Annotated in this window: 209 protein-coding genes, 4 tRNA genes, 7 pseudogenes and 1 riboswitch (2 of these 221 cut by a window edge); of the genes and pseudogenes, 85 read left to right on the plus strand and 135 right to left on the minus strand. The window is 58.0% G+C overall.

What is annotated here, in order from left to right; all coding sequences use genetic code 11:
* Positions 1-196, minus strand: partial view of a sensor histidine kinase gene (locus tag DJ564_RS24280; protein WP_109633938.1) — the start only. 1244 nt of this gene lie to the left of the window's left edge; the window shows 196 of its 1440 coding nt (coding positions 1-196); its start codon is at positions 194-196; its stop codon lies beyond the left edge, outside the window.
* A complete protein-coding gene (locus DJ564_RS24285; protein ID WP_109633940.1) occupies positions 183-905 on the minus strand; it encodes a response regulator transcription factor in 723 nt (240 codons plus the stop codon). Before DJ564_RS24285 ends, DJ564_RS24280 begins: the two co-directional genes overlap by 14 nt.
* A 214-nt stretch (positions 906-1119) precedes the next feature.
* On the opposite strand from DJ564_RS24285, the gene DJ564_RS24290 reads away from it, so the two are divergent.
* A complete protein-coding gene (locus DJ564_RS24290) occupies positions 1120-3873 on the plus strand; it encodes a response regulator (protein WP_109633942.1) in 2754 nt (917 codons plus the stop codon).
* Between the two features lie 130 nt (positions 3874-4003).
* Positions 4004-4993 carry a 2-hydroxyacid dehydrogenase gene (locus DJ564_RS24295; RefSeq protein WP_109633944.1) on the plus strand — a complete coding sequence of 330 codons (990 nt, stop codon included), beginning with the start codon at positions 4004-4006 and terminating at the stop codon, positions 4991-4993.
* A 5-nt stretch (positions 4994-4998) separates the two neighbouring features.
* Here DJ564_RS24295 and DJ564_RS24300 read toward each other — a convergent pair whose 3' ends face one another.
* A complete protein-coding gene (locus tag DJ564_RS24300; RefSeq protein ID WP_109633945.1) occupies positions 4999-5400 on the minus strand; it encodes a hypothetical protein in 402 nt (133 codons plus the stop codon).
* Between the two features lie 134 nt (positions 5401-5534).
* On the opposite strand from DJ564_RS24300, the gene DJ564_RS24305 reads away from it, so the two are divergent.
* Positions 5535-5969 (plus strand): hypothetical protein, encoded by a 435-nt coding sequence (locus DJ564_RS24305; RefSeq protein ID WP_109633947.1) that lies wholly within the window; start codon positions 5535-5537, stop codon positions 5967-5969.
* Positions 5969-6373 carry an META domain-containing protein gene (locus DJ564_RS24310; protein ID WP_109633948.1) on the plus strand — a complete coding sequence of 135 codons (405 nt, stop codon included), beginning with the start codon at positions 5969-5971 and terminating at the stop codon, positions 6371-6373. The genes DJ564_RS24305 and DJ564_RS24310 overlap by 1 nt, the downstream gene beginning before the upstream one ends.
* Before the next feature lie 75 nt (positions 6374-6448).
* On the opposite strand, the gene DJ564_RS24315 is transcribed toward DJ564_RS24310, so the two are convergent.
* Entirely contained in the window at positions 6449-6916 is a 468-nt protein-coding gene (locus DJ564_RS24315; protein ID WP_109633950.1) for a TlpA disulfide reductase family protein, read from the minus strand.
* A gap of 114 nt (positions 6917-7030) precedes the next feature.
* Between DJ564_RS24315 and arsC the strand changes: the two genes are divergently transcribed.
* Genes arsC through DJ564_RS24330 form a run of 3 tightly spaced genes read left to right on the plus strand, consistent with a single transcriptional unit; the run spans position 7031 to position 8404 of the window.
* Entirely contained in the window at positions 7031-7384 is a 354-nt protein-coding gene (gene arsC, locus DJ564_RS24320) for an arsenate reductase (glutaredoxin) (protein ID WP_109633952.1), read from the plus strand.
* Positions 7381-7977 (plus strand): NAD(P)H:quinone oxidoreductase, encoded by a 597-nt coding sequence (gene wrbA, locus DJ564_RS24325; RefSeq protein ID WP_109633953.1) that lies wholly within the window; start codon positions 7381-7383, stop codon positions 7975-7977. Before arsC ends, wrbA begins: the two co-directional genes overlap by 4 nt.
* Before the next feature lies 1 nt (position 7978).
* The gene (locus DJ564_RS24330) at positions 7979-8404 is read left to right on the plus strand and encodes a DUF2069 domain-containing protein (RefSeq protein WP_059182318.1); all 426 of its coding nucleotides are present in this window, start codon (positions 7979-7981) and stop codon (positions 8402-8404) included.
* Positions 8405-8503: 99 nt separating this feature from the next.
* On the opposite strand, the gene DJ564_RS24335 is transcribed toward DJ564_RS24330, so the two are convergent.
* Together DJ564_RS24335 and ttcA are read right to left on the minus strand one after the other, a co-directional pair.
* The gene (locus DJ564_RS24335; RefSeq protein WP_109633955.1) at positions 8504-9178 is read right to left on the minus strand and encodes a DNA-3-methyladenine glycosylase I; all 675 of its coding nucleotides are present in this window, start codon (positions 9176-9178) and stop codon (positions 8504-8506) included.
* A gap of 134 nt (positions 9179-9312) precedes the next feature.
* Complete coding sequence (ttcA, locus tag DJ564_RS24340; RefSeq protein WP_109633957.1) at positions 9313-10137, minus strand: tRNA 2-thiocytidine(32) synthetase TtcA; 825 nt, start codon at positions 10135-10137, stop codon at positions 9313-9315.
* A gap of 440 nt (positions 10138-10577) precedes the next feature.
* Here ttcA and DJ564_RS24350 point away from each other — a divergent pair, with 440 nt between their 5' ends.
* Together DJ564_RS24350 and DJ564_RS24355 are read left to right on the plus strand one after the other, a co-directional pair.
* On the plus strand, positions 10578-11180 hold the full coding sequence (locus DJ564_RS24350; RefSeq protein WP_010457124.1) for a Yip1 family protein: 603 nt from the start codon (positions 10578-10580) through the stop codon (positions 11178-11180).
* Between the two features lie 147 nt (positions 11181-11327).
* On the plus strand, positions 11328-11822 hold the full coding sequence (locus DJ564_RS24355; RefSeq protein WP_046046499.1) for a SprT family zinc-dependent metalloprotease: 495 nt from the start codon (positions 11328-11330) through the stop codon (positions 11820-11822).
* Between the two features lie 120 nt (positions 11823-11942).
* On the opposite strand, the gene DJ564_RS24360 is transcribed toward DJ564_RS24355, so the two are convergent.
* Together DJ564_RS24360 and DJ564_RS24365 are read right to left on the minus strand one after the other, a co-directional pair.
* A complete protein-coding gene (locus tag DJ564_RS24360) occupies positions 11943-13124 on the minus strand; it encodes a CaiB/BaiF CoA-transferase family protein (protein ID WP_109633960.1) in 1182 nt (393 codons plus the stop codon).
* 144 nt (positions 13125-13268) lie between these two features.
* Positions 13269-14603 (minus strand): dicarboxylate/amino acid:cation symporter, encoded by a 1335-nt coding sequence (locus DJ564_RS24365; RefSeq protein WP_109633962.1) that lies wholly within the window; start codon positions 14601-14603, stop codon positions 13269-13271.
* A gap of 338 nt (positions 14604-14941) precedes the next feature.
* Here DJ564_RS24365 and DJ564_RS24370 point away from each other — a divergent pair, with 338 nt between their 5' ends.
* Entirely contained in the window at positions 14942-15940 is a 999-nt protein-coding gene (locus DJ564_RS24370; protein ID WP_109633963.1) for an AraC family transcriptional regulator, read from the plus strand.
* Between the two features lie 145 nt (positions 15941-16085).
* Here DJ564_RS24370 and DJ564_RS24375 read toward each other — a convergent pair whose 3' ends face one another.
* The 4 genes from DJ564_RS24375 to DJ564_RS24390 form a co-directional block, all read right to left on the minus strand.
* Positions 16086-16442, minus strand: a complete 357-nt coding sequence (locus DJ564_RS24375; protein ID WP_109633965.1) for a DUF6124 family protein — start codon at positions 16440-16442, stop codon at positions 16086-16088.
* A gap of 491 nt (positions 16443-16933) precedes the next feature.
* The gene (locus DJ564_RS24380; protein WP_109633967.1) at positions 16934-18280 is read right to left on the minus strand and encodes an ATP-binding protein; all 1347 of its coding nucleotides are present in this window, start codon (positions 18278-18280) and stop codon (positions 16934-16936) included.
* Complete coding sequence (locus DJ564_RS24385; protein WP_109633969.1) at positions 18277-18954, minus strand: response regulator transcription factor; 678 nt, start codon at positions 18952-18954, stop codon at positions 18277-18279. Before DJ564_RS24385 ends, DJ564_RS24380 begins: the two co-directional genes overlap by 4 nt.
* A gap of 190 nt (positions 18955-19144) precedes the next feature.
* Positions 19145-19747 carry a hypothetical protein gene (locus DJ564_RS24390; RefSeq protein ID WP_109633970.1) on the minus strand — a complete coding sequence of 201 codons (603 nt, stop codon included), beginning with the start codon at positions 19745-19747 and terminating at the stop codon, positions 19145-19147.
* A 148-nt stretch (positions 19748-19895) separates the two neighbouring features.
* On the opposite strand from DJ564_RS24390, the gene DJ564_RS24395 reads away from it, so the two are divergent.
* Positions 19896-20687, plus strand: coding sequence for a dienelactone hydrolase family protein (locus DJ564_RS24395; RefSeq protein ID WP_109633972.1), 792 nt, complete (start codon positions 19896-19898; stop codon positions 20685-20687).
* A gap of 211 nt (positions 20688-20898) precedes the next feature.
* Positions 20899-21624, plus strand: a complete 726-nt coding sequence (locus DJ564_RS24400) for a 4'-phosphopantetheinyl transferase (protein ID WP_218277766.1) — start codon at positions 20899-20901, stop codon at positions 21622-21624.
* A 127-nt stretch (positions 21625-21751) separates the two neighbouring features.
* Here the strand turns inward: DJ564_RS24400 and DJ564_RS24405 are convergent, their stop codons facing one another.
* The 3 genes from DJ564_RS24405 to DJ564_RS32580 form a co-directional block, all read right to left on the minus strand.
* The gene (locus DJ564_RS24405; RefSeq protein WP_109633976.1) at positions 21752-23362 is read right to left on the minus strand and encodes an ATP-binding protein; all 1611 of its coding nucleotides are present in this window, start codon (positions 23360-23362) and stop codon (positions 21752-21754) included.
* Entirely contained in the window at positions 23359-24072 is a 714-nt protein-coding gene (locus DJ564_RS24410) for a response regulator (RefSeq protein ID WP_109633978.1), read from the minus strand. The genes DJ564_RS24405 and DJ564_RS24410 overlap by 4 nt, the downstream gene beginning before the upstream one ends.
* 398 nt (positions 24073-24470) lie before the next feature.
* Positions 24471-24605 (minus strand): hypothetical protein, encoded by a 135-nt coding sequence (locus DJ564_RS32580; protein WP_256597450.1) that lies wholly within the window; start codon positions 24603-24605, stop codon positions 24471-24473.
* A gap of 199 nt (positions 24606-24804) precedes the next feature.
* On the opposite strand from DJ564_RS32580, the gene DJ564_RS24415 reads away from it, so the two are divergent.
* Positions 24805-27699 (plus strand): ribonucleoside-diphosphate reductase subunit alpha, encoded by a 2895-nt coding sequence (locus DJ564_RS24415; protein WP_109633979.1) that lies wholly within the window; start codon positions 24805-24807, stop codon positions 27697-27699.
* A 282-nt stretch (positions 27700-27981) separates the two neighbouring features.
* Here the strand turns inward: DJ564_RS24415 and flgE are convergent, their stop codons facing one another.
* The 6 genes from flgE to DJ564_RS24450 all read right to left on the minus strand — a co-directional run bounded on the left by flgE (position 27982) and on the right by DJ564_RS24450 (position 32998).
* The gene (gene flgE / locus DJ564_RS24425; protein ID WP_109633984.1) at positions 27982-29295 is read right to left on the minus strand and encodes a flagellar hook protein FlgE; all 1314 of its coding nucleotides are present in this window, start codon (positions 29293-29295) and stop codon (positions 27982-27984) included.
* 31 nt (positions 29296-29326) lie between these two features.
* Complete coding sequence (gene flgD, locus DJ564_RS24430; protein WP_109633985.1) at positions 29327-30052, minus strand: flagellar hook assembly protein FlgD; 726 nt, start codon at positions 30050-30052, stop codon at positions 29327-29329.
* A gap of 15 nt (positions 30053-30067) precedes the next feature.
* Positions 30068-30511 carry a flagellar basal body rod protein FlgC gene (gene flgC, locus DJ564_RS24435; protein WP_010457154.1) on the minus strand — a complete coding sequence of 148 codons (444 nt, stop codon included), beginning with the start codon at positions 30509-30511 and terminating at the stop codon, positions 30068-30070.
* Between the two features lie 3 nt (positions 30512-30514).
* Positions 30515-30922, minus strand: a complete 408-nt coding sequence (gene flgB / locus DJ564_RS24440) for a flagellar basal body rod protein FlgB (RefSeq protein WP_109633987.1) — start codon at positions 30920-30922, stop codon at positions 30515-30517.
* 269 nt (positions 30923-31191) lie between these two features.
* The gene (gene cheR / locus DJ564_RS24445) at positions 31192-32019 is read right to left on the minus strand and encodes a protein-glutamate O-methyltransferase CheR (RefSeq protein ID WP_010457158.1); all 828 of its coding nucleotides are present in this window, start codon (positions 32017-32019) and stop codon (positions 31192-31194) included.
* Positions 32020-32065: 46 nt separating this feature from the next.
* On the minus strand, positions 32066-32998 hold the full coding sequence (locus tag DJ564_RS24450) for a chemotaxis protein CheV (protein ID WP_109633989.1): 933 nt from the start codon (positions 32996-32998) through the stop codon (positions 32066-32068).
* 82 nt (positions 32999-33080) lie between these two features.
* Between DJ564_RS24450 and flgA the strand changes: the two genes are divergently transcribed.
* The 4 genes from flgA to DJ564_RS24470 all read left to right on the plus strand — a co-directional run bounded on the left by flgA (position 33081) and on the right by DJ564_RS24470 (position 35688).
* Positions 33081-33842: a flagellar basal body P-ring formation chaperone FlgA gene (flgA, locus tag DJ564_RS24455; protein ID WP_109633991.1), complete on the plus strand. Its 762-nt coding sequence runs from the start codon at positions 33081-33083 to the stop codon at positions 33840-33842.
* Between the two features lie 164 nt (positions 33843-34006).
* Complete coding sequence (gene flgM / locus DJ564_RS24460; RefSeq protein WP_109633993.1) at positions 34007-34333, plus strand: flagellar biosynthesis anti-sigma factor FlgM; 327 nt, start codon at positions 34007-34009, stop codon at positions 34331-34333.
* Between the two features lie 48 nt (positions 34334-34381).
* Positions 34382-34849: a flagella synthesis protein FlgN gene (locus DJ564_RS24465; RefSeq protein ID WP_109633994.1), complete on the plus strand. Its 468-nt coding sequence runs from the start codon at positions 34382-34384 to the stop codon at positions 34847-34849.
* A 92-nt stretch (positions 34850-34941) separates the two neighbouring features.
* Positions 34942-35688: a flagellar brake protein gene (locus DJ564_RS24470; RefSeq protein WP_109633996.1), complete on the plus strand. Its 747-nt coding sequence runs from the start codon at positions 34942-34944 to the stop codon at positions 35686-35688.
* A gap of 64 nt (positions 35689-35752) precedes the next feature.
* Here DJ564_RS24470 and DJ564_RS24475 read toward each other — a convergent pair whose 3' ends face one another.
* From DJ564_RS24475 to DJ564_RS24490, 4 genes are all read right to left on the minus strand, one after another.
* A complete protein-coding gene (locus tag DJ564_RS24475) occupies positions 35753-37117 on the minus strand; it encodes an MFS transporter (RefSeq protein WP_109633998.1) in 1365 nt (454 codons plus the stop codon).
* A gap of 70 nt (positions 37118-37187) precedes the next feature.
* The gene (locus DJ564_RS24480; RefSeq protein WP_178082355.1) at positions 37188-38429 is read right to left on the minus strand and encodes a glutamine synthetase family protein; all 1242 of its coding nucleotides are present in this window, start codon (positions 38427-38429) and stop codon (positions 37188-37190) included.
* Between the two features lie 200 nt (positions 38430-38629).
* Positions 38630-39322 (minus strand): sensor histidine kinase KdpD, encoded by a 693-nt coding sequence (locus DJ564_RS24485; protein ID WP_109634001.1) that lies wholly within the window; start codon positions 39320-39322, stop codon positions 38630-38632.
* Positions 39319-40923, minus strand: coding sequence for a tetratricopeptide repeat-containing response regulator (locus tag DJ564_RS24490; protein WP_109634003.1), 1605 nt, complete (start codon positions 40921-40923; stop codon positions 39319-39321). Before DJ564_RS24490 ends, DJ564_RS24485 begins: the two co-directional genes overlap by 4 nt.
* Before the next feature lie 206 nt (positions 40924-41129).
* On the opposite strand from DJ564_RS24490, the gene DJ564_RS24495 reads away from it, so the two are divergent.
* On the plus strand, positions 41130-45278 hold the full coding sequence (locus DJ564_RS24495; RefSeq protein WP_109634005.1) for a CheR family methyltransferase: 4149 nt from the start codon (positions 41130-41132) through the stop codon (positions 45276-45278).
* 1 nt (position 45279) lies between these two features.
* Here the strand turns inward: DJ564_RS24495 and DJ564_RS24500 are convergent, their stop codons facing one another.
* Positions 45280-45819 (minus strand): hypothetical protein, encoded by a 540-nt coding sequence (locus DJ564_RS24500; RefSeq protein WP_109634007.1) that lies wholly within the window; start codon positions 45817-45819, stop codon positions 45280-45282.
* Positions 45820-46163: 344 nt separating this feature from the next.
* Between DJ564_RS24500 and DJ564_RS24505 the strand changes: the two genes are divergently transcribed.
* A complete protein-coding gene (locus DJ564_RS24505) occupies positions 46164-47621 on the plus strand; it encodes a site-specific integrase (RefSeq protein WP_109634009.1) in 1458 nt (485 codons plus the stop codon).
* Between the two features lie 240 nt (positions 47622-47861).
* Here the strand turns inward: DJ564_RS24505 and DJ564_RS24510 are convergent, their stop codons facing one another.
* Positions 47862-49517, minus strand: a complete 1656-nt coding sequence (locus tag DJ564_RS24510) for a methyl-accepting chemotaxis protein (protein WP_109634011.1) — start codon at positions 49515-49517, stop codon at positions 47862-47864.
* A 603-nt stretch (positions 49518-50120) separates the two neighbouring features.
* Here DJ564_RS24510 and DJ564_RS24515 point away from each other — a divergent pair.
* The 4 genes and pseudogenes from DJ564_RS24515 to DJ564_RS24530 all read left to right on the plus strand — a co-directional run.
* A pseudogene (locus tag DJ564_RS24515) lies at positions 50121-51071 on the plus strand (IS1182 family transposase); the annotation flags it as partial.
* Positions 51072-51148: 77 nt separating this feature from the next.
* Positions 51149-51432, plus strand: a pseudogene (locus tag DJ564_RS24520) (transposase); the annotation flags it as partial.
* Positions 51433-51990: 558 nt separating this feature from the next.
* Positions 51991-52308 (plus strand): cation transporting ATPase C-terminal domain-containing protein, encoded by a 318-nt coding sequence (locus DJ564_RS32270; protein WP_256597451.1) that lies wholly within the window; start codon positions 51991-51993, stop codon positions 52306-52308.
* A gap of 79 nt (positions 52309-52387) precedes the next feature.
* Positions 52388-53167, plus strand: coding sequence for a ParA family protein (locus DJ564_RS24530; protein WP_218277767.1), 780 nt, complete (start codon positions 52388-52390; stop codon positions 53165-53167).
* A 90-nt stretch (positions 53168-53257) separates the two neighbouring features.
* Here the strand turns inward: DJ564_RS24530 and DJ564_RS24535 are convergent, their stop codons facing one another.
* The 17 genes and pseudogenes from DJ564_RS24535 to DJ564_RS24610 form a co-directional block, all read right to left on the minus strand.
* Complete coding sequence (locus tag DJ564_RS24535) at positions 53258-55354, minus strand: bifunctional diguanylate cyclase/phosphodiesterase (protein ID WP_109634015.1); 2097 nt, start codon at positions 55352-55354, stop codon at positions 53258-53260.
* Between the two features lie 21 nt (positions 55355-55375).
* Positions 55376-56527, minus strand: a complete 1152-nt coding sequence (locus DJ564_RS32660; RefSeq protein WP_162556237.1) for a methyl-accepting chemotaxis protein — start codon at positions 56525-56527, stop codon at positions 55376-55378.
* A 68-nt stretch (positions 56528-56595) separates the two neighbouring features.
* Positions 56596-56970 (minus strand): response regulator, encoded by a 375-nt coding sequence (locus DJ564_RS24545; protein WP_109634019.1) that lies wholly within the window; start codon positions 56968-56970, stop codon positions 56596-56598.
* A 10-nt stretch (positions 56971-56980) separates the two neighbouring features.
* A complete protein-coding gene (locus tag DJ564_RS24550) occupies positions 56981-57220 on the minus strand; it encodes a hypothetical protein (RefSeq protein ID WP_109634021.1) in 240 nt (79 codons plus the stop codon).
* A complete protein-coding gene (locus DJ564_RS24555; RefSeq protein ID WP_109634023.1) occupies positions 57220-59940 on the minus strand; it encodes a chemotaxis protein CheA in 2721 nt (906 codons plus the stop codon). Before DJ564_RS24555 ends, DJ564_RS24550 begins: the two co-directional genes overlap by 1 nt.
* The gene (locus DJ564_RS24560) at positions 59937-60308 is read right to left on the minus strand and encodes a response regulator transcription factor (protein WP_109634025.1); all 372 of its coding nucleotides are present in this window, start codon (positions 60306-60308) and stop codon (positions 59937-59939) included. Before DJ564_RS24560 ends, DJ564_RS24555 begins: the two co-directional genes overlap by 4 nt.
* Positions 60305-61147 carry a protein-glutamate O-methyltransferase CheR gene (locus tag DJ564_RS24565; RefSeq protein ID WP_109634026.1) on the minus strand — a complete coding sequence of 281 codons (843 nt, stop codon included), beginning with the start codon at positions 61145-61147 and terminating at the stop codon, positions 60305-60307. The genes DJ564_RS24560 and DJ564_RS24565 overlap by 4 nt, the downstream gene beginning before the upstream one ends.
* A 5-nt stretch (positions 61148-61152) precedes the next feature.
* The gene (locus tag DJ564_RS24570) at positions 61153-61776 is read right to left on the minus strand and encodes a HEAT repeat domain-containing protein (RefSeq protein ID WP_109634028.1); all 624 of its coding nucleotides are present in this window, start codon (positions 61774-61776) and stop codon (positions 61153-61155) included.
* A gap of 19 nt (positions 61777-61795) precedes the next feature.
* Entirely contained in the window at positions 61796-62857 is a 1062-nt protein-coding gene (gene cheB / locus DJ564_RS24575) for a chemotaxis-specific protein-glutamate methyltransferase CheB (RefSeq protein WP_109634030.1), read from the minus strand.
* Between the two features lie 5 nt (positions 62858-62862).
* Positions 62863-64407: a chemotaxis protein CheW gene (locus tag DJ564_RS24580; protein WP_218277768.1), complete on the minus strand. Its 1545-nt coding sequence runs from the start codon at positions 64405-64407 to the stop codon at positions 62863-62865.
* 37 nt (positions 64408-64444) lie between these two features.
* Positions 64445-65254: a methyl-accepting chemotaxis protein gene (locus tag DJ564_RS32935; protein WP_371922090.1), complete on the minus strand. Its 810-nt coding sequence runs from the start codon at positions 65252-65254 to the stop codon at positions 64445-64447.
* Positions 65255-65539: 285 nt separating this feature from the next.
* Positions 65540-66355, minus strand: a pseudogene (locus DJ564_RS32940) (methyl-accepting chemotaxis protein); the annotation flags it as partial.
* A 327-nt stretch (positions 66356-66682) separates the two neighbouring features.
* Positions 66683-67324, minus strand: coding sequence for a response regulator transcription factor (locus DJ564_RS24590; protein WP_109634036.1), 642 nt, complete (start codon positions 67322-67324; stop codon positions 66683-66685).
* Positions 67321-68841, minus strand: coding sequence for a PAS domain S-box protein (locus DJ564_RS24595; RefSeq protein ID WP_162556238.1), 1521 nt, complete (start codon positions 68839-68841; stop codon positions 67321-67323). The genes DJ564_RS24590 and DJ564_RS24595 overlap by 4 nt, the downstream gene beginning before the upstream one ends.
* A 536-nt stretch (positions 68842-69377) precedes the next feature.
* Positions 69378-70310 (minus strand): GGDEF domain-containing protein, encoded by a 933-nt coding sequence (locus DJ564_RS24600; protein ID WP_109634040.1) that lies wholly within the window; start codon positions 70308-70310, stop codon positions 69378-69380.
* Positions 70311-70811: 501 nt separating this feature from the next.
* Positions 70812-71342: pseudogene (locus DJ564_RS24605) on the minus strand (transposase); the annotation flags it as partial.
* A gap of 524 nt (positions 71343-71866) precedes the next feature.
* Positions 71867-72142, minus strand: a complete 276-nt coding sequence (locus DJ564_RS24610; RefSeq protein ID WP_256597452.1) for a hypothetical protein — start codon at positions 72140-72142, stop codon at positions 71867-71869.
* 277 nt (positions 72143-72419) lie between these two features.
* Between DJ564_RS24610 and DJ564_RS32275 the strand changes: the two genes are divergently transcribed.
* A complete protein-coding gene (locus DJ564_RS32275) occupies positions 72420-72683 on the plus strand; it encodes a hypothetical protein (RefSeq protein ID WP_218277769.1) in 264 nt (87 codons plus the stop codon).
* Positions 72684-72802: 119 nt separating this feature from the next.
* Here DJ564_RS32275 and DJ564_RS24620 read toward each other — a convergent pair whose 3' ends face one another.
* The 4 genes from DJ564_RS24620 to DJ564_RS24635 are packed head-to-tail and all read right to left on the minus strand — an operon-like array spanning position 72803 to position 78768.
* Positions 72803-73018, minus strand: coding sequence for a hypothetical protein (locus DJ564_RS24620; RefSeq protein WP_109634041.1), 216 nt, complete (start codon positions 73016-73018; stop codon positions 72803-72805).
* Positions 73011-73448, minus strand: a complete 438-nt coding sequence (locus DJ564_RS24625; protein WP_109634043.1) for a hypothetical protein — start codon at positions 73446-73448, stop codon at positions 73011-73013. Before DJ564_RS24625 ends, DJ564_RS24620 begins: the two co-directional genes overlap by 8 nt.
* A complete protein-coding gene (gene mobF, locus DJ564_RS24630) occupies positions 73448-78337 on the minus strand; it encodes a MobF family relaxase (protein ID WP_109634045.1) in 4890 nt (1629 codons plus the stop codon). The genes DJ564_RS24625 and mobF overlap by 1 nt, the downstream gene beginning before the upstream one ends.
* A complete protein-coding gene (locus DJ564_RS24635; protein ID WP_109634047.1) occupies positions 78334-78768 on the minus strand; it encodes a hypothetical protein in 435 nt (144 codons plus the stop codon). Before DJ564_RS24635 ends, mobF begins: the two co-directional genes overlap by 4 nt.
* Before the next feature lie 353 nt (positions 78769-79121).
* On the opposite strand from DJ564_RS24635, the gene DJ564_RS24640 reads away from it, so the two are divergent.
* The 7 genes from DJ564_RS24640 to DJ564_RS24670 all read left to right on the plus strand — a co-directional run bounded on the left by DJ564_RS24640 (position 79122) and on the right by DJ564_RS24670 (position 85488).
* Positions 79122-79667, plus strand: coding sequence for a hypothetical protein (locus DJ564_RS24640; protein ID WP_109634048.1), 546 nt, complete (start codon positions 79122-79124; stop codon positions 79665-79667).
* Between the two features lie 28 nt (positions 79668-79695).
* On the plus strand, positions 79696-80418 hold the full coding sequence (stbB, locus tag DJ564_RS24645; RefSeq protein ID WP_109634050.1) for a StbB family protein: 723 nt from the start codon (positions 79696-79698) through the stop codon (positions 80416-80418).
* A gap of 17 nt (positions 80419-80435) precedes the next feature.
* Positions 80436-81185 carry a hypothetical protein gene (locus DJ564_RS24650; protein WP_162556239.1) on the plus strand — a complete coding sequence of 250 codons (750 nt, stop codon included), beginning with the start codon at positions 80436-80438 and terminating at the stop codon, positions 81183-81185.
* A 32-nt stretch (positions 81186-81217) separates the two neighbouring features.
* The gene (locus tag DJ564_RS24655; protein WP_109634054.1) at positions 81218-81553 is read left to right on the plus strand and encodes a hypothetical protein; all 336 of its coding nucleotides are present in this window, start codon (positions 81218-81220) and stop codon (positions 81551-81553) included.
* Positions 81553-82047, plus strand: a complete 495-nt coding sequence (locus DJ564_RS24660; RefSeq protein WP_109634055.1) for a hypothetical protein — start codon at positions 81553-81555, stop codon at positions 82045-82047. The genes DJ564_RS24655 and DJ564_RS24660 overlap by 1 nt, the downstream gene beginning before the upstream one ends.
* Positions 82048-82123: 76 nt before the next feature.
* The gene (locus DJ564_RS32210; RefSeq protein ID WP_178082320.1) at positions 82124-84655 is read left to right on the plus strand and encodes a TraM recognition domain-containing protein; all 2532 of its coding nucleotides are present in this window, start codon (positions 82124-82126) and stop codon (positions 84653-84655) included.
* Complete coding sequence (locus tag DJ564_RS24670) at positions 84652-85488, plus strand: hypothetical protein (protein ID WP_109634057.1); 837 nt, start codon at positions 84652-84654, stop codon at positions 85486-85488. Before DJ564_RS32210 ends, DJ564_RS24670 begins: the two co-directional genes overlap by 4 nt.
* Positions 85489-86032: 544 nt before the next feature.
* Here the strand turns inward: DJ564_RS24670 and DJ564_RS24675 are convergent.
* Positions 86033-86518 (minus strand): hypothetical protein, encoded by a 486-nt coding sequence (locus DJ564_RS24675; RefSeq protein ID WP_109634059.1) that lies wholly within the window; start codon positions 86516-86518, stop codon positions 86033-86035.
* Positions 86519-86614: 96 nt separating this feature from the next.
* Here DJ564_RS24675 and DJ564_RS24680 point away from each other — a divergent pair, with 96 nt between their 5' ends.
* Positions 86615-87169, plus strand: coding sequence for a GNAT family N-acetyltransferase (locus DJ564_RS24680; protein ID WP_109634061.1), 555 nt, complete (start codon positions 86615-86617; stop codon positions 87167-87169).
* A 103-nt stretch (positions 87170-87272) separates the two neighbouring features.
* Positions 87273-87344, plus strand: a pseudogene (locus DJ564_RS24685) (site-specific integrase); the annotation flags it as partial.
* Between the two features lie 50 nt (positions 87345-87394).
* Here the strand turns inward: DJ564_RS24685 and DJ564_RS24690 are convergent.
* The 5 genes from DJ564_RS24690 to DJ564_RS24710 all read right to left on the minus strand — a co-directional run bounded on the left by DJ564_RS24690 (position 87395) and on the right by DJ564_RS24710 (position 91870).
* On the minus strand, positions 87395-89578 hold the full coding sequence (locus tag DJ564_RS24690; RefSeq protein WP_109634063.1) for a hypothetical protein: 2184 nt from the start codon (positions 89576-89578) through the stop codon (positions 87395-87397).
* A complete protein-coding gene (locus DJ564_RS24695; RefSeq protein ID WP_109634065.1) occupies positions 89575-90108 on the minus strand; it encodes a hypothetical protein in 534 nt (177 codons plus the stop codon). Before DJ564_RS24695 ends, DJ564_RS24690 begins: the two co-directional genes overlap by 4 nt.
* Entirely contained in the window at positions 90101-90283 is a 183-nt protein-coding gene (locus DJ564_RS24700) for a hypothetical protein (protein ID WP_109634067.1), read from the minus strand. The genes DJ564_RS24695 and DJ564_RS24700 overlap by 8 nt, the downstream gene beginning before the upstream one ends.
* Positions 90284-90660: 377 nt before the next feature.
* Positions 90661-91089 (minus strand): hypothetical protein, encoded by a 429-nt coding sequence (locus DJ564_RS24705; RefSeq protein ID WP_109634068.1) that lies wholly within the window; start codon positions 91087-91089, stop codon positions 90661-90663.
* 94 nt (positions 91090-91183) lie between these two features.
* Positions 91184-91870: an OmpA family protein gene (locus DJ564_RS24710; protein ID WP_109634070.1), complete on the minus strand. Its 687-nt coding sequence runs from the start codon at positions 91868-91870 to the stop codon at positions 91184-91186.
* A 313-nt stretch (positions 91871-92183) separates the two neighbouring features.
* On the opposite strand from DJ564_RS24710, the gene DJ564_RS24715 reads away from it, so the two are divergent.
* Positions 92184-92915 carry a TraX family protein gene (locus tag DJ564_RS24715; protein ID WP_109634071.1) on the plus strand — a complete coding sequence of 244 codons (732 nt, stop codon included), beginning with the start codon at positions 92184-92186 and terminating at the stop codon, positions 92913-92915.
* Positions 92916-93696: 781 nt separating this feature from the next.
* Here DJ564_RS24715 and DJ564_RS24720 read toward each other — a convergent pair.
* On the minus strand, positions 93697-95187 hold the full coding sequence (locus DJ564_RS24720; protein WP_256597453.1) for a replication initiation protein: 1491 nt from the start codon (positions 95185-95187) through the stop codon (positions 93697-93699).
* Between the two features lie 757 nt (positions 95188-95944).
* On the opposite strand from DJ564_RS24720, the gene DJ564_RS24730 reads away from it, so the two are divergent.
* On the plus strand, positions 95945-99139 hold the full coding sequence (locus DJ564_RS24730) for a tetratricopeptide repeat protein (RefSeq protein ID WP_256597454.1): 3195 nt from the start codon (positions 95945-95947) through the stop codon (positions 99137-99139).
* A gap of 289 nt (positions 99140-99428) precedes the next feature.
* Here DJ564_RS24730 and DJ564_RS24735 read toward each other — a convergent pair.
* Positions 99429-99505 (minus strand) — tRNA-Arg (locus tag DJ564_RS24735).
* 290 nt (positions 99506-99795) lie between these two features.
* Between DJ564_RS24735 and DJ564_RS24740 the strand changes: the two genes are divergently transcribed.
* Both DJ564_RS24740 and DJ564_RS24745 read left to right on the plus strand, forming a co-directional pair.
* Positions 99796-100029 carry a hypothetical protein gene (locus tag DJ564_RS24740; protein WP_109634073.1) on the plus strand — a complete coding sequence of 78 codons (234 nt, stop codon included), beginning with the start codon at positions 99796-99798 and terminating at the stop codon, positions 100027-100029.
* A gap of 23 nt (positions 100030-100052) precedes the next feature.
* Positions 100053-100232, plus strand: a complete 180-nt coding sequence (locus DJ564_RS24745; protein ID WP_109634075.1) for a PA3371 family protein — start codon at positions 100053-100055, stop codon at positions 100230-100232.
* Here DJ564_RS24745 and phnN read toward each other — a convergent pair.
* Entirely contained in the window at positions 100207-100779 is a 573-nt protein-coding gene (phnN, locus tag DJ564_RS24750; RefSeq protein ID WP_109634077.1) for a phosphonate metabolism protein/1,5-bisphosphokinase (PRPP-forming) PhnN, read from the minus strand. The genes DJ564_RS24745 and phnN overlap by 26 nt on opposite strands.
* Before the next feature lie 385 nt (positions 100780-101164).
* Between phnN and DJ564_RS24760 the strand changes: the two genes are divergently transcribed.
* The gene (locus tag DJ564_RS24760; RefSeq protein WP_003178899.1) at positions 101165-101491 is read left to right on the plus strand and encodes an Arc family DNA-binding protein; all 327 of its coding nucleotides are present in this window, start codon (positions 101165-101167) and stop codon (positions 101489-101491) included.
* A gap of 102 nt (positions 101492-101593) precedes the next feature.
* On the opposite strand, the gene mgtE is transcribed toward DJ564_RS24760, so the two are convergent.
* Positions 101594-103036 carry a magnesium transporter gene (mgtE, locus tag DJ564_RS24765; RefSeq protein WP_109634081.1) on the minus strand — a complete coding sequence of 481 codons (1443 nt, stop codon included), beginning with the start codon at positions 103034-103036 and terminating at the stop codon, positions 101594-101596.
* Positions 103037-103355: 319 nt separating this feature from the next.
* On the opposite strand from mgtE, the gene DJ564_RS24770 reads away from it, so the two are divergent.
* Positions 103356-103874, plus strand: a complete 519-nt coding sequence (locus DJ564_RS24770) for a cell envelope protein SmpA (protein ID WP_109634083.1) — start codon at positions 103356-103358, stop codon at positions 103872-103874.
* Between the two features lie 19 nt (positions 103875-103893).
* Here DJ564_RS24770 and DJ564_RS24775 read toward each other — a convergent pair.
* The 7 genes from DJ564_RS24775 to ltaE all read right to left on the minus strand — a co-directional run bounded on the left by DJ564_RS24775 (position 103894) and on the right by ltaE (position 109864).
* A tRNA-Arg gene (locus DJ564_RS24775) sits at positions 103894-103970 on the minus strand.
* Positions 103971-104041: 71 nt separating this feature from the next.
* Positions 104042-104118: transfer RNA gene (locus DJ564_RS24780), tRNA-Arg, on the minus strand.
* A 107-nt stretch (positions 104119-104225) separates the two neighbouring features.
* A tRNA-Ser gene (locus tag DJ564_RS24785) sits at positions 104226-104316 on the minus strand.
* A gap of 62 nt (positions 104317-104378) precedes the next feature.
* The gene (csrA, locus tag DJ564_RS24790; RefSeq protein ID WP_003178872.1) at positions 104379-104567 is read right to left on the minus strand and encodes a carbon storage regulator CsrA; all 189 of its coding nucleotides are present in this window, start codon (positions 104565-104567) and stop codon (positions 104379-104381) included.
* 188 nt (positions 104568-104755) lie between these two features.
* Positions 104756-105997: an aspartate kinase gene (locus DJ564_RS24795; protein WP_008033100.1), complete on the minus strand. Its 1242-nt coding sequence runs from the start codon at positions 105995-105997 to the stop codon at positions 104756-104758.
* A 91-nt stretch (positions 105998-106088) separates the two neighbouring features.
* Positions 106089-108713, minus strand: coding sequence for an alanine--tRNA ligase (gene alaS, locus DJ564_RS24800; RefSeq protein ID WP_109634085.1), 2625 nt, complete (start codon positions 108711-108713; stop codon positions 106089-106091).
* Positions 108714-108859: 146 nt separating this feature from the next.
* Complete coding sequence (ltaE, locus tag DJ564_RS24805; protein WP_109634086.1) at positions 108860-109864, minus strand: low-specificity L-threonine aldolase; 1005 nt, start codon at positions 109862-109864, stop codon at positions 108860-108862.
* A gap of 197 nt (positions 109865-110061) precedes the next feature.
* A riboswitch (FMN riboswitch) is annotated at positions 110062-110233 on the plus strand.
* Positions 110234-110335: 102 nt separating this feature from the next.
* On the opposite strand from ltaE, the gene DJ564_RS24810 reads away from it, so the two are divergent.
* Positions 110336-110845 carry a 6,7-dimethyl-8-ribityllumazine synthase gene (locus tag DJ564_RS24810; protein WP_008071834.1) on the plus strand — a complete coding sequence of 170 codons (510 nt, stop codon included), beginning with the start codon at positions 110336-110338 and terminating at the stop codon, positions 110843-110845.
* A gap of 121 nt (positions 110846-110966) precedes the next feature.
* Here DJ564_RS24810 and astE read toward each other — a convergent pair whose 3' ends face one another.
* The 7 genes from astE to DJ564_RS24845 all read right to left on the minus strand — a co-directional run bounded on the left by astE (position 110967) and on the right by DJ564_RS24845 (position 118824).
* Entirely contained in the window at positions 110967-111977 is a 1011-nt protein-coding gene (gene astE / locus DJ564_RS24815; RefSeq protein ID WP_109634088.1) for a succinylglutamate desuccinylase, read from the minus strand.
* A gap of 12 nt (positions 111978-111989) precedes the next feature.
* Positions 111990-112277 (minus strand): hypothetical protein, encoded by a 288-nt coding sequence (locus DJ564_RS24820; RefSeq protein ID WP_033056735.1) that lies wholly within the window; start codon positions 112275-112277, stop codon positions 111990-111992.
* A 20-nt stretch (positions 112278-112297) separates the two neighbouring features.
* Positions 112298-113644 carry an N-succinylarginine dihydrolase gene (gene astB / locus DJ564_RS24825; RefSeq protein WP_109634090.1) on the minus strand — a complete coding sequence of 449 codons (1347 nt, stop codon included), beginning with the start codon at positions 113642-113644 and terminating at the stop codon, positions 112298-112300.
* A gap of 160 nt (positions 113645-113804) precedes the next feature.
* Complete coding sequence (astD, locus tag DJ564_RS24830) at positions 113805-115274, minus strand: succinylglutamate-semialdehyde dehydrogenase (protein WP_178082356.1); 1470 nt, start codon at positions 115272-115274, stop codon at positions 113805-113807.
* Positions 115271-116296 (minus strand): arginine N-succinyltransferase, encoded by a 1026-nt coding sequence (gene astA, locus DJ564_RS24835; RefSeq protein WP_109634093.1) that lies wholly within the window; start codon positions 116294-116296, stop codon positions 115271-115273. Before astA ends, astD begins: the two co-directional genes overlap by 4 nt.
* A 59-nt stretch (positions 116297-116355) precedes the next feature.
* Positions 116356-117375 (minus strand): arginine/ornithine succinyltransferase subunit alpha, encoded by a 1020-nt coding sequence (gene aruF / locus DJ564_RS24840; RefSeq protein ID WP_109634095.1) that lies wholly within the window; start codon positions 117373-117375, stop codon positions 116356-116358.
* A gap of 228 nt (positions 117376-117603) precedes the next feature.
* The gene (locus DJ564_RS24845) at positions 117604-118824 is read right to left on the minus strand and encodes an aspartate aminotransferase family protein (protein ID WP_109634097.1); all 1221 of its coding nucleotides are present in this window, start codon (positions 118822-118824) and stop codon (positions 117604-117606) included.
* 286 nt (positions 118825-119110) lie between these two features.
* Here DJ564_RS24845 and DJ564_RS24850 point away from each other — a divergent pair, with 286 nt between their 5' ends.
* Positions 119111-123976 (plus strand): dermonecrotic toxin domain-containing protein, encoded by a 4866-nt coding sequence (locus DJ564_RS24850; protein WP_109634099.1) that lies wholly within the window; start codon positions 119111-119113, stop codon positions 123974-123976.
* Position 123977: 1 nt separating this feature from the next.
* Here DJ564_RS24850 and DJ564_RS24855 read toward each other — a convergent pair whose 3' ends face one another.
* From DJ564_RS24855 to acs, 7 genes are all read right to left on the minus strand, one after another.
* Positions 123978-124958 (minus strand): GlxA family transcriptional regulator, encoded by a 981-nt coding sequence (locus DJ564_RS24855; RefSeq protein ID WP_109634101.1) that lies wholly within the window; start codon positions 124956-124958, stop codon positions 123978-123980.
* 245 nt (positions 124959-125203) lie between these two features.
* The gene (locus tag DJ564_RS24860) at positions 125204-125968 is read right to left on the minus strand and encodes an ABC transporter ATP-binding protein (protein WP_109634103.1); all 765 of its coding nucleotides are present in this window, start codon (positions 125966-125968) and stop codon (positions 125204-125206) included.
* A gap of 27 nt (positions 125969-125995) precedes the next feature.
* Entirely contained in the window at positions 125996-127108 is a 1113-nt protein-coding gene (locus DJ564_RS24865; protein ID WP_109634104.1) for a M14 family metallopeptidase, read from the minus strand.
* 1 nt (position 127109) lies between these two features.
* Positions 127110-127808, minus strand: a complete 699-nt coding sequence (locus DJ564_RS24870; protein WP_109634106.1) for an ABC transporter permease — start codon at positions 127806-127808, stop codon at positions 127110-127112.
* Positions 127805-128494, minus strand: coding sequence for an ABC transporter permease (locus tag DJ564_RS24875; protein ID WP_010457254.1), 690 nt, complete (start codon positions 128492-128494; stop codon positions 127805-127807). The genes DJ564_RS24870 and DJ564_RS24875 overlap by 4 nt, the downstream gene beginning before the upstream one ends.
* A gap of 91 nt (positions 128495-128585) precedes the next feature.
* A complete protein-coding gene (locus DJ564_RS24880) occupies positions 128586-129359 on the minus strand; it encodes an ABC transporter substrate-binding protein (RefSeq protein ID WP_109634107.1) in 774 nt (257 codons plus the stop codon).
* Between the two features lie 699 nt (positions 129360-130058).
* Entirely contained in the window at positions 130059-132014 is a 1956-nt protein-coding gene (gene acs / locus DJ564_RS24885; protein ID WP_109634109.1) for an acetate--CoA ligase, read from the minus strand.
* 161 nt (positions 132015-132175) lie between these two features.
* On the opposite strand from acs, the gene DJ564_RS32095 reads away from it, so the two are divergent.
* The 4 genes from DJ564_RS32095 (at position 132176) to DJ564_RS24900 (ending at position 135938) form a co-directional block, all read left to right on the plus strand.
* On the plus strand, positions 132176-132358 hold the full coding sequence (locus DJ564_RS32095) for a hypothetical protein (RefSeq protein WP_162556240.1): 183 nt from the start codon (positions 132176-132178) through the stop codon (positions 132356-132358).
* Between the two features lie 116 nt (positions 132359-132474).
* Positions 132475-132738 (plus strand): DUF2790 domain-containing protein, encoded by a 264-nt coding sequence (locus DJ564_RS24890; RefSeq protein WP_109634111.1) that lies wholly within the window; start codon positions 132475-132477, stop codon positions 132736-132738.
* Positions 132739-133279: 541 nt separating this feature from the next.
* A complete protein-coding gene (locus tag DJ564_RS24895) occupies positions 133280-134530 on the plus strand; it encodes a ribonucleotide-diphosphate reductase subunit beta (protein WP_084322765.1) in 1251 nt (416 codons plus the stop codon).
* A gap of 199 nt (positions 134531-134729) precedes the next feature.
* On the plus strand, positions 134730-135938 hold the full coding sequence (locus DJ564_RS24900; protein ID WP_109634113.1) for a type II restriction endonuclease: 1209 nt from the start codon (positions 134730-134732) through the stop codon (positions 135936-135938).
* 4 nt (positions 135939-135942) lie between these two features.
* Here the strand turns inward: DJ564_RS24900 and DJ564_RS24905 are convergent, their stop codons facing one another.
* From DJ564_RS24905 to dcm, 6 genes are all read right to left on the minus strand, one after another.
* Positions 135943-136818 carry an HNH endonuclease gene (locus DJ564_RS24905; protein WP_109634114.1) on the minus strand — a complete coding sequence of 292 codons (876 nt, stop codon included), beginning with the start codon at positions 136816-136818 and terminating at the stop codon, positions 135943-135945.
* The gene (locus DJ564_RS24910) at positions 136808-138424 is read right to left on the minus strand and encodes an ATP-binding protein (RefSeq protein ID WP_109636181.1); all 1617 of its coding nucleotides are present in this window, start codon (positions 138422-138424) and stop codon (positions 136808-136810) included. Before DJ564_RS24910 ends, DJ564_RS24905 begins: the two co-directional genes overlap by 11 nt.
* Before the next feature lie 12 nt (positions 138425-138436).
* Positions 138437-138850, minus strand: coding sequence for an EcoRII N-terminal effector-binding domain-containing protein (locus tag DJ564_RS24915; RefSeq protein ID WP_109634116.1), 414 nt, complete (start codon positions 138848-138850; stop codon positions 138437-138439).
* Positions 138851-138853: 3 nt separating this feature from the next.
* Positions 138854-140764, minus strand: a complete 1911-nt coding sequence (locus DJ564_RS24920; RefSeq protein WP_109634118.1) for a DEAD/DEAH box helicase — start codon at positions 140762-140764, stop codon at positions 138854-138856.
* 297 nt (positions 140765-141061) lie between these two features.
* Positions 141062-141496, minus strand: a complete 435-nt coding sequence (locus DJ564_RS24925) for a very short patch repair endonuclease (RefSeq protein WP_371921990.1) — start codon at positions 141494-141496, stop codon at positions 141062-141064.
* A 188-nt stretch (positions 141497-141684) separates the two neighbouring features.
* Complete coding sequence (gene dcm, locus DJ564_RS24930) at positions 141685-143121, minus strand: DNA (cytosine-5-)-methyltransferase (RefSeq protein WP_109636183.1); 1437 nt, start codon at positions 143119-143121, stop codon at positions 141685-141687.
* A 575-nt stretch (positions 143122-143696) separates the two neighbouring features.
* On the opposite strand from dcm, the gene DJ564_RS24935 reads away from it, so the two are divergent.
* Positions 143697-144206 carry a Bro-N domain-containing protein gene (locus tag DJ564_RS24935; protein ID WP_109634121.1) on the plus strand — a complete coding sequence of 170 codons (510 nt, stop codon included), beginning with the start codon at positions 143697-143699 and terminating at the stop codon, positions 144204-144206.
* Positions 144207-144498: 292 nt separating this feature from the next.
* Positions 144499-145485 (plus strand): hypothetical protein, encoded by a 987-nt coding sequence (locus DJ564_RS24940; protein WP_109634123.1) that lies wholly within the window; start codon positions 144499-144501, stop codon positions 145483-145485.
* Between the two features lie 20 nt (positions 145486-145505).
* Here the strand turns inward: DJ564_RS24940 and DJ564_RS24945 are convergent, their stop codons facing one another.
* The 3 genes from DJ564_RS24945 to DJ564_RS24955 are packed head-to-tail and all read right to left on the minus strand — an operon-like array spanning position 145506 to position 147441.
* Entirely contained in the window at positions 145506-146201 is a 696-nt protein-coding gene (locus DJ564_RS24945; protein ID WP_109634125.1) for a hypothetical protein, read from the minus strand.
* Between the two features lie 30 nt (positions 146202-146231).
* Positions 146232-146582 carry a hypothetical protein gene (locus DJ564_RS24950; protein ID WP_109634127.1) on the minus strand — a complete coding sequence of 117 codons (351 nt, stop codon included), beginning with the start codon at positions 146580-146582 and terminating at the stop codon, positions 146232-146234.
* 43 nt (positions 146583-146625) lie between these two features.
* Positions 146626-147441, minus strand: coding sequence for a sulfite exporter TauE/SafE family protein (locus DJ564_RS24955; RefSeq protein ID WP_109634129.1), 816 nt, complete (start codon positions 147439-147441; stop codon positions 146626-146628).
* 112 nt (positions 147442-147553) lie between these two features.
* Here DJ564_RS24955 and DJ564_RS24960 point away from each other — a divergent pair, with 112 nt between their 5' ends.
* The 3 genes from DJ564_RS24960 (at position 147554) to DJ564_RS24970 (ending at position 149016) form a co-directional block, all read left to right on the plus strand.
* Entirely contained in the window at positions 147554-148321 is a 768-nt protein-coding gene (locus DJ564_RS24960; protein ID WP_109634131.1) for a helix-turn-helix transcriptional regulator, read from the plus strand.
* A 93-nt stretch (positions 148322-148414) separates the two neighbouring features.
* On the plus strand, positions 148415-148732 hold the full coding sequence (locus DJ564_RS24965; protein WP_109634132.1) for a helix-turn-helix transcriptional regulator: 318 nt from the start codon (positions 148415-148417) through the stop codon (positions 148730-148732).
* A gap of 11 nt (positions 148733-148743) precedes the next feature.
* Positions 148744-149016 carry an XRE family transcriptional regulator gene (locus DJ564_RS24970; RefSeq protein ID WP_109634134.1) on the plus strand — a complete coding sequence of 91 codons (273 nt, stop codon included), beginning with the start codon at positions 148744-148746 and terminating at the stop codon, positions 149014-149016.
* Here DJ564_RS24970 and DJ564_RS24975 read toward each other — a convergent pair.
* A complete protein-coding gene (locus tag DJ564_RS24975; RefSeq protein ID WP_109634135.1) occupies positions 149004-150062 on the minus strand; it encodes an MBL fold metallo-hydrolase in 1059 nt (352 codons plus the stop codon). The genes DJ564_RS24970 and DJ564_RS24975 overlap by 13 nt on opposite strands.
* A gap of 214 nt (positions 150063-150276) precedes the next feature.
* On the opposite strand from DJ564_RS24975, the gene DJ564_RS24980 reads away from it, so the two are divergent.
* Together DJ564_RS24980 and DJ564_RS24985 are read left to right on the plus strand one after the other, a co-directional pair.
* On the plus strand, positions 150277-150885 hold the full coding sequence (locus DJ564_RS24980; RefSeq protein ID WP_109634137.1) for a TetR/AcrR family transcriptional regulator: 609 nt from the start codon (positions 150277-150279) through the stop codon (positions 150883-150885).
* A 139-nt stretch (positions 150886-151024) separates the two neighbouring features.
* A complete protein-coding gene (locus DJ564_RS24985) occupies positions 151025-151561 on the plus strand; it encodes a DUF1003 domain-containing protein (protein WP_109634139.1) in 537 nt (178 codons plus the stop codon).
* Positions 151562-151568: 7 nt separating this feature from the next.
* On the opposite strand, the gene DJ564_RS24990 is transcribed toward DJ564_RS24985, so the two are convergent.
* Positions 151569-152510, minus strand: coding sequence for a LysR family transcriptional regulator (locus DJ564_RS24990; RefSeq protein ID WP_109634141.1), 942 nt, complete (start codon positions 152508-152510; stop codon positions 151569-151571).
* A gap of 15 nt (positions 152511-152525) precedes the next feature.
* On the opposite strand from DJ564_RS24990, the gene DJ564_RS24995 reads away from it, so the two are divergent.
* Together DJ564_RS24995 and DJ564_RS25000 are read left to right on the plus strand one after the other, a co-directional pair.
* Positions 152526-153233: a CTP synthase gene (locus DJ564_RS24995; protein WP_109634142.1), complete on the plus strand. Its 708-nt coding sequence runs from the start codon at positions 152526-152528 to the stop codon at positions 153231-153233.
* The gene (locus DJ564_RS25000) at positions 153230-153559 is read left to right on the plus strand and encodes an antibiotic biosynthesis monooxygenase (protein ID WP_109634144.1); all 330 of its coding nucleotides are present in this window, start codon (positions 153230-153232) and stop codon (positions 153557-153559) included. The genes DJ564_RS24995 and DJ564_RS25000 overlap by 4 nt, the downstream gene beginning before the upstream one ends.
* Before the next feature lie 121 nt (positions 153560-153680).
* Here DJ564_RS25000 and DJ564_RS25005 read toward each other — a convergent pair whose 3' ends face one another.
* Complete coding sequence (locus DJ564_RS25005; RefSeq protein ID WP_109634146.1) at positions 153681-154007, minus strand: DUF2025 family protein; 327 nt, start codon at positions 154005-154007, stop codon at positions 153681-153683.
* A gap of 235 nt (positions 154008-154242) precedes the next feature.
* Here DJ564_RS25005 and DJ564_RS25010 point away from each other — a divergent pair, with 235 nt between their 5' ends.
* The gene (locus DJ564_RS25010; protein ID WP_109634148.1) at positions 154243-155370 is read left to right on the plus strand and encodes a glycerophosphodiester phosphodiesterase; all 1128 of its coding nucleotides are present in this window, start codon (positions 154243-154245) and stop codon (positions 155368-155370) included.
* A gap of 218 nt (positions 155371-155588) precedes the next feature.
* Positions 155589-155894 (plus strand): PepSY domain-containing protein, encoded by a 306-nt coding sequence (locus tag DJ564_RS25015; protein WP_010457288.1) that lies wholly within the window; start codon positions 155589-155591, stop codon positions 155892-155894.
* 158 nt (positions 155895-156052) lie between these two features.
* Here DJ564_RS25015 and DJ564_RS25020 read toward each other — a convergent pair whose 3' ends face one another.
* Positions 156053-157675: a methyl-accepting chemotaxis protein gene (locus tag DJ564_RS25020; RefSeq protein WP_109634150.1), complete on the minus strand. Its 1623-nt coding sequence runs from the start codon at positions 157673-157675 to the stop codon at positions 156053-156055.
* A 275-nt stretch (positions 157676-157950) separates the two neighbouring features.
* Between DJ564_RS25020 and DJ564_RS25025 the strand changes: the two genes are divergently transcribed.
* From DJ564_RS25025 to DJ564_RS25040, 4 genes are all read left to right on the plus strand, one after another.
* The gene (locus tag DJ564_RS25025; protein ID WP_109634152.1) at positions 157951-158973 is read left to right on the plus strand and encodes a transporter; all 1023 of its coding nucleotides are present in this window, start codon (positions 157951-157953) and stop codon (positions 158971-158973) included.
* Between the two features lie 299 nt (positions 158974-159272).
* Positions 159273-160889 (plus strand): inorganic phosphate transporter, encoded by a 1617-nt coding sequence (locus DJ564_RS25030; protein WP_109634154.1) that lies wholly within the window; start codon positions 159273-159275, stop codon positions 160887-160889.
* Positions 160890-161140: 251 nt separating this feature from the next.
* Entirely contained in the window at positions 161141-162007 is an 867-nt protein-coding gene (locus DJ564_RS25035) for a hypothetical protein (RefSeq protein WP_109634155.1), read from the plus strand.
* Positions 162004-162726 carry a TylF/MycF/NovP-related O-methyltransferase gene (locus DJ564_RS25040; protein ID WP_046031989.1) on the plus strand — a complete coding sequence of 241 codons (723 nt, stop codon included), beginning with the start codon at positions 162004-162006 and terminating at the stop codon, positions 162724-162726. The genes DJ564_RS25035 and DJ564_RS25040 overlap by 4 nt, the downstream gene beginning before the upstream one ends.
* Positions 162727-162840: 114 nt before the next feature.
* Here DJ564_RS25040 and DJ564_RS25050 read toward each other — a convergent pair whose 3' ends face one another.
* Positions 162841-163737: a LysR family transcriptional regulator gene (locus DJ564_RS25050; protein WP_109634157.1), complete on the minus strand. Its 897-nt coding sequence runs from the start codon at positions 163735-163737 to the stop codon at positions 162841-162843.
* A 121-nt stretch (positions 163738-163858) separates the two neighbouring features.
* On the opposite strand from DJ564_RS25050, the gene DJ564_RS25055 reads away from it, so the two are divergent.
* Positions 163859-164617: an SDR family NAD(P)-dependent oxidoreductase gene (locus DJ564_RS25055; protein WP_109634159.1), complete on the plus strand. Its 759-nt coding sequence runs from the start codon at positions 163859-163861 to the stop codon at positions 164615-164617.
* Between the two features lie 141 nt (positions 164618-164758).
* Here DJ564_RS25055 and DJ564_RS25060 read toward each other — a convergent pair whose 3' ends face one another.
* Positions 164759-165193, minus strand: coding sequence for a multidrug/biocide efflux PACE transporter (locus DJ564_RS25060; protein WP_109634161.1), 435 nt, complete (start codon positions 165191-165193; stop codon positions 164759-164761).
* Between the two features lie 90 nt (positions 165194-165283).
* Between DJ564_RS25060 and DJ564_RS25065 the strand changes: the two genes are divergently transcribed.
* On the plus strand, positions 165284-166138 hold the full coding sequence (locus DJ564_RS25065; RefSeq protein WP_109634162.1) for a LysR family transcriptional regulator: 855 nt from the start codon (positions 165284-165286) through the stop codon (positions 166136-166138).
* A 125-nt stretch (positions 166139-166263) separates the two neighbouring features.
* Here the strand turns inward: DJ564_RS25065 and DJ564_RS25070 are convergent, their stop codons facing one another.
* From DJ564_RS25070 to DJ564_RS25085, 4 genes are all read right to left on the minus strand, one after another.
* The gene (locus DJ564_RS25070) at positions 166264-167499 is read right to left on the minus strand and encodes an RNA polymerase sigma factor (protein ID WP_109634164.1); all 1236 of its coding nucleotides are present in this window, start codon (positions 167497-167499) and stop codon (positions 166264-166266) included.
* On the minus strand, positions 167499-167990 hold the full coding sequence (locus DJ564_RS25075) for an SRPBCC family protein (protein ID WP_109634166.1): 492 nt from the start codon (positions 167988-167990) through the stop codon (positions 167499-167501). Before DJ564_RS25075 ends, DJ564_RS25070 begins: the two co-directional genes overlap by 1 nt.
* Before the next feature lie 27 nt (positions 167991-168017).
* Complete coding sequence (locus DJ564_RS25080) at positions 168018-168362, minus strand: YciI family protein (RefSeq protein ID WP_109634168.1); 345 nt, start codon at positions 168360-168362, stop codon at positions 168018-168020.
* A gap of 81 nt (positions 168363-168443) precedes the next feature.
* On the minus strand, positions 168444-168869 hold the full coding sequence (locus DJ564_RS25085; RefSeq protein WP_109634169.1) for a nuclear transport factor 2 family protein: 426 nt from the start codon (positions 168867-168869) through the stop codon (positions 168444-168446).
* A gap of 141 nt (positions 168870-169010) precedes the next feature.
* Here DJ564_RS25085 and DJ564_RS25090 point away from each other — a divergent pair, with 141 nt between their 5' ends.
* Positions 169011-169496 (plus strand): N-acetyltransferase, encoded by a 486-nt coding sequence (locus DJ564_RS25090; protein WP_109634171.1) that lies wholly within the window; start codon positions 169011-169013, stop codon positions 169494-169496.
* Between the two features lie 7 nt (positions 169497-169503).
* A complete protein-coding gene (locus tag DJ564_RS25095) occupies positions 169504-170109 on the plus strand; it encodes a pyridoxamine 5'-phosphate oxidase family protein (RefSeq protein WP_109634173.1) in 606 nt (201 codons plus the stop codon).
* A 131-nt stretch (positions 170110-170240) separates the two neighbouring features.
* Here DJ564_RS25095 and DJ564_RS25100 read toward each other — a convergent pair whose 3' ends face one another.
* The 3 genes from DJ564_RS25100 to DJ564_RS25110 form a co-directional block, all read right to left on the minus strand.
* Positions 170241-170729: a GNAT family N-acetyltransferase gene (locus DJ564_RS25100; protein ID WP_109634174.1), complete on the minus strand. Its 489-nt coding sequence runs from the start codon at positions 170727-170729 to the stop codon at positions 170241-170243.
* Positions 170730-171043: 314 nt separating this feature from the next.
* Complete coding sequence (locus tag DJ564_RS25105; protein ID WP_109634176.1) at positions 171044-171529, minus strand: GyrI-like domain-containing protein; 486 nt, start codon at positions 171527-171529, stop codon at positions 171044-171046.
* Positions 171530-171597: 68 nt separating this feature from the next.
* The gene (locus DJ564_RS25110) at positions 171598-172260 is read right to left on the minus strand and encodes a LysE family translocator (protein ID WP_109634178.1); all 663 of its coding nucleotides are present in this window, start codon (positions 172258-172260) and stop codon (positions 171598-171600) included.
* 139 nt (positions 172261-172399) lie between these two features.
* Between DJ564_RS25110 and alaC the strand changes: the two genes are divergently transcribed.
* Positions 172400-173617 (plus strand): alanine transaminase, encoded by a 1218-nt coding sequence (gene alaC / locus DJ564_RS25115; protein WP_109634179.1) that lies wholly within the window; start codon positions 172400-172402, stop codon positions 173615-173617.
* Between the two features lie 113 nt (positions 173618-173730).
* Here the strand turns inward: alaC and DJ564_RS25120 are convergent, their stop codons facing one another.
* Both DJ564_RS25120 and DJ564_RS25125 read right to left on the minus strand, forming a co-directional pair.
* The gene (locus DJ564_RS25120) at positions 173731-175083 is read right to left on the minus strand and encodes a GntP family permease (RefSeq protein WP_109634181.1); all 1353 of its coding nucleotides are present in this window, start codon (positions 175081-175083) and stop codon (positions 173731-173733) included.
* Between the two features lie 82 nt (positions 175084-175165).
* Positions 175166-175699 (minus strand): gluconokinase, encoded by a 534-nt coding sequence (locus DJ564_RS25125; protein WP_109634183.1) that lies wholly within the window; start codon positions 175697-175699, stop codon positions 175166-175168.
* Positions 175700-175914: 215 nt separating this feature from the next.
* On the opposite strand from DJ564_RS25125, the gene DJ564_RS25130 reads away from it, so the two are divergent.
* Positions 175915-176946: a LacI family DNA-binding transcriptional regulator gene (locus DJ564_RS25130; protein ID WP_109634185.1), complete on the plus strand. Its 1032-nt coding sequence runs from the start codon at positions 175915-175917 to the stop codon at positions 176944-176946.
* A gap of 81 nt (positions 176947-177027) precedes the next feature.
* Here DJ564_RS25130 and DJ564_RS25135 read toward each other — a convergent pair whose 3' ends face one another.
* Positions 177028-177900 carry a LysR family transcriptional regulator gene (locus DJ564_RS25135; RefSeq protein ID WP_109634187.1) on the minus strand — a complete coding sequence of 291 codons (873 nt, stop codon included), beginning with the start codon at positions 177898-177900 and terminating at the stop codon, positions 177028-177030.
* 121 nt (positions 177901-178021) lie between these two features.
* Here DJ564_RS25135 and DJ564_RS25140 point away from each other — a divergent pair, with 121 nt between their 5' ends.
* From DJ564_RS25140 to DJ564_RS25150, 3 genes are all read left to right on the plus strand, one after another.
* A complete protein-coding gene (locus DJ564_RS25140) occupies positions 178022-178453 on the plus strand; it encodes a PACE efflux transporter (RefSeq protein ID WP_109634189.1) in 432 nt (143 codons plus the stop codon).
* Positions 178454-178510: 57 nt separating this feature from the next.
* Positions 178511-179143, plus strand: a complete 633-nt coding sequence (locus tag DJ564_RS25145) for a glutathione S-transferase family protein (RefSeq protein WP_109634191.1) — start codon at positions 178511-178513, stop codon at positions 179141-179143.
* A gap of 159 nt (positions 179144-179302) precedes the next feature.
* Positions 179303-179833 (plus strand): hypothetical protein, encoded by a 531-nt coding sequence (locus tag DJ564_RS25150; RefSeq protein ID WP_109634192.1) that lies wholly within the window; start codon positions 179303-179305, stop codon positions 179831-179833.
* A 77-nt stretch (positions 179834-179910) separates the two neighbouring features.
* On the opposite strand, the gene DJ564_RS32945 is transcribed toward DJ564_RS25150, so the two are convergent.
* The 3 genes and pseudogenes from DJ564_RS32945 to DJ564_RS25160 form a co-directional block, all read right to left on the minus strand.
* A complete protein-coding gene (locus DJ564_RS32945; protein ID WP_256597531.1) occupies positions 179911-180480 on the minus strand; it encodes a methyl-accepting chemotaxis protein in 570 nt (189 codons plus the stop codon).
* Positions 180454-181308, minus strand: a pseudogene (locus tag DJ564_RS32950) (PAS domain-containing protein); the annotation flags it as partial. The gene DJ564_RS32945 and the pseudogene DJ564_RS32950, both read right to left, overlap by 27 nt.
* A gap of 283 nt (positions 181309-181591) precedes the next feature.
* Positions 181592-182488 carry a LysR family transcriptional regulator gene (locus DJ564_RS25160; protein WP_109634196.1) on the minus strand — a complete coding sequence of 299 codons (897 nt, stop codon included), beginning with the start codon at positions 182486-182488 and terminating at the stop codon, positions 181592-181594.
* A gap of 99 nt (positions 182489-182587) precedes the next feature.
* Here DJ564_RS25160 and gstA point away from each other — a divergent pair, with 99 nt between their 5' ends.
* Entirely contained in the window at positions 182588-183193 is a 606-nt protein-coding gene (gene gstA, locus DJ564_RS25165) for a glutathione transferase GstA (RefSeq protein WP_109634197.1), read from the plus strand.
* A gap of 135 nt (positions 183194-183328) precedes the next feature.
* On the opposite strand, the gene DJ564_RS25170 is transcribed toward gstA, so the two are convergent.
* The 4 genes from DJ564_RS25170 to DJ564_RS25185 all read right to left on the minus strand — a co-directional run bounded on the left by DJ564_RS25170 (position 183329) and on the right by DJ564_RS25185 (position 187000).
* Positions 183329-184342, minus strand: a complete 1014-nt coding sequence (locus DJ564_RS25170; RefSeq protein WP_109634199.1) for an ABC transporter substrate-binding protein — start codon at positions 184340-184342, stop codon at positions 183329-183331.
* Positions 184339-184872, minus strand: coding sequence for a sigma-70 family RNA polymerase sigma factor (locus tag DJ564_RS25175; RefSeq protein WP_109634201.1), 534 nt, complete (start codon positions 184870-184872; stop codon positions 184339-184341). The genes DJ564_RS25170 and DJ564_RS25175 overlap by 4 nt, the downstream gene beginning before the upstream one ends.
* Before the next feature lie 223 nt (positions 184873-185095).
* The gene (locus tag DJ564_RS25180) at positions 185096-185887 is read right to left on the minus strand and encodes a phosphate/phosphite/phosphonate ABC transporter substrate-binding protein (protein WP_109634203.1); all 792 of its coding nucleotides are present in this window, start codon (positions 185885-185887) and stop codon (positions 185096-185098) included.
* Positions 185888-186058: 171 nt separating this feature from the next.
* Positions 186059-187000: a fatty acid desaturase gene (locus tag DJ564_RS25185; protein WP_109634204.1), complete on the minus strand. Its 942-nt coding sequence runs from the start codon at positions 186998-187000 to the stop codon at positions 186059-186061.
* A gap of 324 nt (positions 187001-187324) precedes the next feature.
* Between DJ564_RS25185 and DJ564_RS25190 the strand changes: the two genes are divergently transcribed.
* Entirely contained in the window at positions 187325-187741 is a 417-nt protein-coding gene (locus DJ564_RS25190; RefSeq protein WP_109634206.1) for a GNAT family N-acetyltransferase, read from the plus strand.
* 138 nt (positions 187742-187879) lie between these two features.
* Here DJ564_RS25190 and def read toward each other — a convergent pair whose 3' ends face one another.
* From def to DJ564_RS25210, 3 genes are all read right to left on the minus strand, one after another.
* Positions 187880-188419 (minus strand): peptide deformylase, encoded by a 540-nt coding sequence (def, locus tag DJ564_RS25200; protein WP_109634207.1) that lies wholly within the window; start codon positions 188417-188419, stop codon positions 187880-187882.
* Positions 188416-189372: a YihY/virulence factor BrkB family protein gene (locus DJ564_RS25205; RefSeq protein ID WP_109634209.1), complete on the minus strand. Its 957-nt coding sequence runs from the start codon at positions 189370-189372 to the stop codon at positions 188416-188418. The genes def and DJ564_RS25205 overlap by 4 nt, the downstream gene beginning before the upstream one ends.
* 172 nt (positions 189373-189544) lie before the next feature.
* A complete protein-coding gene (locus DJ564_RS25210) occupies positions 189545-189736 on the minus strand; it encodes a CsbD family protein (protein WP_010457349.1) in 192 nt (63 codons plus the stop codon).
* Between the two features lie 200 nt (positions 189737-189936).
* Here DJ564_RS25210 and DJ564_RS25215 point away from each other — a divergent pair, with 200 nt between their 5' ends.
* Positions 189937-190314, plus strand: a complete 378-nt coding sequence (locus DJ564_RS25215; protein WP_109634211.1) for a hypothetical protein — start codon at positions 189937-189939, stop codon at positions 190312-190314.
* Positions 190315-190519: 205 nt separating this feature from the next.
* Here the strand turns inward: DJ564_RS25215 and fadD1 are convergent, their stop codons facing one another.
* Both fadD1 and fadD2 read right to left on the minus strand, forming a co-directional pair.
* Entirely contained in the window at positions 190520-192220 is a 1701-nt protein-coding gene (fadD1, locus tag DJ564_RS25220) for a long-chain-fatty-acid--CoA ligase FadD1 (protein ID WP_109634213.1), read from the minus strand.
* A gap of 357 nt (positions 192221-192577) precedes the next feature.
* Positions 192578-194266: a long-chain-fatty-acid--CoA ligase FadD2 gene (gene fadD2, locus DJ564_RS25225; RefSeq protein WP_109634215.1), complete on the minus strand. Its 1689-nt coding sequence runs from the start codon at positions 194264-194266 to the stop codon at positions 192578-192580.
* A 236-nt stretch (positions 194267-194502) separates the two neighbouring features.
* Here fadD2 and DJ564_RS25230 point away from each other — a divergent pair, with 236 nt between their 5' ends.
* Together DJ564_RS25230 and DJ564_RS25235 are read left to right on the plus strand one after the other, a co-directional pair.
* Positions 194503-195447 (plus strand): alpha/beta hydrolase, encoded by a 945-nt coding sequence (locus DJ564_RS25230; RefSeq protein ID WP_109634216.1) that lies wholly within the window; start codon positions 194503-194505, stop codon positions 195445-195447.
* Between the two features lie 42 nt (positions 195448-195489).
* On the plus strand, positions 195490-195960 hold the full coding sequence (locus DJ564_RS25235) for a MaoC family dehydratase (protein WP_109634218.1): 471 nt from the start codon (positions 195490-195492) through the stop codon (positions 195958-195960).
* A gap of 221 nt (positions 195961-196181) precedes the next feature.
* Here DJ564_RS25235 and DJ564_RS25240 read toward each other — a convergent pair whose 3' ends face one another.
* The 4 genes from DJ564_RS25240 to DJ564_RS25255 form a co-directional block, all read right to left on the minus strand.
* Positions 196182-197051, minus strand: a complete 870-nt coding sequence (locus tag DJ564_RS25240) for an HlyD family secretion protein (protein WP_109634220.1) — start codon at positions 197049-197051, stop codon at positions 196182-196184.
* Positions 197052-197061: 10 nt separating this feature from the next.
* The gene (locus DJ564_RS25245) at positions 197062-197268 is read right to left on the minus strand and encodes a DUF1656 domain-containing protein (RefSeq protein WP_008151119.1); all 207 of its coding nucleotides are present in this window, start codon (positions 197266-197268) and stop codon (positions 197062-197064) included.
* On the minus strand, positions 197255-199243 hold the full coding sequence (locus DJ564_RS25250; protein WP_109634221.1) for an FUSC family protein: 1989 nt from the start codon (positions 199241-199243) through the stop codon (positions 197255-197257). The genes DJ564_RS25245 and DJ564_RS25250 overlap by 14 nt, the downstream gene beginning before the upstream one ends.
* 158 nt (positions 199244-199401) lie before the next feature.
* Entirely contained in the window at positions 199402-199869 is a 468-nt protein-coding gene (locus tag DJ564_RS25255; RefSeq protein WP_109634223.1) for a PA2169 family four-helix-bundle protein, read from the minus strand.
* Between the two features lie 204 nt (positions 199870-200073).
* Between DJ564_RS25255 and DJ564_RS25260 the strand changes: the two genes are divergently transcribed.
* Both DJ564_RS25260 and DJ564_RS25265 read left to right on the plus strand, forming a co-directional pair.
* A complete protein-coding gene (locus tag DJ564_RS25260) occupies positions 200074-200310 on the plus strand; it encodes a DUF3820 family protein (RefSeq protein WP_010457368.1) in 237 nt (78 codons plus the stop codon).
* A 26-nt stretch (positions 200311-200336) separates the two neighbouring features.
* Positions 200337-201518: an aminotransferase class V-fold PLP-dependent enzyme gene (locus DJ564_RS25265; RefSeq protein ID WP_109634225.1), complete on the plus strand. Its 1182-nt coding sequence runs from the start codon at positions 200337-200339 to the stop codon at positions 201516-201518.
* 2 nt (positions 201519-201520) lie between these two features.
* Here DJ564_RS25265 and DJ564_RS25270 read toward each other — a convergent pair whose 3' ends face one another.
* The 4 genes from DJ564_RS25270 to zwf form a co-directional block, all read right to left on the minus strand.
* A complete protein-coding gene (locus tag DJ564_RS25270) occupies positions 201521-202246 on the minus strand; it encodes an intradiol ring-cleavage dioxygenase (protein ID WP_109634227.1) in 726 nt (241 codons plus the stop codon).
* A 232-nt stretch (positions 202247-202478) separates the two neighbouring features.
* On the minus strand, positions 202479-203144 hold the full coding sequence (locus tag DJ564_RS25275; protein WP_109634229.1) for a bifunctional 4-hydroxy-2-oxoglutarate aldolase/2-dehydro-3-deoxy-phosphogluconate aldolase: 666 nt from the start codon (positions 203142-203144) through the stop codon (positions 202479-202481).
* A 17-nt stretch (positions 203145-203161) separates the two neighbouring features.
* A complete protein-coding gene (gene pgl / locus DJ564_RS25280) occupies positions 203162-203875 on the minus strand; it encodes a 6-phosphogluconolactonase (RefSeq protein ID WP_109634230.1) in 714 nt (237 codons plus the stop codon).
* Positions 203862-205328 (minus strand): glucose-6-phosphate dehydrogenase, encoded by a 1467-nt coding sequence (gene zwf, locus DJ564_RS25285; RefSeq protein WP_109634232.1) that lies wholly within the window; start codon positions 205326-205328, stop codon positions 203862-203864. The genes pgl and zwf overlap by 14 nt, the downstream gene beginning before the upstream one ends.
* Before the next feature lie 227 nt (positions 205329-205555).
* Between zwf and DJ564_RS25290 the strand changes: the two genes are divergently transcribed.
* Entirely contained in the window at positions 205556-206416 is an 861-nt protein-coding gene (locus tag DJ564_RS25290; RefSeq protein ID WP_172825977.1) for a MurR/RpiR family transcriptional regulator, read from the plus strand.
* Positions 206417-206608: 192 nt separating this feature from the next.
* Here the strand turns inward: DJ564_RS25290 and DJ564_RS25295 are convergent, their stop codons facing one another.
* From DJ564_RS25295 to edd, 11 genes are all read right to left on the minus strand, one after another.
* Positions 206609-207463, minus strand: a complete 855-nt coding sequence (locus tag DJ564_RS25295; RefSeq protein ID WP_109634233.1) for a D-hexose-6-phosphate mutarotase — start codon at positions 207461-207463, stop codon at positions 206609-206611.
* A 107-nt stretch (positions 207464-207570) separates the two neighbouring features.
* Positions 207571-208917, minus strand: coding sequence for a carbohydrate porin (locus tag DJ564_RS25300; protein ID WP_109634235.1), 1347 nt, complete (start codon positions 208915-208917; stop codon positions 207571-207573).
* 230 nt (positions 208918-209147) lie between these two features.
* Positions 209148-210308, minus strand: a complete 1161-nt coding sequence (locus DJ564_RS25310; RefSeq protein ID WP_109634238.1) for an ABC transporter ATP-binding protein — start codon at positions 210306-210308, stop codon at positions 209148-209150.
* Positions 210309-210310: 2 nt separating this feature from the next.
* Positions 210311-211156: a carbohydrate ABC transporter permease gene (locus tag DJ564_RS25315; protein WP_109634240.1), complete on the minus strand. Its 846-nt coding sequence runs from the start codon at positions 211154-211156 to the stop codon at positions 210311-210313.
* Positions 211149-212057, minus strand: coding sequence for a carbohydrate ABC transporter permease (locus DJ564_RS25320; RefSeq protein ID WP_010457390.1), 909 nt, complete (start codon positions 212055-212057; stop codon positions 211149-211151). Before DJ564_RS25320 ends, DJ564_RS25315 begins: the two co-directional genes overlap by 8 nt.
* 92 nt (positions 212058-212149) lie before the next feature.
* Complete coding sequence (locus DJ564_RS25325; RefSeq protein WP_109634242.1) at positions 212150-213451, minus strand: ABC transporter substrate-binding protein; 1302 nt, start codon at positions 213449-213451, stop codon at positions 212150-212152.
* Positions 213452-213568: 117 nt separating this feature from the next.
* On the minus strand, positions 213569-214828 hold the full coding sequence (locus DJ564_RS25330) for an AGE family epimerase/isomerase (RefSeq protein ID WP_109634244.1): 1260 nt from the start codon (positions 214826-214828) through the stop codon (positions 213569-213571).
* A 225-nt stretch (positions 214829-215053) separates the two neighbouring features.
* The gene (locus tag DJ564_RS25335; RefSeq protein WP_109634246.1) at positions 215054-216523 is read right to left on the minus strand and encodes an ATP-binding protein; all 1470 of its coding nucleotides are present in this window, start codon (positions 216521-216523) and stop codon (positions 215054-215056) included.
* Positions 216513-217244, minus strand: coding sequence for a response regulator (locus tag DJ564_RS25340; protein WP_109634248.1), 732 nt, complete (start codon positions 217242-217244; stop codon positions 216513-216515). Before DJ564_RS25340 ends, DJ564_RS25335 begins: the two co-directional genes overlap by 11 nt.
* Positions 217245-217420: 176 nt before the next feature.
* Positions 217421-218371 (minus strand): glucokinase, encoded by a 951-nt coding sequence (locus tag DJ564_RS25345; protein WP_109634249.1) that lies wholly within the window; start codon positions 218369-218371, stop codon positions 217421-217423.
* The gene (edd, locus tag DJ564_RS25350) at positions 218368-220194 is read right to left on the minus strand and encodes a phosphogluconate dehydratase (RefSeq protein WP_109634251.1); all 1827 of its coding nucleotides are present in this window, start codon (positions 220192-220194) and stop codon (positions 218368-218370) included. The genes DJ564_RS25345 and edd overlap by 4 nt, the downstream gene beginning before the upstream one ends.
* A gap of 220 nt (positions 220195-220414) precedes the next feature.
* Between edd and gap the strand changes: the two genes are divergently transcribed.
* The 8 genes and pseudogenes from gap to DJ564_RS32955 form a co-directional block, all read left to right on the plus strand.
* On the plus strand, positions 220415-221416 hold the full coding sequence (gene gap, locus DJ564_RS25355) for a type I glyceraldehyde-3-phosphate dehydrogenase (protein WP_010457403.1): 1002 nt from the start codon (positions 220415-220417) through the stop codon (positions 221414-221416).
* A gap of 16 nt (positions 221417-221432) precedes the next feature.
* Entirely contained in the window at positions 221433-221897 is a 465-nt protein-coding gene (locus tag DJ564_RS25360; RefSeq protein WP_109634252.1) for a methylglyoxal synthase, read from the plus strand.
* 77 nt (positions 221898-221974) lie between these two features.
* Positions 221975-222493, plus strand: coding sequence for an RNA polymerase sigma factor (locus DJ564_RS25365; protein ID WP_109634254.1), 519 nt, complete (start codon positions 221975-221977; stop codon positions 222491-222493).
* Between the two features lie 195 nt (positions 222494-222688).
* Positions 222689-223597, plus strand: a complete 909-nt coding sequence (locus DJ564_RS25370; RefSeq protein WP_109634256.1) for a FecR domain-containing protein — start codon at positions 222689-222691, stop codon at positions 223595-223597.
* Between the two features lie 122 nt (positions 223598-223719).
* Positions 223720-226311, plus strand: coding sequence for a TonB-dependent receptor (locus DJ564_RS25375; protein ID WP_109634257.1), 2592 nt, complete (start codon positions 223720-223722; stop codon positions 226309-226311).
* A 114-nt stretch (positions 226312-226425) separates the two neighbouring features.
* The gene (locus DJ564_RS25380) at positions 226426-227028 is read left to right on the plus strand and encodes a biliverdin-producing heme oxygenase (RefSeq protein WP_109634259.1); all 603 of its coding nucleotides are present in this window, start codon (positions 226426-226428) and stop codon (positions 227026-227028) included.
* A gap of 159 nt (positions 227029-227187) precedes the next feature.
* Positions 227188-227583: a YbaN family protein gene (locus DJ564_RS25390; RefSeq protein ID WP_109634261.1), complete on the plus strand. Its 396-nt coding sequence runs from the start codon at positions 227188-227190 to the stop codon at positions 227581-227583.
* A 442-nt stretch (positions 227584-228025) separates the two neighbouring features.
* Positions 228026-228453, plus strand: a pseudogene (locus tag DJ564_RS32955) (chemotaxis protein); its annotated part runs 541 nt beyond the window's last position; the annotation flags it as partial.

A 228453-nucleotide genomic window follows, 5' to 3' on the forward strand; every position in this document is an offset into this window, starting at 1 on the left:
GGCGCCACGCCTGTTCGGCTTCGGCGGCATAACCCGTCAGCGTGCCTCGAGCTTCATCCGACAGGAACTGGTTTCGCTGCTCCATGTAGCGACCCCAGGACCAGCTCAGCCAGATCATCAACAGACAGAAGGCCACCAACAGACACGCCAGTTTCCAGAACAGCGAGTGCCGGCCCGGCAGGTCAGACCATTTCATCGGCCGCACTCAACACGTAACCCTTGCCCCAGACCGTGCGCACTTCGCGCTCGGTGTAGCCGATGCCTTTGAGTTTGCGACGGATCTGGCTGATGTGCATATCGAGGCTGCGATCATGGGCCGCGAAACCGCGTTGCAGCACGTGCTGATAAAGGAAAGCTTTGCTCAGCACTTCATCGCCATTGCGATTCAGTGTGTCGAGCAATCGATACTCGCTGCGGGTCAGGCCGGCGGCGTGTTCGCCATAGAAAACGTCGCAGAGTTCGTCATCGAAACGCAGGCTGTCGACCGGGGCCGCGACCGCTGCCGGCTCCGGCCGACGGTCGAGTGCCACACGACGCAGGATCGCTTCGATGCGCACCCGCAACTCGGCCATGCTGAAGGGTTTGGGCAGGTAATCATCGGCCCCGAGGCGAAAACCGCTGATGCGATCCGCCTCGGCGCCCAGCGCCGACATCAGCACCACCGGGGTCGAATGGCTCTGGCGCAATTGCGTCAGCACGTTCAACCCGTTCAGGCCTGGCAGCAAAATATCCATCAACACCACGTCAAAGGGCCGCTGACGGGCAATGTCCAGGCCTTCCTGTCCGTTCTGGCACCAGGTCACCTGAAAACCGCAACGACCCAGATGCTCGTGCACGTAGGCGCCGAGGACGAGGTCGTCTTCAATGGACAGGATGCGCGGGTGGCCAACAGAGATGGGAGTCATGAGTATCTGCAAATAATTCTCAGTTGGCGATTATTCAAGATTGCCTGCCGATGGGCAACCCAAGGTTTGCCCATGGCGCAAAAGCGCCGATCCGGCCGACGAATGACGACATCAATTTTACGAAGATTGCCTGCCTGCAAATCGCTACACTGGCCCGATGGCGCGTGCCGGATGTACGTGCAGGTCAATCAATAGCTGGATGCAGGAGAGATGCGTGCTCAAGAAACTGGGAATTAAAGGCCGCGTGCTGTTGCTGACCCTGTTGCCGACCACCCTGATGGCGCTGGTCCTGGGCGGCTATTTCACCTGGACGCAGCAATCGGACCTGCAAACCCAATTGATGCAGCGCGGCGAGATGATCGCCGAACAGCTCGCGCCCTTGGTCGCCCCGGCCATGGGCCACAAAGACAATGAGTTGCTGGAGCGCATCGCCACCCAGTCGCTGGAAACGCCGGACGTACGCGCCGTGACCTTCCTCGCCCCCGACCGCACGCCCGTGGCCCACGCCGGCCCGACCATGCTCAACCCCGCGCCGATGGGCAGTGGCTCGCAGATGCTGCGCCGCAGTGGCAACGATGCGACGCGTTATCTGCTGCCGGTATTCGGCAAGCACCGCAACCTCGCGGGCGATTTGATACCTGATGAAGCCGAGCGTCTGCTGGGCTGGGTCGAGCTCGAACTGTCCCACAGCGGCATGCTGCTGCGCGGTTACCGCAGCCTGTTCGCCAGCCTGCTGCTGATCGGCGCGGGCCTGGCCGGTGCGGCACTGCTCGCCTTGCGCATGGGCCGGACCATCAATCGGCCGATCAGCCAGATCAAACTGGCGGTGGCGCAACTCAAGGACGGTCACCTGGAAACCCGCCTGCCGCCCCTTGGCAGTCAGGAACTGGATGAGCTCGCGTCCGGCATCAACCGCATGGCCGGCACCCTGCAAAACGCTCAGGAAGAATTGCAGAACAGCGTCGACCAGGCCACCGAAGACGTGCGCCAGAACCTGGAAACCATCGAGATCCAGAACATCGAGCTGGACCTGGCGCGCAAGGAAGCCCTGGAAGCAAGCCGGATCAAATCCGAGTTCCTGGCCAACATGAGCCATGAAATCCGCACACCGCTCAACGGCATTCTCGGTTTCACGCACCTGTTGCAAAAAAGCGAGCTGACCCCGCGCCAGCTCGACTATCTGGGCACCATCGAGAAGTCTGCCGACAGCCTGTTGGGGATCATCAACGAGATCCTCGACTTCTCGAAAATCGAGGCCGGCAAACTGGTGCTCGACAATATTCCGTTCAACCTGCGCGACCTGCTGCAAGACACCCTGACCATCCTCGCCCCGGCGGCCCATGCCAAACAGCTTGAGCTGGTGAGCCTGGTGTATCGTGACACGCCGTTGTCGCTGGTCGGCGATCCGCTGCGACTCAAGCAGATCCTCACGAACCTGGTGAGCAACGCGATCAAGTTCACCCGCGAAGGCACCATCGTCGCCCGGGCCATGCTCGAAGAAGAGCACGAAGACAGCGTGCAACTGCGCATCAGCATTCAGGACACCGGCATCGGGCTGTCGAACCAGGACGTGCGCGCGTTGTTCCAGGCGTTCAGCCAGGCCGACAACTCGCTGTCCCGCCAGCCTGGGGGCACCGGCCTTGGGCTGGTGATTTCCAAGCGCCTGATCGAGCAGATGGGTGGCGAGATCGGCGTCGACAGTACGCCGGGCGAAGGCTCGGAATTCTGGATCAGCCTGAGCCTGCCCAAGACCCGCGACGACGCCGAAGACCTGCCCGGCCCACCGCTGCTCGGGCGCCGCGTGGCGGTGCTGGAAAATCATGAACTGGCCCGTCAGGCCTTGCAGCATCAGCTGGAAGATTGCGGTCTGGTCGTGACACCGTTCAATACCCTGGAAAGCCTGGCCAATGGCGTGACCGGCGCGCATCAGACCGATCAGGCAATCGATCTCGCGGTGCTCGGCATCACCAGCAACGATATGCCGCCGGAGCGCCTCAACCAACACATCTGGGACCTCGAACACCTGGGCTGCAAAGTGTTGGTGCTGTGCCCGACCACCGAGCAGACGCTGTTCCACCTCTCGGTGCCCAACCCGCACAGTCAGTTGCAGGCCAAACCGGCCTGTACCCGCAAGTTGCGCCGGGCGTTGTCCGATCTGGTCAACCCGCGCCAGCAGCGCAGCGAACCCGGCGAGCCGGTATCGAGCCGCGCGCCGAAAATGCTGTGCGTCGACGACAATCCGGCCAACCTGCTGCTGGTGCAAACCCTGCTCGAAGACATGGGCGCCAAAGTGCTCGCGGTCGAAAGCGGTTACGCGGCCGTCAAAGCGGTGCAAAGCGAAACGTTTGACCTGGTCTTGATGGACGTGCAGATGCCCGGCATGGACGGGCGTCAAAGCACCGAGGCGATTCGCCAGTGGGAAAGCGAGCGGCATTGCACGCCGCTGCCGATCGTCGCCCTCACCGCCCACGCCATGGCCAACGAAAAACGCGCGCTGCTGCAAAGCGGCATGGACGACTACCTGACCAAACCGATCAGCGAACGGCAACTGGCCCAGGTGGTGTTGAAGTGGACCGGCCTGGCGTTGCGCAATCACGGGCCGGAGCGTTCCAGCGACAGCCATGGCGGCGCCCATGAATTGCAGGTGCTCGACCACGACGAAGGCTTACGCCTGGCCGCTGGCAAAGCCGATCTTGCCGCGGACATGCTGGCGATGTTGCTGGCCTCCCTGGAAGCCGACCGCGAGGCGATTCGCATGGCCCGGGAAACCAATGACCACAACGCCCTGATCGAACGCGTCCACCGCTTGCACGGCGCGACCCGTTATTGCGGCGTCCCGCAACTGCGTGCCGCCTGCCAGCGCAGCGAAACCCTGCTCAAGCAACAGGACCCGAAAGCCCCCGGCGCACTGGAAGAACTCGACCGGGCGATCAATCGCCTGGCTGCCCACGCCCGGATCAACGCTTGATGCAGCGCAATGGCACCGAACACCCTCGGCGCTAAGCTCATGGGCCCTGTGGCGAGGGGATTTATCCCCTCGCCACAGGGCTTCGCCAGCGGCTACATAAAAGCGTGAATCAGTTATCCAGGAGGACCGCATGCGCACGATTCTTTTCAGCAGCCAGACCTACGACCGCGACAGTTTCCTCGGCGCCGAGCTGCCCGCCGGTATCGAGTTGCACTTTCAATCGGCGCGGCTGAGTCTCGATACCGTGGCGTTGGCGGAGTATCACGAAGTGGTCTGCGCTTTCATCAATGATGACTTGAGCGCCCCGGTGCTGGAACGTCTGGCTGCGGGCGGCACACGCTTGATCGCCCTGCGTTCGGCCGGCTACAACCATGTCGACCTGGCGGTGGCGAAGCTGCTGGGACTTTCGATTGTGCGGGTCCCGGCCTACTCGCCGCACGCGGTGGCCGAGCACGCGGTGGCCTTGATCCTGGCGCTCAACCGGCGCCTGCACCGCGCCTACAACCGCACCCGCGAAGGGGATTTCAGTCTGCACGGTCTGACCGGTTTCGACCTGGTGGGCAAGACTGTCGGCGTGGTCGGCACCGGACAGATCGGCGCGACTTTCGCGAAAATCATGAACGGGTTCGGCTGCCGGTTGCTGGCCTTCGACCCCTACCCTAACCCGCAAGTCGAAGCCCTCGGCGCTCGTTACCTGAGCTTGCCCGAGCTGCTCGCCGAATCACAGATCATCAGCCTGCACTGCCCGCTCAACGAGCAGAGCAAACACTTGATCAACCGCGAGTCACTGGCGCACATGCAGCCTGGCGCAATGTTGATCAACACCGGCCGTGGAGGTCTGGTGGACACGCCGGCGCTGATCGACGCGTTGAAGGACGGTCAATTGGGTTATCTGGGGCTGGATGTCTATGAAGAAGAGGCGCAGCTGTTTTTCGAAGACCGCTCCGACCTGCCGTTGCAGGACGATGTGCTGGCGCGGCTGCTGACCTTTCCCAACGTGATCATCACCGCGCACCAGGCCTTCCTGACCCGCGAAGCCCTGGACGCGATTGCCACGACGACCCTGCAGAACATCGCGGCCTGGGCTGCCGGCACGCCGCAGAATCGGGTCGAGGGCTGAGCCGGTCAGGCCTTGGACAAGAGGATCATCAAGCCCAGCCAGCCGAACCCCAGCAAGCGTTGCCCCACGGAATGCCCGCGACGCAGCAGGAACCAGACAAAAAACGGCGGCAGAAAGAAAATCATCAATTTCAGCCACAGCTCCACCGGACGCACGCCGTTGGGGACGGGCATCGGCGCCGCCATTTCAGCTGGGGCTTCAGTTTTGCGTTTACGTCCGAACGCGGCCGGGGTCACCCTGGCGACTTTCTCGTCGGCCGGCAAACGCCCGAAAGAAAGGGGTGCCTGCACAGGCGCTGCCGTCGAAGTGGCCGCTTGCACCGTTCCCGCCGGTGCACCGCAATGAATGCAAGCAGGCGCCGTGGAGCTGATGCTTTGCTTGCACTCATAACATTCGATTAACGCCATGTCCGTTCCTTAGAAATGCAAAAGCGGCAGTGTGCCATGAGTCGGCAGGCAATTTGAACCAGATCGAAGGTCATCTGCCCGCGCCATGCTGCGTGCAGGCCCGTGATAGCATACCGCGCATATTTGGAGGACCCATGGTCGAACACGATTTCCGCTACAACCTGATGAACCCGCAACACACCCTCACCGAATGCCGCGCCCTTGTGCCGGGGCGTTATCAAGTCACCGGCAACGGCGGCTCGATTCGTAATAACGACGTGCTGGTCGTGACCCTCAAGGGCGCCAAGGACTTGTCCATGCGCCTGACCGTGGAAACGGTTCGTCACTTGATCAACCCGCCCGGCCAATGGGTCGCGGTGGCCAGTGGTCCGGTGTTCGGCGAATTGGCGATCCACACCTGGAAAGTCAACTGCGACAGCTGCGCCAAAGAGTTGAGCTTCGAGTTCGCAGTCGACGCCAAACTGGGCAACAAGGCTGAAAAACCGGCCGCCACCGCGCGGATTGCCGAGTTGGGCTGGTCCACCGTTGGCGAAAAGCACCTGTGCCCAAAATGCCAGGAGCCCGCGTAATGAAACGCCTCGCCCTGACCGCCCTGGTCGGTGCCAGCCTGCTGGGCTGCGCCGCCGAGCCGGTAAAATTGCAACAAAACCGCAGCTACATCCTGGAATGGATCGGCGAACGTCCGTTGATGGATTACAGCCACCTGACCATCACCCTCGGTGAAGACGGCCGGGCTTACGGCAATGGCGGCTGCAACCACTGGTTTGCGCCGTACACGCTGGAAGGCGACAAGCTGAGCTTCGGCAGAATCGGCAGCACCCGCAAAATGTGCGCGCCGGCGGTGATGGAGCAGGAAAAACGCTTCATGCAGGCTTTGGAAAACGTGCAGCGCTGGGATGTATCGCCAATCGAGCAGATGCGCTTCTGGCCGGCGCAAGGCAAGCCGTTGCGTTGGTGGCTTGAAGAGGGTTGATCACCCCGGCTAGTTGCCAAGCGGATATCTGTGGCGAGGGAGCTTGCTCCCTCGCCACAAGAGCATCCTGTGCAGTCAGTTAAGCGCCTGCAACGCCTCAAGCTTGGCCATCACCCCCGCCGCTGTCTGCTCGCCCATCAATTGCTCGCGCACCTTGCCCTTGTTATCGATGATGTAGGTCACCGGCAACGCCTCACTGCGCGGCAACTCGAAAAGATCCGCCGGGTCCGACGCCAGCACGGTGAATTTGATCCCCAGTTTCTCGCTGGCGCTTTTCAGCTCTTCCCCCTGCACATTGTCGAAATTGACCCCGAACACACCAATCTTCTTCTCTTTCAACTGATCCGCCAAGCCATTCAACTCCGGGATCTCGGTCCGGCACGGGCCACACCATTCGGCCCAGTAATTGAGCACCACCCATTGTTTGTCCAGACGTTCGGCGGCGACTTTCTGGCCGTTCTGGTCGATGCCATAGTCGTTGCCACAGCCCCCCAGCATCAACGTCCCGATGATCGCCAATGCTACTGCCAGTCGTCTTGTCATGTCGTAATCCTTGTTCAAAATTGAATGCGCCTGCGACCCATCGCCTCCCGAGGTTCTGGATTACGCGCTGCACAGTTAGAATAGCCGCCACCTTACGCAAGATGCGACCCGCACATGACCGATCTGACGCTTTATCACAATCCGCGCTGCTCGAAATCCCGCGGTGCGCTCGAACTGCTGCAAGCCCGTGGCTTGACGCCGACCGTGGTCCGCTACCTGGAAACCCCGCTGGACGCCGCGCAAATCCAGAGCCTGCTGGGCAAGCTTGGCATCAGCGCCCGGCAACTGCTGCGCACCGGCGAGGACGAGTACAAAACCCTCAACCTGGCCGACAGCAACCTCGGCGAGGCGCAATTGATCGCCGCCATCGCCGCCCATCCGAAGCTCATGGAGCGACCGATTCTCGAAGTCGGCGACAAAGCCATCATCGGCCGTCCGCCGGAGAACGTATTGGAGTTGCTGCCGTGAGCGCGCCGTACATTCTGGTTCTGTATTACAGCCGCAGCGGCTCGACCAATGAAATGGCCCGGCAGATTGCCCGCGGCGTCGAGCAGGCCGGGATGGAAGCGCGCCTGCGCACGGTCCCGCCGATCTCCACCGAATGCGAAGCCGTGTCGCCGGACATCCCCGACGAAGGCGCGTTGTACGCCAGCCTCGACGACCTGAAGAACTGCGCCGGCCTGGCCATGGGCAGCCCGACCCGGTTCGGCAACATGGCGGCGCCGCTCAAGTACTTCCTCGACGGCACCAGCAATCTTTGGCTGACCGGCGCCCTGGTGGGCAAACCGGCTGGCGTGTTCACCTCCACCGCGAGCCTGCACGGCGGTCAGGAAACCACGTTGCTGTCGATGATGTTGCCGTTGTTGCACCACGGCATGCTGATCACCGGCCTGCCTTACAGCGAATCGGCCCTGCTGGAAACCCGTGGCGGCGGCACGCCGTATGGCGCCAGTCATCACGCCGGGGCGGATGGCAAAAGCGGTTTGAATGAACATGAAGTCGCGCTGTGCCGGGCCCTGGGCCTGCGCCTGGCGAAGACTGCGCAAAAGCTGGGGAACTGACGTGGCGAAAAAGCCGAAGATTCTGCCCTCCATCGAATGGCTCGAACCGCGGGTCCGGGCGATGCGAGTGATCAGCCTGCTGTGCTTTTTCGGGCTGGTGGGACTGCTCTGCGCGTATTACCTGGTGTTTGCCGACCTGCATGGCGCCCGGCCGTGGGTGATTTTGCTGATCGAATTGGTGCCGCTGCTGTTGCTGGCGCCGGGGATGATCATCGGCAGCGCGCGCGGGCATTCGTGGATGTGTTTTGTGGTGAACCTGTATTTCATCAAGGGCGCATTGGCCGCGTATGACCCGAACCGGCAGCTGTTTGGCTTGCTGGAGATGGGCGCGAGCCTAGCGGTGTTTTGTTCGGCGCTATTGTATGTGCGGTGGCGGTTTCAGTTGAATCGCAAACTGGCGGGTGAAGGCGAGATTTCCGTCGCCTGACAGATTGCTATCGCTAGCAGGCTAGCTCCCACAGGGGACTTGTGTACGCCACAGATCCAATGTGGGAGCCAGCCTGCTGGCGATTGCCGCGACTCGGTCTCAATGGTTGACGGTGTAGGCCAACATCATCGAAATCTGACTCATCGCCCGCCCGCCACTCTGTTCATGCCACTGGTTGAACACATCCTGCACCAACGCCAGGTCCCGCTGGCTGGTCGGCACCTTGTCGACGATCTTCTGCGCATTCAACCCCGCGACCACGTCGTAGCTCGGCACGAACGTGTCCTTGCCGACCATGCGCAGGAAGCGCGGCGCCGACAACCCGCCCAATTGATGGCCGCGTTTTTTCAGGTAGGTCCACAGCCCGACGATATCGGTTACCGGCCAATCAGCGATCAGTTCGCCAAAGCTGCCCTTCTCATGCGCCACGTCCAGCACGAACTGCGCATTGCGCGGCACGCTCTTGAGTTTGCCCAGGTGACGGATGATCCGCGCGTCCTGCATCAGGCGCTCAAGGTGTTCGGCGCTCATCAACACGACCTTTTCCGGATCGAACTTGAAGAACACTTCTTCGAACGACGGCCACTTGGCGTCCACCAGGCTGTGCTTGAGCCCGGCGCGGAACACACGTAGCGCCATGGTCGAGAGGTAGCGGTCGTCGCTGATCTTGCGCAATTGCGCCGGGGTCTTGGGAACGGGCAGATGGGCTTCCAGTTCAGCTGCCGAGCCGAAGCGGTTCAGACAGTATTCGTGCAGCCACTTGTAATCGCGCATGCCCTCTCCTGATGAATAAGTGAAATAGACCCCTGTGGGAGCCAGCCTGCTGGCGATGGCGGAGGGTCAGTCAACAAATGATGTGTCTGACCCACCGCCATCGCCAGCAGGCTGGCTCCCACAGTGATTGTGTTTTAGAGGTTGACCACGTTGACGAAGCGCGAAGCCGCCGTTTCGTCGATCTTGAGGCTGGTGAAGTCGAACAGGTTGCGGTCCGCCAGTTGCGACGGAATCACGTTCTGCAGGCTGCGGAAAATGCTTTCGGTACGGCCCGGGGTCTTGCGTTCCCACTCTTGCAGCATGTCCTTGACCACCTGACGCTGCAGGTTTTCCTGGGAGCCGCAGAGGTTGCACGGAATGATCGGGAATTGCTTGAAGTCCGAGTAAGCCTGGATGTCTTTCTCGTTGCAGTAGGCCAGCGGGCGGATCACCACGTTGCGGCCATCGTCGGCGCGCAGTTTTGGCGGCATGGCCTTGAGTGAACCGTTGAAGAACATGTTGAGGAAGAACGTCTCGACGATGTCGTCGCGGTGGTGACCAAGTGCCATTTTGGTCGCGCCGATTTCGTCGGCAAAGGTGTAGAGCGTGCCGCGACGCAGGCGCGAGCACAGCGAGCAGGTGGTCTTGCCTTCCGGGATCAACTCCTTGACCACCGAGTAAGTGTCTTTCTCGACGATGTGATACTCGATGCCCAACTCTTTCAGATAAGCCGGCAGCACGTGCTCAGGGAAGCCCGGCTGCTTCTGGTCCATGTTCACGGCCACGATCTCGAACTTGATCGGCGCGACCTTCTGCAGGTGCAAGAGCACGTCGAGCAGGGTGTAGCTGTCCTTGCCACCGGACAGGCAGACCATGACCTTGTCGCCGTCTTCAATCATGTTGAAATCGGCAACAGCCTCACCCGCCTGGCGGCGAAGGCGCTTTTGCAGTTTGTTCTGGTTGACCGTGAGAGTGCCCATGACGCGAAATCCGTGAGGTGTGACGAAAGGCCGGCATTTTACGCAAAAACCCATCGTCGGCGAAGTACCTGGCGACGGCACTTTATCTGAGCTGAGCATACCCCTGTGGCGAGGGAGCTTGCTCCCGCTGGGTCGCGCAGCGGCCCCAAAACCATCCTGTCCCATTGTGTCAGGCAACCCCCATCGACCGTTTTTTGCGACTGCTGCGCAGCCGAACGGGAGCAAGCTCCCTCGCCACAATGGTTACGCAAGACCCTGCGGCGATTAACAGCAGTGTTTACAGCGCAATTTGCTCTAACGCCCTGCAACCTGCGCCGTTAAGACCTTTCTATACTGCGACATAAGGTCGCATACATATTCAGACCTATTACTTACTTGGCCACTTTGGCCTGTAGGCGCTCCACTGGGGGGCGACGGTAAAAACAAGAGGAGTGACTGGCATGATCCATCACGTAGTGGGGCTCTTCACCCACCCCGACCAGGAATGGAAAGAAATCCGTGGCGACCAAGAGGAAAGCATCAGCCACATGTACCTGACCCACACGCTGATTCTGGCGGCGATTCCCGCCGTGTCGGCGTTTATCGGCACCACCCAGGTCGGCTGGGTGATCGGCAACCGAGCGCCGGTCATGCTGACCCAGGAAAGCGCGCTATGGATGACGATCATGTCGTATCTGGCGATGCTCGGCGGCGTCGCGGTCATGGGCGCATTCATCCACTGGATGGCCCGTACCTATGACGCCAATCCAAGTCTGGCCCGCTGCGTTGCATTTGCGACCTACACCGCGACCCCGCTGTTCATCGGCGGTCTGGCGGCGCTGTACCCACACATGTGGCTGGGGATGATCGTCGGGACGGCGGCCATCTGCTACACGGTGTACTTGCTGTATGTGGGGCTACCCACTTTCATGAACATTCCATCAGACGAGGGCTTCCTGTTTTCCAGTTCGGTACTTGCCGTAGGCCTGGTGGTGCTGGTCGCCATCATGGCGTTTACAGTGATTGTCTGGGGACTCGGCGTGGGGCCGGTCTATACCAATTAGCAACACATCACCCAAAAACAAGATCTGCCAACACAGGCCGCCGCAAGGCGGCCTTCTAATGTAAGGAGTAACGACCATTCGGCGCCTCGGCGATTCGCAAGGCCCCGGCGTTGCGGCATACTCGACGTCTCTGGAGATCCATCAAGCATGCCCGAGCAACTCAATACCCGCGTCGAAGACTGTTACCAACTAGCCGAATCCTTTTTCAAACGACCTTTCAAACGCCCCGTGGTGAGCCTCAAGCTGCGCGGTCAAAAAGCCGGTGTCGCGCATCTGCACGAGAACCTGCTGCGCTTCAATCCGCAGCTGTACCGGGAAAACACTGAAGATTTCCTCAAGCAGACAGTGGCCCATGAAGTGGCGCACCTGATCGCCCATCAACTGTTTGGCGACCGCATTCAGCCGCACGGTGAAGAGTGGCAATTGATCATGCGCGGCGTGTACGAACTGCCGCCCAATCGCTGCCACACCTACGACGTCAAACGCCGCAGCGTGACCCGCTACATCTACAAATGCCCGTGCGTCGACAGCGATTTCCCGTTTTCGGCGCAGCGCCATGGCCTGGTGCGGCAAGGGCGGCGGTATTTGTGCCGGCGGTGCCGGAGTACGTTGGTGTTCAGTGGGGAGATGCGGGTCGAATAGTTGGATTTGTAGTGTTTGGGCCGACCTCTTCGCCAGCAGGCTGGCTCTCACAGGGGATCATCGATACGCCACAGATCCATTGTGGGAGCCAGCCTGCTGGCGATGGCGGCCTGACAGGCACTAGAGAACCACTTTGGCACGCCGCAACCCGGCAATCCGCTCAGCGTCAAACCCCAACTCCCCCAACACCTGATCCGTATGCTGCCCCAACACCGCACCAATATGCCGTGGCTCCGGCAACCCCTCGGAAAACTTCAACGGACAAGCCATCTGCGGCTGCGTAGAACCATCCCCCCGCGGCACCTCGGTCACCAACTCCCGAGCCCTCAACTGCGGATGCCGCACCGCCTCACCCAGACTCAGCACCGGTTCGACACAGGCATCGAGTTCGGCAAACAGCGCGCACAAGTCCGAATAGTCGTGCTTTTCAAATTCCGTTTTCAGCGCCTCTTTGAGCTTCTTCTGCTGGGCTGGTTGAGGTGACAAGCCCAGAGCCGCCAATTCCTCCAGCCCCAGCGCCGTACACAGTCGCTTCATGAACACCGGTTCCAGGCTGCCTACCGACAGCCAGCGCCCGTCCCGCGAACGGTAATAGTCGTAGAAACTGCCACCATTGAGCATCTGGTCTTCCCGGCCCGGCTCCACGCCACAGGCCAGGTACCCGGCGCCGGCCATCGCGTTGAGGCTGAAGGCGCAGTCGGTCATGCTCACATCCAGATGCTGCCCCACCCCGCTGTGCTGCCGCGCGATCACCGCCGCCAGCAACCCGATCACGCCGTGCAGCGAGCCACCGGCGATATCCGCCACCTGCATGCCCAACGGCAGCGGCCCGCTTTCGGTGCGGCCGGTGTAGCTGGCCAGCCCCGCCAACGCCAGGTAGTTGATGTCGTGGCCGGCGCGGTCCTTGTAGGGGCCGGTCTGGCCGTAGCCGGTAATCGACACGTAGATCAGCCGTGGATTGATCACCTTCAAGGCTTCATAGCCCAGGCCCAGGCGCTCCATCACTCCGGGGCGAAACTGCTCCAGCACGATGTCGTGGTCCACCAGCAACTGCTTGATCACCTCCAGTGCCTCAGGCTGCTTGAGGTCCAGCGCCAGGCTGCGCTTGTTGCGATTGAGGTAGGCGTGACTCGCCGAGACCCCGTGATCGTGCGGCGGCAACACCCGCAGCAGATCCATGCGCGTCGGCGATTCGATGCGCAAGACTTCTGCGCCCATGTCCGCCAGCAGCAACGAGGCGAACGGCCCCGGCAGCAGTGTCGAGAAATCCAGAACCTTGAGTGATGCCAGTGGACCGGGCATGAGCGATCTCCGTGAACGATGTCTCCAGCCTAGGCAGGCAATGGCATTGCAGCAATCACCTGAAGTGTCAGCAGCTGTGACCGTTACGCTCAAATCCCGGGCATGAAAAAACCCGCCGAAGCGGGTTTTTCATGACAGCCAGTCTTACTTGACGTTGCTTGGGGTTGGGCCTTCGGCCACGCCCAGGTCGTCTTCTTCACGAGTGTCGGAGATACCGCGACCACCGGAAGCCAGCTCGACTTGCAGCTTGTCTTCATCCAGCTCTTTCACCCACTTGGCCACGACCAGGGTCGCAACAGCGTTACCAACAAGGTTGGTCAGCGCGCGGGCTTCAGACATGAAGCGGTCGATACCCAGGATCAGCGCCAGGCCGGCAACCGGCAGGTGACCCACGGCAGACAGGGTAGCGGCCAGCACGATGAAACCACTGCCGGTTACGCCCGCGGCACCTTTGGAGGACAACAACAGCACCAGCAACAGAGTGATCTGGTGGGTGATGTCCATTTGGGTGTCGGTCGCCTGAGCGATGAACACTGCGGCCATGGTCAGGTAGATCGAAGTACCGTCGAGGTTGAACGAATAACCCGTCGGGATCACCAGACCGACAACGGATTTCTGCGCGCCCAGGCGTTCCATCTTGATCAGCATGCGCGGCAGCGCGGATTCCGAAGAGGAAGTGCCCAGTACGATCAGCAGTTCTTCACGGATGTAGCGAATCAATTTGATTACGCTGAAGCCGTGCGCGCGGCAGATGCCGCCCAGTACCACGAGCACGAACAGGATGCAGGTGATGTAGAAGCAGATCATCAACTGACCCAGTTGCACCAGCGAGCCTACACCGTAGGCACCAATGGTGAAGGCCATGGCACCAAAGGCACCGACCGGGGCGAGCTTCATGATCATGTTGATGATGTTGAACATCACGTGAGCAAAGCGATCGATGAAGTCCAGTACCGGCTTGCCGTAGGCACCGAGGCGATGCAGGGCGAAACCGAAGATCACCGAGAACATCAGCACTTGCAGGATATCGCCGTTGGCGAACGCACCGACGATGGTGTTCGGGATCACATTGAGGATAAAGGCAACGATGCTCTGGTCTTTACCGGCCGAAATGAAACCAGCGATTTTGCTGGTGTCCAGCGTCGTCACGTCGATGTGCATGCCGGCGCCCGGTTGCACAACGTTGACCACGACCAGACCGATCAGCAAGGCAATGGTGGAAACAATTTCGAAGTACAGCAGCGCATAACCGCCGGTCTTGCCGACCGACTTCATGTTCTGCATGCCGGCGATACCGCTGACGACCGTACAGAAAATGATCGGCGCGATGACCATTTTGATCAGTTTGATGAACCCGTCACCCAGTGGCTTGAGGGCCACACCGGTCTGCGGGTAGAAGTGACCAAGCAGGATGCCGATGGCAATTGCAACGATCACCTGGAAATACAGGGATTTGTACAGTGGCTGACGAGTCGTCATTGCAAAGTTCCTCAAGAGTGCCCCGTGACAACATCCATCTGTTGCCCAAGACACTTCAATTGCGAACCCTCCTGCACTGGAGGGATTTGTTTTGTCGAGCTGCACAACGGCAGGCATCTGCTTGCTGTATCGCAAGGCCCGTGCCACGTTTCAAAAAATGCCTGCAAGCCTTATGACATCAAGGGTTACAGGTTCAACCTGCCACTGACCGGTAATAGCAATGTGGCGGATTTCCGCCCATCGATCAGACCTCGTCCTACAATTTGGCGGATATCCGCCTGTTCATCATCAGGAGCGACAGCTACCATCCGTCGTTCACTGGGTCGGACCTGCCTGCTATGCGTGAACGCACCATCGCCAGTCATTTCGCCCGTGCCGTCCTTGGTGGCGCGCGCCGGTTGGGTTATGACTATTCAGAGCTGTTGCAGCAATTGGGGATCAGCCCCGAATTGCTCGAAGAGCCGCGGGCGCGGATTGCGCCAGAGCAATTCACGCGATTGATCCAGGGGTTGTGGCTGGCCCTCGACGACGAGTACCTGGGCTTCGGACCGACGCCGAGTAAAACCGGCACCTTCGCGATGATGTGCCACGCCGTGATCCACTGCCGCAACCTCGATAAGGCCCTGCATCGCGGCCTGTTGTTCTATAGCCTGTTCCCCGACGGTCCGAGCCTGACTCTGACCCGCGAAGACGAAATGATCCGTCTGAGTCTCGATGATTCGAAATTCCACGACCCGGACCATTTCCTCACCGAAAGCCAGTTGATGGTGTGGCATCGCCTCGGCAGCTGGCTGATCGGCCAGCGCATTCGGCTGGAGCAGGCGACGTTCAGCTACCCAAGGCCCGAGCACGGTGCCGAGTACGACCTGCTGTTCCCCTGCCCCATGGTGTTTTCCTCGGCGCAGAGCAGCCTGCTGTTTCACAGCCGCTACCTGAACATGCCGTTGTTGCAGGACGAACGCACCCTCAAGCATTTCCTCCAACACTCCCCCGCCGACCTGCTCTCGCGACCGGATGATGGCGACAGTTTGAGCAGCCAGTTACGCCGTTTGCTCAGTCGCGACAGTTCACGCTGGCCGGATCTTGAAGCCGTGGCCGCGCACCTGCACATCAGCCCGCAGACCTTGCGCCGACACTTGCGTGAAGAAGGGTCGAGTTTCCAGGAGTTGAAGGATCAGTTGCGCCGGGACATTGCGATTTATCACCTGGGGCGGGCGGATCTGTCGTTGCAGCAGATTGCCGAGCAGCTGGGGTTTTCCGAGCCTTCGGCGTTTCACCGGGCGTTCAAGAAGTGGACGGGGCTGACGCCGGGGGCCTATCGCGCGCAAGAGAATTGAATTTTCGGTTGAACTGACCGACCCCTTCGCGAGCAAGCCCCCACCTTTGATCTCGGGTATCCAACAAATTCTGTGGTCACCGAAGCCCCCTGTGGGAGCCGGCTTGCTCGCGAAGAACGATGACGCGGTCTACCTGACCAAACGACTAAGGCGGATCAAGCCGATCCAGCATCCGATTCACCGCCAACTCCCCAAGCATCACCACCTGCTGAATCCCCAACACGGTGTTGCGATGCGGCCCCTCCATCAACCCCGCGAAATTACTCAGCATCACACTTGCCGATGCCAGGGATTCACAGGCGTTGACCAGCAGGGTTTCGTCATCGGTATCAGGGGCCACGAAATAAATGGTGCTGGGTTTGCGCGGGGTGTCTTGGGGAATGGCTGGTTTGAGGTAGTAATCGAGGGCGCGGTCGGCGGCTTCGTTGAGTTTTTTGGGGTCGGTGGAATCGTACGGCGAAACGTCGTCGGTTTCAGGTGGGTTGGGTGTGATCTTGTACATAGGAAGCTCCTAGAGTCATGGAGCCGCAACACATCGCTGCTAAACGAAAAAGAGGTGGCGGCTGTACGCGGGTTAGCAGACCAGGACTCTAGAACCCGGCGCACCGAAGTGCCCCACGCAAAGCCGCCATGACATGAACGACGGACATTGTGCGTCTAGAGAGACCCAGGCTGCTAAACCCGATCGCTGATTCATCAGCGACCCGCAAACGATAAAACCCACGTCCCAGACGCACAAGCCGGCGGATTCTGGCGTAGTCGTAGGCAGCGGCGCAAGGATGTGTAGCCTGAGTGAGTGTCTGGAGATGTGTTTTAAACAGCGCTGTTTATTGACCTTGCCTGCACGCTTTGTAGTGAATGGGCCGACCTCATCGCGGGCAAGCCCGCTCCCACAGGTTTCGAGTCTGAACACAAAATTTGTGGACGACATATCCCCCTGTGGGAGCGGGCTTGCCCGCGATGAAGCCCGCAAGAACACCATCAAATACCGGATCAAACCACCGGAAAATGAATCCGGAACGCCGCCCCGCCCATCGGCGAATCCCCTAGCGTCAGCTTCGCGCTGTAGCTCTCGATAATGTCCTTCACCACCGCCAACCCGATCCCCTGCCCCGGATGCTGGCGATCGAGCCGCTCGCCCCTTTGCAGAATCCGCGCGCGCTGATCGGGCGGCACGCCCGGCCCGTCATCTTCAACGCACAGCTCAACGCCGCTCAGGGTTTCGCGCACGCTGATGCGCACTTCGCTCAGGCACAGCCGATAGGCGTTTTCCAGCAGGTTGCCCATCATTTCCAACAGCGCGCCTTGCTCGATCGGCACGTAGCACTGATCCGGCAGATCGAAAGCGACGCGCACGCGTTTGTCGCGGTAGACCTTGTCCAGCGTGTCGCACAGGCTTTGCAGCACCGGTTGCAGGCGCACTTGGTGGCGCACCAAGCCGCTTTTGCGCAGGCTGGCGCGTTGCAGTTGATAGCCGATCTGCTGGCTCATGCGTTCGATCTGGGTTTGCAGCACCCAGGCCTGATCGCGGTCTTCCGGGCGTTGGGCCATGTCTTCGCTGACGCCTTGCAGCACGGTCAGCGGGGTTTTCAGGCTGTGGGCCAGGTCGTCGAGGGAGTCGCGGTAGCGGCTGCGCTGTTCGCGTTCGCTGTGCAGCAAGCGGTTGAGGGAGCCGGTCAGGCGCAGCAGCTCGCGCGGGTGTTGTTCGCTGAGGCTTTCGCGGGCGCCGCTTTCGATTTCATCGAGTTCCTGACTGAGCCGCCGCAAGGCTTGCAGACCCCAGGTCAGGCCGATCCACAACAGCGCCAGCAGCACCAGCAATGCGGCGCCGAAACCGAGGTAGAGGTTTTCGCGCAGGCCTTCGAGGGTGACTTCGTATTCGTGCACCGGTTGCAGGGCGACGATGCTGAACGCCGCGCTTTTGCCGCCGAGCAGTTTGACTTCGACGTCGTAGACGAAGAATTCCTGACCGTCGGCCTCGCTAATGCGCGCGAACTCATTGCCGCGTCCGTCGTAACGCGGTTTGTAGTTGATCTTCTCTTCGCCGGTGGCCTTCGAGCGCCAGACCAAATGACCTTCGCGGTCATAGATGTAGCCGAGCAAGCGGCTGTCAGTCAGGTTGAAGCGCTCATCGGGCAACTGCGCCGGCATCTGCAGGGCGTTGTTTTCGATCCGCGCGGCGGAAATCAACGTGTTTACGTCCGACGCCAGGCGTTGCTCGATGGAATCCTGCAACGCCAGGCTGAACGCGCCCTGCATCGCTGGCAGCAACGCCAGCATGAACAGCACCGCCAGGGTGGCGGCGGCAAGCATCAAGCGGACACGAAGGGAGCGAATCAACTGCAGCGCTCATTGAACAGGTAGCCGAGGCCACGCACGGTGTCGATCGGTTTGAAACCTGCCGGACCTTCGAGTTTGCGGCGCAGACGGCCGACCAGCACTTCGATGACGTTCGGATCGCGCTCGTCGTCGTCCGGATAGAGCTGCTCCATCAAGCGGTCCTTGGCCACCACTTGCTGGTGATGGCGCATCAGGTACTCGAGGATTCGGTACTCGTAGGCGGTCAGCGCCAGCGGTTGTTCATCGAGGGACGCCTGTTTGCGATTGAGGTCCAGCAGCAGCGGCCCGGCGACGATGGTCGACTGGGTGAAGCCGCTGGAGCGGCGCAGCAAGGCATTCAGGCGTGCGTCGAGTTCTTCGAACTGGAACGGCTTGACCACGTAATCGTCGGCGCCGGCGGCAAGGCCTTCGACCTTGTCCTGCCAGTTGCCGCGCGCGGTGAGGATCAGGATCGGGAAGGTCTTGCCGCGCGAGCGCAGTTGGCGGATCAGGTCGAGCCCGCTCATGCCCGGCAGGCCGAGGTCGATCACCGCCAGGTCGTGGTTGAACTGCTCGGTCTGGTACAGCGCCTCTTCGGCGTTGGCCACGGACTCGACCACGTGGCCGCTGTCCGTCAGGCGGGTTTGCAGGTGATGGCGCAACAGCGCTTCATCTTCGACGACCAGCAGTTTCATAACGCTCTCCTAGGCAAATCGTTTTCTCCAGCAGCACAGCTTTCAGTCATAGCGCAGAACCTGTGGGAGCGGGCTTGCCCGCGATAGCGATCTGGCTGACACATTAATAGTGAATGTGCCGCCGCTATCGCGGGCAAGCCCGCTCCCACAGGGATTGCGCTTAACTGTCTGGCATTCGCGCATCCCTTTATCAGAAAGCGTAGTTGGCCGACAGGTAGGTCTGGGCGCTGCTGGTCAGGTCCAGCGAACCCTGTTTGCTGCCGCCGCGCTCGCTCATTTCGGTGCTGGCGTTGCTGCGCAGGTAACGGTAACCCATCTCGACCGAGGTGTTTTGCGACACTTGCTGCAATACGCCGACCTGGCCGCCAATGGCGTAACCGATGTTGCTGTCGCGGCTGAAACCCGGGGACTCCTGGGTCATTTTGGTCAGACCGGCCGTGGCACCACCGAACAACTTGGTGCTGCCGCCCACCGGGTAGAACAGATCGTAACTGCCCAACAGGTTTTCCTGACGCAGTTTAATGCCATTGTGCGAGCCCGACACGTTATCGTAAGTGGCGTAGTAGCGGCCCTCGCTGTTTTGCTGGCCCAGACGCACACCCCAGGTGGTGTCCTTGCCGATCACGCCGTCGGCGTTCGGGTGGTTGAGGTTGTCGTTCAGGGCGTGGGACTTTTTGACCTTGTCGCTGGTCTGTCCAAGAGTAAGGCTGGCGAAATTATCGTTGGAGGCGAAAGCTGCAGTGCTCGCGCCCATGACGGTGAAAGCCAGAAGCAGTTTTTTGAAGTGAGTCATTGGGGAATTTCCTCATGCGCTATTTGCTTTTTGGGTACGGGGCAAGGTTACTCACCCCGCCCTGAACTCCCCCTGAACGCACTCTGAACCTGAGCTGAACCAACTCCACCCGGCTGTTTTAATGACTTTTATGCAGGAGCATCCGACCATGCGCGTTTTCCTCGTCCTCGTCTTACTGGCCTTGAGCGGGCTCGGCCAAGCCGCGATCAAGACTCAGGAAATCCCCTATCAGAGCCCCGACGGCACCCAGCTGATCGGCTATTACGCTTACGACGACGCTATAAAAGGACAACGTCCGGGCGTGGTCGTGGTGCACGAATGGTGGGGCCTCAACGATTACACCAAGCGCCGCGCCCGCGATCTGGCCGGCCTGGGTTACAGCGCGCTGGCCATCGACATGTATGGCGATGGCAAGAACACCGAGCATCCCAAGGACGCCATGGCCTTCATGCAAGCGGCGTTGAAGGACAGTGCCGCGTCCAGCGCCCGCTTCCAGGCCGGGCTCGATTTGCTGAAGAAACAGCCACAGACCAATCCGGATAAAGTCGCCGCCATCGGTTACTGCTTCGGTGGTGCCGTGGTACTGAATGCCGCACGTCAGGGTGTGCCACTGGCGGGCGTGGTGAGTTTCCACGGGGCGCTGGCGACCAAAACACCTGCAACGCCCGGCAGTGTGAAGGCGAAGATTCTGGTGGAGCACGGGGCGCTGGACAGCATGGTGACGGCGGATAACGTCGCGGCGTTCAAGGCCGAGATGGACAAGGCCGGGGCTGACTATCAGTTCGTCAACCTGGAGGGTGCCAAGCATGGGTTCAGCAATCCGGATGCGGATCGGTTGGGCCATGGCGATCATGGCGGGCCGGATATCGGGTACAGCAAGGCGGCGGATGAAAAGTCCTGGGCGGATATGCAGGCGTTCTTCAAGAAGATTTTTGGCTGAAAAGGTAGCCCCTATGGCTAGGGGCTTTTGTGGTGAGGGGATTTATCCCCGTTGGGTGGCGAAGCCGCCCCAAAACCTGCAACCGCATTTCAGCAGGGGCACCGCGATTGCCGGGTTTACGACTGCTGCGCAGCCGAGCGGGAGCAAGCTCCCTCGGCACAAACGCGGTTGCCACTACCCAGCCTGAGAGCAACCCGGCAAAATGCCCGCCATGAATCCCGTCCCCGCCCTACCCATCTGCTGCACCCCGCTCGATGCCCATTGGCCGCTGCCGTTTGTGCTGCCCGATACGGTGCTGTTGAGCACGCACTTCGACACCTCGCAACTGGCCAGCGATGATTTCCAGCGCAGCGCCATCGAGCCGCCGGCGAGCATCCAGCGTTCGGTGGCCAAGCGTCAGGCTGAGTTTCTGGCCGGTCGGGTTTGCGCCCGGGCGGCGTTGCAGCAGTTGGAAGGGTTGAGTTTCAGCCCGGCCATCGGTGAAGACCGCGCGCCGGTGTGGCCCGCGCACATCACTGGCTCGATCACCCACAGCACCGGTCGGGCGGCGGCGATTGTGGCCAATAAGACCCACTGGCGCGGGTTGGGGATGGACCTGGAAAACCTGCTCAACCCTGAACGGGCCGAGCGCCTGGCCGGGGAAATCCTCACCCCGGCGGAGTTGCAACGCATGGCCGCAGGCCCCCGTGATCAGTTGGCGATGTGGGTGACGTTGACGTTTTCGGTGAAGGAGAGTTTGTTCAAGGCGCTGTATCCGATTGTTCGGCAGCGGTTTTATTTTGAGCATGCTGAAGTGCTGGAATGGACCGAGACGGGTGAAGTGCGGCTGCGATTGCTGACCGACCTGTCCAGTGAGTGGCGCAATGGCACTGAGCTGGATGCGCAGTTTGCGGTAGTGGATGGGCAGTTGTTGAGTCTGGTCAGTATCAAGGCCTGAAGATTTTTGGCGTTTGCCAAGGGCCTCTTCGCGAGCAAGCCCGCTCCCACACTGGATCTATGCCACACCGAAAATCCCTGTGGGAGCGGGCTTGCTCGCGAAGGGGCCAGCACCGACACCAATTATGTCACCGCCTCTCCTGATTCCGCGGCCAACTCAGGCTGAAACACGCCCCGCCCAGACTCTTGCTCTTGCTGATCAACGCTCGCCCGTCATGCCAGTGGATAATCCGCCGCACGATCGACAACCCCAGCCCATGCCCACCCGACGCGCGGGTACGGCTGTCATCCAGACGCAGGAACGGCGTGAAGATTTTCTCCCACGCCGACTCCGGCACGCCCGGTCCGTCATCTTCGATGTCCACCCGGCAACGCTGCTGCCCCACCTGATAACTGACGGTCACCCGCGACGAGGCATGGCGCATGGCGTTGCTCACCAGGTTCTGGATAGCCCGGTGTAAATAGCGCGGTTCGGCCTCGACCCAGGCGTCGTCGCAATCGGCAGCCGACAAACACAAACCGCGCTGCACGGTGACGTCGGCGCGCAGCGGTGCCAGCTCTTCGATCACTTGATTGACCAAGGCATCCAGATCGATCCGCTGGAAATTCAGCGCCGGAGAACCCTGCTCCAGCCGCGCATAGGTCAGCATCTCGTCGACGAGCTTGTCGAGGTCCTCGATGTCGTGATCCATGCCTTCGCGGTATTTCTCCAGCGCCTGCGGTGTGGTGGCCGAGCCGATCATCTCCAGGCCAAAACGCAGGCGTGCCACCGGGGTGCGCAATTCGTGAGACACAGCGCGCACCAGTTCACGCTGGATCGCCAGCAACTGTTGCAAGTGCTCGGCCATGCCATTGAACGCTGAAGCCAGTCGTCCCACCGAGTCAGCGCCGCGGGCCGGCACGCGGGTTTCCAGGCTGCCCTTGGCGATGCGCGTGGCGGCGGCTTCGAGGCCACGCAAGCGGCGCTCAAGTTGTCGCACCAATAGATAGACGATCAAACCGATCAGACTCAAACCGAGGGCCGCGATCAGCACCAGCCATTCCGGTGGATACGGATTCATCTGATACAGCGGGCCGATTTCCAAAACCCACGGCGTGCCGACCATGCCGGCAAACACGCGGATCGAGTCGCCGCCCTTGCCCAGCGCCATCACCGTGTCGCCTTCGGAGATCCGGCGGCTCTGGTCTTCGTCCATGTCCGCCTGGTCGACGGTAACCAGCCGCAAGTCGAAACCGAAGCCCTTGTCTTGTTTCAGTTGCGCCAGGCGCTTGGGCTGCTCGGCCACCGGCACGCGCACCAATTCGTCGGCCAGCAGGTAGATAGTCGCTCGCGCCAGTTGCTCACTGATCTGTTGAACCTCGCCCGTGAGAACAAGCTGTTCCTTGTCGCTGACCAGTCGATACACCTTCGCCGCATGCGGGCCGGTCTGTTCCACCAGCGCCTGACCGCGCAGCACGCGGGTGCGCTGCGTCAGGTCGAGGTCGGTCTGGGCAAAGGTCTTCAGCGCCAAGGGAATCCCGAGCAAACGTTCCCACACCAGCAAGGCTCGGTGGCGCTCGGTTTCGTTCATCGGATTGAGGTTGTCGGCCATCAGCGAAAAGGTGCCGTGGGCCAGGCGCTCGCGATATTGCTCGCTGCGCACCTGATTGAGCAGGTGCAAAGCCAGTACGCCGAGCACCGCGACCAGAATCAGCGCCGCGCACATGCCGCCGTAGATGCGCAGGAAGATCGAGTTCACAGGGTGCAGGCTTCCGGAACGAATAGATAACCCTTGCTGCGGATGGTTTTGATCAGTCGCGGATGCTCCGGATCGTCACCGATTTTCGGGCGGATGCGCGAGATGCGCACGTCGATGGAGCGGTCCTGGCCGTCATAGCCGATGCCGCGCAGCGCGGTGAAAATCTCTTCCCGGGACAGGATGCGCCCGGCGTTGGCCACCAGCAGCCACAGCAGATCAAATTCGGCGCTGGTCAGTTCGATGCCGTTGTCATTCAGCCAGGCCTCGCGCAAGGCGTTGTCCACCACCAGCGGGCCGAACTGCAGGCGTCGTTGTTTTTCCGGGGCCACTTCAGGGGCTTCGCTGCGGCGCAACAGGGCCTGGATGCGCGCCAGCAGCAGGCGTGGACGCACGGGTTTGCACACGTAATCGTCGGCGCCCAGGTCGAGGCCGAGGATCTGGTCGGTGTCGTCGGTGCGGGCGGTGAGCATCAGGATCGGGCCGTCATATTTGTCGCGGACCTTGCGGCAGATGCTCAGGCCGTCTTCGCCGGGCAGCATCAGGTCGAGGATCACCAGGTCTGGTTTCTCGTTAATGATGCGGGCCGCGGCCAGGGCGCCATTGCCCTCGATCGATACGCGCAGGCCATTGGCTTCCAGGTAATCGCGGGTCAGTTCGGCCAGACGCTGGTCGTCCTCCACAATCAATACCTGCCAGGCTTCTTGCTCCACGGTGACCTCTGCTTGCCAACAACACTTATAAGGAAGGATCCACCCGTCTTTTTGTAATGATTGGGGAGGATAAGAATGCATACACACTGGCCGATTGTATAAACGCCGAACGCCGAGAACACAAGCCGGCAAATGCGTTCGGACAACCCGGTTTTTTGTGATAGGGTTCGCGCCCTTAAAAATCCGAATGACTGTTTTCGATCGCTGAAAATCAGTGGAAAACAGTCCGCTCCAGCTAGGTCGCGGCCTACACGCCCGTTCCACCTTTCACACACAATTTACGCACAGGTTTATCCACAGGTAGTACGTTGCAACACCCTCCAAAACGCATTATCTTGTAGCACGGCGCCAAAAAAACCCTACATGTAGGGTTTTGACATAAAAAGCCCAACCACATTTCAGACCAGAAACTCAAGCGCTTTATTGCTGTTTCCGGTTGAACCAAGCGTGATTTTGAAAGCCCAAACCGCACCTGCGGATGGCACCGTTTTTTTAGGCCGGAACAGCCGGAACGGTACGGGTGTTGCAGTCATTACTGTCACCCTGAATGGAATCCGGTTTCGGGCCCTGGCTCGCGACCAAAGACTTCGGCAAGGAAGCGGCATCATTAGCCTTTTCCTACTGTCCCGAAGTTGTTATGCCCGACGCCCGTCGGTTGTAGTGCTTCAGGACAGAACGGTGGGCACCATGAAGGTGCTCAAACAAACATAGAGAATGTGGAGACACTCCCCCATGCAAACCGACACAACTCGCGAGAACCCGCAGGGCACCTTGCCGCAGGCCGCTGATTCGACTTCGGATCTGTCCGCCACCGCGCCTGGCCAACTGCGCGTGATCAAGCGTAACGGCACTGTCGTTCCTTACACCGATGACAAGATCACCGTCGCGATCACCAAAGCGTTTCTCGCAGTTGAGGGCGGCACCGCTGCTGCCTCGTCGCGAATCCATGACACCGTTGCCCGCCTGACCGAACAAGTCACCGCGACCTTCAAGCGTCGCATGCCGTCGGGCGGCACCATCCACATCGAAGAAATCCAGGACCAGGTCGAACTGGCCCTGATGCGTGCCGGCGAGCAGAAAGTAGCCCGCGACTACGTGATCTACCGTGACGGTCGTTCGAAAGAACGCGCTGCCCACGCACCAGCTGAAGAAGCCGTCAACGCTCACCCGTCGATCCGCATCACCCGCGCCGATGGCACCTTTGCTCCTCTGGACATGGGCCGCCTGAACACCATCGTCACCGAAGCGTGCGAAGGCCTGGAAGAAGTCGACGGCGACCTGATCCAGCGCGAAACCCTGAAAAACCTGTACGACGGCGTGGCCCTGACCGACGTCAACACCGCCCTGGTGATGACCGCCCGTACCCTGGTCGAGCGTGAGCCGAACTACTCGTTCGTCACCGCCCGCCTGCTGATGGACACCCTGCGTGCCGAAGGCCTGAGCTTCCTGGAAGTTGCCGAAAGCGCGACCCACCACGAAATGGTCGACCTGTACGCCAAGGCGCTTCCAGCCTATATCGCGAAAGGTATCGAATTCGAATTGCTGAACCCGATCCTGGCCACCTTTGACCTGGAAAAACTCGGCAAGGCGATCAACCACGAGCGCGATCAGCAGTTCACGTACCTGGGCCTGCAAACCCTGTACGACCGTTACTTCATCCACAAGGACGGTATCCGCTTCGAACTGCCGCAGATCTTCTTCATGCGCGTGGCCATGGGCCTGGCGATCGAAGAGAAGCAGAAAGAAGACCGTGCGATCGAGTTCTACAACCTGTTGTCGTCCTTCGACTACATGTCGTCGACCCCGACCCTGTTCAACGCCGGCACCCTGCGTCCACAGCTGTCGAGCTGCTACCTGACCACCGTGCCGGATGACCTGTCGGGCATCTACCACGCGATCCACGACAACGCCATGTTGTCGAAATTCGCCGGCGGCCTGGGCAACGACTGGACCCCGGTTCGTGCCTTGGGTTCGTACATCAAGGGCACCAACGGCAAATCCCAGGGCGTTGTGCCGTTCCTGAAAGTAGTGAACGACACCGCCGTTGCCGTTAACCAGGGTGGCAAGCGCAAAGGCGCTGTCTGTGCCTACCTGGAAACCTGGCACATGGACATCGAAGAGTTCATCGAGCTGCGCAAGAACACCGGTGATGATCGTCGTCGTACCCACGACATGAACACCGCCAACTGGATCCCTGACCTGTTCATGAAGCGCGTCTTCGATGACGGCAAGTGGACCCTGTTCTCGCCATCCGAAGTGCCGGACCTGCACGACCTGACCGGCAAGGCCTTCGAAGAGCGTTACGAGTACTACGAAGCCCTGACCGAGTACCCGGGCAAGGTCAAACTGTTCAAGACCATCCAGGCCAAAGACCTGTGGCGCAAAATGCTGTCCATGCTGTTTGAAACCGGCCACCCGTGGCTGACCTTCAAAGACCCGTGCAACCTGCGCAGCCCGCAGCAGCACGTCGGCGTGGTTCACAGCTCGAACCTGTGCACCGAGATCACCTTGAACACCAACAAGGACGAGATCGCCGTTTGCAACCTGGGCTCGATCAACCTGCCGAACCACATCGTCAACGGCAAGCTGGACACCGCCAAGCTGGAACGCACCGTGAACACCGCCGTTCGCATGCTCGATAACGTGATCGACATCAACTACTACTCGGTGCCACAAGCGAAGAACTCCAACTTCAAGCACCGTCCGGTCGGTCTGGGCATCATGGGCTTCCAGGACGCTTTGTACCTGCAGCACATTCCTTACGGTTCCGACGCGGCCGTCGAGTTCGCCGACAAGTCGATGGAAGCGGTCAGCTACTACGCGATCCAGGCTTCCTGCGACCTGGCCGACGAGCGCGGCGCCTACGAGACGTTCCAGGGTTCGCTGTGGTCCAAAGGCATCCTGCCGCTGGATTCGCAACAGATCCTGATCGAGCAACGTGGCCAGAAGTACATCGATGTTGACCTGAACGAATCCTTGGACTGGGCACCGGTTCGTGCCCGTGTGCAGAAAGGCATTCGTAACTCCAACATCATGGCCATCGCACCGACCGCGACCATCGCCAACATCACTGGCGTCTCGCAGTCGATCGAACCGACCTACCAGAACCTCTACGTGAAATCGAACCTGTCGGGCGAATTCACCGTGATCAACCCGTACCTGGTTCGCGACCTGAAGGCTCGCGGTTTGTGGGACTCGGTCATGATCAACGACCTGAAGTACTACGACGGTTCGGTGCAACAGATCGAGCGCATTCCGCAAGAACTCAAAGAGCTCTACGCGACCGCGTTCGAAGTGGACACCAAGTGGATCGTTGATGCGGCAAGCCGTCGTCAGAAGTGGATCGACCAGGCTCAGTCGCTGAACCTGTACATCGCTGGCGCTTCGGGCAAGAAGCTGGACGTGACCTACCGCATGGCCTGGTACCGTGGTCTGAAAACCACTTACTACCTCCGTGCCCTGGCCGCGACCAGCACCGAGAAGTCGACCATCAACACCGGCAAGCTGAACGCTGTTTCCAGCGGCGGCAACCACGGTGAAGATTCGGTCCTGGCAGCGCCTGCCGGCCCTGCTCCAGTGCCGAAGGCTTGCGCCATCGACGAGCCGGATTGCGAAGCTTGCCAATAAGCTGAGCCGGTGAGCGCCGCAAGGCGCTGACCTGGAAACCCCCGATCAGTCCTCTGGATTGTCGGGGGTTTTCTTTTGCCTCAGGGAAAGTGGTGGCTGCACTGACGCCTTCGCGGGCAAGCCCGCTCCCACACTGGATCGATGTTTCACGCAAATCCCCTGTGGGAGCGGGCTTGCTCGCGAAGAGGCCATCACTGAAAACGCAACATTTGGCACCCAAGACAAATCCCGGCCATAAAAAACCCCTCTTGCGAGGGGTTCTTTATGCAGCGCTATCAAGCATCAAGTCATCTGAATGATGGTCTGCATGATGGTGCTCTGGGTGGAGATGGTCTTGGCGTTCGCCTGGTAGTTGCTCTGCGCCTTGATCAAATCAACCAGTTCGTTGGTCAGGTTGACGTTGGACTCTTCCAGGGAGTTGGACACCACCGCACCCAGCGTACCGGTTTTCGGAGCATCGACACCCGCCTCGCCCGAGGCGAAGGTTTCTTTCCAACGCGTACCACCGATTGGCTGCAGGCCTTGTTCGTTGGCAAAGCTCGCGACCGCTACCTGGCCGATGGCCTTGGTTTGCTGGTTGCTGAAATTGGCGGTCATTACACCGGTTTCGTCGATGGTCAGGCTGGAGATCTGGCCAGTCGCGTAACCGTCCTGAAACTGCTGGGTACGGGCAGTCGGCGAATTGTAAGAGGTGGTCTTGGTCATGTCGAAGGACAGGCCGCCAGTGGCCGCAACCGCACCGTTAGGGCCCCAGACTTTCGGCGTCACGTTGGCATTGGTCACCACGCCCGGCACCCAACCGGTCAACTGGAAGACTTTACCGGTCACAGCAAAGCCGGGACTGCCGGTCATGGTGTTGACGGTACCGTCAGAGTTGAAGGTCACGTTGGCCGTCACTGGCACCGGTGGCTCGGTGGCCGGGTTGGAAGGCGAACGACCGTCCACGTAGCTGTATACGGTCCACGCGTTGGTACCGGTTTTCACGTAGTACTGGTCCAGGTTGTGCTGGTTACCCTGGCTGTCGTAGATATGCGTGGAGATCGGCTTGGTGTAGCTCAATGGCTCGGCCGGGTTGAACGGTGTAACGGTCGGCAGGGCTTCCGAGGAGTTCAGGTTAATCGTCTGGTCGAGGCGAGTGGTCGCCTTTGGCGACAGGCTCGAGGTGTCGATTTTCAGATCGGTCAACACGCCATTGATGATCTTGCCGTTGTCATCGACGCCGTAACCTTGCAGGCGGTTGCCGTTGTTGTCGACCACGTAGTTTTCGGCGTCAGTCTTGAATGCACCGGCACGGGTGTAGCTCAGGGAACCGTTGTCGCTGAGGATGAAGAAACCGCTGCCCTGGATGCCCATGTCCAGCACGTTGCCGGTGTTGTTCACGTCGCCCTGGCCGAACTGCTGGGAAACGTTGGCCAGACGCACGCCGTTGCCGACGGTCTTGCTGCCGGTACCCAGGCGCGTGGCCGAGTACACGTCTTCGAACTCTGCACGGGACGATTTGAAACCGGTGGTCGCGACGTTGGCGATGTTGTTGCCGGTCACGTCCAGTTGTTTGTTGGCTGCATAGAGACCGCTAAGGCCGATATTGAAAGACATATTCCACTCCTTTGTGCCGTGTTAGTCGGCTCTATATACCAATGGTCTGTACTTTGGACAGGGCGATACTGCCCAGGCCTGCGAGGTTCAGCATCAACTCACCGCCGGTCTGGCTGATGGTCACGCTGTTGACGGTGGCCGGCAGGTAAGTCACCAGCGCGGTCGCCTTGCTGTCGTAAGTCGCGGTGGCGGCGAATTTGTAAGTGCCAGCCTTGGCCACTTCGCCCGCATCGTTCTTGCCGTCCCAGATGAAGCTGGCGTTGCCGGCATTCTGGCTGCCCAGGTCGAGGGTGCGGACCACTTTGCCATCGGCATCGGTGATCTTGACCACGACCGGATCGACCGATGCCGGTACCACGGCCGTGCCGTTGAAGCTCTTGGAGGTATCGACGACCGCTGTGTCGGTCTGCGCGACCACCGAGCGGCCCACCAGCGAAGACGCTTGCAGCGCCTGCGAGGAGTTGTAGTTGCCGGCAATGCCGCTGACCGTATCGTTCAGCGTGGTGATGCCTTCCAGGCTACTGAACTGTGCCAGTTGCGCGACAAAGTCACCGTTGTCCTGAGGCTCGAGCGGGTTCTGGTTCTTCAGCTGGGTGACCAGCAACTGCAGGAACGCATCCTTGCCCAACGCCTGCTTGCCGGTGGCGCTGTTCGTCGCCGAGGCCAGGCCGTCGCTGCTGGTGTTATTGGTCTTGACCGAAGAATTGGCCAGGACGTCCTTGATGCTCACGCCGCTGGTGGTATCGGTAACACTCATCTGAGTCGCCCCTTATCACTGACCGAGGGTCAGGACCTTCTGCATCATGGTTTTGGCGGTGTTCATCATTTCGGCGTTGGTCTGGAACGAACGACTGGCGGAAATCATGTCGGCCATTTCTTCGACGACGTTGACGTTCGGGTAGTAGACGTAGCCCTTGGCATCGGCGGCCGGATGGTTCGGCTCGTAACGCGCGTCAAGGTTGCTCTGATCTTCGACCACGCCCAGCACTTGCACGCCTTGACCGGCGGCATCCTGGTTCTGGAACAGCGAATCGCTGCCGCCGCTCTGGCCGCCCTGGAACATGGTGGCGAACACCGGGTGACGGGCGCGATAGGTCTGGTCGATGCTCGACGAGACGGTTTCGGCGTTGGCGATGTTCGAAGCCACGGTGTTCAAGCGAGTGGTCTGGGCGCTCATGCCGCTACCGGCAATGTTGAAAACACTGGATAGAGACATGAATTACTCTCCGCGCAGGGCTGACACCAGCCCTTTGAATTTGCTGTTGAGCAGGGTGAAGCTGGCCTGGAAGCCCACGGCGTTTTCCGCGTAGTTCGACTGTTCCAGTTGGGCGTCCACGGTGTTCTGGTCGATCGATGGCTGCATCGGCGTGCGATACATCAGCGACTCGTCGCCATTGCCCAGGCCTTCGGCCTCGATATGGCGGTTGTTGGTCATGTTCAAGGCAAACGTACCGCCCTTGGATTTCTCGTTCTGTGCGGCGAGCACTTTGGAGAATTCCAGGTCCCGAGCCTTGTAGTTCGGGGTGTCGGCGTTGGCGATGTTGTTGGCCAGGACTTCGGCACGCTGGGCGCGGAAGCCCAGGGCTTGTTCGTGGATACCGAGCGCTTTATCGAAGCTGATGCTCATGTCGGGAAACCTTCGGGTGACCTGATTTTTCGTAACAGAGACATAGCAAGCCGCGTGCCAATTCAAAAAAGCCCGGAAACCGGGGCTTTGCGGGCAGTAGCAAGGCGGCAATGCCAGAAAAGCGGCAACCGATTTCCGCCGTCTGCCGCTTTTCTGCCGCTTATCACTGGCAACGACTATCCAAATGTGGGAGCGGTGTTTGCGGGAAATCATCAGGCAAAAAAAACGGGAGCCGCTGGGGCTCCCGTTTTTTTGATGCCGCCAACGAATCACTTCGCCTGGTAAATAATCCCCGGGCTGCACTGGACCATCTGGTAATGATCCGGCAAACCGTTCAGCGCTTCGGAGGCGCCGAGGAACAGATAACCGCCCGGCTTGAGCGTGCTGTGAATGCGCAACAGGATGTCTTTCTTCACCTCGGCGGAGAAGTAGATCAGCACGTTGCGGCAGAACACGATGTCGAACTTGCCCAGGGCCGCGTAGCTGTCCAGCAGGTTGAACGAGCGAAACTCCACACGGCTCTTGATCGGCGCCTTGATGGCCCAGCGACCAGGCCCCTTGGGGTCGAAGTAACGCTGAAGGCGCTCGGGCGACAGACCACGGCCGATGGCCAGGCTGTCGTACTCGCCGGTCTTGCAGTTGGTGAGCATGGTGCCGGACAGATCGGTCGCGACAATTTGCGCGCCCATCTTCAACTGGCCCATGTTGACCCGCTCGAACTCGTCGATGGACATCGACAGCGAATACGGTTCCTGACCCGACGAGCACGCCGCCGACCAGATCCGCAGACGCTGGCCGGGGGCCGCCTTGATCGCTTCGGGCAGCACCTTGTTCTTCAAGACTTCAAACGGATAGGTGTCACGAAACCACAGGGTTTCGTTGGTGGTCATGGCATCCACCACCATCTCGCGCAAACCGCTGCGCGGCTGGGTCTGGATGCGCTGGACCAGCTCACCCAGGGACTTGATGCCTTGCTGCTCCATCAGTTTGTTGAGACGGCTCGAGACCAGGTACTGCTTGTTTTCACCGAGCAAAATGCCACAGGCTTTTTCCAGGAATACCCGGAACTGTTCGAAATCCAAATTACCCGTAGACAAAGATGCCGCCTCTTAAATCGTGTTAACCACCAGGGGCAGAAGGCCCCTAGCTGATATCTGCTGCTTTGATCCGGTCGACTACCCGGGATGCCAGGTCATCAGGGCGGAATTTGGCAAGGAAGTCATCTGCGCCGACTTTCTTGACCATCGCCTGATTGAATACACCCGACAACGAAGTATGCAGGATGATATGAAGCTTTTGCATGCGCGGGTCGCTGCGGATCTCGGCCGTCAGGGTGTACCCGTCCATTTCCGGCATCTCGATGTCGGAAATCATCATCAGGAACTCTTCTTCCGGCTTCTTGCCCTCATCGACCAGCTTGCGCAAGTAATCCAGCGCTTGCCTGCCGTCGTTCAACGCCACCACTTCGACGCCAACCGTCTGCAGGCAACGGCTCACCTGCTTGCGCGCCACCGACGAGTCATCGACCGTCAATACCCGCAATGACAACGCCTTGTGCTGGGTTTCGACATCCACTACGCCGACCGAAATCGCTTCCGGTGTCGGCGCCACTTCCGCCAGCACTTTCTCGACGTCGATGATTTCGACTAACTGATTGTCGACCCGAGTCACAGCCGTCAGGTAATGATCGCGGCCCGTGCCCTTGGGTGGCGGATGAATCTCCTCCCAGTTCATGTTGACGATGCGCTCCACCGATCGCACCAGGAAACCCTGGGTCTTGGTGTTGTACTCCGTGATGATCACGAACGGGTTGCTTTGATCTTTAAGCGCACCGGAGCCGGTCGCCATCGCCAGATCAAGAATCGGAATGGTCGCCCCCCGGATATTTGCCACACCGCACACGACAGGACTGGACTTGGGCATCAGGGTCAGCTTGGGGCATTGCAGCACCTCACGGACCTTGAACACGTTGATTCCATACAGCTGCTGGCCGTCGAGACGGAACAACAACAGCTCAAGGCGATTCTGCCCAACCAGTTGCGTGCGCTGGTTTACCGCATCCATTACACCAGCCATGCACAGACTCCTACACCAACGCTTAAGTGTGTTGCGACGCACATTTATTGCTAAACGGCACGGCGCTTGCTTTTTAACTCTTATGAACACAGAACCGACATTTTTCCGACGCCTGACATCAACTTCCCGCAAATGGCTTTGCGCGATGTCGGCCGTTTGCCTGTTCAACGCTGGCAGCCCTGCCCTTGCTGACGCGGTTACCTTGCCTGACATACTTATCGGCGTCACTCAGGGCTTTCTTGAATTCACCGTAGAGGACTATTTGGCCACCAGTCAAACGGAAGGCCGCTATGAAATCGAGGTCAGCCAGCTCGATCCGCGATTGCGCATGCCCATGTGCGACAAGGAATTGACAGCCACGCTGGAGAGCCCTGCGACCCCGATCGGGCGGGTCACGGTCAAGGTCCGCTGCGACAGCACATCCCCCTGGACAGTCTTCGTGCCCGCTCAAGTCCGCCTGTTTCGGGACGTTGTCACAACCACACGGCCGCTCAAACGCGCCGGAGTCATTGAGCCCGGCGACGTCATGTTGCGCGAGCGGGACATCAGCCAGATCAACCAGGGTTATTTCACCTCTATGGAACAGGCTGTCGGGCAGAAACTTACCCGACCAACGGTCGCCAATCAGGTGCTGACGCTGGTCCATCTCGAACAGGCCGAAGTCATCAGCAAGGGCGATCAAGTGGTCATTACCGCCCGCAGTGGTACGCTCAGTGTGCGTATGCCGGGCGAAGCCCTGTCCAACGGCGGCTTGCGCGAACAGATTCGAGTGAAAAACCTTAACTCCCAGCGGGTCATCAAGGCGCAAGTCATGGCGCCTGGCCAGGTGGAAGTGGCCATGTAGAACGATCTGTGGGTGAAAGATGGCGCGCCGCCCGGCTGTTCCCTAAACTGTGCAGCAGGCAGGACAAGCGCTGGCGCATGCACGCTCATTGATAAATGGGCCTAAAGTTTTCGCAGGGAGAGCCGAAAACATGGCAAGCGTCCAAATACCCAGAGGTTTTTATCATGGTCATCGATTTCAGCCGTTTAAACAGTTCCTCATCACTTACCGGTAGTACGCGTACCAGCACCGCGAAGGAAACTGCCGAAACCGGCAAATCCGCGCCGCTGAATACCCCGGCCGAACAGGCCAGTACCGCCAAAAGCGGGGAATCGGTACACCTCAGCAATGAGGCTCAACAGTTGCAGAAGGTCACTGACAAGCTGCGCGATCAGCCTGCCGTCGACAATGCCCGCGTGGCCGAGTTGAAAGCAGCGATTGCCGATGGCAGCTATAAAGTCGACAGCAACCGTGTAGCCAGCAAACTGCTCAACTTCGAAGCCCAGCGCTAGGCCACGGCCTGCGCCAGGCTTTTGGACGCTTAAACCCCAAGGCCAGCCATGCACGACACTAATTTACTGCAACTGATCACCGACGACTTTGCTCCAGCGCAACACTTGCTGGAGTTACTGCGAACCGAGTCCCTCGCCTTGCACGGTCGTGACATGCCGCTGCTCGAAGATATTCTGGCGCAGAAACAGGCAATGATCATTCTGCTTGAACAGCATGGCCGCAAGCGCAGCGAAATCCTCGCCAGCCTGAACCTGCCGATCAATCGTAGTGGCCTGGAGCAACTCGCCAGCCAGTCGAGCATCGGCGATCAGCTGCTGGAGCAGAGCGACAAACTGACCGATCTCCTGGCTCAATGCCAGGCGGCCAACGTCAACAATGGCCAGTCGATCCTGGTCCAGCAGGCCGCCACGGCCAACCAGCTGAAAATCCTCACCGGCGGCGAACCACCCGCGCTTTATGATGCCCGCGGATCCACCGCCAAGCTTGCGAAGCCGCGTCCGCTCAGTCAGGCTTGAGCCTTTGCATAGACACGCCCTATCAAGACACGAAACATGCTGGCAAAATGCTGGCTCGCCGTAGTCATATTTTGCCTGGAGATTGATGAACCGTGTTCAATACCCAAAGCGCGGAAGACGCCCCGCAGCCACCCAAGGTGCTTACCACACCTCTGGAGATCTCCAGCAACCTGCGCCAGCTTCAGGACAGCCATGACCCGCTGATCATCACCTTCCATGAGCGCACCCAGCGCTTCCAGAGCTATCTGGTGAACGTTGATCGCGACAGCAATACTATCGCCCTGGATGAAATGATCCCGCGTGACGGTGAACGTTTTTTGCTGGCCGGAGAACCGTTCAAGGTTGAAGGCTTTCACGACGGTGTGCGCATCGCCTGGGAAAGCAATGGCACGCTGACCATCGATGAGTCCGACGATACTCGCTGCTATCGTGGCCCCCTGCCCGCTGAAGTGGTCTATCACCAGCGCCGTAATGCGTTCCGTGCGGCGTTGAAACTGGCGCAACTGGTCAGCGTCGAACTGGGCGGTGACAAACTCAAGTCGACCGTGGGCGGCAAGCTGCTGGATATCTCAGCCACCGGCTGCAAACTGCGTTTTGAAGGCGACATCACCGCCAGCCTGCAACTGGGCCAGGTCTATGACCGCTTCGTCGCCGCCCTGCCCTTCGGCAACATGACCGCACCGGTCGAACTGCGTTACCTGCACTTCGAAGAGAAGATCTCCACCACCTTCGCCGGTGTTCGCTTCCATAACATGAGCGGCCTGGTGCAGCGGCAAGTCGAGCGCTTCGTCTATCAGCTTCAACGCGAAGCACGACGTTTCGACAAAGACGACATGTAATACGGCACTTCAACAAAAAACGGGCAGTCCCTTGCGGTGACTGCCCGTTTTTTTATGCGCCCGTTTAAGGCCTGGCTTCGGTGAAGCTTTGCTCGCGACCCGCGTCCGGGTCTTCGGGTGGTGGATCGGTTTCGGGATCCGGCTCGGGTTCCGGCTCAGGGTTGATCGGGTTTTGCATCTGGTCCTGTACGACTTGCTCATCGACCCGTGGGTCAAGGCACGCCACCAGCGGCGAACTCGACATGCTGTCCGGCATGGCCACGTGATGCAGCGGCGCATCTTCGACCTGGTGCAGGTTGGTGACCGCTTTCGGGCGAATCCGCCACACCAGCACCAACGCGAAGAAACTGAAGAAGGCATACAACATGTGGCTGCCGAACAGCTTCATCAGGACCCCGGCCACCAACGGCCCGATACTGGCGCCAACGCCGTAGGTCACCAGCAACATCGCGGTCAGGGACACGCGGCGATCACCTTCGACGTGGTCATTGGAAAACGCCACGGCCAGCGGATACAGGCAGAACATCACCAGCGAACAGAAGAACCCGGCGACAAACAGAACCTCCAGCGGCACCTGCTGCATGATGGCCAGCGGCAACGCGGTCAGGGCCAGGACCACCGCAAAGCAGCGGATCAACAACGCCCGGTCATAACGGTCGGACAGCCAGCCCAACGGCCACTGCACCAGCAGCCCGGCGAAAATGCAGCTACCCATGAACAGACCGACCTGCTCGGTGGATAACCCTTGTTGCGAGGCATACAGCGGCGCCAGACCGTAGAAGGAGCCAATGATCAGCCCCGCCCCCAGCACCGTGCTCAACGACTGCGGCACCCGTTTGATGAAGAACCGCGGTTCCATCGGCGCCGGATGCAAGGGCGCCGGGTGAATCCGCCGGGTCAGTGCCACCGGCACCAGGCACAGCGCGAAGCACAACGCGACCAGCATCAGCAGTTCCAGGCCCAGGGCCGGGTGCATGACCAGAATCAACTGACCAAGTACCAACCCCAGATACGAGGCGATCATGTAGCCGCTGAACACCGCACCGCGCTGCGACGCTTCGGCCTGCTCATTGAGCCAGCTTTCGATGACCATGTACTGGCACATCATGCCGAGGCCGACGATCACCCGCAGGAAAATCCAGGCCGGCAGCCAGTCGACCAGGCCGTGGCCCAACACCGCCGCGCCGACAATCCCGGCGCAGGCCGAATAGGCGCGAATATGCCCGACCCGGGCGATCAGTCGGTGACCGATCTTGCCGCCCAGCACCAGGCCGAAATAGTTGGCCGCCATCAACGCACCGACCCACAGGCTGTCGACGTTATCCGCCGCCAGGCGCAAGCCCAGATACGTACTCAGCAAGCCTGAGCCGATCAACATCATCAGCGAGGCAAAATAAAGCGCTCGAAAAGGTTTCCAGATTTGGCGCATCGGCGTTCCGAGCGGCTCCTTGCGGTGAGAAACGGGCTATCCGAAAAGATAGCCCGAAGACGACAGGTCGTCAGGCCTGGGCCGCCAGGACACGGCGCTCCCAGGGAGTAATTTCATCAAAGAAGCTGGTCAATTCCATGGTCTTCGAAGCGACGTAGCCTTCGATGAACTCCTTGCCAAACAGTTCCTTCGCCAATTGGCTACGTTTCAGACGCTCAAGAGCGGCATGCAAGGTACACGGCAACGAAAGATTATCCGGCACCTCGAATTCGCCCTGGATCGCCTCGCTCGGCTCCAGTTGGTTTTCGATGCCATACAAACCGGCGGCCAGGCTGGCAGCGATCGCCAGGTACGGATTGGCATCGGCCCCCGGCAAGCGGTTCTCGACCCGACGAGCGGCCGGCGAACTGGCGGGAATGCGCAATCCGGCGGCACGATTGTCATGGGACCAGCAGGCGTTGTTCGGCGAGGCAAACGGATGGCACAAGCGCTGATAGGAGTTCACGTTCGGCGCAAACAGCGCGGTGAAATCCGCCATGCCGGACTGCTGGCCACCGATGAAATGACGGAAGGTCGCCGTCGGCTCGCCGGCCTCGTCGCTGAACACGTTACGCCCGCTGCCGATCTCGACGATGCTCTGGTGAATGTGCATCGAACTGCCCGGCGTGTGCGCCAGCGGCTTGGCCATGCACACCACGGTCAAACCGTGCTTGAGCGCGACTTCCTTGAGCAGATGCTTGAACAGGAATGTCTGATCGGCCAGCAACAAAGGATCGCCGTGCAGCAAGTTGATCTCGAACTGACTGACGCCCATCTCGTGCATGAAGGTGTCACGGGGCAAGCCGAGAGCCGCCATGCAGGCGTAGACCTCACTGAAGAACGGCCGCAAGCCATTATTGGAACTGACACTGAACGCCGAATGACCTTCCTCGCGTCGACCGTCCAGTCCCAGCGGCGGCTGGAACGGTTGCGTCGGGTCGGGATTGGGCGCGAACACGAAGAATTCCAGCTCGGTCGCCACCACTGGCGCCAGACCGAGGGCCGCATAGCGGGCGATGACCGCTTTGAGTTGGCCACGGGTCGACAGCTTCGAGCTTTCGCCTGTCAGTTCATCAGCGTCACAAATGGCCAATGCCCGAGGTTGCTGACTCCAGGGCAAGCGGTGGATGTGCGCCGGGTCCGGCACCAGCGCCAGGTCGCCATCATCACTGCCGTAAAAACGTGCAGGCGGGTATCCGCCCATGATGCATTGCAGCAGCACACCCCGCGCCATCTGCAAACGACGTCCTTCGACAAACCCCTCGGCGGTCATCACCTTGCCACGGGGCACGCCGTTCAAATCCGGCGTAACACATTCAATCTCATCAATGCCCGTCAATCGCTGCGCGATTGAACGCTGGCCATCGGTTGTCATGACGCAATCCTTTGTAATTGTGCGAGCCGCGAACGGCGACCCGTACAAAATAGGCTCCGCCTGTTCGGAATATCAAGCAGCGCACACAAAAAGAAACGTCAGGGCAGATAGAGACTGAACACACCGCCGCCCAACGGGCCGCCGTTGCTGATTCGGGTGCGCCCGCCCACGCCATTGCGCTGGTGCAGCGCGGCGATTCGTCCGGCGAAGTACAGGCCCAGGCCGGTGCTGCTACTGCTGTAGTTGATGCCCTGCACATAGTCGGCCTGAAGCTCGATCATCTCGGCCGGGTAACCGTCGCCATCGTCGTTGATGGTCAGCACCCATTCACCAGCCTCGTCGCCGACGCTGATCAACAGCGCCTGACGCGCGTAACGAAGGGCGTTGGTGATGGTGTTGGCCAGCACCGAGGCCACCAGCTCCCGGTCAAAGAAGCCCAGCGGGCTCAGCGGGTCAACTTCATAGGTCGCGACAATGCCGCGACTCGCGAACACTTCCTGATGACAGGCCAGCTGCGCTTCAAGGAAGTCATCCAGATCATGGTAGGCCGGCTGCAACGGCAGCTGATTGACGCCCAACTTGTACAGCCCCAACAACTGCACCAACATGCCGTTGAGGTGAGCGAACTCGTACTCGATGACGCCCTGCTCCGGGCTGTGCCGTTCGGGGTCCGGCAGGCGGGCCAGCCATTGGCTGTGGGCCTGCATCAGCATGGCCAGCGAGTTCTTCATGTCGTGCACGGTGGAGGCAATCACCGTCGAGAAATCCAGTGTCGTGTTGTCTTGGCTCATCCGCTGAACGCCTTGATTTTCAGTTTCTGGTAGCGCGGATAACGCGCGTCGGTGTCGGGCATCATGCCGACCAGTTTCAGGCAGCTCCGACATTCATCCAGCTCGGCCGACGGTACGCTGGTGTCCGTGCCGTGCAGCAGCGACTGCGCCATGTTCAGCGCAATACTGATGTTCTTCGGTTGCATGTGCAGGGCCTTGCGAAACACCGCCCGGGCTTCCGCCAGGTTGCCGGTCTTGTACACCTGCACGCCTTGACGGTTGAGTTCGGAGGCCGCGTTGCTCTGGCTGAGGATCGTCGGGTCATCGGTCAGTTTGGCGATGCCTTGCATCACCACCGGGTCGTCACCGTAGATTTCCGCGCAGTTTTTCAGCATCGACGCGCCGGCGCTCGCCTGACCAAGCATTTGCAGCTGCTTGGCCACCAGCAACGCCGCTTCGGCGCTCATGAACTGCTCCATGCCATCGAGGCGCATCATCGCCTGCTCGGTGAGCTTCTCGGCGGTTTCGGCGTCGTTGAGCAACAGGCTGGTGGCTTTCATCAGGCGCGCACGAATCTGCAAGCCAGGGTCGGAAGGATTCTCCTTGGCCACCAGACTGAGGGTCGTGTTGATTTCCAGACGGGTGCGGGTGTCCAGGCCTTTTTCGCTGCCTTTGCTGATCAAGGCGTGGGCCAGGCCCAGGTTGCTTTCGGCATCCTTGAAACGTGACTGCGCGCCTTGGGACACGGCCTGGCGATAAGCCTTGGAGGCCGTGTCGAAATCCTCGTTGGTCATCGCCAGTTTGCCCAGCAACGCTTGCCGGCGCACGGCCAGCGGCGACAGGCGAATCGCCTCTTCCAAGACTTTCTGTGCGCCCTTGGTATCGCCTTCGACCACCAGCACGTCGGCCATGCCGTCATACAGCGCTGGCATCATCGGAAACACTTTCAGGGCTTTTTCGTAGACGCCCTTGGCCTGACTGACCTGGCCGCGCTTGAACAGCAACTTGCCCAGCCCGGCAAACGCCCACGGCAAGGGACGATCGGCAATGATGCTGTCGTAGAGGCGTTCCAGCGCTTCGTTCTGATTCAGGTCGCGCAAGGCGTCCGCGCGGTAACGCAGGCACAGCGGCGAATAACGGATGTCCTTCTTGCACAGCTCGATGCAGGCATTGAGCACTTCGAGCGGTTTGCCACGATCGAGCGCTTGCAGGATCGGCTTGAGCAGATTCTTGCGTTGTTCCAGGCGTTCCAGGCGCTGGGCCAGGCCGGAACGGTTGAACGGCTTGGTCAGGTACGCATCGGGCTCGTGTTCCAGTGCGCTGAGGACCATGGCCTGACTGGTTTCGGCGGTGACCATGACAAACACACTTTCATGGCTGATCAGCTTCTCGATCATCAAGTCTTCAAGGACTTGCTGGCCGTTCTTCTTGCCGTCGCCCAGGTGGAAATCCTGCAGGATAAAATCGTAGGCCTTCTGCGAACACATGCGCAGCGCCTGCTCCCCGGTGTCCGCGGTGTCGACGTCCTTGACCCCCAGTTCACGCAGCATGGACCTGATGGAACTGCGGAAATCCGAGAAATCATCGACGATCAGAAAACTCTTTTGGTGATACGACAGCATCGAAGATTTCCAGGCAATTTGAGAAGAAGACCATGAGCGTTCGGGTTATCGGCCAGGAGTGCCGTTCCCTTGAGAACTCCAGCCCATCAAGTGTCTCTAAATATTTGAAGGTGTTATTGAAAAACGGGATTATCCTGCTTTATTGGAGTGCGTTTATCTCCTCCTGGGCTCAACTCATCCCCCGTTGCCGGTAAAAGGCTGAAGTCATGACCACCACTCCTCCAACCTCCACCAATCCAGAGCGAAAGGCCCTGAGCCCCAGCACACTGGACTTCCCGGTGGTCGGCATTGGTGCGTCGGCGGGTGGTCTACAAGCCATCAAGCTGTTTTTCGAGAACATGCCCCACGACAACGGCATGGCCTTCGTGATCATTCTTCACCTGTCGCCTGACCACCAGAGCATCGCGGACAAAATCATCCAGGAGTCGACCCGGATGCCGGTGCTGCAGGTCACCGAAACAGTCGCCATCGAGAAAAACCATGTCTACGTCATCTCACCCGCTCAGCGGCTGACCATGAATGACGGCATGCTTGAAGTCAGCAGCAACGACCCGCGCGAAGGGCGCCACGCCTCGATCGATCTGTTCTTCCGCGATCTGGCCGAAGTCCATCGCGAGCGCGCATTCTGCCTGGTGCTGTCGGGCAGCGGTTCAGATGGCGCAGTCGGTTTGTCACGGATCAAGGAGCACGGCGGCATCACCGTGGCCCAGACGCCGGAAGATGCCGAGTTTGACGGCATGCCCCGCGCCGCCATCGAGACCGGCAATGTCGACTTGGTGTTGCCGGTGGTGGAAATGCCGCAAAAGCTGCTGGAGCTGTGGCAAAACTCCCAGGAAATCAGCTTGCCTACCGCCAACGACCCGGAACTGCAAACCTTCGCCTCCGTGTCCGAGCGTGATGCGATACTCGCCGAACAGATGCTCCACGACATTCTGATCCAGTTGCGTACCGGCACCGGCCATGACTTCAAGCACTACAAACGCGCGACCGTGTTGCGGCGGATCGAGCGCCGGATGCAGGTCACCGCGCAACCCGACCTGGGCGCCTATTTCCGCTACCTGCAAAACAATCCCGAAGAAACCAAGTCCCTGCTGGGCGACATGTTGATTGGCGTGACCAACTTCTTCCGCGATCGCGAGGCGTTCGAAGCCCTGGAACGTGACGTGCTGCCGCAACTGGTCAGTGCCGCCGTGTCGGCGCAACCCGAAAAAGAAGAAATCCGCGTCTGGTCCGCCGGCTGCTCCACGGGCGAGGAAGCCTACAGCCTGGCGATGCTGCTCAACGATCAACTGCAACTGGACGCCAGCAAGGCCTCGCTGCAACTGTTCGCCACCGATATCGACGAGCGTGCGATCAGCATCGGCCGAGCCGGCCTGTACCCGCAAGCGATCGTCACCGATGTGCCGCCGACGCGCCTGCGGCATTATTTCGTCAAGGAAGACGACCATTACCGGATTCGCAAGGAGATCCGCGAAAAGGTCTTGTTTGCCAAGCACAGCCTGTTGTCCGACCCGCCCTTCTCGCAGATCGACCTGATCGTCTGCCGCAATCTGCTGATCTATCTGGATCGCGAAGTACAGCGTGAAATCCTGCAGATGTTCCACTTTGCACTGCGCCCAGGCGGTTTCCTGTTCCTGGGCTCTTCCGAGAGCGCGGACGCTTGCCACGAACTGTTCGCCCCGGTGGACAAACGCAACCGCATCTTCCGCGCCAAGACCGGCACCGCCAACAGCCGACGCACCCCGACCATGCCCCGTGGCGGTTACGTGCGTACCAATATTTCCCGTGAGGCACCGCAAAGCGCGGTGCAGCGCAAATTGTCCTTCGCCGACATTCATCAGCGCGCCCTCGAATGCGCCGCGCCACCTAGCATGATTGTCGACGCCAACGCCGACATCCTGCACATGAGCGAAAGTGCCGGGCGCTTCCTGCGCCACGTGGGCGGTGAATTGTCGCGCAACCTGCTGACGCTGATCCTTCCCGAGTTGCGTCTGGAGATTCGCACGACGCTGTTTCAGGTCCAGCAGAGCGGTTTGGTTGTGAAATCCCGCGCGGTGCCGATCAGCCGTGACAACCGGCGCTACAAGGTCGACCTGATGGCGCAACCTTATAAGGACGAAGAGTCGGACGGCGAGTTTGTCCTGGTGATTTTCGAAGAGGCCGAAGTTGATCCTTCGGAACAGGCCGCCACCACCCTGCTGCAAACTGAAAGCCGGGTGCTGTCCAACCTTGAACGCGAACTGCAACGCACCAAACTGCATTTGCAGGACACCATTGAACAATCGGAAGTCTCCAGCGAAGAGCTCAAGGCTTCTAACGAAGAAATGCAGGCGATCAACGAAGAACTACGCTCGGCCACCGAAGAACTGGAAACCAGCAAGGAAGAACTGCAGGCGATCAACGAAGAGCTGCTGACGGTCAACTACGAGCTGAAAACCAAAGTCGAAGAAACCGACAAGATCAACGACTACCTGACCAACCTGATCGCCTCGACCGACATTGCCACGGTGTTCGTCGACCGAAACATGCGGATCAAATGGTTCACGCCGCGCGCCACGGACATCTTCAGCATGTTGCCGGTGGATACCGGCCGCTCGCTGCTCGACATCACCCATCGCCTGCACTACGACGATCTGGCGGGCGACGCGGCATTGGTCTTTGAATCATTGAACATGATCGAGCGCGAGGTCAGCAGCACCGACAACCGCTGGTACATCGCCCGCCTGCTGCCCTACCGCTCCAGCGAAGACCATATCGACGGCACGGTGCTGACCTTCATCGACATCACCAAACGCCGCGCCGCCGAAGAAGAACTGCGCCTGGGCGAAGAACGCATGCGCCTGGTGGCTGAAAGCACCCGTGATTACGCGATCATCACTCTTGATGAGAAAGGGGTGATCACCAGCTGGAACAAAGGCGCCGAGCTGATCTTCGGCCACAGCAAGACCGAAGCCGAAGGCGCTTACTACGATTTCATTTTCTCGCCGGAAGATCGCGCCGCCGGTGTGCCTGAAAACGAACTGCTGGCCGTGCGCACCCACGGCCGCAACGATGACGAGCGCTGGCACATGCGCAAGGATGGCAGCCGGTTCTTTTGCAGTGGCGAGGTGACCCTGCTCAGCGGCGACAACCTGCAAGGCTACGTGAAGATCGCCCGGGACCTGACCGGACACAAACGTCAGCATGAAGCGCAGAGCCAGGAGCTGGCCGAAACCCGCAACACCAATTACCTCAAGGATGAGTTCTTCGCGGTCATGTCCCACGAGCTCAAGCATCCGCTGAACCTGATCCAGCTCAACGCGGAATTGCTGCGACGCCTGCCGGTGACCAAATCCCTGGCGCCCGCCGCCAAGGCCGTGAACACGATCTGCGATGCGGTCAACAGCCAGGCGCGGATCATCGATGACCTGCTGGATGTCGCCCGGGTCCGTACCGGCAAGCTCAAGCTGCAACCGGTAGCCGTCGACCTGGTCAGCGTGCTGCGGGACATCCACACCGTGGTCCTCAACGAGCAGCACGAAACCACGGTCGAGTTGATCGTGCCTTCGCAGCCCTTGATGGTCCGTGCCGACCCGACGCGCCTGGAACAGATCATCTGGAACCTGGTGAACAACGCACTGAAATTTACCCCGCCCACCGGGCACGTGCAGTTGATCGCCAGCCAGGCCGGGAACAAGGTGCGCCTTGACGTCAAAGACGACGGCGCCGGCATCTCTGCCGAGAATCTTGAGCACGTGTTCGACCTGTTTGGGCAGGCCGAAAAGCAACATGCCACGCACAATCGTGAAGGGCTGGGGATTGGCCTTTCGCTGGTTCGTCAATTGACCGAGGCACAACGAGGCACGGTTGAGGTGACCTCACCCGGATTGGGTGCCGGTTGTACGTTCAGCGTCTATTTGCCGCTGGCCAAAACCAATGGTGAAGCTCAAGCCGCCACCCCTGTTGAAGAAGCGGCCGGAAGGTTGAGCGGTTTGACCATCCTGCTGGTCGACGACTCGGCCGACGTGCTGGAAACCTTGAAAATGCTGCTGGAAATGGAAGACGCGCAAGTGATTGCCTTCGACCGCCCGGTAGCCGCTCTGGACGCAGCAAAAAGCACGCACTTCGACCTGATCATTTCGGACCTGGGCATGCCGGTCATGAACGGTCACGAGCTGATGAGCGCATTACGCCAGTTGCCGTTGCTCAAGGATGTGCCGGCCATTGCGCTGACGGGCTACGGTGCCAACAGTGACATTCAGAAATCCCGGCAATCGGGCTTTGACCAGCACATTGGCAAACCGGTGTCTTACGATAACCTGATTGAAACCATCGAGGCGTTGCGACGCTCTTCGAGCTTACCGATCGGCAAATGAGTCAGCGCAAATAGGCGCGCTGCACGCTGATGCGGCGGTCAATCGCCTGGCGCAGTCGCTCCTTGTGGTCCGCCCAGACCGTTGGATCGACTTTGGTGGCGCGCATCAGTTCGAGCATCGCGGCTTTGGCAGCCAGGTATTCCGACCAGGCGTCTTCGGAGCGGATTTTCAAACGCTCACGCTCGGTCATTTCCATGCGCCGCAAGGCCAATGTCGGCTCATCGGTGATCACCGTGCCTAGCGTCAACTGCACCCGGTGCGGCGCGACAAACGCCTGAGTGTCTGCTACCAGCTCCCTCGCCCGCTGAGCGCCCCACTTCAGCGCGATGCAGTAATATTCCTCCGCGCCCCGGTTGTGAAACTCCTCGCAAATTGCCCAGCCACTGTCGGCATAGATGCCGATAAAAACCTGAGTCATGCCCTCTTGGCCAACCCGCGCCTGAACCTCGACCTGCACACCATCGCTGAGGACTTCTTCATGAATGTGGTGAGGTAGCCGGGTGTTGGTCCATAACCAGAAATGTGCGCCTCTGTGTCGCATTGCTTCGCCCCCTCAGTGGTAGGAGGAGTAAGGCACAGCAATGACGGACTTGCCATGTAGATCGTCGGTTGAACGGGCACAAAAAAGCCCCGCGGGAGGATTTCTCCGGCGGGGCTGTTTCTTACAGCGCGAGGCTGAAATCAGATGGTGTCCCAGGGCAGGTTCGAACTGCCAACCTTCCCCTTAGGAGGCATATGCTTTGGTGAGTCAGCTCGATTCTGAACGCGTCCTAAATTGTCACAGCACACTGTTTTTAAAGGGGCGACCTATTCTGCTTGTGTCTTGAGGTTTCACCTTGTAGCGTTCTGCATCATGAGAAGTGGGGACCAAAGTGGGGACTAGAATTGGCCACGAACACTGCCGACAAAAGCGTAAACGATCAGAAACTCAAGGGCATGCTGCCAGATTCCAAGCTGACGGAAAGTTTGCCTGGCCGTTCCCGAGGTAGCCTTTTGTTCAAGCGCAGCCAAAGTGGCGCGATCAGCGCCTACTTCCGCTATCGACTCAACGCAAAGGACACGATGATCTCTCTGGGTCAATATCGCTTGAGCGCCAGAGCGCCGGGACTGGCGCTGTCTGAGCTACGCGACAAAGCGGCAGAGATGGCATTGATTGCTTCCGAGCACGGCGACGTAAAGGTGTACCTGGCGATCAAAGCCGCCGCAGAGAAAACACAACGACAAGCTGTAGTGCTCGCGCAGCAGCTTGCGACCCGACAAGGTAGCTTCGAAGAACTACTAAATGCATATGTCAAAGATCTGACCGCTCGCGGCAAGGTTAAGGCAAAAGAAGTCGAGCGCCTATTTCAGACACACGTGATTCAGCACCACCCAGATCTGATGGCGCATCCAGCAAAGTCCATCAGCGGCGAAGACATTCATTTAGTGATGAGCGCGCTGCTCGCTCGCAAGCCAAAAGGTCGTGGTATCGGGAACAAAGCGAAAACGGCAAATACTGACATGCGATCAACAGCTGCCAGCGTCCACCGATATCTAAAGGCTGCATTCAGCTATGGCGGCAAGGCACACCTTTCCTTGGATCGAGATGTAAGTGATTCGAAAGTTTTCGACATCGGGGTCAATCCAGCTACCAAGGTCCCTACCCTTGCTAATACACGCGGCGGTCAGACTGAATCCCTGACGCCAGAAGAGTTTGGTGAGCTTTTACGTCACTTGGATACCCTGCCTCCCCGAGAGATGGCGATCTGCAAAGGTTTAATCTACCTGGGCGGCCAACGAATGGAGCAACTGCTCCGTGTGACCTGGGAGGATACGTCCGATGACCTTCTGCACCTTACCGACGGAAAAGGTCAAAAGACTCAAGCATGGGATCACCTGCTACCCCTGACCGCCAGGATTAAACAAATCCTGACGCCTTTGTTTGAGAGCAAGATTGGGCCTGGCCCGTTTTGTATTGGCCGGCGCTGTATTCGTCCGGATACAGCGGGCAAGCGATTCAGTGATGCTGGAAAAGCTTTGAGTGGCTCCGGTAAAACGCGATATTTCAGTTACGCGAACGTCCGGGTAAGTGCTGAAACGCTGATGGCTGCACTTGGAATTACAAAGGAAATCCGTAGCTGGCTGTTATCTCACGGACGCAACGATGTGCAATCGATTCACTACGATCGATACAGCTATCTACCAGAGAAAAAGGCTGCTCTGGAGTTATGGGGTAGATACCTAGACTGTTTGTATGCGGAGAAAGAGTGGGATCAAGGCAAGGTTATTTTGCTCAGCCGAAAGCGGCCTCAGGAGATCACAAAAGCTGACGCCGTGATTCGACTTGACCAACAGGAGCCGTAGTGACGACAGACAGAGAGCGGACAATTGCTGCCAACCACGAAGGGCCGCAATCACAACCCAAAGCTGATGGTGGCGACAGACAGAAATCGGCCAAAAGCAGACGCTCAAAAATGGCAGGTATTGCAAAATTGGGGTCGGACCAAAAATCCGTCCCCTTTTTTCTTGGGGCTGTCCCGTCCTGCGTCTAACCGGGGGCCATTTTTCGCAACAACGCGGCTCGCGATGAGACGGCAACAGACCCTAGAGCTGAAAGCGCGAGATGTTCTCTCGCAATGTCACGCTGGTGCGTGCCAGTCCTTCGCTTTCCTGCTGAGCGCTGCGGAAGGCTGCAGCGGATTGCTCGGCGCTTTCGCTGACGGTCACGATGCCCCGGCTGATCTGCTCGGCAACGGTACTCTGCTGCTCGGCGGCAGCGGCGATTTGGTGGTTCATGCCGTTGATCCGCTCGATCATGGTTACGATCGTGCTTACCGCGTCACCGGCCTCGGAAACGCCGGACACCGACTGCGCACTGGAGTGCTTGCAGCGTTGCATATGCTGCGAGGTCTCGTCGGCAATTTTCTGCAGACTGGCGATCAGCCCCTCAATCTCTGAGGTGGCCTTCTGGGTACGCTGTGCCAGGCTGCGCACCTCGTCGGCTACCACCGCGAAGCCGCGTCCGGCCTCGCCAGCACGGGCAGCCTCGATGGCTGCATTGAGGGCCAGCAGGTTGGTCTGGTCGGCCACCGACTTGATCACTTCAAGCACGCCGCCGATATTGCCGGTTTCATTCTTCAGCCGGCCCATGGCCATGTTGGACTGTTCGATTGTCTCGGCCAGCTCGCCGATCATGTTGACGGCATCTTTGGCCTTCTGCTGGCTGTACAGGGCCGCGCTATCGGCCTCGCTGGCGGCACTGGCGGCGGATTCGGCATTGCGCGCGACATCCTGCACGGTGGCGGCCATTTGGTGAACGGCGGTGACGATCTGCTCGACCTCGCACTGTGCCATGGCCACGCTTTCGGCGTTTCTCAGGCTCGATTGGCTAAGCTCCTGGCTGGATTCGGCCACGGTCTGTGAGGACAGGTTTATGCCCTTGGTCATGTCCCGTAGGTTCTCCTGCATGCTTAGCAGGGCGGCCATTATGCTGGCTTGTGGTGGCTCAATCGTGCGCTCGATAGCGCGCAAATCGCCCTGGGCAACGCGTTGGGCGAGCTGGTTGAGTTCACTCGGTTCGGCACCCAGCGCGCGCAGCAGGTTGCGGCTGATGACGTAGCCCAGTACCGCTGCTAGTAAGACGGCCAGCGCAGTAATGGCGAGCAGCAGGTTGCGTTGTGACAGATAGTTTGCGTCATTTTCGCTGACCTGCAGGTCTGCCTTCTGGTTGGTGTAGCGCAGGTATTCGCCAATTGCCTGGGTCAGCTCGGCCAGTAATGGTGTGCACTGCTCGCTGACCATGCGCAGGGCCTCGTCGTTTTCACCCTTGAACAGGTGTTCGGCAATGGTTTGCGCTACCGGTTTGTAGCGGCTCTCGACCTGCTCGATGGTTGAGAACAGTTCACGTGCTTTGGGCGACACATCATCATGGTTATCAATTGCCTGGCGTAGGGCGGCGAGGCTGCTGGCCACCATTTGTTCGTTGACGGCAATCGCGCCCCGCTGCTGTCCTCTCGCGGTGACATTGCTGTTCAAGGCGATGTTACGCAGGGCAATCGCGCGCTGGGCGGCGGCGTCGTTCAGTGTGTTGGCCAGGCGGGTGCGTGCATCAACGCCATTAACGTAGAGAAAAAAGTCCTTATTGCTGTTAGCCAGGGCGTACAGCGAGATAGCGGCGATCAGCAACATAAACGCTAGCAGGCTGGCATAGCCGGCATAGAGACTGCTCCGTGTAGAGAGCCGGGGAGTGTGCGATGGCATGATGTACCTGCGTAATGGGAGGAGCAATTTAGGGACACCTGCAAGGGTATGTATTCGCCCTTAGTCCGCATCCTGCGCAGGTATTCTTTTGTTCGACGGCAACGAGTAGCGGCGTTATTTCCTGGCTAGTTTGAACTTGTACAAATGTTGATACTTGTACAAGTCTTGTACAGCTATATTGGTATGATGTCGTCATGACATCATTCAATCCCGATGAACGGTCAGTAACCTCCGGTTTCTGGCAGGCGCGAGAAATAGAGGTCTGGCTATCGGGCTGACTACTGTTTGGCGGCGATACAGCCCAAGACCATCTTTGGGCCAATAGAATCCTGCGAGCGCTGTAAAAATGCGTAGCGCTATTTCTGTACAGGTATTTTGTATGGGGGGGAGCTAGGGCGCGCTAATTGTGAGCATGCGCTGCGCTAGGGGCTGTTGCCGTTTCATCGCGAGCCGCGTTGCTGCGAGAAATGGCTCCCGGTTATGCGGGGCGAGTTCATTCTCGGATCTCCATGCGAGATGGCGGGGCAGGTTTGCCCAACGTGCGGCGAGGGGGTTATGCAAATGGCGAGCGATGGCGTTGACTGCCCCACTTGCGGGACATTCATGCCGGCGCAAGTGACGTTGCTGCCGGAGTGTCTGGACGATTACGTAGCCGAAGAAAATCCAGTGCGCGTGGTTGACGTTTTTGTCGATGAACTCGACCTGGAGGCGCTTGGTTCTGAGGGCGTCGATCCTGCCGCAACGGGTCGTCCGGCCTACCACCCAGCGGTGTTGCTGAAGATCTATATCTACGGCTACCTCAATCGGATTCAGTCCAGCCGTCGGCTTGAGCGTGAGGCCGAGCGCAACGTCGAGTTGATGTGGTTAACGGGGCGTTTGGCCCCGGACTTCAAAACCATTGCCGACTTTCGCAAGGACAACGGCAAAGCCATTCGCAGCGTATGCCGCCAGTTCGTAGTTCTTTGCCGCAACCTCAATCTCTTCTCCCAATCGATCATCGCCATCGACGGCAGCAAATTCAAAGCCGTCAATAATCGCGACCGCAACTTCACTCAGGGCAAGGTGAAGGCACGCACGCAGCAGATCGAGCAGAGCATTGATCGATATCTGGCGGCGATGGATTCGGCGGATCGGGCAACGCCCGAAGTGGCCGAGGCCAAAGCAGAGCGGCTTAAAGAAAAGATAGAAACACTGAAAAAGCAGATGCAGAAACTCAAGGACATCGAGGCGCAGCTCCACGAAAGTCCAGACCAGCAGATCTCCCTCACAGACCCAGATGCACGCTCAATGGCTACGAGCGGCCGAGGCACCGGAACGGTTGGCTACAATGTACAAACAGCTGTCGACGACAAACACCATCTGATCGTTGCCCATGAGGTGACCAACGTTGGTAATGATCGTGGGCAACTGAGCAATATGGCGAGCCAGGCGCGTGAAGAAATCGAGGCTGAATCGCTAACGGTGGTGGCCGACCGAGGCTATTACAAAGGTCTGGAAATCCTTGCTTGCGAGCAAGCCGGCATCACTACCTGCCTGGTTAGGTCTCGTAACTCGTTAGCATTCCAGCGTTGGAAGGCTAACGTTACTAGGCGTCAGCAAGCGAGAAGACTCGAGTTTGCGAACCTTTTGCGCTGGGACTGACACCGAAGCAACACAGTTCTGGTGGTAAGGATCGATTGCTCGGTATCAGCAAGCGCGGTGATGCATATCTGCGAACATTATTGGTGCATGGACACGCTCGGCGCTACGCACAGCCAAATCTAAAGAGGATCGACTCAGCCAGTGGACCGTTCGTTTAGACGAGCGATCGCATCCCAATGTGGCCGGTATTGCGCTGGCCAACAAAACTGCATGCATGGCTTGGGCGATGCTGCGTCACGGCAATGATTACCAACCGGATCAGGCAGCGGCCTAATCTATTTACCCGACGTGTTCCACGTCAGAAACAACTCTTAATCACGATTGCAAAGCAGCCTGAACGATGGCAAACCGGTCGAACCGGCGTCGGCAAAAGCCTCTAATGTCTAAGTGCGAAAAGCACGAAAAAGCAATCGGGAGCTGACGCGCGAATAGCCCATCATGGCCCTGCATCGAAACGATGCCGTATTTAGAGGCCGAATATACGTGTGCAGTCGGCACGGGAGCCCAAGCAAAGGGGCTTGCAATGAGGAGGAGTCCATATACAGTCATTCAATACGTCTAAAAAATATGGCCGATTCAATGATGCTGGCCGATGGCAACTTCGCCACCATCGTCATCGCTGTGTGTGAAGGACGCGCAATTCTGGGCAACATCCGAAAGTGTCTTCGCTACCTGCTTTCCTCAAACATGGGGGAAGTACTGACGGTCTTTCTTGCGGTGATCAGTGCCAGTTTGATTGGACAGGTAGACTCCAATGGCGCAATAGTGCTGCCTACTGATCACCCAGATTCTTTGGATCAACCTGATTACCGATGCTGCACCGGCTTTGGTCATGGGCATCGACCCACAGAACGAAGATGTAATGGCCCGGCGCCCTCGCCGCCCGACTGATCGGATTATTGATGCGCGTATGTGGCATTGGGTGCTGCAAATCGGCCTGGTAATGGCTCTAGCCAGCTTGGTGACCTTTGAATTGTTGCTGCCGGGCGGCCTTATACCGGGCAGTGCCTCAGTTGAGTCGGCCCGAACCGGCGCTTTTACCGTGCTGGATCTCGCGCAGTTGTTCAACTCACTTAACGCGCGATCCGAATCGGTCAGTGCCTTCAGGGGGGGGTCGACAATCGGTGGCTGTGGGGCGCTATCGCTCTGAGCATTACCTTGCAGGCGGTGGTTGTTTATTATTGACCTTCGCCCGCCATCGCTTTGTCCTTTAAATAATGAGTAGCGTTGTGGCAAAAAAAACAACCCAGGTTATAGCTGTATCCAACCGCAAAGGCGGTGCTGGTAAAACGACAGTCGCGGTCAACCTGGCTGCAGAGCTTGCCGCGCTTGGAAAACACGTGTTGCTGATCGACCTTGACTCACAAGGCCATTGCGCTGTGGGGCTTGGACTGAGACATGTGGCCGGTGATGCCAGCGTGCATGACTTATTTCGTGGTCAGCCACGCGGGGTGCTCGACAGTATAAAAAACACGCAAGTAGAGCGTCTTGATATCGCACCGGCTGATCAGATGTTCGATCATGGTGGCGCCTCCCAAGACCATGCCAGTCTGGCAAGGGCGCTAGACGATGAAGACCTTAGGTCGCGTTACGAATATATTATTATTGATACGCCGCCATCATTAGACAGCTTACTGCTCAATGCATTGACTGCCGCAGACTGGGTATTGATTCCCTACATTCCCCAAGCGCTTTCGCTAGAAGGGGTTAAGCAGTTGATGCGGGTATTGTTCAAACTGATCTCGGCACAGAGTTCACATCTGCGCATTCTGGGTTTTTTGCCTATACAAGTTCACGGACAGGTGCGCTCACACCGCAAGGTCACGGGCGAAATCGCCCGTCAATTCGGCAGCCTGCGCCTGCTTGGGGGCATCCGCAGTGATGTGCGTCTGGCCGAATCGTTCGCAGCTGGCCAGCCCATCCGCCTATTCGGGCCTAAATGCCGTGCCGCCGAAGACTTTGTCGGGCTGGCCCGTCATCTGCTGGACATTATGAACAAGGAAGCCTAGGTATTGGACAGTATCCGCTGGATGTGGGGTTCATGGAGCGGAGACATTGGACAAGCGTAAGGCTCGATAAGCGCTTCATTTATTCAGCGTCTATCTAGCTTTCAAGAAAACCAGCAATTCAGCGAATGGCATTGGCCTGGCAAAGTAGTAGCCCTGGAAGGTGTCGCAACCAGCTTGCTTGAGAAAGGCACTCTGCGCTTCTGTTTCTACGCCTTCAGCGATCACCTTCATGCGCAAATGGTGAGCCATCGAAATGATGCCCTGAGTAATAGCTGCATCATCTTTATCGGTGATGATGTCGGTTATGAATGCACGGTCGATTTTTACTTTGCTTATCGGTAAGCGTTTCAAGTAGCTGAGACTTGAATAGCCTGTACCAAAGTCATCAATCGCAATGCCGATGCCAAGCTCTCTGAGTTTGTGCAGGTATCCGATGGCTTGGTCGCAATCGTTGAGGAGCACTGACTCGGTTATCTCCAGCTCCAACTGATTGGGGTTAAGATCATTTTGTTGCAAAGCAGTCAGGATGCTGTCTAGGAAGTCTTTACGGCGAAAGTGCACAGGCGAGATATTCACGGCCATAGTCAGAGTGTTCATGCCCAATTCGGCAAGCTGCCGAGCCTGCCGGCAGGCAGTGTCCAGCACCCACAGACTGATCGGAATAATTTGTCCGGTTTCTTCGGCTACCGATATAAATGCCATGGGTGAGATGAAACCACGGGTCGCGTGCTTCCAGCGGATCAGTGCTTCCATGCCAATTACCTGGCCGCTGCGGCTATCGATCTGCGGTTGGTAGTAGAGCTCGAAGCCGTCTTCCTCAATTGCTTTTTGCAACTCACCGCGCAGCCTTACACGTTCGTGCACAACCTTGCTCAGGTCATTGGTGAACCACTGGTAGTTATTGCGCCCTTCCTGTTTGGCCTTGTACATGGCCATATCGGCTTGCTGGATGAGCTCCATGGGGGATTCAATGCTGCCGTCGTTGAGCGTGATACCAATACTCGCGCTGGTATGAAAGGCGCTGCCATCGACATGGTAGGGATGTGACAACGCACAGAGTATCCGCTCGGTGATCGGGACAACGTCTTCTTCCTGGGCCAAGTCAGCGAGCAGCACAACGAATTCATCGCCGCCGATTCGCGCTACGGTGTCGCCCGGACGAATCTGTTCACACAGGCGTCTTGCAACTTCTTTGAGAACTTGGTCACCAAAATGGTGGCCGTTGGAGTCATTGACCTGCTTGAAGCAGTCAAGGTCAATAAACATGACGGCAATGCAACGATCAAAACGCAGAGCCACCTGGCAGCTTTGCGTCAGGCGGTCTTCGAGCAGTGTGCGGTTGGGCAGGCCGGTGAGTACATCATGGCTGGCATTAAAACTGAGCTCGTCCTGGTAACGCCGTTCTTCGCTGATGTCGTTCTGCACGCCGACGAAGTGGGTGACTGTATTGGCATCATCAAGTATGGGGGAGAGATAAAGGTCATTCAAAAACTGCGAGCCATCTTTGCGGTAGTTACGCAGTACGACGTGAATATCGCTGCAGCTCGCCAGCCCTTGGCGAATAGTGGTGACGCCTTTCTGGTTAAAGTCAGTGCCCTGAAGAAAGCGGCAGTTCTGGCCGATTACTTCGTCACTACTGTAACCGGTGATTCGCTCGAATGCATAATTCACGTAGATAATTGGCTGATCCGCCGCCAGCACGTCGACAATTACCACACCGTTATAACTGGACTCCAGGCAGCGTTTGAACATGCGCAACTGCCGTTCATAATCCTTGCGCTCAGTAATATCGCGGGCCGAGCAGTAAATTACCTGTTCCTTACTTAAGGCCGCGCTGAGCTGCAGCCAGTGCAGTCCCAGCTGTCGGTCCCAGACACGAAAGTTCAGCTCACGAATCAAGTGCCCATCCTGCAGCTGCTCGATTGCCCCTCTGACTATGGGTTGATCCTCAGTGTGCACCAGGGTCATGTAAAGTTTGCCGATCAGTTCATCCTCACGGTACTGCAGGGTGTCGGCAAATGCCCTATTCACCTGAACCAGCTCCCCTGACAAACTGACAGTGCAGAACATCTCCAGTGACAGGTCAAAAAACTGGTTGCGCTCGCGCATAACAATGTCGCCCAGGCGCTTTTCCACACGTTTTGCCGAAAGTAGTTGAGCAATGGATGTAGCTGCTTGATATCCCATGAGGCCTCCCAGAATTTGATCTTAAAAAAGTTCAATTTTAGGCAGCGTCGATTTATCTTTGCCCCCGCTAGGTGCGTGCAAGAACTCCTCCTCGAGATAGTCCTTCAACAGTTGTTCCATTTCCTCGGCCGCCACACCACTGACTAATACTGGCAACCAGCGAGCTCTAAGTTGTTCACGCCGAGACTGACAGCCGATAACCCGTTCAATACGCTGGCGGACGATATCCTGCACCTGGAGATTGCCCAGCATCTCGGCGATCTCGCCAGCCAGGGTCGAATTGTGCCGGCGAACCACCGTATACAGCGTCTTGTAGTACTGACGCATATCCTCCTGGCTGTGGTGCAGAGATTTGAGCGAGGCGACAATGCGTGCGGCCTCGGTTGAGCGGCCATTGGCAGACCCCTGAAAAGCTTGGAGACCATCACGGACTGTCTGCTGCATGGCATCTAGGCCATTCTGGATGGCCAAGGCGGCTTCACGGGTGCGTTCCGATAATTTACGCACCTCATCCGCCACCACCGTGAAACCACGCCCTGCCTCGCCGGCGCGAGCAGACTCAATACAGGCATTGATAGCCAGCATGTCCGTCTGTTTGCTTATGGACTGGATCAGCGCACTCAAGGTCTTTAGGCTACCGACTTTGTCATATGCCCCTTCGATGATGCCCATATCACGCTGCATAATCACAGGTAGCTCTTCGACGAAACGGCATACATCAGCAATGAACAGCAAGCTGCCGTCAATTTCACGCTCCATGCTCGCCGCCTCGCTACCCGATTGCTGAAGGTATTCAATCAGGTGTAATGCATCGGTATTCAGGCGCCCCACCTTATCGACCAGAGCCAGCGCGCTCGACTCACTGTCGGCGATCACGCTCGTCAACTGCGTAGCCATTGCCTCATCCAGGGACTCGGATAGCCCACGGGCACGCTCGCTCTCAAGCCGCAGCCGCTCCAGAAGCAAGTTCTGCTGCGCCGCCGCGTGGTCAAGAGCCTGCGCGGAAGCACGCTGCACACCCCGGTAAAGGCCAAACAGGGTTAGGAGCATCACTGCACCTACCAGCAGCAACAGGAGCCCTAGACGGGCCGCCAAAGGCAGTAATGCAAGCGTGCTATCCAACAAGCCCACAGCAAAACCAACCGCTGCTATCGCCGCCAGACCGCCAACCATAAAGGGCCCACAGCGAACATCAGACCGTAGGTCTGGCGTTAGCACAGCATCCCAAGCTGTATTCATATTCAGACCCCCGGTAACACCTGTTTGATCACCTGCAAAAGGTCAGCGCCACCGACTGGCTTGACCAGCCACCCTGTTGCACCCAGGCGCTTTGCCTCCTCACGCTTGCCTTGCTGGCTTTCCGTGGTGAGAGCGAGGATCGGCATAAAGCGAAAACCAGGCAAGCTACGCACCTGCTGGATAAGCTCAATGCCGCCCATATTCGGCATGTTGATATCGGTGATGATCAGGTCCGGCTTATAACCCGTTTTTAGTTTGGCCAGCGCTTTCACCCCGTCCTCGGCAGTTTCAACGGCAAAGCCACTCATCTCTAGATTTGTTCTCACGCTCATCAACATCGTGACCGAGTCGTCCACCAACATAATGCGTTTGCTCATCAGGTATACCTCAGTAGGCTGGCAATGCCGCCTGTAACCAGAGTTTCAGGGAAGCATCACCGGGCCAGACACTAAGCGTCGGGCGCAGGGCCATAAGAACCTGCAAATTTGCGGCGTGCAGATGAGTACAACTAGCAAGGTTGATTTTTGCGTCTGGATGCCTTTGCAGCCAATCAAGTAAACCTTCTGCTTCCTCGACGCCGACTACGCCCTCCATGCGCGCGCTCTTTTTCTGAAAATGAATAGTCATCAAAACAGCTCCTGTGGATTGAGAACCATTAGGATCGAGCCATCACCCAGCAGAGCTGAGCCTGAATAACCGGGTAGTTGGCCGAGAATGCCGGCGAGCGGCTTAAGGATGATGTCCACGGTTTCACGGAAGTCATCGACGATGATGCCCACCGGTTCGCCTTGATGACGCACCACCAGGGTTGCGAACTCATCTTCGAGGTTGGGCAGCTGCGCCTGTGATAAGTCCAGCAGCTGATTCAGATCGAGCAGCGGTATCACTTGCCCGCGCAGAATGGCCGTACGATGCTGCTTGATGTTGCGTATCGCATTGCGCGGAACCCTCACAGTTTCTACCACGCAATCCATCGGCACCCCGAACACTTGCTGGTAAGACTCGACGACCATCACACTACTCACCGCCATCGACAGTGGCAGCGACAGCACAATACGGGTGCCCTTGCCCACCTGGCTTTCCAAACGAACGCTGCCGTTAACTCGCTCGATAGCGCTACGTACCACGTCCATGCCGACACCGCGCCCTGACAGATCAGAGACCGCCTCGCAGGTTGAAAAGCCAGCAGCAAATACCAGGTTTACCGCGTCTGCATCGCTCAACCGCTCCAAGGCTGTTTCGTCCAACAAGCCTTTCTCGTATGCCTTGGCCTTGATCACGGCGGGGTCGATACCTTTGCCGTCGTCGCTGATCTGAATCAGCACACGGTCCGCTTCCTGGCTCGCGCGAATCTCCAGTCGACCGCCTGCCGGCTTGCCCTGGCGAATACGCTCTGCGGGCAATTCGATACCATGGTCAAGGCTGTTACGCAGAATGTGGATCAGTGGATCAGCCAAGGACTCAATGATGTTCTTGTCGGCCTCGGTGTCCTCACCGATAAGTTCCAGGCTGACTTCCTTGCCCAGCTTGCGCGAAATATCGCGAATCAGCCGTGGAAAGCGCTGAAAAACAGATGAAACCGGCAGCATGCGCACCTGCATGATCGAGTCCTGCATTTCTTCGGCGATGCGGTTAATCACCGCGTATTGCGCCTTGATCTCGCGCGCTAGATCACGCACGCCATGCTGGTGCTCAGCGCGGCTGGCGAGATAGGGCAGCGAGTTTTTAGCCACCACCATTTCGCCAATAAGCGCCATCAGACGGTCGATTTTGGCCTGGTCGACTTTAAGTGTGGTGCTTAAGCTCACATCCTCTGCACGCCGCCCGAAACGCGACTCAGCCTCTGCGGGCGCAGCCGCAGCAGCAGTACTTTCACGCAGCACGGGCTCCAGCACCGCAGTCTCGCTTTGGTCATCAGCGGGCTCACCCAGTTGAGACCGGGTGACGGTCAGCCAGTCGCGCAGCGGCCCCGATGTAGCCTGCTCAAGTGACTGCTCAAGAGCAGCATCCAGCGCGGCGAGTAACTCTGGCGAAGCAACCCCAGCCAGACAGCCGGCAAGGCTCGCAGCCACCGCCTGCAAGCGCCCCGGCAACCAAGACGCCGCATCGGACAAACTCAGAATGCTGTGTTGAGCTATCAGTATCTGGCGCAGCGATACATCCATTTCAGGTTCTGCGCTCGCCCTTGCAGCCGCCTGTGCGGTCGCCTCTGTAATTGCCTGTGACGGCGCTTCAACATGCCGCTGTGGCTGCGTCTTAGCTTGCGCCAGGTAGGCCGCCCAGTCAGGCCCGTCGGCGGATTCAAGCGAGCGAATCAGGTAGCTGGCCACCGCTAAATCATCTGCATGCACGTCCAGTATCAACATCAGCCAACGTAATGCCGAGCTCAGCCAGAGGTCCGGCGCGGACAACTCCAGCAGGGTGCGGGTAACACGGACCAGCGTCTCGCGGTCCCCCTGCTGCAACGCCGCTAAGGCATCAGTCATAAAGTCGGCGTACACCGGCCCGCTGTTTGGCTCACCTTGCGCAATGATCAAGCAAACGGCTGGCACGCTGAATGTATCGAGTTGCTCCGGCGTATAGCGGAACAACTCCATCAGGTGCGCTTGGCTGTCTTGGGTGAGCAACTGAAAGCACAGGTTGCAGTTGTAGGCATCTAACTCGAGCAGCGGAGCCCAATGCGCACGCTCAAGCACGCGCTGCCAGATAACCTGGGGGATTTGCCGAACCTGGTGTAAAGGGTCCTCACCATTGAAGAAACAATCGGCAAGAGGGTTGTACTCGACCCAATGCAGGGCACTGCCCTGGCAGGCGCTGCGGTACACCTCCATGCGCACGGATTCAGGCACGGCACTCAAGGCCGTGTGCACCAACGCCAATGCCTGCTGGGAAAATACCTCTGTCTTGGCATCCTCCACTGCTGACTGCGCCGGCTCGGCGGCCTCTGCATGCAGCGGCTTTTGCACACCTAACAATTCACGCAAGTCAGCGGCGAGCGCCGCCGCAATGTTGGCTTGCTGTGGATCGGTCGAGCCGCTCTGCTCCACCTGATCGGTTAGTTGACCGACAAAGTCCATGGCATCGAGCAGGCGGTCGGCGAGTTCGCGCGAATAAGTCAGGCGACCATCGCGCACGGCGTCCATGACATCTTCACCGGCATGCAGCACCCGGGTCATTTCAGGGAAATCGAATAGCCCACTGTTACCCTTGAGGGTGTGCACCATGCGAAACAGTTCGTTGATCAGGTCACGACTGTCTGGCTCACTCTCCAGTTGCATCAGCCGTTCAGCGATGCCCTGCAGAAAGTCGCGCGTCTCCTCAAGGAACTGCTGCAGTAATGGGTTCATGGCGCACCCCTGCCGAGCAATAACGATACATAGGCAAGCAAAGCCTCTGGCTTGGCTGGCTTTATCAGGTACAGATTCGCACCGGCGGCATAAGCGGTACTCAGGTCATGCGACTCCGACTCCGTTGAGATCATGATCGCTGGCGCCTGCGGCAACGCCTGGGTACGCAACTCGCGCAGGAACGTATAGCCATCCATCTTCGGCATATTGACGTCGACCAGGTAGAGATCGAACGGCTCTTCTAGTGCCTTCTCCAGCCCCTCTAAGCCATTCATCGCCTCGTCAACGGAGTAACCCGCAGGCTCCAGAATGCTCCGGTGGTAAAGGCGCACTGTCGCGGCGTCGTCAACGATGAGAATCCGCTTCATTGCTCCTCCCAGGATTTCTGATAAACGATGCTTTCCGGGAACTTGCGTATTTTGAACAGCGAGGAAATACGACTCATGGATTCCGAGTGGCCAAGGCAGACAAAGCCGCCCGGGTTTAAGGCGTCGAAAAACGTTTCCGCGGCCTGTCGTCGTGACAAATCATCGAAATAGATCAGCAAGTTGCGGCAGAAAATCACGTCAAAATCACGGTATCCGCGCACGGCATTGGCATCCATCAGGTTGACCTGGGTAAACTCCACGGCATCGCGCAAGTCATCGCATATCTGGAACATATCGCCACGCCGGGTGAAGTACTTTTTTAGTAAGGGTTCCGACACGTTCATCACTGAGCGGGCTGAATACAGGCCATTACGGGCCTGCTTTAAAATCTGCGTATCGATATCCGAGGAGATGATTTCAATGTCCCACTCGGCGATGGCCGGCCATTGCTCAAGTAAATAAATTGCAATGGAGTAGGCTTCTTCGCCGGACGATGACGGCACCGACCAGATCCGGATCGGTTTGCGATCGCGCTTATTGCGCACTATCTCTTCAAGCATCGAGCCCACCAAGCAACGAAACTGGTAGTCCTCGCGAAAGAAGTAGGTTTCGTTGACCGTCATCAGGTTAATTAACGCCTGAACTTCTTCGCCTTTGGTGTCAAAACGCAGCTGCATGAAATAATTGCGAAAACTGTCCGATTCGGTTGCATTGATACGCTCAAGCAAACGCTTATCGACGAAGTACCGCTTGCTGTCTTCAAACTGAATTCCAGTCTTGCGATAGAAGAACTCACGAAACTTGCGGAACTCTTCTTCGCGAATACTGATGGCTGTCATACTGCTTAACCCTCACCGATTCGCTTAAGCGCGAGCTTGCTTGCGAACCAGATGTAAGGCTCGTTGGGGAAGCGCCAAGTCATGCTTTCCAATGCGGGTCGTGCGGCACTGCTGCCGACCTCAACCAGAACATCGATAGCACCGGCGCAGACATTGATGTGCGGGTCTCGCTCAAGTACCTCAATTAGCCAAGACTCAACCTGCGGGTGGCGCAGCGTGGCGAGAATATTGATGGCAAACAGGCGTACGTCCGAGTCGCGGTCGTGCAATAGCTGTTCGATAATGCGTACTACCGGCTCAGACAATTTAGCCATCGCCTCGATGGCCTCGTTGCGCAGGCCAGCGTCTTCACTGCGTAAGCAATTGACCAACGCGTCGATCGCCACTCCATCACCAATGCATGTCAGGCTGGTCAGCAGAACCTCACGCACGCTGGTGTCTGTTTCCACATACAGACGCTCGGCCAAAGCAGTACTAGCCGCCGGAGTAGACGCCAGGTCCCTTGCCGCCCAGCGTCGCGCACTCGGTTCGGCAGCGGCTAACTCGCAGAGTAACCCCTGAAAATCCCTGGTATGGCGGCGCTCGTAATCCTCATTGGTGGTGACGCTAGACGGCTTTTTAATGGGCATATTGAGTCGATTCCTCAGCTCAGCACATGGTCCAGGAGATGAGTTGATCGGCTATACGATCAGCATCCAGGGTTAACGACGCGCCCTTACGGGCAATTAGCTCCGCTGGCATGCCAAACACCACAGCGGTATTTTGCGACTCGGCGATGGTTCTGCCGCCGCCCCGACGAATCTCGCTAAAGCTGTCGGCGCCGTCGTGGCCCATGCCGGTCAACATCACGCCAATCAGCCCTGCCGGCTTAACGTGCTCCATGGCTGAGCGGCCCATCAACTCGACCGATGGATGCCAAAGAAATCCGCTGTTTTCCGGCTTGGCGAGTACGGTCAGACGTCCATTTCGACGCCCTACCAGCATGTCCGCACCGCCCTTGCCTATGTATACGCAGCCCGGTTCCAGTGGCATTGGCCGCGAAGCCTCTACCACTTCAAGCTCGCAGATACCATTGAGCCGGCTGGCAAACGGCAGGGTGAAACTGGCCGGCATGTGCTGAGCGATCAGAATTGGTAATGGGAAGTCGCCAGGCAGATGCGGCAGGATGTCCTCAAGGGTGCGCGGCCCACCGGTAGAAACGCCGATCAACACCAGGCCCTCATCCAGGCTCTGGCGTGACAATGAGCGTCGCTCGACAGCAGCCACGCTTTCACGTTCAGCCTTCAGCCGCGTGCCCAGCCCGCGCGCTTTATTCAAACGTGCGCGCAACGCTCCACGCACTTTGGCCAAAAGTTCGGCCTCGATCCGGTCCATGGACAGGGAGATGGTGCCGCCAGGCTTGGCTACATAATCAATCGCACCCAGCGCCAGCGCCTCAAAGGTTGCCAGAGCGCCCTTCTCGGTCAGCGAAGACACCATCACCACCGGCGCCGGGCGCATCGCCATGATCTGCGCTAAAGCCGTCAACCCGTCCATCTCTGGCATGTTGATGTCCAGCGTGATGACGTCCGGCTGGAACTCCATGTTTTCAGCCACTGCTTCAGCGCCGTTACGCGCCATGCGTATCTGAAAATCACCCTGCTGATTAAACATCTGGGCTAACTGGCGGCGCATCAGCGCGGAATCGTCGACTATCAGCAGTTTGATCATGTGGATTACTCGGAAAATGATTCGAGTTCGCTCAGATCAACGCCCTCAACCATGCAAGCTGCGTCGATCAACTGGATCATTCGATTCTTCAGGTTGGCCACACGACCAATCAGTCGCGCCTGTTCACCTGACAGGCGTGGCGAGGCCTCGATCAGGTGCAATGGAATTTTCAGCACCTCAGTGACCGAATCGACGATAAAACCGGTGCGCACGTCGCGAATGAGAAAGATCATGATCCGCTGACGATCGTTACGCTCAACTGGCGGCAGGCCGAAACGACAACGCTGGTCGATGACCGGCAGTACCGTGCCGCGCAGGTTGATCACGCCCTCAACAAAGGCCGGTGATTTCGGCACGTGCGTCAACTGCTCAGGAACGCGCACGATCTCCTGGACACTCTCGATCGCTACGCCAAACTCTTCGCTACCGAGGCGAAAGACAACGACTTGTTCCTCGTCATCAACACCTTCGTTATCCGTTGGCTCGTTATCCAGCGCTTCGTCGTTTAGATTTTCCACGCTGTTCAGAGCCTCCTTGATGGTGGCATGACGAAACATGTTTTCGACCGCAATGATCGAGACCAAGCGCTTACCGTCTTCCAGCCGACAAATCTCAGTAATGTCGGAGAGATCGCCATTACGGGCTAACAAGCCGGGCATTGCGTCGATCTGTGCTTTAGGTACCCGCAGGACCTCATTGACGCGGTCCATCACCACCCCCACGGAGGAGGCGCCCAAGGACACCACCACGATTCGACTCTGCTCGTCAGCACTGCGCGGCGGCAGTCCAAACAGGCGGCGCAGCGAGACCAGAGGCAACAACCGGTTACGCAGGGTCATGACCCCCAAGACGTGAGCTTCAGAGTGCGGAACGTGGACAATCTGTTCGGGTACCTGGACGATTTCCTGAACATCTTTGATGGCAATTGCATACTCCTGCTCGGCCACTTCGAAGCTGACCAAATGCAACTCGTCGTTGACTAACTCCTCATCGTCGCCCTCTTTGCGGTCGCCAACAAACACGCTACTGCCTGCCAGGCTGCCACCCAACTTGGCAATGGTTTCGAACTCGCTGGCTATCAGCTTGGCGAAGTCCAGCACCATGACCATGGGGTAACCCGCCACGTCCTTGAGCAGCCCGCAGAGCAGTTCCGTGTTCACCGTACTGCGAAGAGCTCCTACGTCATGTATGCACCCAGCCTCGACACCGACCACGCTGGCCACACGATCCACCACAAAGCCCAAGGGCTGACCCAGGTCGATGACCAAGGCGCGGGTTGCGTCATCATGCTCACGCTCCGGCAGACCAAATACCCGCTGCAGAGAAATGATCGGTAAAACCTTGCCGCGCAGATTGGCCAGGCCGTCCAGCGTCGCGGGCGCCAATGGCACGAGTACCACTTCCGGTACGCGGATAATCTCCTGCACCGGCGCCATATCCACGGCGAACACTTCGTCTCCAGCCATGAAGACGACGTACTGGGTAACGTCGGCGTCCTGCAACTCGCTGGTGTCATCCTCATTGCGCGTCGATGCACCGCGCTCAAGCATTTCAGTTGTCATGAGTCTTCCCCTCGAACGATCAAACTCAGAAGCTCTGCAGTTCATCCGCGAGCGAGGCGATTTCCTCAATGGCAGCAGCCAGTTCTTCTGCCCCCTGCGACTGTTGCTTGGCAGCGGTGGCGGCCTCGGTGGCGGACTTGTCCGCTTCCTGAGCGGCGGCGGCGATCTGATCGATGCCGGTTTTGATCTGAGCGACTGCTGAGGCCACTTCGATCGCTGCATCGAGGATGTCCTGGGTCGCGCGGTCGACATCGCTTATATCGCCCTCGATGACCACCAGAGCACTGGTTGAAACCTTGGCCTTCTCCACCTCTGACAGACCGGAGGCGGCGATCTCTTCAAGGTCACGGCCAACGATGCCAATTTGATCTTGCACCCCTTTAACCAGGTCTTTGATGCGATCAGCGTTCTCCGCGGAATCGTGTGCCAGGTTGCGAATGTCGGTGGCCACCACCACAAAGCCTTTACCGAACTCGCCGGCGCGGGCTGCCTCGATGGAGCCGTTCACGGCCAGCATGTTGGTCTGGATTGAGACTGTGGTAATGGCGTCGACGATCTTGTCGATCCGACGTGACACCAACTCCAGATCCTTGATTTGCTTGATGCTGTCCTTGGTCGACATCACTGCCGAGGAAATCCCCTTGATCAGTTCGTCGACGCTGCCTTTGTTGATGGCCAGCAGGTTGCGGATCGCCAGCACCTTGTCTTTGCCTGTCGTCGCGCGAGCGCGGGCGATCTCTAGACCTTTTTCGATCTGTTCGATCGCAGCAGCCGACTCTTCACTGGCGGCCGCCTGCACTTGGGCGCCTTTACGAATTTGATCAATGGCCGCCATGATTTGTGAGCTGGAACGATTGATCTCCTGCAACGCGGACGACAACTCTTCTGCGGCGGAGGCAACCTCTTCGGCGCTTTTCGCCACATCGGTTGAGTTCTTCAGGTCCTCGGCCAGTTCAGACAGGCTTTGCGCAGCGGCTTCGCACTGGGCCAAGGCCTGCGCTTGCTCCGCCACCGTTTTGGCCGATTCCTCAGCAGCAGCGGACTGTTCCTCGGCTGCTGCGGCGATCGTCTCTGAGCCCTTTATGGCCTGTTGTGAAGCGGTTACCGACTGTTGTGCGCCGATGGCAATTTCACGAATGCCTGAGGCGATTTCAAAAGCATCAACACGAATTTGCTCAAGCTGCCCACCAATCGTGCGGCCGCGGTCAAGCTGACCTTCGACCTCCTTGGCTGAACTGTTTATGCCCTCAGAAATACCTTTGACCTCTTCGCGGATTTGCCCGACCAGCTCCTGGATCTGTTTGGCGCTTTTCTCTGAGGTTTCCGCCAGTGTGCGTACCTCGTCGGCGACGACGGCAAAGCCTTTACCGTGCTTACCGGCTCGTGCGGCTTCGATTGCCGCGTTGAGTGCCAACAGATTGGTCTGATCGGCAATACGCACGACAGCTTTGATGATGTCGCCGATATTCGCCGCTTGACGCTCCAGCTCAGCCACCATCTCGACTGATGCCGACTGGCGCTGCGCAGCCAACCCAACATTATTAATCAGTGACGAGATGTCAGCACTAGTTTTGACGACTAAGGCCTGCGTGGCATCGACCTTTACCTGGCTGGTTTCCGAGCTGAGCAACTGACGGCTGATGCCTTGATCAACCTGCTTAAAGGCTACTTGTGACTCTTGCGCGGCGCCGGACGCCTCTTCTGCACCGGTTGCGATCTGGTCGGAAGAGCGCTTGAGCTCCTCGGAAGCGGATGCGGCCTGGGCGATACCGGCCGACAGTTGACCGGTGGCAGCCGCAACCCGTTCGGCCGCCTGCTGTTGCTTGGCAAGGGTACGCGCACGCTTGCGCTGGGCATCGGCGTCACGCTTCATATCGCCCGAGGAGCGGACATCAGACGAGGCGGTGAACGTCGAGGATTTCTTGACTAGAGCCATGAACGTCTCCTTCAGGGCAGGGTGATAGGCACTTGAATTAACTGTCGGTCACACAGGCCCTGCTGAGCAGCTAGCGAGCTGTCCCATCGTCATGATTAGGGTATGGGCGTTGTGTGCAAGGAAGGATGACCTTGCCAGCGCCGGTGCGCAGTCGGGAGAGGCTGATTCAAGGCTAGGCGCAGAAGACGTATGCTTGTAGGACAACTCCTAGGCCTTGGGTGTTTAACACGCGCAGCCAAAAACCACGGCCGTAACCCGCAGCACAATCAAGTTGTCGGGCTCAGCGTGCAGCCGCATTGCTTTGGGCAAGCAATTACGCTCATCCTTCTAGGGCAGGTTTTCTTCGATAAGGTTGTTATTGAGGGCATAGCGCACTATGTCGGCCGAATTGGCAAAGCCCATTTTTTGCATCAAGCGGGCCTTGTGCGTGCTCACGGTCTTAACACTGACAAATAGCGTTCGAGCAATTTCGGTGACTGTTTGTCCGCGCGCCATGCGCGACAAAACTTCAAACTCGCGCTCGGACAGGCAAGCAATATCGTGGGTGCTCTGCACGCCAGGATCACGCAGGAGAGACTCGGCTACTTCCGGACTCATCGAGAGCCTACCAAGGGCTATACGCCTTATGGCCGTGACCAGCAAATCCGGCGCAGCATCCTTACACAGATAACCCGAAGCGCCGGCGCGGATACAACGCAGGGCGAACTGATCTTCTTTAAACATGCTGAACACCAGAACCGGCAGCTTAGGGTGTTCACGCTTGATGAGCTTGATCAACTCGATGCCGCTCTTACCGGGCATAGATAAATCAGTGACCAGGACATTAGGCGTTGTTAAGCGCAGGACGGTCATCAGCTCGTCGCTTTCCTGGGCTTCGCCAACAACCACTATATCGCCACAATCCAACAGGATCTGTTTAACGCCCTCGCGCACGATACGGTGATCATCGGCCAAGACTACGTCGATCACGCTGACGCCTCACACACAACCAATGGCAACGTGATAGCGACGCGCAAGCCACCACTTGGCGGTCTATCGATTTTCGTGCTGCCGCTTAACGCGGACACCCGCTCGCCAATGCCCAATAATCCAAAACGGTGGCGCCCGCCAGATGGCGAGCCTGAAATACCAACACCGTTATCAGAAAACTGCAGGCGCAAAATGCCTGCCGATTCATGCAGGACAATATTCACTTCGCTGGCCTGAGCATGGCGACTGACGTTGGTCAGTAACTCTTGAATGATGCGGAACACAGTAATGGCTGTCGGCTCGTCAGTGCTGAAATCCTCGCGATTCATCTCCAGGACGCAGTGCAGTCCGCTGTGCCTTGCATAGTTAGTGACATGGTGCTCGATAGCCGCCGCCAAACCGAGAATATCGAGCATTCCAGGCCGCAGGTTCTCGCACACCCGGCCCACCACATCAATGTTCTGGTTAACCACTTTCAGCATATTGCTCAGGCGCGCTGGCCAGGCGGCGTCAGCGCCAACCAGGCTGTTTTTTAACTGGTGAACATCCATGCGCAGCACCGTTAGGGCTTGGCCCATGTCGTCGTGCAGATCACGGGCAATGCTGCGGCGCTCCTCTTCACGCACGGTCAGCACAGTGGCATACAACTCACGTAACGCCTGCTTGTGCTCAAGAATTTCCTTCTCCGTACGTTTTTGCTCAGTGATATTGCGGGAAATGATCACGTATCCGGCTTTACTGCCACCATCCCGGTAATCCTGAATGGGCCACAGTGAAACCTGCTCCCAGTAGAGTTCGCCGGACTTGTGTCGGCAAAGCAAATCCCCACTCCAAGGCTGTCTGCCAACCAGCGCCACGAGCATGGCTTCGGGTGCGGCAGCAACCAAATGTGCGGTTCGCCAGGTCAGGAAATTACGTCCGACCATGTCGATCGCTGGATAGCCGCTCAGGTCGCTAAAACCGGGATTGAGGTACTCGATTGCACCATTGGCGTCTACGATCACGACGCTCTCCGGGCTTTGCTCAACGACCTGGGTCATGCGTTGCAGCACGTCTTCAATTAAATATGCATCCGATACATTAGTGTGTCGGAGCATTAACGCTTGGCTGCCGTGCCCGAGCGAAACGGCAACCATTTTCATCCAGCGTTTTTGCGTCGGTGAGTGACAAGGATAGAGGCAGGTGAACTCTGGATATTCGCCGCGCAGCACCCGCTGCAAGCCTTCCACTTGAGTGATGCCGCTGGCTGTAGAGCGATGGCACATATCGAAATAGCTCAGGCCGACACCGACAATCAGGCTCGCGCTCGCACCATTTTCTGCGCCGAATCGCTCCCAGGCGCGATTGACCATAAGAATCGTACCGTCCGCATCAAGCACCGCCAGCGTGCAGGAGATGGCATCAATAATCGAACGAGAGAGTTCCAGATCTGATGTGTCGAGCAGGTTATCCTCAGCAACTTTAGGGATAGTGAGAGACTCTCGCGCCGCCCCAGCACCGGAAGGACTAAGTAGCATGGGCCGCACGGCTCGCTTCCCGCGCAGTAGATAAAGCGCGCAGAGTGCCTTAAACAATTTAGCGCAAGCCCCGCTAAGCCCTCGCCATATCTGCAGGAGGTACCCAGTTGCCTGACTTTCACGCTTATCACTTGAAGACGTCATATAGACCTCACGCCAAATCAATTAAAATAAATAATAGAATTTTTATTTAAATAATTGATTTTATCGATGACTCGTTATTCTAGCATAAACAGGCGGATGAGATGCGTGAGTTTCTCGAGCTGCAATGCCGCCGCTATATCCGCTGGGCCGAGTACGAGCGCAATGAAGCCCTGAATCGCGCCTAGTTCCGTATACGTCTACGTCTACGTCTACGTCTACGTCTACGTCTACGTCTACGAGTCTCATTTCGGGGCAAAAGTGCCTAAGGCAATAAGTCCGCTTTTGGCCGATTGCTGCGGGCCGCAAACGAACCTGGGAGCCCCCCAAACAGGCCATTAGAGCGCGACATTATGTTGAATAAAAGCCATTTTCTCCAGAATTCCATACGAAGCCTAAAGATTAAAATATTGGTTTCTACCCCGTTCTTTAGCTATGTAGAGAGCTTTATCGGCTCGGGCCAGTAGTACGTTATACGGGGGCAGTGGACCAAATGTATGTACTGAAAAACCAACGCTTATAGTCAAGTATCCTGTGCTCGAAGCCGAGTGCGGTATTCTCAAGTCTCGCACTAGTTGGCATAGAGTTTCGACGTGCCGAGCTGATTGGTCTTTCGTCATGCCGCTGGAAAGAATTATAAATTCTTCACCGCCATACCTGGCTGCAAAATCAGAGCCACGCTGGAAAGACTTATTCAAACTATCAGCGACACGTATTAATGCTTCGTCGCCAGCTTGATGCCCATAAATATCATTGTATGACTTGAAGTTATCAACATCAATCATGGCAAGAGTCAATGAGTCGTTGTTGCGAAATGCAATTTTACATTGAATTTCGAACTGTATATCAAAAAAACGACGATTGTAAATGCCTGTCAATCCATCTTTCATGGATAGTTGTTCGAAGTGTGCTTTCATTTCCTCGAGGGACTGATGCTCGTCGCGAATTTGCTGTTGTATTAGCATGCGAGGTGTTACATCTTTTTGTATACCTAAAAAATTGGTTACAACCCCACTTTCATCATGAACTGGAGATATGCTTAGTTCATTCCAAAACATCGTTCCATCCTTGCGGTAGTTTCGCAAGGTTACGAGGCAGTACTCACCTCTTTTAACGGCGTTGTGAACAATTTCAAGTTCAGGCTGTTCTTGATCGTTTTTTTGTAGGTATCGGCAGTTAATGTTAGTGATTTCTTCAAACGAGTAACCAGTCATGCGCTCAAAAGCAGGATTTACAAAAATCAGCGGGTTGTCGTCGATAAGATTATCGGAGATGGTAATGCCATCTCGCGAATCCATAACTGCCTGTTTAAGAATTTCAATTTTCATGCAAATTCCGTCAATAGGATTGAATGGGGGGAGCTGTTTTAAAAGGGTATGCTATCTAGATGGTACAGTGAATTAACATTGCCTAATGTATAAGTATAGTCGTTGAAAAAAATATAATGTCTGTTTTTTATGCTTTAGATAGCCGTTGCGATTGATTTCAGTCAAAAGATCCGCAGAAATGGCCCTGGCTGGCTGATTGCGTCAGAAATGACCTGCATTGGGGAATGAGAATTAAAGGCTTAACTAGTCACTTCTTTTTTCGCGCGACCGCTTGGTGACCGGCTGCTTTTGGGCAAGATCGGCAGATGACCACTGTCTGCTTCGGGTCCAGGCTGTGTGAAAACACACTTGATACGTTCAACGCTGAGATTTTTTGGATTGCCTGCGAAGTCGGTAGAAGGAAGTAAAGATTGGTCCGTGCGGCCAACATCGGCGCTCATACGGCTGTTGGGGTCGCGTCAGCGGTCCCAACAGCCACTTACCGACGATCCAGAGGCATGATCACGCCCTGATCGCTTTAAGCAATCCCAAGATGCCGAAGATGCCAAAGATGCTCATCATTCGTTTGAGGTTGTAGGCGAGCACATGAAGGTTCATTTCGGTACTTACTCGCGTAAGTGTTTTGGTCAGGAAGTGGGTGGCTCCCATCCAATATTTGAGCGTTCCAAAAGGATGCTCAACAGTCTGGCGGCGAACCTTCATCTTCCCCGGGTCATGCTCCAGCCGAACCTGCATCGCGTCGACTACCGCTTCATGCTCCCAGCGCTTCACCCGACGTTCCTTACCCATCGTACATTGCTTTTGCATTGAGCAGGACTGGCAGGCTGAGAAGTAATAACAATGCAATAACGTGTCGTCTTCCGTCGACGAATGTCGCCTGGTTAGTAACTGCCCCGCAGGGCATCGATACTCGTCCGACGCCGCAAGATAGATGAAATCCTGCTTGCCGAATCTGCCTTCCGCTTTGCTGCCAGATGTGAGGGGTTTCGGTACGAAGGTAGTGATGCCGGCTTGCTCGCAAGCAAGGATTTCCAGACTGTTGACGCCGTCTCCGAATTGACCTAGGTGCTGACGCAAGACTGACCCGCCTCCAAACCTGCACAAATTCAGCAAAATCAATAGTTAGCGATCAACAGACTGGGTCAACGATATCTCGGCAACTGGATCAATTCGGCGTCGGCGTCGGCGTCGGCGTCAACACAATCTCCTTACCAACCAGCATATGTACCGAAATCAGCAGGTTTATGCTCAGGACATAATTTCGCTAATTTCCATACACCTTGCGTCGGTCGCGGTAGGAACGGCAGTTACCTGCCGCCCCCCGCACGGATCCGTACGTGCGGAACTACCGCATACGGCTCCTGCCTCGGGTAGAGAAGACGCATCCGTATGCTCTCGCGCACAGCTGATTCCGTCATGGGATAAGCGCTTATAGGGCCAACCTATACCGATTATTGGGACGAGCGGCTCTGACCTCCAGTGCATCGGCGAATCGCTAACTCATCTCTTGATGATGATTCATGCAGAGCGATTCCGGTACGCGAGACGGTATCGGTTTAGACACCACGAATAGTCATCAACAGCGAAACAATGCCGTCCCAGTACTTGAATGCTGCCAAAACTAAAGCTCCGACAATTGGTAGCATGGACAGTCCCTTCAGCAACCGAAAGGTCCTGGTCAGCGTTAGACCCTGCGTGTCCACCTGATCGATGGTGATACTAAGCAGACGTTGGAGTTTTGGTGGGTAGGTTTTTATCTTGTCTTTGAAATCATCGAAGATGACATTGAAGCTATGAAGCAGGCGCTCCGTTTGCAGCATTTGATTGTGCAAGATTGTTCGGCAAGTTTTGGAACCGGTCCTTGAGGGAGAGCTTTTTGAAGCGGATCTCCGCTTGGTACAAGCCTACGAGGATTCTTCGCCACCTCCGTCCGATCCTAAGCCTAGGGCCAAGGAAGCCAAAGAGGACCGACGCAAGCGCGGATGGCACGCGCTCTTCAATACACCCTGGCAACAGATTTCTCGATATAGTGCGTACCTTGGCGGAGAAACAGAACTCGCGACGTACCAAGTCGTCAAGGGATCTGAGTTCAAGCACGTATTGGTTGTCATGGATGATAAAGAAGCGGGCGGCACGCTATTCTCCTATGACAAGCTCTTCGGTGCCGAAGGCTTGAGCCCGGCTGACCTGGAGAATGTTACCGAAGGCAATGAGACCGCTATTGACCGAACCTTACGAATGCTCTACGTCACTTGCAGTCGAGCAGAAGAAAGCCTCGCTTTGGTTATTTGGGCTAAGGACCCCAACGCAGCGTATGTCGCAATCAAGCGCAGTGAATGGTTTACCACGGATGAAGTGACTGCTTTGAATTAATCTCCGGCGACCGTTCTCCCCGAATGAGTTAGCTTCGACTTCTCACTGAGTTCACGAGACCTATGCACCGTGCATAGGTCCGCCACCATATCGGCACCGACACAGCCTTGTGCCCTGCGTCATTCTGCTTCTCGGCATTCATCATCTACATCCGGCTTAATTGCTGCAGCCACGCTATCTGCCATTTCGCACAACACATCGACGATGCGCGCATGCTCCCACGGATCATTCGGTGCAACAGCCATCGCGACGGCCCTCGGGTTTGCCAGCACGGTCTGTAGAGCATCAAGGTCATTTGCGTTCAGGTCCAGGCTGAAGCTCAAGCGTTTAGTCATGATGTAACTCCAAAAGAGGGATCTGAATGCCGACGGCCATCGCCTGCCCTAGATACCCAGCATGTTTGATGTAGCTGAATACTTCGAATCGACTGGCTACCGAGCGAGGGCCGTCGTCGAAAAGGCGATTACGAAGATTGAGTAAGCCGATCTCATCAGGGACGTTTTCCGAAAATAGCACCAGGTGCCAACCACCACTTCCCTCCCAGCATTTCTCATCGGATAGCGGATGGGGAACGACATACGCCTCTTTAATCGGCAACACCTGCTGAGCGATAGCTAACATGAGTACGAAAGGACCTGCGTTTTCGTTGGTAAGCGAAGCGCGAAGCTGTTCAAGTTGGACCGCGAGATTGGAGATCTCTAAAGCACGCATCTGCTTGCCAAGAGCTTGGATCTGATTAAGGAATTTTTCATGATCCCTAGACATTAGATCGATCTCCTGTGGCTATAATTTGCTTCATCTTCGTCATACGAAGGTTGGGTTTCTGGCTGGGCAACCGGCCTTATTGTCGGTTCTGCCAGAGCAACGGTTTCAGAATTCTGCACTTCTCGCTGGGCGCTCATCGCTTCGATACGCTTCAGGGCTTCGTTGGGATCTTCGCCAAGCTGCAGACCAACACGCTCGCGAACATCCTCGATCTGCGCGCCAGCGAACTGGCTAACGAGTCGAGCATGACGCTTCACCGTAAGGCTATCGCCGCCTTGGTCACGATCATAAGCAAGCGAAAAGCGCTGGATTTTATAGCGCTCGGCCAGGGCGATGATTGCCGCCTCAGTGTTTGGACCAGGTTCGCCAGTTGTGCCGATGAACAGGATCCGCTGCCGCTCTTCTGCGCTAGCCAACTGGTAGATGCTCAGGGTGTCGACACCGCCCTCGCTGAAGCGGATTTCGGTTGGGTTCGCGCATTTCGGGTTGGCGAGGTAGACACCTTTTTCAGTTTCTGTCGTAAAACCCTTGAACTCACGTCGTTCGCCATTGATAACCTGAGCGCCGCGGTACTCATACCCGCAGAACTTGGCATTAGCATCAATGTGAGGAAACACAGCGGAGCCATGCCGGCTCGTACGCCAGCGCGTTTCGGCCAACACTTCGGACGAGATACCTCGCTCTTGGCTCAGATAGCTATCACGGCGAGACATGAAACCGAAAGTGCGGTAGTGGTTTTCCGTGCTGGTTGCGATTGTCTCTAGGCGCTCGCGTTCCTTCCTCTGTCGCGACTCTTCGCGTACCCGATCAATACGGGCCTGCTCTTCCGCTGATTTACCCAGCGAAGGCAGAACGCCCCCCTGAAACGCACGAATATCGTCCTTGGCCTGGATGAAGGTGCCGCCACTGGCTTCCTGATAGAGCTTGAAGATGTCACCGCTCTTGCCCGAATGGCGGTCATGCCAGACCCAATTGTCATCAGCGGCTTGGTAAATGTCGTATTTCCCTGAGCCGTTGCGGAAAACAGCATGTCCTTTGTACGAGGCCTTCTTGTCGTACTCCATGCCCAGGTGAGCAGCGTAGTCGGTCAGGTCAACGTCGCGTTTCATCGCGGCGACTTCACGGGCGTCTGATGCTTTGTCGTATTTCATCGAGCGTGCTAAAGCAGTACCAGGAACCTGCCGTCGCACTCGACCAAGAGGCTGTCGATCAGCGAGTGTGTTATCGGGCAATACACCCTCACGTCCCCTTCCGGGACCTGCTGCCAGATAGCATGTGGACAACGTACGCAGACAGTCTGAGGGAGTTCGCCCTGCAGGGCGTTTAATGTTGCCGAGCGGACGGGAGAAGGCTTCTTCGTTTGCTGCGTCACCGGCGCCGGCGGCGCGGTCAAATTGGCCGAGGCTGCCGGCGACTCGCTGGCCTGCGGCGCCGGCTCGGGATTCGGGTAGGGAAACTCCATCGGCGGCGACAGGTCGTCCATCAACGCGGTGGTATCGGCCGAGACCGGCAAGGGTGGCAGGTCGGACAGGATCAATTCGGACATAGCGGGCCTCCTGAGGCTCAGGCTTGATCAGTTTCAGCTTCGTAGTGAATACGGCGGTCTTCATTCCCTGAAGCGTTTCGCAAAGGTCGCGGCGCTGCTCTAGGGGAACGGATGAGCCGGGGTTTGTCCATCGCGCAACTTCTGCACCTGGAGCGGGGTTTTCTGCAGCTACAACGGCAACGCGGCGGGCATCAGCCGGCCAGGTCTGTTCGTCGATGCGAAGGTCGACGATTTCAGCGCCGAAGGCCTTGGCGTGCTCGATCTCAACCTCTACGGGCGGCAGGACGGTGACGGACTGGCGGGGTTGTTCTTGGGGCTGTTCCTTCGCCTGGCCGGGAAACTGGAAAGGTGGAGAGGCCCCCTGGAGACGATCGAGGACGGAAAGTTTCTGAGGGGTCAGCCTAAACGGCTGGCCGGTGTGCACGGATGCGCGAATTGCTTCGCGAGCCTGAGGCATCAGGTCGAGAGCGTTCTCTTTATAGACGAATTCCGCCGTCGACTTCTTGAATGGGAGCCAGTTGGCTTCACTCAGGTACGTTTTGCACCCGTGGATTCCGCGGGTATAGGCGACATACCAAGCCTGCAGAGAAGCGTAGGATGACGGCAGGTAATAAGACTGCATAACAGTCATGCCCTGCGCTTTGTGGCCGGTCATCGCATAGCCGTGCTGCAGCGACTCGTATTCACTGGCATTGATCTTGACCGTCCTCCCATCGTCCCGGGTGATCGTGAACAGAATGTCCTCGATCCGCTCACCGTCGACTTCGCGGGTGACTCGCTCGATACCCAGCACGGTGCCAAGGTCCCCGTTGTAGACCGGTTCATTCTGAGAGTCCTTGGCCGTTTTGCGCAAAAGCAGGCGGTCACCAATCGCAACCTGGATCGTGAATCGCTCGCCGGGCAGTACCTCGTTTTCGATGCTTACACTGCCTACAGCACTCAATTCACCACGAGCGAATCGGGCATCACGAATTTTGTCGTTGAGCGCCCGTACCTGTTCGTTCGTATCAGTGAGGACAAGAATCTGGGACCAGTCCAACTCACGGACAACGCTATCCCTCCCTGGCAGGCCAGCTTTCATGTCAGCGAAAACATCGCCAACCAACTCGTCCGCTTCGTTCACGCCGTCAGCAAAAACCTTGAGCTGATCATCGCGCTGCATGTGGCGGATCGCATCGCTCACCTTTCCTTCATAAAGGGCCTGAGCAGTAGGCCTGAACTGGTCGACTTGGCGGGCGATCGTTTCGATCTTGGCGCAGCGATCCCCAACAGCGTCGTGCAGAAGGCCGAACAATGCGGCGGTCTCCACTGCGTCATGCTGGTTTCTATCACCAACGCAGATCAGGCGGGCGCCTGCCTGGTGACAAGCAACCACCAGGTTATGCATCTGGTAGGTGTCCAGCATGCCGGCTTCGTCGCACACGACGATATCGCCGTGTCCGATGAGATCCTGATGTTTGAAACGCTGCCCAGCCTGCTGCGCGGCAAGCGCGTTCTGGTGCTTGATCAGTAGTGAATGGACAGTCTGGGCCTGAATACCGGTCGACTTAGCCAGCTCCGTTGCCTGCTTGTTTGCAGGCGCAACGCCAATTACACGGCGCCCCTGCGCCTTGAAAACTTCGGCGTATACGCGGAAGGTCGGCGCCAGAGTGGAAGACTTACCAACGCCAGCGGCCCCCTTAAAGAATGTGTACTGACCTGGCCCAGTCAGATCGTAGGCAGCTTGGCGCTGCTCCTGAGTGAGCCGAAAAGGCTTTTCGCCTGGCTTCTGGGTCGCCTGTTTTTCCTTCTCATAATCGTCAATCACCTCGTCAACAAAGGCACGGTCAACACTCCAACTCGGATCATCGAGACCAGCATGCACCGCCTTTACGCAGTCGGCTTCAAGGGTGAAGAGCTCCTTCGTCGTGTAACGCTTTGGCGGCATGCGGCCGTTTTCGTCCGGCTGCTGGGGAATTTCGATGAGGCCGAGTTGTTTGTAAATCTCCGACTTGGTTGCTTCGATTTCTTCAAGGCCACCTTTGCCAATGGTCAGGTGCGCGGCCGCGGAATCGATCGCGAATTCATCGATCACGGTGGATCCGCGGAACACCATGCGCTGCAGCTCAGCGAGACTCGGTGCCTGGAGATCTTTGGCGGTTGATGCCTTCAGCTCGACAGTGGGAATCGCTTCGCGCCAATGACCATCCAGGCTGTCGCCTAGCTCGATGTCCTTCGCATCGCGGCTTCGGACGGCGATAGCCTGAGCTGCAGCTTGGCCAGAGGTGGCCATAGTCTTCTTCTCTGCCTGGATCTGCTCGCTGCGCTTGGAAAACTCGGCGACGAGTTCCTTCGAAACTGAAGCATCGTTGAGACGCAGGCCATGCCCGCTCCAATCAACCACCATCGCAGAAGCCAACTCGGGCAGGCGTGCCTGGAGACGCTGATAAAAGGCCACGTCGACGACTGCACCAAACTCCTTCTGGCTCTTGTACAGCCATCCCGCATCGAGGGTCAGGAACTTGCCGTCGACGGTGCGAACGAAATTCGGCCGTTCCAGGTGTACGTGAAGCTGAGGATCAGGGAAGTCCTGGCCGGGGGCGCGACGTGCTGTGCAATGGGCATATGTCAGAGTGACGCACTCGCCGGTTACAGATTCTGCGCCCTGAGCGCCTTCACGTCCGCGAATCCGGCCAGTACGGTGCTCGCGCTCGATCGCATCGTTCACAGCCCCCATCATGCATTCCTGGATCACGCGACGGGTTTGGTCGTCGGCCTGTGCCCAGTAGATGCTGATGGACTTCTGCAGGCTCACACACGAGCTGAAGCCGAGAACAGGATCCTTTGCCGATTTTTCTTTCCCGTCCTTCTCCAGTCGCTCCAGGTCGCCGGCGTCGAGGTGCTTTTTCGAGGACGGGTTTGCCTTCTTCGATTCAGCTTCCTGAATAGCCTTGTCGATGGCCTTTTGGCGCTTCTCATCAAGGAACGCCTCTCCGGTGCGTGGGTTGATTCCACGGAAAAGAGCAAGGTAATCACCGTCCAGGGGATGCTCACCGAGGCCCAGCTTGTTGGCCAACGGGCCTGCAATACCCGATGCCAAAGTGTCGTTGCCGGACTTGTGGTAGTAGTCCTCTCGCCCTGTGCCCTGGTCGCCCTCCACCTGACTGACGATAGCGGCGATCTCGGCGTCGACTTTCGCCAGTTCGGCAGCCATTACCTCATCTGTCACGCCACGCTCTGCGCCGAGATCAATGCGCTTCTCACGTAAGGCCTGGAGCTCCTTCAGCTTCTTTTCGAAGTAGGAAGCCTTGGCCGCAAAATTACCGGCCGTGGTCTTCTGGTTGCTCATCCCGTAGTGACTCATCGCCCAATCTCCATGCCTGTCTGCTCGGCAATGAGGCGATCCATAACCATCGGCACGAGCCGATTGAGCATCGGCTCGATGGTGCCGGCGAGCAGTTCAGGCCGGCGCTCGGCCTGGCTGGCGAGAACCTGCAACAGCAGATCAGGAAGAGCAGAGCCCAGAAGGGAAGAAACGGATTGGGTAATTGCGCCTGCAATCGAAGCCACAACCGGGCCATCGAGCAGAACAGGTACCGGACGAGACGGCTCGGCGCAGAAGCGCTGCGCCTCTAGGAAGCCCGCGATCTCTTCGTCTGTACGCTGGGACATGAGGGCATCGAGTACGCGGCCTTGAGCAACGTCCAAGCGTGCCGAAAGGCGCTCCAAGCGCACCGCTGCAACTTCATTCAGGTACTGGGTCGAGGTCTTTGCCCCAGCCTTTTTCCGCGCCATTTTCCTTTTCCCTTCTGAGAACGCTTCTCAGGTAGACGGCTTTAGCCGGCGTACCTTGCTTTTGCTTTGTTGGCTTTACGGCTTGGAGTCCGCGAACTGCGCGGGATCCGGGCCGACGCGAAGCACCCGAAGGGTGCAGATGTGTTAAGAAAACCCGCAGCAAAACCACAATAATCCAGAAAAACCATCATAGCAAGACCAGTAAAACCATAAAAACCTTTATGGAAAACCAGTAATATCCATTGACGACCAGATAAAACCAGCTTTAAATCTATTCCAGGGGGTGTGTAAAACCAGAAAGACCCACTAAAATCCAGTTTCAACCATTAACTTCACACTGGAGGAGGTCGGGAATGTTCAAACGCCCTGAGGACCTGATCGCGGAACAACAGGAAGCCGAAGAGATGGCTGCAGAACTGGAGGCATGGCTCGCAAAAGAGGAAGCCACCGAGCAGAAAAACCGTCGTGGGGCTGGTTATCGCCTACTGAATCCGGTGCGAGTACAGATCGCCCTGCTGATGCAGCGCGGGAAAACCGTAAAGGACATCCATCGGGCACTTGATGAAGCACTCGGGATCAAGGTCGATCTTAAGACCGTGCGCAAATTCCTGGTCGAGAACATGCCAGAGGAATACGCCTCGTATCTGGGTGCAAACAAGCGAGGCAAGAAGGAAAACCGGGTCTATCAGGACGGTTCGAAGCCAGCTCATGAAGAGTTAACAGCCTCACCGACCCCGGCAGAGCAGGAAGAGATTAACCGTCACCTAGAGGTTAAGACCTCTCCGGTGCAACAAGTGAAAACCGCTGAAATGTCAGCAAAAAAACCGCCACTTACCGCTGGTGATCTCCGAGCGATGACTGGTCAGCTTGATCCAGAGAAGTACCGAACCGACGACTAGTCGGAACATCTACGAAAGGAAGAGAAAAATGCGCGTAGCACTCGTCAACCTTGGCGGCAACCAAGGTAAGACCACCCTCTCAGTAAACCTGTTCGCGCCGCGTATGCCGGAAGCGAAGATCTTGGCAGTAGAAACGATCAACGCCGCGGGTGGTGATCTTGGCGCTGCCGTTGAGCAACTGAAGGGCGAGCAGTTCGCCCGGATCTATGCGGAACTTGCTTCCGCCGACGATTTGATCCTGGATGTTGGCGCATCGAACATCGAAGACTTCCTGGTCGGCCTTTCCCGTTTCGAGGATGGCCACGATGAAATCGATCTGTTCGTCATCCCCTGCACTTCTGATACCAAGGAACGCACTGAGGCCATGAAAACGGCCCACATGCTCAGCGCTCTCGGTGTTCCTCCGGAAAAAATTCAGTTCGTGTTCAACCGCGTCGTTGATGGCGTCGAGGCTGAGTTTGCGGATGTGCTGAACTTCGCGAAGAAAAGCGGTGTGGCGTTTGCCAATCCGGCCTGCGTTGTCCCTGAGTCGGAGCTTTTCGCCCTGCTCTCGGATAAGAAAATGAACATCGTCCAAGCACTGAGTGATATCACCGATTACAAGGCCGAGTTGAAGGCAGCAACTCGTTCCGACGACAAGAAGGCTTGGCGTCGTGCCATGGACATGCTGGCCATCACCAAGCAGTCCAAATCGATGGATCGACAGTTGCAGCATGTTTTCGAACTGCTGACTTCGACGGTTGGGGCCTGACGATGAGCGCGCTCCCGATGAATGTCAGCGAAGCTGCTCTCACACGGGAGCAACTGATGCTGCGCGAGCTCTTCCGCGATCACTTCGAGTTGGCTGATCGTTTCGAGGCAACAGCAAATCAGATGGCAGCCGTCGATCGATCCCTGCACGGCTCTGGCGAGCAGCAGGGAATTGCCGAGTTGCTGCTCGATGCTGCAGAAAATATCCGTGGCGCAGCATCATCGATCGACACCATGAACTTGGATGGCTTCTCGCGAGCGCTCGACTCCCTCAGCCGGCAGATCGCTGGTCTACCAGGTCGTTTGCTCAAGCCGGCCGATGAGATCGACTTCCGAGCCTCACTGCGCGAGGGGATTGCTCAGGTGCTAGCTGATGCGATCATCGATGCCAAGCTTCAAGTTGAGCAGGAAGCGATTGAGGTCGCCATCAATGACCTAACTGGGCGCGTTAAAGCGGCGATGGCGCAGCTAGGCGAGAGCTCTGCTAACTACTTCGCAGAGCGCAACCAACTGCGTGGCCAACTCGACACAGAGAAAGTTAAATCGACTGCACTGACAGAGCGACTGACGTACTTCGAACAGAACAAAGACAAGGCCTTTCGCCAGATGACCGCCGACTTTGCCGCCGCGAGTCAGCGAGCGGGTAAGACTCGCTTGATCGACTTTTGCGCAGGCCTGGTGATCGGCGTCGTCGTTTCGCTCAGCGTCCTGGTGCCGATGGCCAGCCAACACCTCAACCAACAAACCCACACCAACCAACAGCGCTAGCGCGCAACCACTACTACTGACGGAGAAGTCGCATGTCTAACCATAGCGATGATGGGGATTTTCGTGCCCGAAAAAAGAAGGTGAGCCTGCTCGGCAGTGACGCGGAGGCTTTTATCCGTGCACGACACGAGGAGCGCGAAGAGTTCAAACGCCTTGAGGGACGGGACCTTGATGGTCTGGACAAACTGGCCAAGGATCCGCGCATGGAAGAGCTGCATAAGCAACATCAGCAGCGGGACGACGCTCCAACATCCCACGCTGAGCAGCGCAAAGATGCCCAGGAGGTGGTCCAGGAGGAGCAAAAAAAGCTGACTGATCAGCAGGTCAACCAAGAAAAACAGGGCGAACACGCCAGGAGATCAATGTAATGGATAACAGAACCCTCATTGCAGCATCGGCACTGGTCGCAGTGTTCACGGGCCAAGTGGGCGCTTGCCCTCTTGAAGATTGCCTGCCTGGATTGAGCGAGCCTCAGTTTCAGTCTCGTGACCAAGACATGCTCGGTTTGTATGACCTGAAGCAGTCCGGACAAGCGGCAATGCACGTTGGATTAATCGCCGCTGATTTCAGGATCGCACTGCTCGAAACGGAGAATCGCGCTCTTCGTCTGGCCTTGGCAACTGGCACTCCACCTGACGTCAGCAGCCTGAAGTTTTATCCGAGCCTGAAAAGTTTTCTAGATGCAATGAAATCGGACCTGATTCAGACAGAAACAACTGGCCGGATGCCGCAATTGCGTCATTTTGAGCAACGGGTCCGCAATGCGGACACCCGAGCAAAAATTGCTGATGCATCGCGGGCGCTGGTAATCGAGAGCGCTCAAATTGCTGCGGCGGCGAACGCAACTAAGCAAGCGAAGTGAAAGGGTGGCTCACCTGAGCGGCAACTCAGGTGAGCCGGTTTCGCGGCAGGAAAAACCCACGAAAGGAAGAAATTGTATGGTAACGCAATTCCGTAATTACATGGAAAATGTGCTTCTCTGGTTCACAGATCCTGAGGCAGCAAAACGCGCCTGGCGCGAGCGGCGCACCACGGCGCTCCGTACGGCACTGGCACCACAACTCAGCACCGATATTTACGGCTGGCCGGTTGAGCAAATCATTCATGATAATGTGATCGACCCCATCCCCGCCGATCGTGCGGCGATCACGCGTCGAGCGTATTACGGCCGTGCGGCGTATCACGCCGGCGCTCGTTTGCAGAAGCGTATGCGCGCTCGCAACTTCGTAATCAGCGTAGTGTCGTTCCTGGTGGTGTGCGCCACGGCCTACCTACTCGGTCGCAACGGTTCCAGCCTCGCCTGGCAGTGGGGTTCGACAGCTGCCGGTGCCTGCATGGTCATCGCTGGCATCTACCTCTTCGGTTGCGCTCGTGGGCTAACGACTGATAGCTGGCGTCTCATTGTTCCTGCCGGCCCGTTGCTCACCGAGGAGGAGATCGAGGACGTTAAAGAGTTCGGCGCTCGAGTACTGCTGCGTGTGACACCACCCCAAACGCCTTCTGACCTGGTGGGCTCGTACCGGGCTTGGACTTATGATCGTGACGGCAACCCGGTCGACGGCCAGATTGTTCCTGACGATCTGTCGGTTTCATATCTGCGCAAAGCGGCGGTCGATGAGTCGGTCCCGATGGCTGTTGCGGGGATTGCGTTCTCTATGGCCGGTGCGTTCGTGGCCACCGACTCCATTAGCTGGTTCTTCGCCCCCATTGCTGCGGGTGCCGCTGCTGTGTGGTCGCTCCTTTCGATTTTCGATTTGAGCTCAATTGCAAAAACTCGCGCTGCTGCAGCTCGTGAAGCGCTAGCCGTCAGCGCGTACCCGAAGCTTATCGAGCAGGAAGGAAAGTCAAAATTTTCGGACTTTGATCGCGCTCTTGACGAACAGATTGAACGCGCCATTACGGAACAATCGCCGTTCATCCAGCTGGGCACCTCAACCGATTTGTTTGCCGAACGCCGTGATCCATTCAGCCCGGCAAAAGCCGGCGTGCCGTTCGGAATGACTGTCGCAGACCTATCCACTCACCTGTTAATTGTGGGCCTCACTGGTACGGGTAAAACGGCGGCGTGCATTCGCCCCGTTGTCTGGCAATGGCAAGCAGCGAAAGCTGGAGGTCTGCTTGTACTCGATGGCAAAGGTCAACTGCCGACTGAGTTGGTGGATCTCCCGGGCTTCCAGGTAATCAGCCCAGGCAATGCCTCGTTCAACGCTATCCAAAATCTGCGCCCGGATGAAGTTGCCGACACACTGTTCAAGTTGTTTTCGTCGGACAAAGGCAATGCTGGCGACGTGTCCGGCAACGAATGGGAGCAGTTCGCACGAGAGTTGCTGCGCAGCGCCGCAAAAGTTCTGGCCCTGCTGAATGCTCTGGAGCCGACAGAGTGGCCCTGGACGCTGGGTTCGATCTACAAACTCGCGTTCGAGCCTGGTAGCCGTGAGCGTGCAAAAGTAGTAATTGAAGAAGGCAGCGCCTGTGGCCACCTTATGCCAGGGCATGTGCGACGTGCCTACAATGGTTTCATGGTGCGCCACATTGAAAAGGCCGATGAGACTCGATCGAGCATCGAACTCAACCTTGAAACCTGGCTCGGTACTCTGATCAACGACCAAGATCTGGGTGCGTGGGCTGATACCGAGGAAGGCATCGAGATCGAGGACTGCCTGTACGGCGCGATGTTGGGGCTGGCTCTGCCAGACACTCAAACTGGTGTTGCAATTTCAGCTCTCGCCAAACGCCGCTTTTACAGCGCAATCAAACGCCGGGGCGATGCCTGGAAAGCTGATGGCCAGACAGCAGTCCTGCTGGTTGTCGATGAGGCTCAGGATCTGGTGTCACATGAAGAGTTGGCGATTTTACCCAAGGCTCGCAGCCTCGGTCTCTGCGCGGTGTACTCGACTCAGGGCCTAGATGGGCTCCAGGTCGCGCTGAAAGATGAACAGGCCACCATCATGCTTCTCGACCAGTTCCGTTCGATTGTGAGCGCGCAGATCGGCTCTGACATGACTCTGGCTTATGTGTCGAAACGAATTGGCGCCTCGCCCCGGGTTGTATTCTCTGAAGTCGCCGCTAACACCACTGATCCGGTTGCTACGGCGAACTCGTACGGCGTAAACGCTGGTGGCTATTCGGCTGGCACCTTAGCCGCCCGCGCGCAAACCTCGGACGAAATGCTGAAACTCAGCAGGTCTTATGGTCACGTTGGCCAGGCCATTCAAACCATGTCCGAACTTGCCAAGAAATTCGGTGCCGAGCAGGCTTGGCAGCAACTCCCAGCAGTAATTCGTCGCGAGCGCCCTGCAGGCAGCGTCAAGATCGGCGAAATCCCTCTCGTCGCCGTCGAAGAGATCCACTCTCTCACCATGAATAAATTCACCGCTCTGGCAGCGATCAATCGCTGCGGGACCATCCGCCGTTCCCAGATCCGCCTGATCCCAATGTTTAAGTTTCCGACGGAGGAGAAAGCAGCATGAACAACCAATCCACTCATCTGCTGGCCCAGCACGGTGAACTCCTTCAAGTCGGATCCGTAACGACGGCAAGCGCACAAGGTGTTAAATCGGGGCTGGTCCTGAAGGCAATGGGGGCTGCGATCATGTGCATCGTAGTTGCTGCCGGCGCAGGCCATTTCACCCAAAGTATTCGTGAGGAGGCCGCTCGCGTTGCTGCAGCGGAAAAGGCTGCAGCAGCTCACCAGACGGAAGAAGCGCGAATTGCCGCGGCGCAGGTTGCCGGTCTGAAGAAGCGTCTGACCGCAATGCAAACGCAGATCAGCACTCAACGGGATAACCTGCTCACCGACCTCCAAGGAATTATCGTCGCGGGGGAAAAACACTCTGATGTTGCCGAAATGCTTCGCCGCTATCCAGCGCCGTACAAGCCTCTTCAGGCCATCGATCCGGCAATGTTTGAAAGTTTTCTGGTGACCGACCGCCAAAGCTGGGTTGCCACAGGGACCAGTCCCCAGCTTGAGCAGCACTATCAATCTGAGCTGGCGAAACTGAAACGGGCCGATGAATACTTAAAGAACTTCGAGCAGGCTGTGAACCTGATCGACCGCGGCCAACCGTTGCCTGCCTGGATGGGGTATGAACGCTTTGCCATTGGTCCCAAGGCAGAGCCTCGGGAGGTGGAAGCCCCCGTCGCTCCGGCGCCCGAACCGCCTCGCTCTACACCAAGTGTCCCTATTGCTTCCGAACCGATCATGCCGCTAGACACTCCAGCGGCACAGAAACGGGTGCCGGCGGCGAAGCCGCGCACAGCGGTAACCGGCGAGCCAGGAAAGGTTCAAGTGCTGGATTGGTAACCTGGTCGGCTCGCGCCTAAAAGGATCCCGGCCTCGGCCGGATTCTTTATGCCCGCTTCGCGGGCGGAGCCCAAAAGGGAAAACGGTGTGCGCCGGGGCGGACATTTCCCTGCACACCAGGGGTGTTACTTGCTTCTGGGCCTCGCCTCGATCACCTACCCTTATGTTCCCTTGCATTACGACCGCCATTGCACGAGACTTCTCACAACAACTAACCCTCATGACCGGTGTGGCTTGACCATCTGGTTGGAGGGGGGAAAAGCCGGCGCTAGCCGGTTTTTTCGTATCTGGAGTACGAGAAATGCAGGAAACGCCTGAGCTAGAGCTTCTGTGCATCGCATCTACATGGCGAACTTTGTCACGGGGAATGAAGGCTTTGAAGGATTGCTGGTAAATTCGGCGCCAGAAACGAAAAAACCACCGTGAGGTGGTTTCTTCGTTAAGCACTTTCATATGTCCGCGGGTGGAGGCTTTCGCCCTCGTTTCCCTCGGCTACTGGATTCAATCTAAGGATATTCGCGGTTGTCGTCAATGCTTGCTCAACCTATCGCGCCTCGATTGCGAATGTGCTCAGTAGCTGGACCATTTGCTCCTGGTACTCGCTGTACTCGTCCAGGAGCACTGGGTCGCCGGCTAACCCTGGTAAATAATCAGGCCCGTACTCAGCCGCAAGAGCACCTTGAAGCATCCAGTCCAGATACAAGGGGCGCAGCACCCTCTCAGCCAGCCCGGGTTTGCCGTGCGCCCAATAGAATCGATGCTCGGGGGTAGAGACGAAAGCGCAGCCTTTCGCCCATGCAACATAGTCAACTTCCCAGTAAATTCCGATCGCATCAAGGTGGATCGCGAACCAAAGTGAACCACTGGGTTCTTTCGATGCCTTGGCTCTCCAGGATTGCGGGTAGGCGTTGCAGGCCAGGCCGGCGAACGCAGAGCCTGGATAGTAGGCCATACGATCACGCCCGATCTGCAGGACGGGAACGGAGTTAATGATGTGATCGAGGAGCAGATCATTCAGGTGAGGTTTCATGACTTGGATGCTACCGACCTACCCTCCTCGCCTCAATTCCCAGCAGGTTTGAAAATTACCGATAAAATACGCGAACTTTTTAGACAGGTAGGCCGTATGTCGCTTTTTGACCCAATGCGCGATTTTTTCCAGCGGCGCGCTTCAAACAACCTGACAACCAGTCTGTCGTCACTGTCGATCCGTATCGACCATTCCAACGACACCCAGCGGCTCCAGTTTCCGTTTCCAGGGACGGGATCGTTTATCGTCGCTGAGCGGGACGGTGTCCGCATCGGCCATGTTGACTACAGCCTCAACGTGCTCAAGGACCGGGTGTATATCAACAAGATCGAGATAAAGCCCGAGCATCATCGTCAGGGCAACGGACTGGCACTGCTATGGCACCTCTGGCAAACGCACCAGGTGCCAATCATTCCTCTCTACGAGTACGAGCTATCGTACGGGTTCTGGGACAAAGCTCGGGCCAGGTTCAAAGCTGCAGGTGCTGAAATCGGCCCTCAGTTGGGATCTCAAGCTCAGATGGACGAAGCGTCCGAGCGCTGGCAACACCTGGTACCGGAGTCTGAGGTAGACCGTTCAATCCGTAAGTATTGGGAATGGGTTGCGAGTGAGCACGCTGCAGGTCGGCCTGCAGGGCCCGGCATAAAATGAAGGACATCAACCCATCCGGCTCTGGTGAGCTATTGCCAGCCCCAGCAGACCGTCGTCTGACGGCAGCGCAGTTTCAGACCCTGGCTGAGGTGTCCGCAGCAGTCAGCATGAGGCCGATATCGCCAAGGTCCAGCAGTGGCTGGGGCATGCCAATATCAGTACCACTCGCATATAAGATCGGCGAGCTTCCAGACCGGAAGACTCGCCGAAATATAAAGTGCGGTATTAGATGCCTCCGCCCTGCGGGGGCTGTGGCGGTCGAAATGGGGTGATCGCCCGGCTTATAGATCCCGTCAGAATCTGCCGGGTGCTCATAGAAAGCCCCCCCATAATCCCCTGCATCGAGTTCTCGTAAGGATTGAGGCCCGGTTCGCTGAGCGAAATCATATTGAGCACACTACGGGGAAATGAGGTGATCAGTTGAGCACTTGTGACAACTACGTTCCAGGACAGCAGGATAATCACTACGACCATCAGCAATCCGCCGATCAGAATCCCTCCGAGGCTTTCCAGCGGACGGCCGACATCGGCGACACCAGGATCAAACATCCCCCAAAGTCCCATAGCCATCGCTTGGACCATTGCCAGGCCGACAGCGCTAATCACAATCGCTGCTGCCAGGCCACCCACGGCCAAAGCAGGATAGAGAAAGATGAAGATGAAGGCGTTCCACCCTTTGGCCGACAATTGAGAGGTGTGCTCTTCGCCTTTCGGTGCGGCCATACCAGCCGACCAGAGCGTCACTCCGAAAAAGGTCGTAGCAACGGCTACGAGCCAGCTGATTGCCCCCATCAGTCCATAGATTGCAAACAATAGAGGCATCACGTAGCCAAGTAACCCGCCGGAGACAATCATTACTCCTCCGATTGCTTTTGGCAGCGTCCCATCAGTGATTGAGTTAAGACCGGGGATATATTTCGCGATCGTCCCGCCCGCAAAAAATCCAATGCCAGTGCCAACGAGCGAGCGTCCCCAGGACGCAATGTTGTGGATATTCTGGTTCGAGGGCCCGGTCGTGGACTTGAGGATGTCGAGCGAAAAAACTCTAGCCAGCAGCGACTTTTCAGCACCAACATTTCCAGGTTGAATCTGTGCCAGGGCTTCGCTTTCGACCAGTTTTGAGAGCGAGTCGCCCGGAGTCATCGCCGAAAGCGTGGATTTTGGCATCATCTGTGCGGTCGCGCCCTCTGCGTAGCTAGCAGCACGTGAGAAGTCGCTCGCTGCGCGCAACACGAACGTGCCGCCGAGCATCCAACCCCAGTTCTTTACTTCGTCAAAATACGCTGCACTACGAGCAGCCTGGTCAGTTGCAATCGTGGTGCTGATGGTTTGCTCAACCATGGTTTTGTACCAGTCTGCGGACTGACTAGCCCATGTGATACTTTCCTCAAAAAACGTCTTCGCGTCCCCTGCCCCCACAGTCCCGTCCCGAGCCAAAATCGCCTGCTGGACGGCATGCTCGACCAGACCGATCCAGATCTGACGCTGAGCCGAGGCTATACCGACCTCGATAGAGGCGGCATTGTTTTTCTTGACCTGTTCATACTCATCACTGCATGTCATTGACGACAACCAACCGGATTGGCAAAACCACCCCTCGGTTTCCATCTCCCCCTCGACCGTACCAGTAACCGCGTCGGGATCGATCAATCGTTGGACACCCATGCTGACAGCACGGGCCAATTCGTCGCTCGGAGGAATTAACGGTATCTGTAAAGATCGGCCCGCGTTTGCGATATACACGCCTGCAGCAGCGGCTTCAGTCGACCCCGCAGCTGGATACTTACCGCCGTAAACCTGATTCCATTTTATTTTTAAAGCCTCATTCGCAAGGTCACGACTCGATAGCGAATTTAATTGATCGTTCGGATCTCGGAATATTTTCAGACCAGCGAGTTGGACCGCTGAGATTTTCCAACTGTTTAGCATGTCCAAAGCGACTTTCGCGTCGACTTCAACTCGGAATTTCGGATCACTAAACAGGTTATGGCGATGCATCAGTTCAAATGCATTGTGTTGCATCGTGTCGCCGAATTCGGCCGCAGATTTGGAGACACCGGCCACAAGAGCGTGTCCTGGCGTCAAAGTGATCTGAATCCCGCCGGCACTAGAGACAGGAATAACCGGTGCAATTAGAGTCAAGGCGAAGATCACCCGCAGCGGGTAGAAAAAAGCCTCGTTCCCATCTTTTGCACCGAAAAAATTCCCGTTGTTTTTGAGTCGGAAAATTCCGAGAAATATAGCCCAAGCCGTGAGGGCGCCGAACATGGCTAGACCGAGTGTTGAAAAAGCGGATGCAAATATCGTCAGTGGTGTTACGTCCTGAGCACCTATTCCTGGGAGTTCTGCCGCATCAAATATCCAACGTCCGAAAAGCCATGTCAGTACAAGTGCGGAGAAACTATTCATTCGATAGCCCTCACCCGCACACAGTAATCATTAGGCAGCACTCGCCCTATCAACAACGACGGCCGTTTAAAAATCTCTCGCAAAAATCGCAACGGGTGTGGTGCGCTTTGCGTATAAGCCATATGAATGCGGTAGGCATTCTGAAAAAGCAACATCAGCACCATATTCAGAAAAACACCATTAGCGAAAAGAAGCATTTTGCCCTGCCCCCAGCTTGCGACAAAATAAGAAAGCACAGCCGCCACACTAAGAACTAATACAAAATTGACAAAAATAAGCGACTTATAAGCCCGCCGCAGTGACTCATTCGTAACTTGACTCTTCAAACAAATGTCATCCCACAAAAGTTCATCATCAAGCTCTGCGAGATGGCGACCAGCTTTCGCCTGTATCCGTATTTCACTGACCCAATGGTAAATATTTTTAATAAAATAAATCGGAAGAGTAGCGGCATTTTTAAGCTCGCGACCAGCATTGACAGTCTGACGGTAACCACTCAGGTAACCAAACGCCGTTATAATCTTACTCATGATTACTACTCCCCATATAAACAGGAGAAATTGGAGTTTCTGGAGCCTTGATTTGCATCGTGCTTTCGCTTCTATCAAGCTGCGACATTTCACGAGCCGGCAAGACCAAGCCGAAATAAATAATTAGAAAAACGCCGATAGCTCTTGGAATCTTTACGCTAGCCTCTTTAAACATAGTTCCCGCCCTCCTTCAAAAGAATTTCTTCTACAGTTCCAGCAAGAGCTGAAATGACATAGCCGTCATGCATGCATGACTCTGGCAATTCACATGCTTTAACCTGTATCTCTCGCAGTATTGCGAGAACCTTTTTTAGCTGCTCATACGACATCACCAAAGCCTCTTTATGTTCATACACACTATTCTATGACTCTAAAGCGCAGCCATCTAATTGATTATTCACAAACATGGCGATGCTTTTGCAATTACATAAGAACAACTTTGATGGCTACTAGCTTGACTTGCAGAGCATAAAGAAAAGCCATCATAGAGCCAGCCTATATGCCAACGAAGAAAAAAGCCCCAATAAAGGGGCTTTTGAACAAGCAACTAAATCAATAGCGTCGAAGAATTTGGGCAATACCCGCAAAAAACTCTTCGGGATGGTTGGAATGCGTCTCTATATCACTCTCTGAAACATACGCTGACCACTTGCCATTTTCATATACAAATTTATAAGCGTCTGTACCAGCAGTTTGGCGGCTGTAACCGCCGATATTGTCAATCGGACGCACCCTCTGAACGCCATTTATCAGCAGTGACATATATCCGGTGTCGCGATTGCCTGGCTCATTCCAGAAAGTGAGTTGAATACTTTCTGCCTTCGGTCGCCCTACAGCTTTATCCAAGTATCGAGAGGTCTTTTCGCTGTACACAGCATCAGCCGTCGCAGTTGCCGGCATGACCTTATTCATTTTAGGTTCGCCACAGCCGACAAGTGCAGCCAAAACCATGGTGACAACGATGATGCTCAGCTTTTTCATAATCAGATTCCCTCAATTTAATGTGCCAGGATCTCGTCCTGCTGTACCAGCGGGGCGGTATCGAGACCTGGCAATGGAGCCAGACGTAGATTTGTTACTGCGTCCGCTCCATAGCGACGGGCTGCAGCGGCGCCTTCAGCTTGATCTCCACACGACGGTTCTGCGCCCTCCCCTGCTCCGAGCTGTTGCTTGCGATCGGCTGCGACGGACCGGCACCGAACACCTGAATGCGATTCTTATCAATGCCCTGGCTCATCAGGTGCTTACCGACGCTAATAGCGCGCCTCTGGCTCAGCTCGATGTTGCTAGAGTTGCTACCGACACTATCAGTGTGGCCAGTAACCTCAATGTTGTTTTCTCCGTACTGCTTGAAGGAACCAGACAGTTTGTCCAGGTTAAATTGGGCAGCAGGAGACAGTTCAGTCGAGCCATTAGCGAACGTGATCGCACCAGGCATCACCAGCTTGATGTCATCGCCTTGGCGCTGTACGTCGATGCCAGTGCCAGCAGTCGCTTTGCGGAGTTCAGCCTCTTGACGGTCGGCGTACACGCCGTAACCTGCGCCGGCCAAGCCACCGATACCAGCGCCAATAAGTGCGCCTTTACCACGGTTGTCCTTGTTGATCAGCGCCCCTGCTGCGGCTCCTGCAATAGTGCCGATAGAGCCCCAGGTCAGGGTCTGGTTGCGGGAACCATCCTGATCCTGCAACCCAGTACGAGCGCAGCCAGTGAGAGAGAAGAGAATGCTGGTAACCAGCACGGAGGTAATAGCTTTTTGCATGTCGAGGCCTCTAATTGTTAGTCGTAGAATGGAGAAAGTGCGTCCGAGCCAGTTGATAGAGTCAACCGGATATATACGAATAACAGCGAGCACCCGACCGGGCTATTTTAGTTATTGCCTCCCTACCCCTATCGCTGCTCGGGAGTAGTTTGGTACACAGCGATTAACTGCTACTTACTTTCTAGGCATAATTATGTACCAGCATTACCGCACATACAAGTAACAAACCGCCAACTTCTTCATGATAAATATATATCACAAGACCAAAAGCCATATATAATTAACGACAACAAACAGCCGCTGCAGACTAACGATGAATACTTTCGAAAGAGACAGCTCGCTCGATCTAATTAAGTGGATCGCACTATTTACGATGATCATCGATCACACCTGGTTCGTGCTACCAAATGAAATCCAGGAAAATCTGTCCTCGATGCGGATTATCGGACGACTTGCATACCCCTTATTCTGTCTCGCAATTGCGGCAAATGTTGTCCGGCAGCCAATCAGTTGTCCAATCGGATTGAAATATCTGAGTGGGATATTACTATTCGCCATCCTGAGCCAATGGCCGTATTCGAGATATTTCGATAATGGGCATTTAAACATTCTGTTCGTCATAGCACTTGGGCTAGTTATCGCTCAGGCGATGCATCATCGAACTCCCGGACTGATCTTATGCGGGATCCTAGCCCTGATGACCACAGTCGCGCTCCGTCCGATACTGAGCTACGGCCTAACTGGAGTGTTGTTACCTACTGCACTAGTAATCGCGCTTCAGGCACGGAAGCTAGAGATTAAAATCGTAAGTTGGTCCCTATCCGCTCTCCTCGCCGCTATCGCAAATGTCGGCAGCTCGATTTTGCTGTTGCCTGATCTGCCCACGATGGATCATGCGGTAATCATCGCAGCCGCATTGGCACCAGTGCTCGGACTGACTCTGCTGCAGGTCCAGGTGCCACCGTTACGCTCCGTCAAAGGATGGCTCTACCCAGTTTATCCGATTCATTTACTACTTCTCAGCTCCCTATCAATATCGTTTTGATGCCACCTAGCAAGCGCTTGGACGTTGAGGCTTCACTAGATCGCGCGGTATCTCCTCGCCCTTCGCCTGCCACTTCAGCCTCCAGGATGCGTGTCGATGCTTGAACTCACTTCCTTCCCTTCCGGGGCCTTTCAAGCGCCTCAGGCGCTTGATCAAAGATTGGGCATGCCGCCTCGCAGGCACGCAGATACCCCGACGATAAGCACTTCTATGGGTCGATAGCGAATACGAAAAAATCGTACGCTAAGCGTGCGGCCTGTCAGGTTGAGTCCATAGAGCTTGAAGCCTTGAGGGAATGCCAATCAAAAAGAAGGGGTCAGCATTTTCAAGGTCGCGGCCGATTCCCAGAAAAAGCCAAAGGGTCAGTGTCCCGAAAGAAGTCCGGAACCGGCCCAAAACGTGATGAGAGGAAAATCGGGGGCCAGAAACGGCGAATCCCTCTCTAGGAGGGATTCTCAGCCATCGATTGCGTACGTTCGACGGGGCAGGTCGTTCTTGCGTCGCGCTAGGCGAACTGCTTTCGCAGTAACGGGGTGCGATCCTTTCGGATCCCTGTAACCACCCTGTGGTACACGACTAAGACGCAAGTTGATTATGCAAGGATCTACAAGCGTCCAAAAGGCCCATTGATCATTTTTGTTCATCATTCTTCACGCTGAATAATGGCCCTTGCCTTGTTCAAAGCTCGCAGCCACGAACTTCAACTCATAGGCCAGAGTCGCTGGCCTAGTCGGCTCACACAGCGTCTCAACCTGACAGGCCGCACGCTTAGCGTACGATTTTATCCAAATTCTGTTGGCTTCCCTTCATAGTCTCCAGGCTGCACGCCGATACTCGAACTCACTCCTTTCCCTTCTAGGGGGCATTTCGGATTCATAGCTGTTGTCTCGGCGCTTGAGTGTTTGCACAATCTATAATCCACTGTTTGGCGTCGTCTGGATTGTTTCTGACCTGTGGTGCAGGGCGCAGCTCTGCCGGGGTCGAGAGGGGCAGAGCCCCCGGCTTCCTTGTCTACCCCCACTTCCCGCGAGTTGCTTTTCAAAGCCCACGTCAAAGGGGCGGTTACCTGATGTGCACCATAATTAACATCCAAGGTCGCGCTGGTAGGGGCCGCGGAATGATTGCATTCGCTTCCTCGATCGCTGGTGCCAGCGACGACTTGTGATTGCATGCAAGGGGATTTAGCCGCGCCCAGGACGGCTATGATCTGCGGCCGCGAGACTTCATCCAGGACGTGGCCATAGTTGGCCACCGTCTGCCGAGAGAGACCTGCAAAGCTGGCTATCGAGGCTTGAGTCAGCTTTTCACCGCGCTCCTGGAGTCCTCTGCACGCCGCTCGGATCTTCGATTCGGTAGCCTTATGCCGCAATTCGTGGGTGCGCCTGGCTGCGAGGCTCTGACGCTCGTTTAGTGGTAACGACTTGTCGAGTTCCATCGCCCCCCGGCAACACCTAGCGCTGCCCTCGTAGCGCGTCCACGTCCAACGTGCGACGGATCTGACCGTCGCTCTTACTGAGGACAGCATTAAGTCCTGGGTAAAGCCATTCCTAGCGAACTTGTTATGGTTGTGAGCGAAGGCTTCCAGTCGCCGTGTCAACGTGGCAAGCGTCCCGCGCTCGCGCTCCTGGTTCACGATGCTGTAAGCGAAATAGCGAAGCTGTTCAAACAGGATGCAGTGTCTGGAGTGCGGGAGGTCTTCCAGCTGTGGCCCCGTCTTCCAGGGCGAAACCTCCAGCTCCACATAATCGGCCAGTTCGCCTAACTCGTAGACGTGGTTATGCAACTCTGAGGTCGACCACCACGGATGCCCTGGAGTCTTGGCGACTGGGCCACTGTTGTAATCGGTATCGGCCTTTAAGCGCAGGGCAAAGGCGGTGTAGACCGCCTTCATGTACTGAATCGGCTTGTCTCGGGCGTTCTCAGTCGTGCAGACCGGAGGAATGGCGTAGAAAAGGTGTGAATGACCATTATTCCTGTTCCGCACGATCAGGTTCGGCGGCGGCAGACCTTCGTCGTCCCAGGCAAGTGAATTAATGTGATCGAGGTCGAAGATCAGCCAAGACACCATCCCTGGACGATTGATCTGCATGTATGGATAGCGAATGGCGTGCTCGCGGGGGCGAACTCGCGCGGCGGTTTTGTTATCGCTACAGCGAGCCAGATACGGGGCCTCCATCAACACGCGATTGAACACACCGCCCGGCTCAAAGAATCGGGATGGAGGTGTATCGATCAGTGAAGATGTCCCAATACAATGAACTATTGCCGCCATCGACCACCGCCTGATCGGCGGTGAACGCGCACGCAGAATTGATGCTTGCAGATCTGCAAAGGCATATACATACTGTGCTCACCGATTGCGTTCCGCAGGTTTCCGCCAAGAAATCAGCTGCCGAACGTAATTAAGGAAAGGCCCGCCTCGTGCGGGCTTTTTTATGCCCGTTTTTGCGGAGCGTGTCGCTGCTGCGCGTAAAACTCACAAATGTCTGCGAGGTTCCAGCGAATTGCGCGACCGAAGTGCAACGGCTGTGGAAAGGCGGGATCGTTTTTCGATAGTCGATAAAGCGTTTATCGTGAAATCTTAAAGATCTCGCAAACTTGCTCAGTAGTTTGAATTTGCATCGCATACGTCTCGTTGTCGAAGCCTGTGACGCTGATCATTCGCGACACGAGCTGACACGTCAATCCGCTGAACTTTGGCACTAACTTGCTGTTTTCCCCGTCGTTTTTCTATCGCAATTGCATCTGAATATATTTATGCGGCGCGACAGCGAGGTGCTAACAAACAAAGCGACAGAAATGAATTAAAACACTTGTAATTATAACTAACTAATCTAGTTAAATTTAGATTTACGTCGATTGTGAGCATCACGCCTGGTTGTTACGCCAGCACAGAGGACACCCCAAGCCGATCCGCCGCGATGGGATACAATCTCGGAAAAATCGCTAGTGTTTTTTAGACGCAACAGCACGCTTTCCATTGCCAAGGACCGCCGATGCCCCCGCGAACAGAGAGCCACAGGATGCAGATGAAGGCTGAAGAAAAGGTTGTTTCGCCATCACAGTTCATGCGCCAGATCCGACCTGAGCTCTATTCGGACTCAACCTCTAGCGTCAAGCATCAGCTCAAAGCCGAGGTCCTGTCGCATCACCTGGACACCATCACCGAGCGTAACCAAACGCATGACTTTGAACTGTTCTGCCGCAAGCTTTGCGAACGGACGATTTGTCCAAACCTAAGGCCGGCAACTGGCCCGGAGGGTGGCGGTGACAGCAAGGCCGACACCGAGACCTCTCCGGTCTCCGATGAGATTAGCAAGCTCACCTTTATCGGTATGGCCAATAGCGGCAGCGAGCGATGGGCTTTCGCCTTCAGCGCGAAAAAGACGTGGGCCGACAAAGCGAGGTCGGACGTGGATGGAATCGTGGCCACAGACCGCGACTACAAAAAGATCTTTTTTGTGACGTCCAGAGCCGCGCGTGCGAAGGATCGAGCCCGAGTGGAAGATGAACTCACCCGTAAGCACGGTGTTCAAGTGATCATCCACGACCGTGCCTGGATCATCAATGAGGTCATCGATAAGAATCGCCGCGATCTTGCGTTTAACTATCTGAGGATCGGTGAAGAAACGAGCGATCTTGATCTTGGCCCATCTGATTATTCGCGAAAGCAGCAACTAGCCGACATAGAGCAGGAACTTGCGGACCCTTCTACGTTTGTCGGGATGAAGATGCAGCGCGCATCCGAAGCGCTTGTGGCAGCAAAGCTGGCGCGAGAGCTGGAACTGCCGCGAACTGACGTCGACGGCAGGTTTGTTCGGGCCGTTCGCCTGGCGGACGATGGAGGAACGCATCGGCAGCAGCTCAACGCGCGCTACGAGTCGCTCTGGACGGCGTTCTGGTGGTTCGACGACATCAAGGCCATCGTCGACGGCTATGATGGCTTTGAAGCCCTTGTCATCGGAAACGAACATGCGACTAATCTTGAGATGCTGTGCAACTTGGCGCAGTTATTATTCAATACCGTCATTCATGAGCACCTCACGTCGGAGCAAGTCCGACTGGAACCCCGAATTGCCCGGTTATCATCAAGGCTTGCCGAACTAGCGAGCGACAGCAGCCGGCCAAACAATGCGCTGGAGGCAAAGACTTCGCTGCTGACCATCCAGCTCAACGAAGCCCTGATTGCCGGCGAGCCAGAACGAATTTCCTCGCTGTGGCCACAGTTTGCAGACATCCTCGTCGAGGCTGACGGCTTGGGGGAGTTTGATGCTAAACGCCTGGTTAGGCTAATTGAGGTGTTCGGCCAGGTCGCCGGCAAAGACCGAGGTTACCGGAACCTTGTGGACCAACTCTCCGACTTCGTGTCTAAACGTACGGGGGAGGTTCAAGGCGCGGTGGTATTGCTCAATCGCGCCAAGCAACTCGACTTCGACGAAAACATGGAGATGATCCGGCTTCTTGGCAAAGCCGCCCGGCTGCTTTCCAAAAAGGAGCATGCGGAAAACCTGGTTGACGCCCTGCTTCAACTTTCGGTCGCTTACCAAAGCGCTGGTTTACTCTGGGCGGCACGTGCGAGCTGCACCTCGGCCGCCGCGACCTTGTTCATTGAAGGTGAAGAAAACGGCGAACTCCCGTCAACTCTATTTCCGACGCTGATGAATGCGGCATGGCAAGCGGTCCAGCTTAAGCACTTCCCTGAGTTGCTGGGAATGGTTCAGATCGCGCGCGGATGCCTGAACGCTTTGCCACTCGACGACAAGTCGAAGAGTCGTGCCGCTGCGCAATTGAAGGACTTCGACATGGTCCTAGCCTGTCAACTGACGAACCTCTCCTCGGAGGAGATACCGCGACTAGAATTGATCCCTGATATCTTGGAAGGGCTGGACCTGAACATCAGCAGGTTCACGCTGCTATACCTGCTGGGATATGAGGACGCTCTGAGGCAGGAAGGATGGGTTCCCGAAAGCGAATCTCCCAAGGACGTACAGAGTTTTTTCAATCAGTTGGCGGGGCAGCCCGCTGGCGACGCACATTGGCGACCATCAATTTTCAACGACCAGAATACTCAGGTGTTTGTCACCTCAGTACTTGGCGTTCAGGTAAACGTCATACATGAGCCCACCGACACAGGTATAACCGTCGCCGAAGCCATTGCTGGAACAGTCGAGGCGTTCTTCGCGACCGCGTTCGAACTGGGCGCTTTCGCTCACGCGGAGCGTTTCGATGTCACAGTTGTCGATGCGAGCATCGCGCGTTTCGAGGTGACGGCTGATTTGGACCGTATGAGAGCGACGGTTCGCTGGCCCAATGACGTGTTTCCCGGGACCCCGTCGGTGCATGGCGACTTTCTCTCCATGTTGCTGGAAGTCGCCGCCATCATCTTTTCAGCGACTTGCACTGCGAAGAACTTCAAAGAAGCGGCTGATCGGCTATTCAAGACAGACGCAGCAATGGAACGCGTTGCGATGATTGGTTCACTGTGCATCAGCCGCCAGCGCATCTTCGACGGCGTGTCGCGCCTGAACTCCTGGGATAAGCGTTCACCGAAAAGGTTCGAAGCCAAGCTGGAAAGGCCGCAGGTTAGACGGGAGCCGCGACCAGCCAGAGAAGAAACGCAAGCCAAAGACGAGATCCTCGATGAGAGGGAATTCCCGACGTTGACAGACCACCGCAATGTGAAAGTCCGATCGGTGATCGATGTCCACCTCTGGGATCGCGCTGGCTGGATGGGCATAGCTTATGGAGTGGTTAATCCCATGGCGCCGCCCTTCATTGCGATAATGTTTAAGGATAGGGATGCGGCCGTAAAAATATTTGAGCGGTGGCGAGAGCGATTCGGGACAGTAGACAAGGAGGAGGAAATCCACGTAGGCATTGTTCGCCGGTTTTCCATCGAGCATCCGACGCATTACGGAATGGTCATCACGTCAAAGATCCCGAGGGATCAAGGGGATCTACAAGTTGCGATGCTGGCGTCGCGCTCCCTGACCATGGAACCTGCTGATGACGTCAACCTCACAAGGTTTTTGGACGACTACAAGAAGGCTGGTGCTTATCTCTTAATGCCAGTTGTAATGGTGCCTGGGCAACCACCGCAATTCATCGACGGAATCTATCTGCTTAAGAGATCGTTGCAGGTGAAGGACGCTTCCGATGTTGGCCCAAATGACCTAGAAAACATGTTTCTTCAGCCTCGGGGATTTGGGCACAAGCACACATGATCTGTAAGGGTTTATCTCTGTCAGCCGCCCCTACATGGGCGGCTCAAACGTGCCGGCCAATTCCGACGTCTCGAGATCAACGGCAGCGCAAATGACTTTTCAATTGGAATGGAATTCAAAGAAAGTGAGAACGAGCTAGCACCAGTTTCGTAAATCGACCAAAACAACCATGGTTCCTTGGTGGATCTCTCGATAATGAACGTGCAGAGAAGTGGGGACCAAAGTGGGGACTAGCGACAAGGATAATCGAAAAAGCTAACACCAAGCCTCGCTAACCACTTGATAATTATGGTGTCCCAGGGCAGGTTCGAACTGCCAACCTTCCCCTTAGGAGGGGGATGCTCTATCCAATTGAGCTACTGAGACACAGGTCACCCGCAAGAAATGCGGTGCGAGGGACGGCGTGCATGTTAACGGGCAGGCCTGATTTTGTCATGTCGTCCGTATGGCTTTTTAAGTGTAGGCAGACGCCCTTCTTCATCGTGGCTTAATTTACCGTGCAAATTGCATCCTCTCAAAATGCCATCATTGCAATTTGCAACGAGCACCCCTTTGGGCAATAAGTTAATTCTTTGTTTTTAAAGGATTTAATAGCCGTTAAACTCTTGGCACGCGGGCTGCTTTAGCTGTTCTCACGAACAACCGAGGTCAGCCTCATGAACAGCGTCCTTTTACTCTCGAATGCGATCGCTCTTACCGTCCTCCTGGGTGGTCATTTTGCCCCCGAGAACGGCGCTGAGCAGATCGCGCATCGGATGCCCCATTACCTCCAGCTGCAAAAAGCCCCGCAATTGGCGGTCATGAACGATCAGCGCGGCTTTGTTGGCCAGGACGTGAACCAGCACAATTACCCGTTGGTATCGCAGTCTTCGGAACGCTTGGTATTTTGAATCACCCCCATCAGGAGCACAGCATGTCCAAATCAGCCGCAGGATGTTTGATCCTTGCCTTACTGAGCGGCATTCTTCATTTGTCATTGGTACCGGACACGGTCGCCACCCTGCCCCTGATTGCCTGCGGCGTATTCGGTGCGTTATTCGTGCTTGCGCTGATTGTCGGGCGCAAAATCAAGTTCGATCCGGTTTTACGCTGAGCTTCAGCAGGTTCAGAAGATTTTCAACAGTGACCGCCAGTTCGCCAGAATTGTCGAGCCGATGGATCTTCGTGTCACCGAGCGAGTCGTGCGCCGCAAACAGAGCGTTGCGGCGCAACCTTGCTTCAATCTCCTCAACACTCTCCCGACCACGTCGCAGCAAGCGTTCGCGCAGCACTTCATCCTTGACCGTCAACAGCACCGGTAGCAGCGTCGGATAGCGTTGCAGCGCCTCACTCAGGTGGCCGCGAGAGCCGTTGACCAATACATGTCGGCCGTCTTTCAGCCAGTGGTCGATCTGGCGCGGAATGCCGTAATCCAGGCCGTTGGCGTGCCACGACAGGGCGAAGTCGCCCATTTCCTGGCGTCGCTGGAAGTCTTCACGGGAAACTCCGATGGCGTCTTCACCTACGGATTCAGCCGAGCGCGTGATGACCCGTCGCACCACTTCGCCATTCATCGAGCGTAAAGGTTGTCGAGCCGCTTCGATGAGGCTGTCCTTGCCGGATCCGGACGGCCCCATCAAGTAAATCAACGTGCCATCCATCCTGAATCACCCTCCTCTGCGGGTCTGCCACTAGTAAATCGGCCATTTGCCACTATCCTGTATAAGGTAAGGACCAAGGATCGAATCCGCGTAGCATGCACCTTCAGGCGTCTTCGGGCATCACCTGTCGGGCAGAGGACGCGGTCAGCGATGCGGGCAAGGGGCAAAGTTTTCCAACCAGTCCACATTTCTGATAAGGGTGCTGGCATAACGCCTTTACCCAGCGCAATATTTGTCACAGAATTGACGCCAATGATCTGGCTGCTTTGAGGCATGATGCGAGCCTCTATCAATTCAGGTTGAACATTTGGCCAGAGACCTTGTCCTATCAGACATCCTGCGGCCAATCCCGAGAACCGCTCCCCTGAACTAACCGGTTAAATATATGCGCCCATTGAAACAGGCAATTTATTCCAGCCGTACGGCTGACAAGTTCGTCGTACGTCTGCCAGACGGAATGCGTGAACGCATTGCCGAAGTGGCTCGCAATCATCATCGCAGCATGAACTCCGAAATCATTGCGCGCCTTGAGCAGAGTCTTATTCAGGAAGGTGCACTGGGCGAAGAATTGAGCATGCGCCTGGACAGCCCGGAGCTGTCATTGCACGAACGTGAATTGCTTCAACGCTTCCGCCAACTCTCTCACCGTCAGCAAAATGCTCTTGTTTCGCTGATTGCCCATGACGCCGAAATGGCCGCAGACGCTTCCTGATTCAACCCGAACGCTCAAGCCAGCATAATCGCTGGCTTTTTTTTGCCTGAAATTCGGTGATAAAAAACCCGCCGATTTGGCGGGTTCTTAAAAGCAGGCAAGTCAGAGCAGGAAGATCGTCGCCAGCCCGAGGAAGATGAAGAACCCGCCGCTGTCAGTCATGGCGGTGATCATCACACTGGCGCCCATGGCAGGATCGCGCCCGAGCCTCGCCAGCGTCATCGGAATCAAAACACCCATCAACGCCGCCAGCAACAGGTTAAGCGTCATCGCGGCGGTCATCACCACGCCCAGGGACCAACTGCCATAAAGCAGATAGGCCACGACGCCAATCACACCGCCCCAAACCAGACCATTGATCAAACCGACGACCAACTCTTTACGCATCAGTCGTGACGTATTGCCGGTGCTCACCTGGTCCAGCGCCATGGCTCGAACGATCATGGTGATGGTCTGGTTGCCCGAGTTGCCACCGATACCGGCCACGATCGGCATCAATGCCGCCAGCGCCACCAGTTTTTCGATGGAGCCTTCGAACAGGCCGATCACCCGGGATGCGATAAACGCGGTGATCAGGTTGACCGCCAGCCAGGCCCAACGGTTACGCAGGGATTTCCAGACGGAGGCGAAGATATCTTCTTCTTCGCGCAGACCCGCCATGTTGAGCACTTCGTTCTCGCTCTCTTCACGGATCAGGTCGACCATTTCGTCGATGGTCAGACGGCCGATAAGCTTGCCGTTCTTGTCGACCACAGGCGCCGAGATCAAGTCGTAACGTTCGAACGCCTGAGCGGCGTCGTAGGCGTCCTCGTCCGGGTGAAAACTCACCGGGTCGCTGGCCATGACTTCCGACACCTGTTTTTCAGGGTCGTTGACCAGCAAACGCTTGATCGGCAGCACGCCCTTGAGCACACCGTCGTAATCGACCACAAACAGTTTGTCGGTGTGGCCCGGCAGCTCCTTGAGACGACGCAGGTAACGCAGAACCACTTCGAGACTGACATCCTCACGGATGGTCACCATCTCGAAGTCCATCAGCGCACCGACTTGTTCCTCGTCATAAGACAACGCGGAGCGGACGCGCTCACGCTGTTGACTATCGAGGGTTTCCATCAGCTCGTGGACGACATCTCGCGGCAGCTCGGAAGCCAGGTCAGCAAGTTCGTCGGCATCCATGTCCTTGGCCGCAGCCAGGAGCTCGTGATCGTCCATGTCGGCGATCAGGGTTTCACGAACCGAGTCGGATACTTCGAGGAGGATGTCGCCGTCGCGATCAGCCTTGACCAATTGCCAGAGCGTCAGACGATCGTCCAGCGGCAAGGCTTCAAGAATGTAGGCAACGTCGGCGGAGTGCAGATCATCGAGCTTGCGTTGCAACTCGACGAGGTTTTGCCGGTGAACGAGGTTCTCGACCCGCTCGTGATGCGGACCTTCCTGGCGATGAGTCAGGTCTTCGACCACCCGCTGACGCTGCAGCAGCTCAACGACTTGAGCGAGGCGGTCCTGCAAGCTTTCCTGCGTTTTCTTTACTTCAACTTCGGACATAGGCGAACTCCACTCCCAGCAGCGGGGCACGCCGGAAGGATCAATCAGTCAATTCATGATTGGAAAAACGGGGTACTGAGTAACTACTGGGTAAGTCCATGGAGGTATTCCACAAGCCCCGGCGGGGCTGACGGGCGCAATGATACACCGCCCGACCGTTTTAAACGTTAAAAAATCGTGGCTGAAACAAGCGGTTGCAAGACAAAGCTGAGTGCAGTCCTGACCTCTCCAACTGCGACGACTCATTCTGAAAAGAAAACACACCCTCGTCGAAAAATGTAGCGGCTACCCTGACATGGACCGTCATGGAGGACGTTTAATGCCATCGATCAGCCTTTATTTTTTACTGCTTGCCCTGCTCTGCCTTTCGCCCCGGTTACAAGCCGCCACCCTTCACCGTTGCGAAGCACCCGACGGCCGCCTCACCTTCACCACCTTGAGTTGCACGGACGGCGAAAGTCTCTCTCTGCAAGATGTGCGCACCTTCAAACCCGTTAACCCGGTAGCGATGATGCCGGAGGCGGACACTCGGGAAACACCCAGAGCGAAAAACAGAAGGAAGGAGCCAACCGTTGTCGGTCAGACTGAGGACAAGTGTGGAAACCTGATGACTGCCAAGGAGCGTCGCGAAGCAATCATCAACCAACGGATCGTCGCCGGCATGACTCAACAGGACGTCGAGAGTGCTCTGGGCAAGCCAGACAAGATCAGTATTCGCAATTCGGCCACGAGCTACCGTTATGACCTCAAGCGAGGTCGCAGCGCACACGTCGAGTTCGATGAGAAAGGATGCACGAAGGGAAAAGCCAAATCCCGGACGGCAAAAAGCCCGCGTTAAACGCGGGCTTTTTGGTGTTTGGTGCACTCGACAGGATTCGAACCTGTGACCGCTCGGTTCGTAGCCGAGTACTCTATCCAGCTGAGCTACGAGTGCATTTGTGTTTTTATACCAGATCACAACTGGTTGGAGCCAAGTTATTCACATTACTGCAAACAACCCTTAAATGGTGCACTCGACAGGATTCGAACCTGTGACCGCTCGGTTCGTAGCCGAGTACTCTATCCAGCTGAGCTACGAGTGCATTTGTTGCCGCGCATTATAGGCCGTCTAATCTCTATGTAAAGCACTTTTTCTAGTAATTTCAAACACTTACCGAAAAAGCCAGATTACAACGTACTACGCAAATAATGGCGGAGAACGGGGGATTCGAACCCCCGACACCCTTTTGAGGTGTACTCCCTTAGCAGGGGAGCGCCTTCGGCCACTCGGCCAGCTCTCCGCAACACGGGGCGTATATTAACCAGCTTCTTCCCCGTTTGCAAACATAAAAAACGATAAAAATTAATGGCTTGGTTCGTCGTCCTTCTCTTTCTTGATCCGCAAGTAAATTTCCTCACGGTGAACCGCAACCTCTTTAGGTGCGTTAACGCCAATACGCACTTGATTTCCTTTAACGCCGAGCACGGTCACGGTGATTTCGCCATCACCAATAATCAGGCTTTCTGCGCACCGACGAGTCAGAATCAGCATACCTTTCTCCTCACGCATTTCATTTCAGGGACAACAGTCTGCAAAAAAAAGGCACTCGACCTACAACCGGAACGATCGCAGCCCTACATGCCTGAGTATTGACCAGCGCGAGCAAAAGAACAGTTCCTGGGTCGCGCTATTCAAAAAAGACAAAGGGCGCGGTCAGACCGCGCCCTTTGGCAAACGCATCACTCGCCCGTTCGGGCCGGTGCGTCCAGTTCGAAAGCCGTGTGCAGAGCGCGCACAGCCAGTTCCAGATACTTCTCTTCGATCACAACGGAGACTTTGATTTCCGACGTCGAGATCATCTGGATGTTGATGCTTTCTTTCGCCAGGGATTCGAACATGCGGCTGGCCACACCTGCGTGGGAACGCATGCCGACGCCGACGATCGAGACCTTGGCGATCTTGATGTCACCCACGACCTCACGGGCACCGATCTCGCGAGCGGTGTTTTCCAGCACGGTTTGTGCGGCCTGGAAGTCATTGCGGTGCACGGTGAAGGTGAAGTCGGTGGTGTTATCGTGCGCAACGTTCTGCACGATCATGTCGACTTCGATGTTCGCGGCACTGATCGGGCCGAGAATCTTGAATGCAACGCCCGGGGTGTCTGGCACACCACGGATGGTCAGCTTGGCTTCATCGCGATTGAAAGCGATGCCGGAAATGATCGGCTGTTCCATGGTTTCCTCTTCATCAATAGTAATGAGGGTGCCCGGACCCTCCTTGAAGCTGTGCAGTACGCGCAGCGGAACGTTGTACTTGCCGGCGAATTCCACCGCACGGATCTGCAACACCTTGGAACCGAGGCTGGCCATTTCCAGCATCTCTTCGAAGGTAATCTTGTCCAGGCGCTGGGCCACGGACACCACACGCGGGTCGGTGGTGTAGACGCCGTCGACATCGGTGTAGATCTGGCATTCATCAGCCTTCAAGGCTGCTGCCAGCGCCACGCCGGTGGTGTCGGAACCGCCACGACCAAGGGTGGTGATGTTGCCGTGCTCGTCGACGCCCTGAAAACCGGCGACAACAACGACACGACCTGCCTTCAGATCACCGCGAATCTTCTGGTCATCAATCTGCAAGATACGCGCTTTATTGTGCGCGCTGTCCGTCAGAATCCGCACCTGATTGCCGGTGTACGACACCGCCGGCACGCCGCGCTTGATCAGCGCCATGGCCAACAGTGCAATCGTCACCTGCTCGCCCGTGGAGACGATCACATCCAGCTCACGCGGAACCGGTTGGCCGTCGCCACTGATTTGCTTGGCCAGATCGATCAGACGGTTGGTTTCGCCGCTCATTGCAGACAGGACAACCACCAGGTCATCGCCGGCATCGCGGAATTTCTTAACCTTGTCGGCGACCTGCTCGATTCTCTCGACAGTGCCGACGGAGGTGCCTCCAAATTTCTGTACGATCAAAGCCATTTCAAAGCCGCCTCTGCCCATGAAGGGCGCCCAAATAATCACTCAAACAGCGTTCCGGCCCGCCACTAGACTGCGGGCCGGACACCCTGCCTTATAAACCCTGCTCTACAAATGGAACAGTCAGGGCCAGTGCCGCATCCAGTGCGCCAGCGTCAGTACCACCGCCCTGCGCCATGTCTGGACGACCACCGCCCTTCCCGCCCACTGCCGCAGCGGCTTGCTTCATCAAATCACCGGCTTTGAGTTGGCCAGTCAGGTCTTTGGTTACGCCTGCAACCAGAACGACCTTTTCCTCATGGACACTGCCGAGCAGGATCACTGCGCGGCCGAGTTTGTTTTTCAGCTGATCGACCAGCGCCAGCAGCGCCTTGGCGTCCTGACCGTCCAGACGCACGGCCAGCACTTTCACGCCTTTGACGTCCAGGGCAGAGGCCGACAGATCGTCGCCCGCCGCGCTGGCAGCCTTGGCTTGCAACTGCTCGAGTTGCTTCTCCAGCAGACGGTTGCGCTCCAGCACAGCCGACAGCTTGTCGATCAGGTTGTCGCGGCTGCCCTTGACCAGGTTGGCCGCTTCCTTGAGTTGTTCTTCTGCAGCGTTCAAGTAAGCCAGCGCCGCGGCACCAGTGACTGCCTCGATACGACGCACACCAGAAGCCACACCGCCTTCGCTGATGATTTTCAGCAGGCCGATGTCGCCGGTACGGTTGGCGTGGATGCCACCGCACAGCTCGACGGAGAAATCACCGCCCATGCTCAGCACGCGCACGTTGTCGCCGTACTTCTCGCCAAACAGCGCCATGGCGCCTTTTTTCTTGGCGGTTTCGATGTCGGTTTCTTCGGTTTCAACGGCGGAGTTCTTGCGGATCTCGGCGTTGACGATGTCTTCCAGCGCTTTCAACTGTTCAGGCTTGATGGCTTCGAAGTGGCTGAAGTCAAAGCGCAGACGCTGACTGTCGACCAGCGAGCCTTTCTGCTGAACGTGATCACCCAGCACTTTACGCAACGCGGCGTGCAGCAAGTGAGTGGCCGAATGGTTCAGCGAAGTGGCGTGACGCACATCGGCTTCAACGTGGGTTTCAACCGGAGAACCGATGGTCAGGCTACCCGACGCCAACACACCGTGGTGCAGGAACGCGCCGCCGGTCTTGGTGGTGTCACGCACGTCAAAACGGCCGTTGCCGCCTTGCAGATAACCGCAATCGCCGATCTGGCCGCCGGATTCAGCGTAGAACGGCGTCTGATTGAGAACGACCACGCCCTCTTCGCCTTCACTCAGTACGTCGACCGCCTGGCCTTCTTTATAGAGGCCAACGACTTTCGCCGAACCGCTGGTGGCTTTGTAACCGGTGAATTCGGTGGCCACATCAACCTTGACCAGGCTGTTGTAGTCCATGCCGAAGGAGCTGGCGGAACGGGCACGGACGCGCTGGGCTTCCATTTCGCGCTCGAAGCCTTCTTCGTCGATGGTCAGGCTGCGCTCGCGAGCGATGTCGCCGGTCAGGTCCATCGGGAAGCCATAGGTGTCGTAGAGTTTGAACACCACGTCGCCCGGCACCACGTCGCCTTTGAGTTCGGCCAGATCCTGTTCGAGGATTTTAAGGCCCTGCTCCAGAGTCTTGGCGAACTGCTCTTCTTCGGCTTTCAGGACGCGTTCGATGTGCGCCTGCTGGGATTTCAGCTCAGGGAAGGCTTCGCCCATTTCGGCGACCAGTGCCGCGACGATCTGGTAGAAGAAGCTGCCCTTGGCGCCCAGTTTGTTGCCGTGACGGCAGGCGCGGCGGATGATCCGGCGCAGCACATAACCGCGGCCTTCGTTGGACGGCAGCACGCCATCGGCAATCAGGAAGCCGCAAGAACGAATGTGGTCAGCCACGACTTTCAGGGAAGCCTGAGCGTCGTTGGTGCAGCCGATGGCCTTGGCCGATGCGGTCAGCAGGCTCTGGAACAGGTCGATTTCATAGTTCGAGTGAACGTGCTGCAGCACGGCACTGATCCGCTCCAGGCCCATGCCGGTGTCGACCGACGGTGCTGGCAGCGGGTGCAACACGCCGTCGGCGGTGCGGTTGAACTGCATGAACACGTTGTTCCAGATCTCGATGTAACGGTCGCCGTCTTCTTCCGGCGAGCCCGGCGGGCCACCCCAGATGTCGGCGCCGTGATCGTAGAAGATCTCGGTGCAAGGACCGCACGGGCCGGTATCGCCCATGGTCCAGAAGTTGTCGGAGGCGTACGGCGCGCCCTTGTTGTCACCGATGCGAACCATGCGCTCGGCCGGAACCCCGATTTCCTTGGTCCAGATGTCGTACGCCTCATCATCGCTGGCGTAGACGGTGACCCAGAGCTTTTCCTTTGGCAGGTTCAGCCACTTGTCGGAGGTCAGGAAGTTCCAGGCGTAGGTGATCGCATCGCGCTTGAAGTAATCACCGAAGCTGAAGTTACCCAGCATTTCGAAGAAGGTGTGGTGACGGGCGGTATAACCGACGTTTTCCAGGTCGTTGTGCTTGCCGCCGGCGCGCACGCATTTCTGGCTGGAGACAGCGCGGGTGTACGCGCGCTTTTCCTGGCCCAGGAAGCAGTCCTTGAACTGGTTCATCCCCGCGTTAGTGAACAGCAGGGTTGGGTCGTTGCCCGGAATCAAAGAGCTGGAGGCTACACGGGTGTGGCCTTGCTCTTCGAAGAAGCGAAGGAAGGCTTCACGGATTTCTGCGCTTTTCATTAGGTTCTTCCACGGAGGCTGCGGCCAAAGGCCTGTGCGAAACGTCAACAGACGAAGCGACGGCAAAGGGCCGCATTATATCGGCCCTGCGCGCGGGGTACAGCGTGTTTATACGATAGAAACGGTCAATTGGACCGCCAAGGCGATCAGTTGCGAGAAAAGTCGACGAATGTCGCCACGACTTGCTCGATTTGAGCGCGGTTGACGTCCATGTGCGTGACCATGCGCAGACGTCCGGCAGCACTCAGTTTGATCCCGCGCTCGGCCGCAAAAGCCTTGATCGCCTCAGCCTTGTCACCCATGTTCACGTACACCATGTTGGTCTGCACCGGCTCGACTTCGTAACCGGCCTTTTGCAGTTCATCGGCCAGAAATTGCGCATTGGCATGATCGTCGGCCAGACGCTGAACGTTGTTATCCAGCGCATAGAGCCCCGCCGCCGCCAACAGACCCGCCTGGCGCATGCCGCCACCGACCATCTTGCGCAGGCGGCGTGCCTTGCCGATCAACTCCGCCGAGCCGCACAACACCGAACCGATCGGCGCGCCCAGGCCTTTGGACAGGCAGACCGAGACCGAATCGAAGTGTTGAGTGATCTCGCGGGCATCAACGCCCAGTTTGACGGCTGCGTTGTAGAGCCGCGCGCCGTCCAGGTGCAGTTGCAATCCGTGCTCACGAGTAAAGCTGCGCGCCCGGGCGAGATATTCCAGCGGCAGCACTTTGCCCTGCATGGTGTTTTCCAGCGCCAGCAACCGCGTACGGGCGAAATGAAAGTCGTCCGGTTTGATCGCGGCAGCGACGTGTGCCAGGTCCACCGAACCATCGGCCTGTACTTCCAGCGGTTGCGGCTGGATCGAACCGAGGACCGCCGCGCCGCCACCTTCGTACTTATAGGTGTGTGCCTGCTGGCCGACGATGTATTCGTCACCGCGTTCGCAATGGGCCATCAGGCCCAGCAGGTTGCTCATGGTGCCTGTCGGCACGAACAACGCAGCGGCAAAACCCAGCCGTTTTGCCAGTTCCGCTTCCAGACGATTGACCGTCGGATCTTCGCCATAGACGTCGTCACCGGTGGCCGCACTGGCCATCGCGTCGAGCATCTCGGCGGTCGGTTGGGTAACGGTGTCGCTGCGAAGATCGATAACGCTCATGAATCTGGCCTCGGAAAGCAGGGGAAAATCCCTTTCAGTCGGGAATTACTGCGGCCATGACGACGATTAATCAACCCCAGGCGAAGGAAAAGACGCTTCGAGTAAGCGAAAAAGTCGATAGCAATCATCAGATAGCAGCAATGCACGGCTCGGAAATATGTGTTAAAAACGCTTCGCCTCCAGACAATCTGGCGGCAAAACGTTCTCAGGGCGGGGTGCAACTCCCCACCGGCGGTAATTGCGCGCAATGCGCATAGCCCGCGAGCGCTTGGTGACAGACATGGCTTCGGTGGTGTCTGGCGACAAGGTCAGCAGACCCGGTGTGATCCCGGGGCCGACGGTCATAGTCCGGATGAAGAGAGAACGGGATTGGCGCCAAAGGGCCGTCCGCGGGCATTCGTGCGAGCGTGCGCACCCTTAAATCCCATTCGATTCATATGCCCTGTTTTTTACATAAACAGGAGTCAGAACATGCAACCCACCGCAATCGATAGCAAAAGCAAAAACCATCAGGGCGAGCGCGTTGCGTTCATCCAGGCCTGCTGGCACAAGGAAATCGTCGATCAAAGCCGTAAGGGCTTCGTTGCCGAAATGATTGCCCAGGGTTATCAGGAGTCCGACATCGATTTCTTCGAAGTCGGCGGCGCCTTTGAAATTCCACTGCACGCCAAGCTGCTGGCCAAGTCCGGTCGTTACGCTGGCATCGTCGCGGCCGGCCTGGTGGTCGACGGCGGCATCTACCGTCATGAATTCGTCGCCCAATCGGTGATCAGCGGCCTGATGCAGGTTCAGCTGGAAACCGAAGTGCCGGTGTTCTCTGTGGTTTTGACCCCGCACCACTTCCACGCTGGCGAAGAGCACCAGAAGTTCTTCTTCGAGCATTTCGTGCATAAAGGTCAGGAAGCGGCGAAGACGTGCGCGGATACGCTGCACAAGATGCGGGCGTTGCGTCGCAGCGAGCCCCGCGCGGTAGCCGTCTAAACACCGGCCATAACTGTGGGAGCTAGCCTGCTGGCGATAGCGGAGTGTCAGTCGATAACCAGGGTGACTGACACATTGCAATCGCTAGCAGGCTAGCTCCCACATTTGTTATGTGTTGGATTCAGGCGAGGTTCTCGTCGGTGGTCGGCACGATCAGGATGCCGGCGCGCAGGCCGTTTTTGACCTTGGGGTTCGGAAAGATGATCCGGGCGCCCTTCTCTTCGATGATCCAGCGGGTCTGGGCGATGTCTTCGGCCAGCACGTAACCCACATCCAACTCCGAAAAGTTCTCGATGTCCGCCGGCAGGTTCAGGCGGAAGCTGTCGCTGTGCTTGATGATTTCCCGCGCCACGCTGAACAACTGCAAACCGTCCAGGCATTCTTCAGTCACCGCAGGCTCGGTGCCTTCAATGATCTGCTGGAGGCGGGTCTCAAGCAGCGAGACGTTTACACCGTCGTTCTGCCCGAACGGCCGCGCCTTGCCCAGTTCAAGGGTGAAAGACTCGGCACCGAGCTTGTCGTAGGTGTAAGAGCTGAACACGATCGACGGCTTGTTCTGCAATAGCACCGCTTCCATGCCGGCAGCACGTAAGCGGGCCAGTTCCAGGCGCGAATGCTGGCGCCCTTCTTTCCACGGATACAACGCGAACTGTTCGATTTTCGAGCCGCGTATCGCCGTGTGCAGATCGTAGTGCAGACGCCCACGATCCGGCAGGCTGAAAAAACTCGCCGCCAACCGCTCCAGCTCACAGGCGCGCAGCGCTTCGGAACCGCTGGTTTGTTCGTGACGGCCGTTGAACAGCCGGTTGACGTCCTGCTCGACGAAACGCTCGCCTTTGCGAATCGCTTCCGGGTTCCCGAACAGGAACAGAATACGTGCGCGCGGCTTCAAATCACCGCGGGCGATGTCATGCAACAGGCGATCGAGCAGCTCGATCGGCGCTGTTTCGTTGCCATGGATACCCGCTGACAGCAGCAGGTCCAGGCCGTTATCACGAGCCTCAGGTGGCCGGACTTCCAGCGCACCTTCGCTCAACCAGCGCATGCGTACGCCTTCGACAGTCAGTTGAGTCTTCTCCGCCGGTTCGCGGCCGGCGAGGGTCAGTTCAAGCAGTTTGCCGAGGGCGAGCATAGAGCGGTTTCCTTAGTGGTCGTGTGCGCAATCCGGGCCGTGCACGTGGTCTTCGTCGCCGACTTCAGCCGGTTCCATTTCCAGTTGCAGACTTACCAGATTAGTCGCCAATGGGCGCAGCAGCAGGTTTGCGTATTCGGCGTCACCTTCTTCGACGTCCACGCCGATCAGCAGCTGGCCACGGCCGTCCTGCTGGATCCACAGCTCTTTGCCTTGCCACATGACCGCGACGCGGGTGCAGGAGGTTTCCAGTTGCGTGCCGTCGGTGTCTTCAAGGATCAGCTGCAGGGTATCGCTCATGTTTTTTACGCTCTCGACGTTCAATTGATCTGGAAGGGATAAACCGCGCCCAGTTTAAGGATTTGCGTCAGTTCATCCAGTGCCGTCCGGCACTCAAGCAGCAACTGCGGGTCCGCGAGATCGTTTTCGGTCATGCGGTCGCGGTAGTGCTTGTCGACCCATTCGGTCAACGTGCCGTACAACGGTGCCGTCATGATAACCCCTGGGTTGACGGCCGCCAGTTCGGTTTCGTTGAGCGCGACGCGCAGTCGCAGGCAAGCCGGGCCACCGCCGTTCTGCATACTCTGCTTCAAATCGAAGACTTTCACTTCACGGATCAGGCCGCCGGAGCTGGTCAAACCTTGCAGGTACTGCCAGACACGCTCATTGCCACGGCACTCTTCCGGCACGATCAACAGCATCGAACCGTCAGGACGGGTCAGCAACTGGCTATTGAACAGGTAGGAACGAACGGCGTCTTCGACGGTGACGGCGGAACGCGGTACGCAGATTGACTGAAATTTCCCACCAAATTTTGCGAGTTTGCCCTGCAGTTCAGCGAGCATCTGCTCGGTGTCGAGGAACGCGTCCTCGTGATAGAACAGCACCTCGCCGTTACCCACCGCGATCACGTCGTTGTGGAACACGCCCTGATCGATCACCGAAGGGTTCTGCTGGGCGTAGACCACGCCGTCATCGCTCAAGCCGTGCAGGCGAGCAACGGCTTGCGAGGCTTCGAGGGTCTGGCGCGCCGGGTACTTTTGAGGCGCCGGGTAGCGGTTGTCGAACGCACTGCGACCGAACACGAAAAACTCGACGCCGGCCTCACCGTATTCACGGCAGAAACGGGTGTGGTTGGCCGCGCCTTCGTCGCCGAACTGCGCCACCGCCGGCAATGCGGCGTGGTGAGCGAAGTGCTTCTGGTCAGCGAACATTGCCCCCAGCACGCGGCTGGTGGTCGGGTGTTCGATGCTGCGGTGGTATTTGCAGTTGAGGTTGGCGGCGGTGAAATGCACGCGACCGTCGGCAGTGTCGGCACTTGGGCTGACCGTGGCGGCGTTAGCCACCCACATGCTCGACGCCGAGCAACTGGCGACCAGCAACGGCATCGCGTCTTTCGCGGCTTGCTCGATCACTTGCGCGTCGGTACCGCTGAAACCCAGGCGGCGCAGGGCTGCAACGTCCGGGCGCTCCTGGGGTGCCAGGATGCCTTGCTGAAAGCCCATTTCCATCAGCGCTTTCATCTTCGCCAGGCCTTGCAGCGCGGCTTCCTTCGGGTTCGAAGACTGCTGGCTGTTGCTCTGGGAGGCGACGTTGCCGTAGGACAGACCGCCGTAGTTATGAGTCGGCCCCACTAGACCGTCAAAATTGACTTCATAGGATTTCATCAGCGAGGCTCCACGAGAATCTGTTGTTATGGCTTGAGTAACTATTCAGTAAGACCGCATCGCGACCATCGCCAGCAGGCTGGCTCCCACAGGTTCGGGGGTGTTCACACATTTTGTGTACGACCCAATCACTGTGGGAGCCAGCTGCTGGCGATAGGCATCACGCCATTTTCACGCCTGGCGTAAGGGCCGCAGGCAACACCAGGCTCGGCGTTTCCAGCGAGGCCACCGGGTACGCACAGTAATCTGCGGCGTAGTAGGCGCTGGCGCGGTGGTTGCCCGAGGCGCCGACGCCGCCGAAGGGCGCGCTGCTCGCGGCGCCGGTCAGCTGCTTGTTCCAGTTGACGATGCCGGCACGGCTTTCCAGCCAGAACTGCTGATAACGCGCCTCGGAATCCGACAGCAAACCCGCCGCCAGACCATATTGGGTATCGTTGGCTTCTGCGATCGCCGCCTCAAAGTCAGCGTAGCGGATCACTTGCAGCAATGGACCGAACAGCTCTTCATCAGGGCGATCGACCACGGCCGTTACGTCCAGGATGCCGGGGGTCAGCAACGCGGCTTGCGCCTGTGGCTGAGTCATTTCCAACAGCGCTACGGCGCCATTGGCCATCAACTGTTCCTGCGCATCCATCAGGGCTTTGGCAGCGCCCAAGGAAATCACCGAGCCCATGAATGGCGCCGGTTGCTTATCGAAGGCTCCGACTTCAATGGTCGAACTGACCTCCACCAGGCGTTCCAGCAACGTATCGCCCCATGCACCTTGCGGTACCAGCAAGCGCCGCGCACAAGTGCAACGCTGGCCGGCAGAGATGAATGCCGACTGAATGATGGTGTAAACGGCAGCATCAAGGTCTGCGACCTGATCAACCACCAGCGGGTTGTTACCGCCCATCTCCAGCGCGAGGATCTTGTCCGGACGACCGGCGAATTGCTGGTGCAGGTGATTGCCGGTACGGCTGGAACCGGTGAAGAACAGGCCGTCGATACCCGGGGTCGCCGCCAGGGCGATACCGGTTTCGCGAGCGCCTTGCAGCAGGTTCAACACGCCTGCCGGCAGGCCGGCTTCGATCCAGCACTTGACCGTCAGCTCGGCGACTTTCGGGGTCAGTTCGCTGGGCTTGAACAGCACGCTGTTACCGGCCAGCAGCGCCGGCACGATGTGACCGTTCGGCAAGTGCCCCGGGAAGTTGTAAGGCCCGAACACCGCGACCACGCCGTGTGGTTTGTGGCGCAGCACGGCGGTGGCGTCGCCCAGCGGGCCGCTCTTCTCGCCGGTACGCTCGCGGTAGCTCTGCACCGAGATCGCGATCTTGTTGACCATGCTGGTCACTTCAGTTGTCGCTTCCCACAATGGCTTACCGGTTTCCTCACCAATGGTGCGGGCCAGTTCGTCAGCGTGGTTTTTCAGCGCGGCGGCAAAAGCCTCAAGCACAGCAATCCGCTCGTCCAGGGTGCGACGGGCCCAGCCCGGGAACGCCTGACGCGCAGCCTGCACGGCCGACTCGACCTGAGCAACGGTGGCGCCTTCGCCGGTCCACAGCACTTGCTGGGTCACGGGATTCAGCGACTGGAATGCTTCGCCCTGACCGGCCAGCCATTCACCTGCGATGTATAGCGAATTCATTATTTCGACTCCCTGGCAGCAGACAACGGAACGGCGCGCACTTGATCGCCGGCGTTGAGTTGAAGACGTTTGGCGGTCAGCGGATCGACCACCAATGTGCCGGCGGCGAAGCGCGCCGGCGCGGCAGTGATCCGGCAGTCTTCGCGTTTGCGGTTGTGAATCAGGAAAGGGGTAGCGTCGTCACCCGGTGTGCCGATGGCCAACACCAGCGCCTGGCTGTCGCGCACGGCGCGGATCTTGCCGGTTTCGCACTCGACCGCAGGGCCGGCGTCGAAGATGTCGACGTAGCCTTGGTAGCTGAAACCTTCGCTCTTGAGCATGGCCAGCGCCGGCTCGGTGTCCGGGTGAACCTGACCGATGACGTTGCGCGCATCTGGCGACAGGAAGCAGGTGTACAGCGGGAATTTGGGCATCAGTTCGGCGATGAACGCCTTGTTGCCCACGCCGGTCAGGTAATCGGCCTGGCTAAATTCCATCTTGAAGAAGTGACGGCCCAGGCTTTCCCAGAATGGCGAGCGCCCGGCTTCGTCGGACATGCCGCGCATTTCGGCAATGATCTTGTTGCCGAACAACTGCGGGAACTCGGCGATGAACAGCATCCGCGCCTTGGCCAGCATGCGGCCATTGAGGCCCGTGCGGTAATCGGCGTGGAGGAACAGCGAGCACAATTCAGAGTTGCCGGTCAGGTCGTTGGCCAGGAACAGCGTCGGGATCTCGCGGTAGATATTCAGCTCTTGCGAGGCGCTGACGGTCAGGCCGACCCGGAAGTTGTACCAGGGCTCACGCAGGCCAACGGCGCCGGCAATGGCGGAAATGCCCACCACGCGGCCGTCATCGTCTTCGAGTACGAACAGGTAGTCCGCATCGCCCCGCCCGGCTTCGCCGCGGAAGGTCTTCTCGGCCCAGCCGACCCGATGGGCCAGACGTTCTTCGTTGGCCGGCAAAGTGGTCAGGCCGGTGCCGGTGCTGCGGGCCAGGTCGATCAGAGCGGGTAAATCGCTGCTGCGTACGGGACGAACGATCATGCTATCTCCTCAAACGGGCCGCCAACGCCACCCGCGAAACTTCGCTGCTTTCTAGGCAATCAAACCGCAACCAGGCGCACGCTGGCACCTTCACCGACGCCCAAGGCTTCGGCCGCTTCCAGATCCAGGGTCACGGGCTTGCCCGGCGCGTAATCGAGCTCGAGCAACACGGCGCGGTAATCCTGCAACTGGGCATTGGCCACCAGGTACTGACGACCGGCACCTTTGACCGCCTCACCGATTTTCACCGGCACCACACGGCTCTGGGCAATCGAACGGATCCCCGAGACGCGGGCATGCAACGTCGGGCCACCGTCGAAAATGTCGATGTAGTGATCGGTCTCGAAGCCTTCGCGCATCAGGATGTCGAAGGTGATTTGCGCCCGCGGGTGCACCTGGCCCATCGCTTCTTGTGCAGTGTCCGGCAGCAGAGGCACGTAGATCGGGTAGTGCGGCATCAGTTCGGCGAGGAAGGTCCGGCTCTTCAGACCGCACAGACGCTCGGCTGCGGCGTAGTTGAGGTCGAAGAAGTTGCGACCGATCGCGTCCCAGAACGGCGAATCGCCATTTTCATCGCTGTAACCGACGATCTCGGTCACCACGGAATCGGCAAAACGCTCCGGATGGCTGGCGACGAACAGCAAGCGACCACGGGAATTGAGCTCAGCCCACGGCGAACCCACCAGCTCGCGCTGCACGTAGAAACTGGTCAGCAAGCTGTTGCCGGTCAGGTCATGGCACTGCGAAAGCACGTGAATCTTGTTGTGAATCTTCAGCTCGCGGGAGGCGTGCACGAAGGTTTCATTACGGAAACTGTAGAACGGCTCGGAATAACCGGCGGAGGCAACGATGGCCGAGCAGCCGACCAGTTTGCCGGTGGTCGAATCTTCGAGGACGAAGAAGTAGCTCTCTTCACCGTTGAAGCTGACTTCAGCGGAAAACGAGGCTTCGCTCGCAGCGATCTTGTCGCTCAGGCGTTCAACGTCATCCGGCAAGGAAGTGACACCAATCGGGCTGTCCGCAGCCAGACGCTGTACCTCGCCCAGATCAGCCATTTGCGCGGGGCGCATCACCAGCATGGTGTCACTCCTTAATCTCAGAACTTACAGAAGAAAAAATCCCGGGCCATCCCTGAAACAACTCAGAGTCAACTGTGGGAGCTAGCCTGCTAGCGATATCGTCCTGTCAGGCAACAATGATGTTGGCTATCAGGCCCTCATCGCTAGCAGGCTAGCTCCCACACTTTTGATCCAGCCCGAAACAAAAATTTGGATCGACGCCTGAAATGTCAGGCGTCGAAGGGTCTATCAGGCTTGCGTCAGCTTGGCCACGGCGCGTTCGAAGCGATCCAGGCCCTGATCGATATCGGCGTCGTCAACCACCAGGCTTGGCGCGAAACGCACCACGTCCGGGCCGGCTTGCAGAATCATCAGACCTTCACGCTCGGCGGCGTTGAAGATGTCTTTGGCCTTGCCTTTCCAGGCATCGCTCAACACACAACCGATCAACAGGCCCATGCCGCGGACCTTGGTGAAGATCGCGTATTTCTCGCCGATCTGCTCCAGGCGAGCCTTGAACTTGTTGTGCTTGGCCTTGACGCCTGCCAGCACTTCAGGGGTGTTGATCACGTCGATCACGGCTTCAGCGACAGCGCATGCCAGCGGGTTGCCGCCGTACGTGGTGCCGTGAGTACCGACGACCAGGTGTTTGGCCAGGTCTTCAGTGGTCAGCATCGCCGCGATAGGGAAACCGCCGCCCAGGCTCTTGGCGCTGGTCAGGATGTCCGGGACCACGCCGTAATGCTGGTAGGCGAACAGATGGCCGGTGCGGCCCATGCCGGTCTGCACTTCGTCGAAAATCAGCAGCGCGTTATGCGCGGTGCACAGGTCGCGGGCGCCTTGCAGGTACTCGAGTTCAGCCGGTATGACACCGCTCTCGCCCTGGATCGGTTCCAGGACCACAGCGCAGGTCTTGTCGGAAATGGCGGCTTTCAGCGCGGCCAGATCGTTGTACGGCACGTGGGTGATGCCAGTGATTTTCGGACCGAAGCCATCGGAATACTTCGACTGGCCACCAACGTTCACGGTGAACAGGGTACGGCCGTGGAAGCTGTTGAGCGCGGCGATGATTTCGTACTTCTCGCTGCCGAACCGATCGAAACCGACGCGACGGGCCAGCTTGAAGGCGGCCTCGTTGGCTTCGGCGCCGGAGTTGCAGAAGAACGCACGCTCGGCAAAGGTGGCGTTGATCAGCTTATGCGCCAGGCGCAGCGCCGGCTCATTGGTGAACACGTTGGACACGTGCCACAGCTTGTTCGCCTGCTCGGTCAAGGCACCGACCAGCGCCGGGTGCGCATGGCCCAATACGTTAACGGCGATCCCGCCGGCGAAGTCGATCAGCTCGCGGCCAGACTGGTCCCAGACACGGGAACCGGCACCACGCACAGGGATGAATGCGGCAGGCGCATAGTTGGGAACCATTACCTGGTCGAAATCGGCGCGTTCTACCGCAGCGTGCTCAACGGACATCGGAGTCTCCTGATGAGGAACACTCGCCGGAAACTGGCGAGCTTGGTGAGGATTGTAAGGACAGTTTTCAGCCCGGCCTTGCCGCCAAGCGACAACTTCTTATAGCGCAAACCCCGGTTTTTCCCGGGTTTACGGCAATGCGACATATAGGGTCGCAAAGGCGCAGTTTAAACCGCCGGCACAGGTTATAGGCAGGCTTGTCGAGCGGTGCGGTAAATATGTACCGCACGAAACCCATCATCGTCTGTTTTGCTGGCGGCTCATCCAAACGCTAAGGGAATAGCGCATGAGTCAACACGAAAACGATCGCCCTTCTGATTCCGCCGCCAGTGAATACGTCACGCAGCCGGACGATCATTACCATCACCTGTTCAACAATCTGCCGGCCTGGGTATTAGAAGCATCAGTAGAAACGCGGAGCGCCCTCAAGAACACCTCGCTTGCCACTCCCACATGGCATGGCACCGCGACGCCCCTGCAACATCAGTCGCTGAAAAAGATCAGCCAGGAACACTGGACTCATCGAAATCGCCTGGACGCAACACTGTCGAAGCTTCAAAGCGCACGAGCCTTTGCCGAGCCCCTTCTACAAGCAGCCCTGAAAACCCGGTTTGATCTGGAACTGGATGTCAAAACCACCTTCCTGCGCCTGTACATCCCGCAAACCGTGCCCTGGCTGGGGATCAAGACGGGCGCCGCGCGCACCTGGACCGTATCGCTGCTCGACGCCGCCCTGCACAACTTTCAGGAATCGGAAACGACGGCTGGTGCCTACGAGCCCGCCTCGACATTCATCACCAAACCTTCGCCCACCGGGCAGTTCGACACGCTGCCGGCGGTCAAGCAAAAGCTTGGCGTCGCGGCCTTTGCGCGACTGTGCCGGGAACTGGACATCGGCGCCCGATACAACACGTATCTCAAGGACAATCTGGGGCTGACCAACCCGGTGGCCGGCGCGGTGTTGAAAACGAAGGTGATCAGCTCGCAAAAAGCGGCCCTCAAAGCCGCGCTGCAAATGGCGCATATCCGCAAGGATATTCCAGAGGATGCCTATCTCTCGATCCTGCGCCTTCTGGAAGGGCGTTCGGGGGCGCAACTGGGTGGCCAATCCCTGTACGGTCATGACCTGACCATAATGTCCTCCGCGCTGACCGGGATTGTCATTTTCGCCGCGAGCCTGGAGCGTGTACGCAAGGGAACACGGATCATTGCCTACATTCCCGACGATCCGGAACATCCGCTCAAGGAATATCCGAACACCCTGGCGTTCATGACCGAGTTGACCCGCAAGCTGCGCGCCCCGGCTTACCAGACGTTCTTCAGCCGCTTCGTCGAGCATAAGGAAAGAGGCCATTTTTTCACTGATCTGAACTGTCGTCTCCAGCGTGTCACCTGGCATCAACACAAGCGTGGCGAGCCACTGCCGAGCTGGCGCGCAACGGCCATCGACAGGCCCGATCTGCGGTTTTCGATGACGCCGTTCAGCGCGAACCTGTGGAATCATCTCTATCAGCGACAACTGAACAAGATCCTCAACGACGCCAGCACACTTGCTGTCTCGACCGCCTCTGCCGACCGAAACGCGCGATGGGCATTGTGGGACGCCTTCAGCAACGTGGCTTCAACGCTCCTTGAAATCGCATCGTTCGTGGCATTGCCGTTCGTCCCGTTTCTCGGCGAATTGATGCTCGGTTATATGGCCTACCAGTTACTCGACGACACCTTCGAAGGCATCGTAGACCTGGCTGAAGGGTTGAAAACCGAAGCGTTCGGGCATCTGATCGCCTTCGTCGAGACCGTGGTTCAGGTGGGCACATTCGTGGTGGGCGGCGCAATCGCTGCCGGTACCTTCAGCCGTCTGCTCTCGCGTGAAGCTGTCGCGCTGGTCGACCCACTCAAGCCCATCGCAATGTCAAACGGAAAAACCCGCTACTGGAAGCCGGACCTGACAGCGTACGAGCAAGCAAAGACGCTGCCCGCCGGCGCAAAACCGGATCAACTTGGTCTTTATCACCTCGAGGGCAAGAAGCTGCTGCCTTTGGAGGGAAAACTGTATTCCGTGAAACCCGATGCCACTTCGGGCGCGTTTCAGATTGAGCATCCAACCCGGGCCGATGCGTATCAGCCATCGCTGCTGCACAACCATCACGGCGCCTGGCACACCGAGCTGGAGCAACCACTGAACTGGGATCGGGAAACGGTCATGCGCCGTCTCGGCCAAAGCGTCGAGTCGTTCAGCAGCGCCGAGCGCGAACAGATCCTGCGGGTCAGCGGTTTCCACGACAATGCCCTGCGCGAAATGCATGTCGAACACTATCGACCGCCATCGCTGCTGACCGACACGATCAAGCGCTTCAGGATCAACCGGGACATTGAAACCTTTATCGAGCAGATCGGCAGCGATCAACCCGAGCGCTATCGAAACGCCGATGTGCCCCTGCAGCATCAATTGCTGAGCGGCTACGACGCGTGGCCCGTCGACACGCCAATGCCGACACCGCAAGCCCAAACGCCAGCCTTCAGGCAACAGAGCGCCGAACTCGCCCGCAAGTACCGCAAATCACTGTTCGATTTGCGCTATCGCGCATTGGAGAAAACCGATGAACCACGCGTCCAGCGACTGATCGACGACGTGCAGGGGTTACCCACCGATATCGCCCAGGAACTGGTGAGCAATGCATCCGGCACTGAATTAAAGCAGCTGCACAACGGCCGCACGCCCCAACGGCTCAAGGACGCGGCGCTCAAAGCCATGGAGGCGGTGCGCGCGACACGAGCCTTTGAAGGCTTTTATTCCGACACGCTGGACACCACTGACACCCACCGACTGACCTTGCAAAGCCTGAACTCGCTGCCCGATTTGCCAGCCGAGTTGCGTATCGAAGTGAGGGATTACATTGCCGAGGGGACGGTGCGCGACAGCATTGGCCAGCCCGATGCACCCACTCACAAAACATTGGTTCGCGCTGAAGACGGGACTTACCAGGTTCTCCCACACAACGATTCGACGCCTGGTGATTTTTATCACGCCCTGTTCCAGGCGCTCCCGGATGTGCAACGCAACAAGCTGAACCCGTCGATCGCAGACGCCCGGGCACTTAAACAGCACATCGCCGAACACGCGCTGGAACAACCGGCATTACGCACACTGTTCGCAAAAAACCCTAATCGAAAACCGTTCTACGACCCCACCACCATGCGCCTGCCCGGTGGCACGCAGGGCTACAGCCGAATGAACCGCGAGACCCCCACCCTCAACAACCGTGTTCGCGAGGTTTACCCCGACCTGCCTCAGGAGGAAATGCAGTCTGTTGTTCAGGCATTGCAGCTTCACCCCGATGGCGCTCGTGTAGAACTTTCACGCTTGAACAGGGAGTTGGTCCGACTGCATCAGGAGCTGCGCACCTGGGCCGATGACGCCCCCACTGTTCATCCTGAAACCGGACGCCCGCTCACTGAACTGGATCAACAAGCGCAGAGAAACAATCGCCGATTGCTGGCTCAGGAAATCCAGCGCAGCTGGCGGCGACAGTCCGACCGGGACTTCGACACACCGGACGGGGTTAGCCAATATGTGCTCAGGTTTGCAGAGCCGATCATCGGTGACTTGCCGTCATTGAGTGCCGATTTCAGCCATGTCTCTTTACTGTCCCTGGAAGGCAATCATGCCGCGCAAGGTATTCACGGTTTTCTACAGGGTTTCAGCGGGCTGCGCCGTCTGGAATTGCGCCGCTTCTCGCTGGCCACCCTCCCCGACGCCATCAGCCGAATGCCAGACCTGCACGCCTTGGTGTTAAGCGATTGCGGTATCAGGGTCGACACGGCCACCTGGTCGAAACTGATGGCATTGAACAAACTGGCCATGCTGGACCTGTACAAAAATCCGTTTGAAACCCTGCCCCGTTTCGACACGATGAGCGAACTGGTGCACGTGGACCTGAGCGACACTCACCTGAGCGAAATCCCGCCCGGCGCCCTGCAACATCCAAAGCTCGACACCCTTTTGCTGATGAACAACCGAATCAGCGAGTTACCTGCCGAGTTATTCGAGGCATCGCTGCACGACAAACGGGGCATACACCTCACGCACAATCCGCTTTCAAACAGAGCACTCGAACTGATCAAGCGTCACCATTTTGATACCGCCTACGACATGGGTGTTTATGCCCCAGAGTCGGACATTGATCGCGTCAGGGCGCTGTACCCGAGCATGGAAGTCGAACAGGCGAGCGAGTTTGTGTACGAATTGCCGGGAACACTTGAGGAGGGCCGGATCGCGCTGACACATCTGGAAGAAGAGTTGACCCAATTGAGAAATGACTTGTCGACCTGGACCAGCAACCTTCCAGACCAGCACCCCTTGACGGGCGAGCCCTTCAACGCATTCCAACTGTTTATCGAGCACGCCAACCGCGACGAATTCAAGCAGGCACTGGAACGCTGCTGGCAGCGTGAATCGGAACTGGATGACTTCAACGATGCGCTGGAGCCCACTTACGAGCTCACCATCCGCCCGATCATCAATGGAGAACTGCCGGCCCTGAGTGCAGACTTCAGTCATGTATCCGCTCTGGAGATACAGAGCACCAATGGCGTGACGCGCATCGGGCGTTTCCTGGACGCCTTCCCTAACCTCAAAAGCCTGAGGCTGCGCGAGTGTGAACTCGGCAACATTCCCGACGCGGTATTCAAGATGGGGCGCCTGCGCTCACTGTCGCTTCCCAATTGCCGTGTCAGCCTGTCAGCAGAAACGGCCAATGCATTGGCGGGAATGGAATTGCTGGATTACCTCGACCTCGGTTTCAACCCGCTGGGGCGTACGCCTGATCTTAGTCAAATGCCAGAACTGGCGACCGTGTTGCTCAATGACACCGGCATCACGGAAATACCCGATGGCCTGCTTCAACTGACGGACCTGGACTGGGCTGACCTGAGCATGAACGGGATTACCGAAGTGCCCAGCGACCTGATGGAGTTGCCGGTTGAAACTGCAGAAAACATCACGTTGAGAGGCAACACGTTTTCCGAGGAAAGCCTGGTACGGCTGATCAGTTACTTCGAACAGACAGGCGCAGACTTTGGCGTAGAAGAGGTGATCAACCGAGGTGAAATGCAGGTTTCCACCTCAGAGGGGTCCGAAATCGACGAGTAGATCAGCCGCGCTCGGACGGCACCGACGACAACTCGAATGGACTGCTGCTGCGCCGCTGGTTGCGATCTTCACGCGGCGTGGCGCCGAAGAAGTTGCGGTAGGCACTGGAGAAATGCGGCCCCGAGGAGAAGCCACACGACAGGCCGATCTGGATGATCGACTTGCTGGTTTGCATCAACATCTGCCGGGCCTTGTTCAGGCGCAGCTCCAGGTAATACTGGCTCGGCACACGGTTGAGGTATTGCTTGAAGATCCGCTCCAGCTGTCGACGGGACACGCACACGTGCTGGGCGATTTCGTCGGTGGTCAGGGGCTCTTCGATGTTGGCTTCCATCAGCAACACCGCTTGGGTGAGCTTCGGATGGCTGGAGCCCAAGCGGTTTTGCAATGGAATGCGCTGGCGCTCGCCGCCTTCACGGATGCGCTCGACCACCAGCTCTTCGGAGACTGCACCAGCCAATTCGGCGCCGTGATCACGGGCCAGCACCGCCAGCAACAGATCGAGTACCGACAAGCCGCCACACGCGGTCAGTCGATCGCGATCCCAATCGAACAGATGGCTGGTGGCGATGACTTTGGGAAAACGTTCAGCGAAATCGTCCTGCCAGCGCCAATGCACGGCAGCGCGATAACCGTCGAGCAAACCCAGTTGCGCCAACGGGTAGACACCGGCAGACAAACCGCCGATCACACAACCGGCGCGCACCAGTTGTTTCAGCGAACTGCTGAGCGCCGGCGCGAGGGTAGTCGGCGGCTCATCGGCGAGCAGAAACAGTTTCTGAAAGTTTTCGAGCTTGCCGGCCCACGGCTCACCCGGCAATTGCCAGGCGCCTTCGGTCGGCAGTTCGGCCTGCAAGAACGACAGTTCGTAGACCACGTCCGGATGCACACGCTGGGCAACACGCAAGGCCTCCTCAGCCAGCGCAAGCGTCAGTGCTTTAGTGCTGGGCCAAATCAGGAAACCAATTCGATGGGCAGTCATGGCGGGCAATCCGAAACGAAAACAGTGATGAAGGCATGGGCCAATGCTAGCCCGTAAATGAACGCAAATCTCAAAACCGATGGAGATCAAACTGTGGGAGCTGGCCTGCCAGCGATGGCGGCGTGTCTGTGCCAGAGATGCAAACTGGCCCACCGCTATCGCTGGCAGGCCAGTTCCCACAGGAATCGGGGCCAGCCTTTAGGTTGCGAAGCATGCACTATCCCGGTGCGCAACGGGAGTTCGCTTTACTTCAGGCTGCCCGAGAGGAATTGCTGCAAACGTTCAGACTGTGGATTGACCAGCACTTCACGCGGGTTGCCGCTTTCTTCAACGACGCCTTTGTGCAGGAACACCAACTGGTTCGACACTTCACGGGCGAAGCCCATTTCGTGCGTTACCACCACCATGGTCCGGCCTTCCAGCGCCAGGGCCTGCATGACTTTCAATACGTCGCCGACCAGTTCCGGGTCGAGGGCCGAGGTCGGTTCGTCGAACAGCATCACTTCAGGTTCCATCGCCAGCGCACGGGCAATCGCTACGCGCTGCTGCTCGCCGCCGGACATGTGGCCCGGGTAAGCATCTTTGCGGTGGGCCACGCCAACCTTGTTCAGGTAGTGCTCGGCTTTCTCGCGGGCTTCGGCCTTGGACATGCCCAGTACGTGGACCGGCGCTTCCATGATGTTTTCCAGCGCGGTCATGTGCGACCACAGGTTGAAATGCTGGAACACCATCGACAGGCGCGAACGCATGCGTTGCAGCTGTTTCGGGTCGGCCGCTTTCATCGCGCCGTCCTTGTTCGCCACCAGTTTCAGCTCTTCGTTGTTGAGCAGAATACGGCCCGCGTGCGGCTGCTCGAGCAGGTTGATGCAGCGCAGGAACGTACTTTTGCCGGAGCCACTGGAGCCGATGATGCTGATCACATCGCCAGCCGCCGCTTTCAGGGACACGCCCTTGAGCACTTCGTGACTGCCATAGCGTTTATGCAGGTCTTGGACTTCAAGTTTGTACATGCGGTCGGTTCTCACAAAAACAGTCAGTCAGTCGTTGAGCAAGCGCCCGTGACGCAGCGCTTCGCGCCCCGCCACCTTGGCCAGCCAGAAACCGGGTTGGGCATAACGCAGCCGTTCAATGGCAAACAGCACCCCGGACGTACCAGCACACACCGTGCTGACCCGATCCGATAACGGATCGATCACTTCGAAAATCTCGTCGCCGGCTTCGATCCACTCACCGGGTTTACGCAAAAAGCTGATCACGCCAGGGTGCGGCGCGAAGAGCAATTCGGTGCCTTCGAACGGCATGCCTTCGCACGCCTCTCGCGCAGGCTTCGGCCATTCGCCGCTGATCAAGCCTTGCTCGGCGAGGAACGCCAGAATGCCTTCGGCGTAAGCCTCGGCCTCGGCGCGACCGGTATCAGCCTGACCACCCAGTTCAATGGTAGTCGCCAGGCAGGCCAGTGGAATCTGCGCATCAGGAAACTGACGCGACAGGCGCAACCACGGCAGCGAGCAAGCCTCGTCAAAGGAACTGCCGCCGGAATCTTCGGCCAGCAACCCCACTTTCACGTTCAGGTGCGCGGCGAGCGAACGCCATTGCGGCCAGTGTTGCGGCAAGGCGTACATGTGCAGCGCCGCTTCGGCATCACAGTGCAAATCCAGCACCACGTCGGCGGTGCACGCATGGCTGAGCAAGATGCGCTGCATGCCTTGCAACTGGCTCGCGGCCGGCGGCAATGCGGCCAGCGCATCGCTCATGGCCTGACGGATCAGCTGAATATTGGCGTGCGGATCATCACCCAGGCGCCCTTCCACCGCGGCGGCCACTGGCGCGCTCAGCTCGACGAAATCCCGGTTGAAATTCTTCCCGCTGCCCGCTTCGAAACGCCCTTGATGACTGCCCTGAAGCAATTGACCCAGCCCCAGCGGATTGGCCACCGGCACCAGTTCGATCACCCCGTTGAGCAAGCCTTGGGCTTCGAGTTCGGCCAAGCGCTTTTTCAGCTCCCAGGCCGTGCGCATGCCCGGCAATTCATCGGCGTGGAGGCTGGCCTGGATGTAGGCCTTGCGCTCGCCACTTCCGAAGCGGAACACCGAAATCTGGCGTTCGCTGCCCAGGTGGTTCCACGGCAATGAATGATCGATGCGTTCCATATCAGTGCTTCCGCGGGGCCAGATAGCCCAACCAGCGGCGCTCGGCCAGTTTGAACAGCTTCACCAGAATGAAGGTCAGGCACAGGTAGAACACACCCGCCGTGATGTACGCTTCGAACGGCAAGTAGTACTGGGCATTGACCGTGCGCGCAGCGCCGGTGATGTCGATCAGGGTCACGATGGACGCCAGACTGGTGGTCTGCAGCATCATGATCACTTCGTTGCTGTACTGCGGCAGCGCCCGGCGCAGGGCCGACGGCAACAGGATGCGCTTGTACATTTTGTAGCGCGACATGCCCATGGCCTTGGCCGCTTCGATCTCACCGTTCGGCGTGGCGCGCAGGCTGCCGGCGATGATTTCAGCGGTGTAGGCGCTGGTGTTGATCGCGAAGGCCAGGCACGCACAGAACGTCGCGCTGGACAGCCACGGCCACAAGAAGCTTTCACGTACCGCTTCGAACTGCGCCAGGCCGTAATAGATCAAGAACAGCTGCACCAGCATCGGCGTGCCGCGGATCACGTAGGTGAAAAGCCAAGCGCTCATGTTAACGACAGCATTCTTCGAGACACGCATCAGGCCAAGTGGCAAAGCCGCCAGCAGGCCGAAGAACAGCGACAGCGCGAGCAATTTGAGGGTGGTCACCAGGCCGCCGAAGTACAGCGGCAAGGCCTCCCAAATGACGTTGTAGTCGAAGATCATAGATCAGCCGCCCTTACGCCTACCGAGTAGCGCTTCTCAAGGTGACGCAATGCCAGCAACGAGACACTGGTGATCACCAGGTACATCGCCGCCACTGCGAGGAAGAAGGTGAAAGGCTCGCGGGTGGCATCTGCCGCCTGCTTGGCCTTGAACATCATGTCTTGCAGACCCACCACCGAAATCAGCGCGGTGGCCTTGGTCAGTACCAGCCAGTTGTTGGTGAAGCCCGGAATCGCCAGACGAATCATCTGCGGCACCAACACCCGGAAGAACACCTGAAAACTGCTCATGCCGTACGCCATGCCGGCTTCGGCCTGACCTTTGGGAATCGCCATGAAGGCGCCGCGGAAGGTTTCCGACAGGTACGCACCGAAGATGAAGCCCAAGGTGCCGATACCGGCGGCCAGCGGGTTCAGGTCGATGTAGTCGTCAAAGCCGAGCATCGGCGCGACGCGGTTGAGCAGGTCCTGACCACCGTAGAAAATCAGCAGGATCAATACCAGATCGGGAATACCGCGGATCACCGTGGAATACAGGTCGCCCAGCCAGGCCAGCCAGCGAACCGGCGACAGACGCAATGCAACGCCGATCAGACCCAGAAAGATGGCCAGGACCATGGAGGACAAGGCGAGCTGAAGCGTCAGCCATGCGCCATCGAGGATGACAGCCCCGTAGCCTTTCAACATGATTCAGGTCCTCGAATGTTGGGATGAAAAAATGGCGCAAACCTCAGAGATCCTGTTGCTTGCGCCATTTCGGACTTGTCGCCGGGACGTGTTACTTGCCGTAGATGTCGAAGGCGAAGTATTTGTCCTGGATTTGCTTGTACTTGCCGTTCTCGCGAATGGCCGCGATCGCGGTGTTGATCTTGTCTTTCAGCGCGTCGCCCTTGCGAACCGCGATACCCACGCCGTCGCCGAAGTATTTGACGTCGGTGAAGGCCGGGCCAACGAAGGCGAAACCTTTGCCGGCGTCGGTTTTCAGGAAACCGTCATCCAGCAGCGTAGCGTCTGCCACGGTGCCGTCGAGGCGACCAGCGGCCACGTCGAGGTAGATTTCGTTCTGCGAACCGTAAGGCTTGATCTCGGCACCCAGCGGGGCCAGGACTTCGCGGGCGAAACGCTCGTGGATCGAACCACGTTGTACGCCGATATTCTTGCCCTTCAGCTCAGCCAGGCCTTCGCTGACTTGAGTGCCCGCCTTCATGACCAGGCGCGCCGGGGTGTTGTAGTACTTGTTGGTGAAGTCCACGGATTTCTTGCGGTCTTCGGTGATCGACATGGACGACAGGATCGCGTCGATCTTGCGCACTTTGAGCGCCGGGATCAGGCCGTCGAACTCTTGCTCGACCCACGTGCACTTGACCTTCATCTCTTCGCACAGGGCGTTGCCGATGTCGTAGTCAAAACCAACAATGCTGCCGTCCGGTGCTTTGGAAGCGAACGGAGGGTAAGCCGCTTCGATACCGATCTTCAGAGGTTTTTCGTCAGCGAAAGTCGGCAGGGACAGCACGGACAGTGCCAGGGCGCCAAGCAGCACGAGTTTCTTCATCTTGGGACTCCATCGGTAAAGGGCTAAAACGGCAGAGTGAGCGACAGCCCAATATGCGAATGAGTGGAACCGCAAAGCGGTGCTGCGTCGTAGGAATCGCGCGCTTTTTTCAACGCGAGCCACAACGAGCGAGTGATCGGCATTCTAACGACAGGCCCGAAGCCGATATTTCTTCAATGCGACAACTAATTACAGAAGCACCGAGAAAGCCGTTTGAGCGCGTTGACAGTCCTGCAAATTCATGCAAGAGCAAAAGACAGTGAACCGATCACTATTGCAAATTGCGGGCCTATTATTGGCAAAGCCTTCTAATCCGGCAAGCGCAGCGTTATGTCTTATTTTTTGGCAGGGCTGGAGAGGCCCGGGAATGGGGGTTTGCGTTTCCCAATGCCCCGTCTCAGGGCGCAAGGTTACACATTCAGTTACTTGAAGGGTGGCGGGTAACAGTGGGAATTGGCTTACGGATGAAGCCGATAATTATTGGGCGATGTTTATTTAGCGTCTGACAGATCGCCATCGCTAGCAGGCTAGCTCCCACAGGGGAACTGCGCTCGGTTCAAACTGTGAATCCACTGGAGATCCCTGTGAGAGCTAGCCTGCTAGCGATGAGGCCCGAACTGTCCCACAAAAACCCCAGACATGAAAAAGCCCCACCCGGCGCAATGCCGGACGGGGCTTCGATGACTCAGGAACGCCGGGTTAAGCGACGTTCATGATCTTGTGTTCATCAATCAAATGCTGCACCACACCCGGATCCGCCAGGGTGGAGATATCCCCCAACCCATCGTATTCGGCCGTGGCAATCTTGCGCAGAATCCGGCGCATGATCTTGCCCGAACGGGTTTTCGGCAGCCCCGGCGCCCACTGGATCACATCCGGCGAAGCAATCGGACCGATCTCCTTGCGCACCCAGTTTTTCAGTTCCAGACGCAGTTGCTCGCTAGGCTCTTCGCCACCGATCAACGTGACGTAGACATAAATGCCCTGCCCTTTGATGTCGTGCGGCACACCAACCACGGCGGCCTCGGCGACTTTCGGGTGAGCGACCATCGCGCTTTCGATCTCGGCGGTGCCCATGCGGTGGCCGGACACGTTGAGCACGTCGTCCACGCGCCCGGTGATCCAGTAATAACCGTCTTCATCGCGACGTGCGCCGTCACCGGTGAAGTACATGCCACGGAAGGTCTTGAAGTAGGTGTCGACGAAGCGGTCATGGTCGCCGTACAGCGTGCGCGCCTGGCCTGGCCACGAATCGAGAATCACCAGGTTGCCCTCGGCAACGCCTTCGAGGATGTTGCCCAGGTTATCCACCAGCGCCGGCACTACGCCGAAGAACGGACGTGCCGCCGAACCCGGCTTGAGGCCGTGAGCGCCTGGCAACGGACTCATCATGTTGCCGCCGGTTTCGGTCTGCCACCAGGTGTCGACGATCGGGCAACGGGACTGGCCGACGTTCTTGTAGTACCAATCCCACGCTTCCGGGTTGATCGGCTCACCGACCGAACCCAACAGACGCAGGCTGCTGCCATCAGCGCCTTCAACAGCGGCTTTGCCCGACGCCATCATCGCGCGGATCGCGGTCGGTGCGGTGTAGAGGATGTTGACCTTGTGCTTGTCGACGATCTTCGCCACCCGGGTGATGTCCGGATAGTTCGGCACGCCTTCGAACAGCACGGTGGTCGCGCCGTTGGCCAGTGGGCCGTAGACGATGTAAGTGTGGCCGGTGACCCAGCCGACGTCGGCGGTGCACCAATAGACTTCGCCCGGGCGGTAGTCGAACACGCGCTCGTGGGTCATGGCGGCGTAAAGCAGGTAACCGCCGGTGGTGTGCTGCACGCCCTTCGGCTTGCCAGTCGAACCGGAGGTGTAAAGGATGAACAGCGCTTCTTCAGCGCCCATCTCTTTTGGCGCGCAGACACTGCCCGCCACTTTCATCAGGTCTTCGTACCAGATGTCTCGATGCTGGTTCCACTTGATGTTGCCACCGGTGCGCTTGCACACGATGACCTTCTGAATGCTGCTGGTTTCCGGGTTGGTCAGCGCGTCGTCGACGTTGGTCTTGAGCGGGATCTTCTTGCCAGCACGAATGCCTTCGTCCGCGGTGATCACAACTTTGGATTTGCAGTCGATGATGCGACCGGCCAGGGCTTCCGGCGAGAAACCACCGAACACCACCGAGTGAATCGCGCCGATCCGGGTGCAGGCCAGCATGGCGACCACGGCTTCGGGGATCATCGGCATATAGATAGTCACCACGTCGCCGCGGTGTACATCCTGGCCGCGCAAGGCGTTGGCGAACTTGCAGACTTGTTCGTGCAGCTCGCGGTAGGTGATGTTGCGGCTTTCGGCAGGGTCATCCCCTTCCCAAATGATCGCGACTTGATCGCCGCGCTCGGCCAGATGACGGTCGAGGCAGTTGTAGGAAACGTTGAGGGTGCCGTCGGCGAACCATTTGATGTCGACATGGTGATCGTCGAAGGAGGTCTGCTTCACCGTGGTGAAAGGCTTGATCCAGTCGAGGCGCTTGGCTTGCTCGCGCCAGAATCCGTCCGGGTTGACGACGGACTGCTGGTACATGGCTTTGTAGGTTGCCTCGTCAGTCAACGTATTGGCCAGAACCTCGGGACGAACGGGATACAGAGAAGCCGCACTCATCTTTCTTACCTCGGTGGAATAGTTGTTTTTGTATGCCCCCAGTTGTAGCCGGGCCGGGCCTATAGAACCATTCGACGATGGTAGTAACAAGCCCCTACAAATTACCGTGATAAGCCCAAAACACACCTCCGAACATCACGCAAACCCTGTGGGAGCGTAGCTTGCCCGCGAAGAACGATAACGCGGTCCCCCTGAAAAACCCCACCGCCGAAACCGCCATTTACTCCTTCCTACCACCTTATCCGCTGATTGTTACGAAATCTGTCAAAGGTGTTTATCAAAACCCCACCTATATGAATGCACCCCCCACGCCTAAAATCAGCCTCGCCAACAAGGCAACGTGATTAACCAAGTTGCAGCCCCCACGAAGGCCGTTAATCCAAGACTCTTTAATCAAGCTCCACACGCAACCCCAAAAAGGTTGCGTGACCCCATTCGACCTCTAAAAGGTAAATCTGAAATGAAAGCTTTATTAGTTCTGGCCCTCAGCAGCCTGTGCGCAACCGCCATGGCAGACGAGATCCCGACTGATGTCGCACAGCAGAAACCAGCCATCGAGGAATACACTTACTCGACTCACCTGGACATCGCCAAAGTTATCTCCATGAGCGAAGTCCCCAATGTGTGCGAAGTTGTTCCGGTGAAAATGGAATACGACGACTCCCAAGGCCAGCGCCACATCCTGCGCTACAGCATCATGGGTAACGGCTGCACCAACGGATGATCGTGACTGCACCGAATCGGCCTCTTTCAGTTGATCGCCGAAGGTCGATTCCAGCCCGGCTTCGGTCGGGCTCAGTTGTGTTTTGAAGCGGTGAAACCCCTTGCAAACCACAAGATGTAGTGAAAAACCCCATTTTTGGCTGTTTTTTGAACAAATTCGATTCAGCGTCAAAATTAACGAAAAAAAATCTGCACCGGCCAAAGCCCTGTAATACCTCGGTTTGCTCCAAAAACCATCCCTTTCGGCCACTCCATGAGCCGATTCGCCGCACCACGCCGGCAAAAATTTCCCTATAATGCCGGCTTAAACGGGCCTGCAATATTCCCTTACAGGGACGAAAAGCCAGTCTGAAGCCCACGCCGAAGTCTTCACCGATTTCTGCGCCCGTCAGAGGCTCTCGGAACCCCGTACAAAATTATGTTTATTTGCCTGCGTGTACCGCTGCAAAAAACGCTATCCAACGCGGCCAGTACGGCCGTGTGAAAAACAACCAATCAGTTTTCACACGGGCATCTGGCCCTCACGCAGGAGACGACACGTCATGCTGAGCTGGGACGAATTCGACAAAGAAGACAGCGGCGAGACCGTGGTAAAAGGCGCCAACGCCGGCCACGCGACTGAAGCCAACATGGACCGACTCGACACCGCTGGTGGTGTCGCCGCTCAAGAAGCTCGCGCCGTCACCGCGACTGACTCTGCCGCTATCGCCCGTGCCAAAGCTGCCCTGGACAACCTCGACATCGCCGAAGGCCTCGCCGAACTCGAAGGCGCCTCCGCCCGTGTCGCCGTCGACGAAAAGCGCATGATCAACTGCCGCGCCGACCTCAACCAACTCGTACCCTTCAAGTACGACTGGGCCTGGCAGAAATACCTGGACGGCTGCGCAAACCACTGGATGCCGCAAGAAGTCAACATGACCGCCGACATCGCCCTCTGGAAAGACCCGGAAGGCCTGACCGACGACGAGCGCCGCATCGTGATGCGCAACCTCGGCTTCTTCTCCACCGCCGACTCCCTGGTTGCCAACAACCTGGTCCTGGCCGTGTACCGCCTGATCACCAACCCGGAATGCCGCCAGTACATCCTGCGCCAGGCGTTCGAAGAGGCGATCCACACCCACGCCTACCAGTACTGCATCGAATCGTTGGCCATGGATGAAGGCGAGATCTTCAACATGTACCACGAGATCCCATCGGTCGCGAAAAAAGCCACCTGGGGCCTCAAATACACCCGTTCGATCTCCGATCCGAAGTTCGAAACCGGCACCGTCGAAACCGACAAAGAGCTGCTGCGCAACCTGATCGCCTACTACTGCGTTCTGGAAGGCATCTTCTTCTACTGCGGCTTCACCCAGATCCTCTCCATGGGCCGCCGCAACAAAATGACCGGCGTCGCCGAGCAGTTCCAGTACATCCTGCGCGACGAATCCATGCACCTGAACTTCGGCATCGACGTGATCAACCAGATCAAAATCGAAAACCCACACCTGTGGGATGCCGAGATGAAGGAAGAAGCTTCGCAGATGATTCTGCAAGGCACTCAGCTGGAAATCGAATACGCACGCGACACCATGCCTCGCGGCGTGTTGGGCATGAATGCGGCGATGATGGAGGACTATCTGAAGTTCATCGCTAACCGTCGTCTGTCGCAGATTGGGTTGAAGGAAGAGTATCCGGGGACTACGAATCCGTTCCCTTGGATGAGCGAGATTATGGACTTGAAGAAAGAGAAGAATTTCTTTGAGACTCGGGTTATTGAATACCAAACCGGTGGTGCGCTTAGCTGGGATTGATTTCCAAGCTCGCCACGATTTGACGTTAACAATCCGAATCGAAAAACTGAAAGCCTTGGCCATGGCCAAGGCTTTTTCATGCAGGAATGAAAAGCAGCCTGAAATCATTTAGTGCAATTTGAAACGTTGGCTATAGGCCTGTTGTAGAACAGATCGTAGATTGGCTATCCTCGCCAGCTTTGGGCGATGAGACACAAGCATGGAAAGCCTCCGGCAACACTTCACCGGCGTAGCCTACAAGTACCTGTCTGGAGTAGATACCAGTGCGTCGGGTACCTCTAATCAGCATGAAATAGGCTCCAATAAGCTGATTAATATTTTGGGCGATCCGGATATGACCATCGCACGCTTCGACGGAGAGTTTCTCTATCTCGATGATGATGCAGGCGAGCCTCTTCGTGCATCAGGTCGGCTAAGCTGGTATGACCCTCGCCGCAAAAAAAAGCGAAAGGGGGAAGAATATCGCCTCTACTATCCCGACAATGCAGTCACTTCGCGTATGTTAGAAGGTGATTTCTGCATTTTCGCTAAGCAACCAAGCAATACCGTATGGGTAGTCATTGCTCCAAAAGGCTCCACTGCAGAACGTCAGTTACGCTGGTTGTTCGATATTGATGTCATGCCAAACAACGATGAACTGGAAGTCCAGCAGGTGGATACCCATAGAGCAGTGTCTATGGCTGAGGCTATGATTCTGGAGTCGCTAGGCCTTGAAGTCCGCCTCGATGACGAAACTTGGCTTAATAAGCTCACCAAGAAGTTTGGTTTGGCTTTTCCAAAAACTGCTATTTTTAGTAGTTTTGCGCGAAGAACTTGCAAGCCAAAGATCGATCCATTGATCGACCCGGACGGGGCTCTAACCGCATGGATGGAACATGAGGAAATCCTATTTCGTACCCTTGAGCGGGAGATAGTCCAGAGACAGCTAGATGCTGGCTTCGACAGTGTTGACCACTTCGTGGATTTCTCGTTAAGCGTGCAGAATCGTCGGAAATCTAGAGTCGGTTACGCACTTGAGCACCATCTTGCCGCAGTTTTTGAAGCTCACCAACTTCCGTTTGAGCGACAGGTAATTACAGAAAATCGCTCCAAAGCCGACTTCCTCTTCCCAGGTAAAACTGAATACCACGACAGTCTTTATCCAGACGCAAAGTTAATCATGCTGGCATCGAAGTCCAGCTGCAAGGATCGCTGGCGGCAGGTACTGGCAGAGGCCGTTCGCGTCAAGCGTAAACACCTGTTGACCTTGGAACCAGCAATCAGCACGCATCAAACGAATGAGATGGAGAGCCACAATCTCCAACTTGTGGTCCCCAGAAAGGTGATGCCAACTTACACAGTCAATCAGCAGGCATGGCTGATGGATATCGACGGCTACATCTCTTTTGTCCGTGCAGCCAATAATTAGTCTGTTAGGCCTGCGCTGCCCGACCGTCTTTCTTACGTTGCTGCAATATTTCCTGGAGTTCAACGACAGTAAATGGAGGTGATCGTCGGTGCGCAGCCGAATGGCAATTCGGGCAAAGTGGTATGAGGTCTGTTCTAGGGTCGACAATGTATCCGGGACCAACTTTCGATACCGGCGTGACGTGATGGACTTCAATCAGACCTGCTGCAGCGGGTCCGTACCGTTCACTCATTTCGAGATAACAAACCTTGCAGGCATAGCCATGAATGGCAATCGCAGCGGCGCGGTTGCGTCGGTCGCGCTCATATCGATTAACCTCAATTCGCGTCTTCGCCCCTTCTGGCAGACCGACCACTTCCAGTGATTCGTCCGCAATCTCTTCGGCTTCCAAAGGTAGAAGGGCAACTATTGCGGCAGCCAAGCGTGATGTCCAAAGCTCAATCTCACGCATGTCAGTCTCGGCATCACCCCCATTGATGGCGAGCATCCCCTTACTGATTAACAACCCAAGGCTACGCCACTGATATTCCCAGATCGTATGGTCTTCATAATCACAGGTAGTACCATTAACTGTAAGAAGAACTTCCGCACCCGCCTCACGGCAGGTTGCAAGTATTGCTCCGAAAGTACGACGACAGGCGTCATCAACAGAACTCATTGCATGTATGAGATCTCCAGCGAAGTTACCAGGCCGAAAGTGCACGTCTACTCGACGCCAGCCCACGATGGTTCGAATTGTAAACGTCTGACCAGCAGGATGCCCTGCTGGTAAAAGCTCAAACCAGCGACAGCCATCACCGTCTTGCCCTTCTGTACCAGTAAGCTCAAGTCCTATTTCTGCTGATACCCGCTCCGCGAGCGAGCGTGGATCAAGCGTCATTATCACTCTGCTCCACGTCAGGTTCGGGTAGAGTTTCTACTAACTTTTCTAGAACACGCGAAACTTCATAGCGCATGTCCTTAAGCATCGCCGCCGTACTGTCCTGCAACGTAGACAGCTCTGCTACCGCCAGCGCCCACATCAAGGAGTCGAGTCCTTGCATCGTAACGCTGCGATTTAGGTTTGGAACATAGACCTTGTGATAGTAGGGATGACTCGTGTTGATTTGTACGGCCTTATGCTGATCGATCAGTGCAGGTTGGAACAACAGGCCATTGTTGATTCCGTCCACCGGTTGCACGAAGACTTCACCCGGTCGTTTGGCAGAAGTGATAGTAAGCTTCAGGCGCGTCGTACCGTATTTGTTTTCAACTATGGCTTCGCCGGTATTGAGGTCGGCAACTTTGACCTGCGGTCCTCCTGCTGCTACCTCCCGGTTCCGAATGTTATTATTGGAAATATCGTGCGCACCTACTCCTTTTTTGGAAATCACTTTCTGTTGTCCCTCACGGGAGCGTCGGTTTGCTTCCCGCCTCGGTGCAGGCAGGAATTGCGTTTGCAACCACACTGCAAGGTCCTCATTCAAGATAATTTGCGACTTCTTGATATCGAGGTGGAAGGCGTCATCCAACTTATGATCGAACGAGAACTCGACGCGCAGCAAAGTCGAGTGAGGTTCCTTTTGGTAGAGTCCCAGCCAGTCAGCATCATGAATGAGCCGGTTCTCGCGATAGATATAGATGCCCTGCCGCTCGTTAGACAGCAGCGCAGCCGAGGCGAGCTCGTCGTTTGGAAATTCTTCTCGGCGCGGCAGGATGAAAGCGCGAACGGTGAAAGTAGCAGTGTTCCCGTCCGGTAACACCGTTTCTATCGACTCCTCGGCAAGCAACTCAGAGAGGTTCCGCTGAAACGGGTCCCAAGGTGTAATCGGCTTGCCGTTCAGTTCAATAGTGACAGTCGGAGCGCGTTCGTCATTGACGTCCAAGAAGCGTTGATAAACCATTGCCAAATGGTGCCGTAGAGCATCTTCCTTCGACTTCAAGGCCTTACGGGCAATTTTTCCTGAGGGGTCGGCGTAATCTTTTATCAGCCGGTCCACATTCTCCCAGAGAACCACAGTACCAGCACGGTCTGGAGCCATAGAGTCCAGCAGTTCCAGCGCCTCTTGGTCGCAGGTATCACTGAGAAGCAGAGACCATTTATTGACCTTGGCAACATGGTATAGGTCCCATGTTGCCATCATCGCTGGCGTCCTCCCGTTTGGTCGCGAGATAACAGATAGACGCTTGCAGAACGCTGTCGAGGCAGTCTTAAGTCCGAGGCCATACTTGCCGAGACTGGCTCGGCTCGGCCGGGCCTTGGAGCCATACTGCATGGCATTAAGCAAGCCCTGCCGGTCCATTCCGTCACCATTATCTACGATCAGCAAGCGGATATTGCCCTTCATATCGGCCGCGAGCCAAAGCTGAACCGCCGATGCATTAGCCGCGATCGAGTTGTCGACTATATCGGCAACTGCGGTGTTTAATTCATAACCTGTGTCCCGAAGACCAACTATGACCCGCTCTGGATCGGGCGGCAGTTCAATTTCTTCAATATTGCTCATCATTTCCCTTCCTCAGAGCTGGACTACGCGCCAGCCGGTGCCGAGTTGTAAAACTTTACCCGTACTCTGCGCCTTTTGCTTGCGATTACAAGAGACTCGATAACGATCATTTTCGCGCGACAATATCAACTCGTCTCCGGCTACAAGGCCTGCCTGCCGTGTGTATTTCGTCATCCTGGTGAGCCGATACTCATTGCGAGTACCATCAAAGTTGGCGTTATTGTAGTAAATAAAGGCGAATTCCCAATATTCCCCACTAGCGTCAAGAAAATTAAGGTGGACACGCGGGTTGTACTTGGTGCTATCGAGTACTGGAAAAAATGAAAGCAGCTCGGGCTCCTTCGGAACAAGGATTCCAGCTTGATGACCGCCAGTTTCTCCCGTGTCGTTTGCACTCAGCACCTTCACAATCTGTTTTTCATGCATACGTTAGTTCCCTATCCGATTTGATGGCGAACGACTCAGGGCTGCGACGATATCGCCATAGTCTTCATCCTTGCCCTCAACGCCAATAACTGCCGCGCCTGAAATTTCCCTTTTTCGCCTTAGACGATCATCTACTACATCCTCAACGGTGTCCGCCACCAGTAGACGATGCACAGTGACTGGCAGCTTCTGTCCGCGCCGGTATGCTCGAGCCGAAGCTTGGTCCTCCATGGCTGGATTCCATTCTGGATTGTAATGAATGACATGATTTGCGGCCGTGATGTTGAGACCTGCTCCTCCTGCTTTAGGATTGAGCACAAGGGCGGCAGCTCCTTTGACTACGCTAAACTTGTCGATAAGCGGTTGACGGTCATTGATCGAGAGACGTCCATCAATGACTCCGACGAAGGTTCGATACTGCAGTTCGATATGCCGCGCAATCAAATCTGCCATCGCTGTAAAAGACGTAAAAATGATGACTTTTTCGCCTTTCACGAAGATTTCTTCCACGATTTCATCTAACCGACGAAATTTAGAGAAAGACATGGGGTCGTCCAAGCTAGACGGGGCAACCATTAGGCTCGGATGGGCGCAAAATCGCCTGAGTGAAGTCAGTGCAACCAACGTTGCAGCGGCACCATATTCAACATTGATACGCTCGCGCTCTGCGTCATAAGCAACTGCTTCATGTGCATCCAGTTCCAACACTTGGGGTATATCGATGCGTGGTGGTAGATCTTGCGCTACATCTGCAACACGGCGCCGCAACATTAGTGGTGACACCAACGGCTCCAGCGCCGCCGCACTATCAAGATTGTTCACAAACTGCGCCTCGAAGGTTTTCATATCTCCGAGCTGTCCAGGAAGCACAAAATCCATGATAGACCAGATATCGAGCAACCTATTTTCAACAGGGGTACCTGTCACCGCTAATCCCGAATCCCGCTTTAGACGCTTCACCGCCAGAGTGCGTTGGGCTATTGGGTTCCGGATAAACTGAGCCTCATCGAGGATGACAACCCGCCAGCGAATCATATTGAAAAGACTGTTATCACCAATCGTAGTGTCATACGACGTTATCACCACGTCATATCGATGTAGCTCGGCGGGACGCCCAGTACGGTGCGGGCCGTGATGTTTCAATACCTTCAGATGTGATGCGAATTTGTCAATCTCGCGTCGCCAATTTTCGAGAAGCGAGCCGGGAGCAATGATCAACGCAGGCCGTAGCGGAGCTCCTCCTGAATCGCTGAGGGCGCTGATAATTTGCAACGTTTTACCGAGCCCCATTTCATCAGCCAGTAATCCCCCTAACCCTTCGGCTAAGAGAAACTTGAGCCACCGCCAGCCTGCCAACTGATAATCATATAGCTTCGCCTTCACGCCAGCCGGGAGATCATCCGAGACCGGAGCAAAGACAAGAGGTGAAATTGACTGTTCGGCGATGTGGTCCTCAACAGGCCCACCCGCTGCCGCCACCTTGCGGATAGCGAGGAATGCTTTAAGGGAACGTGCCGGACCAACTGCAATACCTGTGCTGCGCAGCAACTCTAAAACTTCGGCGTTAGTCACCGGGTCGACCGGATACCAGATGCCATCAATGATGGTATGACCACGCTCCAAATCTTCTGGTACAAGCTTTAGTGTCGCACCCCGGGTGGACGCAGAAATTAAATAGTACGGGACTCCATCATTGTTTGCCTGGATCGTCAATGACGGTGTCAACGGATAGCGTGAGACCCCAAGGCCATCGACGCTAGTAGCAATCCAAGCCTCAGCAGGCAGGCGCTCGACTAATGCGTTATAAATCTCTTCCACCGATGGGACACGTTTGTTCCCGGCGGGATCGACCAACCATAGCTCCGCCCCTCGGATTTCCCAAGTAGCCGGAGCTAGAACCTCCTTGTCATCCATATCGTAGGTGTCCGCCAAATTTTTGGTTATTCGACTTTGAACATCTATAGCATGCAAAGGGCGTATTTTCGAATTACCTCAACGGATCGCCTCGATCCATGCCAGTTTGAGCAGCCTCCTTCCCCAGCCTCAATTCTTAGCATTCGATCTGAACTTGCGTAGAATTTTCGCCGCTGCAAAAAGACGTACCTTCGTGTCGCCGATGTAGCTGTGACGCCAAAAGCGCAAGCTCGCCAGCTCAATTGCGATCCCAGTGGGCATATCTAAAGGAGGGGGATTAACCACTTTAAAAAATCGTTAATGCGTCGAAGAACATGCATTTTCGTCTATCTGTAAAAACTCATTATCGCTCATAAGCCATTCAACTATAAGGTCAACCAACTTCGACGAACGTTCTCTCTTTATTGACCTTACCGCACACTCCCAAATAATAAGTACCCTCCAGCCACTATCCCTCAGCGAAGTTACTTGCAGCCGATCTCTCGCCTGATTCTTTCCGATTTTCTCCAACCAGAAATCAGATCTCGTTTTTGGGATTTTATAATATCGACAAGCATGGCCGTGCCAAAAGCAGCCATGCACGAACACTACGGTCTTGTGTTTTGGTAATACCAAGTCGGGTTTACCAGGAAGGGACTTAACATGTAAGCGGAAGCGGAAGCCACGCGCATGTAATGCTTGACGGATGATAATTTCTGGTTTGGTATTCTGTCCCTGAATGCCAGACATCATCCTAGATCGAGTAGCTACATCCACGACATCGACCAAAATGCCCCCCCCCCTATCTAATAGCTAACTCGAACCTTCGGTCACTAAAAACTCTATCGGCGACATTAAGAGCAGCGAGATACATAGACAGATCTAACGGTAGACCTCCGAACCAAAACGTACAGATTTCTACCGTAAACCTCTCAATCCATCTATACAGGAAGAGAGAACTCCGGCTGCGGACGTTCCGCATCAGTTGTCTTTTCTTTTGCTGCCAAAATCCTGTCTTTCATCAGCCGTGCCACAGCCTCGAAAACAGGCACCGCAACCGAGTTACCAAACTGACGGTAAGCTTGGGTATCGGATACAGGGATCACGAAATTGCTCTCTCCCGGCTTGTCGAACCCCATCAAGCGTGAGCATTCATGCGGAGTAAGTCTACGCGGTCGGTTAATCCGATTCAGCTCACTGTTGAAATCCAGGCTTTCCATAAAACCGCGGTCAACCAAAATTTCCGAACCATCCTTGTGGTATCGAGCAGAAAGAGTACGAGCCACATCATTTGGACGGGTCAAACCAAAGCCAAAACCATTGCCTTTCTCTCGATGTTTTGCGGCATACCGATAGAGGTAATCCCATAGCTTTGGCGTCAGGATGTATTTGCTATCCACTTCTTTATCAAGCAAATCACCGAAGCTAGGTCTTTGCTTAGGAATCAGTTTGCTGATTGCGCTAAGCGTAAAGCCTTGGTGAACATTCAAGTCCTTACGGAAACCTACCAACACAATTCGTTCACGGTGCTGTGGTAGAAAGTGCCGCGCATCAATGACTTTGGGATCAGCTCCTTTCGGTGCATTAACGTCTGCAACCTCATAGCCCAGCTCATGGAGAGCTTCACAAATTATCCGGAACGTGTTGCCTTTATCGTGGCTTTTAAGATTTTTTACGTTTTCGAGCACAAATGCAGCCGGCCGCTTCGCAGCGATAATCCGGGCCACATCAAAAAACAGAGTACCTTGTGTTTCACATTCAAAACCGTGTTTGCGCCCTAAAGAATTTTTCTTGGAAACACCTGCCAAGGAGAATGGCTGGCATGGGAAGCCTGCCAACAGGACATCGTGGTTAGGGATCTCACTACGAATATGCGTGTATGCCTCATCCTCACTCACCTCAGGCTTGTCAGAAAGTGTGACCGAACGAATATCCAGATTGAATCGATGCCGAGCGGGATCGCAAAAGTGGTTCGCTTTGTAGGTTCTGACGGCGTATTTGTTCCATTCAGACGTGAACACACACTCCCCCCCGATAGATTCAAAACCTTTTCTGATACCGCCTATGCCGGCAAAAAGGTCAATGAACGTAAATGAAGGTTCATGGTTCAGGCGCTTGGGCAAAAGACCTTCCAGGCGAGTGAGTTCCTTTTGGGAAAACGTCTTAGAAACCTTGCCCTTGACCCAGCGATTGATTGTTTCACGACACCAATGGGTCGGGCTGACATCATTAAGAATCTCAGCAATCTGACCTTGGTCATAGATTTCTAGCAGCTTATGAAGCAGTGAGAGGTCAGTGGCTGAATTAGTTTCTGTTTTATGGGAGCCCGAACTCATTTCACTCAAGGATTCTATAGATGGTATTTCAAAAAGGTTCATGAGCCCGAGTTCCTCTGGGTCAAATCTGTGACGAATGGCCGCCATTCTAGCCCTTGAAACCTCAAAGTAAATGAAATTTCTTGGATTCCCACCTTTCGGTTGATCACATGTCATAAGGGCTAGCGGCATGAGTCTCAGCCAGCAATTTACTGTATAAAAACACAGTCTAATTCACTCTTCACCATTGTCCAGCAAAGCTTCCTATCTGTATTTTTTGAAACGAGCTCCGGGTTGACGCCAACCCCCTATCCTCCTACCCTCCCCTTTGAGCCTAAGAAACTCTACAAACCAGAGCGGTCCTCCGCACCCGACAGTCATGCGGCTTTTTTTCGTCTGCGGTTTCTCTACGCCTGCGAGAAAATCCCCGTTATGTCGGGAGTGGGCGAATACAAGACCCGAAAGGGGAATATGTCCGGCCCGTCTCTGGTGGGTTTCTTAGCTCCCGACACCCATAACGAATGCCCTAAGAAAGCAGCCAGAGGTAAAGGAAATGCCTTACAACCTGACCTTCATGATGAAGGTAAATCGCCGTACCCATACGTCCACTCCAGTGCTTCCGTTTCAGGAGGCTCACCATGTCTGAACCGCTCGCATCAACCCTTTTCACCCGTCATGACATCCACCTTCACGCCCTTCTCGTGGAGAACCAGGCATGGTTCTGCGCTCATGACCTCGGGCGTCTGATGGGTAAATTCCTCGACGAACGTATGTCACGCAAGCTCGATGCAGACCAGCGACAGATGATGTTGGTGAATGCTCACGGCACTGCTGAAGAACGCCTGATGATCAGCGAGTCAGGCGTCTACGCACTGCTTGTTTATCACTATTGCCCGGAGTATCGGCTGCTGAGGGAATGGCTGACGCACCAAGTGGTGCCGGCGCTACGTGATGCGCGTCCATCGCGTTCAGTTGAACGGCCAACGCTGAGCGTGCTGGATTGGCCGAAGATGTCACTCTGCATGCTGCACTGGCAGGATGAGCCGTGGATTCGCTTGCGGGATATGCCTTGTGTGTTGGCAGATGATCCATTCAATCATCGCGGATCCTGGTGGCGGAAGGTCTCGCGAGTTTTGCGAGGGTTCTGATCGTTTATCGCAGTGAAGTGAGTATCCGCTGCTTGAGTTTTGGGCAGCGGATTCGGTTGATGTGTCATGTTTAAATTTTTGGGGCCGCTTCGCGACCCAACGGGGGTAAACCCCCTCGCCACAGGTTCGTGCCTGGCTTGGTTACTGTGGTGATGTTGGGAATCGCGAGCAAGCCCGCTCCCACAGGTTTGGTGTGTTGCCGCAGATTTTGCGCTGTGTTGAAAACATTCAGTGCAACCCGCCCCGCCTCCCGCTATTAATACCCTTCCCCACTCAAGGACCCGAGCCCACCATGAAATTCGACCTCGCCTACTGCCTCAGCCTCGACGACAAGTTGTCGATCTATGACGTGCGCGATCTCAATTTCGACGAAACCATGGAGTTCGACTCCGCCAAGGAGCACTTCCAATGTCCCAATGACGCATGCCGGGCGGCGTTCGATGGGTTGAATGTGTTGACGACGTTCAATGCCAAAAACGTGAATTACGTCCGCACTCCGCACTTCAAGAACACGCCCAGCACCCGGCATGTGGCGGATTGTCCTTATGTCAGTCTCAAGACGCCGGCGTCAGGTGTCGACGCAGACGGTGCGGAAACGGATGACAGTCGCGAGGAGCATTTCCCGTCGGAGTTGTTGCTGACTCGGCGTGAGTATGTGCGTAAGCCGTCGAACGCTGCGGTGGCAGCGGATGTTGTGCGGGACGATCCGAAGCCGACCACTGTGGCTAGCAACACAGAAAACCCGAGCCGCGAATCAGCACCGGACAAGACCAGCGTCTTCGCCCATCCGGTGGAGTGTTTTGTGTCGAACTTCGAGGACAAGGACCTGCTCAAGCGCATGCCGCTGAAGATTGGCGAGCACACGGCGCCTTATGGGTCGTTCTTCAAGAAGATCGAATACCTGACGGACAACAAGGGGCTGATTTACTGGGGCAAGATCAAGGAGATCAAGGATTACACGCAGAGCTTTCGGATCGATTTTGAGCAGAAGGTCTGGTTCAAGCAGGCGGACGAGGCGAAGAAGAAGCCGTATTCAGTCAACGTTTACCTGAGCAAGAAGCTGATCGAAAACTACCGCAAGCGCAAAGCGTTCCTTGAAGAGATCAAGCACGCAATCGACAGTGAAGCGGAGTTGTATTGCTTCTTTTATGGCGTGACGCCGGAGTTGAAGCAGGTGCCGAGCAAGAAAAACCCCGAGCAGACGTTCGGGGTGTTCAGTGCGAATATCGAGAACCTGGATCACTTTATTATTCGTGAGGCGCCGGGACTCAAGAGTTAAAAGACAGGATCAGGAACGGCTCATTGCGCTTCGAGATATTGCTGCCTTTCAAACGCCCGTATCTCCCGCTTCACTTCCATGCGCCGCTCACGGGCTGCCTGAACCGCAGGCTCATCCAGACCGCCATAACGGCGCAACCAATGAACGATCATTTCCTCATCGGGGAAGTAATAGTCCTTGTGCCCTTTGCTACCTCTCGGGGTGTCATTCATATCGCCATCGAAGCGCGCGGCCGAGAACTCGTCCGAGGGCAACGTACCCCATTCGGCGGCACAGTCCTCAAACACCCAGGCGATTTCATTGAGGTGCTTTTGCGCACCGCGATGACCACGTTTGTAAAACACGTACTCCCCGCAACTCTTCACAAAACGCTCCATCATCGGCTCGTCATCGATCCAGCGAAGGATGTCGTGATGCCCCGCATGGCGCATCAGCCCGTTTATCCAACGCTCGGCAAAACGATGAACAAAACCGTCGACATCCGCTTTTTTCGCGTCCGCGAAAATCATGCAATAACGGGTTTGCACATGGATGACGAACAACACGTGCTTGCGTTGAACGGTGATGGCGTGGACCAGCCACTGTTCGGCGGATTCGAGTGGCTCATCGTCCTCGATAACGGGCGACGGCGGTTTCTGCACAGGCGTGATTGTTTTGCCCTTGTGGACACGACTAAAAAATTTGCTGGCCGCTTCGGTGCAATTGAAGATCAACATCCTGGCTCTCTGGTCAATGTTTGAAAAATGCTATGAGTCTGTAGCCCATTCGATCTCATAAGGCTGGCGAACAGCGTCAGAAATTCGCTGCCGTAATTCCTCGCTCAGAACTGACAATTCCTCATCGCTGAGCAGGTCATACGCGACCATCAACATTAAGGATAACCAGACGTCTGAGCGTCGACCCGTGTTGAATGCGCTCGCCAAATCCTTGTCCCGACTTCGCATCAGGCGATAGAGCGTACGGTATCGCGCATGAGCTGATAAAGATTCGTTTTGAGTGATGGTCTGAGCATCAGCAAGTACGCCTTGGCAGAAGCGGTCCAGCGCCAGTTCGTGGAGTTCCTGGTACTTCTTCCAGTCACTGTCGGATATAGACATGGCATCCTCCTTTACTAGATATGAGCGATGCCGCGCAGCGGACTTAACGTACCGTCATGCTCAACATCACGATTATCAACAATCCAATATAGACCCTGGCGTGTAACTGATCCGGAATCCGTCCGATCCAAGGTGTCGCCAACCGAATCCCCACCAACGCCCCCATCGTCAACACCGCAAACGCCAGCAGATCCACATAGCCGATAAACCAAATTCCCAAATCAAACTCGGTGAACCCCGCCATCGCCATGTAAGTCAGCGTCCCGGCCAACGCCACCGGCAGGCTTAGCGGATTGGCCATGGACGTCGCCTGATTCATGCTCAGCCCACAACGTCGCAACAACGGCACGGTCATGACACTCCCGCCCACGCCAAGAAACGTCGCGATCGCGCCGATTCCTACGCCACCACTCGACACTTCCGCCCTCCCCAATCGCCGTGGGATTGCGGTGTCGGACGCTGTCAGAAAACCACGTCTGAACAGGCAGTCCACAATGGTCACGCCCAGATACGCGATGAAGGCATAACGAATCACCTCGCCACTCACCCACATCGCGGCGAGCGCTCCGACGATTGCGCCCAGGCCGATGAACCCGCCTAGCGGCCACAGATAATGACGAATGAGATTGCCGGCGCGACGGTGTTTGCCGGTGGCGATCAGTGCGTTGACGATCATCACGCAGGTCGAAGTCGCCACAGCAATGTGCATTGCTGATTGACCGATAGGATCGTCGGGGCCGTGGCTGGCAGCGAGCATGTGGTAAAGCAATGGCACGACAACGAAGCCGCCGCCGAAACCAAACAGCACCGCAGTGACGCCAGTCATGCACCCGAAAAATGCCAGCAGGAGATAAAACATCGTGCGTCGTCCGTTGATTGAGAGCGGCCAACGATAGAGCGATGCGCCTTGGCCTGCTTCAGCAAGTCAGCCAATAATGTTCGCGTTTACGCCAACTGTTGGAAGCCGCTCAATGCGCAATGTTTCGATCAATTTGCTGGACGACACGCCCCGCTCGGTGGTGGCGATCGGTACGGATTATTCCCACGGCCATGTGTTGCCCCGTCATACGCATCGGCGGGCTCAACTCCTGTATGGCGCCACGGGGGTGATGCAGGTCAGCACGCACGACGGCAACTGGGTGGTGCCGCCGCAGCGGGCGGTGTGGATTCCGGCGGGGGTGGCGCATGAGGTGTTGATGCTGGGGGTGAGCACGCGCAGTTTGTACATCGAACCTGGTGCGGTTGATCTGGGGCCGCGTTGCCAGGTGATCAGTGTGTCGCCGTTGATGCGCCACTTGTTGATGGAGGCGGTGGAGATCCCGCTGACGTACGACGAGGCCGGGCGCGATGGCGCGCTGATCGACTTGCTGCTGCATGAACTGGCGCGCAGTGCTCACTTGCCGTTACACATTCCGTTACCGGTCGATGCGCGGTTGTTGGGGTTGTGCCAAGGCTTTTTGCAGCGGCCCGATGCGCATCAATCGCCGCAGCAATGGGCCGATCAATTGCACATCAGCTTGCGCACGTTCAATCGGCTATTCCGCCAACAAACGGACCTGAGTTTCAGCCAATGGCGCCAGCGGGCTTGCGTAGTGCTGGCCTTGGCACGGTTGGCGGCGGGTACGCCGGTGACGCGTATTGCGCTGGATTTCGGTTATGACAGCCCGGCGGCATTCTCGACCATGTTTCGCCGCGTATTGGGGCAGGCACCGTCCGTCTGGATGGAGGGCGCGACATAGCAAAAATCAAAAAATGAGTTTGATCCGGGCGCAAAACAACTGTACAAAACAACAGTACTTTTTGGATTAGCACTCTCGAGCCCGGAGAACACCATGGCCTCTCTTGCGATGAAAATCACCCTGGAACGTATCGCCCTTTTCCAGTTCACCCCGTCCCACTGTGCCCAGGCCCGGGCGATGCTGGGTTGGAGTGTGGAAGAGCTCTCGGAGGAATCCGGGGTCTCCGTGGACGCCATTACCCGATTTGAGGCCGAACGCGATGTGCTGGATGTCACCCGGCTGGCGTTGGCGTATCGATTTGAATCGGAAGGCCTGGTGTTCTTCCCGGGGTTTGCGCCGGGTCGAGGGATGAATGTGAGAGGGTCGACGCCTGATCCGGTGGGTCGGGCGGACTACGCGATGGTTGAGTGAGGTGTCAGCAGATGAATGGAATCAATGAATGCGACAGGCGCGGTAATTCGTCTTCGGGTGATGCCGGTGCGGGGCAGATGAGGGCCAAGGCCGAATACCTCATGAAGATCGGCATGCTGCTCGACACCGGTCAGTTGGGCAAGGCGGAAGCGGCGCAAAGGCTGGGGCTGTCAGCGGGTGAACTGGATGAAATTCTCGACGGGAATGTTCGCGACCTGACGGTGGCGAAGATCGTGGGCCTCTCCATGGCGAGCGGCCCGACGATAGAGGATCAAGCGTTCTGAGTGGCGACCTGATCGCTTTCATCTTCCAGTCCGGACCACCAGGTATTTCCTCGCTGCGGATACATGACGTTGAACGCCTCGCCCATTTGCGGCGTGGTGATCGATACATTACGTTCCCAGGCCAATGCGAGGATCCGGTCGAAGGGCTCGAACCAGGCGTGCATCGACAAATCGAAGGTGCCGTTGTGAATCGGCAATAACCAGCGCCCTTTGAGGTCGATGTGCGCTTGCAGGGTTTCCTCTGGCTGCATGTGAACGTGTGGCCACTCGACGTTGTAGGCGCCGGTTTCCATTAGGGTCAGGTCGAAGGGGCCGTGCTGTTCGCCGATGCGTTTGAAGCCATCGAAATAACCGCTGTCGCCGCTGAAGAAGATGCGCGTGTCGCCGTCGATCATTACCCACGAGGCCCAGAGCGTGCTGTTGCCATCGAACAGGCCGCGACCGGAAAAGTGCTGCGACGGTGTGGCGATGAACTGCATGCCATCGACTTCCGTGCCCTGCCACCAGTCCAGTTGACGCACTTTGCTGGCATCGACGCCCCACTTGATCAGGGTGTCGCCCACGCCCAGTGGCGTCAGGAAGTACTTGGCCTTGTCCGCCAGTTTGAGCACGGCTTGATAATCGAGGTGGTCGTAGTGGTCGTGCGACAGGATGACCGCTTCAATCGGCGGCAATTCTTCGAGGCTGATTGGCGGCTGGTGGAAACGCTTGGGACCGGCCCATTGCACGGGTGAGGCGCGTTCGGCGAAGACCGGGTCGGTGATCCAGAATTTGTCCCGCAGTTTCAGCAGGACGGTGGAGTGGCCGAGGCGATAGACGCTGTGGTTGGGCGCAGCGATCAACGCCGCCTGGGTCAAGGCTTGCACCGGCACGGGCGCTGTCGGGCGGGTGTTGCGCGGTTTGTCGAAGATCATCTTCCACATGATGCGCACCATTTTCCGAAAGCCTTCGCGCTGCACCGGCGAATGATTGCGGAAGAGCCCTTCTGCCTGGCGGGAGGCTTCAGGCGTGGAGGCGTTGTCCGTAGAGGAAATTGAGTTGGCCATGAATGAGTAACTCCTGAAAAACCGCACTGAGCGGCATTTCACGGTGGGACGATAAATGGCCAAAGCACGCACGCATCAGCCGGAGATTCTATTCTTCACTGCACAGGATTAACAAAACATTACACTGCACAGTGTAGTTTCAAGGTTGCATCAAAGCGGATCACAAGTAAACTGCCGAGTGTAATTCTTCTCTGCCGACTGCCGAAGCGTACTTATGACAGCTCCACAGCGCCTCACCGACCGAAAACGCGAAGCCATCATCCAGGCGGCGATTGCCGAATTCCGTGCCAACGGTTTCGACATCACCAGCATGGACAAGATCGCCGCCACCGCTGGCGTGTCGAAGCGCACGGTGTACAACCACTTCCCCAGCAAGGAAGAGTTGTTCGCCGAAATCCTCAATCAACTGTGGGCGCGGGTGACGGCCGAACAGGAAACGCCCTACCGCCCTGACCTGCCGCTGCGCGATCAAATGCGCCTGATGTTGCAGGCGAAACTGCAGATGATGGGTGATGACAATTTTCTTGATCTGGCACGGGTGGCGATCGCCGCCACCATTCACTCTCCCGAGCGCGCGCAGAACATGGTCGCCCGCATGGGTGAGCGTGAGGAAGGCCTGACCGTGTGGATCCACGCAGCTCAGGCGGACGGTCGATTGAAACCGGTCGCCCCCGAATTCGCCGCGCAACAGATTCAGGGAATGCTTAAATCCTTTGCGTTCTGGCCGCAGATTTCCATGGGGCTCCCGGCGTTGTCGGACGAGATGCAGAGCACCGTGGTGGAGTCGGCGCTGGACATGTTCCTGGCTTGTTATCAGCGCTGAATAGAGCTGCAAAAAATGACACGCTCTGCCGATTGATCGATCACGGGTCGCTCTGAATAAAACACGGCAATGTGTTTCAGAATGAAACTGGCGCTGGGGCTATAGTGAGCCTCAGTCCCAGCGCCATGCAGAGAGCATCATGACCACCCCGACCCACGAATCCAAACCCACCGTCGCCGTCGATCACCTGCGCTTTCACCGCGCCCACGCTCACTTGGCGCCGACGTTCGGCAACGACAAATTTGCCCTGCGCGCCGAGGCCTTTGCGCGGTTCTTCGGCACGCCGACCTTTCTGGGTGCCCAGACGTTGATCGTGGTGCTCTGGATATGCCTTAACGTCTCTGGCGTGACTCAGTTCGACGTTTATCCGTTCATCCTGCTCAACCTCGCGTTCAGCCTGCAGGCGGCTTATGCCGCGCCCCTGATTCTGCTGGCCCAGACTCGTCAGGCAGCGCGGGACAAAGCCCAGTCGGATGCCGACGCCCTGCACCGCGAATCCATCGCCGTGGCCAACAGCGAACGTCAGGCCCAAGCGGCAAAGAACACCGCGCAATTGCTGGAGTTGCTTGAGCAGAACACCCGGCTGACGGAAATGACCAAGACCCTGACCGAACGCATTGAAAACCTCACCTCGGAAATGCATCAGCATTTAGTGAAAGATCATCCGAAGGATTAGCACCCGGTCACGGCAATCGAAGCGCCCGCCCCAGCTCATCGAACAACGTCACCACTGAGCGCAACGCGCGGCAGTCCGGACGGGTGAGCAACCAGAGCGCGGTGTCGTAGCCGTGCAACGGGCCGGTCAGCGGTTGCAGTGGGTCACCGATCAGAAAGTCCGGCAACGCCGCGACGCCCAGCCCGGCCCGCACCAATTCGGTCACCGACAGCATGCTGTTGCAGCGATAACCGGGCGTCACGCCGGGCAATTGCTGGCGTCGCCAAGCGACGGTGGGATGGTCGGGAAGAAAGTCATCCGGCGCGATCCAGGTCAGTGAGGCCAGGTCTTCAGGATCGACCGATTTCAGGTACGCCGCGCTGGCACAGACCCGGTAGGAAATGTCCGCCAGACGTCGGCCGACCAGATGTTCGGGCGGTGTGCGGGTGAGGCGCAAGGCGATGTCGGCATCCCGGCGGCTGAGGTTGGCAAAGTCGTTGGAGGTACTCAGTTCGAGGGTCAGCGCCGGGTAGGACGGCATGAACTGCGCCAGCGCCGGCAGCAGCAACCCTTGCAGGACCGAGTCCGTACACGTCAGCCGCACCGTGCCGCTGATGACTTCACCGCCCTGTTCCACGCCAATGCGCGCCGCGTCCAGCGCTTGTTCCGCGCGCTCGGCTTGCTCGGCCAGGGTCTGTGCAAGCGTGGTCGGCAGGTAACCGGCGCGGCTTTTTTCAAACAGTTGCTGGCCCAGCGCAGCTTCCAGTCGGCGAACAGCTCGAAACACCGTCGAGACGTCGACCTTCAACAACGCCGAGGCCCGGGCCAGAGAGCCGCCGCGCACCAAGGCGAGGATCAGCGCCAGGTCTGGGTAGTCGAGCCGATAGTGCGTCGCTGCATTGATCACTTGGGATAACGCCAATATTGAATGCGTGAACGCCAATCTATAGTGGGCGCCAGCAATCAACAAGCGTCGAGATCACTCATGGAAACCAGCGCAATCCGCCTCGCCCTGATCGGTGACTACGACCCACAGGTCACCGCCCACCAAGCCATTCCCGTCGCGCTCGGCATGGCGGCTGAACAGCTGAATCTGGATGTGCAATTTCAGTGGCTGGCCACCGATCACATCAACGCCGCCACCCCGTTACACCACTTCGACGGTTTCTGGTGCGTGCCCGCCAGCCCTTACCGCGACATCGACGGCGCGTTACGGGCGATTCGTTTTGCCCGTGAGCAGCAGCGACCGTTCCTCGGCACCTGCGGCGGTTTTCAGCACGCAGTGCTTGAGTTCGCCCGAAACGTGTTGGGTTGGAAAGACGCCGAGCACGGCGAAACCCATCCCGATGCCGCCCGCGCGTTACTCACGCCGCTGGCCTGCTCATTGGTGGAAGCAACGGACAGCATTCAACTGGTTGAAGGTTCGTTGATCGCCAAGGCGTACGAAAGCGCTGAGATCGTCGAAGGATATCGCTGCCGCTACGGCGTGAACCCGCAGTTTGAGCGTGAGTTATTGACTCAACAGCTGTGCGCCGTTGGCCATGACTCGACCGGCGACTTGCGGGCGGTGGAGCTCAAAGGGCATCCGTTCTTCGTCGCCACCCTGTTCCAGCCGGAACGCGCCGCGCTCAAGGGCACACTGCCGCCGCTGGTCCGCGCATTGGTCGAAGCCTGCGAAGGGCAAAAACCATGATGGCCGATACGCCAATAGCGCCGTACTACGCGGTGATTTTTACCTCCCTGCGCACCGACGGCGATCAGGGTTATGCCGAGGCCGCCGAACGGATGGTGGAACTGGCTCGTGAGCAGCCGGGGTTTCTCGGGGTGGAATCGGCTCGGGGCGAGGATGGGCTGGGGATTACGGTGTCTTACTGGGCCAGCGAGGCGGCGATCCTGGCGTGGAAGCATCATCCTGAGCACAGTGAGATTCGTGAGCGGGGGCGGTCGACGTGGTATTCGGCGTGTCAGACGCGGGTGTGCAAGGTTGAGCGGGCGTATGCGTTCGAGGCAGTAAAATGATGCGGTGATGTTTAGGTCGCCATCGCTAGCAGGCTAGCTCCCACAGGGGATATGTGTCGTACACAACACTAAAGTGGGAGCTAGCCTGCTAGCGATGAGGCCGGCACAGACACTACAAAACTCAGCCCTGAACAAGACTCCGCACCGCCGCAATCTCCGGCACTTCCCGCCGATTCATGTACACCCGCAACGGCTCGGTCACATTGATCCGGTCATCGATATTCTGATCCAGCAACAACTGAATGAGCTCACGCTTGAGCGTCATGGCCTGCTCCGGCCCCGGCGCCCAGACAAATTCACTGGTGGGAATAATCCCGTCATCCGCCACGTCCATGCCAAACGAGTCTTCGCTGAAACGCACAATGTAGTGACCGGTCTTGCGATTGAGGCCGACGAAGCCTTTGAGTTGGTCGGCGGCCTGGCAGATAAGCTCGGAAGTGATGCGCATATAAACCTCACAAAAAGTCGTTAACGACCGGTGATCGATGGTTTACACGCAAGGCTGGGGAGTCGGATTTCCCTCTGCCGGGGAAACGCCTGGGCCAAGAGTACTGCAAAGAGCCGCACAAAAGCGCTGAAAAATTCTGCTTTAAACACGTTTATGTCGGTCTGGCGATAGCGCTCGGGGCGCTCAGTTGTTAAAAGAGACGTCTTTGAAAACTCATCGCGAAAGGACCTCGACCATGCCTGTTACCTTCACCAAAAGCGCCCTGCTGCTGAGCGTGCTGCTCGGCCTCGGCCAGGCACAGGCCGCCAACGAGCCCGGCCCGACTGCTCTGGCGACCCGTTTGGGCATCCCGCATCCGGCAGTGATCGCCCACCGTGGCGCCTCCTTCGATGCACCGGAATCCACCGCCGCCGCCTACAAACTGGCCCGCGACCTGGGCGCCGACTACCTGGAAATGGACCTGCAACGCAGCAAGGACGGCGTGCTGTTCGCCCTGCACGACGACAACCTGCAACGCACCACCGACGTCGCCACCAAATTCCCTGATCGCAAGGACAGCCCGGCCAACGCCTTCACCCTCGCCGAACTGAAAACCCTGGATGCCGGCAGCTGGTTCAACACCGCGTACCCGGATCGCGCGCGCCCGGCCTTCGTCGGCCTGAAAATCCTGACCCTCGATGAAATCATCGACATCGCCCAAGGCAATCCGCTGCACAAGCCGGGCCTGTACATCGAAACCAAAGAGCCGAAGCAATTCCCCGGTATCGAAAGTGACCTCAAGGATAAATTGCTGGATCGCGGCTGGCTGAGCCCGGCCGGTTCCAAGCTGGCGAAAAGCAATCTGGCGGTCGGCCAGGGCAAAGGCAAAGTCGTGCTGCAAACCTTCGAGAAGAGCAGCCTCGAACTGCTTGAGAAGGAAATGCCGAAAGTGCCGAAGATCCTGTTGCTGTGGGTCGGCGAAGGCAGCATCGAGCCGAAATCCAAAGTGACGTTTGCCGAGTCCGGCGACAAGGACAAAGCGACTTACTACGCCAAGCAGGAGCCGAAAGACAAAGCCGAATTCCAGCAATGGGTCGAGTACGCCAAGGCCCAGGGTGCAATCGGCACCGGTCCTTCGGCCGCGTTGACCAAGGGTGGCGATCAGAGCTATTCGGACCTGGTGAAACCGTGGATGAACCAGTACACCCACGATCAGGGCCTGCTGGTGCACGTCTACACCATCGACGATGCGGTGGATTACCAGAAAGTCATGAACGCCGGCGTCGATGGCGTCTTCACCAACCGCGCCAGTGAGTTGTTGAAGTTCTACAAACGTCCGGCGGCGGGCACCGTTGCGCAATTGCTGCAGAACAACGGCTACTGATCGGTCGCTGACACGGCACCGCGTCGACTTCTTCGCGGGCAAGCCTCGCTCCCACAGGATTTTTGGATGCCGACATTTTTGTGGCAAATCCGGAATCTGTAGGAGCGAGGCTTGCCCGCGAAATCTTCCAAACGACACGGTCATTGGAATTAAGGGTGAATTAAGTTGCCACAGTTAATCTGGACTCACTTAAACAGATCACCCCAAGGAATGAACCCATGAAAACCCTGACTGCCCTGTTCACCGCTGCTGCCCTGACCCTCACTGCTGGCCTGGCTCAAGCTGACGTTCGCGTCGACCAGATCCCTGAGCTGGTCAAGAGCGGCAAGATCAAGCCACTGGAAGAAATGAACCAGGCGGCTCTGAAACTGCACCCGGGTGCGACCATCACCGACACCGACCTGGACAACCACTTCAACAACTACGAGTACGAAGTGGAACTGAAGACCGCTGACGGCAAAGAATTCGACGTGGACTTCGATGCCACCACCGGCAAAGTCCTGAGCGACAAGCAAGACACCTGATACGCGTATAAAACAAAGCCGCACGATCTTCGGATCGTGCGGCTTTTTTGCATGTCGGATTCACCCAGGATTCAGGCGGTCGTGCTGACCAGCGCTCCCGACGTACTGGATTGACTGTGTAACGGCTCGGTAAGCAAACCAGTACATCGTCATTCCCGTCACGCGCTCAGGCGCGCCGTGACTTCATTCAACTGCCCCGACAACCCATGCAAATTACGGCCAGCCGCTTCGGTGCGCTGCACGTTGTCCAGATTGGTACTGGCGATGCTGGTAATTTCAGTGAGGTTGCGCGAGATGTCCTCGGCCACCGAGGTCTGCTCTTCGGCGGCGGTGGCGATCTGGCGGTTCATGTCGCGGATGGCTTCCACGGCATGGGTGATCCGCTCCAGCATCGCGCCGGCCTGGGTCACTTGCTCGACGCTTTCTTCACTGCGCGACTGGCCGCTTTCAATCGCCTGAGCCGCGTCCACCGCACCGGTTTGCACGGTCTGGATGATCTGGTTGATTTCGATGATCGACGCCGCCGTGCGCTGGGCCAGGCTGCGCACTTCATCGGCCACCACTGCAAAACCGCGACCGGCTTCACCGGCACGGGCCGCTTCGATTGCCGCGTTGAGCGCCAGCAGGTTGGTTTGTTCGGCGATGCCACGAATCACTTCGAGCACCTTGCCGATACGCCCGCTGTCGGTTTCCAGTTGGCGGATGACCGTGGCGGTATTGGCGATTTCGCCGCGCATTTGGGTGATGGTGTGAATGGTGCCCTGCATGACTTTTTCACCGTGCTGGGCGGACTGGTCGGCATCGTCGGCGGCGCGTGCCGCATCGGCGGCGTGACGGGCGACTTCCTGTGCGGTGGCCGACATTTCGTTCATCGCCGTGGCCACCTGATCGGTACGGTTGAACTGCTCGTTAGTGCCGCTGGCCATGAGGCTGGCGATCGAATTCAGTTCACCGCTGGCGCTGTCCAGGTCCTTGGCGCTGCGCTGCAACCGGCTGAAGGTTTCGGCGAGGAAATCACGCAAGGTGTTGGCCGCGACCGCCAATTTGCCAAGCTCATCCTGACGGGTGCTGGCCACGCGGTCAGCAAACTTGCCCTGGCTGAGTTGCGCGACGTATTCGATCAGTTTGCGAATCGGTTCGACCAGGTTGCGGTTGACCAGCCACAGGCTCAACAGCCCGATCAACAGACTCGAGACGAGCATCACAATGAGCCCCAGCAACACGGTGCGATCGGCTTCGGCGCTGATCTGCTTCGATTGCTCGGTCCCCTGCTTGCGCAATTCGCTGACCAGCTCGGTCATCTGTTCGCTGGCCGCACGGTCCACACCTTTAACCGCAGCGTCGCCTGCCGTTGGGTCGGCGCCGGCCGCCACGTAGGCATCACGGCCCTTCTGATAGGCAGCGCCCAGCAGACGGTGTTCATCACGCAGGCGTTCGATGCGGGTTTTCAGTTGCGGCTCGATACCTTTTTGCCCGGCCAGCTCACCGAGAATGCCCTGCACATCGCGCTGACGGTCTTCGAACTGCTTCCAGTATTTGTCCAGGTCGGCCGGTTGCTTGCCACGCAGCAGGACGTTTTTCCATTCCTGAACCTGCACCTTGAATTGCAGGTTGGCTTCATCGATCAACTGCGAGGTGCGCAACGGGCCTTCGATCAGGTTTGCGTAGTTCTGGACGCCGCTGGACAGAAAGTGAAAGCAGGCCAGCGCGATCAGCAACATCGCCAACAGACTGCCGCTCAGCAACGCGAGGATTTGTGCTCTCAGGGATTTTTGCAGCATCGAGTGATACTCATGACAGGGGTAATACACGCAGCAAGCGCGGCGTGAAAGGTGTCCGGACTTCCCTGTCTGCGACGTCGGCGGCTGGCCGAGGGCGCGCAACTTAACCTAAGCGTGATCGGCGTGCCAGAGCGGTTCTTGAATCCATTCCGACCATCGGCAACGCAATCGTTTGCGGTCACTTTATCGTCACAAAAACGTCATCCACAGTTGCGATGATGCGGCTCAAGTGAACCTGTAAAACCCGCGACAGGCGCCTCCCCTTGCGAGCCCTCATGAACCACAGCATCGACCAAAGCCATCGCGACCCGGACCTGTTCGGCCTGCTCTACGGTTTCAGTTTTCGCCCCGGCGAGCGTGGTCGGGAGATTGATTCGGCCAAGGCGTTGCAATGCCTGCAACAGCCGGACGAGAGTGACGAGTTTCTGTGGCTGCACCTGAACCTCGCGCATGCCGCGTGCGAGCGCTGGATGAAAAGCCATCTGGAGTTGCCGGACGAGTTTTTCGAAGCCTTGCACGAAGGTTCTCGGTCCACGCGCATCGAGCATGTGGATTCGGCGTTGCTGGCGGTGGTCAACGACGTGGTGTTCAACCTCAGCAGCATGGTGTCGTCCGATGTATCGACGCTGTGGGTGTGTGCCCGCAGTCGGCTGATCATCAGCGCGCGCCTGCAACCGCTGCACTCGGTGGACAAGCTGCGGTCCTCGGTGAAGGCCGGCGAGTGCTTTCGTTCACCGCTGGAATTGCTCGTGCATCTGCTGCGTGATCAGGGTGAAGTGCTGACCCAGATCGTGCGCAAGACCAGCCTGAGTGTCGATCACATCGAAGATGAGTTGCTGTCTTCACGGCTGTCGACCAACCGTGCCGAACTGGGTGCCAATCGCCGAGTGCTGGTGCGCCTGCAACGGTTGTTGGCGCTGGAGCCGGGTTCGTTGTTGCGATTGCTCAACCGGCCGCCGCAATGGTTGCAAAAGGAGGACGTGAAGGAGCTGCGCAAGTCCACCGAGGAGTTTGCGCTGATCATTAACGACCTCACGGCGCTGGGTGAACGGATCAAGCTGTTGCAGGAAGAGATCGCGGCCAACCTCAACGAGCAGAGCAACCGCACGCTGTTTACTCTGACCGTGGTCACGGTGCTGGCGCTGCCGATCAACATCATTGCCGGTTTCTTTGGGATGAACGTGGGTGGCGTGCCGCTGGCGGGGGACCCGGAGGGGTTCTGGATTCTGGTGGCGCTGGTCGCGACGTTTACCGTGATTGCGGGGCGCTGGGCGTTTCGCAAGCGCCAGGATTATTGAGCACGACTGAAGGCCTGCGCGAATCCCTGTGGCGAGGGGGTTTACCCCCGTTCGGCTGCGCAGCAGTCGTAAAACCTGCTGGCACGGGATAACTGGACGAATGCAGGGGGGCCGCTTCGCGACCCAACGGGGGCAAGCCCCCTCGCCACAGGGTATTGCGTAGCCCCCCCCCCGAACATTGGCGGTGAATTCTGATTAATGGATCAGCAAAACCCCCAAACCCTGATCCAAGGCAGTTTCTCTGTAACATTTGGCAACGATCATGACGAACACTCCTTCCTTCCTCAGGATTGTCCGTCATGGCTACGCCTTCCTACACCGCTCAAACGCAGGCTCCCGCCCGTAGCGCCAGACCGCAACTCGATAAAAAGCCCAGCCTGTTCACCCTCGTGGTGTTTTTCGGGGTGCTGGCCAGCGGGTTGTTGTTTACCGCCTACAGCCTGATACACGACATGAACGAACTCGGCACGGTGGTCACCACCTGGACGCCGTTTCTGCTGTTGGGCGTCGCACTGCTGATCGCCCTGGGCTTTGAGTTCGTCAACGGTTTCCACGACACCGCCAACGCCGTGGCCACGGTGATTTACACCAACTCGATGCCGCCGAACTTCGCCGTGGCCTGGTCCGGGTTCTTCAACTTCCTCGGCGTGCTGCTGTCGAGTGGTGCGGTGGCGTTTGGCATCATCGCCCTGCTGCCGGTGGAGCTGATTTTGCAGGTCGGTTCCTCCGCCGGTTTCGCAATGATCTTTGCCCTGTTGATCGCCGCAATCCTGTGGAACCTCGGCACCTGGTGGCTGGGCTTGCCGGCCTCGTCGTCGCACACCCTGATCGGCTCGATCATCGGCGTCGGCGTGGCCAATGCCCTGATGCACGGCCATGACGGCACCAGCGGCGTGGACTGGGCGCAAGCGACCAAGATCGGTTACGCGTTGCTGTTGTCGCCACTGGTCGGCTTCGGCTTTGCCGCGTTGTTGCTGCTGGCCCTGCGTGCGTTCGTCAAGAATCGCGCGCTGTACAAGGCACCGGTCGGCAACACGCCACCGCCGTGGTGGATTCGCGGCATGTTGATTGTGACCTGCACCGGCGTCTCGTTCGCCCACGGTTCCAACGACGGCCAGAAAGGCATGGGCCTGATCATGCTGATCCTGGTCGGCACGCTGCCAATGGCTTATGCGCTGAACCGCACCATGCCAGCCGACCAGGCGTTGCAGTTCGCCGCCGTCGCCGAAGTTACCCAGCAAGCGCTGGTGAAAAGCGCACCGATGCCGGCCCCGGCCGATCCGCGTCCGGTGCTCTCCGAATACGTGCGCAGCAAGGAAGCCACGCCGCAACTGGTCCCAGCGCTCGCCGCCCTCACGGGCAGTATCGGCGCAGAGGTCAAGGGTTACGGCTCGCTGTCCAAAGTGCCCGCCGAGGCCGTGGGCAACGTGCGTAACGACATGTACCTGACCAGCGAAACCATTCGCCTGATGGACAAGAACAAGGTCGGCAACTTCGACGCCGACACCAGCGGCAAGCTGCAACTGTTCAAGCAACAGATCGACAACTCGACGCGCTTCATTCCGCTGTGGGTGAAGATCGCCGTGGCGATTGCGCTCGGGCTGGGCACCATGGTCGGCTGGAAGCGCATCGTGGTGACGGTCGGCGAGAAAATCGGCAAGACCCACCTGACTTACGCCCAGGGCGCCTCGGCGGAAACCGTGGCAATGCTGACCATCGGTGCGGCGGACATGTTCGGCTTGCCGGTGTCGACCACTCACGTGTTGTCCTCGGGCGTGGCCGGGAGCATGGTCGCCAACGGCGGCGGCTTGCAGATGAGGACCATCCGCAACCTGCTGATGGCCTGGGTGCTGACCTTGCCGGCGGCGATTCTGTTGTCGGGCAGCCTGTACTGGCTGTTTACCAAACTTTTCTAGCCTAGACACACCCCCCCTGTGGGAGCGGGCTTGCTCGCGAAGGCGGATTCACATTCAACAGTTGAGTTGACTGACACGCCGCCTTCGCGAGCAAGCCCGCTCCCACAGGGGATTTTTTTGCGCGGGACAACGCATTTTGTCGCAAATTCAGGCGTTTACCTTTTTATTGATTCACCACCCGCCGGATTGCACTTCAGTTTGCTAACGTGTGGCCGACTCTTAAGAGACTCGATGCATTCAGGAGTGGAATCGTGAATCTGTACATCAATCAGCTTCAACAGAAAGCTGACTTCAAAGAAGCCATCTACGCCGGCGACATCTTCCTGAACACTCAACTGCGCGCTGCCAAAGAGCTGTGTGCGTTCGCCCAGGAAAGCATCACCGCCGCTTTCAACGGCGAGACCAATCACCAGGCGCTGCACACGCTGATGCCGGTGGAAGAATTCGTGGTTCTGGTGACGCGCCTCAAGGGCCAGTTCACCAACAGCCAGCGCGCCAAGGACCTGATCCTTTCGTTTATCGACGAGATCGGTGTCGATCCGCGCGAGTACATTTTCGACGTGCCGCGCATTCGCGTGGTGCCGAACTATGACTACCTGCACGCCGGTGTCAGCTATGCCTACAAACCGCATCGCGACACGTGGTACGGCAGCGTCGATTGCCAGATCAACACCTGGATGCCGGTGCACACCATCAGCCCCGACCAGACCATGATGATCAACGCCGGTTACTTCGACGTGCCGGTGAAGAACACCTCCAGCGAATGGAGCCTCAACGACTGGATCAGCAACCAGCGGCACAAGGCCAAGGACAACCTCAAGGAGGAAGTCCGCGTGCACCCGGTGCCGATGGAAGCGATCAACACCGCGTCGGAAATGCGCATCGCCGGCAATACCGGTGAAATGCTGATTTTCTCCGGCTCGCACCTGCACGGCACGGTCGCCAACCACACCAACCAGACCCGCTTCAGCGTGGACTTCCGCCTGATGCACCTCGACGACCTCAAGCACAAGCGCGGCGCGATCAATGTCGACAGCGCCTGCCCTGATGTCGGCGCCGGTTTCAAAGACTATTTCCACGCCCACGACTTTTCGAATTTCCAAGGAATCCAGCAATGACCAAGCGTCGCATCACGCCTGCCGAGGCCCAGTACAACGAAACCCGTGCCAACGTTCTGAAACGGGTCGATGCCGAGTACGTGGCCGACGCACCGTTCGTTTTTGCCAACCGCATCGGCGTCACCGCTGCACTGTCGCGCATGGAACTGTTCAAGAAAGTCGCTGAAGTACCGGGCGCGATCATTGAGTGCGGCGTGTACAAGGGCAACTCGCTGATGCTGTACATGCACTTGTCGATGATTCTCGAGCCTTACGCAATCAACCGTTCGATCGTGGGCTTCGACACCTTCGAAGGCTTCCAGAGCATCGACAAGAAAGAAGACCCGGCCGACGTCAACGAGACCATGTTCTCCGACACCGACCAGTCGCTGATCCAGGACATGATCGACGCCAACGACCTGCTGCGCCCGGTCAACCGCATCCCGCGTTGCGAGTTGGTCAAAGGCGACATCGTCAAGACCGTCCCTGAGTGGGTCAAGACCCGTCCGGACCTGGTCGTGGCCATGCTGATCCTCGACACCGACCTGTACGAATCGACCAAAGTCGCGCTGGAAACCTTCCTGCCGTACATGCCAAAAGGCGCCATCGTGGTCCTGGACGAAGTGGCTTACCGCAACTTCCCGGGCGAAACCAAAGCCCTGCGTGAAGTGCTGGACCTGAACAAGATTGAGCTCAAACGCCTGCCGTTTGACAGCTGCGTAGGTTATTTCCACGTCTGACACAAACCCTGTGGGAGCGAGCCTGCTCGCGATAGCGGTCTGCCAGTCAACGATGATGTTGAATGTGGAGGCCCCATGAGCAGGCTCGCTCCCACATTTGACCGTGGTGTTGCTTCAGGTTGTGGACTGGATGACGTTTGCCAGCCAGTCCATAAACGCTCGCACCCGCAGCGGCAAATGCCGTTGCCGGGCGTAGAGCAGCGAGACCTCCATCGACGGTGCGCTGAACTGCGGTAACACCGCCACCAGATCACCGCTGCTCAAGTGCGCTTGCATGCCCTTGACCGGCGCCTGAATCAGACCGAATCCCCCCAGACACGCCAGCTCATACGCGTCGGTGCTGCTCACCGTCACGCTGCCGGCCATTCGCAGTTGCTGCGGCTTGCCCTCGACCTCGTACAAAAACCCGTCCGAGCGCGAACCCAATACGCCGACATAATGCACCATGCGGTGCTGCGCCAGGTCTTCGAGCGTTTCGGGCATCCCATAGCGCGCCAAGTACGCCGGGCTCGCACAGTTAACCATGGCGAAATCACACACGCGGCGAGCGACCACCGATTGATCCGGCTGCGCACCGACCCTCACGACGCAATCAAAGCCTTCCCGCTGCAAATCGACCCGGCGATCAGTGGTGCTGATTTCCAGTTCGAGGTTGGGGTGCAGCGCCATGAATTCCGGCAAACGCGGCAACACCATCTGGCGCCCCAAAAAGTTCGGCATGTCAAAGCGAATCCGCCCGGTGAGCGACGCCGCATCCTGACGAAACAGCCCTTCGATTTCATCCATGTGCGACAACAAGTCCCTGCTGCGCTCGTACAGCACCAGCCCGTCCTGAGTCGCCTGAACCCGGCGCGTGGTGCGTTGCAACAGGCGCGTACCCAGCAGCGTTTCCAGCGCTTGAATGTGCTCCGAGACCGTGGACCGAGGCAGGCCCAGGCTCTCCCCCGCCAAGGTAAAGCTCGACATTTCGCTGACACGAACGAAGGTGCGCAGCAGTTCCAGCTTGTTCATGGGCCGACCTTTTATTGTTCGGATTAACCGACCAGTGTTTCCGATTTAAGTCTGTTTATCACTTCAGGGCGGATAAATAAACTTCCTCCACACCGCTACCCGCCACCCTTGAGGAAGTCCCATGAACCGTAAAATCGCACTGATCACTGGCGCCAGCCGCGGCCTCGGCAAAAACGCAGCGCTGCATCTGGCCGCCCAAGGCATCGACATCATCGGCACCTACAACAGCAAGGCCGATGAAGCGCAGGCACTGGTCGCAGAAATCGAAAGCCTCGGCGCTCGGGCGGTGATGCTGCAACTCGACGTGAGCCAAAGCGAACGCTTCGAAGCATTCGCTACGCAAGTCGCCGACGTGTTGCGCAGCCGTTTTGACCGCCCGCACTTCGACTTCTTGCTAAACAACGCCGGCATCGGCCTGACCGCGAGCTTCGTCGACACCACCGTCGCCCAGTTCGACTTGCTGATGAACATCCATCTGAAAGGGCCGTTCTTCCTCACCCAGAACCTGCTGCCGCTGATGGCGGACGGCGGGCGCATCCTCAACGTGTCCAGCGGACTGACCCGCTTCAGCCTGGCGGGTTACGGCGCTTACGCGGCGATGAAAGGCGCGATGGAAGTGCTGACCCGCTATCAGGCCAAGGAACTTGGTGCCCGCGGCATTTCCGTGAACACTCTGGCGCCGGGCGCCATCGAGACCGATTTCGGCGGCGGCACCGTGCGCGATAACAGTGACGTGAACAGCTACGTCGCCAGCAATACCGCGTTGGGTCGGGTGGGTCAGCCGGATGACATCGGTGCTGCGATTGCATTGCTGCTGGCACCGGGTAGCCAGTGGATCAACGGCCAACGCGTGGAAGCGTCCGGCGGGATGTTTCTGTAACCCCTAAACCTGTGGCGAGGGAGCTTGCTCCCGCTCGAGTGCGAAGCGCTCGCAAAATCTCCAACAGTTGCCGAGATTTTGGGGCTGCTTCGCAACCCAGCGGGAGCAAGCTCCCTCGCCACAAAGACTGTTCACTGTGGGTTAGCGAGCAGTAGATACCATCAACATGCGCTCGCGCACCACGTCATACGCCCAGTGATAAACGTAGGTGTACGGCAGGAAAAACAGCAACACGCCGATGTCCAGCAGGAATGCTTGCCACAGGCTGACCTTGAGCCACCAGGCAATCAGCGGCACACCCATCGCAACCAGCCCGCCTTCGAACAGCAGCGCATGGACAACGCGTACCCAAGCGTTGTGCACAATGCTGTAGCGCTTGAGCAAACGGTCGAACAGGCCGTTGAAGACGACGTTCCAGCCCAGGGCCAGGGCGGCGATAACGACGGTGACAGCGCCCATTTCAATCATCGGCTTGTCCATGATCCACGCCAGCAGCGGCGTACAGATCAGGATGGCCAGCACTTCGAAACCGATGGCTTGGAAAATACGTTCCGTGATGGATTTGTTGGTGCTCATGATCAGGACTCCCTGAGTGACTGTGGTTGCCATGATCCGGCCTCGCACCGATACTTCATAACCAATAACCATCGATCAAGGCGATAGTTCATGGCTTCTCAGGAAGTGTTGCAGGCGTTTGTGCAGGCGGCGACCCAAGGCTCGTTTTCCGCGGCAGCGCGCAAACTAGGGCGCAGTCAGTCGACCATCAGTGCAGCGGTCGCGAGTCTTGAAATCGATTTGAACCTGGTCCTGTTCGACCGCAGCAGCCGCAAACCGAGCCTGACCCCGGCCGGGCACGTGATGCTGCAACGGGCCGAGGAGATTCTGGCCGCCACCAGTCGCCTGGAAATGACCGCCAGTCAACTCTCTCAGGGAGTTGAGCCGAAGCTGACGGTGGCGATTTCCGACACCTATCAATCCGACCGTTTCGAAGCGGCATTGAGTGCGTTCGAGCAGCGTTATCCAGACCTTGAACTCGAATGCCTGATTGCTGAATGCGATGACCTGGTGGCATTGGTGCAAAGCGGTCGGGCGCATGTGGCCTTTGCGGAGAAACAGGACAGTTACCCGCCGGATCTGGTCAGTTCGACCGTGGAGGAACGCACGGAAATCGCCCTGTTCGTGTCGCGTGAGCATCCGTTGGCGGCGCTGAACCTCGTCGATCAAGACGTGCTGCAACAGCATCGGGAGTTGCGCCTGGCGACGATCGTCAATCCGTATGAAAGCCGCGCAAAAGGCCGCGTCTGGTCGGCGCCGAGCTACCTGATGCTGCTGGAAATGGCCCAGGGCGGATTCGGCTGGGCGCCGTTGCCGCGATGGCTGGTGGAGCGGTTTGGCCCGGGGACATTGCGGGAACTGGACGTGCGCGGCTGGCCGAAACCGGTGTTTGTCGATGCCCTGTGGTCGCGGCTGCATCCGCCGGGGCCGGCGGGGAGTTGGTTGCTCGGCAAGATGCTGGAGTGAAGGTCCTTCGGCCCTTATCGCGGGCAAGCCACGCTCCCACAGGGATTGGTGATGTATGCAGATCTTTTGATCGACGAGGTCCCTGTGGGAGCGGGCTTGCCCGCGATGGGGCCAACGAATTCACCTTACTTCAACGCCTTGATACGAGCCTGGATAAACCGCCGCTCCGGCACCTGCTGCGTCAACTCCAACGCCCGTTCATACGCCGCCCGAGCCTCCTCACGCCGCCCCAACTGCCGACAAAAATCCGCTCGTGCCGAATGCGCCAAGTGGTAATCCAGCAAATCCCCCCGCTCCAGAATCCCTTCCACCAACACCAGCCCCGCCAACGGCCCATCCCGCCTGGAAATCGCCGCCGCTCGGTTCAATTCGATCACTGGCGAAGGCACCGCCGCCAACAGCACGTCGTACAAACCCACTATCTGTTGCCAGTCAGTCTCCCCCGCCGTGGGCGCTTCGGCGTGCACCGCCGCAATCGCCGCTTGCAGGCAATACGGCCCGAATCGCCCGGTGGTCAGCGCCGCTTCCACCAGCGCACAACCTTCGGCAATCATTTCGGCGTTCCACAACGAGCGATCCTGTTCATCCAGCACAATCAACTCACCGCTCGCCGACGTCCGGGCCGGGCGGCGTGATTCATGCAACAGCATCAACGCCAGCAGCCCCATCACTTCCGATTCCGGCAGCAATTCCATCAACAACCGTCCGAGACGTATCGCCTCGCGTGTCAGGTCTTCGCGGGTCAATTCCGCGCCGACCGACGCCGAGTAACCTTCGTTGAACACCAGGTAAATCACCCTCAGCACACTGTCGAGACGCTCGGGCAGTTCCGCCAGCGTCGGCACTTGATAAGGGATTTTCGCGTCACGGATTTTCGCTTTGGCACGCACGATGCGCTGGGCGATGGTCGCCGGTGCCGAGAGAAACGCCCGGGCAATTTCTTCCGTGGTCAGGTCGCATACTTCGCGCAGGGTCAACGGCACCTGGGCGTCCGACGCAAGGGCGGGGTGGCAACAGGTGAAGATCAGGCGCAAGCGATCATCTTCCACGTCTTCATCACTCCAGTCGGCCTGCTCCAGCGCCTCCAGTTGAGCGATCAACATCGGCCGGGAAGCGGCAAAACGTGCGCGCCGACGCAACACATCAATGGCCTTGAAGCGCCCGGTGGACACCAGCCAGGTGCGCGGGTTGTCCGGCACGCCGTCACGCTGCCAACGCTCGACCGCGACGAAAAACGCCTCGTGCAGAGCCTCTTCGGCGAGATCAAAATCGCCGAGCAAGCGGATCAGCGTCGCCAGAATCCGCCGCGAGTCCTCGCGGTAGACCTGCTCGACCCGAGCCGTGACCGAAGCGTCAGTCATCAGTCTGGCATGCCTTCAGTCACCAGCGTCACCAAGCGATCGAGGCTTTGGCCCCAGCCCTCGTGAAACCCCATGGCCTCGTGAGCCTGACGATCTTCTGCGGACCAGTGCATCGCCCGGGCGGTGTAGAGGGTTTTGCCGTCCTTGTCTTCGAGCGTCACTTCGGCCGACATGAACGGTTTGCCCGAAGGAATCCAGCCCGGAATGAACGCGTCGGTGAACACCAGTCTTTCAGGTGCGACGATCTCCAGAAACACCCCCATGGTCGGGTATTGCGTCCCGTCCGGCGCGCGCATCAGGGTGCGAAACTGGCCGCCGACCCACAGGTCCATTTCGCATTCCGGCGTGGTCATGCCGTGCGGCCCCCACCACTGAGTAAGCAAGGCCGGCTCGGTCCAGGCGCGGAAGATCTTGCGGCGCGGCGCGTCGATCAGCCGACTGATGGACAACTCGAATTCGGCAGGCTGATGCTTATAGGGTTGTGGACTCATGGGGATCTCCTGTCTTGTGATTGTTATTCAGGGATTCAATTGGCGAACGGGACGCACCTCGACACTGCCGACCCGGGCCGCCGGGATGTTGCCGGCGACCTGGATCGCTTCATTGAGGTCCTTGGCATCGATCAGGTAGAAGCCGGCCAATTGCTCCTTGGTTTCGGCGAACGGGCCATCGGTGATCGACATCTTGCCGTTGCGCATGCGCACGGTGGTCGCGGTCTGCACCGATTCCAGCGCCTCGGCCGCGATCATCCGGCCGCTGCCCTCGATCGCCTCGGCGTAGGCCATGCACTCGGCGTCATGGGGACTGTCCGGCAGCGAGTGCAATTGCTGTTCGTTGCTGTAGACCAGGCATAGATACTTCATGTGGGCTCTCCCGGATCGAACTGATCAACTATGGCTGCTGATTGGCGTTTTGGCGCTGCTTCCCGATAAACAGCCTGACGATCAGGGTTCCAGATTGAACAACGCCGTGCCGCTCGTCATGTCGAACGGGGCTGACCAGTGTTCGTGGACGATGCGCCATTCCCCGGCATCGCGCCGATAGCAGGCGGTGACGCGCATCCAGCAGGCCTGGGTTTCACCTTGTTCGTTGGTGCCGCCGCAATGGGCCAGCCAGTGGGCGAAGGCGATGTGCTCGTCCGCGACGATGTTCATGTGGTCGAAGTCGAACGTGTGCGCGCCCTGGCACATTTCCATGCACTCCTCCCAATGCGCGCGGTAAGCCGCCTTGCCTCGGAATTGCAGGGCCTTGACCGCGTCGTAGGAGACGATGTCCTCGGCATACAACGGCATGAGTTTCTCGACGTTCTTGGCGATGACCGCTTCACGATAGGTGTCGATCAGGGCCTGGATTTCATGGGTTGCGTTCATGGTGGTTCTCCGTGGTTTTTGTTGTGAAGACACCTTTAGTCGTCTGGCGAACCGCCAAATCGACAGTCGAAATAAAAATAATCCATGAACGCAAACTCGCTAGAATCCGAAACACATTTACGTTGGAAAAAGGACACTCCAGTGACAACCCGACTCGTGCCTTACGAAAGCCTGAACGCGCACCAGCGCCAGCAGGTCGAGGCCATCGAAGTTCATAAAGAACAGATCAAATTCTCCGGCGACATCCACGGTGCGTTGCACACCTTGCTGTCCAAGCCCGGCCCCGGCGTCGAAGGATTTGCGCTGCTGGCCGAGGAGGTTCCAGTGGCCTTCCTGCTGCTCAAGCGCCCGCCCGTGTTACCGGCGTGGGCCGATGAGCACAGTGCGACCTTGCATGCGTTGCAGGTCGATCATCGCGCTCAAGGCAAAGGTTATGGGAAGGCCTGCCTGCAAGCTTTGCCCGAGGTGGCTCGCCAGGCATTTCCGGAGATCAAGGCGCTGGAGCTCTCGGTGGACGCAGACAACGAATCCGCCATCGCGCTCTATGCAAAATTCGGCTGGGTCGACAGCGGCGAGGCGTACAGGGGCCGGATCGGTTATGAACGGCGCATGAGTCTGATTTTCTGAGGTGGTTATGCTCGACAGCATCGAAGCACTGGAAGCGATCTACGGCCAACCCCACGACCGCGCCGTGAAGAAGCAGATTGCCTTTTTGAACGAGGACTATCGGGCGATGGTCCGCGCCTCGCCGCTGGTGATCATCAGCTCGGTAGGCCCTGACGGCCTGGACGGTTCGCCCCGGGGCGATACGCCGGGTTTCGTGCGGATCATTGACCCGCAAACCCTGGCGATCCCGGATCGGCCGGGCAACAACCGCATCGATACGCTGCGCAATGTGGTGCTCGATTCACGGGTGTCACTGCTGTTCATCATTCCAGGAATCGGCGAGACGTTGCGGGTCAACGGCACGGCTAAGATCAGCGCGGAACCGGCGTTGCTGGAAAGCTTCGCGGTGAACGGCAAACCGGCGCGCACGGTGATGCTGGTGACCGTGGAAGCGGCGTACTTCCATTGCTCGAAAGCGATGGTGCGTTCGGATGTGTGGAACCCCGAGAAGCATCTGGATCGATCAGCGTTGCCGACGGCGGGGGCGTTTCACAAGCGCTTGAATGACGGGCAGTTCGATGCCGAAACGTATGACCGGGAAGCGCCGGCGCGGGTGCGGGATAGCCTCTATTAGAATTGATCAGGATTGCCTTCGCGGGCAAGCCTCGCTCCTACAGGTTCGCGTCGATGTGAAATGTTGTGTTCGACTCAATCGTGTAGGAGCGAGGCTTGCCCGCGAAGGCCATTCACGCCACACCGCTTCAATCAGAGCGTCAACACCATCTCATGCCACGCCATGCCGCCATGGTCCGAAGCTGAAGGCTTGATGTAGGCAAACCCGAATCCGGCATACAGCGGAATGTGCCGTTCTTTGCACATCAGGTGGAGGGTGGTCTTGCCCGTCGCCCGCATCCGCTCGATGAATTCGCCCATCAAACGCTTCGCCAGCCCCTGCCCCTGATAATCCGGATGCACCACCACCGACATGATCACCACATGCGGCCCGGCCGGGTCGTGGCCGATCAGTTCCTTGAACGCTTCGTCTGACATTTCCACTTCAAACGCCGCACCGGAATTGATGAAACCGGCTACAACGCCGTCCACTTCGGCGACGATGAAACCCTCGGGCCAGGTGGCGATGCGGGTGGCGATTTTCTCGCGAGTGGCGGCTTCGTCGCCTTCATAGGCAACGGTTTCGATGGCGAAGCAGCGGTCCAGGTCGGCGGGGGTGACGTGGCGGATGACGGTGTTCATGGCAGCTCGGATTCAGCGTGGGAAAGGCTGGGGATCATAAATTAATAAGGTGTTCATATCGATCACTGCTGACGTCGTAAAGCCTTCGTATAGGCGCTTTCATTGCCGATCGGTTCGGATTATTGGTGTTGCCTGTCTCTGACCATCAATAGGGGAACACACCATGAGCAGCGTTCAGATCGGCCTTCTTTTGCTGTTGGGTATCAGCACGTTTGGCTTTGTAACGTTGTCGATTGACGTGTTGCGAGCGCGACGGATGAAGCAAGGCAAGTGACGTTCAAGAGGCGGACCCGGTCCGCCTCTTGATGCGCTCGTCAGGCTTTGAGCGGTAGCCAGATTTCCAGAACGCCGGTATTGAGCTTCGGGTTGAAATCTTCGCTGTAGCGTTCGAACTCCGGGGCGTCTGCCGCTTCTTTACCGGACTGCGGCAGCCAGGTTTTCCAGATGTACTGAAAGGTCGCGGGTAACTGGTCCAGCGAGCCTTTGTGCTCGAACACCGCGTAATGCTGGGGCTGAACTTCGACCCAGCGGTACTTGTCGGGCAGGTCGTCGAGTTTGTCGATTTCGATGCCGGCGATGTATTCAAAACCACCTTTGCCATCAGGATTGCAGCAGATGCCGTAGGTCACTTCGCTTTTTTGGCCGGGGATCTTGCCAATCTCGGGAATGAATTTTTCCCAAAGCGCTGGGATGTCTTTGGTTGTAGCTGCGGTAAATCGACCACCGAGGCCTGCTATCAGCAGGAAGTGCCCGTGTTCAAAGCGTGGTTCGGCCGGTTTTACGCCTGTTTGCTCATCCATGACTCAACTCCTGAGACGAAAAAAGTGGGTTCGGCTGGGAGTATAGAAGCCAAACCCGATTCGCCCAATTACAGGGCGTGCAACTGCTCGACGGCGCCGCTGCCAACGAACTCGTTGTAACCCGATAGGATCACGTAGACCGCGAAATAGCAGAAGATCGCCGCCGATGCCATGTAGGAGTAACGCAGCAGTTTGTCCCCCAGCAACTTGCCTCCATGGCTCGCGGCGAAGCACAACGCGACGCACCAGAGCACTCCGGCGCACAGAAAGCCACCGAGAAACAACGCAGAGCTGACGGCATCACCGCCACCGGAACGGGCGATCAACGTGCCGCCCACCGCCGCGAACCAGAGGATGGCGCTGGGTGACGACATGGCCAGGAAGATCCCGCGGAAAAACTCCTTCTGGTGAGAGTTCTGCCCCACTTCGGCGGACTGCGCCAGCACTGCTTCATGGTGAATCGCCGAATAAATCATCTTCGCCGCGAAATACACCAGCAACGCCGAACCGCCGATCCACAGCACCCAGCGCACGGTTTCGTATTGCAGCAAAACGGTCATCCCCGCCAGCGCCAGCACCGCGTAAATCAGGTCACCGACACAGGTCCCCAAGCCCAAAGCAAAGCCTTGAAAATAGCCGCGCTGCATGGCCAACGTGATCATCGCGATATTGGCCACGCCGATATCCAGGCACAGCGAAAGGCTCAGCAGAAAGCCGCTGGTAAATTCCATCAACCGGGTTCCTTCGGACAAATTTGTTTACAGAGTCGCTGGACAGTGTGCCATACCAGCCCTTATCTTCCGCAACAGGCCACCGCAGTGGCCAGCGTCGCTCGGACGGTTCCGGGCGCTCACGTTATCCGAGGCACCAATGGCTAACCCAGGTTCGCCGCGCCGCTTTGCGCGCATAGATCGACTCCCCCCTTACGTATTCAACATCACTGCCGAGCTGAAGATGGCCGCCCGTCGTCGTGGCGAAGACATCATCGACTTCAGCATGGGCAACCCTGATGGCCCTACTCCGCCGCACATCGTCGAAAAACTGGTGACCGTCGCCCAGCGCGAAGACACCCACGGTTATTCGACGTCCAAGGGTATTCCGCGTCTGCGCCGAGCGATTTCCAACTGGTACAAGGATCGCTACGCGGTCGACATCGACCCGGAAACCGAAGCCATTGTCACCATCGGTTCCAAGGAAGGCCTGGCGCATTTGATGCTGGCCACCCTCGACCAGGGCGATACCGTGCTGGTGCCGAACCCGAGCTACCCGATTCACATCTACGGTGCCGTGATTGCCGGCGCCCAGGTGCGTTCGGTGCCGCTGATCCCGGGCGTGGACTTCTTCGCCGAACTGGAAAGCGCGATTCGTGGCTCGATCCCGAAACCGAAAATGATGATCCTCGGCTTCCCGTCCAACCCTACGGCTCAATGCGTGGAGCTGGACTTCTTCGAGCGGGTGATCGCCCTCGCCAAGCAGTACGACGTTCTGGTGGTGCACGACCTGGCTTACGCCGACATCGTCTACGACGGCTGGAAAGCCCCGTCGATCATGCAGGTGCCGGGCGCCAAGGACATCGCGGTGGAGTTTTTCACCCTGTCCAAGAGCTACAACATGGCGGGCTGGCGCATCGGTTTCATGGTCGGCAACGCCGAACTGGTCAACGCCCTGGCGCGGATCAAGAGTTACCACGACTACGGCACGTTCACCCCGCTGCAGGTCGCGGCCATTGCGGCGCTGGAAGGTGATCAGCAGTGCGTCAAGGACATCGCCGAGCAGTACCGGCAGCGTCGCAACGTGTTGGTCAAAGGCCTGCATGAGTTGGGCTGGATGGTCGAGAATCCGAAAGCGTCGATGTACGTCTGGGCGAAGATTCCAGACGCCTATGCGCACCTGGGCTCGCTGGAGTTTGCCAAGAAGATGCTCGCCGAGGCCAAAGTCTGCGTCTCGCCGGGTGTCGGGTTTGGTGAGTATGGGGATGATCATGTGCGCTTTGCGCTGATCGAAAACCAGGACCGGATTCGTCAGGCTGTGCGCGGGATTCGCGGGATGTTTCGCGCGGATGGGCTAGTCACCAAAACCAACGCCTGACACAAAAAACTGTGGGAGCTGGCTTGCCAGCGATGAGGGCTTAACATTCAACGAAGATGCTGAATGTAAGTCCGCCATCGCGGGCAAGCCCGCTCCCACCTGTTTTGCAGCGTTTAGACGAACATCGACAGCAGCAGGATAAAGCCCAGCGCAACGATGGACAGGATGGTTTCCATCGCGGTCCAGGTCTTGAAGGTTTCCGCCACGGTCATGTTGAAGTACTGCTTCACCAGCCAGAAACCGGCGTCGTTGACGTGAGACAGGATCAACGAACCGGCACCTGTGGCCAGCACCAGCAGCTCCCGGTTCACACCCGGAATCATCCCCACCACCGGCACCACGATGCCCGCGCCAGTAATGGTCGCCACGGTCGCCGAACCGGTCGCGATACGAATCACCGCCGCCACCAGCCAGGCCAGCAGGATTGGCGAGATCTGCGCTTCCACCGCCATGTGGCCGATCACGTCACCCACACCGCTGGTGACCAGCATCTGCTTGAAGCCACCACCGGCACCGATGATCAGAATGATCGCGGCGGTTGGCGCAAGGCTGGCATCCAGCCATTTGAGCATCTGGTTAGAGCCAATGCCCTGCTTGTAACCGAAGGTGTACAGCGACAGCAGCAACGCCAGCAGGAGAGCCGAGATAGGGTGACCGATCAGGTCCATGAAGGTGCGGAAGAAGTTACCGTCCGGCAGCACCACATCGGCAAAGGTCTTGAGCAACATCAGGAAAACCGGCGACAGCACGGTGATCAAGGTGATGGAGAAACTCGGGAGATCGGCAGAGTCGTTTTCACGTGCCAGTTGATCCACCAGTTCCTGGTTAGGATGACCGGGGATGTATTTTGCTATGAACGTGCCGTAGATCGGACCGGCAATAATGGCCGTCGGCAGCGCAACAATCAGACCGTAAAGAATGGTTTTACCGATGTCGGCACCGAACACGCCAATGGCCAGCAACGGACCCGGGTGCGGCGGAACCAGGCCGTGCACGGCGGATAGACCGGCCAGCAGCGGGATACCGATCTTGATGATCGACACACCGGTACGCCGGGCGACGATGAACACCAGCGGGATCAGCAGCACGAAGCCGATTTCGAAGAACAGCGGAATACCGACCAGGAACGCGGCGAACATCATCGCCCACTGCACCTTGTCCTTGCCGAACGCACGAATCAGGGTCTGGGCAATCTGATCCGCCCCGCCCGACTCGGCCATCATTTTGCCGAGCATGGTGCCCAGCGCAAGGATGATCCCGACGAAACCGAGCACCCCACCGAAGCCGTCCTGGAACGCCTTGATGATGGTGCCGATCGGCATGCCGGAAGTCAGCCCGAGAAAGGCTGCGGCGATGATCAGGGCAATAAAGGGGTGGAGCTTGAACTTGGTGATCAGGACGATAAGCCCGATCACCGTGACCACTGCATCGAGCAGCAGGAACGTCTCGTGGGACATGCCAAACATTAGGGGTGTCTCCTGGTTGTTGTTGTTATTAAAGCGAGGAATTCGCAAGCCATAAGGACAGCGCTATCTCTTCTGGCAAAACTCATACGGCTTGTTTCAGGCCATGAGCCTGCCACCAGTCATGGGCTTGCTTCGCCAATTGCTCGACGCTGTGGTTCGAAGCGTCCAGAGCCAGGGTCAAGGGCTCGCCAACGGGCGATTCAAGGGTGGCGAACTGGCTGTCGATCAACGTCGACGGCATGAAGTGGCCCGGCCGATGGGAGACACGATCAGCGGCGACTTCCGGGGTCAGTTCAAGAAACACGAAGCCCAGGCCCGGCAAGGCGCTGCGCAGGCGTTCGCGGTAAATGTGTTTGAGGGCCGAGCAAGTCAGCACCGGGCGCTGGCCTTGGGCGTCAACGCGGCGCAGTTCATCGCACAGGCTGTCGAGCCAGCCGGCACGGTCGTCGTCGTTCAGGGGGATCCCCGCGCTCATCTTTTCGATATTGGCGGCAGGGTGGAAAGTGTCGCCTTCAATGGCGGTCGCGCCGCTGAGTTGGCACAAGGCCTCGCTGACGCAAGTCTTGCCGCAACCGGCAACGCCCATGATGACCAGGGCGGTGATGGGATGATTCATGTAACACCTCAGCGCGCAGACAGCGCTACCTTTGCCGGTTATGACACTAGAACAAAGGTAGAAGTTGCCGACGCCTTCTTGTCATTTTTGTGGGTTGCAGCATGTTCGTTCCCAATGCCAAAAAGCGGGGATCAGGCAAACCCCGCTCACGCATTTGCAGCTGCATCGAGACAGCGCTACCTTAGTGCCTCGAATTTTGTTTGGCAAGCCGTCCGATGATCTCCCCTAAAAACGATAAAAATACGCGCACCACTGGCCGCCCTACCCTGAACGAAGTGGCACGCTTGGCCGGTGTCAGCCCGATCACCGCCTCCCGCGCCCTGCGGGGCGTCAGCACGGTGGCCACCGAACTGGTGGAAAAAGTGCAGAAAGCGGCCGCTGAACTCAACTACGTGGTCAACCCTGCCGCCCGCGCGCTGGCCTCGGCCCAGAGCCATTCGGTGGTGGTTCTGGTGCCTTCGCTGTCCAACTTGCTGTTCATCGATACGCTGGAAGCCATTCATCAGGTTTTGCGTCCCAAGGGCTTCGAAGTGCTCATCGGCAACTTCCATTATTCGCGTGACGAAGAAGAAAACCTGCTGCGCAATTACATGGCGTATCAGCCACGCGGTTTGCTGCTCACCGGTTTCGATCGCACGGAAAGTTCGCGCCGGATGATCGAGGCGAGCAACATTCCGTGCGTGTACATGATGGAACTGGACAGCGCGGCCGGGCTCAATTGCGTGGGTTTTTCGCAACTCGCTGCGGGTGAAACGGCGGCGCAACACTTGCTGTCCCGTGGGCGCAAACGCCTGGCCTACATTGGCGCGCAACTGGATCAACGCACCCTGCTGCGTGGCGAGGGTTTTCGCAAAGCCCTGCAAAAGGCCGGCTTGTATGACCCGGACCTGGAAGTGCTGACGCCACGGGCTTCGTCCGTCGGCCTGGGCGGCGAGCTGTTTCTTCAATTGATGGCCAGTCATCCTGATGTGGATGCGATCTTCTTCGGCAACGACGACCTGGCCCAGGGCGCACTGCTTGAAGCCATGCGCTGCGGGATCAAAATCCCCGAACGTGTAGCGATCCTCGGTTTCAACGACCTGCCCGCCTCAGCACACATGGTGCCGCGCTTGAGCAGCATCAGCACCCCGCGCGAGGCGATTGGCCGGCGTTCGGCGGAGTTGATGCTGATGTTGCTGGCGGGGAATCCGGTGGCGAAACCGGTGCAAGACATGGGGTTTGAGTTGAAGGTGCGCGAGAGCACCTGATACCGCCTTCCAGCTGAAATGGATGATGTCAGTCACTGCGCCTTCGCGAGCAAGCCCGCTCCCACCGGAATCACCGCATGCTCAGCGTCCCATCAACTCCACAAACGCCAACGCGCCTTTCTGCAACGGCTGGCTCTTGAGCCACACCGCGTGCACCGGCAGCACCAAACCGTTCTCGATGTTGCGAAAACTCAGGCGCTTGAGCCTTCCGGCATCGAGCAAAGGCTGCACCACCGACAACGGAAAATTGCCCCAGCCCAACCCGGCTTCGACCATGTCCAGCGCCATGGCCAGGGTGTCAGTGCGCCAATAGGATTCGCCCACCAAGGGCCGGGTTTCACTGATCGGCAAGTCACAACTGGCAACGATGATTTGCCGCACGTGAACCAGATCCTCCAGAAACAGATCCTCGCCCTGAAACAGCGGATTGTCCGCCGCCAGCGTGGCGATCATCCGCTCTGTACCGACGAACTGAAATCGCTCCAGTACGTTCATGCTCAACCCGGCGAACGCCAGGCAAACACTGACGCGGCCGCAGTGGAGCATCGCCAGCACATCGTCCTGGGGCGCGCTGAGTACTTCTATTTCCAGTAGCGGATGACGCTCGGCGATGACCTTGATCGCGGCCAGCAAACGGCGCTTGTCGAGGTCTGCCACGACGCCAATCGACAACTTGCTTTCCAGCCCCAGCGACAGTTCGATCGCATGCACTTGCAGCTGCTTGAGTTGTTCGGCGATCAACCGCGCGTGCGGCACCAGCGCGCTGGCCATCGCCGTCGGCACCGGTTCGCGATGGCTGCGATCGAACAGCGGATAACCGAGCTCTGCCTCCAGATTGGCAATGCCCATGCTCACCGCCGACGGCACTTTACCCAACGCACGCGCTGCCGCGGAAAACGAGCCGCGCTCGATCACGGCAAGGAACAACTCGATGCTGTCGCTGTTGAAATTCATCCCTCGTCCTATCAATAAAACTGAAAGCTACTGACTTTTTCTGTCAGCTCTATTGAAGCTATCTTTCGCCGCCTTCGCCAGTGCTCCTGGCTTCAAGTTCGCAAAAAAGAGGCAAATCTGCATGCAAGGCGTTAAACGCAAACTGGTCTACGTGTCGCTGTACGAAGTCATCGGCATGACGATTTCGGCACTGGGCCTGGCCCTGTTGTCAGGCACCTCGCCGGGCAGCACTGGCCCATTGGCAGTCATCATCACCACCATCGCGGTGACCTGGAATTTCATCTACACCTCGTTGTTCGAACGCTGGGAAAGCCGCCAGCCATCGCGCACGCGCACCGTTAAACGGCGCATCGCCCATGCCGTGGGATTTCAACTAACCTTGATAGTGTTTCTCATCCCACTGATCGCCTGGTGGATGAACATCAGCCTGGTGCAAGCCTTCCTGCTGGATCTGGCGCTGATTATTTTCATCCCGTGCTACACCTTCGCGTTCAACTGGCTGTTTGATCGCACCTTTGGGTTGCCGGCCTCGGCACTGCCGGATCCGGTTTGAAAACCACGCAAAGTCTGTCAGATTCCTGAAGCGTCGAATCGCTAACGGAGTAGCTCAATGGAACATGCACTGAAAATCCTCGGTAAAGCGTCATCCATCAACGTCAGAAAGGTCCTGTGGACCTGTGAGGAACTGGGCGTTACCTACGAACGTGAGGACTGGGGCGGCGGTTATGCGTCCACCCATACGCCGGAGTTTCTCCGGCTAAATCCCAATGCCCAAGTGCCGGTGATCATTGACGACGCGGGCGTACTGTGGGAGTCCAACACCATCTGCCGCTACCTGGCCGGCAAGCACCACAACACCGAGCTGTTACCGCACGATCCGGCGGCACGCGCTCGGATCGAGCAGTGGATGGACTGGCAAGCCACCGAACTCAATGCCTCATGGAGCTACGCGTTCACGGCCCTGGTCCGCAAGGATCCGGAGTTCCAGGATCCGCATCACATTGCCGCCGGTGTACGTGGCTGGAACCAGAAGATGGGCATCCTCGAGCACCAGCTCACGACCACCAAAGCGTATGTCGCCGGCCCACGTTTCACCCTGGCCGACATCGTCATCGGACTGTCCGTCAACCGCTGGTTGATGACGCCGATGGAGCGGCCCGACTACCCGGCCATCGACGAGTATTTTCAACGACTGGCACAACGTCCGGGCTTCCTCAAATACGGCTGCAATGGCTTGCCTTAATGCCAATGCTGCTTGCCGCCGGGCGGCAAAGGTTAACCGCAAAACCTGCGCCGCCCGCCTCGAAAAACCTGTAACTAGCTGACACATATAGTATTTTTTATATAGGCATACTATTTGCTCAACGCACTGCACCACAAACACCTACAAGGTCGACTCACTATGTTGGTCAGTGAAAAACAAATACAAATGATCCCCTTGTCCAAGCGGCCGGGGAAGAACTCGACCGCCGAAGCCGCTGACGGACTTCAGGGTGCGATGCTGCAAACGTTGCAAAGCAACGTTCAGGCGAAAGCTGCGCAGATAGAGCAATCGGCCACCCAAAACGCCACGCAGCAAGTCAGTGAGGCGAGCAGAATCAGCGACAACGTCGATGAAGCGTTCGCGAAAACCCGCGTGGAGCTGCAAGCCACGTCCGCCAAACTACCGGCCGATGTTCAATTGGCCTCGGACGCCTTCAAGGAATACATGAGCAAAACCCCGGAAGAGCGCATGCAAGACGCCATTCTGGAAGAGATGGGTTTGACGAAAGAAGAAGTGGAGCAAATGCCGCCGGAGAAACAGCAGGCGATTGCTAAAGAGATGGCCGAGCGCATGGAGGACAAGATCAAACTGGCGCAGGCGGAGAAAGAAAACGCCAGCAGTGAAAAAGGCAGCAGCCAGGTGGTCGACAAGTTTCTTGCTTCGCTTTAACCGCTGGAGCAACGCTTCTTATGTAGCAGCTGGTGCAGACTGCGTCCGGCTGCTAAAAAGAACGCGGCGCGATTGGGTCAGTTCAGTTGCAACGTCTCGCTGAACTGACTGATCGCATCCACCACATGCCGTGAGCCCTGCTGAATCTCCAGAATCACCTCCCCCGCCTCGTTCGCCAGCTCCACCCCAAGTCCGGTTCGACTCAAGCTCGACTGCATGCTCGACACCGCGCTCAACGACAGATCGTGATTCTTGCGCACCACATCGACGATCTCCAGCGTCGCCTGGCTCGTGCGTGCCGCGAGGCTGCGCACTTCATCGGCCACCACCGCAAACCCGCGCCCATGCTCCCCCGCCCGCGCCGCTTCGATGGCTGCGTTGAGCGCCAGCAAGTTGGTCTGGTCGGCGATGCCGCGGATGGTCTGTACGATGCTGCCGATGATGTCGGACTGTTTGCTCACCGCATCGATGCTGAGCGCGGCCTCGTTCAGATCCCGGGAAATGTCCTGAATGATCTGCACGGTTTGCTGCACCACCTGAGAACCTTTCTGCGCGCAGGCATCATTCTGCACTGAAGTGCTGTGCGCCGACTCAGCAGCGGTTTGCAAAGTGGTCACTTGCTGGGTGATGTCGCTGGCAAACTTCACCACTTTGTATAGCCGGCCCTTGGCGTCGAACAAAGGGTTGTAAGAGGCTTCGAGAAAAACCGTATGGCCGTATTTGTCTTTGCGCTCGAAACGGTGCGAGTGATATTCGCCGCGATTGAGTGACGCCCAGAACGCCTTGTAAGCCTGCGACTCTGCTTCGGCGCGGTGACAAAACAGGCTGTGGTGCTGACCCACCACTTCGTTGAGCGAGTAATGCATCGTCTTGAGGAAGTTTTCATTGGCTGCGATGACTTTGCCTTCCGGGGTGAATTCGATCACCGCCATGGAGCGACCGATCGCGGCGAGCATGCTCTCTTCTTCATGTTCCTTGTAAACCCGGGCGGAGATGTCAGTGGCGACTTTGATCACGCTTTTCACCTGGCGGTCGGGACCGAACACCGGCATGTAACTGGCTTCAAGCCAGATCTCTTTGCCTTTCTTGTTCAGCCGTAAAAAGGTGCCGCTGACCGGTTCGCCCCGGGCCAGGTCTCGCCACAACTTCGCGTAAGCGTCGCTGCGGTAATACGTTTCTTCGCAAAAGATCCGGTGATGTTTGCCGCGCACTTCGTCGGCGCGGTAACCCATCACGCTGCAGAAGTTGTCGTTGGCCTCAAGCACGATACCGTCGGGAGTGAATTCAATCATCGCCATCGAACGACTGACAGCCGCCAACTTGGCATTGGCTTCGCTCAACGCGCCGCTGTAGCGTTCGATTTCCAGCAGGTCAGCCTTGTGATGTAGGTTAAACATGGTCGTATCACCTTTAGCGCGCTCTTTTGAATGATGAAAGTTCTTTGGCCTTTCAACGGATCCGCCACATCGTTCCATGGAACAGGCACACGCGTTCCTCCACGGGAGGAAGTGTCAGGTGATCAATGATGTTCAATCGGAGAGTCCATGTAGCAACGCTCTTATCAAGACATCCTTCTCTTGATAGCCCGGGACCGGGCCAGCCCTGATGTTTTAATAAGTCATTCCCTTAACCGCACAGCTCCTTGTTGCTCCGTGTCGGTGCCTTGGTTTGGGCACTCTTGCTGCGCCCTCTTCAAATGGCGAGCGACATGATTAGCTACGAGTCAGCTTAGCCAGCCACTTCAGGGACGCAAGGCCACTAGTCGGCCAGTATTGAGGACAAAATCGGTTCAGCGAGCATGTCCAGCAATGCCTGCACCGCTGGCGAGGTTTTTTTGTCGGGTGCGGCCACCAGGGCGAACTCGCGATGGATTCGCGGATGCACGGGCACCACGCGCAGGCCTTGGCGATTGCCCGGCAAGGTCATTTCCGGCACCAGGGTGACACCGATGTTTTCGCGCACCAGCGTGAACGCGCTGCTCCATTCACGGACCTCGACCCGCACATCACTCAACTGCAAACCAGCCTCGGCGGCGAGGCTTCGTGCGTTGGTCGAGCAACCGCCCGTGGCCAGCACAAAAGGCTGTTCAGCCAACTCCGCAAGTGTCACGCCCTCCTCGTTCGAACGGCGGGCCAGCGGATGCCCGCCGGGCAGCACCGCCATCCACGCATCGCGCCCCAACCGTCCGGCATTGCGCTCGGGCGGCGGGTTCAACACTACGCCGACATCGACCAGCCCGGCCCCGAGCAGGGCTTCCACTTCATCGTCGCTAACTTCCAGCGCTACCACTTGGATGCCGGGATACAGGCGATTGAACCGGCGCAACAGCGGCGGGAGAAAAGTCGCCAGCACCATGGGGAAACTGGCGAGGCGGATAGTCCCACGCTGGATATCTTTGGCGGCATCGACGGTGCTGCGAATGTTTTCCAGGGCGCCGAGCATCATGCGCGCCTGCTCGATGACTGGCAGGCCGATGGCTGTCGGCAGGGTCTGGCGATTCTCCCGGCTGAACAGCTGAACGCCGAGGGTGTCCTCGATCAACGCCAATGCCTGGCTGGCACCGGACTGGGTCATGCCGACCCGCTCGGCGGCCCGGGTGATGTTGCCGGTGTCCGCCACCGCCACCACCATTCGCCAGTGCATCAGATTCATCATGGCAGTAGCTTTCCTTATGGCAGCGCTCTGAAAGATTAATTTTACCGAGGGTGCCGCGCACTATGACACTGGCGCAAATCCCTCACCAGAGCCCTGCCGATGAAGTTGTATTACGCCCCGAACGCCTGCTCGCTGGCGCCGCACATTGTGCTTCGTGAACTGGATTTGCCGTTCGAATTGATTCGCGTCGATAACCGCACCAAGACCACTGTCGCGGGTGATGACTTCCTGGCGATCAACCCCAAGGGTTACGTCGCAGCGTTACAACTTGAGAACGGCGAGGTGCTGACCGAAGGCCCGGCGATCCTGCAATACCTGGCGAACCTGCGCCCCGAGGCAAACCTGGCGCCGCTGATCGACACGTTCGAGCGGGTGCGGTTGCAGGAGTGGCTGAACTTTGTCTCGACCGAGATTCATGGTGGCCTGGGCTGGCTGTTTAATGCCGGGTTTCCAGAGGAGGTGAAAGCGCTGATCAAGGCGAAGTTGTTCAAGCGGTTGGCAATGCTGAGCGAGACGCTGGAGCGCCAGGAGTATTTGATGGGTGATTTCAGCGTGGTTGATGCGTATTTGTTTACGGTACTGCGTTGGGCACCACTGTTTGCGATTGATCTGGGCCAGTGGCCGGCCTTGGTGCGGTTTCAGGCCAGGATTGACCAGAGGCCAGCCGTCAAGGCGGCGTTGGCGGGTGAATCGGTATCGGTCTGAAGCCCTTCGCGAGCAAGCCCGCTCCCACAGGTGATTTCGGGTGTTCACAAATATTGTGTGCACAGGAGGCCCCTGTGGGAGCGGGCTTGCTCGCGAATGCGGTAGCTCATGCACCGCAAAAACATCAGGTAACCACTACAAACTCACGCTCACCTTCGTCGCCACTTCCTCCGGCACCCAGGCTTTCCAGATCTGCGGCTGATCGCGCAAAAACGCCTCGGCCACCTGACGCGGTTGCTGGCGTTTTTCACTCATCTGCCCCAGCGTCTGGTTCAGCAGATCAATCGGGAAATCGACCTTTTCAAAGAACGCCACCAGGTCCGGGTACTGCGCCTTGAACGGCGCCGAGACGCCAATCGCCAGGCTCGCCGGCATCGAGCGCGTACCTTTAGGGTTTGGATTTTTCGCATCGGCCAAGGTCTTCCAGGCTTCGGCATCGAACGGCGGCTCGTCGAGCTTCACCAGTTTGAAACGGCCCAACAGCGGCGTCGGCGACCAGTAGTAGAACAGCACCGGTTTGCCGCGGCGGATCGACGAAGCGACTTCGGCATCCAGCGCCGCGCCGGAGCCGGTGCGGAAGTTGACGTAGCTGGCGGTCAGGTCATAGGCCTTGAGTTTCTGACTGTTGACGATCTCCGAGGTCCAGCCGGTCGGGCTGTTGAGGAAACGTCCGCGGCTCGGGTCTTCCGGGTCACGGAACACGTCCTTGTAACGGGCCAGGTCGGCAACGGATTTCAGCTCAGGAGCCAACGGTTTGATGCCGCGCTCGGGGTCGCCCTTGATTACGTATTCCGGCACCCACCAACCTTCGGTGGCGCCCTTGACCGTGTCGCCCACACCAAACACCTTGCCCTCGGCTGAGGCCTTGACCCACGCCGGACTGCGCCCGGCCCATTCCTCGCCGATCACCTGAATGTCGTTCTTGGCCAACGCCGCTTCGAGGCTGACGGTGCTGCCCGGCAAGGTATCGGTCGGGTAGCCGTAACCCTTCTCGACGATCAGCCGCAGGATTTCGGTGATCAGGCTTCCACTCTCCCAGGTGATGTCACCGAAGTGAATCGGGGCGGTTTTTTCGGCTGCCGGAACGTGGCTGGCCACCAGGCTCAGGGCCAGCAGCGAACTGCCGAGCAGGGTTTTGATTGATCTCATGCGGACCTCTGGGTCAAGTGTTGATTGGCGCTGTGCTGGGCGCACAAGGCGTGGGTGCGGGTCATGTAAACGCTGACCGAGCGTTGGGAAATACCCAGTTCGGCGGCGATTTGCGGGTAGGTCAGGCCGTCGACACGGGACATCAGGAACGTCGCCCGGACCTTGCCCGGTATGCGGTCGAGGGCGCGGTCCAGGCTCTTCAGGGTTTGGGATAGCTGCAGCAAATCCTCAGGCGAGCGTCCACCGACAAGGTCGGCCTGCTGCAGTTGTTCCAGGTGTTGGCGTTCCAGATCGCGGCGACGCCAGAGCTGATAAACCAGGCGACGGGCGATGGTGGTGAGCAAGGCGCGAGGTTCGCGGATGGGTGTCAGCGCTGGCGACTCGAGCAACTGTACGAAGGTTTCGGCGGCGATGTCTTCGACACTGGCGTTGGTGCCCAGATGTCGGCGCAAGCGTGCGCACAGCCACGGGTAATGAGCGCGGAACAATCCGCCTACGTTGTTTTGATGGGATGCGTCGGTGCCGGACATAGAGGCTCCAAGGGTTGGGGGTCGCTGAATGTCCGGTGATCCGGTAACGCGGATCCTAGCAAGGAGCCTTATTCTTTAATAATACTTAAAATTCATTTTTATATTCTATTTAGGACTTTATATCAGTGATGCCTGATCTATCGCTTTCGCGGGCAAGCCACGCTCCCACAGGGTTCACCGACATCCTGTGGGAGCGTGGCTTGCCCGCGAAAAAATCTATCAGTCAACGCAACCGCCCATACCCCAACGCTTCAGCCTCCTGCTCGTAGTCGAGAATGACTTGATAGTCGGCTTCGGTGGCGAGCAGCACTTCTTCCAGGCCGAGGATTTCCGCGACATCGGGCAGCTCGTTCAATGAGATGTTCATCACCTGCCGAAGCGCTTCAACCTGTTCATCGGTCTGCGTCAACGCCGTTATGAACGGCAAGGTCGGGCTGAACGCACTGCGGGCCACGACGCGCAGACCTGCGACTTCTTCGTCGGCATGCCGCGCCAGGTAGGCGAAGGTCACGCTGTCGATGGCCGCCAGGTCTGCACGTTCTTCACGCAGCCAACGCAGGCTTTCGCGGTGGCTGCCGCTGATGGCGACACTGGAAAAGAACTGCCCGTCGCGATGCAGCGGCGCCAAGCGGTGGCGCAACAGATTCATGCCGCTGTTGGAGTCTTGGCCATTGATCACCCCGCGACTGCCGCGCAACTCAAGCAAGGTTCGCCGTGGGTCATCGGCGCGGCTCAGCAGCAGGCTGCAATGGTTGCCGCCATCGCTGTCGGGAAGTTCATAGCGCGGCCGACCGATGACCCGGACTTTGCCGCGCAAGGCGGTCATCAGCGGGTAGCCGCAGGTTTGGGTCAGCAGCACATCCGGCGATAACCAGAGTTCGGGCAGCGACAGGCCTTCGGCACTCAAACGGGAATGGCCCAGGTGATCGAGGATGCGCGAGAGCCAGCGTTCGTTCGCCGCGCGGATCGGCTCGGGGGCGACGTACATCAGGAGTTCAGCGAGGTGTTCAGTCATCAAAATCTTCCAGGCAACAAGTAACCCTGTGGGAGCGGGCTTTTGTGGTGAGGGGGCTTGCCCCCGTTGGGTCGCGAAGCGGCCCCAAAAATGGGACTGCTGCGCAGTCCAACGGGGGCAAGCCCCCTCGCCACAAAGGCTCACTTCTACAGGTTCAGTGGCGTTCATGGATCAGTGGAACGGATGCCTCGGGCTATCGATGGCTTTCACGCCATTCTCCCGCCACAACTGCCCATAACCCCGCACCAGAAACCCGCCGCTGCGCGCCAGCCATTGTTCGCGACGCGCGTGGTAGGCGCGTGGCAAGTCGTACCAGGGCAGGCCCGGCAAGTCGTGATGCACCAAGTGAAAATTCAGGTTCAGGAACAGCCAGCGCCACGGCCAGGCTGCTTCGTTGAGCACGGTGCGTTGCTCGGGTGCGGCGTGTGGGCGGTGTTCATAATAGGAGCGGATCATCGCAACCGACAGCGCCGGCACGCTGATCAGCAACAGGTAATGCCAGACCGGCAGCACACTGTAGCGCGCGATGAACACCAGCATCAGCAGGGTCAGCCCGCCGTGGGTCAGCCACATCAACCACGCCTGCCGCTCACCGTGGATCAGCCGCTGCAGTTCTTCTTTCGCCAGTGCCAGCAGGGCCAGCGGCGCGCCGAGCATGAAGCGCCCGAGCACGGTTTTGTTCAGCCAGTGCAGGCCTTGCTCAAACAGTGAACGGCCCTGCCACTGCTCGGCCGTCAGGTAACGGCTTTCCGGGTCGCGACCGGGCAAGGTCAGGTCTTCGTCGCGGTGATGCAGCAAATGGCTGTCGCGGTACAGGGTGTAGGGATACCAGACGGCGAACGGGGCGTAGCCGAGGACTTTGTTCAGCGATGTCCAACGAGTGGGATGCCCGTGAAGCAACTCGTGTTGCACCGACAACCAGAGCACCACCAGCGGGATCAGCAACACCGTGCTCCACCAGAGCCCCAGTCGATTGCTCCCCAGAACAATGCTGAACCAGCCGCCATACACGCCGATCAGCAACAGCCAGGTCGGCCACTCGGTGCGAGCGGTCAGGCGTTGGCGCAGGGTTTCGATTTCTTCTCGGTGGGCGGCATCGAAGTAATGGGGCATGGCGTTGCTCAGATCGGGGACCAGTCCCCTTCTGTGCAATGGCGCAGGGAAATCTTGCAGATTATTTGGTGATCGTTCCCAGAGCGTGGGAACGATCGATTAAAGCGGGATCAATGACCGAACACATCCACCTTCTTGGCCTTCTTGTCTGCGCGCTTTTCATCGGCGGTTTTCGCCGGTTTCTTCTTTGCCGCTTTTTTTGAATCCATGCCTTTGGCCATGATACGTACTCCACTCATACGGGATGTGAGATCAGGTATACACCTATCCCCGGCCGCGCGTTCTTTTATAATCGTCCGCTTTGCGCACCGACAGATCAAACCCATGCCCGACACCCAGTACACCCTGCTCGCCGAGCCGTTATGGCCGCTGATGAACAAGTTTTATCGCGCCCACCAATCGTCGATGAAAGCCGTCCGTGATGCTCAGCGGTGGGTCGCCCGGCGCGACGAGATCATTGGCGCGCTGTGTCTGCGGCCGGTCTCGGGGGGGCATTGGTTAACGGGGTTGTTCATCGATCCGGCCTGTCGGGGACAGGGGATCGCGGCGGGGTTGATCGCCGAAGCGGTGCGCGGTCTCGACCAACCGGTCTGGCTGTTCTGCCACCCGGACTTGCGAGGCTTTTATGAACGCCGAGGATTTTCCTTCGATCCGCACATGCCCTACGCCATGATCGAACGCCTGAGCCGTTACGCGCGCAGCAAACCGATGATTGCCATGGGCCTGGATCCAGCCAGGTAACTCACGCCAGCCTTTTGAAGATCATAGAGCGGGAGCGGGCTTGCCCGCGATGAGGCCTGTACATTCAACACGGATGTTGTCTGACAGATTGCTATCGCGGGCAAGCCCGCTCCCACAAGGTCTTGCGGTGTCCAAAGCTTAGTCGTCGGCGTTAGGGTCAAGGTCCGGGAACATCACTTCGGTGAACCCGAATTTGCTGAAGTCGGTGATCCGCGACGGGTACAGCCGGCCGATCAGGTGATCGCATTCATGCTGTACCACCCGCGCATGGAATCCCTCGGCAATCCGCACAATCGGCTGGCCCTTGGGATCAAACCCTTCGTAGCGAATCTGCTGATAACGATCCACCGCCCCACGCAGGCCGGGCACTGACAGACAGCCTTCAAAGCCCTCCTCCATCACCGGGTTCAACGGCGTGATCAGCGGATTGATCAGGATGGTCTGCGGCACTGCTTCAGCGTCCGGATACCGTTCGCTGTGCTCGAAGCCAAAGATCACCAGTTGCAGATCAACACCTATCTGCGGCGCAGCCAGGCCAACGCCACCGACGCTTTCCATGGTCTGGAACATGTCGTCGATCAGTTGCCACAGCTCAGGGCTGTCGAACATCTCAGCCGGAACCGGCGGGGCGATGCGCAGCAGGCGCTCATCGCCCATTTTCAGGATTTCACGGATCATTTGGTGACTTCGTCAGTGGGGGTCTTGATCGAGTGATCCCGACCCAACCCCGAAACGTGGTGTTTGGGTTCGTGGTCGAGTTCACCGGGGACTTTTTCGCCATCATTCTTGCCCTCGGTCGACATGTGTTCGATCACCGCATTCATCTCCGCGCCGAGCAGCAACACCGCCGCGGAAATATAGAAATAGAGCAACAGCACGATGATCGCGCCGATACTGCCATACATGGCGTTGTAGTTGGCGAACTCCTTGACGTACAGGCCAAAGCCCACGGAAGCGAGGATCCACACCACCACCGCCAGCACCGAGCCCGGGGTGATAAAACGAAACTCCTGTTTGACGTCGGGCATGACGTAATAAATCAGCGCCACGGCGACCATCAGCAAAATCACCACCACGGGCCAGCGAACGATGGTCCACAGGGTCACGATGAAATCTTCCATGCCCACTTGCGCAGCAATCCAGCCCATCAGTTGTGGCCCGAGCACCATGAGTGCGGCGGCGATCAGCAGCATTCCGGCGATGCCCACCGTGTAGATAATCGACAGCGGAAAGCGCTTCCACGCGGGCCGGCCTTCGACCACGTCGTAGGCGGCGTTCATCGCGCTCATCATCAGCCGCACGCCGGCGGACGCGGTCCACAGGGCAATCACGATACCAATCGACAGCAAGCCACCCTTGGACTGCTGGAGTTGGTCGATCACCGGGTTTACCTGTTCCAGCGCCTGGGGCGGCAGGACCAGCTCGGATTGCAGGCGCAGCCAGGAGAAGAAGTCCGGCAGGTGCAGGAAACCGATCAGCGCGATGAGAAAAAGAATGAAGGGGAACAGCGAGAACAGCATTTGATAGGCCAATGCCGAGGCATAGGTCGACATCTCGTCGTCGACGAACTCGGTGACCGTGCGCACCATGACACGGTGCAGGCGCAAGCCTTTCATGTGAGGGAAAAACATTAGCGTCTCCTTTCGCCGCAAGATTGGGTTGAAGTCGAGGCGACTCAGGGGCCGTTTTCTACATCAAAGTAGCCTACTTGGCGACTTTGAAACAATTTCCGTGTGCAAGTTCAGGCTGACACAAAAACGGCCATCCGTGGATGGCCGTGCATGTTGCTCGTCAAAGGCCGAATCACGCCTTGTCGACGCCTTTCTTGATCGCGTCCTTGGCCTTGCCCACCGCTTGCTGGGCCTCGCCTTTCCTTTCCTGCACGACGCCTTCGGCGCGCATTTTGTCGTTACCGGTGGCCTTGCCGACGCCTTGCTTGACGTTGCCGGCGGCTTCGTTGGCCATGCCTTTTACTTTATCGCCAGTGCTGCTCATGGTGTTTCTCCTGTGAACAATTCAACGGAAAAAGTCGTTACACAAAGATTGACCGGGGGCATTTGCACGGAGTTTCATTTATTTTCAGTCACGCATTTCATCGTTCAGCGCAGGTTGGGCTTTATGTTTGCCGACCAACCCCCGAGAATGCGCAACGTATTCAGGCCATGGCGCTGAAGATCCAATCCCGTAGGAATGTTATGAAACTCGATAAAAAGCAGGCCATTGCCCGCAGAAACCAGGAACTTGGCGGTGCCGTGCTTGGCGTCAACAACTGCCATTTCACCGAACTGAACCGCAACCGCAACATCTGGTGGTTCGACATCCCGGTGGCGCGCCTGGCCATTGGTCAGTACGAATGGGTTCACCTGCTGATGCACACGCCGGATACCGACGAACTGCTGCACCTGAAAGTGCCGACGGTGTTCCTGCGCGAGAAGCTCGAAGGCCTGGTGGTGCGCAACGAAGGCAAGCGTAAAGCCGCTTTGAGCCTGGAACTGAGCGCGGACAAGGATTCGTACCTGCAAGACATGCGCCCGGCGGGCACCAACGTCAATTTCGCGCCGTTCCGCCTGTAACTTTACACATCCCCTGTGGCGAGGGAGCTTGCTCCCGCTGGGCCGCGAAGCGACCCCAAATCAGACGCTGCGGTATTTTTGGTGTATCTCCATCGACTGGGTGACGACTGCTGCGCAGCCGAGCGGGAGCAAGCTCCCTCGCCACAAAAGCAGTTCTGATATCGCTGCAAACAAAAAGCCCCGCATCTGCGGGGCTTTTTGTGGGTTACGCGCTGACTTTCTTGGCGTTGAGCTTTTTCAGTTCTTCGTCGCGCAACTCGCGGCGCAGGATCTTGCCGACGTTGGTGGTCGGCAGCGCATCGCGGAACTCCACGGAGCGCGGGACCTTGTAGCCGGTCACGTTCGCACGCATGTGCTCCATCACCTGCTCCTTGGTCAACGTCACACCTGGTTTGGCCACGATGAAAATCTTGATCGCTTCGCCCGACTTCTCGTCCGGCACGCCGATGGCAGCGCATTGCAGCACGCCCGGCAGGGTCGCGAGCACGTCTTCCAGTTCGTTCGGATAAACGTTGAAACCGGACACCAGAATCATGTCTTTCTTGCGATCCACGATGCGCATGTAACCATCCGGCTGAATCACCGCGATGTCACCGGTCTTCAACCAGCCTTCGCTGTCGAGCATTTCATCGGTGGCGTCCTGACGCTGCCAGTAGCCCTTCATCACTTGCGGACCTTTCACACACAGTTCGCCGATTTCGCCCAACGGCTGCTCGACGCCGGCATCGTTGATGACTTTGCACACGGTGGACGGAACCGGAATACCGATGGTGCCGATCTGGATGTGCTGGATCGGGTTCACAGTGGCCACCGGGCTGGTTTCGGTCATGCCGTAACCTTCGCAGATGGCGCAACCGGTGACCGCTTTCCAACGCTCGGCCGCGGCCAGTTGCAGGGCCATGCCGCCGGACAGGGTAACTTTCAGTGCGGAGAAATCCAGCTTGCGGAAGCCTTCGTTGTTGCACAGCGCCACGAACAGGGTGTTGAGGCCGACGAAGCCGCTGAACTTCCACTTCGACAGTTCCTTGACCATTGCCGTCAAGTCGCGCGGGTTGCTGATCAGGATGTTGTGATTGCCGATCAGCATCATCGCCATGCAATGAAAGGTGAAGGCATAGATGTGGTACAGCGGCAGCGGTGTGATCAGGATCTCGCAACCTTCATTGAGGTTGGACCCCATCAGCGCCTTGCACTGCAGCATGTTCGCCACGAGGTTGCGATGGGTCAGCATCGCGCCCTTGGCCACGCCGGTGGTGCCGCCGGTGTATTGCAGGACGGCAACGTCGCTGCTGGCCGGGTTGGCTTCCGCCACTGGCTGGCCGTGCCCCTTGCTCAACACGTCGTTGAACTTGATGGCCTTGGGCAAGTGATACGCCGGGACCATCTTCTTCACGTACTTGATGACGCTGTTGACCAGCAGGCGCTTGAGCGGTGGCAGCAGGTCGGCCACTTCGGTGACGATCACGTGCTTGACGCCGGTTTTCGGCACCACGATCTCGGCCAGATGCGCCATGTTGGCCAGGCAGACCAGGGCTTTGGCACCGGAATCGTTGAATTGGTGTTCCATTTCCCGCGCGGTGTACAACGGGTTGGTGTTGACCACGATCAGCCCGGCGCGAATGGCACCGAATACGGCTACCGGGTACTGCAACACGTTGGGCAGTTGCACGGCGATTCGATCGCCAGGCTGCAAGTCGGTATGCTGTTGCAGGTAAGCGGCAAAGGCACCGGACAATTCGTACAGTTCACCGTAGGTGATTGTCTTGCCCAGGTTGCTGAATGCCGGTTTGTCGGCGAAGCGCTGGCAGGATCGTTTCAACACTGCCTGAATATTCGGATACTCGTCTGGATTGATCTCGGCAGCAATCCCGGCAGGGTACTTATCCTTCCAAAAGTCTTCGTTCATGGAAGCCCACTCCTCAGCAACGCGAATTCAGCACCGCATTTGATGCGATTATTATTGGTGTGTGTTTGTTGGTGAATCTAGCGCTTTTATAAGCCCGAGAAGTCACAAAGCGCGCCGAGAGTAGCAGCTTTGCCAAGGGTCGACTAGAGCCAAAAGCGGCCTCTATGGTCACAATTGTGACTCAAGAATTACTAGCGGTCATTTTAGAGCAAAGATTCTATACAACCCTGAAAAGCCCCGTATTTCGGGGCCTTCCCTTTAAAAGCATCGCGGGCAAGCCCGCTCCCACAGGATCAGCGATGACCTTGTGGGAGCGCGGCTTGCCCGCGAACCGCGCAAAGCGCGGCCATTCAACGCCTATGCAATATCCCGCAACTCCCGCCGCAAGATCTTGCCCACCGGCGTCATCGGCAACGACTCACGCAACACAATGTGCTTGGGCACTTTGTACGCCGTGAAGTTTTCCTTGCAGTACGCCTTCAGCTCTTCAAGGCTGACCCCCGACTCGCGGGCCACCACAAACAACTTCACCGCCTCCCCCGAACGCTCGTCCGGCACGCCGATCACTGCGCAGTTGGCAACTTTCGGATGAGCCATGACGATGTCTTCGATTTCGTTGGGGTACACGTTGAAACCCGAGACGATGATCATGTCTTTCTTGCGATCGACGATGCGCACAAAACCGTCCGGGTCGATCACCGCGATATCGCCGGACTTGAACCAGCCCTCGGCATCCAGCACTTCGGCAGTGGCTTCCGGTTTCTGCCAGTAGCCCTTCATGATCTGCGGGCCCTTGATGCACAGTTCGCCGCGTTCACCCAAGGGCTGCTCGACGCCGTCATCGTTGATCACTTTCAACGTGGTGCCCGGCACGGGCAGGCCGACCGTGCCGATCCGCGATTTGTCGCCGTACGGGTTGGTGCAGGCCACTGGTGAAGTTTCGGTCAGGCCGTAACCTTCGGTGATGCGGCAACCGGTGAGCTGTTCCCAGCGCTCTGCGGTGGCCTTGACCAGCGCGGTGCCGCCGGAGTTGGTGAGTTTGAGGCTGGAGAAATCCAGGGTCTTGAAATCCGGGTGATCCATCAGCGCTACGAACAGCGTGTTCAGCCCCAGCAACGCCGAGAACCGCCATTTCTTCAGCTCCTTGATGAAGCCGCCGATGTCGCGAGGATTGGTGATCAGCACGTTGTGGTTGCCGGTCACCATCATGCACATGCAGTTCGCCGTGAAGGCATAGATGTGGTACAGCGGCAGCGGCGCGATCATCACTTCCTGACCTTCGCGCAGCAACGGCTGACCGTCGCTGCCGAACTGACCGAGGCACGCCCGCGCCTGTTGCATGTTGGCCACGAGGTTGCCGTGGGTCAGCATCGCACCCTTGGCCAGGCCAGTGGTGCCGCCGGTGTATTGCAACACGGCGATGTCATCGAGACTGACTTTCAGCGGCTTGATGCCCAGGCCACGGCCCAGACGCAACGCGCTCTTGAAGGAAATCGCCTGCGGCAAGGAATAGGCCGGGACCATCTTCTTGACCTTGCTGACCATGGAGTTGACCAGCCAGCCCTTGGCGCTGGGCATCAGGTCGCCCATCTTCGCTTCGATCAGGTATTGGATGTCGGTGTCGGGCAGCACTTCCTGGACCTTCTGCCCGAACACGTTCAGGTACACCAGCGCCCGGGCGCCGGAGTCCTTGAACTGATGACGCATCTCCCGCGCGGTGTACAGCGGGTTGGTGTTGACCACGATCAGCCCGGCGCGCAAGGCACCGAACACGGCAATCGGGTAATGCAAAACGTTGGGCATCTGCACCGCAATGCGATCCCCCGGCACCAGGTCGGTGTGGGCTTGCAGGTAACCGGCGAACGCCAGGCTGTAGCGTTCCAGTTCGGCGTAGGTCAGGGTCACGCCCATGTTGCTGAAAGCGGGGCGATCAGCGAATTTCTTGCAGGAACGCTCGAACACCTCAAGCACCGACTTATAGGCCCCAAGGTCAATATCCAGGGGCACGCCGGCCGGGCGTTTGTCATTCCAGAAATCAGGTTGCATTGTTCTTGTCCTCTTTACCTGAGCCTATCCGGGCCGCTTTTCTGTCTTCTTCAACACAAAGAGCGAAGAGCGGGGCTTCACGGACACTAGCAGCTATGGCCAATCAGGCAAATATGCCAACGGGCGTCATTGACCGTGTGAATCTTGCTGCAGCGGCGTGGCCTGATCAGACGGGAGCGAAAGGATGCGCTATACAATGCATCGTGCCTGTGACCCATCCATGCAAAGGAATCGCCATGATCCACGATACTTTCTGGCTGACCGCGAGTGACCGCAGCCGCCTCTACGTCAACCAGTGGTTGCCCGATCCGCCTTTGAAAGCGGTGATCCTGTTGGCCCATGGCATGGCCGAACACAGTGGTCGCTACGCCCGCCTGGCGGAGAAATTCTGCGAGCAGGGTTACGGCGTCTACGCGCCGGACCTGCGTGGACATGGCAAAACTGCCGAAAACAGGACACTCGGCCATTTCGCCGATGACGATGGCTGGTGCAAAGTGGTCGGCGACCTGGCCAGCCTCAACCAGCACATCGGCCAGCAACATCCCGGCGTGCCGATCGTGCTGCTCGGCCACAGCATGGGCAGCTACATCGCCCAGGCCTATCTGCTGCATCACAGCGCCAGCCTGCATGGCGCGGTCCTCAGCGGTTCGAACTTCCAGCCCATCGCGCTTTATCGCGCGGCGCGACAAATCGCCCGGCTCGAACGCCTGCGCCAGGGCGGCAAGGGTCGCAGTGCGCTGATCGAGTGGCTGTCATTCGGCTCGTTCAACAAGAAATTCAAACCGGTGCGCACGCGGTTCGACTGGCTCAGTCGTGACCCGGCGGAGGTTGATCTGTACGCCAACGACCCGCTCTGCGGCTTTCGTTGCACCAATCAGCTGTGGATCGATTTGCTCGGCGGCTTGCAGCAAATCAGCAAAGCGTCCAATCTCGCTCAGATTGATCCGGGCCTGCCGCTGCTGGTGATTGGCGGTGAATGTGATCCGGTGAGCGAAGGCAAGCGTCTGAACGATCTGGCCGATGCGCTACGCGCGGCCGGCAGCCAGAACCTGCAACTGACTATTTACCCGCAGGCACGGCATGAACTGTTCAACGAGAGCAACCGCGATGAAGTGATCGATGACGTGTTGAACTGGATCGCCCAGGCGCTGAGCCACCGCCGGCCACCCAGATCAGAATAGTTTTTTTGTGAATTTATTTATTCGTGACAGGAATTGAAACAGATGACCCAGGTTACCAACACCCCTTACGAAGCCCTCGAAGTAGGCCAGACCGCCAGCTACAGCAAGACGGTCGAAGAGCGCGACATTCAGTTGTTCGCCGCGATGTCGGGTGATCACAACCCGGTGCACCTGGACGCCGAATACGCCGCTGGCACCATGTTCAAAGAACGTATCGCCCACGGCATGTTCAGCGGTGCGCTGATCAGCGCGGCCGTGGCGTGCGAGTTGCCTGGGCCGGGCACTATTTATATCGGTCAGCAGATGAGTTTTCAGAAGCCGGTGAAGATTGGCGACACCCTGACCGTGCGTCTGGAAATCCTCGAGAAGCTGCCGAAGTTTCGTGTGCGGATTGCCACTCGCGTGTTTAACCAGCGCGATGAATTGGTGGTGGATGGCGAGGCCGAGATTCTTGCGCCGCGCAAGCAGCAGACCGTAGCGTTGACTACCCTGCCGGCGATCAGCATCGGCTGATTTGGGGAGGGGGGGGTCAGCTGAATCCACCCCTCACCCTAACCCTCTCCCCAAGGGGTAGAGGTGACCTACCGAGGTGTACTTTCGGGTTACATCGACCTGGGAGTTCGAGTCGAACTCAGGCTCTGAAAAGCCCCCGATCGGCTCCCTTTCCCCCTCTCCCCTCTGGGGAGAGGGCTGGGGTGAGGGGTGGTTCTTACAATCAGGCATCGATCTAAAACTCACCGCGACCGCTCACCCTCCCCAACCTGCACACTCGCCGTCATCCCCGAACTCAAGTTCATCCCTTCCGGCAACTTATCAATCTTGATCCGCACCGGAATCCGCTGCGCCAGCCTCACCCAGTTAAACGTCGGTTCCACCTCTGCCAGCAGTTGCCCGTCCGGCGTGGTATTGCGATCGGTGATCCCGCGGCTGATGCTTTCCACATGCCCGTCCAGCGCTTCGCCGGCGCTCATTAACCAGACCTTCACCGGATCGCCCACCCGAATCCGCGGCAACTTGGTTTCCTCGAAATACGCCTGCACATAAAAAGTCGAATCATCGATCAACGCCATCACTGGTTGCCCGGCATTCACGTAATTGCCTTGGGCCAGACGCAGGTTGGTGATGTGGCCGCTGCGAGGCGCATGGACCTGGCTGCGTGCGAGGTTGAGTTCCGCGACCTTGGCTTCCGCCTGGGCTTCACGCAGTTCACCACGGGCGATGCCGGCGTTGATTTGCGCGTTCTCGCGCAGTTCGGCGCTGATCGCTTGTGGCCCGAGACTGGCGCGCCGACTGGCTTCGCGTTCGCGCAGATTGAGCTGCTGCTGACGGGTCTGCACCACCGCCTGGGCTTTCTCCAGCGCCGCTTCGAAACGGTCACGATCAATGCTCAGCAACAGATCGCCGGCCTTGACCGGCTGGTTATCGAACGCCTTGAGTTCGCGCACCCAACCCGAGACGTCGGGGGCAATCACCACCACGTCGGCGCGGATCCGCGCATCCCGGGTCCAGGGCGTGAGCATGTAGTACTGCCACAAATGGAAGCCGGCAAAGATCGCCACCGCCACCAGGCACAGGGTTACCGCGACACGTACGGGGGTACGCATTTTTTACTCCTTATAAAGGTCCGAGGACGACGGTGATCAGGGTCAATACACAGACGTACAAGGCGCAATCAAACAATGCTTCGTGCCAGATCCAGCGGCCGACCGGCGTCAGGCGCAACAGCATGCGCAAGGCTCCGGTGACGAGCAGCGCCAGCAGCACATAAATCAGAAACGGACTGAGCAGCACGCCGCCCACCGACCATTCACGCAAGCCCATGGCTTTGCTCCTGTTGACGGCACCAGGCGCGCCAGCTGCTTTGCAATTGCAGCACGGCGCCTTGGGCCAGTTTCACGGCATCGCTGGGCGGCAACGCGTACAAGGTTTTCAGAAAGTCTTCGCTGGGCTGTTCCAACGCATCGGCGCAGCTGCCTGCAGGACCTTGTTCGAGGACTTTTTCCAACTGCTCGAGATATCGCCGTTGAGGCGCACTGACTGGCACTTGCGCCACTGCCAGGCTCAAACGCAGATGCAGCAATTCATCGCCGATATCGAGGCCGAGCAAGCCGTCATCCCAGCGACTGCGCGCCGGTTCCGGCAACTCGGGGTAGTGCCGCGCCAGTTGCAGCAGACGGTCGGCCATGCGTCCACCAAACCAGCTTTCGGCACCGCGCAGATTGCGTCGGGTCAGCCGCACCAGATCATCGAGGGTCGCCGCCAGCAAGCGCCGGCCATGCCACGCCGGGTTACGCAGGATCAGCAAGTGGAACGCCAGCACCGCCGCGCCGACACCGACCACCATCGCCTGGGCGCTGTTGAAGAACGTGGCGACGTCGAATTTCATCGCGTTCAGCGGCGACACCAGCACGATAAAGTGCAGACAGAACGAAGTGGCCGTGGCGCCGATCTGCGGCTTGGCCATGCCCAGCGCACCGAAAAACAACGGCACGCCCATGCCCATGCAGAGCAACGCAAAACCGCTCCATTGCGGCAGCAAAATCTGCCCGACGAAAAACGCCGTCGGGATCGCCAGAAAAATACCCCGCATGAAACTCATGCCGATCTGCGCACCGTTCTCGCGGCTGGCAAACAGGCTGCACACCACACACGTCAGCACCAGGGCGCCCGAGGCGGCGGGCCAGGCAGTCGCCAGCCAGAAGCACGACACCACCAGAAACGCCAAGGCACTGCGCGCACCGAACACCAACGCCAATGACAGGTCGCGGTGCGGCGTCAGGGTGCGTGGCGGATCGACCGTTTCGCGCCCCTCCTCCACCGCTTTCAACGCCGCAGTGGCCGCCATCGCGGTATCGAGCAGCAAGGTGAAACGGGCCAGGCAATAACTCTGCGCGGAGCTGATGTGTGGATCGTGGGAAGCATCAAGCAACCTCGGCCGCAACGCTTGCAGGGTCGCGGAATCGGCACCGCTGAGGGCGGCCTGAACCTCGGTCATCCAGGGCTGCAGTTGCTCGGCTTCCTGCGGTTCCAATTGCTTCCACTGGCGGCGCACCGAACGGGCGATGCGCAGCAGCATCAAGAGCTTCTGGCTCAAACCGCTGATGGCTCGTGCGCGCTGCCGACCGAGGCCACCTTCAAACCAGGCATGTTCGCGCTGGGCATCGACGGCGACAATTCGTCCGAGGATTTCCAGCAAGCCTTTACGCGCCTGAGCATCGCCGGCCAGGGTGGCACGCGCCGCATTCATCCCGCTGTTCCAGGCTGCTTGAGCCTGATCCGCCAGTTGCCGCTCGACCCGCATCGGCCAAATCAAGGCGCTTGCCGCCGTGGCGCAGAGGATGCCCAGACAGATTTCCGTGCAACGCGCGACGGCTTGATCGAACACCGTCAGCGGATGGGTAATGGCCGGCAACGCGATGATCGCCACCGTGTAACCGGCCAGCACAAAAGAATAGGACCACGCGCTGCGCAACAGCGTCGAACTCGCCGTACACAACCCGAGCCACAGCGCCAATGCCAGTAGAAACAGCCAGGGTGTCTGGGCGAATACCCCCATGAACACCACCGACATGATCGTTCCGACCAGCGTGCCGAGCAGCCGCGCCAACCCCTTCTGCACCACCATTCCGGACAACGGTTGAGCGACGATGAACGCGGTCATCAGCGCCCAGGCCGGTTGCTCCAGGCCCCAGCGCAACGCCAGCCACAGGGCCAGGCCGCCGCCGATCAAGGTCTTGATCGCGAACTGGAGGGCGCGGCGGTCAGGCGCAAACAAGGCCTGCAAAGTGATAGGCACGTAGAAGACTCTTGAAGGGACGTTTTTAACGATAGCCGGGTTCACTGAAGTCACTTGAAAAACAAATTATTAGCTAGCTATCTATCGCCCGTCCAGTGTTAATTCCCAGGCACAAAAAAACGCCAGACTGGCTGGCGTTTTTGACAGGTTACGAACGCTTAAGAGCGAGCGCGAGCCTGGTTACGCAGGGCTTTTACCTGGTCGTGATTTCGTTGCACGCCGTGGTACTGACGCTCAACCAGGTCACGAATGCCCACCAGGTTGTGCTTGTTGATTTTTTCCATGGCTTCTTTGTAAGCCTTCAGTGCATGGTCTTCGCCGCGTTCGGCTTCGTTCAGCACGGCTTCTTCGTCCTTGCCGGTGAACACTGCTTTCACGTCGACCCAGCGACGGTGCAGATCACCGCTGACGCTGGTGGACGTTTCCGGATCGCCACCCATCGAACGCACGGCGCTCTGAAGTTCGGCAGCGGCAGTGGCGCAGTCGGCCGAGCGTTGCACGAACAGGGTTTTGAGTTCAGGGTGTTTGATGTCTTCAGCGCAAGTCTTGAACCCTTCCTGACCGTCTTTGCTGGTTTCAATCAGGTCGTTGAGTACAGAGATCGCTTCTTTATTCATGTCGGTCATTTTTCAATTCCTTGCGGGTTGATGAAAGATGTAATAGCTATTGCACCCTGCATGCCAGCTTTGAATTGATAATTTATTCCTTATATTTCAAATACTTAGTTTTAAATCAAAAATCTGTATCCGCTTTTTTTGCATGAACTGTCAATTGGCCTGCATGCAGAATGCCTGTATTTTTCCAGCCTGATGAATCAAGACGACCGATAGATGAACCCTGAAAAGCTCGAACTGTTGATCACCCGCGAAATGCCCTTCGGCAAATACAAGGGTCGGATCATTGCCGACCTGCCCGGCCAATACTTGAACTGGTTCGCCCGAGAAGGTTTCCCCCATGGCGAACTGGGCGGTTTACTGGCCCTGATGCAGGAGATCGACCATAACGGTCTGTCGGACCTGCTCGAACCACTGCGCGCCAAACACGGCAAACCGGCCCCGCGCCACTGAAATCGCAATCAAGAACCGAGTAGCTCATGCCCGATAACACCCGTCGCGCCCGTGATGAACACTTCTGGAAGACCTTTGCCGACCGCTACGCAGTCGAACCCGGGCCCATCAACCTGGAAAACGGTTATTTCGGGCGCATGTCGCGCACCGTCGTCGAGGAGTATCAGCGCAACATCGAGCTGATCAACCGCAGCAACTCGGTGCATGTGCGCCAGCGTTTTGAACAGGTCGAGAGCCTTGAGATCCGGGCACAGCTCGCCAGCCTGATCGATGTTCCCGCCGAAGCCGTGGCCCTCACCCGCAACGCTTCGGACGGCCTGCAATCACTGATCCGCAACTACAATCGCCTGCAACCGGGCGATCAGGTGCTGATTTGCGACCTGGAGTACGACACGGTGAAAGGCGCAATGCGATGGCTGGCGCGGCATCGCGGCGTGGAAGTGATCGAAATCGATCACGCGCACCCGGCGAGTTTCGACAGCTTGCTGACCACCTATCGCGACGCGTTCGAGCGTTATCCAAAGCTCAAACTGATGGCCCTGACCCACGTCACCCATCGCACCGGATTGGTCATGCCGGTGCAGGCCATTGCTGCTGCCGCGAAGGAGCACGGCATCGACGTGATCCTCGATGGCGCCCACGCCCTCGGCCAGATCGAGTTCAATCTGGATGAGCTGGGCATCTCTTTCGCCGGCTTCAACCTGCACAAATGGATCGGCGCCCCGCTCACGCTGGGCTTTATCTACATCGCCCCTGAGCGCCTGGCCGACATCGACCCGGACATGGGCGAGATGCATTTCCCGGTCACCGATATTCGCGCCCGCACGCCGTACAGCACGCCGAACATCCCGGCACTGCTGACGCTGCCGCTGGTGTTCGAGGAGCATCTGGCCATGGGCGGCGTCGCCGCCAAGAGCACACGGCTCAACTACCTGCGCAACCGATGGGTCAACGCGGTTCGCGAGTTACCGGGGATCGATGTCATGACTCCCGATGACCCGCGACTGTATTGCGGCATTACCTCGATGCGTTTTACCCGGCATGCCGATCAACAGGCGATGGTCGAGCGACTGCTCAACGACTACAACCTGTTCACCGTGGTCCGCAGCGGTGCGGCGAGTGGGCCCTGCATTCGGATTACACCGGGGCTCACGACCAACGCTGCCGAAATGGATCTGCTGGCTCGGGCGCTGACCGAATTGCGCTGACGTCAGACCGTGTACTTGTCGAAGTCCTCGGGTCTGATTTGCGTCGAGGCGGCGAACGTGTCGATTCCGATGGTCGTGTGGCCGAAAAAGCCGTCTTCGTTCGAGTCTCGACCGAGGGTGTGGACCGTTAATGTCGAGGCCTCGCCGCCCTGATGCAGGTAATGAAAGTCTTCGTTGTTGGTCAGCGGCGAGGCGGATCGACCGCAGTACTCCCGAGTGTTGAGCACCGAACGAGAGGCGGGTTCGGGAAAGTAGAGCTGGCCGACCCAGGCGACGTGCCGCTCGTCGAGAAAATTGTTGCCGGACGTGATGCGCACAGCGACATGGATGTGCAAGGCACGACCGGCATAGAACCCCGGATAGATAGTGGTAAACCGCACCACGCCTTTTTTATCGGTGAATTGCCCGCCACGCAGATAGGTGTCGTCATCAGTGCGCGGGACCGAGCCGATGTCACCGACATCAACTTCCTTGTCCGGATTGATCTTGCTCCAGCCCGAATAGGCACCTCGCGCATTGCAATGCCAGATATCAACCAAGGCCCCGGTCACGGGCTGACCGGTCATGGCATCGACAATCGCCAGGCGCAGCACCAGGGGAATGCCATCGGCGCTTTCGCTGATGTTGCGTCGGATCAGTTTCGGATTACGGAAATACGGGCCGGCGATTTGCTCGGGAGACAGCAGGTAAACCGGGGGGGTGGGTGCAACTGAGGTGTAGTCGTCCATGACGTTCTCTCTTCCATAAGATGAACGCAGGTTAGCGCTGGTTGAACGACGAGATGCGGTAACTATGTATCGCATCATTTCCCTTGTAGGAGCGAGGCTTGGTGGCGAGGGGATTTATCCCCTCACCACCAAGGCTGGCTCCCACAGATTATTTGGGCAAAAAAAAACGGTGCACCGACCAAGCGCACCGTAAAGCCGTAGAACACACAACGAAGTGTTTGGTAAAAGCCGATCAGTCCAGCAGCGCCAATGCCTCGGCGGTGCATTCCTGAATCCGGGCCCAGTCGCCGTTCTTGATCCACTCCGGATCAAGCATCCAGCTACCGCCCACGCACATCACGTTTTTCAACGCCATGTAGCTCTTGATGTTGGCCGGGCTGACGCCGCCGGTCGGGCAGAATTTCACTTCACCGAACGGGCCGCCGAGGGCCTTGATGGCCGCAACGCCACCGCTGACTTCCGCCGGGAACAGCTTGAAGCGACGATACCCCAGGCCATAGCCTTCCATGATGCCGGACGCGTTGCTGATGCCTGGCAACAGCGGGATCGGGCTGTCGACGCTGGCTTCGAGCAGGTCACGGGTGATGCCGGGGGTGACGATGAACTGCGAGCCGGCTGCTTCGGCAGCAGCGAGCATGTTGCGATCCAGCACAGTGCCGGCACCGGTCACCAGTTCCGGACGCTGCTCTCGCAGAATCTGGATCGCCCTGAGACCGAACTGCGAACGCAGCGTCACTTCCAGGGCAGTCAGGCCACCAGCGGCCAAAGCGTCGGCCAGTGGCAGGACGTCCTGTTCGCGAGCGATGGTGATCACCGGCAGGATCCGCGCCTTGGCGCAGAGGCTGTCGATCAGGGCAACTTTGTCCGCCATGGAAACGGTCGGGGATGTCATTGTCATAGCGGCTGATCCTTGGCTCATGGGCACCAGTAAATCTCTAACGTAGGTTGCAGAAACGCGCGAATCGGCATGGCGGCGACATCGTCACCGGCCAATGCGGCACTCAGGGTAGTCAGTTTGGACTGACCGGAAATCGATAGAACAGTGGTCTTGGCCGAAGCCAGCAGCGCACGACTCATGGTCAGGCGCTGATGCGGCACGGTCGGTGCCAGCATCGGGTAGCAACGACGTGTGCCGTCGGCTTTCAAGGCGTCGGCCAGGTTCGGGCTGTTGGGGAACAGCGAAGCGGTGTGACCGTCATCGCCCATGCCGAGGATCAGTACGTCGATCGGCGGCAACTCGGCGAGCAAACGGTCGGCCTGCTCGGCTGCCAGCTCAAGGTTCGCGGTGGCGCTGTACAGGCTCAGAAACTGAGCCTTGGCCGCCGGGCCTTGCAGCAGATAACGCTTGAGCAGGCCGGCATTGCTGTCGGCATGCTCGACCGGCACCCAGCGCTCGTCGGCCAGGGTGACAACGACCTTGGACCAGTCCAGTTTCTGCTTCGCCAGGTTCTGGAAAAACGCCACAGGGCTACGACCACCGGACACCACCAGCGTCGCGCTGCCGCGAGCGTCGATGGCATCACTCAGATGCTTGGCCACATTCAGTGCCAGACCATCGGCCAGCAGCACCGGGCTCTTGAACTCATGGGCGCTGACGCCCTGAGGCAGTTGCAAATTAGATATCGCCATACCACGACCTCCCATCCCGCGTGATCAGAGCAATGGAGCTCATCGGTCCCCAGGACCCGGCCGCGTACGGCTTGGGCGCATCACCGGATTTTTTCCACCCGGCGATCAACTGGTCACACCACTTCCACGCGGCTTCGATTTCATCTTTACGGACAAACAGGTTCTGGTTGCCACGCATCACTTCCAGCAACAACCGCTCGTAAGCATCGGGGATCCGAGCGCTACGCCAGGTGTCGGAAAAATTCAGCTGCAACGGACCGCTGCGCAGCTGCATGCCCTTGTCCAGGCCTTGTTCTTTGGTCATCACGCGCAAGGAAATGCCTTCGTCCGGTTGCAGGCGAATAATCAGCTTGTTGCTGATTTGCAGGCGCTGCTCGGGGGCGAAGATGTAGTGCGACGGTTCCTTGAAGTGGATGACGATCTGCGACAGCTTCTGCGGCATGCGCTTGCCGGTACGCAGGTAAAACGGCACGCCGGCCCAGCGCCAGTTGCGGATGTCGGCACGCAGGGCGACGAAGGTTTCGGTGTCGCTCTGGGTGTTGGAATTCGGTTCTTCCAGGTAGCCCGGCACCGGTTTGCCTTCGCTGTAGCCGGCGATGTACTGGCCGCGCACCACTTGCGTGGTCAGGCCTTCCGGGCTGATCGGCGCCAGGGCCTTGAGCACTTTGACTTTTTCGTCACGGATGCTGTCGGCGGACAGGTCGGCCGGCGGGTCCATGGCGATCAGGCAGAGCAGTTGCAGCAGGTGATTCTGGATCATGTCCCGCAGCTGACCGGCCTTGTCGAAGTAACCCCAGCGGCCTTCGATCCCGACCTTCTCGGCCACGGTGATTTCCACGTGGGAGATGTAATTCTGGTTCCACTGGGTTTCGAACAGGCTGTTGGCGAAACGCAGGGCGATCAGGTTCTGGACGGTCTCTTTGCCCAGGTAGTGGTCGATGCGGTAGGTGCGGTTCTCCGGGAAGAACTGCGCCACGGCGTCGTTGACCTTGCGCGAGGATTCCAGGTCCGAACCGATGGGTTTTTCCAACACCACGCGGGTGTTTTCGCTCAGGCCGACCTTCGACAGGTTCTCGCAGATCGCACCATAAACCGCGGCCGGCGTGGCGAAGTAGGCAATCACACGCTGGGCGCTGCCGGCCATTTCGGCCAGGGCGACGTAATCGTCAGCCTTGAGAAAGTCGACATGCAGGTAGCTCAAACGGGCCAGGAAGCGTTCGACCACAGCTTCGTCCAGCTCGGCACCTACGTAACGGCGCAGTTCGGAGGCGATGAACGCCAGGTGTTCCTGCTCACTGCCCGGCTCACGGGCCAGCGCGATAATGCGCGTATCCTCGTGCAGGAGGCCTGCGCCATCGAGTTGATAAAGGGCAGGAAACAGCTTGCGCAGGGCCAGATCGCCGAGGGCGCCGAACAAGGCAAAGGTGCACGGTTCAACCGTAATCGAAGGCATGATGTTTGTTCTTTTATCAAGTTAATCTACAAATACCTTTTTTCAAGGCATCACTCAAGGAAAAATGTAGTAATAACCACAACATTTTCGCAAAATACAGATTCCGAGTGGTGGTCGGTCGGAGCCATCAGTAGGATAGGCCACCGTTACGGGCCGTATCAAAGGCCCAATTTGCATAGCCGAACGCTTATTTGCGCTGCTGACCTAAGGAACATGAAATGGACCGCGTGCGAAATTTACTGGAACAGATCCAGAATCGCCTTGAAGACCTGAACAAGGCAGAACGCAAAGTCGCCGAAGTCATCCTGCTCAACCCAGAGCAGGCCACCCGGTTCAGCATCGCCGCGCTCGCCCAGGCCTCTAAAGTCAGCGAGCCGACGGTCAACCGTTTCTGCCGTTCGTTTGGCGTCAGCGGCTACCCGGAACTCAAGCTTCAATTGGCCCAGAGCCTGGCCAGTGGCGCGGCGTATGTCAGCCGTGCGGTCGAGGCCGATGATAATCCGGAGGCCTACACCAAAAAGATTTTCGGCAGCGCCATCGCCTCTTTGGACAGTGCGTTACAGGCACTTGACCCGAACCTGATCAGCCGCGCCGTCGACCTGTTGATCCAGGCCCGGCAGATCCACTTCTTCGGCCTCGGCGCCTCGGCCCCGGTGGCGCTCGATGCGCAGCACAAGTTCTTCCGCTTCAACCTGGCCGTCACCGCCCACGCCGACGTGCTGATGCAGCGCATGATTGCGTCGGTGGCGCACACCGGCGAGCTGTTCGTGATCATTTCCTACACCGGCCGCACCCGAGAACTGGTGGAAGTGGCGCGCATCGCCCGGGAAAACGGTGCTTCGGTGCTGGGTCTGACGGCCGAAGGTTCGCCACTGGCCAAGGCCAGTACCTTGAGCCTGAATATTCCGCTGCCGGAAGACACCGACATCTATATGCCGATGACGTCGCGGATCATCCAGCTGACCGTGCTGGATGTGCTGGCCACCGGCATGACCCTGCGCCGGGGTGTGGATTTCCAGCCGCATTTGCGCAAGATCAAAGAGAGCTTGAATGCGAGTCGGTATCCGGTTGGGGATGAGTTCAACTGACCCTTCAAAAACCACCCCTCACCCCAGCCCTCTCCCCAGAGGGGAGAGGGGGAAAGGGAGCAGATCTTCATGCTCTTCAAAACCTGAGTTCAACTCAAAGCTTCAGGTCGACGTAGATTGAACAATCAACGCGGTCAGTCCTCTCTCCCTCCGGGAGAGGGTTAGGGTGAGGGAGCAATCGCCCTGACACACCTAAGCTCCCACCCGAGCCTGCAAACTCAAATGCGCCTTCTGCCCCGGCGCCAGGCTCAAACTGTCCGTCCCGCCACTCGCCGCCTCGACACACACAAACTCTGAAATCTCGTTCCAACTCACCCCCAGCAACGGCCGCGAGCCCGGATGCCAGACCACCGTGTCCGCATGGTCGCCGGTGTCAATGCACAATTCCCGCTGCCAGGCATGGTCCTTGAGCTGCAATTCACCGTCATGCTGGAACACCCGCTGACACCCGCCTTCGACTCTCAACTCCCCTTCCTGCTGGCAAACCTGGCGATTCAACTGGTCATAACCCTGCGCACCATCGAGCCCAGACAGCGCTATCTCACCCACGTCACCAATACGCCAATAGGCATGCAACGCCTGGCTCAATTGGCACGGCAGGCTGTCCTGATGCTCGGTGCTCAGGCGTAGATCCATGCGCTCGCCCAAGTGTGCGTGCAGGTCCACTTGCCAGTCGCACAGCTGAAGTTGCCAATGCAGGTGCACGCCATCGTCGTCATGGCTGCTGTCGAGTAGCTTCCAGTCGATCAGCCGTGCCCAGCCATGGGACGGCCAGGCGTTTTCGCTGGGATGACGGCCATACCACGGCCAGCACACGGGCACGCCACCACGAATCGCACCGACTTGCGGCCACTTCGCCGCGCACCAGAGCCAGGGTTTCTGCCCTGTTGGCTGGAAGTGCAGCAATTGCGCGCCCTGACGACTGAACACCGCCTGACACAGCGGATGGTCGATCACCAGCACGTCGCGCTTCTGATAGCGCTCCCACGCAAACACCGGACGCTCGCGCAAGGATTTGAAGAAGCGTTGTAGCGGATGCTCATGCATGTGCCACTGTCCTGAAAATCACCCGGGGTGCGCCGCCCCAAAAAAAAGCGGACAGCCAAGGCTGTCCGCAAAAATGCGCACATAGAGAGGAGCTTATCGCAACAGCGTTAGAACACCGACTGAATTTTCAGGCCGGCCACCAGCGCGTTGTCGACTTCATCCACACCGCCCGGGTGAGTGATGTATTGCAGGTTGGGACGCACGGTCAGCCAGTTGGTAACGTGGAAGCCGTAGTTGATCTCGTAGTTGTACTCAGTGTTACGCAGCGGCGCGAACAGCGGGTCCTGATAGTCCGTGACATTGTTGGAGGCGTTGACCAACTCCGAGTTTTTCTTCACGTCATCGTTGACATGGATACGCGCGGCACCGATACCGAAGTCATCCTTCGGACGTGCATCGAACGGGCCCTTGTACACCAGCATCAGCGACTGATAGTTGTCGACGAAGTTGGTGTCCTTGTCATGGAAGGTAGCGTTGGCAGCAATGTTCAGACCGCGGGACGCGTCACCGTTGTGAGTGGTGAGTTGTTGTTGCGCCACGAACCAGTAGCCGGATTTGCTGCTGTGGCTGCGATAGGCATTGCCGCTGGTTGCCGCGTCATCGCCGTTATCGTCTTCACGAACGTCGTCGGCCTTGGCCGTGCTTTTGTAATAACCGACACGGTATTCGCCCGGCAGGTTGCCAGGGTTAGGCAGCCAGACCAGTTCGACCGGCAACACGGTGCCTTTGGTACCACTGCCGCTGAGCTTGAAGCCGTTACCGTGCTCCAGTTGCGACGGGTTCTGGTTGTACGCGCCGATCTGCGCATACCACTCAGGCGAGATGTTGTACTTCACGCGGACCGCAGCTTGCATGACCGGCCAGTTGTACCAGATGTTGGTCGCCCAGTTACCCGCTTGGGAACCGCAGAACGCCAGGTTCTGGAACTCGCACGGGAAGGTGTTGAAGTCTTCGCCTTCGCCGAAGTAACCAGCCTTGACGTCCAGTTTGCCGTCGAGGAACTGGTGTTTGATCCACAACTGGGTCAGACGGACCATGTGGCCACGGCCGTAGACTTCCTGGGAAGAACTCAAGGTGCCGGCACGCGGATCGCCGACACGGTCATTGGAGATGTTTTCACCGTTACGGTTGGTGAACTGGACCTTGGCCTGGGTGTTATCCCAGCCCCACAACTTTTGCAGGTCCAGCGCCACGCCCAGACCAAACTGGTCGGCGTAACGCGCGGTCTTGTCGTTGTTGTAGCCGCCGTGAAGGTTTCCACCCACTTCACCGACGTAGTCCATCTTGATGTCGATACCTTGCTCGATCAGCTTGGTCCGCTCGCCACCCCAATCACCGGTCATCCATTCGGAATCGGCGCTGAACGCATCAGCCGCGTGCACACTACCGGCCAGCATCATGGCCGCAACCGCGGACAACTGGCAGATAAGCTGAGCGTTGTTCTTCTTCTTCATCCCTACATCCTCGTTTTATTGTTATTAACTGTTTTTATTTAACGCGGTTACATCAGGTGCGATGCGCGACAGGCCGCGCACCGCATATCCCCCCTGTAGGAGCCAGGCTTCGTGGCGAGGGGATTTATCCCCGTTGGGTCGCGAAGCGGCCCTAAAAAATGGGACTGCTGCGCAGTCCAACGGGGATAAATCCCCTCGCCACAAAAGCCGGCTCTTACAGTTTTTGATCTTCAGCGGCCTTTGAATTGAGCGACGTTCGCGCTGTGGCTCTCGGCTTTTGGCTGACCGGCCACCCCCAAGCGTTCCCCGGTCTTGGCGTCGAACAACAGCACTTTCGATGGATCGAATTGCAGCGTCAGGGTCTCGCCCACGTTCGGCGCGACGTCCGGTGCCAGACGGCAGCAGACTTTGGTTTCATTGAGATTGACGAACACCAGCGTGTCGGGACCGGTCGGTTCAGTGACCTGGACTTCGGCGCGAATGGTCGGCAAACCATTGGGCTCGCTGCCCGCCAGCACGATCTGTTCCGGACGCAGGCCGAGGATCACTTCGCGATCTTCCAGACCGGCGTCCTGCATGCCCAACGGCAATTCGCAGCGCGCCTGGCCGCTGTCGAGCAGTGCGATCAGACGACCTTCCTTGCGTTGCAAACGCAGGGGGATGAAGTTCATCGGCGGCGAACCGATGAAGCTCGCCACAAACAGGTTGGCCGGGTTGTTGTAGATGTCTTTCGGCGTGCCGAACTGCTGGATGATCCCGTCCTTCATCACCGCCACTTTGTCGCCCAGGGTCATCGCTTCGATCTGGTCGTGGGTCACGTAGACCGTGGTGGTTTTCAGGCGCTGGTGCATCAGTTTCATTTCAGTGCGCATCTCGACGCGCAGCTTGGCGTCAAGGTTGGACAGCGGTTCGTCGAACAGGTAGATCTTCGGCCGCCGCGCCAGGGCACGGCCCATTGCAACACGCTGTTGCTGACCGCCAGAGAGTTGGCCGGGCTTGCGGTTGAGCAGGTGTTCGATCTGCAGCAGCTTGGCCACCCGCGCCACTTCCGCTTCGATGTCGGCGGCGGGCATTTTGCGGATCTTCAAGCCGAAGGCGATGTTCTCGCGCACGCTCATGGTCGGGTACAGCGCGTAGGACTGGAACACCATGGCGATGTCACGGTCTTTCGGGCTCATGCCGCTGACGTCCTGGTCACCGATCATGATCGCGCCGCCGGTGATGGTTTCCAGGCCGGCGATGCAATTCATCAGGGTCGATTTGCCGCAACCCGAAGGTCCGACGAGGATCAGGAACTCACCGTCCTTGATCGACAGTTCGATGTTCTTGAGGGTGTCCGGCAAGCCGGGACCATAGGTCTTGTTTACATTGCGAAGTTCGAGCGTAGCCATGATTACCCCTTGACTGCGCCGGCCGTCAGCCCGCGCACGAAATACTTGCCTGCGACCACATAGACCAGCAGGGTCGGCAGCCCGGCGATCATCGCCGCCGCCATATCAACGTTGTATTCCTTGGCCCCGGTACTGGTGTTGACCAAGTTGTTCAACGCCACCGTAATGGGTTGCGAATCACCGCTGGAGAACACCACACCGAACAGGAAGTCGTTCCAGATCTGGGTGAACTGCCAGATCAGGCAGACCATGATGATCGGGGTGGACATCGGCAGGATGATCAAGCGGAAGATGGTGAAGAAACCCGCGCCATCGAGCCGCGCGGCTTTCACCAGCGCATCGGGAACGCTGACGTAGTAGTTACGGAAGAACAGCGTGGTGAACGCCAGGCCATAGACCACGTGCACGAACACCAGGCCGGTGGTGGTGCTGGCCAGGCCCATTTTTCCGAGAGTGAACGAGGCCGGCAGCAAGACGGTCTGGAACGGCAGGAAGCAACCGAACAGCAACAGGCCGAAGAACAACTGCGAGCCACGGAAGCGCCACATCGACAGCACATAGCCGTTCAGCGCACCGATGGCGGTGGAGATCAGCACCGCCGGGACGGTGATCTTGATCGAGTTCCAGAAGTACCCGTCCACCGTGCCCCAGGCCTTGACCCAGCCGATGCCGCTGACCACGGTCGGCCAGCTCAGCAGGTTGCCGGAGTTGATGTCTTCCGGCGTCTTGAAGCTGGTCAACAGCATGACCACCAGCGGTATCAGGTAAAGGCATACGGCCAGGATCAGCACGCCGTAGATCGCGATGCGACTCAGGCTGATGGAAGGTTTGGCAGAGAAACTAGTCATGGCGCTTGGTCCTCAGCTCGGAGTACAGGTAAGGCACGATGATTGCGAGAATCGCACCGAGCATCAGAATCGCACTGGCCGAGCCCATGCCCATCTGGCCGCGGCTGAAGGTGAAGGAATACATGAACATCGCAGGCAGGTCGGAGGAGTAACCCGGGCCGCCGGCAGTCATTGCCGCCACCAGGTCGAAACTCTTGATCGCGATGTGGGCCAGGATCATCACGGCGCTGAAGAACACCGGGCGCAGGCTCGGCAACACCACTTTCAGGTAAATGCGCGGCATGCTCGCACCATCGATCTGGGCGGCACGGATGATCGATTGATCAACCCCACGCAGGCCGGCGAGGAACATCGCCATGATGAAGCCCGAGGCTTGCCAGACCGCAGCGATCACCAGGCAATACACCACGCGATCCGGGTCGATCAGCCAGTCCAGGCGAAAGCCTTCCCAGCCCCAGTCCCGTAACAATTTGTCCAGGCCCATGCCCGGGTTGAGCAGCCATTTCCAGGCAGTACCGGTGACGATCATCGAGAGCGCCATCGGGTACAGGTAAATGGTACGGATGAAACCTTCGCGGCGAATGCGCTGATCAAGAAACACGGCCAGCAGCACACCGATCACCAAGGTGATGCCGATGAACATGCCGCCGAACACGGCCAGGTTCTTGCTCGCGACCCACCAACGGTCGTTGTCGAACAGCCGCTGATACTGCGCCAGGCCCGCCCACTTGTAAGTCGGCAGGAAGGTCGAGGTGGTGAACGACAGGATGAACGTCCACAGGATATAGCCATAGAAGCCCACCAGGACGATGAACATGCTCGGCGCCAGCACCAGTTTCGGTAGCCAGCGCTGCAGTGCATCGAACGGCGAGGCCTTGCTGAACACAGCAACAGAACTCATGGGAAGATCCCGTACGAAGAAAAAGGATTACAAACGCATTCCCCTGTGGGAGCGGGCTTGCTCGCTCCCACAGGGGCCTGCGCGGCTAGCGGTTACTTGGCAGCTTTGACGGCCGTGCCCAATTGTTTGGCGGCAGTCGCAGGATCGGCTTTCGGATCGTTGATGAAGTTGGTCACCACATCAAAGAACGCGCCTTGTACCGCCAGCGTGGTCGCCATGTTGTGCGCCATGCTCGGCTGCAGGCCGCCGGACTTGGCGTCCACCAGGAAGTCCTTGGCAGCGGTCTGGGCGCAGGAGTCGAAACCGTACTTGCCCATGTCGTTCAGCATGTCGATTCGAACAGGGATCGAACCCTTGTTGATGCTGAAGACTTTCTGGAAGTTCTCACCCAGCACGACCTTGGCAATGTCCTGCTGCGCGGCAGCAGTGCCCTTGTCTTTCTGCTTGAACACCGCCAGGGAGTCGATGTTGTAGGTGAAGGCCTTGTCGGTGCCCGGGAACGCTACGCACTCGTAGTCCTTGCCGGCGACTTTCTTGGCTGCGGTCCACTCGCTCTTGGCCCAGTCACCCATGATCTGCATGCCGGCCTTGCCGTTGATGACTTTGGCCGCTTCCAGGTTCCAGTCCTGGCCTTTGCCGTCGGCGTCCATGTAGGTCGCGACTTTCTTCAGCTCGGTCAGCGCCTTGACCATTTCAGGACCGGTCAATGCAGCGTTATCCAGGTCGACCAGGGCTTTTTTGTAGCCGTCCACGCCCATGACCGAAAGAACTACCGCTTCGAACACGGTGCTGTCCTGCCAAGGCTGGCCGCCGTGGGCCAGGGCGATGAAGCCCGCTTTCTTCAGCTTGTCACCGGCTGCGTAGAATTCTTCAAGGGTGGTTGGTGCTTTTTCGATGCCGGCTTTCTTGAAGACTTCCGGGTTGATCCACAGCCAGTTGACGCGGTGAATGTTCACCGGCACGGCTACGTAGTCACCCTCGTACTTCACGGTATCGGAGACTTTCTTGTCGAGCAGGCTGTCCCACTTCTCTGTCTTGGCTGCGTCTTTCAAGACGTCGGTGTCGAGCAGACCGGTAGACGCCCATTCCTGGATGTCCGGGCCTTTGATCTGCGCTACACCCGGCGGGTTACCGGCAACGGCGCGGCTCTTGAGTACGGTCATGGCGGTCGCACCGCCACCACCGGCAACGGCGCCGTCCTTCCAGGTGAAACCGTCTTTTTCGACTTGGGCTTTGAGGACATCGACAGCCGCTTTTTCACCACCGGAGGTCCACCAGTGAACGACTTCTACCGAACCTTTGGAATCGGCGGCAAGCGCACTGACAGGGAATGCAGAGATAGGAAGCAATGAGGCAAGAGAAATGACAGTAGCGAGGCGAGAAATCGCATTCATCTAGAATTACCTTTCTTGTTGTTATGCATGCAAGTCTGGTGCTTGCGCTGCATAGGATTTTAAACAGGAGTCATCCCTTCGCAGGTAACGAAGGGACGCGTGAATGTCACTACATGGTTACACAGGAGCGCTCTGGGACAACTGCCCCAAGGCACTGGCCATGCTCGGCGCCAGTGGCAGGCGCGGAATCAGGACAGCTTGCCAGGCGTGATACAGATCAGGTTTTCCGGCCCAGATATCGGCGCTCGGACGGTTTTGCGGATCGAGTTCATGGTGCCAACTGCCATCGCAACGGTCGATGAAATGACTGTCACAGAATTCCCAGAACAACCGGTACCAGGTTTCGTATTGCTCATCGCCGGTGCGTTTAAGCAGCGCGCTGGCGGCAGCGCTGGCTTCGCAATGGGTCCAGTGCAATCGGTGGCGAACCACCGCGCGGTTGTCCCAGTCGAGGGTGTAGACAATCCCCGGCGCACCATCGACATTCCAGCCATGACGGCAGTTGTGATCGAAGAGTTTTTGCGCGTCGGTGGCCAGCCAGCCCGGCGTGAGCATGCCGGCCTGAACCCGCGCGGCTTCGAGGTGCAGCAACAGCCGCGCCCATTCGAACCCGTGGCCCGGCGTGGTGCCGTAGGGACGAAAACCGTCCGCCGGATTGTCGTGGTTGTATTCGCGCAGCGGCTGCCAGTCGCGATCAAAATGCTCGACCACCAGGAAGTCGTTGGCGGCGGCGTGACCATGGATCACCCGCTCGACAATGCGTTGAGCGCGGACCAGCCAACGGTGCTCGTCGGTGACATCCGCCAGGGCGAGAAAGGCTTCGGTGGCGTGCATGTTGCTGTTGGCGCCGCGGTAGGCTTCTTCAGCGCTCCAGTCGCGGTCGAAGGATTCGCGCATTGCGCCCTCCTCCTCGCTCCAGAAATGCGTGTCGATGATGTTGATCGCGTCATCGAGCAACGCTTGGGCGCCGGGGCGTTGCGCGACCACGGCGGAACTGGCGGCCAGCGCAACGAAAGCATGCAGGTACGCGGCCTTGCCGGTGTTGCCATCGCGATGATGGGCGACGGCAAACCAGCCGCCGTGTTCGGCATCACGCAACGGGCCGCTGAGCGCCTGGATGCCGTGATCGACCAGCTCGGCAAAACCCGGCAAGCCCTGGATGTGCGCCATGGCGAAGCTGTGGGTCATGCGTGCGGTGTTCATGGTTTCGGCGTGGGCGTTGGCCGGCAGCCGGCCCTTTTCATCGAGGTTACCGAAGCCTTCGGCAAGCTTCGAAGCCTTGGCAAATGCGAGCAGGCGCAAGCCTTCGGCAGCGAGCCATTGCTGATGGGCAGGTGCGTTGAGCCAACTGCTGAACGCCGGTTGGAAGGTGTCCATGGGGTGCCTTTTTTGTTGTTTTGACTGGGGGCAGTCTAAACAACGGGCGGCGGCGGGCTTGTAACGAAGGGGGCGAGTTATGTCACCAAGCTGTGACATACAGATTTTGTGGTGGATGATTATTTGTGGCGAGGGAGCTTGCTCCCGCCGGGGCGCGAAGCGGCCCCAAAAGAAGGACTGCTGCGCAGTCCAGCGGGAGCAAGCTCCCTCGCCACAGGGTCCGCGTCAATCGATCGAACGAGGCAACTGCAACGTCACCCGCAACCCGCCCTCACGCAGATTCTGCAGGCTGACCTCACCGCCATGGCTATGGGCAATGTTGCGCGCAATCCCCAACCCCAAGCCATAACCCTGCTGCTGCCCGGCCAGGCGGAAATGCGGTTCGAACACCTGCTCCATCCGTTGCTCCGGCACGCCCGGCCCTTCGTCATCGACGTGCAGGATGAAAGCGCTCTCGTCGTCATCGATGTGCAAATGCGCGTTCTGCCCATACTTCAGCGCGTTGTCGATCAGGTTGCCAATGCAACGCTTGAGCGCCAGCGGTTTGCCCGGATACGCCGCCAGCGCCCGGCCCTGTTGAGTCACGCGCCCATTGCCGTTGGGCGCCAGGTACGGTTCCACCAGGCAATCGAGCACATGGTTGAGGTCCACCGGTTCGATGTTTTCGTGGATGTCGGTGTCTTTCACGCATTGCAGCGCGCCTTTGACCAACAGCTCCAGTTCATCCAGATCGCGGCCGAACTTGGCTTGCAGCTGTTCGTCTTCAAGCAATTCGACCCGCAGTCGCAAGCGGGTAATCGGCGTGCGCAGGTCATGGGAAATCGCGCTGAACAACTGGCTGCGTTCGGTCAGGTAGCGGCTGATGCGCTCGCGCATTGCGTTGAACGCGCGGCCCACTTCCACCACTTCACTGCCGCCGCCCTCTGCCACCGGCTCGACTTCGGCACCGAGGGACATGTCCCGCGCTGCTCGCGCCAGACGCTTGAGCGGACGACTTTGCCAGTGCACCAGCAAGCCAATGAACAACAGCAAGAAGCCGCTGGTGAGGACGATGAACCAGACTTGCTGCGCTGGCAGGCCTTGCTCTTCAAGACTGGTGTAGGGCTCGGGCAGCAAGGATGCGATGTACAGCCACTCGCCCGGCGCCATCTGAATTTGCGTGACCAGCACCGGCGGGTTCACCGGTTCCAGCGTGAGCGCGTAATGCGCCCAGGAGCGCGGCAATTCATCGAGCTTCAGCCCGCTGTTGAAGATCCGCAGGTCTTCGGGGCTGACGAAGGTTACAGAGATATCCGTGTCTTGGCCGAGGGACTCGCGCAACACCTGGTCCACAGCCTTGAGCACGGCTTCCTTGCGCGGGGTGATCGGCAGCACTTCCATGCCCAAGGGCTTGTCGTTAAGGGTCACCACGAACCGGGTGCCGCCCATGCTGCGCAATTGGTCGAGTACCAATGGCCGAAACGCGACCGGCAGCGAGCGGAAATAACTGACGCTGGCGGTCATCGAATGCGCCAGGCTGCGGGCGCTGGTGACCAGGCCTTCGAGCTGGGTGGCGCGCAGTTGCGAGACCCAGATCACGCTCGACAACGCCTGTGCGAACAGCACCGCCAGCAGGGTCAGCAGCAACATGCGCCCGAGCAGCGAACGTGGCATCGGCACGCGGGCAGCGAGAGAGCGGAGAAACTCAGTGGCCATTGCTGGCAACCACATTGGCTGCCAGTTGGTAGCCGCTGCCGCGCACGGTACGAATCAGTCGCGGCGGTTTCTCGGTATCGCGCAGACGCTGGCGCAAACGGCTGACCGCCATGTCGACGATGCGATCCAGCGGCATCAAGTCGCGGCCACGTGTAGCGTTGCCGATGGTGTCGCGATCGAGGATTTCCTGGGGGTGATCGAGGAACAGTTTCAGCAGCGCAAAATCAGCCCCGGAGAGAATCACTTCTTCGCCGTCGATGTGGAATAACCGGTGACTGACCATGTCCAGCCGCCAGTCATCGAACGCCAGCACTTCACCGCCGGAACGCTCCTGACCGAACTGGGCGCGACGCAACAAGGCCTTGATACGCGCCTGTAATTCACGGGGGCTGAAGGGTTTGCCGAGGTAGTCATCGGCGCCCAGTTCCAGGCCGATGACACGGTCGGCTTCGTCGGAGCTGGCGGTGAGCATAATGATCGGCACCTGCGCCTGGCGCGGGTGCTGGCGGATCCAGCGGCAGAGGCTGAAACCGTCTTCGTCCGGCAGCATCACGTCGAGGATCACCAGATCGCTCGGCGCGTCGTTCATGGCTTGGCGAAAGCCTGCGCCATCGGGCGTGGTACGGACCTGGAAACCGGCGCGGGTCAGGTAGGTGTCCAGCAACTCGCGTATCTCTTGATCGTCATCGACCAACAAAATCGACTTGTTGACTGAGCTCACGGGGCCGCGTCCTTGTTGTTTGAATTGGGCGGATTATGCCTGATGAACCTTGGAAATTTGTTGCCTGTTCTGGCCTCATCGCGGGCAAGCCACGCTCCCACAGGATTATCTACATTCTGAAAATGTGCGCATAACCTTGTGGGAGCGGGCTTGCCCGCGATGAAGGCGACTCGGTTTCAGGCCTGATCGAGCGCCACACCCGCACCCATCAACCCGGAATACGGCGCCGTCACCAGCCACACCGGGATGCCTTTGAAGTAATCGCTCATGCAGCCCTTGTCGGCGAAGCACCGGGCGAAACCGCTTTCAACGAAGAAATCGGCAAACCGTGGAATCACCCCGCCAACGATGTACACGCCACCGCGCGCACCCGTGGTCAGCACGTTATTGCCGGCGACACGGCCGAGCCAGCAGCAGAACTGCTCCAGCACTTCCAGTGCAATCGGATCACCCGCCAGACCGGCAGCGGTAATCGACTCCGGGGTATCGAGCACCGGCTCATGCCCGTCCACCGCACAAATCGCCCGGTAGACCCGCGGCAAACCGCTGCCGCTCAACGCGGTTTCAGCGCTCACATGCCCGATCTCATTGAAGATGTGCTGCCACAGTTGGGTTTCACGCGGACTGCTCAGAGGCAAATCGACGTGACCACCCTCCCCCGGCAACGCGGCGAAACGGCCTTCGCCCAGGTCCAGCAAGGTGCCAACGCCCAGGCCCGTACCCGGACCGATCACCACGGCCGGCCGCAACGGTTCCGGCGTGCCTTCGCACACAACGCGAAACTCGTCCGGCTGCAAACGGGTCATGCCCAGCGCCATGGCCGAGAAATCATTGACCAGCAACAGTTGATCGACCTGCAAGGTCTTGCAAAAACCTTTGCGACTGAGCCGCCAGTGATTGTTAGTGAACTTGAATTCGTCACCGCTCACCGGGCCGGCGACCGACAGGCACACAGAGCCGATCGAACCCGGCGCCAGGCCAAGCCCGCTCAGGTAGAGGGCAATGGCCTCCTCCGGGCTGGCGTGGTCGGCCGTCGCCAACACCTGGATTGCTTCCAGTTGCTGGTTTTTCCACAACGCGAAACGTGCGTTGGTCCCACCGATGTCACCGACCAAAGCCAGTTTCAATTAAGCGTCTCCAGGGCAGAAGTAAAGGCGCTGGCGCCCTGCTCTGCGGAGCTGAAGGCCATGCGCATGAAACCAAACAGTTCGCGACCGCTGCCAATGTTATTGCCCAACAGGCCCTTGGCCGGGGTGCGCGCTGCGAATTCGTCGGCGTCCACCTTAAGCTCCAGGGTGCCTTTGACGCCATCGACGCGGATGATATCGCCCTCTTGCACTCGCGCAAGAGCACCCCCGACATAAGCTTCGGGGCTGACATGAATCGCCGCCGGGATTTTCCCCGACGCGCCGGACATGCGCCCGTCCGTCACCAGCGCGACTTTGAAGCCGCGATCCTGCAGCACGCCGAGGAACGGCGTCATCTTGTGCAACTCAGGCATGCCATTGGAGCGCGGGCCCTGGAAGCGCATCACCGCGACAAAATCTTTCTCCAGCAAACCGGCCTTGAACGCATCGGCCAAATCCTGCTGATCCTGGAACACCATTGCTGGAGCTTCGACGATCTGGTTTTCCAGAGCGACAGCGGAAACCTTCATGACGCCGCGACCGAGATTGCCTTCCATCACGCGCAAGCCGCCCTCAGGCGAGAACGCACGCGCGACCGGACGAAGAATGTTTTCGTCGAGGCTTTCGATCGGGCCTTCGCGCCAGACCAGTTCGCCGTTATCAAGGAACGGTTCCTTGGTGTAGCGGCTCAGGCCGTGGCCGAGCACCGTGTTGACGTTTTCGTGCAGCAGCCCGGCTTCCAGCAGTTCGCGGATCAGGAACGACATGCCGCCCGCCGCCTGGAAGTGGTTGATGTCGGCTTTGCCGTTCGGGTAGACGTGGCTCAGGGTCGGCACGACTTCGGAGAGGTCGGCCATGTCCTGCCAGGTCAGTTGAATGCCCGCGGCCATGGCGATGGCCGGCATGTGCAGCGTGTGGTTGGTCGAGCCGCCGGTGGCGTGCAGCGCCACGATGGAATTGACCAGCGAGCGCTCGTCGACGATTTCGCCGATGGGCATGAAGTCGCCGTTCTGCTTGGTCAGGCGCGTGACCTGATGCGCCGCTTCGCGGGTCAAGGCATCGCGCAACGGCGTGTTCGGGTTGACGAAAGACGCGCCCGGCAAATGCAGGCCCATGACTTCCATCAACAACTGGTTGGTGTTGGCAGTGCCGTAGAAGGTGCAGGTGCCGGGGCTGTGGTAGGACTTCATTTCCGATTCCAGCAGCTCTTCGCGGCTGGCCTTGCCTTCAGCGTAGCGCTGGCGCACATCGGCTTTCTGCTTGTTGGAAATGCCCGAGACCATCGGCCCACCCGGGACGAAGATCGTCGGCAAATGACCGAAACGCAGCGCGCCCATCATCAGGCCCGGCACGATCTTGTCGCAGATGCCGAGCATCAGCGCGCCATCGAACATGTTGTGGGACAGCGCCACGGCGGTAGACAACGCAATCACTTCGCGGCTCGGCAGGCTCAGCTCCATGCCCGGCTCGCCCTGGGTCACACCATCGCACATCGCCGGAGTGCCGCCGGCGAACTGGCCGACCGAGCCGATTTCGCGCAGGGCTTTTTTGATCTGTTCAGGAAAGACTTCGTACGGCTGATGCGCCGAGAGCATGTCGTTATATGACGAAACAATCGCAATGTTGGCGGAGTTCATCATCCGCAGACTGTTTTTGTCTTCGGTGCCGCAACCGGCCACGCCGTGGGCGAAGTTGGCGCATTGCAGCTTGCCGCGCATCGGACCGTCGCTGGCTGCATCACGAATGAGCGCAAGGTAAGCCTCACGGGTTGCACGGCTGCGGGCGATAAGCCGTTCGGTGACCTCAATTACGCGGGGATGCATGTGTAGAACTCCAGGCTAACGGATGTGGCGACCTGATTGTCTATGCTGAGCAAGAGCCGGTGTCGATGGGATGACAGACGGTTTTCTTGATCGGTCGGACCAGTTGATTCAGGTCACTCGTTGTAGATTGAACAAAATATTGCCATTAAAAAGGCTTGTTTTCTATTTTTATGCGAATAATCTTGTAATTCCAACAACAAAACGACGGCGGCCCTGTTAAATGACTCTTCGAATCGCAATCAATGGTTTTGGCCGAATTGGCCGCAACGTCCTGCGCGCACTGTATACCCAAGGCTATCGCCAGGACTTGCAGATCGTTGCCATCAATGACCTGGGCGATAGCGCGATGAACGCTCATCTGCTCAAGTACGACACTGTTCACGGCACGTTCGACGCCGATGTCCAGCACGATCAGGAAAGCCTGACCGTCAACGGCGACCGTATTGCAGTCAGCGCCATTCGCAACCCGGCCGAGCTGCCTTGGGCCGCGGAAAAAATCGATGTTGTGTTTGAATGCACCGGTTTGTTCACCGACCGTGCCAAAGCCGCCGCGCATATTACGGCCGGCGCGCGCAAAGTGATCATCTCGGCCCCGGCAAAAGGCGCCGACGCCACCGTGGTGTACGGAGTCAACCACGACATTCTGCGCCAATCGCACCAGATCATTTCCAACGCGTCTTGCACCACCAACTGCCTGGCCCCGGTGGCTCAGGTGCTTCACCGCGAGCTGGGCATCGAAAGCGGTCTGATGACCACGATCCACGCCTACACCAACGACCAGAACCTGACCGACGTCTACCACACCGACCCTTACCGCGCCCGTTCGGCCACCCAGAACATGATCCCGAGCAAGACCGGGGCGGCGGAAGCGGTCGGCCTGGTGCTGCCGGAACTGGCGGGCAAACTGACCGGCATGGCCGTGCGAGTTCCAGTGATCAACGTATCGCTGGTGGACCTGACCGTGCAGCTCAAGCGCGAAGCGTCGGCCGATGAAGTCAACGCGCTGCTCAAAGAAGCCAGCCAACACTCGAAGATTCTCGGCTACAACACCTTGCCGCTGGTCTCCAGCGACTTCAACCACAACCCGCTGTCGTCGATCTTCGACGCCAACCACACCAAGTCCAGCGGCAAGCTGCTCAAGGTACTGGCCTGGTACGACAACGAATGGGGCTTCTCCAACCGCATGCTCGATAACTGCCTGGCGCTGTGCAACGCCGAATAACCGTGGAGCAACACCGATGATCGGTATCAGCTTCACGCAAAAGACCATGGCGGCGCGCAAGCGTATCGCCCTGGTCGCCCATGACCACTGCAAGGTGTTTTTGCTGGACTGGGCCGAGCGCCAGAAAGACAAGCTCGCGCAACATGAACTGGTCGCCACCGGCACCACGGGTTTGTTATTGCAACAACGCCTGGATCTGCCGGTGGAAAGCATGATCAGCGGCCCTTTGGGCGGCGACCAGCAACTCGGTGCGCGCATCGCCGAGCAGCGGGTCGACATGCTGGTGTTCTTCTGGGACCCGTTCGAACCACAACCGCATGACCCGGACATCAAGGCGTTACTGCGGGTCGCGGCGGTCTGGAACATTCCGGTTGCCTGCAACGAATGCAGCGCCGACTACCTGCTCAGCAGTCCGATGATGGAACAGGCGCACGAACACCGCATCCCCGATTACGCGACCTATCTGCTGGGTCGAGCGTAGTCCCTCACAAATCAGCACTTGACCACTCGAGCGGATGATAAGCATTATCATTCGCTCGAAATGGATCAGGTCCTCCCGTGAGTCAATCTCGCTTCAATCACGTCTTCATCGCCCAGCGAGTCTCTCTGCTGCGCACGCTGGAGCGGATGGTCAACAATCACAGCACCGCCGAAGACCTCTTGCAGGAGACCTACCTGCGAGTGACCCGGGCGCTCAGTGAACGGGCCATCGATCACCTTGAACCCTTCGTTTTCCAGACCGCTCGCAACCTGGCGCTGGACCATTTGCGTGCGCGGCGCATTCAGTCGCGCACGATGCTCGACGACGTGCCACTGGACGTGGTGGAAAGCGTCGCTGCCCCCGCCAGCAGCGCCGAGGATGCTGCCCATGCCGAACAATTGCTGGAGCGTTTGAACGTGAGCCTCAGTGAACTCAGCCATCGTCAGCAGCAGATTTTCATCCTCAGCAGGCTGCACGGGCACAGTTATCTGGAGATCGCCGAAAAGCTCAACGTCTCATTGAGCACCGTGCAGAAAGAACTGAAGCTGATCATGGCGATCTGCATCGGCGTCGCTGAACGGTTAAACGGGGACTGAGTCTGTAGGTTTATTCTCTACCTGCCGGGATCGCCTGCGCTGACCTTCAGGCTTTGCTACCCTTGCCCACTTTCAAGCTTCACTCATAAAACAGCCGTGCACAGACACTGCCGAGGAAACACCGTGACGGACACGCTTCCAGTGCCTCCCCCCGCCCCCCCTCCGCCCTCCCCGGCGCGGGACGCCGCAAGCGCGATGGACCAGGCTCTGGACTGGCTGATCGTGCTGGGCAGTCCGAACGAGGAACAGGCCCGACAGTTCCATACCTGGCTGGCCGCCGACCCGTTGCATGCCGAAGCGTTCGCCAAGGCCCAGGCAATCTGGGATGGCCCGCAAGTGGTGCAATGCGCACAAAGCCTCGCCGACCGCCCGCCGAAAGTGACTGTGCTGTCGCGCCTGCGCCCGCACTGGAAACCGCTGGCCACCGCCGCCGTGTTGATCCTCGGCCTGTTCAGCTTCAGCAACCTGCCGATGCGTCTCCAGGCCGATCACTTGACCGTGGTCGGTGAACGCCAGCGTCTGCAACTGGAGGACGGCTCGAAAGTCCTGCTCAATACCAACTCGGCGTTCTCCAGCACCATCAACGATCAGCAACGCGTGGCCCGGCTGTATCAGGGCGAGGCGTTTTTCGAGGTGCCGGCCAATCGCGGCCAGCCACTGGAAATCGATGCCGGACCGGTCAAGGCCAGTGTGCGCGACACCGCGTTTGCCGTGCGTTATCTGGACGGCGTGGCACAGGTTCGGGTGCAGCGTGGCGATGTCGACTTGCGAGCGACCCGCGACGATGCACGAATTCGCTTGTCCGCCGGAGAAAGCGTGCGCATCGGCCCCAACGGTTTCGACCGCCCGGCCAAGCTCGATGCCGCCACCGATTTGGCGTGGGTCCAGGGCCGACTGGTGTTCGAGAACTGCCCGCTGAACCAGGTGCTGGCGGAGCTGCGTCGCTATTATCCGGGCTGGATTATCAACAACAACGAGCAGTTGGCCGACGTCGCCGTGACCGGCAATTACCGGCTCGACCAGCCGCTGGACGTGGTCCGCTCCCTCGCTCACATCACCTCGGCACGCCTGCAGGAATTCCCCGCCTTGGTCATCCTAAACTAAATGAGAATTATTTTTACTCGATAGCGAAAGCTCGTTCGTCTCGTTATAGCCAATGCAATTGATTCGCATCTCGACATGCCAATCAGCACCTATAAAGATTCGTGCGACACGGAGCGCTATCGATGTCCTCTCGCCATACCCGCCAGTCCTCTTCACCTTCCCGCGTGCTGTCGCTGCTGACGGCCGCCATCCTGATGGCCGGCACCGCGCCGCTTCTGGCAGACACTGCCGCCGAGCAGCCGACCCGCAACATGGGCGATTACACGTTTGCCATCCCGCAGCAGTCGCTGGTCTCGGCACTCAACGCCTTTACCGCGGTGACAGGCTGGCAAGTCGGCTTGCCGGCCGAACTGGCGGACGGTGTGGCCTCGCCGGGTGTGCGCGGTTCGTTGCCGCCGGAAAAAGCCCTCGATCGCCTGTTGGTGGGGACCAACCTGAGCTATCGCAAACTGGGCAGTAACAACATCGTGCTGGAGAAGCGCAGCAACAGTGGCGCGATCAACCTGGACCAGGTGACCATCAGCGCCACGCGCCAGGAACAAAGCATCGCCAGCGTGCCGAGCACCGTCACTGTTCACACCCGCGAAGAGCTGGACCGCAGCAACGTCAATACCATCAAGGATCTGGTGCGCTACGAACCGGGCGTCTCGGTGGGCGGTGCCGGGACCCGCGGCGGGATCAGCGGCTACAACATTCGCGGCATCGACGGCGACCGGATCCTGACTCAAATCGACGGCGTCGAGATTGCGAACGGTTTCTTCAACGGTCCCTACGCCAAAACCCAACGTAATTACGTCGACCCGGAAATCATCAAGCGCGTCGAGATTCTGCGCGGGCCGGCCTCGGTGCTCTACGGCAGCAACGCCATCGGCGGCGCCGTCAGCTATTTCACCCTCGACCCGGACGACATCATCAAGCCCGGTCAGGACGTCGGGGCTCGCTTGAAGACCGGTTACAGCTCCGCTGACGAGAGCTGGCTGAAGTCCGCCACCGTCGCCGGCCGTGCCGATCAGTTCGACGGCTTGCTGCATTACAGCCAGCGCGACGGTCACGAAACCGATTCCTACGGCAGCAACAATGGCATCGGGCTGGACCGTACCGCGGCCAACCCGGAAGACGTGCGCGCCACCAACGTATTGGCCAAGATCGGCTGGAACTACAATGCAGATTCACGCCTCGGCCTGACCTACGAGAAGTACAAGGACGATCGCGACACCGATCAGAAAAGCGCTTACGGCGGCCCGTACTTCAACGGCCAACCGACCATTCCGAACAGCGTGCTGCCCGGCGGCATGTACCAGTGGCGCACCGGCAACGACACCATCACCCGTGAGCGTTTCGGCCTGGAACACAGTTTCACCCTCGACAGCCTGCTGGCCGACAACGTCAAGTGGAGCCTGAACCACCAGACCGCGAAAACCGATCAGAGCACCGAAGAGTTCTATTTCCCGATCACCCGTAGAGTGCTGCGCACTCGCGACACAATCTACCAAGAGAAACAGTGGGTCTTCGACGCCCAACTGGATAAAGCCTTCAGCATCGCGGACACCGAGCACTTGCTGACCTACGGCACCACCCTCAAGCAACAGAAAGTCACCGGCTCGCGCAGCGGCGACGGCAAGTGCCTGGCGGTCGGTCGCGGCTGTACGGCCATCGGCGCGACCAGCGCGGCCGATGTACTGAGAAAATCCAGCGACTTCCCGGACCCGAGCATCAATACCTACAGCCTGTTCGCCCAGGATGAAATCCGCTGGAACAAGTGGACCTTCCTGCCGGGCCTGCGCTACGACTACACCCAGCTCAAGCCGCACATCACCCAGGAATTCCTCAACACCGTGGCCGCCGACGGTCGCGGCACCGTGAGCGATGAGAAGAAGACCTGGCACAAAGTTTCACCCAAGTTCGGCCTGACCTATGCCTTGACCGATCAGTACACCTGGTATGGCCAGTACGCTGAAGGTTTCCGCACGCCAACCGCCAAGGCGTTGTACGGGCGCTTCGAAAACACCACCACCGGCTACAGCGTGGCGCCCAACCCGGACCTGGAACCGGAAAAAAGCAAAAGCTACGAAACCGGCCTGCGCGGCAACTTCGAGTCCGGTTCGTTCGATGTGGCGGTGTTCTATAACAAGTACCGAGACTTTATCAACGAGGACGCGGTCACCCCGGGTTACAGCGAGCTGACCTTCCAGAGCAACAACATCAAACACGCGACCATCAAGGGCGCCGAGATCAAGGGCCGCCTGAACCTCGACGCGTTCGGCGCCCCACAAGGTCTCTACACCCAAGGCTCGGTGGCCTACGCCTACGGTCGCAACAACGACACCGGCGAGCCGATCAACAGCGTCAACCCGCTGACCGGGGTGTTCGGCCTCGGTTACGACCAGGACAACTACGGCGGTTTGCTCAGCTGGACGCTGGTCAAGCGCAAGGATCGGGTCGACGACAGCAACTTCAAGTCGCCGGATGGCGTGAGCAGCCAGTTCAAGTCGCCGGGCTTCGGCATGCTCGACCTGACCGGTTTCTACAAAGTCACCGACGATGTGACCGTCAGCGCAGGCGTCTACAACCTGACCGACAAAAAATACTGGCTGTGGGATGACGTGCGCGGTTACGACAGCGTCGGCGAAGCGGCCGTGCTCAGCCCGGCCAACCTGGATCGCCTGACCCAACCGGGTCGCAACTTCGCGGTCAATCTGGTCTGGGATATCTGACCCAATCCACCTCACATCGCGGCTTTATAACAGCCGCGACGTGAGGATTTTTTACTGTCCGGCGCCTGCCCATTCGTCTCGTTACCAAGCGCCTCTTTTCCTCAAGGATATTTCATGACCACTCAGGACACTGCTCAACGCCCGGCTCTGCGTTCGCAACGCTTGAATCAGATCACTAACGAGCCTCACACCAGACTCGATGCGTTGGTCAAAGCCCACGCACCGTTTGAGACGCGAGCCAACTTCGCCCGTTTTGTGGCGGCGCAGTATCTGTTCCAGTCGGAACTGGCGTCGCTGTACAACGATGCCGAGCTGACGGCCATCGTCCCCGACCTGCCGGCGCGCTGCCGGGCCGAAGCGGCCAAGGCTGACCTGGCAGATCTGGTAACCGAAGTACCGGCACCGGTTGCCGGCGCGGTGAAGCATCCAGGCAAAGCCGAAGCGCTGGGCTGGTTGTTTGTTTCGGAAGGCTCAAAGCTCGGCGCAGCGTTCCTGATCAAGCGTGCCGTGGGTCTGGGCCTGAGTGAAACCTTCGGCGCCCGTCACCTCGGCGAACCGGCCGGCGGCCGCGCTGAAGGCTGGAAAAGCTTCGTTAGAACCCTCGACTCGTTGGCGTTCAGTGCTCAGGAAGAGGCTGAAATCGAGCAAGCCGCTGTCGCTGCGTTCAACCGCTTCACCGTGCTGCTGGAACAGGCTTACACCCCAGAACCCGCCTGAAACACAATCCCTGTGGGAGCGGGCTTGCCCGCGATGACGGCTTAACATTCAACAGAGATGCTGAATGTTACATCGCTATCGCGGGCAAGCCCGCTCCCACAGGGGACAGAGTAAGTCTGCTAGATCCTGATCAAGCCTCAATGACCATCCGTAAGCCCTATGCCTCACCTTTCCACCTCCAAACTCACCCGAATCTTCTTCGGCCTGCTCGCCTATGTCAGCCTCGGCATCGGCCTGATCGCCATCGTCATCCCAGGCCTGCCGACCACCGAGTTCATCCTCCTCGCCGCCTGGGCCGCGACCAGGAGTTCGCCGCGCCTGAGTGCCTGGCTGGAAAACCATCGGCTGTTCGGTCCCCTCCTGCGCAACTGGCGCAACGGCAAAATCATCGCCCGCCGGGCCAAGGTCAGCGCCACCGTCAGCATGCTGCTGTGCGCCACGCTGATGCTGGTCATGCTCGATCACGGCTGGCCGATCTACCTGGCGATTGCCGGTATGAGCCTGGGCAATCTGTGGCTGTGGTCGCGACCGGAATCGCTGCCGAAAATCTCCTGAATTCCTGGCCTTTTCAGGGAGTTTTCCTGCGCAAACGTTCAACAATGACCGTTCGTCGGTGCCACCATCATGCATCCTCGCCCTACGCCGATGTGCATTAAATGGCGCTGAATGGATTTGGCGAACCGGGCCGACATCGGCCCACAGCCAACACTCCATCCCTTCGCGAGTTCGCCCTATGTTCGACTCTCTCTCTATCCGCCTGAAAATCGTCCTGCTGTCCGGCCTGTGCCTGCTTGGCGTGGTCTCGTTGATCGTCGGCATGAACATTTACCAGACCAACCAGAACGATGAACTGGTCAGTGCCTCGAGCAGCAAGATGCTCACCGCCAGCGTGCAGGACCTGCTCCAGGCCAAGGCCGCCGAGCAAGCGGTACGGGTGCAGAAGACGTTCGGTGAAAGCCTGTTGGTGGTGACCGCCCTGGCCGATCAGATCAAGGACATGCGCGCCCTGGCCGCCAAGCGCTCGCTTGAAGCCGGGGCCCTGCGTGAAGAGTTGAACCAGAGCCTGAAAACCGCGTTCGAGCGCAACAGCAAAGTGCTGGGAATCTGGCTGGCGTTCGAGCCCAATGGCCTCGACGGCAAGGACAGTGAATTCGCCAACGACGCGGCGCGCCAGTCCAACGAAGCCGGGCGTTTCGCCAGTTACTGGAGCCGTGCTGGCGGGGCCGGGATTAACACGATCATGGTCGAAGACGACATGACCAAAACCACCTTGAGCCTCAGCGGCACGCCTTACAACAGCTGGTACACCTGCCCTCGCGACAGCAAGCGCACCTGCCTGCTGGACCCGTATGCCGACACCGTCGGCGGCAAGGAAATGCTGATGACCACCATTTCCGTGCCGCTGTTGGTGGACGGCAAATCCAT

Origin of the sequence: Pseudomonas sp. 31-12, from assembly GCF_003151075.1 — a bacterium.
Lineage (GTDB): Bacteria > Pseudomonadota > Gammaproteobacteria > Pseudomonadales > Pseudomonadaceae > Aquipseudomonas.

What these genes read in the sequence shown, in the direction of transcription:
- DJ564_RS24285 (WP_109633940.1), bottom strand. Translation starts at nt 905, where the DNA reads ATGACTCCCATCTCTGTTGGCCACCCGCGCATCCTGTCCATTGAAGAC.
- DJ564_RS24295 (WP_109633944.1), top strand. Translation starts at nt 4,004, where the DNA reads ATGCGCACGATTCTTTTCAGCAGCCAGACCTACGACCGCGACAGTTTC.
- DJ564_RS24300 (WP_109633945.1), bottom strand. Translation starts at nt 5,400, where the DNA reads ATGGCGTTAATCGAATGTTATGAGTGCAAGCAAAGCATCAGCTCCACG.
- DJ564_RS24305 (WP_109633947.1), top strand. Translation starts at nt 5,535, where the DNA reads ATGGTCGAACACGATTTCCGCTACAACCTGATGAACCCGCAACACACC.
- DJ564_RS24310 (WP_109633948.1), top strand. Translation starts at nt 5,969, where the DNA reads ATGAAACGCCTCGCCCTGACCGCCCTGGTCGGTGCCAGCCTGCTGGGC.
- DJ564_RS24315 (WP_109633950.1), bottom strand. Translation starts at nt 6,916, where the DNA reads ATGACAAGACGACTGGCAGTAGCATTGGCGATCATCGGGACGTTGATG.
- arsC (WP_109633952.1), top strand. Translation starts at nt 7,031, where the DNA reads ATGACCGATCTGACGCTTTATCACAATCCGCGCTGCTCGAAATCCCGC.
- DJ564_RS24335 (WP_109633955.1), bottom strand. Translation starts at nt 9,178, where the DNA reads ATGCGCGATTACAAGTGGCTGCACGAATACTGTCTGAACCGCTTCGGC.
- ttcA (WP_109633957.1), bottom strand. Translation starts at nt 10,137, where the DNA reads ATGGGCACTCTCACGGTCAACCAGAACAAACTGCAAAAGCGCCTTCGC.
- DJ564_RS24350 (WP_010457124.1), top strand. Translation starts at nt 10,578, where the DNA reads ATGATCCATCACGTAGTGGGGCTCTTCACCCACCCCGACCAGGAATGG.
- DJ564_RS24355 (WP_046046499.1), top strand. Translation starts at nt 11,328, where the DNA reads ATGCCCGAGCAACTCAATACCCGCGTCGAAGACTGTTACCAACTAGCC.
- DJ564_RS24360 (WP_109633960.1), bottom strand. Translation starts at nt 13,124, where the DNA reads ATGCCCGGTCCACTGGCATCACTCAAGGTTCTGGATTTCTCGACACTG.
- DJ564_RS24365 (WP_109633962.1), bottom strand. Translation starts at nt 14,603, where the DNA reads ATGACGACTCGTCAGCCACTGTACAAATCCCTGTATTTCCAGGTGATC.
- DJ564_RS24370 (WP_109633963.1), top strand. Translation starts at nt 14,942, where the DNA reads ATGCGTGAACGCACCATCGCCAGTCATTTCGCCCGTGCCGTCCTTGGT.
- DJ564_RS24375 (WP_109633965.1), bottom strand. Translation starts at nt 16,442, where the DNA reads ATGTACAAGATCACACCCAACCCACCTGAAACCGACGACGTTTCGCCG.
- DJ564_RS24385 (WP_109633969.1), bottom strand. Translation starts at nt 18,954, where the DNA reads ATGAAACTGCTGGTCGTCGAAGATGAAGCGCTGTTGCGCCATCACCTG.
- DJ564_RS24390 (WP_109633970.1), bottom strand. Translation starts at nt 19,747, where the DNA reads ATGACTCACTTCAAAAAACTGCTTCTGGCTTTCACCGTCATGGGCGCG.
- DJ564_RS24395 (WP_109633972.1), top strand. Translation starts at nt 19,896, where the DNA reads ATGCGCGTTTTCCTCGTCCTCGTCTTACTGGCCTTGAGCGGGCTCGGC.
- DJ564_RS24400 (WP_218277766.1), top strand. Translation starts at nt 20,899, where the DNA reads ATGAATCCCGTCCCCGCCCTACCCATCTGCTGCACCCCGCTCGATGCC.
- DJ564_RS32580 (WP_256597450.1), bottom strand. Translation starts at nt 24,605, where the DNA reads ATGACTGCAACACCCGTACCGTTCCGGCTGTTCCGGCCTAAAAAAACG.
- DJ564_RS24415 (WP_109633979.1), top strand. Translation starts at nt 24,805, where the DNA reads ATGCAAACCGACACAACTCGCGAGAACCCGCAGGGCACCTTGCCGCAG.
- flgE (WP_109633984.1), bottom strand. Translation starts at nt 29,295, where the DNA reads ATGTCTTTCAATATCGGCCTTAGCGGTCTCTATGCAGCCAACAAACAA.
- flgD (WP_109633985.1), bottom strand. Translation starts at nt 30,052, where the DNA reads ATGAGTGTTACCGATACCACCAGCGGCGTGAGCATCAAGGACGTCCTG.
- flgC (WP_010457154.1), bottom strand. Translation starts at nt 30,511, where the DNA reads ATGTCTCTATCCAGTGTTTTCAACATTGCCGGTAGCGGCATGAGCGCC.
- flgB (WP_109633987.1), bottom strand. Translation starts at nt 30,922, where the DNA reads ATGAGCATCAGCTTCGATAAAGCGCTCGGTATCCACGAACAAGCCCTG.
- DJ564_RS24450 (WP_109633989.1), bottom strand. Translation starts at nt 32,998, where the DNA reads ATGGCTGGTGTAATGGATGCGGTAAACCAGCGCACGCAACTGGTTGGG.
- flgA (WP_109633991.1), top strand. Translation starts at nt 33,081, where the DNA reads ATGAACACAGAACCGACATTTTTCCGACGCCTGACATCAACTTCCCGC.
- flgM (WP_109633993.1), top strand. Translation starts at nt 34,007, where the DNA reads ATGGTCATCGATTTCAGCCGTTTAAACAGTTCCTCATCACTTACCGGT.
- DJ564_RS24465 (WP_109633994.1), top strand. Translation starts at nt 34,382, where the DNA reads ATGCACGACACTAATTTACTGCAACTGATCACCGACGACTTTGCTCCA.
- DJ564_RS24475 (WP_109633998.1), bottom strand. Translation starts at nt 37,117, where the DNA reads ATGCGCCAAATCTGGAAACCTTTTCGAGCGCTTTATTTTGCCTCGCTG.
- DJ564_RS24480 (WP_178082355.1), bottom strand. Translation starts at nt 38,429, where the DNA reads ATGACCGCCGAGGGGTTTGTCGAAGGACGTCGTTTGCAGATGGCGCGG.
- DJ564_RS24485 (WP_109634001.1), bottom strand. Translation starts at nt 39,322, where the DNA reads ATGAGCCAAGACAACACGACACTGGATTTCTCGACGGTGATTGCCTCC.
- DJ564_RS24490 (WP_109634003.1), bottom strand. Translation starts at nt 40,923, where the DNA reads ATGCTGTCGTATCACCAAAAGAGTTTTCTGATCGTCGATGATTTCTCG.
- DJ564_RS24495 (WP_109634005.1), top strand. Translation starts at nt 41,130, where the DNA reads ATGACCACCACTCCTCCAACCTCCACCAATCCAGAGCGAAAGGCCCTG.
- DJ564_RS24500 (WP_109634007.1), bottom strand. Translation starts at nt 45,819, where the DNA reads ATGCGACACAGAGGCGCACATTTCTGGTTATGGACCAACACCCGGCTA.
- DJ564_RS24510 (WP_109634011.1), bottom strand. Translation starts at nt 49,517, where the DNA reads ATGCCATCGCACACTCCCCGGCTCTCTACACGGAGCAGTCTCTATGCC.
- DJ564_RS32270 (WP_256597451.1), top strand. Translation starts at nt 51,991, where the DNA reads ATGGGCATCGACCCACAGAACGAAGATGTAATGGCCCGGCGCCCTCGC.
- DJ564_RS24535 (WP_109634015.1), bottom strand. Translation starts at nt 55,354, where the DNA reads ATGGGATATCAAGCAGCTACATCCATTGCTCAACTACTTTCGGCAAAA.
- DJ564_RS32660 (WP_162556237.1), bottom strand. Translation starts at nt 56,527, where the DNA reads ATGGTTGGCGGTCTGGCGGCGATAGCAGCGGTTGGTTTTGCTGTGGGC.
- DJ564_RS24545 (WP_109634019.1), bottom strand. Translation starts at nt 56,970, where the DNA reads ATGAGCAAACGCATTATGTTGGTGGACGACTCGGTCACGATGTTGATG.
- DJ564_RS24550 (WP_109634021.1), bottom strand. Translation starts at nt 57,220, where the DNA reads ATGACTATTCATTTTCAGAAAAAGAGCGCGCGCATGGAGGGCGTAGTC.
- DJ564_RS24555 (WP_109634023.1), bottom strand. Translation starts at nt 59,940, where the DNA reads ATGAACCCATTACTGCAGCAGTTCCTTGAGGAGACGCGCGACTTTCTG.
- DJ564_RS24560 (WP_109634025.1), bottom strand. Translation starts at nt 60,308, where the DNA reads ATGAAGCGGATTCTCATCGTTGACGACGCCGCGACAGTGCGCCTTTAC.
- DJ564_RS24565 (WP_109634026.1), bottom strand. Translation starts at nt 61,147, where the DNA reads ATGACAGCCATCAGTATTCGCGAAGAAGAGTTCCGCAAGTTTCGTGAG.
- DJ564_RS24570 (WP_109634028.1), bottom strand. Translation starts at nt 61,776, where the DNA reads ATGCCCATTAAAAAGCCGTCTAGCGTCACCACCAATGAGGATTACGAG.
- cheB (WP_109634030.1), bottom strand. Translation starts at nt 62,857, where the DNA reads ATGATCAAACTGCTGATAGTCGACGATTCCGCGCTGATGCGCCGCCAG.
- DJ564_RS24580 (WP_218277768.1), bottom strand. Translation starts at nt 64,407, where the DNA reads ATGCTTGAGCGCGGTGCATCGACGCGCAATGAGGATGACACCAGCGAG.
- DJ564_RS32935 (WP_371922090.1), bottom strand. Translation starts at nt 65,254, where the DNA reads ATGGCGGCCATTGATCAAATTCGTAAAGGCGCCCAAGTGCAGGCGGCC.
- DJ564_RS24595 (WP_162556238.1), bottom strand. Translation starts at nt 68,841, where the DNA reads ATGCTACTTAGTCCTTCCGGTGCTGGGGCGGCGCGAGAGTCTCTCACT.
- DJ564_RS24600 (WP_109634040.1), bottom strand. Translation starts at nt 70,310, where the DNA reads ATGAAAATTGAAATTCTTAAACAGGCAGTTATGGATTCGCGAGATGGC.
- DJ564_RS32275 (WP_218277769.1), top strand. Translation starts at nt 72,420, where the DNA reads ATGGATGATAAAGAAGCGGGCGGCACGCTATTCTCCTATGACAAGCTC.
- DJ564_RS24620 (WP_109634041.1), bottom strand. Translation starts at nt 73,018, where the DNA reads ATGACTAAACGCTTGAGCTTCAGCCTGGACCTGAACGCAAATGACCTT.
- DJ564_RS24625 (WP_109634043.1), bottom strand. Translation starts at nt 73,448, where the DNA reads ATGTCTAGGGATCATGAAAAATTCCTTAATCAGATCCAAGCTCTTGGC.
- mobF (WP_109634045.1), bottom strand. Translation starts at nt 78,337, where the DNA reads ATGAGTCACTACGGGATGAGCAACCAGAAGACCACGGCCGGTAATTTT.
- DJ564_RS24635 (WP_109634047.1), bottom strand. Translation starts at nt 78,768, where the DNA reads ATGGCGCGGAAAAAGGCTGGGGCAAAGACCTCGACCCAGTACCTGAAT.
- DJ564_RS24640 (WP_109634048.1), top strand. Translation starts at nt 79,122, where the DNA reads ATGTTCAAACGCCCTGAGGACCTGATCGCGGAACAACAGGAAGCCGAA.
- stbB (WP_109634050.1), top strand. Translation starts at nt 79,696, where the DNA reads ATGCGCGTAGCACTCGTCAACCTTGGCGGCAACCAAGGTAAGACCACC.
- DJ564_RS24650 (WP_162556239.1), top strand. Translation starts at nt 80,436, where the DNA reads ATGAATGTCAGCGAAGCTGCTCTCACACGGGAGCAACTGATGCTGCGC.
- DJ564_RS24655 (WP_109634054.1), top strand. Translation starts at nt 81,218, where the DNA reads ATGTCTAACCATAGCGATGATGGGGATTTTCGTGCCCGAAAAAAGAAG.
- DJ564_RS24660 (WP_109634055.1), top strand. Translation starts at nt 81,553, where the DNA reads ATGGATAACAGAACCCTCATTGCAGCATCGGCACTGGTCGCAGTGTTC.
- DJ564_RS32210 (WP_178082320.1), top strand. Translation starts at nt 82,124, where the DNA reads ATGGTAACGCAATTCCGTAATTACATGGAAAATGTGCTTCTCTGGTTC.
- DJ564_RS24670 (WP_109634057.1), top strand. Translation starts at nt 84,652, where the DNA reads ATGAACAACCAATCCACTCATCTGCTGGCCCAGCACGGTGAACTCCTT.
- DJ564_RS24675 (WP_109634059.1), bottom strand. Translation starts at nt 86,518, where the DNA reads ATGAAACCTCACCTGAATGATCTGCTCCTCGATCACATCATTAACTCC.
- DJ564_RS24680 (WP_109634061.1), top strand. Translation starts at nt 86,615, where the DNA reads ATGTCGCTTTTTGACCCAATGCGCGATTTTTTCCAGCGGCGCGCTTCA.
- DJ564_RS24690 (WP_109634063.1), bottom strand. Translation starts at nt 89,578, where the DNA reads ATGAATAGTTTCTCCGCACTTGTACTGACATGGCTTTTCGGACGTTGG.
- DJ564_RS24695 (WP_109634065.1), bottom strand. Translation starts at nt 90,108, where the DNA reads ATGAGTAAGATTATAACGGCGTTTGGTTACCTGAGTGGTTACCGTCAG.
- DJ564_RS24700 (WP_109634067.1), bottom strand. Translation starts at nt 90,283, where the DNA reads ATGTTTAAAGAGGCTAGCGTAAAGATTCCAAGAGCTATCGGCGTTTTT.
- DJ564_RS24705 (WP_109634068.1), bottom strand. Translation starts at nt 91,089, where the DNA reads ATGAAAAAGCTGAGCATCATCGTTGTCACCATGGTTTTGGCTGCACTT.
- DJ564_RS24710 (WP_109634070.1), bottom strand. Translation starts at nt 91,870, where the DNA reads ATGCAAAAAGCTATTACCTCCGTGCTGGTTACCAGCATTCTCTTCTCT.
- DJ564_RS24715 (WP_109634071.1), top strand. Translation starts at nt 92,184, where the DNA reads ATGAATACTTTCGAAAGAGACAGCTCGCTCGATCTAATTAAGTGGATC.
- DJ564_RS24720 (WP_256597453.1), bottom strand. Translation starts at nt 95,187, where the DNA reads ATGGCGGCAATAGTTCATTGTATTGGGACATCTTCACTGATCGATACA.
- DJ564_RS24730 (WP_256597454.1), top strand. Translation starts at nt 95,945, where the DNA reads ATGAAGGCTGAAGAAAAGGTTGTTTCGCCATCACAGTTCATGCGCCAG.
- DJ564_RS24740 (WP_109634073.1), top strand. Translation starts at nt 99,796, where the DNA reads ATGAACAGCGTCCTTTTACTCTCGAATGCGATCGCTCTTACCGTCCTC.
- DJ564_RS24745 (WP_109634075.1), top strand. Translation starts at nt 100,053, where the DNA reads ATGTCCAAATCAGCCGCAGGATGTTTGATCCTTGCCTTACTGAGCGGC.
- phnN (WP_109634077.1), bottom strand. Translation starts at nt 100,779, where the DNA reads ATGGATGGCACGTTGATTTACTTGATGGGGCCGTCCGGATCCGGCAAG.
- DJ564_RS24760 (WP_003178899.1), top strand. Translation starts at nt 101,165, where the DNA reads ATGCGCCCATTGAAACAGGCAATTTATTCCAGCCGTACGGCTGACAAG.
- mgtE (WP_109634081.1), bottom strand. Translation starts at nt 103,036, where the DNA reads ATGTCCGAAGTTGAAGTAAAGAAAACGCAGGAAAGCTTGCAGGACCGC.
- DJ564_RS24770 (WP_109634083.1), top strand. Translation starts at nt 103,356, where the DNA reads ATGCCATCGATCAGCCTTTATTTTTTACTGCTTGCCCTGCTCTGCCTT.
- csrA (WP_003178872.1), bottom strand. Translation starts at nt 104,567, where the DNA reads ATGCTGATTCTGACTCGTCGGTGCGCAGAAAGCCTGATTATTGGTGAT.
- DJ564_RS24795 (WP_008033100.1), bottom strand. Translation starts at nt 105,997, where the DNA reads ATGGCTTTGATCGTACAGAAATTTGGAGGCACCTCCGTCGGCACTGTC.
- alaS (WP_109634085.1), bottom strand. Translation starts at nt 108,713, where the DNA reads ATGAAAAGCGCAGAAATCCGTGAAGCCTTCCTTCGCTTCTTCGAAGAG.
- ltaE (WP_109634086.1), bottom strand. Translation starts at nt 109,864, where the DNA reads ATGAGCGTTATCGATCTTCGCAGCGACACCGTTACCCAACCGACCGCC.
- DJ564_RS24810 (WP_008071834.1), top strand. Translation starts at nt 110,336, where the DNA reads ATGCAACCCACCGCAATCGATAGCAAAAGCAAAAACCATCAGGGCGAG.
- astE (WP_109634088.1), bottom strand. Translation starts at nt 111,977, where the DNA reads ATGCTCGCCCTCGGCAAACTGCTTGAACTGACCCTCGCCGGCCGCGAA.
- DJ564_RS24820 (WP_033056735.1), bottom strand. Translation starts at nt 112,277, where the DNA reads ATGAGCGATACCCTGCAGCTGATCCTTGAAGACACCGACGGCACGCAA.
- astB (WP_109634090.1), bottom strand. Translation starts at nt 113,644, where the DNA reads ATGAAATCCTATGAAGTCAATTTTGACGGTCTAGTGGGGCCGACTCAT.
- astA (WP_109634093.1), bottom strand. Translation starts at nt 116,296, where the DNA reads ATGATCGTTCGTCCCGTACGCAGCAGCGATTTACCCGCTCTGATCGAC.
- aruF (WP_109634095.1), bottom strand. Translation starts at nt 117,375, where the DNA reads ATGCTGGTGATGCGCCCCGCGCAAATGGCTGATCTGGGCGAGGTACAG.
- DJ564_RS24845 (WP_109634097.1), bottom strand. Translation starts at nt 118,824, where the DNA reads ATGTCCGTTGAGCACGCTGCGGTAGAACGCGCCGATTTCGACCAGGTA.
- DJ564_RS24850 (WP_109634099.1), top strand. Translation starts at nt 119,111, where the DNA reads ATGAGTCAACACGAAAACGATCGCCCTTCTGATTCCGCCGCCAGTGAA.
- DJ564_RS24855 (WP_109634101.1), bottom strand. Translation starts at nt 124,958, where the DNA reads ATGACTGCCCATCGAATTGGTTTCCTGATTTGGCCCAGCACTAAAGCA.
- DJ564_RS24860 (WP_109634103.1), bottom strand. Translation starts at nt 125,968, where the DNA reads ATGTACAAACTTGAAGTCCAAGACCTGCATAAACGCTATGGCAGTCAC.
- DJ564_RS24865 (WP_109634104.1), bottom strand. Translation starts at nt 127,108, where the DNA reads ATGGAACGCATCGATCATTCATTGCCGTGGAACCACCTGGGCAGCGAA.
- DJ564_RS24870 (WP_109634106.1), bottom strand. Translation starts at nt 127,808, where the DNA reads ATGATCTTCGACTACAACGTCATTTGGGAGGCCTTGCCGCTGTACTTC.
- DJ564_RS24875 (WP_010457254.1), bottom strand. Translation starts at nt 128,494, where the DNA reads ATGTTGAAAGGCTACGGGGCTGTCATCCTCGATGGCGCATGGCTGACG.
- DJ564_RS24880 (WP_109634107.1), bottom strand. Translation starts at nt 129,359, where the DNA reads ATGAAGAAACTCGTGCTGCTTGGCGCCCTGGCACTGTCCGTGCTGTCC.
- acs (WP_109634109.1), bottom strand. Translation starts at nt 132,014, where the DNA reads ATGAGTGCGGCTTCTCTGTATCCCGTTCGTCCCGAGGTTCTGGCCAAT.
- DJ564_RS24890 (WP_109634111.1), top strand. Translation starts at nt 132,475, where the DNA reads ATGAAAGCTTTATTAGTTCTGGCCCTCAGCAGCCTGTGCGCAACCGCC.
- DJ564_RS24895 (WP_084322765.1), top strand. Translation starts at nt 133,280, where the DNA reads ATGCTGAGCTGGGACGAATTCGACAAAGAAGACAGCGGCGAGACCGTG.
- DJ564_RS24900 (WP_109634113.1), top strand. Translation starts at nt 134,730, where the DNA reads ATGGAAAGCCTCCGGCAACACTTCACCGGCGTAGCCTACAAGTACCTG.
- DJ564_RS24905 (WP_109634114.1), bottom strand. Translation starts at nt 136,818, where the DNA reads ATGACGCTTGATCCACGCTCGCTCGCGGAGCGGGTATCAGCAGAAATA.
- DJ564_RS24910 (WP_109636181.1), bottom strand. Translation starts at nt 138,424, where the DNA reads ATGAGCAATATTGAAGAAATTGAACTGCCGCCCGATCCAGAGCGGGTC.
- DJ564_RS24915 (WP_109634116.1), bottom strand. Translation starts at nt 138,850, where the DNA reads ATGCATGAAAAACAGATTGTGAAGGTGCTGAGTGCAAACGACACGGGA.
- DJ564_RS24920 (WP_109634118.1), bottom strand. Translation starts at nt 140,764, where the DNA reads ATGGATGACAAGGAGGTTCTAGCTCCGGCTACTTGGGAAATCCGAGGG.
- DJ564_RS24925 (WP_371921990.1), bottom strand. Translation starts at nt 141,496, where the DNA reads ATGATGTCTGGCATTCAGGGACAGAATACCAAACCAGAAATTATCATC.
- dcm (WP_109636183.1), bottom strand. Translation starts at nt 143,121, where the DNA reads ATGAACCTTTTTGAAATACCATCTATAGAATCCTTGAGTGAAATGAGT.
- DJ564_RS24935 (WP_109634121.1), top strand. Translation starts at nt 143,697, where the DNA reads ATGTCTGAACCGCTCGCATCAACCCTTTTCACCCGTCATGACATCCAC.
- DJ564_RS24940 (WP_109634123.1), top strand. Translation starts at nt 144,499, where the DNA reads ATGAAATTCGACCTCGCCTACTGCCTCAGCCTCGACGACAAGTTGTCG.
- DJ564_RS24945 (WP_109634125.1), bottom strand. Translation starts at nt 146,201, where the DNA reads ATGTTGATCTTCAATTGCACCGAAGCGGCCAGCAAATTTTTTAGTCGT.
- DJ564_RS24950 (WP_109634127.1), bottom strand. Translation starts at nt 146,582, where the DNA reads ATGTCTATATCCGACAGTGACTGGAAGAAGTACCAGGAACTCCACGAA.
- DJ564_RS24955 (WP_109634129.1), bottom strand. Translation starts at nt 147,441, where the DNA reads ATGTTTTATCTCCTGCTGGCATTTTTCGGGTGCATGACTGGCGTCACT.
- DJ564_RS24960 (WP_109634131.1), top strand. Translation starts at nt 147,554, where the DNA reads ATGCGCAATGTTTCGATCAATTTGCTGGACGACACGCCCCGCTCGGTG.
- DJ564_RS24965 (WP_109634132.1), top strand. Translation starts at nt 148,415, where the DNA reads ATGGCCTCTCTTGCGATGAAAATCACCCTGGAACGTATCGCCCTTTTC.
- DJ564_RS24970 (WP_109634134.1), top strand. Translation starts at nt 148,744, where the DNA reads ATGAATGGAATCAATGAATGCGACAGGCGCGGTAATTCGTCTTCGGGT.
- DJ564_RS24975 (WP_109634135.1), bottom strand. Translation starts at nt 150,062, where the DNA reads ATGGCCAACTCAATTTCCTCTACGGACAACGCCTCCACGCCTGAAGCC.
- DJ564_RS24980 (WP_109634137.1), top strand. Translation starts at nt 150,277, where the DNA reads ATGACAGCTCCACAGCGCCTCACCGACCGAAAACGCGAAGCCATCATC.
- DJ564_RS24985 (WP_109634139.1), top strand. Translation starts at nt 151,025, where the DNA reads ATGACCACCCCGACCCACGAATCCAAACCCACCGTCGCCGTCGATCAC.
- DJ564_RS24995 (WP_109634142.1), top strand. Translation starts at nt 152,526, where the DNA reads ATGGAAACCAGCGCAATCCGCCTCGCCCTGATCGGTGACTACGACCCA.
- DJ564_RS25000 (WP_109634144.1), top strand. Translation starts at nt 153,230, where the DNA reads ATGATGGCCGATACGCCAATAGCGCCGTACTACGCGGTGATTTTTACC.
- DJ564_RS25005 (WP_109634146.1), bottom strand. Translation starts at nt 154,007, where the DNA reads ATGCGCATCACTTCCGAGCTTATCTGCCAGGCCGCCGACCAACTCAAA.
- DJ564_RS25010 (WP_109634148.1), top strand. Translation starts at nt 154,243, where the DNA reads ATGCCTGTTACCTTCACCAAAAGCGCCCTGCTGCTGAGCGTGCTGCTC.
- DJ564_RS25015 (WP_010457288.1), top strand. Translation starts at nt 155,589, where the DNA reads ATGAAAACCCTGACTGCCCTGTTCACCGCTGCTGCCCTGACCCTCACT.
- DJ564_RS25020 (WP_109634150.1), bottom strand. Translation starts at nt 157,675, where the DNA reads ATGCTGCAAAAATCCCTGAGAGCACAAATCCTCGCGTTGCTGAGCGGC.
- DJ564_RS25025 (WP_109634152.1), top strand. Translation starts at nt 157,951, where the DNA reads ATGAACCACAGCATCGACCAAAGCCATCGCGACCCGGACCTGTTCGGC.
- DJ564_RS25030 (WP_109634154.1), top strand. Translation starts at nt 159,273, where the DNA reads ATGGCTACGCCTTCCTACACCGCTCAAACGCAGGCTCCCGCCCGTAGC.
- DJ564_RS25040 (WP_046031989.1), top strand. Translation starts at nt 162,004, where the DNA reads ATGACCAAGCGTCGCATCACGCCTGCCGAGGCCCAGTACAACGAAACC.
- DJ564_RS25050 (WP_109634157.1), bottom strand. Translation starts at nt 163,737, where the DNA reads ATGAACAAGCTGGAACTGCTGCGCACCTTCGTTCGTGTCAGCGAAATG.
- DJ564_RS25055 (WP_109634159.1), top strand. Translation starts at nt 163,859, where the DNA reads ATGAACCGTAAAATCGCACTGATCACTGGCGCCAGCCGCGGCCTCGGC.
- DJ564_RS25060 (WP_109634161.1), bottom strand. Translation starts at nt 165,193, where the DNA reads ATGAGCACCAACAAATCCATCACGGAACGTATTTTCCAAGCCATCGGT.
- DJ564_RS25065 (WP_109634162.1), top strand. Translation starts at nt 165,284, where the DNA reads ATGGCTTCTCAGGAAGTGTTGCAGGCGTTTGTGCAGGCGGCGACCCAA.
- DJ564_RS25070 (WP_109634164.1), bottom strand. Translation starts at nt 167,499, where the DNA reads ATGACTGACGCTTCGGTCACGGCTCGGGTCGAGCAGGTCTACCGCGAG.
- DJ564_RS25075 (WP_109634166.1), bottom strand. Translation starts at nt 167,990, where the DNA reads ATGAGTCCACAACCCTATAAGCATCAGCCTGCCGAATTCGAGTTGTCC.
- DJ564_RS25080 (WP_109634168.1), bottom strand. Translation starts at nt 168,362, where the DNA reads ATGAAGTATCTATGCCTGGTCTACAGCAACGAACAGCAATTGCACTCG.
- DJ564_RS25085 (WP_109634169.1), bottom strand. Translation starts at nt 168,869, where the DNA reads ATGAACGCAACCCATGAAATCCAGGCCCTGATCGACACCTATCGTGAA.
- DJ564_RS25095 (WP_109634173.1), top strand. Translation starts at nt 169,504, where the DNA reads ATGCTCGACAGCATCGAAGCACTGGAAGCGATCTACGGCCAACCCCAC.
- DJ564_RS25100 (WP_109634174.1), bottom strand. Translation starts at nt 170,729, where the DNA reads ATGAACACCGTCATCCGCCACGTCACCCCCGCCGACCTGGACCGCTGC.
- DJ564_RS25105 (WP_109634176.1), bottom strand. Translation starts at nt 171,529, where the DNA reads ATGGATGAGCAAACAGGCGTAAAACCGGCCGAACCACGCTTTGAACAC.
- DJ564_RS25110 (WP_109634178.1), bottom strand. Translation starts at nt 172,260, where the DNA reads ATGGAATTTACCAGCGGCTTTCTGCTGAGCCTTTCGCTGTGCCTGGAT.
- alaC (WP_109634179.1), top strand. Translation starts at nt 172,400, where the DNA reads ATGGCTAACCCAGGTTCGCCGCGCCGCTTTGCGCGCATAGATCGACTC.
- DJ564_RS25120 (WP_109634181.1), bottom strand. Translation starts at nt 175,083, where the DNA reads ATGTTTGGCATGTCCCACGAGACGTTCCTGCTGCTCGATGCAGTGGTC.
- DJ564_RS25125 (WP_109634183.1), bottom strand. Translation starts at nt 175,699, where the DNA reads ATGAATCATCCCATCACCGCCCTGGTCATCATGGGCGTTGCCGGTTGC.
- DJ564_RS25130 (WP_109634185.1), top strand. Translation starts at nt 175,915, where the DNA reads ATGATCTCCCCTAAAAACGATAAAAATACGCGCACCACTGGCCGCCCT.
- DJ564_RS25135 (WP_109634187.1), bottom strand. Translation starts at nt 177,900, where the DNA reads ATGAATTTCAACAGCGACAGCATCGAGTTGTTCCTTGCCGTGATCGAG.
- DJ564_RS25140 (WP_109634189.1), top strand. Translation starts at nt 178,022, where the DNA reads ATGCAAGGCGTTAAACGCAAACTGGTCTACGTGTCGCTGTACGAAGTC.
- DJ564_RS25145 (WP_109634191.1), top strand. Translation starts at nt 178,511, where the DNA reads ATGGAACATGCACTGAAAATCCTCGGTAAAGCGTCATCCATCAACGTC.
- DJ564_RS25150 (WP_109634192.1), top strand. Translation starts at nt 179,303, where the DNA reads ATGTTGGTCAGTGAAAAACAAATACAAATGATCCCCTTGTCCAAGCGG.
- DJ564_RS25160 (WP_109634196.1), bottom strand. Translation starts at nt 182,488, where the DNA reads ATGATGAATCTGATGCACTGGCGAATGGTGGTGGCGGTGGCGGACACC.
- gstA (WP_109634197.1), top strand. Translation starts at nt 182,588, where the DNA reads ATGAAGTTGTATTACGCCCCGAACGCCTGCTCGCTGGCGCCGCACATT.
- DJ564_RS25170 (WP_109634199.1), bottom strand. Translation starts at nt 184,342, where the DNA reads ATGAGATCAATCAAAACCCTGCTCGGCAGTTCGCTGCTGGCCCTGAGC.
- DJ564_RS25175 (WP_109634201.1), bottom strand. Translation starts at nt 184,872, where the DNA reads ATGTCCGGCACCGACGCATCCCATCAAAACAACGTAGGCGGATTGTTC.
- DJ564_RS25180 (WP_109634203.1), bottom strand. Translation starts at nt 185,887, where the DNA reads ATGACTGAACACCTCGCTGAACTCCTGATGTACGTCGCCCCCGAGCCG.
- DJ564_RS25185 (WP_109634204.1), bottom strand. Translation starts at nt 187,000, where the DNA reads ATGCCCCATTACTTCGATGCCGCCCACCGAGAAGAAATCGAAACCCTG.
- DJ564_RS25190 (WP_109634206.1), top strand. Translation starts at nt 187,325, where the DNA reads ATGCCCGACACCCAGTACACCCTGCTCGCCGAGCCGTTATGGCCGCTG.
- def (WP_109634207.1), bottom strand. Translation starts at nt 188,419, where the DNA reads ATGATCCGTGAAATCCTGAAAATGGGCGATGAGCGCCTGCTGCGCATC.
- DJ564_RS25205 (WP_109634209.1), bottom strand. Translation starts at nt 189,372, where the DNA reads ATGTTTTTCCCTCACATGAAAGGCTTGCGCCTGCACCGTGTCATGGTG.
- DJ564_RS25210 (WP_010457349.1), bottom strand. Translation starts at nt 189,736, where the DNA reads ATGAGCAGCACTGGCGATAAAGTAAAAGGCATGGCCAACGAAGCCGCC.
- DJ564_RS25215 (WP_109634211.1), top strand. Translation starts at nt 189,937, where the DNA reads ATGAAACTCGATAAAAAGCAGGCCATTGCCCGCAGAAACCAGGAACTT.
- fadD1 (WP_109634213.1), bottom strand. Translation starts at nt 192,220, where the DNA reads ATGAACGAAGACTTTTGGAAGGATAAGTACCCTGCCGGGATTGCTGCC.
- fadD2 (WP_109634215.1), bottom strand. Translation starts at nt 194,266, where the DNA reads ATGCAACCTGATTTCTGGAATGACAAACGCCCGGCCGGCGTGCCCCTG.
- DJ564_RS25230 (WP_109634216.1), top strand. Translation starts at nt 194,503, where the DNA reads ATGATCCACGATACTTTCTGGCTGACCGCGAGTGACCGCAGCCGCCTC.
- DJ564_RS25235 (WP_109634218.1), top strand. Translation starts at nt 195,490, where the DNA reads ATGACCCAGGTTACCAACACCCCTTACGAAGCCCTCGAAGTAGGCCAG.
- DJ564_RS25240 (WP_109634220.1), bottom strand. Translation starts at nt 197,051, where the DNA reads ATGCGTACCCCCGTACGTGTCGCGGTAACCCTGTGCCTGGTGGCGGTG.
- DJ564_RS25245 (WP_008151119.1), bottom strand. Translation starts at nt 197,268, where the DNA reads ATGGGCTTGCGTGAATGGTCGGTGGGCGGCGTGCTGCTCAGTCCGTTT.
- DJ564_RS25255 (WP_109634223.1), bottom strand. Translation starts at nt 199,869, where the DNA reads ATGACCGACATGAATAAAGAAGCGATCTCTGTACTCAACGACCTGATT.
- DJ564_RS25260 (WP_010457368.1), top strand. Translation starts at nt 200,074, where the DNA reads ATGAACCCTGAAAAGCTCGAACTGTTGATCACCCGCGAAATGCCCTTC.
- DJ564_RS25265 (WP_109634225.1), top strand. Translation starts at nt 200,337, where the DNA reads ATGCCCGATAACACCCGTCGCGCCCGTGATGAACACTTCTGGAAGACC.
- DJ564_RS25270 (WP_109634227.1), bottom strand. Translation starts at nt 202,246, where the DNA reads ATGGACGACTACACCTCAGTTGCACCCACCCCCCCGGTTTACCTGCTG.
- DJ564_RS25275 (WP_109634229.1), bottom strand. Translation starts at nt 203,144, where the DNA reads ATGACAATGACATCCCCGACCGTTTCCATGGCGGACAAAGTTGCCCTG.
- pgl (WP_109634230.1), bottom strand. Translation starts at nt 203,875, where the DNA reads ATGGCGATATCTAATTTGCAACTGCCTCAGGGCGTCAGCGCCCATGAG.
- zwf (WP_109634232.1), bottom strand. Translation starts at nt 205,328, where the DNA reads ATGCCTTCGATTACGGTTGAACCGTGCACCTTTGCCTTGTTCGGCGCC.
- DJ564_RS25295 (WP_109634233.1), bottom strand. Translation starts at nt 207,463, where the DNA reads ATGCATGAGCATCCGCTACAACGCTTCTTCAAATCCTTGCGCGAGCGT.
- DJ564_RS25300 (WP_109634235.1), bottom strand. Translation starts at nt 208,917, where the DNA reads ATGAAGAAGAAGAACAACGCTCAGCTTATCTGCCAGTTGTCCGCGGTT.
- DJ564_RS25310 (WP_109634238.1), bottom strand. Translation starts at nt 210,308, where the DNA reads ATGGCTACGCTCGAACTTCGCAATGTAAACAAGACCTATGGTCCCGGC.
- DJ564_RS25315 (WP_109634240.1), bottom strand. Translation starts at nt 211,156, where the DNA reads ATGACTAGTTTCTCTGCCAAACCTTCCATCAGCCTGAGTCGCATCGCG.
- DJ564_RS25320 (WP_010457390.1), bottom strand. Translation starts at nt 212,057, where the DNA reads ATGAGTTCTGTTGCTGTGTTCAGCAAGGCCTCGCCGTTCGATGCACTG.
- DJ564_RS25325 (WP_109634242.1), bottom strand. Translation starts at nt 213,451, where the DNA reads ATGAATGCGATTTCTCGCCTCGCTACTGTCATTTCTCTTGCCTCATTG.
- DJ564_RS25330 (WP_109634244.1), bottom strand. Translation starts at nt 214,828, where the DNA reads ATGGACACCTTCCAACCGGCGTTCAGCAGTTGGCTCAACGCACCTGCC.
- DJ564_RS25335 (WP_109634246.1), bottom strand. Translation starts at nt 216,523, where the DNA reads ATGGCCACTGAGTTTCTCCGCTCTCTCGCTGCCCGCGTGCCGATGCCA.
- edd (WP_109634251.1), bottom strand. Translation starts at nt 220,194, where the DNA reads ATGCATCCCCGCGTAATTGAGGTCACCGAACGGCTTATCGCCCGCAGC.
- gap (WP_010457403.1), top strand. Translation starts at nt 220,415, where the DNA reads ATGACTCTTCGAATCGCAATCAATGGTTTTGGCCGAATTGGCCGCAAC.
- DJ564_RS25360 (WP_109634252.1), top strand. Translation starts at nt 221,433, where the DNA reads ATGATCGGTATCAGCTTCACGCAAAAGACCATGGCGGCGCGCAAGCGT.
- DJ564_RS25370 (WP_109634256.1), top strand. Translation starts at nt 222,689, where the DNA reads ATGGACCAGGCTCTGGACTGGCTGATCGTGCTGGGCAGTCCGAACGAG.
- DJ564_RS25375 (WP_109634257.1), top strand. Translation starts at nt 223,720, where the DNA reads ATGTCCTCTCGCCATACCCGCCAGTCCTCTTCACCTTCCCGCGTGCTG.
- DJ564_RS25380 (WP_109634259.1), top strand. Translation starts at nt 226,426, where the DNA reads ATGACCACTCAGGACACTGCTCAACGCCCGGCTCTGCGTTCGCAACGC.
- DJ564_RS25390 (WP_109634261.1), top strand. Translation starts at nt 227,188, where the DNA reads ATGCCTCACCTTTCCACCTCCAAACTCACCCGAATCTTCTTCGGCCTG.